Annotated in this window: 188 protein-coding genes, 2 tRNA genes, 2 pseudogenes and 1 CRISPR repeat array (1 of these 193 only partly in view); of the genes and pseudogenes, 82 read left to right on the forward strand and 110 right to left on the reverse strand. The window is 53.9% G+C overall.

From position 1 onward, the window contains the following. Positions 1-186 precede the first annotated feature (186 nt). From ACZ52Z_RS15120 to ACZ52Z_RS15130, 3 genes are all read left to right on the forward strand, one after another. Positions 187-1,266, forward strand: a complete 1,080-nt coding sequence (locus ACZ52Z_RS15120; RefSeq protein WP_464267607.1) for an AI-2E family transporter — start codon at positions 187-189, stop codon at positions 1,264-1,266. Positions 1,267-1,668: 402 nt separating this feature from the next. After that, the gene (locus tag ACZ52Z_RS15125) at positions 1,669-2,595 is read left to right on the forward strand and encodes a transporter substrate-binding domain-containing protein (RefSeq protein WP_464270804.1); all 927 of its coding nucleotides are present in this window, start codon (positions 1,669-1,671) and stop codon (positions 2,593-2,595) included. A gap of 15 nt (positions 2,596-2,610) precedes the next feature. Then, positions 2,611-3,882: a dicarboxylate/amino acid:cation symporter gene (locus ACZ52Z_RS15130; protein WP_464267608.1), complete on the forward strand. Its 1,272-nt coding sequence runs from the start codon at positions 2,611-2,613 to the stop codon at positions 3,880-3,882. Between the two features lie 85 nt (positions 3,883-3,967). On the opposite strand, the gene ACZ52Z_RS15135 is transcribed toward ACZ52Z_RS15130, so the two are convergent. Next, the gene (locus tag ACZ52Z_RS15135; protein ID WP_464267609.1) at positions 3,968-4,387 is read right to left on the reverse strand and encodes an ArsC/Spx/MgsR family protein; all 420 of its coding nucleotides are present in this window, start codon (positions 4,385-4,387) and stop codon (positions 3,968-3,970) included. Between the two features lie 740 nt (positions 4,388-5,127). On the opposite strand from ACZ52Z_RS15135, the gene ACZ52Z_RS15140 reads away from it, so the two are divergent. The 5 genes from ACZ52Z_RS15140 to minE all read left to right on the forward strand — a co-directional run bounded on the left by ACZ52Z_RS15140 (position 5,128) and on the right by minE (position 8,998). Continuing rightward, positions 5,128-5,685, forward strand: coding sequence for an NUDIX hydrolase (locus ACZ52Z_RS15140; RefSeq protein ID WP_464267610.1), 558 nt, complete (start codon positions 5,128-5,130; stop codon positions 5,683-5,685). A gap of 10 nt (positions 5,686-5,695) precedes the next feature. Next, positions 5,696-6,799 (forward strand): esterase-like activity of phytase family protein, encoded by a 1,104-nt coding sequence (locus ACZ52Z_RS15145; RefSeq protein WP_464267611.1) that lies wholly within the window; start codon positions 5,696-5,698, stop codon positions 6,797-6,799. Positions 6,800-7,045: 246 nt separating this feature from the next. Continuing rightward, positions 7,046-7,828 (forward strand): septum site-determining protein MinC, encoded by a 783-nt coding sequence (gene minC / locus ACZ52Z_RS15150; RefSeq protein ID WP_464267612.1) that lies wholly within the window; start codon positions 7,046-7,048, stop codon positions 7,826-7,828. A gap of 87 nt (positions 7,829-7,915) precedes the next feature. After that, the gene (gene minD, locus ACZ52Z_RS15155; RefSeq protein WP_464267613.1) at positions 7,916-8,731 is read left to right on the forward strand and encodes a septum site-determining protein MinD; all 816 of its coding nucleotides are present in this window, start codon (positions 7,916-7,918) and stop codon (positions 8,729-8,731) included. A 3-nt stretch (positions 8,732-8,734) separates the two neighbouring features. After that, positions 8,735-8,998 (forward strand): cell division topological specificity factor MinE, encoded by a 264-nt coding sequence (gene minE / locus ACZ52Z_RS15160; protein ID WP_464267614.1) that lies wholly within the window; start codon positions 8,735-8,737, stop codon positions 8,996-8,998. 277 nt (positions 8,999-9,275) lie between these two features. Here the strand turns inward: minE and ACZ52Z_RS15165 are convergent, their stop codons facing one another. From ACZ52Z_RS15165 to ACZ52Z_RS15205, 9 genes are all read right to left on the reverse strand, one after another. After that, the gene (locus ACZ52Z_RS15165; protein WP_464267615.1) at positions 9,276-9,965 is read right to left on the reverse strand and encodes a class I SAM-dependent methyltransferase; all 690 of its coding nucleotides are present in this window, start codon (positions 9,963-9,965) and stop codon (positions 9,276-9,278) included. Positions 9,966-10,202: 237 nt separating this feature from the next. Beyond that, positions 10,203-11,807, reverse strand: coding sequence for an N-acyl-D-amino-acid deacylase family protein (locus tag ACZ52Z_RS15170; RefSeq protein ID WP_464267616.1), 1,605 nt, complete (start codon positions 11,805-11,807; stop codon positions 10,203-10,205). Positions 11,808-11,829: 22 nt separating this feature from the next. Beyond that, on the reverse strand, positions 11,830-13,011 hold the full coding sequence (locus ACZ52Z_RS15175) for a YgeY family selenium metabolism-linked hydrolase (protein WP_464267617.1): 1,182 nt from the start codon (positions 13,009-13,011) through the stop codon (positions 11,830-11,832). A 1-nt stretch (position 13,012) separates the two neighbouring features. Beyond that, complete coding sequence (locus ACZ52Z_RS15180) at positions 13,013-14,497, reverse strand: pyridoxal-phosphate dependent enzyme (RefSeq protein ID WP_464267618.1); 1,485 nt, start codon at positions 14,495-14,497, stop codon at positions 13,013-13,015. A 44-nt stretch (positions 14,498-14,541) separates the two neighbouring features. Then, entirely contained in the window at positions 14,542-15,813 is a 1,272-nt protein-coding gene (gene thrC, locus ACZ52Z_RS15185; protein ID WP_464267619.1) for a threonine synthase, read from the reverse strand. Between the two features lie 58 nt (positions 15,814-15,871). Then, positions 15,872-16,903 carry a TRAP transporter substrate-binding protein gene (locus tag ACZ52Z_RS15190; RefSeq protein WP_464267620.1) on the reverse strand — a complete coding sequence of 344 codons (1,032 nt, stop codon included), beginning with the start codon at positions 16,901-16,903 and terminating at the stop codon, positions 15,872-15,874. A 26-nt stretch (positions 16,904-16,929) separates the two neighbouring features. Further along, the gene (locus ACZ52Z_RS15195) at positions 16,930-18,213 is read right to left on the reverse strand and encodes a TRAP transporter large permease (protein WP_464267621.1); all 1,284 of its coding nucleotides are present in this window, start codon (positions 18,211-18,213) and stop codon (positions 16,930-16,932) included. Between the two features lie 4 nt (positions 18,214-18,217). Further along, the gene (locus tag ACZ52Z_RS15200) at positions 18,218-18,754 is read right to left on the reverse strand and encodes a TRAP transporter small permease (RefSeq protein ID WP_464267622.1); all 537 of its coding nucleotides are present in this window, start codon (positions 18,752-18,754) and stop codon (positions 18,218-18,220) included. A 93-nt stretch (positions 18,755-18,847) separates the two neighbouring features. Then, on the reverse strand, positions 18,848-19,552 hold the full coding sequence (locus ACZ52Z_RS15205) for a GntR family transcriptional regulator (protein WP_464267623.1): 705 nt from the start codon (positions 19,550-19,552) through the stop codon (positions 18,848-18,850). Between the two features lie 207 nt (positions 19,553-19,759). Here ACZ52Z_RS15205 and ACZ52Z_RS15210 point away from each other — a divergent pair, with 207 nt between their 5' ends. Further along, positions 19,760-21,004, forward strand: coding sequence for an L-serine ammonia-lyase, iron-sulfur-dependent, subunit alpha (locus tag ACZ52Z_RS15210; protein WP_464267624.1), 1,245 nt, complete (start codon positions 19,760-19,762; stop codon positions 21,002-21,004). 190 nt (positions 21,005-21,194) lie between these two features. Here ACZ52Z_RS15210 and mgtE read toward each other — a convergent pair whose 3' ends face one another. From mgtE to ACZ52Z_RS15225, 3 genes are read right to left on the reverse strand one after another with little or no spacing between them, the layout of a single operon-like run. Continuing rightward, positions 21,195-22,523, reverse strand: coding sequence for a magnesium transporter (gene mgtE, locus ACZ52Z_RS15215; protein ID WP_464267625.1), 1,329 nt, complete (start codon positions 22,521-22,523; stop codon positions 21,195-21,197). A gap of 42 nt (positions 22,524-22,565) precedes the next feature. Next, positions 22,566-24,011: a diadenylate cyclase gene (locus ACZ52Z_RS15220; protein ID WP_464267626.1), complete on the reverse strand. Its 1,446-nt coding sequence runs from the start codon at positions 24,009-24,011 to the stop codon at positions 22,566-22,568. Positions 24,012-24,025: 14 nt separating this feature from the next. After that, positions 24,026-24,622 (reverse strand): DUF2179 domain-containing protein, encoded by a 597-nt coding sequence (locus ACZ52Z_RS15225; RefSeq protein ID WP_464267627.1) that lies wholly within the window; start codon positions 24,620-24,622, stop codon positions 24,026-24,028. A 192-nt stretch (positions 24,623-24,814) separates the two neighbouring features. Between ACZ52Z_RS15225 and ACZ52Z_RS15230 the strand changes: the two genes are divergently transcribed. The 6 genes from ACZ52Z_RS15230 (at position 24,815) to ACZ52Z_RS15255 (ending at position 34,682) form a co-directional block, all read left to right on the forward strand. Further along, positions 24,815-26,653, forward strand: coding sequence for an SLC13 family permease (locus tag ACZ52Z_RS15230; RefSeq protein WP_464267628.1), 1,839 nt, complete (start codon positions 24,815-24,817; stop codon positions 26,651-26,653). A 132-nt stretch (positions 26,654-26,785) separates the two neighbouring features. Further along, positions 26,786-28,876: a sigma 54-interacting transcriptional regulator gene (locus ACZ52Z_RS15235; RefSeq protein WP_464267629.1), complete on the forward strand. Its 2,091-nt coding sequence runs from the start codon at positions 26,786-26,788 to the stop codon at positions 28,874-28,876. Between the two features lie 553 nt (positions 28,877-29,429). Continuing rightward, on the forward strand, positions 29,430-30,860 hold the full coding sequence (locus ACZ52Z_RS15240) for a hypothetical protein (RefSeq protein WP_464267630.1): 1,431 nt from the start codon (positions 29,430-29,432) through the stop codon (positions 30,858-30,860). A gap of 12 nt (positions 30,861-30,872) precedes the next feature. Then, positions 30,873-31,583, forward strand: a complete 711-nt coding sequence (locus tag ACZ52Z_RS15245) for a nuclease-related domain-containing protein (RefSeq protein WP_464267631.1) — start codon at positions 30,873-30,875, stop codon at positions 31,581-31,583. A 144-nt stretch (positions 31,584-31,727) separates the two neighbouring features. Further along, a complete protein-coding gene (locus tag ACZ52Z_RS15250) occupies positions 31,728-32,885 on the forward strand; it encodes an iron-containing alcohol dehydrogenase (RefSeq protein ID WP_464267632.1) in 1,158 nt (385 codons plus the stop codon). Between the two features lie 15 nt (positions 32,886-32,900). Beyond that, entirely contained in the window at positions 32,901-34,682 is a 1,782-nt protein-coding gene (locus tag ACZ52Z_RS15255; protein WP_464267633.1) for an aldehyde ferredoxin oxidoreductase family protein, read from the forward strand. 511 nt (positions 34,683-35,193) lie between these two features. Here the strand turns inward: ACZ52Z_RS15255 and phnE (ACZ52Z_RS15260) are convergent. From phnE (ACZ52Z_RS15260) to ACZ52Z_RS15280, 5 genes are all read right to left on the reverse strand, one after another. After that, a complete protein-coding gene (gene phnE / locus ACZ52Z_RS15260; protein WP_464267634.1) occupies positions 35,194-35,994 on the reverse strand; it encodes a phosphonate ABC transporter, permease protein PhnE in 801 nt (266 codons plus the stop codon). After that, positions 35,991-36,782 (reverse strand): phosphonate ABC transporter, permease protein PhnE, encoded by a 792-nt coding sequence (phnE, locus tag ACZ52Z_RS15265; RefSeq protein ID WP_464267635.1) that lies wholly within the window; start codon positions 36,780-36,782, stop codon positions 35,991-35,993. Before phnE (ACZ52Z_RS15265) ends, phnE (ACZ52Z_RS15260) begins: the two co-directional genes overlap by 4 nt. Then, positions 36,779-37,555, reverse strand: a complete 777-nt coding sequence (gene phnC, locus ACZ52Z_RS15270) for a phosphonate ABC transporter ATP-binding protein (RefSeq protein WP_464267636.1) — start codon at positions 37,553-37,555, stop codon at positions 36,779-36,781. Before phnC ends, phnE (ACZ52Z_RS15265) begins: the two co-directional genes overlap by 4 nt. Positions 37,556-37,645: 90 nt before the next feature. Beyond that, positions 37,646-38,662, reverse strand: a complete 1,017-nt coding sequence (gene phnD / locus ACZ52Z_RS15275) for a phosphate/phosphite/phosphonate ABC transporter substrate-binding protein (protein WP_464270805.1) — start codon at positions 38,660-38,662, stop codon at positions 37,646-37,648. Between the two features lie 133 nt (positions 38,663-38,795). Further along, on the reverse strand, positions 38,796-40,127 hold the full coding sequence (locus ACZ52Z_RS15280) for a sn-glycerol-1-phosphate dehydrogenase (protein WP_464267637.1): 1,332 nt from the start codon (positions 40,125-40,127) through the stop codon (positions 38,796-38,798). 314 nt (positions 40,128-40,441) lie between these two features. Here ACZ52Z_RS15280 and rtcA point away from each other — a divergent pair, with 314 nt between their 5' ends. Next, positions 40,442-41,479 (forward strand): RNA 3'-terminal phosphate cyclase, encoded by a 1,038-nt coding sequence (gene rtcA, locus ACZ52Z_RS15285; protein ID WP_464267638.1) that lies wholly within the window; start codon positions 40,442-40,444, stop codon positions 41,477-41,479. 473 nt (positions 41,480-41,952) lie between these two features. Here rtcA and trhA read toward each other — a convergent pair whose 3' ends face one another. The 11 genes from trhA to ACZ52Z_RS15340 all read right to left on the reverse strand — a co-directional run bounded on the left by trhA (position 41,953) and on the right by ACZ52Z_RS15340 (position 57,324). Further along, positions 41,953-42,621, reverse strand: a complete 669-nt coding sequence (trhA, locus tag ACZ52Z_RS15290) for a PAQR family membrane homeostasis protein TrhA (protein ID WP_464267639.1) — start codon at positions 42,619-42,621, stop codon at positions 41,953-41,955. Between the two features lie 210 nt (positions 42,622-42,831). Next, positions 42,832-45,931: direct repeats of the CRISPR family, unit length 31 nt; unit sequence GTTTCAATCCACGCCCCCGTGAAGGGGCGAC. A gap of 173 nt (positions 45,932-46,104) precedes the next feature. Then, positions 46,105-46,395: a CRISPR-associated endonuclease Cas2 gene (gene cas2, locus ACZ52Z_RS15295; RefSeq protein ID WP_464267640.1), complete on the reverse strand. Its 291-nt coding sequence runs from the start codon at positions 46,393-46,395 to the stop codon at positions 46,105-46,107. Positions 46,396-46,398: 3 nt separating this feature from the next. Then, positions 46,399-47,427, reverse strand: coding sequence for a type I-C CRISPR-associated endonuclease Cas1c (cas1c, locus tag ACZ52Z_RS15300; protein WP_464267641.1), 1,029 nt, complete (start codon positions 47,425-47,427; stop codon positions 46,399-46,401). A gap of 2 nt (positions 47,428-47,429) precedes the next feature. Then, entirely contained in the window at positions 47,430-48,053 is a 624-nt protein-coding gene (cas4, locus tag ACZ52Z_RS15305) for a CRISPR-associated protein Cas4 (protein ID WP_464267642.1), read from the reverse strand. Then, a complete protein-coding gene (gene rhuM, locus ACZ52Z_RS15310) occupies positions 48,053-49,066 on the reverse strand; it encodes a RhuM family protein (protein WP_464267643.1) in 1,014 nt (337 codons plus the stop codon). The genes cas4 and rhuM overlap by 1 nt, the downstream gene beginning before the upstream one ends. Positions 49,067-49,107: 41 nt before the next feature. Further along, entirely contained in the window at positions 49,108-50,043 is a 936-nt protein-coding gene (gene cas7c, locus ACZ52Z_RS15315) for a type I-C CRISPR-associated protein Cas7/Csd2 (protein ID WP_464267644.1), read from the reverse strand. Continuing rightward, positions 50,036-51,982 carry a type I-C CRISPR-associated protein Cas8c/Csd1 gene (gene cas8c / locus ACZ52Z_RS15320; protein ID WP_464267645.1) on the reverse strand — a complete coding sequence of 649 codons (1,947 nt, stop codon included), beginning with the start codon at positions 51,980-51,982 and terminating at the stop codon, positions 50,036-50,038. Before cas8c ends, cas7c begins: the two co-directional genes overlap by 8 nt. Then, positions 51,979-52,728: a type I-C CRISPR-associated protein Cas5c gene (gene cas5c / locus ACZ52Z_RS15325; RefSeq protein WP_464267646.1), complete on the reverse strand. Its 750-nt coding sequence runs from the start codon at positions 52,726-52,728 to the stop codon at positions 51,979-51,981. Before cas5c ends, cas8c begins: the two co-directional genes overlap by 4 nt. An 81-nt stretch (positions 52,729-52,809) precedes the next feature. Continuing rightward, positions 52,810-55,140 (reverse strand): CRISPR-associated helicase Cas3', encoded by a 2,331-nt coding sequence (gene cas3, locus ACZ52Z_RS15330; protein WP_464267647.1) that lies wholly within the window; start codon positions 55,138-55,140, stop codon positions 52,810-52,812. A 291-nt stretch (positions 55,141-55,431) separates the two neighbouring features. After that, positions 55,432-56,352, reverse strand: a complete 921-nt coding sequence (locus ACZ52Z_RS15335) for an MBL fold metallo-hydrolase (RefSeq protein WP_464267648.1) — start codon at positions 56,350-56,352, stop codon at positions 55,432-55,434. Between the two features lie 108 nt (positions 56,353-56,460). Continuing rightward, positions 56,461-57,324: an EamA family transporter gene (locus ACZ52Z_RS15340; RefSeq protein ID WP_464267649.1), complete on the reverse strand. Its 864-nt coding sequence runs from the start codon at positions 57,322-57,324 to the stop codon at positions 56,461-56,463. A 201-nt stretch (positions 57,325-57,525) separates the two neighbouring features. Between ACZ52Z_RS15340 and ACZ52Z_RS15345 the strand changes: the two genes are divergently transcribed. The 5 genes from ACZ52Z_RS15345 to ACZ52Z_RS15365 all read left to right on the forward strand — a co-directional run bounded on the left by ACZ52Z_RS15345 (position 57,526) and on the right by ACZ52Z_RS15365 (position 62,875). Further along, positions 57,526-58,518 carry a GNAT family N-acetyltransferase gene (locus ACZ52Z_RS15345; RefSeq protein WP_464267650.1) on the forward strand — a complete coding sequence of 331 codons (993 nt, stop codon included), beginning with the start codon at positions 57,526-57,528 and terminating at the stop codon, positions 58,516-58,518. A 118-nt stretch (positions 58,519-58,636) separates the two neighbouring features. Continuing rightward, positions 58,637-58,789, forward strand: coding sequence for a hypothetical protein (locus tag ACZ52Z_RS15350; RefSeq protein ID WP_464267651.1), 153 nt, complete (start codon positions 58,637-58,639; stop codon positions 58,787-58,789). 549 nt (positions 58,790-59,338) lie between these two features. Further along, on the forward strand, positions 59,339-60,097 hold the full coding sequence (locus tag ACZ52Z_RS15355; protein ID WP_464267652.1) for an amidohydrolase family protein: 759 nt from the start codon (positions 59,339-59,341) through the stop codon (positions 60,095-60,097). Between the two features lie 447 nt (positions 60,098-60,544). After that, positions 60,545-62,011 carry a PAS domain-containing protein gene (locus tag ACZ52Z_RS15360; RefSeq protein ID WP_464267653.1) on the forward strand — a complete coding sequence of 489 codons (1,467 nt, stop codon included), beginning with the start codon at positions 60,545-60,547 and terminating at the stop codon, positions 62,009-62,011. Between the two features lie 318 nt (positions 62,012-62,329). Beyond that, a complete protein-coding gene (locus tag ACZ52Z_RS15365) occupies positions 62,330-62,875 on the forward strand; it encodes an HIT domain-containing protein (RefSeq protein ID WP_464270806.1) in 546 nt (181 codons plus the stop codon). Between the two features lie 124 nt (positions 62,876-62,999). Here the strand turns inward: ACZ52Z_RS15365 and ACZ52Z_RS15370 are convergent. Beyond that, positions 63,000-63,076, reverse strand: a tRNA-Arg gene (locus tag ACZ52Z_RS15370). A 92-nt stretch (positions 63,077-63,168) separates the two neighbouring features. After that, positions 63,169-65,202, reverse strand: coding sequence for an Rne/Rng family ribonuclease (locus ACZ52Z_RS15375; protein WP_464267654.1), 2,034 nt, complete (start codon positions 65,200-65,202; stop codon positions 63,169-63,171). Between the two features lie 889 nt (positions 65,203-66,091). Here ACZ52Z_RS15375 and ACZ52Z_RS15380 point away from each other — a divergent pair. From ACZ52Z_RS15380 to ACZ52Z_RS15400, 5 genes are read left to right on the forward strand one after another with little or no spacing between them, the layout of a single operon-like run. Continuing rightward, positions 66,092-68,425 (forward strand): LPS-assembly protein LptD, encoded by a 2,334-nt coding sequence (locus tag ACZ52Z_RS15380; protein ID WP_464267655.1) that lies wholly within the window; start codon positions 66,092-66,094, stop codon positions 68,423-68,425. Positions 68,426-68,449: 24 nt separating this feature from the next. Beyond that, positions 68,450-69,406, forward strand: coding sequence for an acetyltransferase (locus ACZ52Z_RS15385; protein ID WP_464267656.1), 957 nt, complete (start codon positions 68,450-68,452; stop codon positions 69,404-69,406). 34 nt (positions 69,407-69,440) lie between these two features. After that, entirely contained in the window at positions 69,441-70,484 is a 1,044-nt protein-coding gene (locus ACZ52Z_RS15390; protein ID WP_464267657.1) for a lytic murein transglycosylase, read from the forward strand. A 16-nt stretch (positions 70,485-70,500) separates the two neighbouring features. Continuing rightward, positions 70,501-71,676: a murein transglycosylase A gene (mltA, locus tag ACZ52Z_RS15395; RefSeq protein WP_464267658.1), complete on the forward strand. Its 1,176-nt coding sequence runs from the start codon at positions 70,501-70,503 to the stop codon at positions 71,674-71,676. Positions 71,677-71,681: 5 nt separating this feature from the next. Next, a complete protein-coding gene (locus ACZ52Z_RS15400) occupies positions 71,682-72,494 on the forward strand; it encodes an SAM hydrolase/SAM-dependent halogenase family protein (protein WP_464267659.1) in 813 nt (270 codons plus the stop codon). Between the two features lie 41 nt (positions 72,495-72,535). Here ACZ52Z_RS15400 and aroA read toward each other — a convergent pair whose 3' ends face one another. From aroA to ACZ52Z_RS15425, 5 genes are read right to left on the reverse strand one after another with little or no spacing between them, the layout of a single operon-like run. Then, entirely contained in the window at positions 72,536-73,813 is a 1,278-nt protein-coding gene (gene aroA, locus ACZ52Z_RS15405; RefSeq protein ID WP_464267660.1) for a 3-phosphoshikimate 1-carboxyvinyltransferase, read from the reverse strand. 52 nt (positions 73,814-73,865) lie between these two features. Continuing rightward, positions 73,866-74,702 (reverse strand): shikimate dehydrogenase, encoded by an 837-nt coding sequence (locus ACZ52Z_RS15410; protein WP_464267661.1) that lies wholly within the window; start codon positions 74,700-74,702, stop codon positions 73,866-73,868. Next, positions 74,692-75,396 (reverse strand): type I 3-dehydroquinate dehydratase, encoded by a 705-nt coding sequence (locus tag ACZ52Z_RS15415; RefSeq protein ID WP_464267662.1) that lies wholly within the window; start codon positions 75,394-75,396, stop codon positions 74,692-74,694. The genes ACZ52Z_RS15410 and ACZ52Z_RS15415 overlap by 11 nt, the downstream gene beginning before the upstream one ends. After that, positions 75,393-76,340 (reverse strand): dihydroorotate dehydrogenase, encoded by a 948-nt coding sequence (locus tag ACZ52Z_RS15420; RefSeq protein WP_464267663.1) that lies wholly within the window; start codon positions 76,338-76,340, stop codon positions 75,393-75,395. The genes ACZ52Z_RS15415 and ACZ52Z_RS15420 overlap by 4 nt, the downstream gene beginning before the upstream one ends. Further along, entirely contained in the window at positions 76,328-77,113 is a 786-nt protein-coding gene (locus ACZ52Z_RS15425) for a dihydroorotate dehydrogenase electron transfer subunit (protein WP_464267664.1), read from the reverse strand. The genes ACZ52Z_RS15420 and ACZ52Z_RS15425 overlap by 13 nt, the downstream gene beginning before the upstream one ends. Positions 77,114-77,254: 141 nt before the next feature. Between ACZ52Z_RS15425 and ACZ52Z_RS15430 the strand changes: the two genes are divergently transcribed. Next, a complete protein-coding gene (locus ACZ52Z_RS15430) occupies positions 77,255-78,040 on the forward strand; it encodes a prepilin peptidase (RefSeq protein WP_464267665.1) in 786 nt (261 codons plus the stop codon). A 281-nt stretch (positions 78,041-78,321) separates the two neighbouring features. Here the strand turns inward: ACZ52Z_RS15430 and dsrP are convergent, their stop codons facing one another. The 15 genes from dsrP to ACZ52Z_RS15505 form a co-directional block, all read right to left on the reverse strand. Beyond that, positions 78,322-79,494, reverse strand: coding sequence for a sulfate reduction electron transfer complex DsrMKJOP subunit DsrP (gene dsrP / locus ACZ52Z_RS15435; RefSeq protein ID WP_464267666.1), 1,173 nt, complete (start codon positions 79,492-79,494; stop codon positions 78,322-78,324). A gap of 7 nt (positions 79,495-79,501) precedes the next feature. After that, a complete protein-coding gene (gene dsrO / locus ACZ52Z_RS15440; RefSeq protein ID WP_464267667.1) occupies positions 79,502-80,335 on the reverse strand; it encodes a sulfate reduction electron transfer complex DsrMKJOP subunit DsrO in 834 nt (277 codons plus the stop codon). Positions 80,336-80,357: 22 nt separating this feature from the next. Next, positions 80,358-80,729, reverse strand: a complete 372-nt coding sequence (gene dsrJ, locus ACZ52Z_RS15445) for a sulfate reduction electron transfer complex DsrMKJOP subunit DsrJ (RefSeq protein ID WP_464267668.1) — start codon at positions 80,727-80,729, stop codon at positions 80,358-80,360. 25 nt (positions 80,730-80,754) lie between these two features. Then, positions 80,755-82,386 carry a sulfate reduction electron transfer complex DsrMKJOP subunit DsrK gene (gene dsrK, locus ACZ52Z_RS15450; protein ID WP_464267669.1) on the reverse strand — a complete coding sequence of 544 codons (1,632 nt, stop codon included), beginning with the start codon at positions 82,384-82,386 and terminating at the stop codon, positions 80,755-80,757. 33 nt (positions 82,387-82,419) lie between these two features. Continuing rightward, complete coding sequence (gene dsrM, locus ACZ52Z_RS15455; RefSeq protein ID WP_464267670.1) at positions 82,420-83,460, reverse strand: sulfate reduction electron transfer complex DsrMKJOP subunit DsrM; 1,041 nt, start codon at positions 83,458-83,460, stop codon at positions 82,420-82,422. A gap of 124 nt (positions 83,461-83,584) precedes the next feature. Further along, positions 83,585-84,121 carry an RsbRD N-terminal domain-containing protein gene (locus ACZ52Z_RS15460; RefSeq protein ID WP_464267671.1) on the reverse strand — a complete coding sequence of 179 codons (537 nt, stop codon included), beginning with the start codon at positions 84,119-84,121 and terminating at the stop codon, positions 83,585-83,587. A gap of 212 nt (positions 84,122-84,333) precedes the next feature. After that, positions 84,334-86,448 carry a carboxy terminal-processing peptidase gene (locus tag ACZ52Z_RS15465; RefSeq protein WP_464267672.1) on the reverse strand — a complete coding sequence of 705 codons (2,115 nt, stop codon included), beginning with the start codon at positions 86,446-86,448 and terminating at the stop codon, positions 84,334-84,336. 172 nt (positions 86,449-86,620) lie between these two features. Then, on the reverse strand, positions 86,621-87,238 hold the full coding sequence (gene yedF, locus ACZ52Z_RS15470) for a sulfurtransferase-like selenium metabolism protein YedF (protein ID WP_464267673.1): 618 nt from the start codon (positions 87,236-87,238) through the stop codon (positions 86,621-86,623). Positions 87,239-87,329: 91 nt separating this feature from the next. Next, positions 87,330-88,268 carry an MBL fold metallo-hydrolase gene (locus tag ACZ52Z_RS15475; RefSeq protein WP_464267674.1) on the reverse strand — a complete coding sequence of 313 codons (939 nt, stop codon included), beginning with the start codon at positions 88,266-88,268 and terminating at the stop codon, positions 87,330-87,332. A 45-nt stretch (positions 88,269-88,313) separates the two neighbouring features. Then, complete coding sequence (locus ACZ52Z_RS15480) at positions 88,314-89,171, reverse strand: HDOD domain-containing protein (protein ID WP_464267675.1); 858 nt, start codon at positions 89,169-89,171, stop codon at positions 88,314-88,316. 150 nt (positions 89,172-89,321) lie between these two features. Further along, positions 89,322-89,507, reverse strand: a complete 186-nt coding sequence (locus tag ACZ52Z_RS15485) for a hypothetical protein (RefSeq protein WP_464267676.1) — start codon at positions 89,505-89,507, stop codon at positions 89,322-89,324. Then, complete coding sequence (gene hisA, locus ACZ52Z_RS15490; RefSeq protein WP_464267677.1) at positions 89,497-90,264, reverse strand: phosphoribosylformimino-5-aminoimidazole carboxamide ribotide isomerase; 768 nt, start codon at positions 90,262-90,264, stop codon at positions 89,497-89,499. The genes ACZ52Z_RS15485 and hisA overlap by 11 nt, the downstream gene beginning before the upstream one ends. 54 nt (positions 90,265-90,318) lie before the next feature. Further along, entirely contained in the window at positions 90,319-91,014 is a 696-nt protein-coding gene (locus tag ACZ52Z_RS15495) for a hypothetical protein (RefSeq protein ID WP_464267678.1), read from the reverse strand. 59 nt (positions 91,015-91,073) lie between these two features. Continuing rightward, positions 91,074-93,158 (reverse strand): elongation factor G, encoded by a 2,085-nt coding sequence (gene fusA / locus ACZ52Z_RS15500; protein ID WP_464267679.1) that lies wholly within the window; start codon positions 93,156-93,158, stop codon positions 91,074-91,076. A 306-nt stretch (positions 93,159-93,464) separates the two neighbouring features. Beyond that, positions 93,465-94,646 (reverse strand): MFS transporter, encoded by a 1,182-nt coding sequence (locus tag ACZ52Z_RS15505; protein WP_464267680.1) that lies wholly within the window; start codon positions 94,644-94,646, stop codon positions 93,465-93,467. Between the two features lie 234 nt (positions 94,647-94,880). On the opposite strand from ACZ52Z_RS15505, the gene ACZ52Z_RS15510 reads away from it, so the two are divergent. Then, positions 94,881-97,352 (forward strand): bifunctional aconitate hydratase 2/2-methylisocitrate dehydratase, encoded by a 2,472-nt coding sequence (locus ACZ52Z_RS15510; RefSeq protein WP_464267681.1) that lies wholly within the window; start codon positions 94,881-94,883, stop codon positions 97,350-97,352. Between the two features lie 16 nt (positions 97,353-97,368). Here ACZ52Z_RS15510 and lipA read toward each other — a convergent pair whose 3' ends face one another. The 16 genes from lipA to recC form a co-directional block, all read right to left on the reverse strand. Further along, a complete protein-coding gene (lipA, locus tag ACZ52Z_RS15515) occupies positions 97,369-98,244 on the reverse strand; it encodes a lipoyl synthase (RefSeq protein WP_464267682.1) in 876 nt (291 codons plus the stop codon). Between the two features lie 4 nt (positions 98,245-98,248). After that, positions 98,249-98,929: a lipoyl(octanoyl) transferase LipB gene (lipB, locus tag ACZ52Z_RS15520; protein WP_464267683.1), complete on the reverse strand. Its 681-nt coding sequence runs from the start codon at positions 98,927-98,929 to the stop codon at positions 98,249-98,251. Positions 98,930-98,933: 4 nt separating this feature from the next. Continuing rightward, positions 98,934-100,409: an aminomethyl-transferring glycine dehydrogenase subunit GcvPB gene (gene gcvPB, locus ACZ52Z_RS15525; protein ID WP_464267684.1), complete on the reverse strand. Its 1,476-nt coding sequence runs from the start codon at positions 100,407-100,409 to the stop codon at positions 98,934-98,936. Next, entirely contained in the window at positions 100,406-101,740 is a 1,335-nt protein-coding gene (gcvPA, locus tag ACZ52Z_RS15530; RefSeq protein WP_464267685.1) for an aminomethyl-transferring glycine dehydrogenase subunit GcvPA, read from the reverse strand. The genes gcvPB and gcvPA overlap by 4 nt, the downstream gene beginning before the upstream one ends. A 5-nt stretch (positions 101,741-101,745) precedes the next feature. Beyond that, positions 101,746-102,141: a glycine cleavage system protein GcvH gene (gene gcvH / locus ACZ52Z_RS15535; protein WP_464267686.1), complete on the reverse strand. Its 396-nt coding sequence runs from the start codon at positions 102,139-102,141 to the stop codon at positions 101,746-101,748. A gap of 108 nt (positions 102,142-102,249) precedes the next feature. Beyond that, entirely contained in the window at positions 102,250-103,533 is a 1,284-nt protein-coding gene (locus ACZ52Z_RS15540; RefSeq protein WP_464267687.1) for an aminomethyltransferase family protein, read from the reverse strand. Positions 103,534-103,590: 57 nt separating this feature from the next. Next, positions 103,591-104,034, reverse strand: coding sequence for an Lrp/AsnC family transcriptional regulator (locus ACZ52Z_RS15545; protein WP_464267688.1), 444 nt, complete (start codon positions 104,032-104,034; stop codon positions 103,591-103,593). Between the two features lie 160 nt (positions 104,035-104,194). Further along, complete coding sequence (locus ACZ52Z_RS15550; RefSeq protein ID WP_464267689.1) at positions 104,195-105,304, reverse strand: NAD(P)/FAD-dependent oxidoreductase; 1,110 nt, start codon at positions 105,302-105,304, stop codon at positions 104,195-104,197. Positions 105,305-105,485: 181 nt separating this feature from the next. Further along, positions 105,486-106,322: a rhodanese-like domain-containing protein gene (locus ACZ52Z_RS15555; protein ID WP_464267690.1), complete on the reverse strand. Its 837-nt coding sequence runs from the start codon at positions 106,320-106,322 to the stop codon at positions 105,486-105,488. A 57-nt stretch (positions 106,323-106,379) separates the two neighbouring features. Next, the gene (gene tpx / locus ACZ52Z_RS15560; protein ID WP_464267691.1) at positions 106,380-106,883 is read right to left on the reverse strand and encodes a thiol peroxidase; all 504 of its coding nucleotides are present in this window, start codon (positions 106,881-106,883) and stop codon (positions 106,380-106,382) included. 352 nt (positions 106,884-107,235) lie between these two features. Further along, positions 107,236-107,811: a rubrerythrin gene (rbr, locus tag ACZ52Z_RS15565; protein ID WP_464267692.1), complete on the reverse strand. Its 576-nt coding sequence runs from the start codon at positions 107,809-107,811 to the stop codon at positions 107,236-107,238. A 222-nt stretch (positions 107,812-108,033) separates the two neighbouring features. Then, complete coding sequence (locus tag ACZ52Z_RS15570) at positions 108,034-108,945, reverse strand: ADP-ribosylglycohydrolase family protein (RefSeq protein ID WP_464267693.1); 912 nt, start codon at positions 108,943-108,945, stop codon at positions 108,034-108,036. Positions 108,946-109,066: 121 nt separating this feature from the next. Then, the gene (locus ACZ52Z_RS15575) at positions 109,067-110,188 is read right to left on the reverse strand and encodes a PQQ-dependent sugar dehydrogenase (RefSeq protein ID WP_464267694.1); all 1,122 of its coding nucleotides are present in this window, start codon (positions 110,186-110,188) and stop codon (positions 109,067-109,069) included. Positions 110,189-110,470: 282 nt separating this feature from the next. Continuing rightward, entirely contained in the window at positions 110,471-112,309 is a 1,839-nt protein-coding gene (recD, locus tag ACZ52Z_RS15580) for an exodeoxyribonuclease V subunit alpha (protein WP_464267695.1), read from the reverse strand. A 1-nt stretch (position 112,310) separates the two neighbouring features. Further along, positions 112,311-115,832 carry an exodeoxyribonuclease V subunit beta gene (recB, locus tag ACZ52Z_RS15585; RefSeq protein ID WP_464267696.1) on the reverse strand — a complete coding sequence of 1,174 codons (3,522 nt, stop codon included), beginning with the start codon at positions 115,830-115,832 and terminating at the stop codon, positions 112,311-112,313. Continuing rightward, a complete protein-coding gene (recC, locus tag ACZ52Z_RS15590; RefSeq protein ID WP_464267697.1) occupies positions 115,816-119,112 on the reverse strand; it encodes an exodeoxyribonuclease V subunit gamma in 3,297 nt (1,098 codons plus the stop codon). The genes recB and recC overlap by 17 nt, the downstream gene beginning before the upstream one ends. A 62-nt stretch (positions 119,113-119,174) precedes the next feature. Here recC and ACZ52Z_RS15595 point away from each other — a divergent pair, with 62 nt between their 5' ends. Next, entirely contained in the window at positions 119,175-122,036 is a 2,862-nt protein-coding gene (locus ACZ52Z_RS15595) for a PAS domain S-box protein (RefSeq protein WP_464267698.1), read from the forward strand. Between the two features lie 136 nt (positions 122,037-122,172). Here ACZ52Z_RS15595 and ACZ52Z_RS15600 read toward each other — a convergent pair whose 3' ends face one another. From ACZ52Z_RS15600 to ACZ52Z_RS15610, 3 genes are read right to left on the reverse strand one after another with little or no spacing between them, the layout of a single operon-like run. After that, positions 122,173-123,510 (reverse strand): M48 family metalloprotease, encoded by a 1,338-nt coding sequence (locus tag ACZ52Z_RS15600; protein WP_464267699.1) that lies wholly within the window; start codon positions 123,508-123,510, stop codon positions 122,173-122,175. Positions 123,511-123,550: 40 nt separating this feature from the next. Further along, a complete protein-coding gene (locus tag ACZ52Z_RS15605) occupies positions 123,551-124,003 on the reverse strand; it encodes a putative molybdenum carrier protein (RefSeq protein WP_464267700.1) in 453 nt (150 codons plus the stop codon). Further along, on the reverse strand, positions 124,000-124,482 hold the full coding sequence (locus ACZ52Z_RS15610) for a rubredoxin-like domain-containing protein (RefSeq protein WP_464267701.1): 483 nt from the start codon (positions 124,480-124,482) through the stop codon (positions 124,000-124,002). Before ACZ52Z_RS15610 ends, ACZ52Z_RS15605 begins: the two co-directional genes overlap by 4 nt. Positions 124,483-124,772: 290 nt before the next feature. Here ACZ52Z_RS15610 and amrS point away from each other — a divergent pair, with 290 nt between their 5' ends. The 3 genes from amrS (at position 124,773) to ACZ52Z_RS15625 (ending at position 129,862) form a co-directional block, all read left to right on the forward strand. After that, positions 124,773-125,783 (forward strand): AmmeMemoRadiSam system radical SAM enzyme, encoded by a 1,011-nt coding sequence (gene amrS, locus ACZ52Z_RS15615; RefSeq protein WP_464267702.1) that lies wholly within the window; start codon positions 124,773-124,775, stop codon positions 125,781-125,783. A 136-nt stretch (positions 125,784-125,919) separates the two neighbouring features. Then, positions 125,920-126,486 carry a YcbK family protein gene (locus ACZ52Z_RS15620; protein WP_464267703.1) on the forward strand — a complete coding sequence of 189 codons (567 nt, stop codon included), beginning with the start codon at positions 125,920-125,922 and terminating at the stop codon, positions 126,484-126,486. Positions 126,487-126,994: 508 nt separating this feature from the next. Continuing rightward, positions 126,995-129,862 carry an AMP-binding protein gene (locus ACZ52Z_RS15625; RefSeq protein ID WP_464267704.1) on the forward strand — a complete coding sequence of 956 codons (2,868 nt, stop codon included), beginning with the start codon at positions 126,995-126,997 and terminating at the stop codon, positions 129,860-129,862. Between the two features lie 14 nt (positions 129,863-129,876). Here the strand turns inward: ACZ52Z_RS15625 and ACZ52Z_RS15630 are convergent, their stop codons facing one another. After that, positions 129,877-130,080, reverse strand: coding sequence for a hypothetical protein (locus ACZ52Z_RS15630; protein WP_464267705.1), 204 nt, complete (start codon positions 130,078-130,080; stop codon positions 129,877-129,879). A 21-nt stretch (positions 130,081-130,101) separates the two neighbouring features. Next, positions 130,102-130,524: an OsmC family protein gene (locus ACZ52Z_RS15635; protein ID WP_464267706.1), complete on the reverse strand. Its 423-nt coding sequence runs from the start codon at positions 130,522-130,524 to the stop codon at positions 130,102-130,104. Between the two features lie 212 nt (positions 130,525-130,736). Between ACZ52Z_RS15635 and ACZ52Z_RS15640 the strand changes: the two genes are divergently transcribed. The 4 genes from ACZ52Z_RS15640 to cydB are packed head-to-tail and all read left to right on the forward strand — an operon-like array spanning position 130,737 to position 134,204. Beyond that, on the forward strand, positions 130,737-131,243 hold the full coding sequence (locus ACZ52Z_RS15640; RefSeq protein ID WP_464267707.1) for an RrF2 family transcriptional regulator: 507 nt from the start codon (positions 130,737-130,739) through the stop codon (positions 131,241-131,243). Positions 131,244-131,245: 2 nt separating this feature from the next. After that, positions 131,246-131,503, forward strand: coding sequence for a DUF4492 domain-containing protein (locus tag ACZ52Z_RS15645; RefSeq protein WP_464267708.1), 258 nt, complete (start codon positions 131,246-131,248; stop codon positions 131,501-131,503). A gap of 12 nt (positions 131,504-131,515) precedes the next feature. Then, positions 131,516-133,051, forward strand: coding sequence for a cytochrome ubiquinol oxidase subunit I (locus ACZ52Z_RS15650; protein WP_464267709.1), 1,536 nt, complete (start codon positions 131,516-131,518; stop codon positions 133,049-133,051). A gap of 1 nt (position 133,052) precedes the next feature. Beyond that, entirely contained in the window at positions 133,053-134,204 is a 1,152-nt protein-coding gene (cydB, locus tag ACZ52Z_RS15655; RefSeq protein WP_464267710.1) for a cytochrome d ubiquinol oxidase subunit II, read from the forward strand. A 213-nt stretch (positions 134,205-134,417) separates the two neighbouring features. Here the strand turns inward: cydB and ACZ52Z_RS15660 are convergent, their stop codons facing one another. Beyond that, positions 134,418-134,909 (reverse strand): hypothetical protein, encoded by a 492-nt coding sequence (locus tag ACZ52Z_RS15660; protein WP_464267711.1) that lies wholly within the window; start codon positions 134,907-134,909, stop codon positions 134,418-134,420. Between the two features lie 164 nt (positions 134,910-135,073). Here ACZ52Z_RS15660 and ACZ52Z_RS15665 point away from each other — a divergent pair, with 164 nt between their 5' ends. From ACZ52Z_RS15665 to ACZ52Z_RS15685, 5 genes are all read left to right on the forward strand, one after another. Further along, positions 135,074-136,009 (forward strand): DMT family transporter, encoded by a 936-nt coding sequence (locus tag ACZ52Z_RS15665; RefSeq protein ID WP_464270807.1) that lies wholly within the window; start codon positions 135,074-135,076, stop codon positions 136,007-136,009. 226 nt (positions 136,010-136,235) lie between these two features. Then, a complete protein-coding gene (locus ACZ52Z_RS15670; RefSeq protein ID WP_464267712.1) occupies positions 136,236-137,273 on the forward strand; it encodes an AI-2E family transporter in 1,038 nt (345 codons plus the stop codon). Positions 137,274-137,324: 51 nt separating this feature from the next. Next, a complete protein-coding gene (locus tag ACZ52Z_RS15675; protein WP_464267713.1) occupies positions 137,325-137,642 on the forward strand; it encodes a cupin domain-containing protein in 318 nt (105 codons plus the stop codon). Positions 137,643-137,892: 250 nt separating this feature from the next. Further along, positions 137,893-138,273, forward strand: a complete 381-nt coding sequence (locus ACZ52Z_RS15680; protein WP_464267714.1) for a PA2779 family protein — start codon at positions 137,893-137,895, stop codon at positions 138,271-138,273. Next, positions 138,270-139,295, forward strand: a complete 1,026-nt coding sequence (locus ACZ52Z_RS15685; protein WP_464267715.1) for a PA2778 family cysteine peptidase — start codon at positions 138,270-138,272, stop codon at positions 139,293-139,295. The genes ACZ52Z_RS15680 and ACZ52Z_RS15685 overlap by 4 nt, the downstream gene beginning before the upstream one ends. A gap of 74 nt (positions 139,296-139,369) precedes the next feature. On the opposite strand, the gene purL is transcribed toward ACZ52Z_RS15685, so the two are convergent. Beyond that, positions 139,370-143,176 (reverse strand): phosphoribosylformylglycinamidine synthase, encoded by a 3,807-nt coding sequence (gene purL / locus ACZ52Z_RS15690; protein WP_464267716.1) that lies wholly within the window; start codon positions 143,174-143,176, stop codon positions 139,370-139,372. A gap of 350 nt (positions 143,177-143,526) precedes the next feature. Here purL and ACZ52Z_RS15695 point away from each other — a divergent pair, with 350 nt between their 5' ends. The 3 genes from ACZ52Z_RS15695 (at position 143,527) to ACZ52Z_RS15705 (ending at position 146,749) form a co-directional block, all read left to right on the forward strand. Then, the gene (locus ACZ52Z_RS15695) at positions 143,527-145,395 is read left to right on the forward strand and encodes an ATP-dependent DNA helicase (protein ID WP_464267717.1); all 1,869 of its coding nucleotides are present in this window, start codon (positions 143,527-143,529) and stop codon (positions 145,393-145,395) included. Between the two features lie 11 nt (positions 145,396-145,406). Next, positions 145,407-146,018, forward strand: a complete 612-nt coding sequence (locus ACZ52Z_RS15700) for a helix-turn-helix domain-containing protein (RefSeq protein WP_464267718.1) — start codon at positions 145,407-145,409, stop codon at positions 146,016-146,018. Positions 146,019-146,110: 92 nt separating this feature from the next. Continuing rightward, complete coding sequence (locus ACZ52Z_RS15705; protein ID WP_464267719.1) at positions 146,111-146,749, forward strand: PA14 domain-containing protein; 639 nt, start codon at positions 146,111-146,113, stop codon at positions 146,747-146,749. 54 nt (positions 146,750-146,803) lie between these two features. On the opposite strand, the gene ACZ52Z_RS15710 is transcribed toward ACZ52Z_RS15705, so the two are convergent. Further along, positions 146,804-147,163 carry a translation initiation factor Sui1 gene (locus ACZ52Z_RS15710; RefSeq protein ID WP_464267720.1) on the reverse strand — a complete coding sequence of 120 codons (360 nt, stop codon included), beginning with the start codon at positions 147,161-147,163 and terminating at the stop codon, positions 146,804-146,806. Positions 147,164-147,282: 119 nt separating this feature from the next. Between ACZ52Z_RS15710 and ACZ52Z_RS15715 the strand changes: the two genes are divergently transcribed. Both ACZ52Z_RS15715 and ACZ52Z_RS15720 read left to right on the forward strand, forming a co-directional pair. After that, positions 147,283-147,474, forward strand: a complete 192-nt coding sequence (locus tag ACZ52Z_RS15715) for a hypothetical protein (RefSeq protein WP_464267721.1) — start codon at positions 147,283-147,285, stop codon at positions 147,472-147,474. A 24-nt stretch (positions 147,475-147,498) separates the two neighbouring features. Continuing rightward, positions 147,499-149,862: a hybrid sensor histidine kinase/response regulator gene (locus ACZ52Z_RS15720; RefSeq protein ID WP_464267722.1), complete on the forward strand. Its 2,364-nt coding sequence runs from the start codon at positions 147,499-147,501 to the stop codon at positions 149,860-149,862. Here the strand turns inward: ACZ52Z_RS15720 and ACZ52Z_RS15725 are convergent. From ACZ52Z_RS15725 to ACZ52Z_RS15740, 4 genes are all read right to left on the reverse strand, one after another. Further along, positions 149,807-151,339, reverse strand: a complete 1,533-nt coding sequence (locus tag ACZ52Z_RS15725; RefSeq protein WP_464267723.1) for a B12-binding domain-containing radical SAM protein — start codon at positions 151,337-151,339, stop codon at positions 149,807-149,809. The genes ACZ52Z_RS15720 and ACZ52Z_RS15725 overlap by 56 nt on opposite strands. Before the next feature lie 82 nt (positions 151,340-151,421). After that, positions 151,422-151,544, reverse strand: coding sequence for a hypothetical protein (locus tag ACZ52Z_RS15730; protein WP_464267724.1), 123 nt, complete (start codon positions 151,542-151,544; stop codon positions 151,422-151,424). A 24-nt stretch (positions 151,545-151,568) separates the two neighbouring features. Beyond that, positions 151,569-151,799, reverse strand: coding sequence for a rhodanese-like domain-containing protein (locus ACZ52Z_RS15735; protein ID WP_464267725.1), 231 nt, complete (start codon positions 151,797-151,799; stop codon positions 151,569-151,571). Between the two features lie 14 nt (positions 151,800-151,813). After that, complete coding sequence (locus ACZ52Z_RS15740; protein WP_464267726.1) at positions 151,814-153,400, reverse strand: peptide chain release factor 3; 1,587 nt, start codon at positions 153,398-153,400, stop codon at positions 151,814-151,816. Between the two features lie 285 nt (positions 153,401-153,685). Here ACZ52Z_RS15740 and ACZ52Z_RS15745 point away from each other — a divergent pair, with 285 nt between their 5' ends. Both ACZ52Z_RS15745 and ACZ52Z_RS15750 read left to right on the forward strand, forming a co-directional pair. Continuing rightward, the gene (locus ACZ52Z_RS15745) at positions 153,686-154,165 is read left to right on the forward strand and encodes an alpha/beta fold hydrolase (RefSeq protein WP_464267727.1); all 480 of its coding nucleotides are present in this window, start codon (positions 153,686-153,688) and stop codon (positions 154,163-154,165) included. Then, the gene (locus ACZ52Z_RS15750; protein WP_464267728.1) at positions 154,165-155,016 is read left to right on the forward strand and encodes a secretin N-terminal domain-containing protein; all 852 of its coding nucleotides are present in this window, start codon (positions 154,165-154,167) and stop codon (positions 155,014-155,016) included. Before ACZ52Z_RS15745 ends, ACZ52Z_RS15750 begins: the two co-directional genes overlap by 1 nt. 47 nt (positions 155,017-155,063) lie before the next feature. Here the strand turns inward: ACZ52Z_RS15750 and ACZ52Z_RS15755 are convergent, their stop codons facing one another. The 3 genes from ACZ52Z_RS15755 to ACZ52Z_RS15765 form a co-directional block, all read right to left on the reverse strand. Then, positions 155,064-155,663, reverse strand: a complete 600-nt coding sequence (locus ACZ52Z_RS15755; protein WP_464267729.1) for a YceI family protein — start codon at positions 155,661-155,663, stop codon at positions 155,064-155,066. Between the two features lie 114 nt (positions 155,664-155,777). Then, complete coding sequence (locus ACZ52Z_RS15760) at positions 155,778-157,112, reverse strand: ferredoxin reductase family protein (protein ID WP_464267730.1); 1,335 nt, start codon at positions 157,110-157,112, stop codon at positions 155,778-155,780. 9 nt (positions 157,113-157,121) lie between these two features. Beyond that, positions 157,122-158,051, reverse strand: coding sequence for a 50S ribosomal protein L11 methyltransferase (locus ACZ52Z_RS15765; protein ID WP_464267731.1), 930 nt, complete (start codon positions 158,049-158,051; stop codon positions 157,122-157,124). 265 nt (positions 158,052-158,316) lie between these two features. Here ACZ52Z_RS15765 and ACZ52Z_RS15770 point away from each other — a divergent pair, with 265 nt between their 5' ends. The 7 genes from ACZ52Z_RS15770 to ACZ52Z_RS15800 all read left to right on the forward strand — a co-directional run bounded on the left by ACZ52Z_RS15770 (position 158,317) and on the right by ACZ52Z_RS15800 (position 166,270). Further along, positions 158,317-159,012 carry a DUF554 domain-containing protein gene (locus tag ACZ52Z_RS15770; RefSeq protein WP_464267732.1) on the forward strand — a complete coding sequence of 232 codons (696 nt, stop codon included), beginning with the start codon at positions 158,317-158,319 and terminating at the stop codon, positions 159,010-159,012. Between the two features lie 232 nt (positions 159,013-159,244). Next, positions 159,245-160,765 carry an ABC transporter substrate-binding protein gene (locus ACZ52Z_RS15775; protein WP_464270808.1) on the forward strand — a complete coding sequence of 507 codons (1,521 nt, stop codon included), beginning with the start codon at positions 159,245-159,247 and terminating at the stop codon, positions 160,763-160,765. An 89-nt stretch (positions 160,766-160,854) separates the two neighbouring features. Then, entirely contained in the window at positions 160,855-161,832 is a 978-nt protein-coding gene (locus ACZ52Z_RS15780) for an ABC transporter permease (RefSeq protein WP_464267733.1), read from the forward strand. Between the two features lie 4 nt (positions 161,833-161,836). After that, positions 161,837-162,751 carry an ABC transporter permease gene (locus tag ACZ52Z_RS15785; protein ID WP_464267734.1) on the forward strand — a complete coding sequence of 305 codons (915 nt, stop codon included), beginning with the start codon at positions 161,837-161,839 and terminating at the stop codon, positions 162,749-162,751. Between the two features lie 3 nt (positions 162,752-162,754). Beyond that, positions 162,755-163,711 (forward strand): ABC transporter ATP-binding protein, encoded by a 957-nt coding sequence (locus ACZ52Z_RS15790; protein ID WP_464267735.1) that lies wholly within the window; start codon positions 162,755-162,757, stop codon positions 163,709-163,711. 103 nt (positions 163,712-163,814) lie between these two features. After that, complete coding sequence (locus ACZ52Z_RS15795; protein WP_464267736.1) at positions 163,815-164,825, forward strand: ABC transporter ATP-binding protein; 1,011 nt, start codon at positions 163,815-163,817, stop codon at positions 164,823-164,825. Between the two features lie 170 nt (positions 164,826-164,995). Further along, the gene (locus ACZ52Z_RS15800; protein WP_464267737.1) at positions 164,996-166,270 is read left to right on the forward strand and encodes a radical SAM/SPASM family putative metalloenzyme maturase; all 1,275 of its coding nucleotides are present in this window, start codon (positions 164,996-164,998) and stop codon (positions 166,268-166,270) included. A gap of 62 nt (positions 166,271-166,332) precedes the next feature. Here the strand turns inward: ACZ52Z_RS15800 and ACZ52Z_RS15805 are convergent, their stop codons facing one another. Then, positions 166,333-166,773, reverse strand: a complete 441-nt coding sequence (locus ACZ52Z_RS15805) for a universal stress protein (protein ID WP_464267738.1) — start codon at positions 166,771-166,773, stop codon at positions 166,333-166,335. A 446-nt stretch (positions 166,774-167,219) separates the two neighbouring features. Beyond that, positions 167,220-167,828 (reverse strand): L-lysine exporter, encoded by a 609-nt coding sequence (gene lysE, locus ACZ52Z_RS15810; protein ID WP_464267739.1) that lies wholly within the window; start codon positions 167,826-167,828, stop codon positions 167,220-167,222. Between the two features lie 157 nt (positions 167,829-167,985). Between lysE and ACZ52Z_RS15815 the strand changes: the two genes are divergently transcribed. Next, on the forward strand, positions 167,986-168,870 hold the full coding sequence (locus ACZ52Z_RS15815; RefSeq protein ID WP_464267740.1) for a LysR family transcriptional regulator ArgP: 885 nt from the start codon (positions 167,986-167,988) through the stop codon (positions 168,868-168,870). A gap of 34 nt (positions 168,871-168,904) precedes the next feature. Here the strand turns inward: ACZ52Z_RS15815 and ACZ52Z_RS15820 are convergent, their stop codons facing one another. The 3 genes from ACZ52Z_RS15820 to ACZ52Z_RS15830 are packed head-to-tail and all read right to left on the reverse strand — an operon-like array spanning position 168,905 to position 174,770. Next, the gene (locus ACZ52Z_RS15820; protein WP_464267741.1) at positions 168,905-171,997 is read right to left on the reverse strand and encodes an efflux RND transporter permease subunit; all 3,093 of its coding nucleotides are present in this window, start codon (positions 171,995-171,997) and stop codon (positions 168,905-168,907) included. A 47-nt stretch (positions 171,998-172,044) separates the two neighbouring features. Next, on the reverse strand, positions 172,045-173,298 hold the full coding sequence (locus ACZ52Z_RS15825; RefSeq protein ID WP_464267742.1) for an efflux RND transporter periplasmic adaptor subunit: 1,254 nt from the start codon (positions 173,296-173,298) through the stop codon (positions 172,045-172,047). 47 nt (positions 173,299-173,345) lie between these two features. After that, on the reverse strand, positions 173,346-174,770 hold the full coding sequence (locus ACZ52Z_RS15830) for an efflux transporter outer membrane subunit (protein WP_464267743.1): 1,425 nt from the start codon (positions 174,768-174,770) through the stop codon (positions 173,346-173,348). 197 nt (positions 174,771-174,967) lie between these two features. Here ACZ52Z_RS15830 and ACZ52Z_RS15835 point away from each other — a divergent pair, with 197 nt between their 5' ends. Then, positions 174,968-175,537, forward strand: coding sequence for a type I restriction enzyme HsdR N-terminal domain-containing protein (locus ACZ52Z_RS15835; protein WP_464267744.1), 570 nt, complete (start codon positions 174,968-174,970; stop codon positions 175,535-175,537). A 2-nt stretch (positions 175,538-175,539) separates the two neighbouring features. Further along, positions 175,540-176,886: a class II 3-deoxy-7-phosphoheptulonate synthase gene (locus tag ACZ52Z_RS15840; protein ID WP_464267745.1), complete on the forward strand. Its 1,347-nt coding sequence runs from the start codon at positions 175,540-175,542 to the stop codon at positions 176,884-176,886. Positions 176,887-177,064: 178 nt separating this feature from the next. Here the strand turns inward: ACZ52Z_RS15840 and ACZ52Z_RS15845 are convergent, their stop codons facing one another. From ACZ52Z_RS15845 to lptA, 4 genes are all read right to left on the reverse strand, one after another. Continuing rightward, positions 177,065-177,517 (reverse strand): PTS sugar transporter subunit IIA, encoded by a 453-nt coding sequence (locus ACZ52Z_RS15845; protein ID WP_464267746.1) that lies wholly within the window; start codon positions 177,515-177,517, stop codon positions 177,065-177,067. An 11-nt stretch (positions 177,518-177,528) separates the two neighbouring features. Further along, positions 177,529-178,986: an RNA polymerase factor sigma-54 gene (gene rpoN / locus ACZ52Z_RS15850; protein ID WP_464267747.1), complete on the reverse strand. Its 1,458-nt coding sequence runs from the start codon at positions 178,984-178,986 to the stop codon at positions 177,529-177,531. Positions 178,987-179,063: 77 nt separating this feature from the next. Next, complete coding sequence (gene lptB / locus ACZ52Z_RS15855) at positions 179,064-179,789, reverse strand: LPS export ABC transporter ATP-binding protein (RefSeq protein WP_464267748.1); 726 nt, start codon at positions 179,787-179,789, stop codon at positions 179,064-179,066. After that, positions 179,789-180,322: a lipopolysaccharide transport periplasmic protein LptA gene (gene lptA, locus ACZ52Z_RS15860; protein ID WP_464267749.1), complete on the reverse strand. Its 534-nt coding sequence runs from the start codon at positions 180,320-180,322 to the stop codon at positions 179,789-179,791. Before lptA ends, lptB begins: the two co-directional genes overlap by 1 nt. A gap of 505 nt (positions 180,323-180,827) precedes the next feature. On the opposite strand from lptA, the gene argB reads away from it, so the two are divergent. The 13 genes from argB (at position 180,828) to ACZ52Z_RS15925 (ending at position 193,110) form a co-directional block, all read left to right on the forward strand. Beyond that, entirely contained in the window at positions 180,828-181,712 is an 885-nt protein-coding gene (argB, locus tag ACZ52Z_RS15865) for an acetylglutamate kinase (RefSeq protein WP_464267750.1), read from the forward strand. Further along, positions 181,709-182,905: an acetylornithine transaminase gene (locus ACZ52Z_RS15870; RefSeq protein ID WP_464267751.1), complete on the forward strand. Its 1,197-nt coding sequence runs from the start codon at positions 181,709-181,711 to the stop codon at positions 182,903-182,905. Before argB ends, ACZ52Z_RS15870 begins: the two co-directional genes overlap by 4 nt. Before the next feature lie 390 nt (positions 182,906-183,295). Next, the gene (gene argF, locus ACZ52Z_RS15875) at positions 183,296-184,207 is read left to right on the forward strand and encodes an ornithine carbamoyltransferase (protein WP_464267752.1); all 912 of its coding nucleotides are present in this window, start codon (positions 183,296-183,298) and stop codon (positions 184,205-184,207) included. Positions 184,208-184,282: 75 nt separating this feature from the next. After that, positions 184,283-185,482, forward strand: coding sequence for an argininosuccinate synthase (locus ACZ52Z_RS15880; RefSeq protein ID WP_464267753.1), 1,200 nt, complete (start codon positions 184,283-184,285; stop codon positions 185,480-185,482). A gap of 5 nt (positions 185,483-185,487) precedes the next feature. Then, the gene (gene argH / locus ACZ52Z_RS15885; RefSeq protein ID WP_464267754.1) at positions 185,488-186,879 is read left to right on the forward strand and encodes an argininosuccinate lyase; all 1,392 of its coding nucleotides are present in this window, start codon (positions 185,488-185,490) and stop codon (positions 186,877-186,879) included. A 5-nt stretch (positions 186,880-186,884) separates the two neighbouring features. Then, positions 186,885-187,955, forward strand: coding sequence for a fibronectin type III domain-containing protein (locus ACZ52Z_RS15890; protein WP_464267755.1), 1,071 nt, complete (start codon positions 186,885-186,887; stop codon positions 187,953-187,955). Positions 187,956-188,037: 82 nt separating this feature from the next. Continuing rightward, a complete protein-coding gene (gene dapF / locus ACZ52Z_RS15895; RefSeq protein WP_464267756.1) occupies positions 188,038-188,898 on the forward strand; it encodes a diaminopimelate epimerase in 861 nt (286 codons plus the stop codon). A 100-nt stretch (positions 188,899-188,998) separates the two neighbouring features. Continuing rightward, complete coding sequence (dapA, locus tag ACZ52Z_RS15900) at positions 188,999-189,883, forward strand: 4-hydroxy-tetrahydrodipicolinate synthase (protein WP_464267757.1); 885 nt, start codon at positions 188,999-189,001, stop codon at positions 189,881-189,883. A gap of 36 nt (positions 189,884-189,919) precedes the next feature. Next, complete coding sequence (gene dapB, locus ACZ52Z_RS15905; RefSeq protein ID WP_464267758.1) at positions 189,920-190,732, forward strand: 4-hydroxy-tetrahydrodipicolinate reductase; 813 nt, start codon at positions 189,920-189,922, stop codon at positions 190,730-190,732. Between the two features lie 43 nt (positions 190,733-190,775). Then, entirely contained in the window at positions 190,776-191,306 is a 531-nt protein-coding gene (folK, locus tag ACZ52Z_RS15910; protein WP_464267759.1) for a 2-amino-4-hydroxy-6-hydroxymethyldihydropteridine diphosphokinase, read from the forward strand. A gap of 196 nt (positions 191,307-191,502) precedes the next feature. Then, entirely contained in the window at positions 191,503-191,775 is a 273-nt protein-coding gene (locus ACZ52Z_RS15915) for a YHS domain-containing protein (RefSeq protein WP_464267760.1), read from the forward strand. Beyond that, positions 191,772-192,416 carry a fructose-6-phosphate aldolase gene (fsa, locus tag ACZ52Z_RS15920; protein WP_464267761.1) on the forward strand — a complete coding sequence of 215 codons (645 nt, stop codon included), beginning with the start codon at positions 191,772-191,774 and terminating at the stop codon, positions 192,414-192,416. Before ACZ52Z_RS15915 ends, fsa begins: the two co-directional genes overlap by 4 nt. Before the next feature lie 13 nt (positions 192,417-192,429). Beyond that, positions 192,430-193,110 (forward strand): transglycosylase SLT domain-containing protein, encoded by a 681-nt coding sequence (locus tag ACZ52Z_RS15925; protein WP_464267762.1) that lies wholly within the window; start codon positions 192,430-192,432, stop codon positions 193,108-193,110. A 38-nt stretch (positions 193,111-193,148) separates the two neighbouring features. Here the strand turns inward: ACZ52Z_RS15925 and ACZ52Z_RS15930 are convergent, their stop codons facing one another. Both ACZ52Z_RS15930 and ACZ52Z_RS15935 read right to left on the reverse strand, forming a co-directional pair. Next, complete coding sequence (locus ACZ52Z_RS15930; protein ID WP_464267763.1) at positions 193,149-193,865, reverse strand: sulfite exporter TauE/SafE family protein; 717 nt, start codon at positions 193,863-193,865, stop codon at positions 193,149-193,151. A 196-nt stretch (positions 193,866-194,061) separates the two neighbouring features. Further along, a complete protein-coding gene (locus ACZ52Z_RS15935) occupies positions 194,062-194,316 on the reverse strand; it encodes a hypothetical protein (RefSeq protein ID WP_464267764.1) in 255 nt (84 codons plus the stop codon). An 80-nt stretch (positions 194,317-194,396) separates the two neighbouring features. On the opposite strand from ACZ52Z_RS15935, the gene ACZ52Z_RS15940 reads away from it, so the two are divergent. From ACZ52Z_RS15940 to ACZ52Z_RS15980, 9 genes are all read left to right on the forward strand, one after another. Further along, a complete protein-coding gene (locus ACZ52Z_RS15940) occupies positions 194,397-194,741 on the forward strand; it encodes a PilZ domain-containing protein (RefSeq protein WP_464267765.1) in 345 nt (114 codons plus the stop codon). A 51-nt stretch (positions 194,742-194,792) separates the two neighbouring features. After that, positions 194,793-195,998, forward strand: a complete 1,206-nt coding sequence (locus ACZ52Z_RS15945; protein ID WP_464267766.1) for an EAL and HDOD domain-containing protein — start codon at positions 194,793-194,795, stop codon at positions 195,996-195,998. 151 nt (positions 195,999-196,149) lie between these two features. Beyond that, a tRNA-Leu gene (locus tag ACZ52Z_RS15950) sits at positions 196,150-196,236 on the forward strand. 196 nt (positions 196,237-196,432) lie between these two features. Further along, entirely contained in the window at positions 196,433-197,668 is a 1,236-nt protein-coding gene (locus tag ACZ52Z_RS15955; RefSeq protein ID WP_464267767.1) for a tyrosine-type recombinase/integrase, read from the forward strand. 11 nt (positions 197,669-197,679) lie between these two features. Continuing rightward, positions 197,680-198,291: a hypothetical protein gene (locus tag ACZ52Z_RS15960; protein WP_464267768.1), complete on the forward strand. Its 612-nt coding sequence runs from the start codon at positions 197,680-197,682 to the stop codon at positions 198,289-198,291. A 107-nt stretch (positions 198,292-198,398) separates the two neighbouring features. After that, positions 198,399-199,931: an IS5 family transposase gene (locus ACZ52Z_RS15965; RefSeq protein ID WP_464266804.1), complete on the forward strand. Its 1,533-nt coding sequence runs from the start codon at positions 198,399-198,401 to the stop codon at positions 199,929-199,931. A gap of 287 nt (positions 199,932-200,218) precedes the next feature. Continuing rightward, the gene (locus ACZ52Z_RS15970; protein WP_464267769.1) at positions 200,219-200,431 is read left to right on the forward strand and encodes a helix-turn-helix transcriptional regulator; all 213 of its coding nucleotides are present in this window, start codon (positions 200,219-200,221) and stop codon (positions 200,429-200,431) included. After that, complete coding sequence (locus tag ACZ52Z_RS15975) at positions 200,422-200,739, forward strand: hypothetical protein (protein ID WP_464267770.1); 318 nt, start codon at positions 200,422-200,424, stop codon at positions 200,737-200,739. Before ACZ52Z_RS15970 ends, ACZ52Z_RS15975 begins: the two co-directional genes overlap by 10 nt. After that, positions 200,717-201,214 (forward strand): hypothetical protein, encoded by a 498-nt coding sequence (locus ACZ52Z_RS15980; protein WP_464267771.1) that lies wholly within the window; start codon positions 200,717-200,719, stop codon positions 201,212-201,214. The genes ACZ52Z_RS15975 and ACZ52Z_RS15980 overlap by 23 nt, the downstream gene beginning before the upstream one ends. Before the next feature lie 1,044 nt (positions 201,215-202,258). Here the strand turns inward: ACZ52Z_RS15980 and ACZ52Z_RS15985 are convergent. The 8 genes and pseudogenes from ACZ52Z_RS15985 to ACZ52Z_RS16020 all read right to left on the reverse strand — a co-directional run bounded on the left by ACZ52Z_RS15985 (position 202,259) and on the right by ACZ52Z_RS16020 (position 217,298). Next, positions 202,259-203,452, reverse strand: coding sequence for a toll/interleukin-1 receptor domain-containing protein (locus ACZ52Z_RS15985; protein ID WP_464267772.1), 1,194 nt, complete (start codon positions 203,450-203,452; stop codon positions 202,259-202,261). 277 nt (positions 203,453-203,729) lie between these two features. After that, positions 203,730-203,894, reverse strand: coding sequence for a hypothetical protein (locus ACZ52Z_RS15990; RefSeq protein ID WP_464267773.1), 165 nt, complete (start codon positions 203,892-203,894; stop codon positions 203,730-203,732). 393 nt (positions 203,895-204,287) lie between these two features. Then, on the reverse strand, positions 204,288-208,661 hold the full coding sequence (locus tag ACZ52Z_RS15995) for a tetratricopeptide repeat protein (protein ID WP_464267774.1): 4,374 nt from the start codon (positions 208,659-208,661) through the stop codon (positions 204,288-204,290). Positions 208,662-208,989: 328 nt separating this feature from the next. Next, positions 208,990-210,606: pseudogene (locus ACZ52Z_RS16000) on the reverse strand (type I restriction enzyme subunit R domain-containing protein); the annotation flags it as partial. A gap of 13 nt (positions 210,607-210,619) precedes the next feature. Continuing rightward, positions 210,620-211,786 (reverse strand): IS4 family transposase, encoded by a 1,167-nt coding sequence (locus tag ACZ52Z_RS16005; protein ID WP_464267775.1) that lies wholly within the window; start codon positions 211,784-211,786, stop codon positions 210,620-210,622. 99 nt (positions 211,787-211,885) lie between these two features. After that, positions 211,886-213,559 (reverse strand): annotated as a pseudogene (locus tag ACZ52Z_RS16010) (type I restriction endonuclease); the annotation flags it as partial. Then, entirely contained in the window at positions 213,556-214,893 is a 1,338-nt protein-coding gene (locus ACZ52Z_RS16015; protein WP_464267776.1) for a restriction endonuclease subunit S, read from the reverse strand. The pseudogene ACZ52Z_RS16010 and the gene ACZ52Z_RS16015, both read right to left, overlap by 4 nt. An 83-nt stretch (positions 214,894-214,976) precedes the next feature. Next, positions 214,977-217,298: an N-6 DNA methylase gene (locus tag ACZ52Z_RS16020; protein ID WP_464267777.1), complete on the reverse strand. Its 2,322-nt coding sequence runs from the start codon at positions 217,296-217,298 to the stop codon at positions 214,977-214,979. A gap of 833 nt (positions 217,299-218,131) precedes the next feature. Here ACZ52Z_RS16020 and ACZ52Z_RS16025 point away from each other — a divergent pair. Then, positions 218,132-220,009, forward strand: coding sequence for a putative nucleotidyltransferase substrate binding domain-containing protein (locus tag ACZ52Z_RS16025; protein ID WP_464267778.1), 1,878 nt, complete (start codon positions 218,132-218,134; stop codon positions 220,007-220,009). A 17-nt stretch (positions 220,010-220,026) separates the two neighbouring features. Beyond that, positions 220,027-220,743, forward strand: coding sequence for a 3'-5' exonuclease (locus ACZ52Z_RS16030; RefSeq protein WP_464267779.1), 717 nt, complete (start codon positions 220,027-220,029; stop codon positions 220,741-220,743). 59 nt (positions 220,744-220,802) lie between these two features. On the opposite strand, the gene ACZ52Z_RS16035 is transcribed toward ACZ52Z_RS16030, so the two are convergent. From ACZ52Z_RS16035 to ACZ52Z_RS16075, 9 genes are all read right to left on the reverse strand, one after another. Then, positions 220,803-222,380 (reverse strand): BCCT family transporter, encoded by a 1,578-nt coding sequence (locus ACZ52Z_RS16035; protein WP_464267780.1) that lies wholly within the window; start codon positions 222,378-222,380, stop codon positions 220,803-220,805. Between the two features lie 323 nt (positions 222,381-222,703). After that, a complete protein-coding gene (locus ACZ52Z_RS16040) occupies positions 222,704-223,717 on the reverse strand; it encodes a mechanosensitive ion channel family protein (protein WP_464267781.1) in 1,014 nt (337 codons plus the stop codon). Between the two features lie 524 nt (positions 223,718-224,241). Beyond that, the gene (locus ACZ52Z_RS16045; protein ID WP_464267782.1) at positions 224,242-224,931 is read right to left on the reverse strand and encodes a sensor histidine kinase; all 690 of its coding nucleotides are present in this window, start codon (positions 224,929-224,931) and stop codon (positions 224,242-224,244) included. A gap of 5 nt (positions 224,932-224,936) precedes the next feature. Continuing rightward, the gene (locus tag ACZ52Z_RS16050) at positions 224,937-225,308 is read right to left on the reverse strand and encodes a response regulator (RefSeq protein WP_464267783.1); all 372 of its coding nucleotides are present in this window, start codon (positions 225,306-225,308) and stop codon (positions 224,937-224,939) included. A 4-nt stretch (positions 225,309-225,312) separates the two neighbouring features. Beyond that, on the reverse strand, positions 225,313-227,106 hold the full coding sequence (locus ACZ52Z_RS16055) for a sensor histidine kinase (RefSeq protein ID WP_464267784.1): 1,794 nt from the start codon (positions 227,104-227,106) through the stop codon (positions 225,313-225,315). Further along, the gene (locus tag ACZ52Z_RS16060) at positions 227,088-227,441 is read right to left on the reverse strand and encodes a NifB/NifX family molybdenum-iron cluster-binding protein (RefSeq protein ID WP_464267785.1); all 354 of its coding nucleotides are present in this window, start codon (positions 227,439-227,441) and stop codon (positions 227,088-227,090) included. Before ACZ52Z_RS16060 ends, ACZ52Z_RS16055 begins: the two co-directional genes overlap by 19 nt. 10 nt (positions 227,442-227,451) lie before the next feature. Further along, entirely contained in the window at positions 227,452-228,846 is a 1,395-nt protein-coding gene (locus tag ACZ52Z_RS16065; protein WP_464267786.1) for a sigma-54 interaction domain-containing protein, read from the reverse strand. Between the two features lie 148 nt (positions 228,847-228,994). Further along, positions 228,995-230,419 carry a sodium:proton antiporter NhaD gene (gene nhaD, locus ACZ52Z_RS16070; protein WP_464270809.1) on the reverse strand — a complete coding sequence of 475 codons (1,425 nt, stop codon included), beginning with the start codon at positions 230,417-230,419 and terminating at the stop codon, positions 228,995-228,997. A 184-nt stretch (positions 230,420-230,603) separates the two neighbouring features. Then, positions 230,604-230,686 carry the 3' portion of an SLC13 family permease gene (locus ACZ52Z_RS16075; RefSeq protein WP_464267787.1) on the reverse strand. 1,414 nt of this gene lie beyond the right edge of the window, so 83 of the gene's 1,497 nt are visible here — the last part of the coding sequence; the start codon falls outside the window, past its right edge; it ends in the stop codon at positions 230,604-230,606.

A 230,686-nucleotide genomic window follows, 5' to 3' on the forward strand; every position in this document is an offset into this window, starting at 1 on the left:
ACTGAAGGCTCGGGACTTGCGAAGCTGCCGTGTGGAGGCAGCATGAAGAGAAAATTATTGATATAATCCTCGTGTCATGTTGATATTATGAAATTAAGTCAGCAGCATATAACGTCAGTAGAAGGAGGAGGAAGGCAGCTGTAGCACCAACGTCACCATTCACCTATCGCACAGGGGAGATTATCCATGCGCACTCCGGACATGAAGGCATCACTGCAGAAAGAAGTGATTGAATCGGTGATCAAAATTACCGTCTTGGCAACAATACTCCTTTGGACCGTGCTCATCATTAAACCCTTTCTTGTGCCGGCGGTCTGGGGGATTATTATCGCGGTGGCTGTCGAGCCGTTGGTGGCCAAATCGGCAGCCATGATGGGAGGGCGGAGAAAAGCTGCTGCCGTGCTCTTTGCCCTGGTGGTTGTGGCAGCCCTGGTTTTTCCCTCTGTCAAGCTGGCTGCCTCCTCTATTGACGCGGTGCAGGCCATTGCTACTGGGTTGGAGGAAAACACGCTGCGCGTTCCTCCTCCGCCGACAAGTGTCGAACAGCTTCCTGTGATCGGTCCCTCCATCAGTAAAGCCTGGAGTCTGGCCTCCGTCAATCTTGAGGCCTTCCTGCGTCAGCATGGTTCGGAACTCAAAGCCGCAGCCATGACCCTTCTGGGATCTGTAGGCGGCGGGGTGAAGGGAATCTTCATGTTTATCATCTCCGTCATACTGGCCGCAGCGTTTCTGGTCACCGCAGAGAAAAGCACCATTGCCCTTGACCGGATTGTTCACCGGTTTGCCGGTGAGCGGGGGGCAGAGATTACTGCATTGGCAACCGCCACCATCAGGGGGGTCATGCAGGGAGTCGTTGGGGTTGCCTTCATCCAGTCGATCCTCTCGGCAATCGGCATGGTTCTGGTCGGGGTGCCGGCCGCCGGTCTCTGGTCTGTACTGGTGCTGGTGCTTGCCGTGATTCAACTCCCGCCCATTCTAGTGCTCGGCCCGGTTGCCGCCTGGGTCTTTACCGCCACGACCACGGTACCGGCCGTACTGTTTCTGGTATGGGCGCTGGCGGTGAGTGCCTGTGATGGTATCCTCAAACCGGTGCTCATGGGACGGGGAGTGGACATCCCCATGCTCGTCATCCTGATTGGTGCATTGGGTGGAATGATGCTTTCCGGTATTATCGGACTGTTTGTGGGGGCGGTGGTCGTGGCCATCAGCTATACTCTTTTTACTGCCTGGGTCGATGAGGTGGAAGCACCTGCTGAAACGGAATAAGTGGAAGCATTGGACATCCAGTGGTCCATGGATTCCGTATCAGGTCCGGGGCAAGCAAGACTTCCTTCGACGGTGTCCGCCTGGCGCTTGAAAGGCGGATGTTCTTTTGTCCAGGGAAAAACCAGGCAAGAGCAGGGTCGTGCACAGCTTTGCACTGGCTTGGGGGGATGTTTACTAAAACCTTTTCCGGGCATTCTGGGGTATTGCCGGTAGAAAAAATTCCAAGATGTTGAATTTTTGACTTTTTTTAGATTGTGATTACCTTTTTTTTGTCTTTTTATAAATGGGTCAATATGGAAGAGCGGTGCATGGCGGCATGATCTACCGGTGAGCTGAGGACATGGCCCTGGCTCAAGCCTCACCCTGACAACACTCTGCCAAGGGAAGGGGGGAACAGTGAAGATGCAACATCTGCTGAGGTGTTTATTCGTACTGCTGGTCGGCATCATGGGCAGCAGTGGCTTGTATGCCGGGGAAATTGAACGGATTCAGGAACGCGGGGAGATGGTTGTCTCCCTGAACAAGGAGTATCCACCGTTTTCCATGGAAAAGGATGGGCGGCCCATCGGTTTGGATGTAGACCTGGCCCATCTGCTTGCCGACTCCCTTGGGGTGCAGGCCAGGTTTATCAGGCCCGAGCAGTACGAACAGCAGATTCCCGGACTCCTGGCGGGCAAGGCCGACATCATTATTGCAGCCATGACCCGAACCGTTGCCCGGGGGCTGCAGGTCAACTTTACTGAGCCATATTTTGAGGTGAGTCAGGCAGCCCTGGTCAAGCGAGATAAAGTTGCCGTTGATGCCGACTCCTATTTTGCCCTCACCACCATCAAGGATATCCGTCTGGGCGTCAAGGCAGGAACCACTCATGAGCAGTTTGCCCGCCAATTGTTCGCCGATCAGTTGATCGTCACCTTCCCCACGGTAGAGGCTGCTGCTGAAGCGCTGGTCAACGGAGAGGTTGATGCCATAACCGCTGACTCCCCCTTTGTCAGGGTCTGGAGGGCCACCCATCCCCGACTGCATCCCCAGATCAAAGCCCTGCTGCAGCCAGTCACCCGTGAGACCTACGGGTTTGCCATCCGTAAAGGAGACCTGGAATTTCTCAACTGGCTCAACCTGTTCATCGAGCAGATTCATGCTGACGGTACCCTTGACCTGCTGATCAACGACTACTTCGTGCAGATGAACTGGACCAAAGGGTCCCCCCCCGGTTCACCGGAAAACCCGGCACAGATGCTGAAGAATATGTTTATCGAAAAAAAACGGGCGCAGCTTGAAGAGCGAAGAGCGCGGGATCTCCACCAACGCGGCAGTGCCTACGAATAGGCAGGAGGTGCGACGATGCAACTAATGGGCTGGTATTTCCGATCAAACCTGCTTGTCAGAATCATGCTGGGGTTACTGCTGGGGGCCGTTGCCGGGCTCTATTTCGGTCCGGAGGTCAGCTGGATTAATCCCTTGGGCGACATCTTTGTCCGGTTGTTGAAGATGATCGTGATGCCGGTAGTCATGTTTACCCTGATCGTGGGAGCGGCCAGCGTGCATCCAGCCCGGCTGGGCCGGGTCGGCGTCAAGGCGCTTGGTGTATACATGGTAACCACCGGGTTTGCCGTGGGCGTGGGCCTGCTGTTTGGCAATATTTTCCGCCCCGGCCGTGGGTTGGCATTATCCGGTACAGGAGAGTCGGCCGGAAAAGTGACCATGGAAACCCCGTCCCTGCTGGATACGGTAGTGAATATTGTTCCGGTCAATCCTTTCAATGCCATTACCTCCGGCGAAATTCTGCCAACAATTTTTTTCTGTCTTCTGTTCGGGATCGGGGTTGCTTTTTTACGGGAAAGTGAGGACGCACGGATCCGAAACGCGGCAGAAACCGTGTTTCATTTTTTTGAAGGCGGCGCAGAGGTGATGTACCTGGTGGTGCATTGGATTCTCCAGTATGCCCCCATTGGTGTATTTGCCCTGATTGCGGTGGTGTTCGGCACCCAGGGGGCCGAGGCGTTTGGCCCCTTAGGGCTGACCACCCTCGCCGTATATCTGGCTTTTATTGCCCATATGGTGCTGGTCTACGGTACAGGAGTCGCCCTGTTTCGCCTGTCGCCGGTACAGTTTTTTTCCAAGGCGAAAAAGGCAATCGTTACCGGTTTTGTGACCCGCAGTAGTGGCGGCACCCTGCCGGTCAGTATGGAGGTGGCGGACGAGGAGATGGGCGTATCTAAGGGGGTCTACTCTTTTTCTCTTCCCTTGGGAGCTACCATCAACATGGATGGGACCGCCATTTACCAGGGCGTTTGTGCGATCTTCATCGGTTTTGCCATTGATGCCCCGCTCACCTTCAGCCAGCAGATGACCGTTATTGCCACTGCGGTACTGGCTTCCATCGGCACCGCCGGCGTACCGGGCGCAGGAGCATTGATGCTGATGATGGTGCTCAACTCCGTCGGCCTGAGCGTGGAGGAAGGAACACCTGTAGCCATGGCCTATGCGATGATTTTCGGGATTGATGCCCTGCTGGACATGGGGCGGACTGCCTGTAATATCACCGGAGACCTGGCGATTACCTGTATTGTCGGAAAAACCGAGAAAGAGATCGACCTCTCCAAATGGCGGTAATGGTTGTCCTTGGGCGACACGAGTAGATGTGCGCCTTGGTTGCAAAGGGACAGATCCTGGCGTCCTGGTCGGTTGCGGCTGTTTATCAGCTTTTCAGCTCATCACAGGAAAGGGAGCGTAGGTTGGGGCAGGTAATCACATCCTCGGCCCCCTCCCACGTTCCAAGGTAGGGCTCAAGTCGCGTATCGTTAAATCCCTGGATGTAGTTGCCATCTACCATTATCAGCGGTCGCCTGATCAGGATCGGATGCATCACCATTAAGGCAAGGGCCTGATCAAAGGTCAATTTTTCGGGAACAATAGTGCCGTTTTTGATGTCCGGCGCAGTGAAGTTCATACACTCGGTGGGGGTTTTATACCGGACAAAGGAAAAGAGTTCATCCCGGGTCCACGGGTGCATCAGGATATTGATGCAGGTGAGCGTGTGTCCGGCATCCCGGAGAATACGTTTTTGTTTTTCCCCATTGATGCAACCGGGCTTTTCATAAAAAGTCATTGCAGTCATCACATCTTCCTTTTTGAGATTATTCTTGATGAGAGTTCAGCCTTGGTCCGACGCCCTCAGCTCGGCAATGCACCAACTGCACCTACCGTGGCCAATGGTTTGCTCAGCCAATTTGACCATTTCTGCTGATGGCCTTTGGTTTTCCACCTGCTGCAGTGTCCGGCTGGAGACGATAATGAAACTGTTCTCCCGGGAACCGGGAAGAACAGAAAAAGACCTTGAACCACATGAGTGACAGAGAGAGTGAACCATGAACTGCACCTCGGTCGCTCCCCTTCGCCTATTACGTCATTGAAAAGTATTTTCATTTTCCGTTCCAGTTTATTTGCCTGTCCCTGACAGGCGCAATAGCAGTGGATAACAGTGTATAATGTCCCTTGAGGCTTTTTTTGTGGGTACAAAATAGATGCAGAATGCACCAAATAGTAATTTTGTGAACAACGAACGGGTAAAGGGCAGGCCTGGACATGTTTAAAGCTGTTTATTGTCGCCAAGAAGAGACAGGTGAAAGGGGCAGCCTGGAGGTGACGCGGTGTAGGCATCGGGTAGGGTGGTCGGGCATTCTGCTGGGAGAGAGGGAGAGGTGACCAAAAGAGAAAAGTATAACAGCGGGTTACGGGGGAAAGATGAGGGCCGTGGCCAATCCTGTCCATTAGGAGACAAGTGTGGTATAGTGTGTGCACTGCTCAAAGAGAGCCAGGGAACCTGGTGAAATGCTACTCTAGAGATAGGCACTCGTGATGGACAACGACAACTCACCGGAGCGATGGGAGCTGTTTGAGGAAAAAGAGGTATTGAAAACCTCCCTGGCAACTATCAGATCCAGCCCGGTCCGATGCCGAAGAAGCGGCAGGGAAAAAGAGTTTTACCTGTTTGATTTCAGTGACTGGGTTAATGTCGTGGCAGTTACCCCGGATGATCAGCTGGTGATGATCCGTCAGTTCCGCTATGGCAGCCGAAGGCAGGAAATAGAGATCCCTGGCGGCATGATCGATCCGGGTGAGGACCCGATTGCCGCTGGCTGCAGGGAACTGGCAGAGGAGACCGGCTATGCGGGAAAAAACCCGGTGATCATCGGCAAAGTATGTCCCAACCCGGCCATTCAACGAAATTATTGTTATACGGTGCTGGTGCGGGATGCCGTGCTTTCCGCCCAGCCAAGGTTGGATGACATGGAAGACATCGAGTGCTTTCTCCATTCCCATGCCGAGGTGAATACTCTGGTGAGAGAGGGTACCATTGATCATGGCCTGGTGCTCAATGCCCTCATGTTTTATCAGATGAGCCGATACAGCTGAACGGATGGAGATGCTGAAGAACCTTTTCACGCTCCTGCTGGCGGCGATGTCATATGGTGTAGCTGCGGCACCTGCCATGACCCTGGAACTAATCGGAGACCGTAACTTCCCTCACTGGGAAACAGTTGCCCAGACCCCGTTCAATGGGTTGTCAGCACTGGTGTATGATCGGGAGGAGCAGCGCTTTTTCGTCCTTTCCGATGATCGGTCCCAGTATGCGCCGGCACGGTTGTATATGGTTGCAGGCCAAGTCGGGCCCGGCGTGGAGATAGTCCCACAGGCAGTGATCTTTCTTCATGATGCCAACGGTGAGTTTTTCCTGAAGAATACCGTTGATTTTGAGGGCGTAACCCTGCTCGCCAACGATCATCTCCTGGTGAGCAGCGAAGGAGTGGCCAGCCAGGGGATCTCGCCTGCTCTTATTGAATTCAGCCGGGACGGTCGATTTGTCAGACAATGGCCAGTCCCCGGTCAATTTACCGTCACCGCGCAGACAGGTGTTCGTGACAACCTTGGCTTCGAGTCTCTTACCATTACGCCGGATGGGAGCCATGTGTTTACCGCCAATGAACAGGCCTTGCAACAGGATGGTGAGACGGCCACCCTCACTCACGGCACGCCGGTACGCATTGTCAAATACAGCGGCAGCGGGCGGCTCCTCGGACAGTATCCTTACATGGTCTCTGCTCTTCCTCATCCGAGCGATCACAAGCACGTGGAGGGAGGCAATGGCCTGGTGGAGCTGCTTGCCCTGGACGAGCATACGCTCCTGTCCCTGGAACGGAGCTGGATGAAGACAACGGGCGAGGTATCCATTCGCCTCTTCCATGTTCGCCTGCAGGGGGCAACCAATATTGCCGGTCTTCCCGCCTTGGATGGAAATGAGCAGGCGATCGTTTATGCACACAAGACCCTTGTTCTGGATCTGAAGGAATTGCTGCCCCTCCCGGATGAGGCATTTCCCGACCTGGACAACTTGGAGGGAATGGCCTTCGGCCCTCGACTGCCCGATGGAGGCACGACCTTGTTTCTGGTAAGTGATGGCAATTTTAACGAAAAACAGCGAACCCTGTTCCTTGCTTTTCGTCTGGATAACGGCAACAAGCAGCGCTGATGTGCGTGGCAAGATTGCACACGTTGCAGGTGGAGTTTTTTCAGCACCTCTTTTTCTTGGGGGCAATGGCTTAAATTGCTTGAATCGATTGGTGGCTGAGAGTACAAATAGCGGTTTGTTCGTGTGAACCGGGCGGCGTTCCCCAGCGTGTCGCCCCAATAATTGACAGCATGGGTTCACTGCATTGGTGAGAATACAGAAGCGCTGCCGGTGCGCAAGAGCATGGGCGGCGAGAGGCTGGTAAGGATGTCATTGGTTAATCAGGAAGATGTGGCAGCCGTTAAGGCGCGTATGGTTTCCGTCACTGTACTGGAGATGTTTGGTGTTGATTTGGAGGCGTTTGACCGTCTCCTCCTGGAAAAGGTCGCCCAGGCGCCAAAATTTTTCCGGAATGCTCCGGTAGTACTGGACTGTGCGCACCTCCAGGAGGAAGTCGACGGTCACTGGCTGGATAAGGCCTGTGAAGTGGTACGCGCCAATAATCTGGTTCCTGTGGGCATCATTGGCGCCGCCGAGACCTTGGAGTATGCGGCAATGGCCCGCAGCATAGCGGTATGGCCGGTTACCGGCAAAGTACAGGAAGAGCCTCAGGCGCAGGAAAAGCCTGGACTAGCTCTCACTGCTCCGTCGCCGATGGAAGAACCGGCAGCTGTGCAGGAGGACTCCGCCGTTGTCGGAACGGCGGATCACGCTGAGGCTGCCGAAACCCTGGTCATCCGGCAACCTGTACGCTCGGGACAGAAGATCTATGCCCGCGGCGGTGATCTGCTGGTACTCGCTTCGGTGAGTACAGGCGCAGAAATTATGGCCGACGGACACATTCATGTGTATGGCACCCTGCGGGGTCGTGCTCTCGCCGGGGTGCAGGGAAAGGAAAGTGCCCGGGTATTCTGCACTAACCTGCAGGCCGATCTTGTGTCAATTGCCGGGTACTATATCATTAACGATGATTTACCTGCTGATAAGCGCAACACTGCTGTCCAGATGTATCTGGAAGGAGAGGAACTTAAAATAGAGTCATTGCGTTGATACCAGACAATTCGCCTGTGGTTCTGCCAACGGAATGCAGCGCGTTTTTTTCATGATTGAGTTAACGGAGAATTCGGAGGATACACCATGGCAGAAGTTATTGTCATAACATCTGGAAAAGGCGGGGTTGGTAAAACCACCACCAGCGCTGCAATTGCGACCGGGCTTGCCATGCGCGGCTATAAAACCGTAGTCATTGATTTCGATGTCGGGTTGCGCAATCTTGACCTGATTATGGGGTGTGAGCGACGGGTGGTGTATGACTTTGTCAACGTCATTCGCAACGAAGCCAATCTCAACCAGTCATTGATCAAGGATAAGCGAGTGGAAAATCTGTTTATCCTGCCGGCTTCCCAGACTCGTGACAAGGACACCTTGGATATCGAAGGGGTGGAACGGGTGATCAATGAACTGTCTGAGAACTTTGAATATATCATCTGCGATTCGCCGGCTGGTATCGAACGAGGAGCGTTTATGGCCATGTATTTTGCCGATCAGGCGGTAGTGGTCACCAACCCCGAAGTTTCCTCTGTTCGCGACTCTGACCGTATTCTCGGGCTGTTGGCCAGCAAAACCAGGCGGGCTGAACAGGGCCGTGAACCGGTGCGGGAACATCTGCTCCTCACCCGCTATGAGCCGGTCCGGGTCGAAAAAGGGGAAATGCTTAGCGTGGAAGATGTTAAGGAAATTCTGGCAATACCGCTGCTGGGGGTGATCCCTGAGTCCAGGGATGTGCTCCAGGCATCCAACGCCGGCAGCCCCATAATCCTTGAAAGCGATAGTGATGCCGGACAGGCCTATGAGGATGCGGTGTCCCGATTACTGGGCGAAGATAGGGACCACCGGTTCCTGGAGGTCGAGAAGAAAGGATTTTTCCAGAAATTCAGGCTGTTCAGGAGCTAGCGAATGCGATTTTTAGACTTTTTCCGGAGCAACCGAAAGACCAGCGCCAGTGTCGCAAAGGACCGGCTGCAGATCATTGTGGCCAGGGAGCGGGCAACCCGCAACGGTCCTGATTACCTGCCTCTGATGAAGGAGGAATTGCTGCTGGTTGTCAGGAAGTACATTGAGGTTGATAATGACGCGGTAACGATCCAGCTGGACAAGGAAGGGGATTGCGAGGTTCTTGAGCTCAATATTACCTTGCCCGAGACAACGGAGGCCCAGTAGCGGGCTCCTGTTTCGCAGCGGCACAGCCTGCAATCTCCGTGGTACCCTGAAAAACGCCGTGGTGGTTGCAAGCGGACTTTCCCTCTCCCTTGCAGGTACTCTGTAGCCTCCACGGTAGCACGGCAGAGCCGGCTTCAAGGTTCTGCCTGTTCGATTGTACAGCATCTGCTGTGTATTCGACGACCTCTGCTCCTGGTGCTGGTTTTCGGTGAAGCAAAGGTTCTCGGGGATGTGCGCTGCTGTGGAGGGCGAACCCTGACAGGGTAAGATGCCCTTTTCAGATGGGTAGCGCCTCCCCCCGTGTTCCCCCGAAGACGGCGAAGCGAAATCGTTTATACCAGCAGTCCACATCAACAAAACCGACCTGCGCGAGCCACTGGAGCTGGTCTGCAAGCAGGGCATTTTTATCTGCTTGCATCCGTTGCATTGCCTGGATGACCGTCTCGGTGGATGCGCCGTTGGCCGCGATTTCTTCACACCATATCCGTTGGTATTCCTGTTCAAGAGCTGGCGATGGGCCTCGGACCTGGTCAAGGTTGATAAACATCCCGCCGGGACGGAGCGCATCGAAAATTCTTCTGAATGTTATTCTTTTTTCCCTGTCTTCCAAATGGTGTATGGAAAGGGCGGAAATGATGAGATGGTATTCATCTGTAGCGCTTAATCGGGTGTGTTCCTGAATACTGAACCGCACCTGCGGGTTGCTGAAAAAGCGTCGTCTGGCCTGGGCAAGCATTGCCTCGGAGATATCGGTAAGGTGGATGTGGGCTGCAGGAAAGGCGTTCGCAACCATTGCTGCAAATAATCCGGTTCCCGCACCGAGATCGAGCACACGGAGGGGGGCATCACTGGTAAAGGGGATGATCCGCATGGCGGCGGAATAGATCTCCGCAAAAGCGGGGATAAGCTTGGCCCGATCCTGGTCATAGCTAATTGCTGATTGATCAAAAAGTTCCTGAACGTTCATATTTTCCCCGTAAGTAATGGCGCGCCTTCTCCTGCGGAACCCTCACGCCCGTCTCGACGATGAATAGGGTGGTAGTTTATGGTATTGGCGGTAGCGGCAGTGGTTTCGCCGCCAGTATTGTGGGGCACAGGCTACCCGGTTGGCGGACGACGGGGCGGTGGTAAAATCGATAGGAGCCTGGTAAACAAACACCGCTGCGATTGGACTGCTGGGAGAATTGGCTTCCGTCCAGTGTTGTTATCGCAACACCCGGCCAGGAGGTCGATTTGTCAGCATCCCTCCACGCCCTAAACGTTCTGTTCCATGGCAAACAGCCCCGTTGATCATCACCAGTTCAATCCCCGGGGGATGCTGTCGGGGTTCGGTAAAGGTGGCCGTATCTATCACGGTGGCCGGGTCGAACAGGACCAGATCCGCATACCAGCAGGGAGCGATTTTACCTCTGTCCCTGATCCCGAAGACCCTTGCCGGTTGAAGCGTCATTTTGCGGATTGCCTCCTCCAAGGGCATGAGCCGTTCTCCCCGCACATAGGTGCCCAAAACCCGGGGAAAGGCCGCAAAGGTCCTGGGGTGGGGGGTACCATGCATGAGGCCGTCGGTACAGACGTTCATTTCCGGGCGGAGCATGAAGGCGCGAACGTGTTCTTCCTGGCCGTAGAAGTCCACCATGCTCACCCCGTTTTCCTCTTCCAGGATCAGATCGAGGGCCGCGTTGATCGGATCGGAGTCGCGCATGCGTCCTAATTCGACCAGGGTCTTGCCAATGGCCGAACGGTTTTTTGCTGTCTGGACATTGGTGATGGATATGCCTTCAACCCCGGCAAAGGCAATAAAGTTATCCCAGTCACAGGGCGTGGTGCGAATATCGGCAAGCATGCGCTCTCGCTGGGCAGGATCAGCCAATCGTGCAAGTAGCGCCTCTGTCCCTCCGGCGTGGGCCCAGGGAGGAAGGATGGCGCTGAGCATGGTGCTGCCGGCAACATAGGGATATTGATCAAAGGTGACATCCATCCCTTGCTTGGCAGCGGTGTCCAGCAGTCGCAGCATCCGGTCGAAAAGCGGGGCATTGTATTTCCCGCACAGTTTGAAATGAGAGAAATGCACGTGGACCCCTGACGCCCTGCCGATATGCAATACCTCTTCCATAGACTCCAGGATATTGTCCGCCTCGCTGCGCTGGTGGATGACCAATGGCACGTCATTGCGGGCGGCAACCCGGCAGAGGGCGATCAGCTCCTCGGTATCGGCATAGGTGCAGGGCGGATAGATAAGGCCGGTTGAAAGACCGCGGCCGCCGGCATCGAGCTCGCGCTGGAGGATGGTGCACATGGCCTCCAGCTGGGACGGTGCAGCTGTCCCTTCGTCCAGTCCCATGGCCTCCATACGCACGTTGCCGTGGGGCACAAGGTAACAGACATTCGGTCCCACGCCCGAGTGTTCGAGCAGATTCAAGTACCCCTGGGTGGTTCGATAATTCCAGTCAAGCCGGTCAGAGGTGCCTTCCAGGCCGGCAATGTTTTTTCGCCACTGGGCAATGTATGTTTCAGGCAGGGGAGCCATGGAAACCCCGTCCTGCCCGAAAATTTCGGTGGTGATCCCCTGGCGGATTTTCGGCCAGACCATGGGCTCCTCGAAAATCGCCAGGTCAGAGTGGCTGTGGGTGTCGATGAAGCCGGGACAAAGGGCCAGGCCTGTGGCGTCGATAATCAAATCTGCCGGCGCCGGTGGACTGTCGCGATCGCTGAGCTCGATGATCCGATCGCCTTCGACAACTACTCGGCCAGGCCAGGGAGCAGCGCCGGTTCCATCATACACCATGGCATTATCTATGCGAATACGCATGGTCGGCTGACCCTCCTGGTGGTTACAGGGTAAGCAGGGCTTTGAGGATAGCGTGGTAGCCCCTGGTTCCCTGGTTGAGCTGATCAAGGGTGATATACTCATCAATGGTATGCGCCAGGTTTTCCCTGGACGGGCCGAAACCGAGGGTCGGAATCCCCGCCTCACCGGCATAGTGACTGCCATTGGTGCAGAAGGCGTAGTGAGAGATGGAAGGGGAGAGCCCTGCGGCCTGCAATTGTTGGAGTACCGCCTGGACAAAGGGCTCGTCCTCCTGGTGGAGCCAGGCCGGAAAAAACCGCGTACCCTCTATGGTCTCGCCGGTGTAGCAAGCCTCCTGGCCGCGAGCAAAGGTGGCAGTTGCCTGGAAATCCGGATCCGCTGCGGACAGTTCGCTGATCGCCTGTTCAAAGGGTTCAAGCACGGTTGCCGGATCCTCCCCGACCAGCAGCCGCCGGTCATAGGTCACCCGACAGTTACTGGGTACTACCGAAGCCCCTGGGTAAGGGGTAGATTTGATATCGGTGAGGACGCAAATCCCTTTGCCGAGGATCGCCTGCTCACGCGGCTCGACCTGCTCCATCCGCTGAATAAGCCTGGTCATCAGGTGCACCGCATTGATCCCTTTTTCAGGATTGGCCGAATGGGCCGGACGGCCAAAGGTCTCGACCACGATTTCCGCCCGCCCGCGTTGGCCGATTTTCAGGTTCAGCTCCGATGCCTCGCCGATGATGACAAAGTCGGGTTTGACCCGGGCAGAGATTTCGCGGGAAGCGATCCCCTCAAAGCACTCCTCATGGACCACCCCGCTGACGCAGATTCTTCCCGGAAAGTCCCCTCCTTGTGTGGACCGAGAAAACCAGGCAGCGGCGGCGGTCATTGCGGCCACGGCCCCTTTCATGTCCGAGGCGCCCCGTCCGTAAATCCGAGCGTCACGAAGCTCCCCCTCAAAGGGTGGGACCGACCAGGCCGACTCGTCGGGGACAGGAACGGTGTCGATGTGCCCGTCCAGGAGGACGCACGGCCCTGGACGACTGCCTTCAATCGTACCGATAACATTGCCGTAGCGGTCAATGCTGACCTCACTGAAATCCAATTCCTGCATGGCCTCACGGAGGGCGGACGCAGCCGCCTTTTCCTGTCCCGACACACTGGGACAACGAATCAGGTTTCGGCACAGGTTGGCTGCGATATCTTCATACTGCATGTCAGCTGGCTCCTCCTTCAAGGTGTTTGAGCAGGCCGGTACGGGCATTGAATTCCTCGATGAACCGGTCCACCTGGGGAGCAAGGGCGGCGATGGAGGACCAATAGCTGCGGTCATTCCACTGGGCCTGGATTTCTTCAACGGTTTTTCCCTGCTGCTCGACCCAGGTATAGTATTTCAGGTTGTGGATGCGTTTGCGGCCGTAATAGGTGAGCTCTTCCATGGTATCGGTCCCGGTGGTGTGCAGGCGGCCGAGGGCATAGGCGGCATCGGTTTCGGTGAAGCGGCCATGTTCTGCATCCAGTTCCTCCAGCCGGCTGCCGTACATCTCCATGGAATCGGTAGCCACAGTCAGGACCACATCCTCTTCACCCAGCTCATAGTATTTGGCATACTTGATCGCTGCCATGGTATTGGCCACCGATGAGATACCCAATTGATCAAGGCCCTCAACGGTCGCTGCAGGAACGCCCCTGTTGACCAGGTATTCCTTGCCTGCCGGATCATTGAACAGCCGGATCAGGTTCATGGGGATCTCGTCGTCGATGGCAATTATCATATCGGTATTGCGGGTGTTGTGCACCCAGGGGATGTGCTTGTCGCCGATACCCTCGATGCGATGCTCGCCGAATCCGTTGCACAGCAGGGTCGGGCACTGCAGGGCTTCGCTGGCAGCGATCTTGACGGTTGGGTACAAGGTTTTGAGGTAGTCGCCGCTGGCCAGGGTACCGCCGGAACCGGTGGAGAGAACCACCCCGTGAAAGTCGGTCTCGGGAGTGGCAGTCAGGCTGGCGAGCAGTTCATTCATGGCCCACCCGGTTACATGATAGTGCCACAGGTAGTTGCCCATGTCATCGAACTGGTTGAAAATCATCAGTTTGTCGCCAGACCGGCGAAGCTCCCAGCACTTATCAAAGATCTCTTTGACATTGGACTCTGAGCCGGGTGTTTTGATGGTTTCCCCGGCCACGTTGGCCAGCCAGTCAAACCGTTCCTTGCTCATGCCCTCAGGCAGGATGGCGATGGATTCACACCCAAGCAGATTGGAGTCATAAGCTCCTCCTCGGCAGTAGTTGCCGGTAGACGGCCACACCGCTTTCTGTTCGGTGGGATCGAACTGACCGGTTACCAGCCGGGGCACCAGACAGCCGAACGCAGCGCCGACCTTATGAGCGCCGGTGGGAAACCATTTGCCAACCATGAGCACGATCCGGGCCCGAACGCCGGTCAGGGAGGAGGGTAATTCGATATGGTTGACTTCGCCGAAACCTCCGCCAGTGGCCACAGGTTCGTTTTTCCAGGTGATCCGGAACAGGTTCGCCGGGTCAAGATCCCACAGGCCAAGGGTGGACAGGGTCTGTTTGATCGGTTCAGGGATCAGGTGGGGGTGGCGCATCTGCTCCATGGTGGGAATGATGATATTGCGTTCGCGGGCACGCTGCACCGCCTTTTCCAGACCGGCTGCATGAATGGTTAAATCGAGCATGGGAATTTGGTATAAGAGTAAAGGGTTAACAAAAGCAACGGTTGTCAGCGCTGTGATGCCGGCAGACTGTCGGCAACGGCCTCTAGCCGCGGTGGAATGACTTTCGGGGCGTTGGCCCCCAGGGCACAGGCCTTCATGGTAGCCTCTGCGTCTTTGAGCCCGCTGCCGGTGACAAGCAGGACGACCCGGTCGGTATCAGTAACCACCCCTTGCTTTATTGCCTGATGGAGACCGGCAAGGGGTGCTGCTGCCGCCGGCTCGGCAAAAACACCGGTTGTGGAGGCCAGCCAGGGGATGGCCTGGAGGATATCCTCGTCCTCCACCCGGAGCCAGATGCCGTCCGTTTCCGCGACCGCACGGGCAGCCTTGATACGGTCACGAGGCAATCCGGCGGAGATGCTGTCAGCAACGGTGGTGGCGGTAATGGCTGGAAAGGTAAGCACGTCCGCCTGGCTGGTTGCTACCTGGTACATGTAATCGCTGCCTGCCGATTGCACACCCACCAGGCGTGGCATGGAATCAATCCAGCCCAATGTATGCATATCTTTCAATCCTTTGTACAGGCCGCTGATGATACAGCCGTCGCCGACGCTGACAACAATCAGGTCAGGGGCCTGCCATCCGAGCTGCTCGCAGATCTCGTATGCCACGGTTTTTTTGCCTTCGGCCATGTAGGGATTGTACCCGGTATTGCGGTTATACCAACCAAAGGTTTCCGCTGCCTGAAGGCAGAGTTCAAAGGCCTGGTCATAGGTGCCCTCCACAAGAAATACCCCAGCCCCATAGGCGAGCAGCTGCGCCACCTTGGCCTGAGGGGCGGTATGGGGAACAAAAATCATGCATGGGAGGTTTACCGAAGCACACATGCCGCTCAGTGCTGCGGCAGCATTACCGGTGCTGGCGGTGGTAATGACCCGTGCATCTGCTTCAACCGCCTTCATTACCGCAAGGGCCGAAGCTCGATCCTTGAGCGAGCCGGTTGGCTGCCTGGAATCATCCTTGATATGGAGCTGATTCAATCCGAGCTCACCAGCCAGTCGGGGAGCCGTGACCAGCGGTGTCCATCCGACCTGCAAGGGAGGGACAGCTGTCTGCTCCAGTATTGGCAGCAGGGGCCGGTAGCGCCATTGACTATAATCGCGGTTGTCTGCCAGGGTTGCCGGGGAAAGGCGACGGCTGATGGCCGGGTAATCGTACTCCACCTCAAGGATGCCCTCGCTGCCGTGTTCGGGACAGACCAGCAGGTGGTCTGCCGGGGCGTAGGTGCGATCACAGATGGTGCAGCGCAGGGTACTGATGTTTTCCGGAGCGTGCATAGGTAATGAGCCTCTCCGGCCTGCAGCAGAGAACCACAGGCCGGAAAAAGAGGACGGTTTAGGAAGCGGCTTTCACAGCGGCAAGAAACGCTTCCAGCATCTCTTTGCCTTCGGCGCCAAAGGCGTTTTCCAGGTACTCACGAATGACCGGCAGGGTTGCCTCCTGGAAACGTTGTTTCTCTGCAGCGGGCAGGGCATATACTTCGAGTTTTTCGTTCAGGAAGGGCAGACCGCGATCAGAGGCCTCGATGGCGTTGGCAATCCCCCGGCTGGTAACGATGGCAGCTTTTGCTGCAGCCTCGACAACCTTGACTTCACTCGGCGAGAGGCTCTCGTAGAAAGATTTGTTCATCAGCCATACATGAGGAGCGAAAAGATGGTTGGAAAGGGTCAGGTATTTTTGCACTTCGTAGAGCTTGGCAAACTCAACAATGGGTACCGGATTCATTTGGCCGTCGGCAACCCCGGTCTGGAGGGCGGTGTACACCTCGGACCAGGCAATCGCAGCCGGTTGGCCGCCCAGGGCAGAGATCAGTTTTTTATGTGTATCAAGCCCCATGGTCCGGATTTTGAGATCCTTCATGTCATCCAGGGTCTTTATTGGACGTTTAGAGTTGGTGAACTGAAAAAATCCCCCTGAATCACTGAAACCAAGGGTCTTCATCCCGGTTTTGGCTTCTATGCTGTCACCGAGTTTTTTGCCGAACGGCCCGTCAAGGACGGTATAGGTGGCGGCGATGTTGGGAAAGGCAAAGGGGATGTCGAGAATGGAGATCATCGGGTAGACGCTGGCCACGCCGCCTACTGAATGAATTCCAAGCTGGATGATGCCGGTTTTGACCATCTGGACCACATCCGCATCCTTGCCGAGTTGGCCGCTGGGAAAAATCTCGACCTTAACTTCGCCGTTGGTCCCTGCTTCAACAAGGTTTTTAAAAACAACTACAGAGGCCCCTGAAGGGTTGTCAAAGGCGCCGTTCTTGTTGAGGTGATGGACTTTGATGACCTTGGCGGCCATCGCTGTCTGTGCCAGCAGTGCGATTGCCATGCACACTGCCACCATCGTGGATACTTTTTTTAATGTTTGCATGGAGAACCTCTCGTGATGGTTGCCTGCTAGAAATCCAGCAGAAGGTTAGGAAAAAACATTGCCAAGTCAGTCCAGTAGGTAATGAGCACCAGAACAGCGACTTCCACAATGATGAAGGGCAACAGCGAGGTGCTGATTTTTTCTATGCGCTCGCCGGTTACCGACGAGAGCACAAAGATGCACGCACCCACAGGGGGGGTCATCAGGGAGATGTTGAGGGTGAGAATGATCATTACCCCGGCATGTACCGGGTGCATGCCGATGGCTGAAGTCAGGGTCCCCAGCATGGGGGTGAGGATGATCAGGGCGGCGTTGATGTCCATGAACATGCCGATGGCTAGAAGAAAGCCGAGAATGAGCGCCTTGATGACCAGCGGATTACTGGAAAGAGAGAGAAAAAAGCTCGCCAGCTGCTGGGGAATCTGCATGAAGGTCATCCACCAGCTGAGGATGGATGCCGAGGCGATGATCAGAAAAACCACCCCAGTGATGCGGCCGGTACGGATGAGCATTTCCACCACGTCATGCATGGTAAGAGAACGCTCCACGATGAGGCCGACAAACAGTGCATAGGCGACTGCTATGGCAGCTGCTTCCGTGGGGGTAACGATACCACCGAGAATCCCGCCGAGGATGATGGCCGGCATGAACAGGGCCAGGATGCTGCTCCGGAAGGTGCGAAAAATTTCACGCAGAGACGGTCCTCCCTCCGCTTTGGGCAGACCGAGTCGACGGCCAAGCGCCATGATCAGTGCCATGCAGGTCAGGCAGATGAGAATACCTGGCAGGATGCCCGCTGCAAACAACCCGGCAATGGAGACCCCGGCCAGGGAACCGTAAATAACCATCAGGTTGGACGGAGGAATGGTCGGGCCGATGATGGAGCCGGCAGCCGTGACTGCGCAGGCAAAGGGACGGCTGTAGCCCTGACGAACCATGGCTGGTACCAGGGTGTTCCCGAACGCCGCTGCATCGGATACCGCTGCACCGGTCATTCCGGCAAAGAGTACCGAGGCAAGCATATTGGAGTGGGCCAGGCCTCCGCGCATGTATCCGACCAGACTATCGGCAAAGTCTGCAAGGCGTCGGGTCATGCCGGCCCGGTTCATAATTTCGCCTGCGAGGATGAAAAAGGGCATGGCCATGAACGTGAACAGGTTGAGTCCATCAAAAAAGCGCTTGGGCGCCATGACCAGAAAGTTGTCGCCCCCGATCTGAAAAAGGCCGATCACCCCGGCAATACCGAGGGTAAAACCGATGGGCACCCCGGCCAGAAGAAGAACAAAGAAGAGGATGGCGATAGTAAGCATAGGATTACCGGCTTGCAAAGGTAGGCATGGTACCAGATCCCTCACGCACCATGCAGACGAAAATCTGCAGGACCGTGAGTCCGCTGGTGACGGGAACGGAAAGATAGGGCAGGGTCATGTTCATTCCGAAAATAGTGGCATACTGGCTGGCGCCGGCCTCGACCATCATGATCCCGTAGTAGAGCAGGTAAAGGAAAAAGGCCATACCGATCAGGTCAAGCAGTAGGCGACATTTGACCTGGTGTCGCGCGGGCAGTTTCTTGAACAGCAGGTCAAGACCGATATGCTCCCGTCGGTAGGTGCAGCAGGGAACGGCCAGCAGGGCAGCCCAGATCATGATGTAACGGGCCAGTTCCTCGGTCCAGGTGCCGCCGAGTGCAAACAGATAGCGATCAGCAATGCCGAACCAGACCACGCCGATCATGGCGGCAATGAGCAGGGCGCAGACCCGTTCATTGGCGTAATTTACCCAGTAGCCGAAACGTTCTACCCGGACTGCGACCGAATGCTGGTTCGCCATAGGGGGTGGTGACTGGTTCATGCGATTAACCTCATAAGAATACTAGGTATGCACAGGGGAAGAGCTGGCGGCCGATGCCCGGCCATTGTCGTGATGCCGCATGGGCAAACCATTTTAGAGCCCGTCATCAGGAGGTGGTTCCACCTCCTGCAAGCGTTGCAGGCTATGCTGCCAGTTTTGTCTGATCAGCGTTTGGCTACGCTTAAGATCCCGGTTCCTCAGGGCCTGGAGAATCAGCACGTGCTCCTCAAAGGAGTTATCGGCACAGGTGCAGCCGCCGAAGTAGGTGACTTCCACTCGGCGGAACTTGATCTTCAGGTCCTGAAGGATATGGATCAGGTGGCAGTTCTTGGTTTTTTCGATGAAGATTTGGTGAAACTCTACATCGGCCCACGAGGCCTTGATCGGGTCATTGTCTGCCACTGCCTTTGCCAGTAAGGCGTTTACCGCCTCCATCTCCTGAAAATCCTGATTGTCCAAGAGATCAATCACCTGGGACACGGCCAGTTCTTCCAGGGTCCAGATGATGGGATAAATTTTAAGCGGATCCTCGATGGAGACCTTGGCCACCCGCGTCCAACGGTTGGCAGAGGATTCGACGAGCTCCTTGTCTTCCAGCCTCCGGAGGGCTTCCCGAACAGGAGTTCGGCTGACGCCAAGCCGGGCGGCCAGGTCTTTGTCAAGCAGCTTCTCGCCCGGGCGGAGCTCACCTTCCATAATCCACTTGAGGAGCGTATTGTAAACGGCCTCGCGCATACTGGTGCGGCCGATAGGCTGGGAATTTTTTGGCACGGGCATGGTGGTTAGTTTACCTGTCACCTTTTGAATCCATAATATTGGATGTGATATATTACTCAAGGGAAAATGTCAAGAATTAACCTGTACGCGAGTTGAGCAGGTCAGGGGCTCGAGCACCGGAAGGGAAAAGAGAAGAGCGCTGCCTTGCGCTGGATTTGTTGATCCCGTTGAAGTACCATCATCACCAGGAGCAAGTGGAGTATCAATCACCACCACCAGGAGCAGTCTATGCAATCGTTGCAGCACCTTTATCGCTATGGGATGGGACCATCCTCCAGTCACACCATCGGACCGCGCAGCGCTGCCCTGCGGTTCAGGGAGCGGACTCCGGAAGCAAATGCATACCGGGTTACTCTTTATGGCAGTCTGAGTATGACCGGTCGCGGTCATCTTACGGACAAGGCCATTCTCTCCGCTCTTGAGCCGGCTCCCTGCACCATCGTATGGAGTGAGCAATCCCTGGACTTTCATCCCAATGGAATGCGGTTTGAGGCCCTCACAGCAGGCGGCAGTACCAGCCAAGCGTGGACAGTCTTTTCCGTTGGCGGTGGTGAACTGCGAGAGGAGGGGGAAAAAAACGGCGAGTATCCGTCAATCTATCGACAACATTCCATGGCGATGATCCTTCACTGGGCAGCGAAAACCGGAAAGCCTTTGTGGCAACTGGTTGCCGAGACCGAGCCACATGGGTTTATGACCGATTTCCTCCCGGACATCTGGGAAAGGATGCAGGTCTCCATTGATCAGGGCTTGAACCGAGAGGGCGTGCTCCAGGGCGGGTTGAATTTACCGAGAAAGGCTCGGGATATTCTGGTGAAAGCCAGGCGGCTTAAAGAGACTGAGGCCCGTACCGGGATATTGTCCGGATATGCGTTGGCAGTAGCCGAAGAAAACGCTGATGGCGGTTTCGTGGTCACTGCCCCCACCTGCGGTTCCTGCGGAGTGGTTCCCAGTGTACTGTACTACCTGTCCTATGAAAAGGGGCACAGTAATCGCTCTATTGTCAATGCACTGGCCACGGCAGGGTTGATAGGCAACCTGGCCAAGACCAACGGTTCCATTTCCGGGGCCGAGGTCGGGTGCCAGGGAGAGATTGGGGTGGCTTGCGCCATGGCTGCTGCCGCAGCAGCTCAGATTCTTGGCGGATCGGCCGCGCAGATTGAATATGCGGCGGAAATGGCTCTGGAGCATCACCTTGGACTGACCTGCGATCCGGTGATGGGGCTGGTGCAGGTGCCCTGTATAGAGCGCAATGCCTTTGCCGCTGTCAGGGCCATGGCCTGCGCCGAGTATGCCCTGCTCACCGACGGTCGTCACCTGATCAGTTTTGATAAAGTGGTCAAAACCATGCGCAAAACCGGCCAAGACATCCTTTCCCTCTATCGTGAGACCTCCCTGGGCGGACTGGCGCGAATTTTTTTTGATCACCAGGACGCAGACAAGCAGGGCCCGGACAACGAGTCCCCATCCTGAGAGTCGCTGAATGCAGGACGTCCAAACAGGGGAAGCTCCTGCCCGGCTCTGGCAATGACTCTTTTTTCTGCTTCCTCTCCCACCCTCCTGATCGCGTTTCCGGCTATGCTGGCGGGATCATCGGCAGGGAATTGAACAGGCTCTTGACCAGGGAGCAGGCTGTACAGTAAACGGCAGACCCACGGCTTGTTCAGGTAACGAGATAGTCCTGAAAAATCACGGCCAGCCCGAGAAAGGCGAGAAAACCCATCACGTCGGTAACCGTGGTCAGGATGATGCTGGAACTCTGGGCCGGGTCGATGCCGATCCGTTTCATCATCAGTGGAATCGAGCTGCCCGCCAATCCTGCGATGACCAGGTTGATTACCATCCCCAGACCGATGACGAGCCCGAACCAGCCATTGCCGTAAAGGATGTAGGCGATCAGGGCGGTCACCAGACCGATGGCGATCCCGTTGAGCAGGCCGAGCTTGGTTTCCTTTAGGACCAGAGCCCCGACCTTTGCCGCTGGTATTTCCCGCATGACCAGCCCGCGCATGACCACCGCCAGCGACTGCGCTCCGGCATTGCCTCCCTGTCCGGCAATAACCGGAAGAAAGACGGCCAATATGGTCAGCCTAGCGATGAGGTCTTCAAACAGGGCAACCACGCCGGCTGCCATAAAGGCGGTTACCAGGTTGACGTTCAGCCACAGCAGCCGCTTTTTCAGGGCGAAACTGATAGAGGAAAAGACCCGTTCATCTTTACTGACACCGACCATGGACTGGATGTCGCTGGTTATATCCTCCCGTACCCCTCGAAGCATATTTTCGGCCTTGATGGTTCCCAACAGATGGTTGTCGCTGTCCACCACCGGCACGGCAAAATATTTGCGTTTGGACATCTCCCGTGCAGCCTCTTCCCGGTCAGTAAAGCAGTGAAGAGAGAAAACGTCGGCCTTCATTACCTCTTTCAGCAGGGTGGTCGGGGTGGCCAGCATCAGGTCGCGCATGTTGAGTACCCCGGTGAGTGCATCGTCATCGTTGATCACGTACGCATAGGAGGCCGAGCCCTTCTGGGCAGCAGTGAGCTTGCGGATTCGGGCAATGGCCTGGCGGACCTCAAGGGTCTCGTTCAAGGCAATGATATTGAGCGACATGTAGCGGCCGACGCTGCCTTCGGGATAGGTGAGGATTTCCCTGATTTCATCGGCCAGCTTGTCTTTGATAAAGGGCTTGAGGTTGTCGCGGGCGATTGGCGAGAGGTGCATCACAATGGAGGCGGCCTGGCGCGGCTCAACCGAGTCCAGTACGGACTGGATTAGTTCCGGTTCATTTGTCTCCAGCAGTGCTGCCGAGTAGCTTACCTGCAGTTTCCTGATGATTTTTGCCTTGGCACCAACAGGCAGGGCCTTCAGTACCAGTGCGGACTGTTCCTTGGGCAGCTCCTCAATCAGCCGCACTGCGGTGGCGATATCGGCCTCAACCAGGCGGGCCGTGAAAGTCAGAAGGTCGTTGTTGGGTAGTAGCTGTTGATCCATGGGGTGTCCTGTCGGTATGGGTATCGGCACCGGAAATTTGCGTCACCGGGCGGAGGCCTGTTCCAGTTCTATCAGCACCTGCACATCCGGCCATTTCCCGCTGACGGCCTGCATGGATGGCGGGGCGATGATCTTGCAGTACAGGGTGCTGGTGGTCTCGATAAATCGAAGATAGACCGGGGTGGTCGAGACGTTGACCGTCTTGTTGCCGTTTCTGTCAGGCGGAGCGAGCACCTGGACGGAATCAGGCTCGATAGTGATGTTTTTGACGGTCAGCCCTTCGGGAACACTGCCGATCAACTGGGGGATGATGGGGACAGTTTTTTGCACGATCTCCGCCAGGGTTATCTCCAGGTTATCCGGCACAGCATCCACCAGGTTTATATTGCGTGGCAAACGAAGATTGTCCTCGCTGATCAGGACCGTCCGTTCCCCGGCGTTCATTTCCTCCAGGGCGATAGTCACGCTTGGCTGGGACTGGGCCAGGTTGTCCAGGTCTGCCTTGGTGCCGGACAGATGGACCTTGATCTCGTTCACCTTGTCCCCCACCAGGACCAGCCCGTTTTTTGGAGCGGTATATTCTACCGGAACGGTGATCAGCCGTTCGACCCGCTGTTGGGTGACCATATTCAGGGTTGACCAGAAGACCATGGCCAGGACGAGACAGGAGGCGGCCTGTACGATTGTGCGCCGGCTGAAGCCGCTCTCGCGCTCGAGGCCGAAACTGCCGAGGTGCTGATTATGCTGTGCAATAGCGCTGACAATATGTTCCGGAGACGGCATTTCCTGCATCTCACCGCCGGAGAAAAGCGTAACCACCCCCCGTTCTTCAGAAACGGCAAAGACCAGGGCGTCGCAAGCCTCGGCCATACCCATGGCCGCATGGTGCCGGGTGCCGTAGTCGTCTGTGAGGCGACCGGTTTCGGAAATGGGCAGCCGTACCCCAAAGCGGGTAATCTTGCCGTCGGCAAGGATGACCGCCCCGTCATGACCGGGTGAATGGTGGTCAAAGATGGATTGAATCAGGGCCGTGCTGACCGAGCCGTCGAGGGGGTAGCCGCCGGTGATTTTGTCTTCAATGTTTTCCCGGCCGGGGATCACCACCAGGGCCCCGCAGCGCAGCCTTCCCATCCGCCACAGGGTCTCCGCCAGCATGGACGGTGGCGCGGCGTTGGCGGACTGAGAGGTGCGGCTGTAGATGGAAACGAGCTTCTCAAAGAGCTTCCGCAGCTCCGGTTGAAAAATGACGATCATTGCCAGTACGGCCACGTGGCTGATGTTGTTGAATATCCAGTTCACTCCTGTCAAATTGAGGAGGCTGGAAAAGGTGTAGAGCAGAAACGCCAGGCCGATACCAAGGAGGATCTTCCAGGTGCCCAGCCTGAGCAGGGTACGGTACAGGTAGAACAGTCCGCTGGCAATGATCGCGATATCGAGCAACGCCTGCCAGGTGAGCAGCTGTGCAAGGGTCGGATGAAGCCAATCCACTTCAGCAGTCCTCCTTATTTACGGTTGTGACGTTGCCGCCAGCCGCCGAGAGGGGTGGCTACCGGTTTGAGCACGCGGCTGACATCGCGCGCCTGTTCAACTACATAAAAGGCGTTTTCGTCCAGTTCGCGCACCTTGGGGATCATCCATTTGAGATCGCGGCGGCGGCAGGCAATGTACAGCTCCTGTACCGGTCCTTTCATTCCCTCGCCATGAAAAACCGTCACCGGCTGTCTCAGTTTACGCAGCACATCGGTGATCTCCGGCCCCCTGGTCGAGCTGAAGACCTTGAGGATGATCATGCCAAAGGCCAGCCGTCGTTCAACAATGATCCCCAGCACATTGCCGGTGGCATAGCCAAGCGAGTAAAAAATAACCAGGATGGGCATGGCCTGTACCTTGTGGATAACCGTGCTCACTACCGTGATCCAGACGGTGACCTCAAAGACGGCCAGCGTAAAAGCTGTGACTGTTTTTCCTTGAACCGTTACAATGGTTCGCACGGTACCGATGGAGACATCAAAAATCCTGGCAATGAAGACTGCCAGACCGGTGAGCAACACCACCGGGTCGGTGATCGAGGCCAAGTCTGCAAGACCGGGGATAGGCATTTTAGCTGTGCTCCTGCTGGGTGGTAGGATTAACTCCACTGATTACTGTCATGATGATAAAACAAAACCAGAGGATTACCATTTTTTCATGAACGGCAACGTGGTTTTTTTTCGATGGTCACCTCCAGGCGACGCAATAGGCGGGCAGCAGCATCGGCGTTCAGGAAACGGCTGTTGGTTGAAGGATGAGCGATGATGTTAAGTAATCCCGATATGGCCGTTACCCTGGCCGTTTTTACAGGTGCAGCCCTGCTACTGATCACCAACTGGATCAGGGGCGATCAGGTTGCTCTGCTGGTAGTGCTGGTGCTCATGGTTTCCCGCGTTCTTACGGTGCCCGAAGCGCTCTCAGGATTTTCCAGCCCGGTGGTAGTGATTATCAGCTCCATGTTCATCATCAGCGAGGCCATCGTCTATACCGGTATTGCTCAGCGGATAGGTGAGCAGATTATTGAGCGCGGCGGGACAAGCGAGACCAGGCTGATGTCCCTGCTCATGCTCAGCGCCTGCCTGGTCGGATCGATCATGAGTTCCACCGCTACTGTGGCCATATTTGTTCCGGTGGTGATGGCTGTGGCCGAGAAAGCCAATCTCAATCATCGGCGACTGCTGATGCCGCTGGCTGTGGGGGCGCTGATCAGCGGGATGATGACCCTGGTGGCGACTACCCCCAACATCGTGGTCAATAATGCCCTCAGCGCCTATGGACAGGAGAAGCTCTCTTTTTTCAGTTTCACTCCCTTTGGAGTGCTGGTTGGGGGAGCCGCTCTGCTGTTTATGATCGCCTTCGGTCGCCGTCTCCTGGATGTGCGCTCCAGCTTACCCAGTCGCCGGGCGGGACGCTCGATTGTTGACCTTATCAACCATTATCGAATAGAGCAGGATTTTTTTCTCCTGGTGGTGCCAGCCGGCTCTCCCATGGCGGACCGGGCGGTGGTTCGATTGCAGCTGCGGGAAAACCATGAGGCGAAACTGATCGGCCTGCAGACCACCGAAAACGGCGTCAAGACGGTGAAGGCAATCCGTCCGGAGACGATCATCAAAGCCGGAGATACCCTGGCAGTGGTGGCCAGACCGGAACAGGCAGAGCAGCTTATTGCCGCCTTCGGGCTTCGCAGGCGCATCCAGCCTATGGATCCGTCTCAGCGTAAGCAGTTTCTTCAGGTGATTGGCGCTGCAGAGGTGATGCTTACCCCGGAGTCGAATCTGATCGGCAAAACCGTCAAGGATTCGGCCTTCCAGACCCTGTTCCACTGCCTGGTACTGGGAATACGACGGAAAGGTGAGGCGATCACCGAGCACATTACCGAGATCCCGCTCCAGTTCGGTGATGTACTGCTGGTCAGCGGTGCCTGGAAGGATATCCTGCAGCTCAAGGATCATCGGGACCAATACCTGCTGCTTACCCTGCCCCAAGACCATCGCGAGGTGATCCCTGAAGGAGGCAAGGCGACCCTGACCTGTGTGGTACTGGCGGCCATGGTCGGACTGATGGTGTTCAACCTGGTGCCCAACGTGGTGGCTGTCCTCGGGGCGGCCGCAGCGCTGATCTTGTTTCGCTGCGTCAATCCGGAGACCTACTACCGGGTGATTGAGTGGAAAACCGTGATGTTGATCGCCGGAATCCTGCCGTTGGCCCTGGCGCTGCAGAAAACCGGAGCAGCGGCGCTGGCGGCGGAATTTATTCTTCAAACCTTTGGAGGGAGCAACCCGCTGTTGATCCTGTCCGTGCTTTTTCTGCTAACGGTTACCCTCGGACTTTTTATTTCCAACACCCCGACCGCAGTCCTGGTGGCACCAGTGGCCGTAGACATCGGGATGCAATTGCAGATTTCACCCCAGGCTTGCGCCATGATCGTAGCCATCGCCTGCTCGGCCGCCTTTGTCTCGCCGGTGGGGTCGCCGGTAAACATGGTGGTGCGGGAGCCCGGAGCCTACGGGGTGATGGATTACCTCAAGGTGGGCGTGCCCCTGCTGCTGTGCGCCATGGTGATCGCGGTGAGCCTGGCCTGGGTGATCTATCTGCGGTAACTCTGGTTTGCGTAAAGAAAACAACCGTACGCCTGCGGGCGGGCAATCTGACGCAGCCAACCCTCCCTCACAGCAGGTTTGTGCGCGAATTATACTCTCGTTAAATGTCACTATAGAAGGGGATAAAGCTGTATGAAAGCCAGCGATTGCATGCATAGCGATATCCATTTTCTGCTCATTGATCAATCCCTTCGCAGCGTTGCGCGTCTCATGTCTGATAGCCCTCAAAAGCCATTTTTAGTCATGGATATGGAGGGTAACCCACTGGGCGTGCTGGACCAGAGCTCTCTTGTGGAGGCCATTGCTGCCGGTCGTCAACCGGGTGAGCCGATCGGCTCGCTCCCCTTGAGCAGCATCGGTATGGTGGGGCCTGATGAGCAGGTCGATGCCCTTCCTTCCTCTCAGTTGGATCATTGGTTGGTCTTTGATGGACGGCAGATTTTAGGGCTCATTGATCGTCGTGATGTGCAGGTGCATGATGTCCTGAGGCCGGAAGGTTTCTTCCAGCGTCTGGAGTGGATTGTGGATTGTATCGATAAGCCCATACTCGCTATCGATACCGAATGTGCTGTCAGGCTTTGCAACAACGTGGCCTGCAAGGTGGTCGGTCGCTCAAGAGAGGAGGTCATCGGGTTGCCGGTTACCTCTCTTTTTGACCCTTCCCGACCCAAGACCCTGCTTACCGGTAACCGTTTTGAACTGCTGCAGCAGTTTCGGACCGGCAATACCACGTATCGTACCAACTGGGCTCCCATAAAGGTGCAACAGGAGATGATAGGGGCGTTTGCCATTCTTCGCGACGTGACCGACTATGAAACCATGTCTTCTGAATTGGAGCGGGTCAGGGTTATCTCCCGCGAGTTGAACGCCATCATTGACTCCTCGTTTGATGGCATTTACCTCACCGATGGAGACGGTCGGACCCTCCGGATCAACCAGGCTTACGAGCGGATAACCGGCATCAAGAGTCATGAAGTGGTGGGAAAAACCATGCAGGAACTGGTGGAGGAGGATGTCTATAACGAGTCGGTCTCTTTGCGGGTGCTAAAGCAGCGGCAAGCTGTAACCATTGTGCAGTATATAAAAAAGACCAACAAGACCATTGTGGTCACCGGTAACCCGATTTTTGATGATGAGGGAAATATCATCCGGGTGGTGACCAATGTGCGGGATGTCACTGAGTTGAACCAGCTGCAGAAAAAGATCAAACGGATGGAACAGCTCCAGTCCCGTTACGAAATTGAACTGCAACAGTTCAGGGAAAGCGTGGAGGATCGGAAGAAGTTTGTCATCAAGTCCCGCAAGATGCTGGCAGTGTATGAGCTGGCCCTTAAGTTAGCTGGAGTGGATTCGACCATTCTCATTCAAGGTGAATCGGGTGTCGGTAAGGAGGTGTTTTCGGAAATTGTCCATAATCACGGGCAAAGACGTGGCAAACCATTTATCAAGATAAGCTGCGCAGCCATTCCCGAAAACCTGCTTGAATCCGAGCTGTTCGGGTATGCACCTGGGGCTTTTACCGGGGCCAGCAGGGAGGGCCGGGCAGGTATCTTTGAGCTGGCCAATGGGGGAACTATTTTTCTTGATGAGATCGGGGAGATGCCTATGGGGCTCCAGGTCAAATTGCTGCGCGTTCTCCAGGAGAGGGAGATCGTGCGTATCGGGAGCTCAACTCCCATCCAGGTGGATACCCGGATTATGGCCGCAACCAACCGTGACCTGGAGGAAATGGTTCAGCGCAACCAGTTCAGAAAAGATCTCTTTTTCAGGCTCAATGTGGTCCCGGTGATGATTCCTCCCCTGCGTGAACGCAAAGAGGCGATCAGTCATTTTGTCTATTTTTTTCTTGAAAAATACAACAGCAAGTACGGCTTCAGCAAACAGATCACACCGGAAGTCATAGACGCCCTGATTGACTATGAATGGCCCGGTAATGTCCGGGAGCTGGAGAACATGGTTGAGCGTCTGGTGGTTTTGGCACAGGGAGAAGTCATCACCGCCGATAAATTGCCTCGCCGGCTGCAGATGGCTCAGGTCGCCGCCACTCCGTCATCATTTGTTGGCAAGCCCTTAAAGCAGGCCATGGAGGACTTTGAGCGCCAAATCCTTGTGGCTGCTATTGAGGAACATGGCAGTTCGCGAAAAGTCGCCGCCGCCCTCGGTGTTAACCAGTCCACCATTGTGCGAAAGGCTGCTCGCCTCGGTATTCTCATTGGAAAATAAGCCGACGGGCTAGAAAAAAGCCTTTTGCATCGATGTGGTTATGCATCGATGTGATGCTTTTGTGCATGTAGAGAAGAATGTTGTTTCTCTCCGGGTGGATGCATCTTCTTCTGTATAAACTTTTCCCGATTAGTGATGCCTATGCGCATCGTTTACGTAGCAATCTGACATCCGCTGGTAACGTCTGTCGATCTTTTCCTGCACAGTTTTCCCTCATCCATTCGTTTATTCCTCACTCACAGTGGACGGTGCTTCCTTTCCTTTTCGTGATACGGCTTCGGTTATATATAACCTCATGAAATACTATGTGATTTAATGCGTAAATCTTTGGTTGATGATGGTGAAGTGGGTCTCTCAGTCAACGCCAAATCAAGAGGTGGAGGCCGGCCGGGATGTGCTCAAATACATATTTTTCAATGCCTCCAACCTGTTCGGCCCGTATATTGCTTGGTCCAGTGTACGTACCATTGGTTCGATCGGTCGAAAATCTGCGCAGAGATTGAAGAAAAATTGGAGTAGTACGATTTCACTGTTGAAGAGGAGGAAAGAGTAAATGAGGCAAAAAAGAGAGTATGGTGAAAGGCAACCGGGCATCCGCATGGGCCTTTTGACCCTTCGCCTACCGTTTATCCACTACCGTTTTGAAGTTGCCGATTACCTGCAGGGATTATTAATGTGCACAGTGTGTCTGGCCATTATACCCGTCCTGACAGGTAAGCTGGGCATGTCGTTTGAAGTTGCGCTGGCCATTGTCATTCTTAATGGAACCCTCTATCTTGCGCACATTACCTTTGGCGATCCGGTTATACCCGGATGGATAACCCCTGCCATCCCCTTACTGATAGCCTATGTGGAGACCTTTGCACCAGGGGTTGAGCGGATGCAGGCGCTGGTCGCCTTTCAACTGACCTTTGGGATTTTCTGCGTCTTTCTCGGTGTAACCGGGCTGGCGCGAAGGTTTGTCTCGCTTATACCCAATGCGGTCCAGTCAGCTATCCTGCTGGGTGCGGGCTTTTCTGCGGTCATGCTGGTGTTCAAGCCGGGTGAGGGCTTAAAAAGTTTTGACTCAAACCCGTGGACTATCACCATTTGTATAGGCATTGCCTTTTACCTGCTGTTTTCTGAGCATTTCAAAAAGCTCAGACGGCAGAACAAGTGGATGTACTACCTCGGTAACCTGGGGATGATGCCCGCCCTGGCCCTGGCTATTTTTGTCGGTCCGCTTCTTGGTGAACTTGCCTGGCCAACCTATGACAGCGGCATTTTCACCCACCCGGACTTTTCCACCCTGTTTAAAGAGTTTACAGTTCTCGGAGCTATTCCTTTTCCGCCGCTGAAGATGTTTATCACCGGCCTGCCCATGGTGATCAGCTCGTACGTGGTTGTGTTTGGCGATGTTATCCAGTCACAGGCACTGCTTGACGATGCCCAGAAGTACCGCCCGGATGAAGATATCAACTACAACCCGAACCGTTCCCATGTCATTTTCGGGGCTCGAAACTCCATTATGAGTATCGTCGGTCCGGATATTTCCATGTGCGGACCGCTGTGGGCGGCGATGCAGGTGGTGGTTTGTGAACGGTATAAACACGGACCGAAAGCCATGGAATCCATTATCGGTGGTGCTGGCTCGTTCCGCTTCGGTACATGGACCGGATATTTCCTCGCACCGATCGTGTCGACGGTGAAACCGATCCTTGGTGTCGGCCTGGCCTCCACCATGCTTATTCAGGGGTATGTGAGTGTCAGAGTTGGAGTGTTAAAATCTCGTAGTTTCAATGACCTGGGTATTGCAGGCGTAGCCGGAGCGATCCTGGCGACTCGTGGAGCGGCCTGGGGGCTGGGGTCGGCCATTATTCTGACCACTCTGATTTATATCAGCAGCCGTTCAAAGGCCTATGAAAAAGAAGAACCTGTATTTCCCTGTGACTCGCCGGATAGGATCGCCAAGGAAATCGAAGAAATAATGAAAGAAGAGCAATAAAAGGTATGGCTCATGGCCCATATTGTCGGTGAACAAAAGCAATCTACCAGGCGTGTCCCGAGCACCCACCTGTTTTTACTCATTGTTGTTGCAATGGCGTTAATCGGGTTCATGCTGCACCCGGCGGATAGCTGGAGGGATAACATCCTCTCTATGCTGGGGACCGTGGTGGTGATTCTCGTAATTGTGGGGTTTGCCTTGAACAAGGTGGATCCAATGGCCTGGAAACAGATCTTTCAGCGTCAGGAGTATGAACGCCTCGTTCGTGCTGACCGTAGTATTTTTGATCAGCTACAGTCCCTGAACAATCATTATTTCATTCTTCATGACTTCAACTTCGAACTGCTCCATGTTGATTTTCTTGTCCTCGGTCCGCAGGGAATTTTTGTTATCAGCAAGACCACCTCTCCCGAAAAACTGCGGGTCGAGGACAAGATCCTGATGGCGGGTACGGTTTCCCTGCAAAAACAGACCGGCAGCTTATGGCGCATCTGCCACCTGGTTAGCATGGTGATAAAAAAGGGATATGACATCGACATCATGCCCAAGCCGATCCTCGTTGCAGCCGATGCGCACGAGGTAGCCGTGACCGAATACGACGGGATATCAATCGTTACACCGGATTCGCTCGTAGAGGAAATGAGTAAACACACCGATGAGACCATGCCTTTGGAACAGGTACATGGGTTTGCCGCCTACCTGGAAAAAAGATATTTCAGGTGAGCATGGCAAACCCTGACCACTACGAACACAACAGGTGGTCGGAGTCGCTTGTGCGCGGAGCCGGCCCCTACCTTCAGAGAATATATTGCCTACCGGGAGGGCCATGGATAATGGCTGCGAACATGGAAGGCGAGGAGAGACAGAATGTCAGAAATTACCCTGTTTAGAACAACAGAACGCATTGTCATGGGCGCTGGTTCCGTGAATACAGTTGCCCAGGAGTTACACAACCTGGGAGGGACCAAGCCACTGATCGTAACCGATCCAGGCCTGGTTTCTACCGGCATCATCGATACAATAGAAGGCATCCTGAATGAAGCAGGTATACCGTTTGTCCGTTTTGATAAAGTTGAGGCAGATCCCCGCTTTGAGCTGGTCGACGAGGTGGTTGATTTGGTTGAAGCTGAGGGTGCGGACTGCATCCTCGGTATCGGCGGCGGCTCCTCCTTGGATATCGCCAAGGTCGTATCGGTGATGGTTACCAACCCAGGCAGTGTTGAGGAGTATTTCGGTATTGACCTGATCAAGAACGCAGGCATCCCGCTTATCCTCATTCCCACCACCGCTGGAACAGGCAGTGAGGTCACCCCCATTGTCATTCTTTCCGACCACCACGAAAAGCTCAAAAAAGGCGTGGTCAGTTCCCACCTCTTTCCTGCCTGTGCACTGCTTGATCCGGAGTTGACGGTTGGACTGCCGCCTGCTGTTACCGCGGCCACAGGAATGGATGCACTGATTCACGCCATGGAGGCGTTCACTTCCATCAACGCCAATTCAACCACCGACATGCTGGCCACTAAGGCCATGGAGCTGATTTACAATAATATCAGGACAGCCTATGCCAACGGCAGTGATATCGCTGCGCGTGAAAAAATGCTGGAAGGAAGCATGCTGGCCGGTATGGCGTTCGCTAATGCCGGGGTAACTGCCGTGCATGCATTTGCTTATCCCATTGGTGCTGAGTTCCATATTCCCCACGGTATAGCTAACACCATTATGCTCACTCCGGTGATGGAGTTCAACCTTATCGGCAACCTGGAAAAATTTGCGCAGATTGCACGTATTTTCGGGGAAGGAAGCGATGATATGAGTTCGAGAAAACTGGCTGCGCTTGGTGTTTCAGCAGTCAGGGAACTCGCTGCAGATCTTAACGTGCCACAGCACTTGAGCGATTATAATGTCAAAGATGAAGATATTCCAATGTTGGCTGAAGGGGTATTGAAGGTTACCCGGCTGCTGGCCAACAACCCGCGAACACTGAAGCTTGAAGACGCCGAGGCGATTTATCGGCAAGTGCTTTAACGGGAAGGAGAGCAAATGTACGGATTTTATAACGCATTACTGAAAATTGACGTCACTGCGAAATCAATTGAGCGTCAGGAACTTCAGGATGACCTTCTTGCCAAGTACCTGGGGGGAAAAGGGCTGGCAACGCACCTGCTGTTGCAGCTTAACCCTCCCGGGGTTGATCCGTTGGGGCCGGATAATCATCTTATTATCACCACCGGGCCAGTGGCGGCGACTCGTGTTTGGGGATCCTGCAGGTACGGGGTGTTTACCAAGTCACCCCAGACCGGTTTTTATGCCGAGTCCTACTCAGGGGGAACGGTAGCTGAGTACATTGCCGCCACTGGATTTGATGCCATTGTGATTCACGGTTGTTCCGAAGAGCCGATATGGTTGGAGATTGCAGATAACACGATCCTTTTCCATCCGGCGGATGAGCTCCAGGGCCTGGAAACCTACGCCACCGAAGACTGGGTCAAGGAATGGATGCGGCAGAACCGGCCGGAGAACCCGCAGTGCGGTGTTTCGGTCGTTGGCCCTGCTGCGGAAAATTGGGTCAGTTTCGCCCTGATCGAAAACGATTACTGGCGTTCTGCCGGAAGAACCGGCGCTGGAGCGGTAATGGGGTCCAAGAACATCAAGGCTATCGCCTTTCGCGGCTCCAGCAAGGCCGAGGCTGCAGAGCCGGATACCATTGCCGCTTTTGCCAACCAGCTGGCGCAGGAGAGCAGAACCAACCCTGGAGTGAAGGCGTATAAAACCCACGGCACCCCGATGATGGTTGATCTGCTCAATGAAATGAAGGCTTTTCCAACGCGCTACTGGGCCAAAGGGCAGTCCGAGCACCGCGAGAGCATCAATGCCGCTGCATTGCACGAACGGTGCGAGGTAAAGCCCCATGCCTGCCGTAAGTGCTTCATGGCCTGCGGCAGACTGTCCACGGTCAAGGAGGGAAAACACAAAGGACTCACCGTTGAAGGACCGGAGTACGAGACCATTTATGCCTTTGGCGGTCTGTGCGAGGTCGATAATATCGAGGATATCCTTTATCTCAACGATGTGTGCGACCGCCTTGGCATGGATACCATTACCGCCGGCAATCTTGCCGGATTGGCCATCGAGGCAGCCCGACAGGGACGCATTGATCTGGGCCTGGATTACGGGGATACCAGTGCCATCGCTGAGCTGCTTCATGATATTGCCTATCGTCGCGGTCACGGGGCAGTGCTTGCTGACGGCATCAAAGTCGCAGCAGCACAGTGGGGTATGGCCGATCAGGCCATCCACGTCAAAGGGCTTGAACCACCCGGCTATGACCCACGGGTATTGAAAGGGATGGGCCTTTCCTATGGCACCTCGGACCGGGGGGCCTGCCACCTGCGGGCCACCTTCTATAAACCTGAAATTGCCGGAATGATTGACCCCGACCAGATCGAGGGTAAGTCGGAAATGTTCGCCGAATGGGAGGATCGCCTGACTTTTTTTGACGCCTTGATACTCTGCCGCTTCTATCGGGATATGTATCAATGGGACGAACTGGCAACCATGGTCCAGGGGACCACTGGCCTTGAGCTGGATGCCGACGACATGCGGGCGATTGCCCGTCGGATAACCGACAATACCCGCCTCTTTAATCTGCGCGAAGGATTGACCCCTGAGGATGACAAATTGCCAAAGCGTTTTTCCAAGGAAGTGTTGCCTGAAGCCGGCAAGGTGATCAGCGAGGAGGACATGCAGGTACTCCTGCAAAATTACTACAAGGTCAGGGGATGGGACGATCAGGGCGTTCCATCGTCGCCACCACAGGCGTAGGCTGTGGGCACAAGATGGGGGAGTCAGAATCGGGTTGTCTCATCTTGCCTCTGCCCGGCCAGCGAGACGGATGGGTAGTGTCAATGAATGGTCATCAGGTGTGGTGGTGAATTGAGGGTCATCCATCCGTTGGTCGGGAGGATCTGGAGGGCGAGAAGAATGCGCATTTCGGGAAGCGCCAGGGAATACATCAATAAAAAAGGAGGACACCTCACTCTCCGCCTGGAAAGTCACCATTCCAGCGGCGGGTGAGGCGCAGGGCGGCAGGTTATAACCCGCACCCCGGCGGTCAGCCTGGGGAAACCATCACAGCAGGAGCGTTACCATCGTTTGCGTGTGGACGGTATTACCGTCTGGTATGCATTTGATATACAAACCGACCCCGACCAGGTTGCCGTCTTCCTCAAAAAAAGGTGGCTGTTTCATGAACTCGTGGCGCGTGGTATCGACGCCTTGGTGGTCAGTTCATGAATCGTACAAGCTGACCGTGCGGCCCATCAATGCAGTCGGCTCAGATGATCCGCATCCTGATCCTGGTGACCAGCAGCTCGGCCAGGATGACCACGGTAAAGATGGCGAGCAGGATCACCGAGACCCGGTCCCAGTGAAAGAGGTTAAGGGCGGTGTCCAGTACCATGCCGATTCCGCCGGCACCCACCAGGCCGATTACCGCTGATTCCCGCACATTGATATCCCACCTGAAGAGAAAGATGGCCCAGAACGCCGGGGCCACCTGAGGCCAGTACCCCTTGAGAAAGGTCGAAATCCACGGAGCCCCGGCAGCCGAGAGCGCCTCGACCGGGCCCGGGTTGACCTCTTCCAGGGCCTCGGCAAAGAGCTTACCCACAAAACCCACCGAACGAAAACCGATACAGACCGTGCCGGCCAGCGGACCGGGCCCGAAGATGGCCACGAACAGCAGCGCCCACACCAGTGAGTTGACCGAACGCGAGGAAACCAGGATCAGCTTGGCCAGCCAGTTGAGCACCGGGAAGTGGACGATGTTGTTGGCCCCCATGATCCCCACCGGTACCGCCATGACTACCGCCAGCAGGGTGCCCAGGGTGGCGATATGGAGGGTCTCCACCAGGGAGTGGTGAATCCCTTGAGGATAGTAGGCCAGGTCCATGGGCCACATCCTGGTCAGCAGGTCCGAGATCTGGGTAGGTGCGTCGTAGAGGAACTCAGGGATAACCTCCACCGTGCGCATGGATACCGAAAGGGCGACGGCAAAGCCGAGAAAGACGGCAAAGCGAGCCAGCCGCTCGTTCGGGGTAAATCGATGCCATTGGCGGGATGCGGTACTACTCATTGGAAGACCTTTTTAATCTGTACGGAAATAAACTCACTGACCATGACCAGGGCGATGATCGAGATCAGGATCGCGGCCAGGAAGTCATAGTCGAATCGCTGAAAGGCGGCGAACAGGGTGCCGCCGATCCCGCCGGCACCGACGATCCCCACCATGGTCGAGTTCCTGAGGTTGGCGTCGAGTTGATAAGAAGAAAACCCGATAAAACGGTTGAGCACCTGGGGCAGAACCGCGTACATGATCACGCTGATAAAGGGTGCCCCTGCCGCCCGCAACGCTTCCAGCGGCTTGAGGGAGATCTCCTCAATGGCCTCGGCAAACAGTTTGCCGATAAAGCCGATGGAGGCGAAGATGAGGGTCAGGATCCCGGCCAGCGGGCCGAATCCCACCGCCTTGACAAACAGGATGGCAAAGATCACCGGATGAAACGAGCGGCACAGGGCAATAAAGGTCCGTGCCGGCCAGGTGACCCATGCGGGCATCAGGTTGCGTGCCGCCAGCAGGCCAACCGGCAGAGAAAACAGCACCCCGAAGGCCGAGGCGATGATCGCGATCTCAATGGTCTCGAGCAGGTTCTCCACCAGCAGCTTCCACCGGGAAAAATCCACTGGAACCATCTCGCTTAAAAAGGTGTAGCCGTTTCCCAGTCCTGCAATGAAACGGGTCCAGGAGACGTCCAGGTAATTGGCGGCGTAAAGGGCATAGAGCACTGCCAGCAGCCAGCCGATCCGGACCCACCAGTTGGGGGCAAACGGGCTTGGACGGGGAGTGTTGGATGTTGAGCTCATTGCAGCCAGTCCTCGCCTCCGTAAATTTCCTTGAGATGCTCATTGGTCAGCTCGGCCGGTGGGCCGTCATAGACTATGCCCCCTTTGGAGAGCCCTATCACCCGCGAGGTGAACCGCTTGGCCAGTTCCACATCGTGGATGTTGATGATCAGCGGGATGTTGTTGGCCTCGGACAGGGAGACCAGCAGCTCCATAATCTCGACGCTGGTTTTGGGGTCCAGGGAGGAGGTCGGTTCATCAGCCAGGAGCACGTGGGGCTGCTGCATGATGGCTCGGGCTATCCCCACCCGCTGGCGCTGGCCGCCGGAGAGGCTGTCAGCCCGCTGCCGGAAGAAATCGGTGAGCCCGATGGCATCGAGTAGATCAAAGGCCCGATCAATATCAGCCTGCGGATACTTGCGCAGCCACGCCCGCCAAGGTGGCACGTAACCCAGGCGGCCGCTGAGGATGTTTTCCATCACCGATAGCCGCTCAACCAGGTTGAACTCCTGGAACACCATGCCGATCTTGCGCCGTGCCTCGCGCAGGCGGCGGCCGGAGAGTCTGGTGATGTTTTCACCGCTGATCCATACACTGCCACCGGTAGGCGGGATAAGCTTGTTGACGCAGCGGATGAGGGTACTCTTGCCGGTGCCCGAGGGGCCGATGATGGCCACCGAGTTGTTGCCCACCACCTCAAAGCTGATGTCGTGGAGGACCGGTTTGCCGGGGACGTATTCTTTTTTCAGGTTTTCGATGCGGATCGATCGTTCTGTACGAGGTTCAGTGGTCATGTCGTTGTACTGCAATCAGAGAGCTGGGGAATGGGTATCCGGTAAGGGGGCGCAGCCCCCTGAGGGGCTGCATGATATTATATCCGGAGCTTACTGTGTTTTTGCCTTCTTCTTGGCGGCTTTGGCCGCATCTTTTTCCGCCATCTTCTTCAGGCCCGCCTGGTTATAGGAGGTACCGGTGGATTCGGCGATGTCGCGGATGACCTTCCAATCTTCCTTGTAGGTGATCGGGTAGAAACGGTCGGCCTTGCCGAAGGTCTCCTGCATTTCCGGGGTGAAGCGGTAGGAGTAGAAGGCATCGACGATCTTTTTCACCAGATCCGGGTGCAGGTTGTGCGCATACCCGAAAGAAGAGGTGGGGAATTTGGGGCTGGTGAAGACAATCTTGAACTCGTCGGCATTGATCCGCCCTGCTTCGGCCATCCGGTTATAGACGTCGGAAGCCACCGGGGCCGCGTCGTAGTCACCGTGGGCAACGCCGAGGATGGACTGGTCATGCTTACCGGAGTAGACAACCGTGTAATCCTCGTCCGGGACGATGCCGTGCTGCGGGAAAATGGCCCGGGGAGCAAGGTTGCCGGAGTTGGAGGAGGCAGAGGTGTGGGCGATGCGCTTGCCTTTGATGTCCGCAAGGGTGTTGATGCCGCTGTCCTTCTTGGTGACCACGATCAGGTTGTAGCCCTGGAATCCGTCCGGATAGCCCTTAACGGCAATGGGTACGTACCCGCCCAGGTTAACGGCAAAACCGGTTGGCCCGGTGGAGAAGCCGGCGATATGGAGCCGACCGGAACGAATCGCCTCCACCTCAGCCGCATTGGACTGCACGGTATAGTAGATCACTTTTTTCCCGGTTTTTTCCTCAAGATACTTCTGGAAGTCGGCAAAGGCGTCTTTGTAGACGGCTGGGTCTTCTACCGGGGTGTAGGTGAAGACGAGGGTATTGGGGTCTTTCCAGTCTTTAGGATCCTTGGGTGGATCAGCAACCAGGTCCATGTCTTCATCGCAGTACATCTCGTCCAGCGTACCGCGATTGGTGCACTCATCAGCGGCAATGGCCACGCCTGCAGTAAACAGGGCAGCCAGGGCCAACGTCAGTATCCTTTTCATCATTGTCTCTTCCTCTCTTGGATTAAATGAAAACTGCCATCACTCCTTCCACGCATCCCTGGATCGGTGAAATTCAGGGTATGGTAAAAACCGGCATACCGGTCATTCCCCTCTTGTTGTTCGGCCGGATCGACTAGCTCGCCAGCCACTGGTCTATCAGGGTATCCACCTGTTCCGGGATGATCCCGGTCATCACTGCCAGATCAAGGACGGTAAACCGCTGGCGCATCTGGTTGGCGTTCTGTACCGCCCGGGTAAAGAACGCCCGGGTAAGCGGTTGACGATTGCACTGGAGTTGAGCATAGCTGTGGGCTGCTCCGGCTGTCTGCAGGCAATGCTTCAGCCTTTGTGCACCAACCAGGTCCGGTTGGATAATTTCACGCAGCCTGTTCCAGTTGTCCCCTTGACCGAGAATGGTTGCGGCCTGTTCAAGGCGAGGTAATTTGGCGTGGTACTCCTTTTCCACCACCGGTGCCAGGCTTCCCCAGAAGCCGTGGTCAATGTGCTGGGGGACCGAGACAAAACGTGGCCGGTCCATGGCCAGCAGTCGTTCATAGATGGCAGCGGCCAGAATCGAACCAACTCCCACCTGGCGACCGTGCAGGTCGTGGTGGACACCGTCGCGGATGGCGATCATGTCCAGGGTGTGGGAGACCAAGTGCTCCCCGCCTGAGGCCGGGGAAGAGGTGCCGGTCATGGTCATGGCGATGGAAGAATAGAACAGGGCGGTAAACAGCGCCTCAATAGCTTCCGGTTTTCGGTCTCGGATGCCCTCAGGATTGTTGAGATAGATCGGTTCCAGGTCCTTGAGCAGGTCAACGGAGAATTGGCAGTAGTAATCGTTGAACAGGAATCGATTGAGTCGCCAGTCGGCAGAGCTGACCGATTTGGCGAGTACATCGCCCAAACCGGCAGCGGTCAGCCGCGAAGGGGCATCAGCAATCACTTGGGGATCGGCGAACATGGCCCGGCAAGCCTCGGCATGAAAGAGAACTTTCAGCCCGTCGATGGTGGCCGCCACATTGGCCGAGGCATAGCCGTTCATGGAGGCGGCAGTGGCGACGGCAATGTAGGGGGCGTTGCGCAGGAACGAGACCCATTTGACCAGATCGTTAATCACCCCGCTGCCAACCGCAATGTAGAGGTCAGCCTCCGGTGTGTTGGCCAGGAGATAATCGCGGGTGGCATCATCAGCTGCAGGAGATTCACCGGGAGGATCGGGGAGGATAAAGAGGTCGTGGGCAACTCCCTGTCGGTTGAGGCTGTCGGCGACCGCCTCGCCGGCTGCGGCATAGGTTCGGGTGTCGGAAATGAGTAGGACTTGCCCAGTTGGTACGAGTTCCCTGATGGCCCCGGAGAGGTCGGAAAAGGCCGAATCAGCATAGACAAATCGCCTGGTGGGAACGGTGTGCTGCCTGCCACAGGGGCAGTCAAAGGTGGTGCCGAGCAGTTGCGAACGATCCATGACGGTCAGGGTTTAAGGGAGAGAAGGTAGTGCCAGATCCATCACCTGTATACCTTGTGTACAGTAATAGGTGAATATATTTTTCCTTTGCAGGGAAAAAAATTTCATCCGCAACTGGAATCCGAGTATCCTGAAAGGTCAAGACCTTCATCGCGATCAGGTGGAAAATGGTTTCCTGCAACATCAACCCATTTGAACGGTCGTTTTCCAGGGGGAGTGGTATTCAACCCGTTTGAGGTTATGTAAACCGTGTGCTGCCCAAATACGTCCTGGTCAGCACATGGATACATCCAGGGCGAGCTGAGGAGCAGCAGGTGATTACTCTTGACGGATCTGTCGGCGAGGGGGGTGGTCAGGTAGTACGCACAGCGCTCAGCCTCGCGCTCGCCACCTGCCAGCCATTTCGTATCTGTAATATTAGGGCAAAAAGGAAAAAACCTGGATTGCTTGACCAGCATCTCACTGCCGTTCGGGCTGCAGCAGCTATCGGAACCGCCGAGGTGGAGGGGGCTGGCAAAGGAGCGTTGTCCCTCTCTTTTGCTCCCGCCGGCTTGCAGGCCGGTTTTTACCATTTTGATATCGGTACCGCCGGCAGCTGTATCCTGGTTCTGCAGGCCATACTGCCCGCGCTCATCGCTGCAGGAGGAGCATCAACAGTGGTGTTGGAAGGAGGGACCCACAATCCCTTTGCCCCGACCTTTGATTTTTTGTATCGGACCTTTCTCCCCTTACTCAACCGGATGGGAATGCGGGTGAAGGCCACTCTGGAGTGGCCAGGTTTTTACCCACGGGGCGGAGGACGTATCCGGGTCGCTATCGAGCCTGCTGCAGGGAGTGTGCCTCTGCAGCTGACCGAGTGCTCCAACCTTTCGTTTGCCACCAGCATCAGGTGTGCCGGTTTACCAGAGCATATCGCGCTTCGGGAGCTTGAGGTGATCCGGGAAAAATTGGAGATAGCAGAATCCGCTACCGAGATGACCTGTACCAGTGACCATGGACCGGGCAATGTGGTCAGCGTTTTTGCCGAGTCGGACCAGTTGACCGAAACCTTTACCGGCCATGGAAAAAAAGGGCGGAGGGCAGAAGCGGTGGCGACCGAGGTCGCTGCAGAGGCACTTGCCTACAGGGCTGCTGGTGTTCCGGTCGGCAGGTACCTTGCCGATCAACTCCTTGTTCCTCTGGTTTTGACCGGAGGAGGCACCTTTCTTACTGGTAAACCATCGAGCCACACCCTGACCAATGCAGCGGTTATTCGGCAGTTCTGCGGCGATGTGGTGCAGCTCGAGCAGGAAGGAGCAACCGTGTGGCGGGTGACGGTAAAGAGGGCAGACAGACCGGTTGAAGCTTTCTGAAGAGAATGGCTCCTAAAGGAAAAGCCCCCTGCAGGGTGTACGCGCCGACTGCAGGGGGCCAGGAAGCTGAGAGGAAGGTTTCGTTTCCCTCAACTATACGTATTGAATCACAGCAGGGGATGCAATACAAGCGACGAGCTAAAAAAAATGTTTTTAACTTGTTGAAGCTTCGTCACATTAGTTTCAATCCACGCTCCCGTGAAGGGGCGGCACCTCCGGTTCTATCTCAGTTTGTAGCCCAGGAAGGTGGTGAAAAAAGGCGTTTAGTGACCAGGAACAATGCCTGAACAATTCTCTCTTTCTGCTTTCGCCTGACCGATTCGATTTCTTTATGATGTAATTTGCACTACATGCTCCTCGTGGAGTCAATCAACATGCTGTTATGTAGAGTTTTTTCAGTATGTTTCAGGCGATCCGTTTGAGCAGAAAATGTCAAGCGAAGCCGCAACTCATCCACCGAAACAGCGGCAAGCTCAGCGGGCAATAACCGGAACGACATAAAGAAGAATGGAGAAAAACTGAAAAACGGTTCCCCCAAGAACAAAAAGATGCCAGATTGCATGATGAAAGGGGAGTGATTTCCACGTATAGAAGGGAAGACCAAGGGTGTAGCAGAGCCCTCCTATCAGCAACAACCACAAGCCACCGGGTGCGATCGTCGCAAGCATCGGTTTAGCTGCGATCACAATTAACCAGCCCATGGCCACATAAAGGCCGACAGTGATCCACCGCAGTCGCTTGGGTAAAAAAATCTCCAGCAATATACCCACGACAGCAAGACCCCAGACCGTACCAAAGATCGACCACCCCCAAGGGCCTCGCAGGCATACAAGGGTTATAGGCGTATAGGTCCCGGCGATCAGCAGAAATATAGAGGTATGGTCAAACACCCTGAAAACGGCCTTTGCCTTTTGCCCAGGAATGGCGTGGTACAGGGTCGAAGCGGTGTAGAGCAGGATCATCGTCCCGCTGTAGATACTGCACGAGACAATATGCCAGACAGAGCCAAAAGCACTGGCAAAAGCCGTGAGTACCCCCAATCCGGCAATAGAAAAGACAACACCTATGCCGTGGGTGATGCTGTTGGCAATCTCTTCGTACAGACTGTAACGAGGAAGTACAACCGCTCGGGGTTTCATCATTTACCTCTTCAGAGGGTGTGGCGGTAAAAAATTTTTATATCGCTGTGCCGTGTGGAGTTCAACTGTTTGGAATGAAATGGTAATTTTTTCTTCATGACAGGGGGGCGGGTAAAAAGCAAGGATTAGATGACAGCCCTCAAAAACAGGTACAATTTAAGACCCAAACTGTGAGCTGTCACGTCCTTGTTTTTTGTTTTAGGAGGACCAGTTGTTTCAATCCACGCCCCCGTGAAGGGGCGACTCCTGACTATGATATTTTTATCAAGGTTGCACCCGTTTCAATCCACGCCCCCGTGAAGGGGCGACCTGACATCCTTTACTCTCTTTACCGTGTTGTCGAGGTTTCAATCCACGCCCCCGTGAAGGGGCGACGAGTTTGCAGGTGACTTTGATGCATACCTTGCCTTGGTTTCAATCCACGCCCCCGTGAAGGGGCGACTGATCGCTCTGCCAGCGGTAAACCGCCTCTTTTTGTTTCAATCCACGCCCCCGTGAAGGGGCGACCCAGTGTTTCAAAAAAAACGCGTCAGTTACTAACTGTTTCAATCCACGCCCCCGTGAAGGGGCGACCATGGACCCGATAGCACTCGGTGTACTTACCCCGGTTTCAATCCACGCCCCCGTGAAGGGGCGACGGGCTTCCTGCATGCGGAAGGCCTTTGGATTCGGCGTTTCAATCCACGCCCCCGTGAAGGGGCGACCAGTCGCTGGCTGTTCGGTTGGCTTTGGGTGGTGTTTCAATCCACGCCCCCGTGAAGGGGCGACGACAACACTGTGCCTATCGGTATTGTTGGCTTGGTTTCAATCCACGCCCCCGTGAAGGGGCGACATCCCAACTACCACAAAACCCCGATGAACAGGAGGTTTCAATCCACGCCCCCGTGAAGGGGCGACGGGGTGCCCGAGGCGTCAAAGGCCAGGGTAGTGGTTTCAATCCACGCCCCCGTGAAGGGGCGACTGAGTTCTACAACCTTGTCGTAGATCCGGAGCAGTTTCAATCCACGCCCCCGTGAAGGGGCGACTCAAGAATTTTTTTATCTGGATCCTCCAGTTCATGTTTCAATCCACGCCCCCGTGAAGGGGCGACTACAGGCTGCCTGGTCCCAATCACCACTTCAAGGTTTCAATCCACGCCCCCGTGAAGGGGCGACGGGTAACTCGGTTAACCGGTTGGTCGTGCTCAGTGTTTCAATCCACGCCCCCGTGAAGGGGCGACCTCATCACCTTCACCTGTAATCTCAAACCGAAGCGGTTTCAATCCACGCCCCCGTGAAGGGGCGACCGATGGTAGTAACGGCTGGCTGGCAGCTCTCAAGTTTCAATCCACGCCCCCGTGAAGGGGCGACGCAGGTCAACGTCTATCTGGGGGGGGCGGCATGTTTCAATCCACGCCCCCGTGAAGGGGCGACCTATATATCCCCCCGTTTGGGCTGGGCCATAATGGAGTTTCAATCCACGCCCCCGTGAAGGGGCGACGCAACAACAGTTACTGCTCCAAGCTCTGTCTCTGTTTCAATCCACGCCCCCGTGAAGGGGCGACGTCGAGATGGCACACATTATACTGATAGTATTGGGTTTCAATCCACGCCCCCGTGAAGGGGCGACCATAGCTGCCCACCGCCCCGGTGGTATTGAGCGGTTTCAATCCACGCCCCCGTGAAGGGGCGACGTATTATCGATTGACAGTCAATGGTATAAACCATTGTTTCAATCCACGCCCCCGTGAAGGGGCGACAGATATCGGATACCCGTTCAGGTTTTAAGATTTGGTTTCAATCCACGCCCCCGTGAAGGGGCGACCTCGATCCCTCTGGAGGCCAGCAGGTAGGCATGCTCGTTTCAATCCACGCCCCCGTGAAGGGGCGACCAAGGCCTTTGGTGGCAACAGAGACAACGGTATTGTTTCAATCCACGCCCCCGTGAAGGGGCGACTGGCCTCCGCCATCGCCCCCGGCGGCAAGACCTGGTTTCAATCCACGCCCCCGTGAAGGGGCGACATAAAGGAGAAACAAAAATGGCAAAACTAACAAGTTTCAATCCACGCCCCCGTGAAGGGGCGACGTGGGGGATCGGATTATGATTGACACCATGCGACTAGTTTCAATCCACGCCCCCGTGAAGGGGCGACAACATATAAAGTGGGTCACTTTACAGTGATCAGCGTTTCAATCCACGCCCCCGTGAAGGGGCGACCATTTGTTTTTATGGCTTCCGTTATGTCTAAATCGTTTCAATCCACGCCCCCGTGAAGGGGCGACCCATGCTGCCGCGTATCTGGCAGGGAACCTCCACGTTTCAATCCACGCCCCCGTGAAGGGGCGACCCATGGCTCATTTGCCACTTCAGATCAGATAGAGGCGTTTCAATCCACGCCCCCGTGAAGGGGCGACTTTCCGCTGCATCATTGGCAGGGTATGTCGATCGGGAGGCGTTTCAATCCACGCCCCCGTGAAGGGGCGACCTCAAAGGCAAGATCCAGACAACCGAACAGGTGGGTTTCAATCCACGCCCCCGTGAAGGGGCGACTCCGGTGTATTCGCTACCATCAACGTCATGATGGGTTTCAATCCACGCCCCCGTGAAGGGGCGACGTGACTTGTAGGTGTCAAAGACCCACTGTTTCTTGTTTCAATCCACGCCCCCGTGAAGGGGCGACATTGTTGATAGCGTAAAAGGGATCGGAACAGAAATGTTTCAATCCACGCCCCCGTGAAGGGGCGACAACATGGACCCCATTGTTTTGGGTGTTTTGACTGTTTCAATCCACGCCCCCGTGAAGGGGCGACGCCTGTAATGTCCGATTATTCAATAGGACAAGAGGTTTCAATCCACGCCCCCGTGAAGGGGCGACAACGCCCAAAATACCCCCTATTTTCCTTTCTCTGGTTTCAATCCACGCCCCCGTGAAGGGGCGACAGTCATCAGTTGTCGCTGCTCCAGTATGTATAGCGGTTTCAATCCACGCCCCCGTGAAGGGGCGACATAATTTTGTTAAACGCTATCCTGATTATAACGAGTTTCAATCCACGCCCCCGTGAAGGGGCGACCGTTATCATCCCAAACCATATGCAAAACATAGGCGTTTCAATCCACGCCCCCGTGAAGGGGCGACACGTTATCATCCCAAACCATATGCAAAACATAGGCGTTTCAATCCACGCCCCCGTGAAGGGGCGACCACAAATACAGCGAGATGGCTACTTGAGCGCCGCAGTTTCAATCCACGCCCCCGTGAAGGGGCGACGTCATATAAAGCCCTGGGTAAAATGTCAATCCAATGTTTCAATCCACGCCCCCGTGAAGGGGCGACTGTCAATCCATATACTACCGAAAGGATTGAGTAAAAATGAATGGTTTTGCGAACCAATGATTGAGATATGGTTCACGCCTCGCTCCAACAAACAAAACAGGGTAAAACAAACGAAAAAACACCGTGCGCGAACCCCCCACTATTTTCTGTTTACGAGCGGTTCGCGCAGCAATCTAAATAATCAAAGGACCTTCCTGGTCCAATGCTTCCTTTGCACCAACGTGTTCGACTCTTTTTTGCCAGTTTGCACCGAGGAAATAGAAGCGGAGGCTGTCGGTATTTTCATCGATTTCGGCAATCAATTTTTCTCTCAGCGCCGTCCACTGCGCAGGGTCAACAATACATTCAAAAACGGAAAATTGGACTCGTTGGCCAAAATTTTTACATACTTTGGCAACTCGTCTCAGCCTCTTATTTCCACCGGGGTCAGTGGTGGCCACGTCATAACTCACCAGCACCATCATAGCTTACCTCCACAGCATCGGCGGATATCCATCAAGGTCTCCTCGCAGGTAGCGGGCCAACAGGAGCGCTTGGGTGTGGAACAGCAGCCCGATCGGCATCTTTTTTTTCAGAAACGGATGTTCCAGTACATCCTGCTTTCGTTTCTGATAGCTCACCAACAAGGTCTTGCGGGCATCGTCTTTCATTCGTACGCCACCGGCCTCGCTGATGATAAAGTCCTTGTCCTGTAATTGGCCGAGATTAACCAAGGACAGTGCCAGGCGATCTGCTAGAGGGCGGAATTCTTCCATCATATCCAGGGCGAGTCCTGGCCTTCCGGGGCGATCACGATGTAAAAAACCCACGGCAGGGTCAAGCCCGGTACATTCCAGGGCAGAGCGAATATCATGCATCAACAGGGTATACAGAAAGGACAGCAGACAGTTCATGCGATCAAGCGGTGGTCGTCTATTCCTCTCGCTGAAAGTGAAAGCATCTTTATTGCGGTTGACCAGATGATCGAAAACGGAAAAGTAGACGTGCGCCGCATCACCTTCAATGCCGCGCACCATGTCCAGATCAAGCTCACTTTTGAGACGCTGCAATGCAGCGCTGAGCCGGTCAATTGCCCCTTCCAGGGCAGGTGTGTCCGATTTATCCCCGTGATCCCGCACGGCACGACGAAGGACCGTTCTGCAGTTGGCAATTTTGCCGGTGACAAAGGCTCGGCTGAGTTGAGCAGCGACGTCAAGGTCGTCAGTCTTTCGGTACTGCTCACGCCTCAACAGCACATTACCGGAAACCGGTCCCTGCACTTTCGCCAGAAAGCGGCCGTTTTCCGTAAGAAAGGAGAGCGCCACATTGCGCTCACCACAGAATCCCATGAGAAAAGGACTGCAGCCGACATTGCCGAAACAGACTATGCCATCAAGGGTATGGGCAGGAATGCGCAGCTTAACCTCGCCATCTATTCGTACGGCAACCGTTTCCCCGTCTTTTGCGAGGTATGCGCCCTGGGTTGTAACAAAAAGCGTATTGAGGTGTTTCTTCATATTCAGTCCAGCTCGTTCAAGTACCTGGATACCGCATCCTTTTTCCCGGCTATTTCGGGGAGACAGGCTTCGAAAAAAGAGCAACTTTCACACCCCTTGCTGTATTTCGGGGGTGGTGTCCGGCGGTTATCCATAAGGGCGTGAACCTTGTTGGCGGTGGCAGCGGTCTCCCTGCGAAGTTCCTCATTAAACAGAACCTGCAGTCTTTTCTTCTTCTTTCCGTAATACAGGGCGCCTGCCGGTACATCGACCCCTAATATCTCCTCCAAACACATGCCTTGGGCACAGAGTTGCACCCGGTCAACGTTATCTTTCTTGGGACGGCCACGTTTGTACTCCACCGGAAAAGGTTGCCAGACTCCGTCGTCCTGGAGGTGGAATTCAACAATATCAGCCCGTCCCACCACACCGAGCTGAAGTGAACGAACCGGTACATCAAACTCCACTTTGATCCTTCGGCGGGACTCCTTCCCTGCTGTATGGACCCGCTCATGCAACACCCTGCCCTCAGCGGTATATATGTTCTCGGTCCACTGCTGTTCAATGTGGATCAAGGCACACTGCCGGGGACAGTACAGATAATGCTGCAGGGCTGAGATCATGACCAAATCATCTTCAGCGTACATTACACCACGGTCCCCTTGCTCTCGGCTAACAGGTTAACAATCAACCTGATCAGGATGTCCTTCTGGGATGGATCACTGGTAGCGGTGAGCAAAGTCAGCGCAACCAGGGTGTTGCTGTCCAGCCGCATGGTAGGCAGCAGGTCGTTCTGCTCCAGGAACAATAGGAACAGGAAAGTGCCTATCCGCTTATTGCCGTCAGTAAACGGATGATCCTTGATGATAAAGTACAGGAGGTGGGCTGCTTTCTCCTCCTGGCTCGGATACAGATCATGTCCGCCGAAGGTCTGGAAAATTGAGCCGAGAATGCCTGCCAGTTGACCATCGCGCTCGTTGCCGAACAGCTGGGTGGCTTCACCCTTTTCCGACAACTCTTTTTTCAAGAGCGAGATGGCCTGGCGAACTGAGGTGAGGGCAAGGGGAGTGCTTTCCTTCGATTCCCCTGCAGGTGCAGGCAGGGTATTTTCATCATATTGCAGCAGGAGTCGCCAGGTACTGGCATAGCCTGTAATAATCTGCAGCACAGATCGCCCCTCATCACTGACCAGCTGATGCTCCTGTAGGGTGTTGGCAAGCAGTGCCAGTACCTGCTGTGCTTCGGCAAGACCTTTCTCGGCAAGGCGTTGCTGATTAACGGTGAAACCTTGAACCAGGTGTTCTTTTAATACCCTGGTGGCCCAGATGCGAAAATGAGTGCCGCGTTTGGAATTCACGCGATAGCCAACCGATATTATCGCATCAAGATTATACCATTCAATATTCCTGGTGACTGGCCGCTTCCCCTCAACCTGAACCGTTGCATTTTTTGCAACAGTTGATTTTTTTTCTAGTTCACCGGTTGTATATATATTTCTCAGGTGCCTTGAGATAACGGATTTATCTCTGTCAAAGACTTCCGCCATCTGGTTAAGGGTCAGCCAGACAGTTTCACCCGCAAGGCGAACAGTTACGCCTTCACTCCCCTCATTCAATTCATAAAGTAGAATTTGGCCTTTATCAAAAACGATTTGTGCCACAATTTCTTCCTGTCGCAAGGCTACCTTGTAGATTTTAGGAACTAATCCTTTACAATTACCACTACATTTTTAGGCAATTCTTCATTTTTAGGTATTACGATATCGGAATAATCGTAAAACTCTCTAGGTGGTCTTGAAGGATCAAGGACGACAGGATTTTTTATTTTTTCAAACAGCTTATGCGCCGGAGCATTCCCAAGAGGTGATCCATGCTTGAAGATGATTAATTTTCTCATTGCCATGAGCCCGCGTGCAGCTGAATGGTCCTGATCAAACATATTCTGTAGAGACTCCCAGAAAAGTTCCAGATCAGCTTCGGTAAAACCTGTTTGGTGCGCCAAGTTAGCCGAAATAAAACCGTGGGTACGATAAAGGGCGTAAGGGACGGTATATTTTCGCCCCTGGATCCCGACTTGGCTTTCCGGTGTTTTATCCTCTGATCGCGCGGCAACAACAGTCAATGAGTGTTCAAGCGAAACAATTGGATCAATGGAGCGAGCAAAGGTCATCTGAACAGGTCCCCTAACCTGTCCCGCATTGGGGCCAGTGCTCATAACTGCTCCAAAAGTCCGGACATCAAAATAATTTGCACACATAAATTCACGCCCTTTTTTTACCTCGCTTCCTTGGGCTTTTCCTGTAGTCTCGCGTTTTTTTCCATCATCAGGATCAGTAGGTTCCGCACTCAGGTCAACACCTAACTCCTCATACCCTTCACGGATTAATTTATTAAGAATTGTGATTTTCTGATCAATTCCTGATTCTTTAACAAATATATCATAAGGTCGTTTATGCTCTTTTGTGAGCTGTACGTAATTACGAACTTTTCTTTTCAAACACACATCAGTTACAAGACCTTTCCCTGTTTCAGCATCAACACGGGGCAAATTACCAGCATCTGGATCACCGTTTGGGTTTCCATCCTGGACGTCAAAAAAAAGGATAAAATCATATCGGTGTTGAATAGGATCAGTCATCTTTGTTCTCCTCAGAAATTTGCGTCTTATTATCCGGATATTTTAAGGCTTGTCGCTGATGGTAATAGCCGACAGCAAAACGCCCTTGGTCGTTTAAAGAAAGCTGGCGAGGGATATCTCCGCTTCCGTCAAGCCCATCCACAATTTCACCAATGAGCTTTTCAAAAAAATTTTTTCCGGAATCAAGTTTTGCTAGATGATGGTTTTTCAATTTCATCAACTGGGGAAAGACCGTTACCGGTGTACTGGAAAACGCACCGTAGTACCGTTCACGGATCGTCTCTATACCCAATGCTTTCGACTGAACCCTTTCAAGGACAGCAAAAAGTCGTCCGAGCAGGTAGGCAGGGCTCTTATTCGAGGTGTCTAATGCCACTTTTATTTCCTCCTCTGATTTATGATAAAATCTGTTATAGCGATTGATACAGGCTTTGATGACGGCAGCTCGGACTCGGGTGATATGCTGCTCTGCTCGGACCCTGCGAATTGTTGCGTGGAATAACGTTTGTGGATAGGGGAAACCCTTGAGAATGGACTCTGTAGTCTGCCCTGCTAGATTCGGGGCTAGATTTTCAAGTTTGTAGTTTAACGAGGCGTGAGATAGCATTGAATTGAGAGCAAAAAATTCTGGTGTATCTTTGTCTCGAACGATCTCAAGATCATCAAAATGCCGTTTGATATGCTGTGCAAATTCGGCAACAGTCCCTGTCAGCCAAAAACGCACGGAAATGCGAGCAGCGTTTGGGGCAAGGCCAAGGACATAGAAACGATTTTTTCCTTCAGTGCTGAGCTTGCCAGAGTCAATGCTCTGGTAGAGTTGTTTTACGGCTTGTATTTTCTTGTCTGGGTCATCTTTTGACTTGGTTAAAACCAAGGGTATGGTCTTCTCAACAATGTTTGTTTTTTCCGACCAAAAAACCGTGGTTGTATCACCAAGAAATACTCGATTATTTTCTGATGAGGTAAGACTATTTAAGGCCGCTGTATAGGCTATCTGTGAATATCTTCCGACTGGTGCATTATAAGCCTGCTGCTTACCATAGGAATCGAATCCTGAATTTTTCTGAAATCCAACCAACTTCCCTGTAGCTTGGCCCCCCCTGATGGGAGTTGGGTTATGTATCCTGTCGATATAATCCGTATTACCAGATACTAGGCAAAACATTTTCTTGTTTTCTTTAAAATCTGGTGTAAGCGCCTGCTTTTTCTGATAAGCAAAAACAAAATTTTTGGTAAGAATAAGTCGATGGTCCCCCTCAAGTTGAAAGGTCAAATTAGCTCCAGCAATGGCTGCGCATTCTAGCCAGTTATCTAATAAAAAAACGTTTTTGTACTCTTCCTTTTTGTAGAAATTTTTGATTGCTTTTACTGCTGGTTCTTCAAGGATTTCGCTAGGAAGTTTATCAAGGGCACTGACAAATGTTTGAAACTGTTTTTTGCTGTCAGAAAAGCTTTTTACAAGAGTTTTTATATTGTTTATTAACGTTTTAATTTCTTTGTTTAATTTTTCTTTTTTAAGCTCTGTGGCGAGCTGCTCCAATTCAGTAGTACTTAAGCGGCTAAGGAGTTTTTCCGATTTTTGGTACTCAATGAGGAATAGGTTTTCAGTTTTTATTCCTTGCAGCAATGAGTTCCTTTTTTTCCTGTCTTTTAAAGCATCTCCTTTTGGGTAACCGAGAACATATCCATAATGGTCCCAAAGAAGATTGGTCTTTTTCCAAGCGGCAGAACCTGAACGACCAACGGCCTGAGGAACAAGAAAAGACTTGGCAACCAGTTTATTTTCTAAACGTTCCCTAGTGTCGTGCAGCCGTTTTAAATTTCCATTGCTGTCAATAATGAGAAGAAACGGTATCTGCTTCCATTCGAATCCAATAGGAGCAATCTCTCCCAAGTCTGCCTTGCGTTCATAGTATTCAAATAATGATTGCAGAATCATTTTCGCACCTCATCACTGTTCCAGGCAGGTACAATAATTTTCCCTGTTTCCATCCATGGACGATAGAACGTAGGGCGTATGTCGTCTGGGTCCGTAAAATCAAGGTCATACAGCATAAACCCGAGATCGCGGGTTTCCTGAATGGGATCAAAACCTTCTGCATACTGTGAGGTATCACCAACCAACTTAAAATGAGCGGAAAACTCACGGCAGCCAAGATATGGCTGATTGAAGCATTGACCTTTCATGGCTCGTCGCTCAAACATGGCAAGATACTTTCCTGGATTCTCATCTTTCCTCCCCTCATACGCATCAATTGAGGCTCGAATATCATCCGCCTCATTGCTATCCCACAAATAGTCTGGGATTGTTTTGAAATTGGCTTTGCGCAGATGCACAGGGATATACTCCAGCCAGGCATGAATCCGATAGCGGACGTCACGTAGGAAAAGGCCGGCGCGCTGCTGGCGGTGGTCCTCTATGAAAATTTCTTTTTTCTTTCCTGAACCGGCTGTTGTTCCGACTTCATTTCTTCGGACAGAAATATTCCTGATAGGTGCCAGCACTTCAATCTCTCGAATATGCCACCTGATTGCAGGTTTCCAAAAAATTGCTTCGTATATAGCCCGCGCAGCAGAGGGTGTTATTACATCATAACTCACTCGTTCCACCTTCATTTCCGGGCGAGTGAAGCAGGCATAATCGCCCCAAATTTCAAGACAGAACCGCTGTTCATTGCTATTCACAAGAAACTCCCTGTTCGTATTTGTTCCGGAAAGTTGAAACCATTCAATCTATGCTTGATTGCACTATGAAAACATTACGTATTATATAATTGCTACCTCACCACCGTAGCCGTCAAAACCCAGGTCTTTGTCGTAAACAGTGGTGTATGCATACTGACACCAAACGCCGTTTATCTCTTCGAAGTACGAGCGAACTTCTAAAAAAACATGTTCAGGGATCGAAATGGTATATCTTTGCAATTTGCGCATCAGTTCACGGTATGGTCCTGTGTAGCGCAAAGTAGTTGTTAATTCCTGCAGATCTTCTTTATCATTCTCGCGCCAGATTACCACTGAGACCTGGCGTTGATTGTCAATTAAATTGAATTTGTGCGCTGCCGACCTGAACTGGAAATTCAATTCAGGTGCATCTTTCACAAGCAGGTCTTCTACGTGCTGTCGGTCAAAGGTGTTCAGGCTGGCAAAAAACAATTCAAAATATTTTTTAAAGGTTTGAGGAAGTAGCTTTTTGCATCCCTCAGGATCAACCTCAAGTATCGCACTACCAGCTTGCTCCCCTTTACGAAGCTGCCCCAACGGCGCTGGTTTTGGCGGTTTAAAAACAAACACTTTCCCTTTCGCCGGGATACCATCTTTCGCCAAAACTCCTTCCCGGTTACATCGCCCAGCTGCCTGTGCGATTGAATCAAAACCAGCCATGGCCCGATAAACTACAGGGAAGTCCAAATCAACACCTGCCTCCACCAGTTGCGTACTAATCACGCAAACCGGTTGTTTTTTCTTAAGCAGATCTTTTATATTTTCAATACACTCACTTCGATGCTTGCCACACATGTTAGCCGAGAGGTGAATGGTGCTGCCACTTCGTTGAGCTGCCACCTTTTTATAGAGTTCTCGACAATCATTGCGGGTATTTACAATACACAGTACTTTTTCATGTACCACCAAGGCAAGGGCGAGGCTCTCCCAATCGCTAAATTTTCCAACCTGCATCACCTCCACCCGCTGGAATTCTTTTGTCAGCTCCTCAGGTGTGGGAGAAACCATAATTTCTCGGCACTGTTCCTCTTTAATAATCGAATAGTAGTTGCCGTTCTCTTTCTGGAAGACCTCTGAGGTTACCGCCGGCTGTGTTGCCGTGCAAAGCACCATTGAGACATTAAAATATTGGGTGAGGCTGTTAATGCAGTGCAAGATGGGTTTGAGGTAGTCCATAGGCAGCATCTGCACCTCGTCAATGATGACCACGCTATTCACAATATTGTGAAGTTTGCGGGAGGAGGATGATTTTGCAGCAAAAAGCGACTCAAAAAATTGGACACTGGTGGTAACAATTATAGGCGCGTCCCAATTCTCAGTGGCCAACTGACTCTGCAATGTTTGCCGATCGGGGTCGAGGGAGCAATGATGCTCGATAACGTTTGTTTCTCCAAAAATTTCTTTATATATCTTAGATGTTTGCTCAATAATGCTTGTAAATGGGATGACAAAAATTATGCGGTCTTTTTTATATTTTTCAGCATGCTCTAAAGCAAAGGCCATGGAGGAAAGTGTTTTCCCACCTCCTGTAGGAACTGTTAAGGAGAAAAGCCCTTGTTCTTCCTTAGCCCGCATGCGACATTGCGAAAGTATTTTTTTCCGTAATTTATTTACAACGGTTGGGGGCGCCTGCCGGCTAAGAGACGCCATATGGGCTTCAAATAATTGCTTGAGTGTTTCAATAGGAGCTTGGTTGCACCGAATCGCTGATATGTCAGGGTTCATAAAACGTTCGGTATCAAGGTAATCGGCATCGACAAGGCAGGAATAAAGCATTCGTACCCACATGTGAAAATGCTCACACCTCTCTGGAAAAAAACCAGGGACTGATGATGGTAAAGAGAGCTCCTTCGTCATCTCTGCAACAAAATCATCCTTTAAGGGTGGAAGCTTTGCTATCTCATCAGGTTTCAATCGGTATTCAAGGCTTCCGCCTATACCGATTTCATGGTACCAGTCCGGCAATCCTCCATGATGCCCTGCAATGAGATAGGCAAGAATCTTTCCAGCCTGTTCACCCCAATTTTGAAGAGCCCAAACCGCACCGTGAGTTGAATGCGGAGCGTTACCCTCACCATCTTTGATATGCGCTTCAGGATCAAAACCACTTTTGGATTTAATTTTACGTTGAAAGACAGATGAGCCTTTCCCTAGGTCGTGGAGTAAAGATGCAGCTGCAATCCAATCTTCACAATAAAATTTTTGAGCAAATTTTACCGCTTTTCTTGAAACACCTTGAAGGTGAGTTTTTAGTTCGTGGGTTTCCCACTCACCGTTTTTATTTCTTCTAACATGAGCGATTGGTTCCATTTTCCAGCCTACTAATGTTCTGATTGCAGCTATATCTACTTTGCTCGCCAATAACTTCGCCATTGACTTCTACTCTACTACAAGGGGTTTATCATATAGTGACAAACCCCCCTATTTTTTTCTATAAAATCTATACCACTGTCACCAATACCTATCAATCCGCAATACTCATCGCTACTTACTGATATAAAAAGATAAATAGCACAAAGTGGCAGTGGGGATTATTCAGTGGGGAGGGCAGGAATCATCTGGATCGTCCTCAAGAGACTGTCAGGAAAGAACAATGAAAATGCGCAAGGGGGAAGCGTTTTCAGGAGGGAAAATAGTGAAAGGCAAAAAGGAAATATCCGACCCTCACCCCTTTCTTTTTCTTGAAGGGAGTTCAAAGGTATCTCCGTCGTTGAGCTGGATGACCTGCGGGTGGGCAGTGCGTGCCTCAGCGGCAAAATCCGCATGCGGACCGTAGCGTTGGGAGAAATGGGTGAGGAGCAGGGTGTGTGCCTTGGCTTGCCGGGCGATTTCTCCGGCCTGTCGTGCGGTCAGGTGGCCATGGGCTGTGGCCTTGTCGGCATCCCGGTCGAGAAAGGTTGATTCGGTCACCAGGAGATCCACCCCGCCTGCCAGCTCCACAGCGGCCGGGCACGCGCGCGTATCCAGTACAAAGGCAAAGGCCTGTCCCTTTTTGTGTACACTGACGTCCTCTATGTGCACGATGCGCCCCTTATGACTAATCTGCCCCTGTGCCCTTAACGTGCCTACGAGCGGTCCGGTTATCCCCAACGCATCCAGCCGCTCCTGCAGCAGGTTCACGCTCGCTTTTTCTTCTATTCGGTAGCCGAAGGTCTCGATGGTATGGCTGAGGCGCCTGGCGGAAATGACCAGGGTATGGTCTTCAAAGATGATGCCTTCCTCGGCAATGGGATGGGGCTTGATAGAGGCGACATCATAGTAGCTGGCCACCCCGCGGATATGGGCAAAGTATTCGGTTCCGGATGCAGGAAAGTAGATTTCAACCGGGTGCGGCACCCTGTCCAGTGACAACCGCTGGAGAATGCTTGACAGGCCGAGGCAGTGGTCGCCATGGAAGTGGGTGATGAAGATCTTGGTGATATCCGTGGCCGTCACTCCGGAAAAGATCATCTGGCGCTGGGTTCCCTCGCCAGGGTCGAAAAGGAACCCGTGCTGGTCCCAGTTGAGAAAGGAGCCGTGCTGGTTGCGGCGGGTAGTTGGTACCTGGCTGGCAGTTCCTAGTGCGGTGAATCGGCGGACAGACATGAGGGGTTACCTGATTCTTCGGTTGGATTGGGTTGTATTTTGGTCCATGGTCTCTGCAGGGGAGGAGTCGGAGAGGATTGATGTCGTATATGTATCCTCATTACCCGGTCACAGGCGCAGGAGAACGATGGAGAGCATGGTCAGGAGAATTCCGATTACCCCGGCAGGTCGTATCGCCTCTCGATAGATAAGGGCTGAGAGGACGATGGCAATAACGAAATGCATCCCCACAATGGCGGCAATCAGGGACAGCGGACCGCGTTCGAGGGCATAGAGGAACGCAAAAAAGCCGGCAAAATTAAATCCGCCCATGATCACGCCAAGGCCCATGGCAGCCGATCGTTTACCCTGGACCGTAGCCTGGGGCAGAGCCCTGGTTATTGCCAGCGACCCGATCATTCCCAGGAAGTAGGACAGGGCCATAAAGGCGAGTTTATCCACATGCAGGGCCGCAAATTTTGATGAAACGCTTGCCGTGGCTCCGGCCAGCACCGCCAGCACGAGAAAGACTGCGCCCTGGCGTCGTCCTGTGGTTTTTTCTTTGGTTTCCGCTCCCATTTGGGTTGTGAGGATGATCATGGCGCTAAGCGCTACCAGCAGTCCCGTGACCTGGGGCAGGGAAATACGCTCTTTGAAGTAAATAATGGAAAAAACAGCGACCACCACCACGTTTAAACGAATAATGCTGTAGGCGATGTTGGCCGGAATATATTTGAGCACCTCAATGTGGGTGACAGTGGCCACAAGAAAGGCAACGCTGTTGATAAGGGCTACACCAAACAGGTAGCCGAGGGAACTTCCATGATGAGACTGGAAAAGGTATGCGCCTGCACTCAGCAGGGTGACGGTGGCCATAAAGGAAAAGGTGACCCATGGCGTAGGGTAGTTTCTTTCGGCTGCGACCTTATACAAAAAACGCTGAATGCCCATCAGCAGCAGAGCGACTAAGGCGGAAAAATACCAGGAAATCATAGCATATCCATTGGACCCGGACGGAAAAAGAGGTTGATGGAAACAGCAACGGTTCAAATAGTAGGCAAAGAGTATACCCGAGAAAGGCTGTAAGCGTCACCCGGCAAACGCAAACGGGTAATTGCTGAAGCACTAAAAGAGAAGTATGAACATGGGGCAGCGCATGGAAAGCACCCCCCCCCTCCCTGGATTTGATGACCAATGCCACGACTCTATCTTGACGAATACCAACAGGCCTTAACCGGTAAAGGAATCTGTATCGCCTGTCGGGAAGGGATCTTGCGGGATAATTTTGCCCATATTCTGGCGGACGTAAAATTCCTTGTCCGCCATGGGATCCACACCACCCTCTACCACAATATGGCCAATCGCTTTGCCAATCAAAAGCATTTTCGTCTGCTGGCCGAGCGCCTGCCGGAGACGGTTATCAGGCGGGTGCCGCCGGAGGTCGATTTTTATACCTACGTGCTGGATAGAGAGCAGTCGGTGTTCAAGTTGATCTTTCTGGAACGAAAATACCTCTGTGACCGAAAAGGGTACCGGATCAATACCCTCACCACCCGGGATACCCTCCAGCAGCTGGAAGACATTGTTGCCAATGTCAACATCGCCGGGGTACTGCACCAGATATGCGACCGGATCAGCGCTGGCGCCTATGATCGTGTCCATATTCTACCGGCACGAAAAAATACGATTAAGCATGAGCTGTTCACGGTTGAGGGGACCGGGACGCTGATTGCCAATAACTTTGAGGAGGAATTTATACCTTCAGTGACTGATCAGGATGTGGAGATGCTGGCCGGTATCCTCGATCTGTACAGGAAAAAGGGGTTTTTGAAGCCGCGCAGCAAGCAGTATCTGCGTCAACACCGTCAACGTTTCCGCCTTACCCTCATAGACGGGATTGCGGTGGGCTGCGTGGAACAGATCGAGATTGATCCCCGCACGGTAGAGCTGGGAGCGTTGGCCATCTCAACCCGTTTTCGCAATCAGCGCATCGGGGTGTTCACGGTGAACGCCTTTGAAAAAGAGGCAAAAGAGAAGGGGTATTCAAGAATAATCTCGCTGACCAACAATCCCCGGCTGCACGCCCTCTACACCCAGCTTGGCTTCAGGCAGGATAATCTACCAGAGTATGCGGTAAGGAGAGAGGCCTCTCCCGGTGTGGTGCTTTTTTGGAAGGATATCAGGTGAGCGGCCATGGCTGCGGTTGACCAGGTAAAGACCTGCTGATACGTGGCAGCAGGTAAGCAGCCTGGCTGCTGAAAAGTAAACGGTGTGATGCACTGGTGCCCGATTGCAGAGGAGGAAAATGTTCGGCAAAAGAAAAGCCCCCATACCTGCAAGGGGAGGTGCGGCATGGGGGCTCAACGAGAAGTGGCAGATGAGGGACAAGGAGATAGCTGCCCATCCACCTAAAGAGGAGAAGGAAATGCTGCTGGTTGCATGCGCAGCATTTGCGTAATGTTACGAAAAAGGAGGTATTCTGTCAACGGTTGGCGAGATATTTAACGCAATCGTAATAAATGTGAACAAAAAAATACCCTCTGTGAATGATGTCGACCACAACGGGTGACCACACGCTGAGGTATGTCGCAGCCACAGAGGGTAAAAGGATGGAAGGTTTTTCCCTCCATGAACGAAAAGTAAACATTCAGCCTCTCCTGGTCAATACCCTGTCAACGGTCATTTGTGATCCTCCGTAGCCAGCCTGCATAATGTCCTTTGCCGTGCTGAACACTCCTGTTTCGGTGGAGGGGATCGGGTAGAATGTCTTTTTGCTGCAAATGTCCTTGATTCGGGAACATTTTCGAGCGATACAGGTGCGAGGCGCTGGGGTGTCAAGAATTGAGGAATGTGGTAAAATGGAAATGTAAGGCACTGGAGTGTGCAATGCACTGAACGTTAGAAAGGGAAAACGTGAAAGTTGACAGGGGGAAGCGGTTTCGCACGCCGAGCTCCAGCCAATCTTCTTGATGCAACGAGTAGGGTAACCCAGGAGTATGAGGGGAAAATGATTATCGATGCGCATGTACATTGCGGTATTCAGGAGACCGCTCCGCCGCAGGGGTTGCAGGATTATTTGCATTATAGTCGTGGTTCCGGCATTACTGGGGCGGTGATGTTTGCGCCTGTTGCCGAGGTCTATGACCGCTGGGATTATCATTTTGTGGATACCGTTTACTGGCAGCAGAGGCGAAAGCGCGCCAATGAATACCTGCTGTATATCGGCACAGATGATTTCCGAGTGTTCCCGTATTTTTTTATCTGGAACGACTTTGCCATTGACCAACTAACGGCTGAGCATAAGGGCATCAAATGGCATCGTCACGACGATGAACCCGAGTACCATTATGCCAGTGAGTTGTGCGCCAAAGCGGTGGAGGAGATAAAAAGACGGGATATGCCGGTGGTGCTTGAGGAGGAATTAGCCAACACCATTCGCTTCATCCAGGAAATAGCTCCAGGTGTCAAGGTCATCATTCCCCATCTGGGTGGCCTCAATGGAGGGTACGAGGCTATCAAGGCCAACGGTCTGTGGGATTTGCCCAATATCTATGCGGACACCGCTCTGGCAGCCTCGCATGAAATTCAGGATTATATTCACCATCATGGTGTCGAGCGATTGTTTTTTGGTTCAGATTTTCCCTTTGGCAATCCGAAAAACGAACTGCAAAAAGTCTTGCGACTCAAGATTTCAGCTCAGGAAAAAGACCGTCTTGTTGCTGGGAATATTCTTGAGCTGATGGCCGCAAGCAATATCTCCGGCTGAATGCAGCAGGCGTGCATTGATCCAAGGGAATGGGTAAGGCCAGGGCAAGCATGGGCAGCCGTGAAATTATGCGCCTGCTGTGCGATGGGTTCATAATACCATTTGCTGCAGGCGACGTCGGCAGTTCTCTTCCCAGCCTCTTGAAGTGGTTCAAGGGCAACAATACCCAATAGAGAACATGCATAGACCGTTGATGTTGATGGTGCGAAGGCTGCCGAAAGCATCGTTTACTGCCGGATTGTGCCTTGCCCTGCGAAAAATTTTATTGACGAGCAGTCAGGGCCAGGATTCTGTGTCTAGAGTATTTAACCGGGTTAGAATGGGTGAGTTTTTTCAGCTTTTTGTTTGGTTCCAATGGGAAAAAGTATAAAAAACAGCGTAGAGCGATAAGATCTGTAGTAGGAAATGATAAGGGGATAGGATGGGTATGGCGCTTCTGATGATCAAATGGACTACGTAGCTATTATGATTCAAAAATTATTAGCCAGTATAAACATAGAGGAAATACTTCAGCCCTCTCATCACGTATTGGAAAAAGTGAATGCTGGTATTGTAATCTATGAAGTGGAAGGAGATGCATCAGATTTCAAGTTTTCATATATTAATAGAGCAGTTGAAGAGATAGAAGGTATTCGTAAAAAGGATGTAATCGGGGAAAAAGTAACAGAAGTTTTCCCTGGTGTTAAGCCGTTTGGATTATTTGATGTCTTTTCGAGAGTGTGGAGAAGTGGGGAGCCAGAGCATCATCCTACGGCATTCTACAAAGATGGACGAATCTCTGGCTGGCGGGACAACCATGTCAACAAGCTCTCCTCCGAGGAGATAATAGTTGTCTATATTGACCACACCAACCGAAAGGAGGAGGGTACAGATCAAAGGAAACCTGAATATTTTTACCACACTGTATTTGATACCATTCAAGATGGGATTACTGTTTTGGACACAGAGCTGAATATAGTCAAGCTCAACCAGGCAATGGAGCGATGGTATTCACCACAAATGCCCTATTTGGGGAAAAAATGTTATGAGGTGCATCATCGCAGAACCGCTCCCTGCGAGGATTGTCCTGCCAAAAAAGCAATTGAAAGCGGTACTCCGCAGACACAAATAGTACCACGCGGCGGACCTGCCGGTACCCCAGGATGGATCGAGTTATCAGCATTTCCAATTATTAGCAAGGGTGGTGAGACAATAGGTGCGGTTGAGTATGTTCGGAATATAACTGCTCGAAAAACTGCAGAGGACAATTTAAAGGACTCAGAACAACAGCTGAAAGAAGTTATAAATTTTCTTCCGGATCCCACGTGGGTTATAGACAAGCAGGGAAAGATAATATACTGGAATCATGCCCTGGAACGATTGACCAAAAGCAGTTCATCGGAGATGCTCGGCAAAGGTAATTATGCATATGCAATGCCTTTTTTTGGCAAGAGAAAACCATTGCTGATTGATTTAGCGCTCAATCCCGACATAGAGATAGAAGGTCCATACACTTACCTTGACCAAGAAGGACAGATATTAACAAACCCAGAGGGTTTTTATCCGCTATTGGGTGAAAGCGGATTGTACCTTTCGGCAACGGCCTCGCCCCTCTTCGACGCCTCCGGAAACATAGTTGGTGCTATTGAGGCTGTCAGAGATATCACCGAACAAAAGCTTGCGGCAGTTGAAAAAGAGAAGATTGTTAAACAAGAACTTAATAAAGCGCTTTCCAACGTAAAATTACTCAGTGGACTTTTGCCTATTTGCTCTTTATGCAAAAAAATTCGCGACGACGGTGGCTACTGGAACCAACTGGAGGAGTATATTCACACTCACTCAGAGGCAACATTCAGTCATGGAATGTGCCCAGAATGTGAAAGAAAGTTCTATGGCAAGGAAGATTGGTATACCGAGCTGAAAAAAAATAAATGATTTGTTCCACAGGGACATTATCCCCACTAACCTCTGAGTAGTCAATCCCTCCACCATAGCTTCACCAGGAGAATATTTGGCTATGTACTCGCGTTGCACGAGAGCAGAAAGGAGCAGAAGCCATCAATTAGGATCTGTCAGAGTTGTGGTGGTGCCCGGTCGCATGGTCAAGATCAGCAAATACCCTAATGGTGTGTCCACCTCAGCCTCCCGAATCCTCTCATGACGAGCCGAAGCTGGAGTAACCGGATGCACCAAGAGGTTTCAACCTATAATGCAGGGGCAACAATCGTCTACTAGGGATGGCAATATACATTTATATGCGGTGGCACCAACAATGAACAGCCCCTGCGCATGGATAACATCAAGCAACGAGCTAAAGGTGGCAAGAACGCCTACGAGAACCTGCAAGTGCTTTGCTCCAAACGTAACCGCTCAAAGGGCAATAAGGATGATACCGATTTCAGGGGTGTTCCTGTAGAATCAAACCCGGACTGCCTCTTTTGCTACGATCAGTTGAAATCAAGGATCGTTGATGAGTACGATTCAGTATTCGCCATTAAAGACGGATTCCCCGTATCAGATAACCATATGCTGATAATCCCCAAACGGCATACCGCTGATTACTTCTCTCTCACCGAAAAGGAAAGGCGGGATGCGGACCGTCTGATTGAAATACTCAGAAATAAAATAGCTGAAGAAGATGAATCCGTCAGTGGGTTCAATATTGGTGTGAACTGTGGCGAATCAGCAGGGCAGACCATCTTTCACTGCCATATCCACCTGATTCCCAGGAGAGATGGGGATACGCCTAACCCCAGAGGCGGGGTGAGAGGAGTGATTCCTGACAAGATGGGATACTAGAGCTGACGCAATTGTTCTCAATTTATTGACAGGTCGGGGCAGTAAAAGACATTTCGTTGTTAGCCATATGTAAGCTGAAACAAAAACAGGGACTCAAGCGTAAAGCTTAAGTCCCTGGTATTACTGGCGCGCCAGGGAGGATTCGAACCCCCGACCTACGGATTCGTAGTCCGGCACTCTATCCAGCTGAGCTACTGGCGCATTTGTGAGGCACCCTTATACCCCGGTTTCACCGGTGGTGCAAGGTTTTTCTTTGGTGAGCACCCCTTTTCTCAAGGGGGGCTATAACCGGTTCAGTTGCCGTCACCATTGTTGTGCTGATTTTTGAGAAATTCAATTTGATTATCTGCCGGTCGCATGTCCGCGATTGGATAGATATCAATCATCGCCTGGTGCCTCTGCTCCAGCTCCCGCAACTCATGGCGCTTTTTATTGAGCAGGTACTGGGCGACTTCCAGCGGTAGCTTGCACACCACCCTGTCGACCTTTTTACGGCTGATGCCGGTTTGAATTCGTCGCAGGTAGTAAAGGGCCTGGGTCTCCACCGAGCGGACAACTCCGCGGCCACTGCAGTGTTCGCAGGTTTTGTAGCTGGCTTTTTCCACAGGTGAGCCCATTTTTTGACGGGAAATCTGCATCAAGCCAAAGCGGGATATCCTGCTGGTATCAACCTTCGCCTTGTCCCGCTTCATGCTTTGTCGTACTTGTTTTTCCACATCGCGGATATGCTTTTTGTTGCGCATATCGATGAAATCCACCACGATCAGGCCTCCCAGGTCGCGGAGACGAAGCTGACGGGCAAGCTCGGTTGCGGCTTCCATATTGGCGTGATAGATGGTTTCTTCGAAGTCCGCATTTTTGGAAGTCCGGCCGGAATTGACATCAATGGCTACCAGGGCTTCAGTGGGATCGATAACGATGGAACCACCGGACGGCAAGGTTACCTGTGGCTTAAAAATGGATTCAATTTGTTCTTCAATGTTGAACTGATTGAAAATGGGTTTGGAGCCACGGTGCATCCTGACCTTGATGTGTCGTTGCTTGGTGGGAAGCAACTTGACGAAATCTTGGACCCGCTCGTATGATTTTTCAGTATCGACCAAGATCTCTTTGATCTGCGAGCTGAAGTGATCACGAAGAAACCGGGTAATCATTTCTTCGTCTTCATAGATCAGCGCAGGTGCTTTCATGGTCTGGCCACGGAGTTTGATATCGTCCCACTGGAGAAGGAGGAATCGAAGGTCCTTTTGCAGAGCTCGCTTGGTGATGTCGACGCTCGCGGTACGGATGATATAGCCGATACCCTCCGGGATGTTGAACGCACTCATAATCTGTCGCAGGTTGGAACGGCGTTCTTCTCCGCTTATTTTGCGGGAGATGCCCGAGCTGTCGCTGCCGGGCATGAGCACGAGAAAACGACCGGGCAGGGAGAGATAGGTAGTGATGTTTGCCCCCTTGTTGCCGGTTACCTCTTTGACAACCTGTACAAGTACCTCCTGACCCTTTTTAACGACATCTTCGATTTTGAGCTTCTTCCACTGATGCTGAGCGATAAGCTGCCGGTTACGTTCACTGACATCTTGCCGGTAATATTCCGGATGGATTTCACTGAAGGGAAGAAAGCCGTTTCTCCCGGTGCCTATGTCAACAAAGGCAGCCTGCAGGTTGGGTTCAATTGAGACAATGATACCTTTGTAAATATTGTTTTTAGTGCGTTCTCGGGAGGCGGTGTTCACGTGGTAGGACTCAAGGCGTCCTTCCTCCACCTGGGCAATACGGCATTCCTCGGGTTCTTCGGCATTGATGAGGAGCTTGGCAGAGACAAGCTCCTCTGTGGCAGATTCCTGCTCTTTTTCCGTGTCGTTGGCTTCTTTATTTTCCCTTTTTCCTCTTTTTTCCCTTGTCTGCTTGCCTCGACCACCCTTTTTACTGGGAGGCTTTTCGTGCTTTTCCTCCTGAGCTACCGTTAATTCGGTTTCAGTGGTTATGACTTCAAGGTCATCAATTGCCTCTGGCTCTGCAGTATCTTCGCTGGATTCGTCTGCCTGCTCGGCAACGGTTTGTTCTGGAGGTGATGGGTCGGAAGGAGGTAAGGTGGATGCAGTGGGTTCGGCCGCAGGTTGTTGATGGGCCTCCTGTTGCGGCTCCGGCTCTTCTTCAGCGGGGGGGATCACTGGGGGAAGTGGTGAGGGAGGAGTTTTGTCCCTTTCGTCTGCTTCGTCTTTTGTGTGCAGCAGATCGCTGACACTCTTCCACCACGCACCGGTGGTTGCTTTGCGTATTGCGGGTTTGGTGTTTTGGGGCTTCTTTTTTGCTTCTTCGGTCATTCTAGGTCCTGAGCGTAATTGTTCGAGCAATCAGGTAGAGAGCCGATTGGGCCTGATTCGGGGACCCGTGGGAGAGGGACCCGGCTATGCCCGGTGGTGAGAGGAGAACGCATTGGATAGTCACGGGAACGGAGGTGCGCGACGAAAAATTCAGTCTGCTGCAACCGGATATTAGAGAAAAAATGTAGTGCTCCGGTGGTGAATGGCGTTCTTGAGTATTCTCAACGGCGTTTCGTTGATTGCTGCTTGTTATTGGGGCCGAAACAGTGACGGCCCGTATGACTCTTATTCATGACAGCACTTGGCTGTCTCTTGTACACAGTGTGTTTGCTATTCCGTCATCGACCTTCGGTCGTATGATGAAAAGGCCGTAATTCTCTTTGGCGCGAAAGGAGTCGCGCTCTCCAGCTATTTTTGCTCATCCGCATTGCCGTTTGGGGTGTCGCGCACGTTTCAGGGGATGAGCAAAGGGAGCTGTCGATGCAACCGCCGCACTGGGTAACGTGGGGATGAGGTAATTGGTTACCCTGGTGGCAAGGATTGCGTACTCTCTACTGGTCAACGCGATGACCGGGTACACAGGTCATGGGCACCTTTGATGGTTGACAAGCAGGCTGCCGGTATCTGCCATGCAACCAGCCGTTTCTTAAACTAAATCGGGTCGTGGTGCAAGGCAAATCTACGACTTTTGCCTTGACACAATTTGGCCATACGCGTACATTCCAACAGGTTTATCAACACTTTTATAGCGCTACTTGTATACACCATACACACCAATAAATCTCTCTTTAGATTGCTCGATAACCATTTTTATTGTCATGTTTGGGTGCCCCATCATCCACGAAACATTATACACTGTCCACTTTAACGTCCAGAGGAGCAGATCGAGGTGAAACACCGTACTTTTCAGCCCCCGATCAACAGCCTTTTTTTTCTTTTTGCCTTGACCTGTCTGCTACTGCCGCAAACAGGCCGTGCCGAGACCGTTGATGCCCTGCAATGGGAGATAACGGCAGACAAACTGACCCGTTACGAGGATCCGCCGACGGTTATTGCCGAGGGCAATGTCCTGCTGGAGAAAAAAGAGGAGGTGACCCGTCAGAAAAAGAAAAAGAAGCAGGATGACTGGAGCGACCTCTTAGGTGAGGAAAGCGACGCCGAGAAAGAAAAAGAACAGGAAGCTGAGCTGGTCACCAAAACCAAGGTTCTGACCACCATCAAAGCCGACTGGATGGTCTACGATGCCGACCTTGGCCGGGTAAAGGCACGCGGCAACCTGTTGATAGATATCGGGCCCGATCAGTTGGCCGCAGAGTCCGGGGTTGTGGATCTGGAGGCTGAGACCGGTACTTTTGAAAACGCCACTATTATCCGCCAGTATAAAGATATGCATCTGGAAGGGAGGGTGGTGGAAAAAACCGGTGACCTGAGCTACCACATTGAAGATGGGTGGATTATTACCTGTAAACTCAAAGAGGGGGAAACGCCTCCCTGGAGTTTTGCTGCTGCCGACGCCGATATTACCGATGGCGGATATGCCTTTCTTAAACACGCCACCTTCAGGGTCAAGGGGGTACCTGTTCTGTATACGCCTTACATGATCCTGCCGGCAAAAAGAAAACGTACGACCGGTTTTCTTTTTCCTTCCATCTCCACCTCTGACCGGGACGGATTTGGTTTTGAACTTCCATTTTTTATCAACCTTTCTCCCAACAGTGATATAACTCTTTATCCACAGTACATGGATGAGCGGGGATTGATGCTCGGCGGCGAATTTCGGTATGTGGTTGATGCAGATGACAAGGGCATGCTGATGGCCAACTACCTCAACGACAGTCTCAGCGACCCTTCCGAGGTCGAGTACTATGAGGAGACCGGCTACACCCATACCAACAAGGATCGCTACTGGGTGCGCGGCAAGGCGGATCAGGATATCGGCCTGTGGACCACTCGACTGGATTTGGACATCGTCTCGGATAAGGATTACCTGACCGAGTTTGAGACGGGTATGACAGGATTCGCGACCAGCCAAAACCGATTCCTGGATGTTTTTGGCCGTGGATTTCAGAACAAGACTGAACAGTACCGAACGAACTCCCTGGAAATTCTCCGCACTTTTGACAACGGGAGTTCCCTCCAGGGCCAGTTGCTGGGGATCAACGATCTGAGCGACCCCCAGAATATCCCTACCCAGCTATGGCGCCTGCCTTCCCTGAAATATACCGGGGTCGTTTCCCTGTTCGACAACAGTGGCATCGATTTCTCCTGGAATACCAACTATGTCAATTATTGGCGTGAAACCGGTGTCGGCGCGCATAGGGTCGATCTTTATCCAGAGGTGGACATCGCCCTGCCGCTGAGTCAGTACCTGGAGACCACGGTTAATGCCGGTATTCGCGACACCTTTTACGTCGTCCAGGTCGGTGGCGATGAAACCGATGAAGGTGCCAATCCCAGAGGATTTGCTGACGGTGACACGGAAAACCGGTTGATTGGCAACTTTGGCGCGGAAATTGGTACCACCATGATCGGTGACTTTGATGTCGATATTGCTAACGTGTATGCCTGGAGCCATACCTTCCGTCCGTATGTGGAATATGCCTACATCTCTGATGACGACCAGGAGGACCTCCCCTACCTGGACAGTGTGGATGCGATTGCCGATCAAAACGTAATGTACTACGGCATAGACAATTACTTTGATATCTACGGCGAGGAGGGTGGTTCTAAGTACAACCGGAGTTACGGCTATTTTAAACTGAAACAGGGCTATGATTTCCGCAGTGAACAAACCGATACTCCTTTGACCCCCATTGACCTGGAGCTTGCCTACTATCCGCTGAGGGACCTACGCCTCAAATACAAGTCAGAGATCGATGTGTATGGTGAAGGGGCGTATGCGCATACGGTTGAAGCTGACCTGCGCAGTAATCGAGGTGATTACCTGTCAGCAGACTATAAGTATAATGATATTCAGGGCACTAACTCCATCAGTCTGGATGCGTGGCTGGTCCTCCCGTATAATTTTGCCGTAGGCTATGGGATTGAACGGTCCATCGAAGATGAACAGACCGTGAAAGAGGATTTCAGTATCCTCTATCAGCCGGCGTGCTGGTCTGTGGAGTTTTTATCCCATCGCATCCCGGGCGACCAGACCTATATGCTCATGTTCCGCCTGGCCAATATTGGTAACCCTCTCGGGCTTGATCTGCCCGGGTTCTAAGAGCACCCCGGCTCCAGCGCAACCATGGAATACTACGACGTTTTTAATGGCGATGCTGATGGGATCTGCGCACTGCATCAGCTTCGGCTCGCCAGCCCGCAGCCCCAGGCACGCCTTGTCACCGGGGTCAAACGCGATGTCCAGCTTCTGCGCCGTATTCACCAGGTGCAGGAGGCAGAGATCACGGTTCTTGATATATCCTTTGACCGCAACCGCGGGGATGTGGAACAACTGCTCCGGCAGCAGAACCATATAACCTATATTGATCACCATTTCAGCGGCGATCTTCCCCAGTCACCGGCGCTGGAAGCACATATCGACCCAAACCCAGTCACTTGCACCTCGTTGATTGTGGATGAGTTGCTGGAAGGGAGGTATGCCCCATGGGCCGTTGCCGGGGCTTTTGGCGACAACCTGGATGAGGTCGCCGAAACCAAAGCCACCGGCCTTGGATTTTCTGTGGAGCAGGTTGCTCAGCTGCGTGATATTGGCCAATTACTCAATTATAACGGGTACGGGATTACGCTGGACGACCTGCACATTTCCCCGGCAGACCTCTATCACGAAGTGCATGCCTACCAGGATCCTTTTGTCTTCTACGATCGGTCGGCGACCCTCCATCAACTGAAGAGGGTCCATGCCCAGGACATGGAGCAGGCCAGGACCCTGGTACCGGTCCAGGAGACAGCTGCAGGGAGGGTGTATCAGCTCCCCAATGCCAGCTGGTCTCGGCGGATCGTCGGTGTGTTCTCCAACCTGGTTGCACGCGAAGCACCGGAAAAGGCCCATGCCACCCTGCTGGTGACCGATGACGGTAGCTATCGGGTCAGTGTCCGGGCTCCGCTAACCAACCGCACCGGCGCAGATACCCTGTGTCGTCAGTTTCCTACCGGTGGCGGCAGGGCAGCCGCAGCAGGTATCAATTCTCTGCCGGCCGATAGAGTGGACGCCTTTCTCGTCGCCTTTGTCAAACATTTCTAACCGGATTCGCTCACGTCGTCCATAGAGGTATCCCATGAAGAAGCGACCGGGAACAGTTCTGCTGCTCATTGCTGCATTTTGGTTGGGGACGTTCGGTTCCACCATTGATGTCCGGGCTGCCGAAAAAGCTGCTGATCTAGTCACCGACGGACAGCCGATCGATGTTACCAGCCAACCCTTTGTACAACTCTTTGCCGAACTGGAGCAGGAGCACGGATTCACCTCCACCGAACTGCACCGTTTGTTCAAGGATGTGACCATTAAGCGTCGCGTTCTTGTCCTCATGGACAAGCAGTGGGAGGCAAAACCCTATTATCAGTATTATCCATTATTTGTGACCAGCAAGGTCATTAGGCAGGGGAAGGAGAAACTCCGTCAGCACAGCAAGCTGCTGGGCAAGGTTGAGGAGACTTTTGGTGTGGACAGGGAGGTTGTTGTCGCCATCTGGGCCATTGAGACACGTTTCGGATCGTACCAGGGAGGATTTCCGGTACTCCAGTCCCTGGCCACGCTCTTTGCCGCCTATCCTCGCCGTTCCGCCTTTTTTCGCGAACAGCTCATCGATTTTCTCCTCCTTTGCAGAGATAACGGGGTGGACCCGACTTCGGTTAAAGGCTCCTATGCCGGAGCGTTTGGGCAGACTCAGTTTATTCCCTCCTCCTTTCGTACGTATGCCGTCAGTTTTGACGGCGACCAACAGCGGGATGTGTGGCATTCAATCCCCGATATCCTCGCTTCCATTGCCAACTATCTCAGTCGATTCGGCTGGGTTCTGAATGCTCCCGTGTATGCCGAATTGGGATATGAGCTGCATGATCGTCGCCTGCTGGCAGCAAAACTGCAGGGACGTAAGGGAAGGGTACCGGTAGAGACCGTTCGTGCAGCACAGCACTTGGCGCTGCCACCCTCGCCCGAAAACAAGCCGCTCTCCATCGTGGGGCTTGAGCTTGCCCCAGACGCCGCACACCCCATACGGTATGTTGCCGGATATCCCAATTTCCAGGCCATTACCGCCTGGAACCATTCCAACAGGTACGCCATGGCGGTCTCAGAGCTTGCCGAGGCCTTTGCCGAGTAACCCTGCCGTAGTGCTGATGCCAAGAACACTTCTTCCACTGTTGCTCACCCTGGCGACCCTCCTTTTTCTGCCTGGCGGGTGCAGCCACAAACCACTGGCAGCGGTCAGCCCGTCGGATTATCCCCGGTTCAGCGATGATCTGGACTATCGAGGCCTGGATGCGGCCATCACCCGCAGCCTGTCACACCTTCGCAGGCTCCCGCCCTCCACAAGGTATACTTTAGGCAGGCGTAACTGCACGGCCGGTGAATTAATCAGGGCCCTGGAGTTCTTTCGTCGTCTGGTCGCCCGAAGACCCGCACCGGCCTCGTTGAATACCCTGATTGCGCGATATTTTGAAGTCTACCAGGCCCGGGGCCTGAGCGGTTTTAATCCTGAGCGGAATATGCTGGTCACCGGTTACTATCAACCGCTCCTTAATGGCAGTCTGAAACCGACCGGAGAGTACCGGTATCCCCTCTATAAGGTGCCTAATGACCTGGTCATTCGGCATATCGCAGCGGGCAGAAAAGATCGAGTTGTGGGGCGCATGGAAGAGGGGCGGTTTCTTCCCTACTGGACGCGAGGTGAAATCGAAACCAACCAGTTGCTCGCAGGACAGGAGCTGGTCTGGCTTCGAGATCCGATGGACGCCTTTACCCTTCATATTCAGGGTTCCGGGCTCATTGCCCTTACCGATGGATCGATACTGGCTGTTCATTACGCCATGCGCAACGGTCGCGAATACCGGAGCATCGGCAAGTATATGGTCGACAACGGGATGATGGAGCTGGAAGAGGCAAGTCTCCAGGCCATCCGGTCCTATATCGCTGCCCATCCCGAGAATCGCGACCGAATCCTGCATCACAATGCGTCCTTTATTTTTTTTGAGCCAACCACCACCCATGGAGCCATCGGTGCTCTCGGCCAGGAATTAACCCCAGGCCGCTCTATTGCTGCTGATAGATCCTGTTTCCCCCCCGGGGCCCTCGCTTTTCTTCGTTCCAGGAAACCGGTGATCAGCAACGGGAGAGTCGTGAAATGGGATGATCTGCAGCGTTTTGTCACCATACAGGATACCGGCTCTGCTATTCGTGGTCCCGGCCGGGTTGATCTGTTTTGGGGAACCGGGGCAGAAGCCGGAATGGCTGCAGGCCGGATGAAAGAAGATGGGGCATTATTCCTGTTGCTACTCAAACCGCAACAAGGGTAGGGAATATGGGGCCGTCGGGAATTGTGACCCTGATAACGGATTTTGGTCTGCAGGATCCCTATGTCGGGCAATTGAAAGGAGCCCTGCTGAGCCGATGGCCAGGGGTGAACATTGTGGATATCACCCATGGTATCGACAGCCAGGATATCCGAAGCGGCGCCCTTGCCCTGCTCACCAGTTTCAGCCATTTTCCCGAGCGGACCGTTCACCTGGTGGTTGTGGATCCGGGGGTGGGAACCTCGAGGAGGATCCTGACCGCTGCAGGCGACGCCCACTTTTTCGTGGTCCCGGATAACGGGTTGCTCTCGCCCTTGATCGAGGAAGGGCGGATAACGGAGATACGGAGGGTGGTGGAGTCGACGCCAGCCGCCAGTGCCACCTTTCATGGCCGCGATATCATGGCCCCGGTGGCTGCGGATATTGCTTCGGGAAAATCCTTTGCCGCAACCGGCATCCCTCTGACGGCTGGGGATTGCACTTTACTGGACCTTTTTCCGGTGGCTGGCCAAGAGGATCGGATCACAGGGGAAATTATACGGATTGATCATTTTGGCAATATCCGTACCTCTATTCGTCAGGCACATATCCTTCAGAGAAAGTGGAACGCGCTAGAGCTTTGCGCTCAGATCAGGAGTCAATGGATAAACGGGCTGACCAGGACCTATGCTGAGAGGGAGGTCGGAGAGTTGTGTCTGCTGGTTGACAGCGATGGGTTTCTTGAACTGGCCGTTAACCAAGGTAGTGCAGCCACGCTGCTCAATGCGGGAGTTGGTGAACAGGTGATCGTTTACAAGAAACCGCCAGAGGCACCACCCTGAACCAGAGGCCCTTAACCCGCATTGCTCAGGCGAATTTCGGGCTAATCATTCAATTGACCAAAGCGTTCCCAAAAGTCAGGAAATGACTTGCTGACGCAGGACTCACCGGTAATCTTAACACCAGGTATCCGCAGGCCGGCAACTGCAAAGCACATGGCCATACGGTGATCATCGTAGGTCTCCAGCGTGGCTCCGTGGTAGGTGCTGCTCTCTTTCCGGCCATGAATCCGCATCCTGGAGGGTTCTTCCTCCACTTCCACCCCCAGTTTTCGTAATTCGTTGACCACAGCGGAAATGCGATCACATTCCTTGATTCGCAGGTGGGCGATGTTGTTGATCGTCGTTGTCCCTTCGGCAAAGGCCGCCACCACCGCCAGGGTTGGAGCAACATCTGGCATGTCGCCCATATCCACTTCAATGGCTTCAAGTGATTGCGGACCCTCAACCGTTACTCCACCATTTTTTTGGGATACCTCGCAACCCATTCGAGCAAGGAGCGGCACCAGGTTGGCATCCCCCTGCAGGGAAGGCACGGGCACATTGGACACCGTGACTCTCCCACCGATGATTGCAGCTGCTGCCCAGAAATACGAGGCGCTGGATGCATCCCCTTCGATCATGTAACTGCATCCGTTGTATTTGCCCTGGGGAATGCGAAAGGCGTTCAGCGTCGGAGCCGCCTCCACCCGGATGCCGAAGTCTGCCATGACAGCCAGCGTCATTTCCACGTATGGTTGGGAGAGCACCTCACCGAGCACCTCCAGTTCAGCGGGTTCAGCGGCATAAGGAGCGACGAGCAGCAGGGAGGAGAGGTATTGACTGGATTTTCCTTCAGGGAGGATGGTTCTTCCTCCACCGATGCCGTTGGAGTGAAGGGTAAGGGGGGGACATCCGTTGTCTGCATCGCTTTGAATATCCACGTTCCATCCCTGAAGGGCCTGCATCAGAGGAAGGATCGGCCGTTCCGACATCCGGTCGCTGCCGGTTATGTGAAAAATACCTTTACCCAGAGCCGCTACAGAGGTCAAAAACCTGGTGGCGGTGCCGTTATTTCCCAGATAGATGGGTTGCTCGGGCTGAATAATTCGGCCGCCACTTCCGTGGATTGTCCATGCATCAGGTGCTTGGTCCTCAATGTCGACTCCCATGGCGCGAAGGGCACCGATAGTGTAGGCAGTGTCTTCACTGGCTAAAGGACCGAGGAGAGTGGAAGAACCCTCGGCTAATGCAGCAGCGATAAGTGCTCGCTGGGTAAGGCTCTTGGAACCGGGTACCGAGACAACAGCGTCAATGGTGGCAACAGGTGTAATTTCAATCATGGATTTTTCTGCGAAGTAGTTGATTGGGGATATACATATCGGACCGGGGTCTTCAGTGGATATCCAGCGCGCGCTCGAGTGCCTTGCGCATGACAGTGACCGGTGCTTCCGTTCCGGTCCAGAGGGAAAACTGTTCTGCTCCCTGATAGAGCAGCATATCAAGACCATCGATCACCTTGCAGCCACTGGATTTTGCTTCGCGCAGCAGCCGAGTTTCCAGGGGAGCATAGACAATGTCCATCACCACCCGGAAGTGGGGCAACAGCTCAGCGGGGATCGGGCTGCGATCACTGTGTGGAGACATACCGACGGTAGTGGTATTAATGAGGATGTCTGCCGAGTGGGTTGGGAGCTGGTCGAAGCTGATGGCTGCGCACTGTAATTCCGAGGCCAGAGTAACGGCTTTTTCCATGGTTCTGTTGGCAAGGGTGACAACGGTACCGGAATGGACCAGGCCATAGGCCACGGCCTTTGCTGCGCCGCCGGCCCCGAGCACCAGTGCGGTTGCACCATGCAGGTCAATAGCCTGGTAAAGAGCACGGTTGGAACCGATCCAGTCGGTATTGTAGCCTCGACACCGTGCTGGTACCCCCTGGGATTCATGGTCAAAGACCAGGGTGTTGACCGCTCCGATGGTTACTGCCTTGGGGTCAACATCCTCAATCCACGGGATAACCTCTTCCTTAAAGGGCACTGTGACCGAGGCTCCGCCAAAGCCGAGATGCCGCAGGCCGGCCACGGTCTCTTTGATATTAGTTGCGGTAATAGGTACATAGGCGCAGTTCATCCCCAGTTCGGCAAAGGCCGCATTATGCATGGCAGGGCTGAGGGAATGACTGACCGGATTGCCGATAATGGCGAAAAGTTTGGTTTTTCCGTTAATCACCATGATCCTCAAAACAGTGGATAAGGGAGTGTACCTGGTGTGCACTCAGCTGACCGGGCGCAGTGGCCTGAAGGCGGTCGAGAGCAACGTAGCTCATGAAACCACCGAGATAGAGGGTGGCAAAGCGGCTAATTCTTCCGGCCTCGCCCATGCAGAACGCGGAAAGCGGAAAGTTGCATTCACCGGCATAGGCAAGGAGCGCCAGAACCCGGAGCACGTCGTCACTGTGGTGGGCGGTGGTCACGATCTTCCCGGCTGCAGCTCCACTGGCGATCATTCGGTCAACCGTTAGCCGGAGGCTGCCGGATGGAGGTGTGTCCTGGAAGTTGTGGCTGGAGACAATCGCCATGGCCCGGGCAGCTGCGGCAGCTTCCAACAGGGGGACAAGCACCCCGGGAGCCGTTGCCAGCTCGACATCCAGGTAGTCGGCACCGCCTTCCACAGCCTGGGTGAGCAGCGATATCCTCTGCGCCTCGGAACCCTGGAATCTGCCCCCTTCCCATTGAGGTCGGTTGGTAAAGAGCAGCGGCATATCTGGTAAGCTGAGAAGACAGGCCGATACATCGGGCTGCTCCATCAAATCAAGGCGCACTTCGACCACATCAACCATTGCTCTGACCGGCGCAATCAGTCGGGGGAGGTCGGCGGGAGTGGGTGCTCCGACGGCAACGCAGATCAATCCGCGATCTGAACTCATGGCGCAGCCTCCAACTGTATCGAACCGATCAGCTCTTTGAGCGAAGCAAGGCGGTGACGGCGAAGGTAGGCAGCTATGCCGGAGCGGATGGCGTCGGCAGCGGATGGATCGTAGAAGTTTGCGGTGCCGATTTGCACTGCTGCGGCGCCGGCGATAATAAATTCGATAGCATCCTCGGCAGTGCCTATGCCGCCGATACCGATAACAGGAATAGAGACTGCGCCTGCCACCTGCCAGACCATGCGCAGGGCAACAGGTTTAATAGCAGGGCCGGATAATCCGCCTATTACGTTTGCCAGGCGAGGGCGACGCGTTTCCGCGTCAATGGCCATTCCGATAAGGGTGTTGATCAGGGAAATGCCGTCAGCGCCGCCATCTTCCACGGCTTTAGCCATGGTGACAATGTCGGTGACGTTGGGAGAAAGCTTGACGATCACCGGCAGAGTTCCTGCTTTCTTTACCGCCTCGGTAACTGCTCGTGCCATTTCCGGCTGGGTGCCGAAGGCGACCCCGCCTTTTTTCACATTAGGGCAGGAAATGTTGATTTCCACCCCGTCGATGCCGTCGAGGCCGGAGAGCTTTTCCGCCAGGTAGGCGTATTCTTCGATCGAGTCGCCGAGGATGTTCACCAGCACTCGGCAATTGACGGACTGGAGGTAGGGAAGTTTTTCCCGAATAAACCGTTCAAGGCCGACATTTTCCAGGCCGATAGCATTGAGCATACCGCAGGGGGTCTCAACGATTCGTTGCGGAGGATTTCCGGCTCGCGGTTCAATGGAGATGCCCTTGACCACGATCCCGCCGATAGCATCAAGGTCGACAAAATTGGCAAATTCCATGCCGTATCCAAATGTCCCCGATGCCGTCATGACCGGGTTGGCCAATTGAATGCCGCCAATGTCAGTAGAGAGGTCTACGCTTTTGGTGGCCCTTAGAGCGTCCATACAACCTCCTCTGCATCAAATACAGGGCCGTGTTTGCAGACATGCTTATACCCATTATCGCTGCCGAGAATGGTGCAGCCCAAGCAGGCTCCCAGACCGCAGGCCATGTGGGTTTCCAGGGAGGCCTGACAGGGAACCTGGGCCTGTTTGCAGAGTCTGGCCACGGCTGCCATCAAGGGGGTTGGTCCGCAGACATACACCTGGCTGACATGGGGGAGGGTTGTCGGCAGGAGTTCACTGATGAAGCCATGGTGGCCAAAGCTGCCGTCGTCAGTTGCAGTTGATAGATCGATACCGAGGGCGGCGAAGTCCTGCACCAGAGGTTCAAGTTCACTGCGGTTGCGTGCTCCGAGCAGAACATGATGGGCAGTATGGTGTACATTGGCACGCTGGATGCTCCGGGCATGGAAGAGCAGGGGGGCGATACCCATTCCGCCGCCGATAAGGCAGGCAGGTGAATCGCCTGGTGACCGAAAGCTGTTGCCAAGGGGGCCAATCAGGTCAACCATGGCTCCCGGCTTCATCTGGCTCATGAGGGAGGTTCCCTTGCCGATCACCTTGTAGAGGAGAAGAAGGTGCCCATCAGAGGGAATATCATGAATGGAAAATGGACGTCGCAGGAGAGGATCAAGGCCGGTGGTTGTCCTAACCATGACAAATTGTCCTGGTTTGGCCTTGGCCGAAATGCGGGGTGCATCCAGTACCAGACGAAAAATATCTTCGGTCAGCTGCTGTACCGTGAGGAGCTGGGCTTTTTCCTGGAGTGAAGACATAGGGTTGAACAACTGTATAGAAATAAAGGTGGAAAAAATTCCCTTTTGCGAAGGGAGGTAATGGGGCTACTATGTATGGTAAATGAGGTTATCTTTCCAAACAACCACCACCAGAAACACCCCGGCCGGAGGTTATGCTCGATGGAGTTTTTTATTATAGCGGTTATGGTCTGCTACGGAGCGATTGTCGGCTCCTTTCTCAACGTCGTTATCCTACGGTTGCCGGAGAAAGGGGCCTCAATAGCCTTTCCCGGCTCTCACTGCCCGCAGTGCAAAACGCCTATCAGGTGGTACGACAATATACCAGTGATCAGCTACTGTCTTATCGGCGGGAAGTGTAGAGCCTGCAGGCAACCAATCTCCCTCCAGTATCCAGTGGTGGAACTGTGCATGGCATTGCTCACTGCTGCAGCATACGTGCGCTTTGGGATCAGCTTTGATTTTTTTTACTATTTCTTATTCCTGGCAAGCCTAGTTGTTATCATATTTATCGACATTCATCATCAAATTATTCCTGATGTCATCAGCCTTCCTGGCATCGGTATCGGTATTGCCGGGGCGTTTTTCAGTGGGTTTCATACATGGCAACAGGCGATAATTGGGATGATTGCCGGTGGAGGTATGCTTTACCTGATAGCCCTTGGTTATTATATCCTCACTCGTCGCGATGGGATGGGCGGCGGAGACATCAAGCTACTGGCGATGATTGGCGCCTTTCTCGGTTGGCCCAGTTTGTTGTATGTCGTTTTTTTCAGTTCGTTTACTGGCAGCGTGGTCGGGATCGTTTCTATGCTTGCAAAAGGGGAAGGGACACGGTTGAAAATACCTTTCGGCCCTTTTCTATCCCTGGGGGCAATGACCTATCTTTTTTTTCGTGCGGATATTTATCAGGCTTGGAATGCCTATCTGCACTTTATGGCCGGGTAAGCTTGTGGAGGTAGGTTAAGGACCGTCCATCGTTACGCTATCATCTGTGGCAGGGTGCCATAAACCGTGGGATGAACCAGTGTGCTCTACGAGCGACCACTGTCGAAAGTGAATACCCTCTGCGCTGCTGGAGTTAACCGCTTAAGGGACTCCGCGCAGCTGGTGGCGTCTTGCCTCTCCTTTGTGCCTGTTTGTTTGCCGGTGCCTGCCACTTGAGCAAAAAAAAAGCCCCTGGCCTCAGAGCCAGGGGCTTTTTTGGTCTGTACACAAACCGGATTGGATCAGGCCTCTATTTCATGCTCAACGCCGATAGCGATTTTATAGAGGATGGTGAGGATAAAGAACCCGGTGGCCCAAATACCGATGGTGATAAATAGCTCATTGGCAGTCGGGTAGTACTCGACGACTTCCTCCAGCGGAGTGGGAACAAATCCGCCCAGTACAAAACCAATCCCTTTATCCAGCCAGAAAGCGAAGAAGATCGAAGCACAGCCAATACCGAGCCACAGGTCACTCTGCTTACGGGTATAGGGGTGGCTGATAAGACCGATCCCAACGAGGAACAGGAGAATAAAGCCCCACATGTAAGGAACAAGATTGTTGTACACTTCTCCGTGATGCTCAAGTCCAAAGAACAAGTAGGTCAGGGTATGGTTGTGGCCAGGAATGTTGGAATAGAATCCGACAAAGAACTCAAGGCCGACAAAGAACATATTGGCGATAGCCGCATAGATGATGATGGTCACCATCTTGTTGATCGCTTCTTTGCCTGCGTCAAAATTGGCCACGCGCTTGAGGATCAGTGCCATAACCACAATCAGAGCCGGACCAGCAGCGAACGCTGAGGCTAGAAAGCGGGGAGCGATGATCGCAGAAAGCCAGAAATGACGTCCGGGCAGACCGCAGTACAGCATGGCGGTAACCGTATGGATGGAAAAGGCAAACGGAATGGAAAGATAGACAAAGAAATAAATCCATTTCGGCGGCTTGACCTGCTTACGTTCCGCGGTAAGAATAACCCAGCCACACAGAACGTTCAGCAGGAGATATCCCCACAGCACGCACATATCCCAAAACAGCATGGAGTTGGGCGTAGGATAGAACAGTACGTTCAAACCGCGCAACGGCTGGCCAAGGTCGGCCATAATGAACATCAGGCACATCAGGAGAGCTGAAATGGCAAGGAACTCTCCCAGAATGGTGATGCGGCCAAATGCTTTGTAGTTGTGGATGTAATAGGGCAGGACCAGCATAACCCCCCCGGCGGCTACACCGACAAGAAAGGTGAACTGTGAAATATAGAGTCCCCAGGAGACGTCACGGCTCATGCCTGTCAGTCCCAGCCCGTAAAAATACTGGCGAAGATAGCAGATAACGGCAATGCCAATAAAAAACCCAAGAAAGGCAAGCCACATCCAGTAGTAGTTGTTTCCTTTTAGTGCTTTTTCAAACATGGCAACCTCATACTATGTAAAAGACTGATGGATGGGTACCCAGCGAGGGTTTTCGCTGAATGGTGTAATTTTCCTTGAGGAGCTTCCTGACCTCTGAATGGGGGTCGTTCAAGTCGCCAAAGACCATCGCCTTGCTGTCACCGCACGCTTCGACGCAGGCTGGCAGTTTGCCAACGCCTATGCGTTCGGCGCAGAAATTACATTTTTCAACAACTCCCCGCATCCTGCTTGGAAATTCCCGGTTTACCTCTTTGATAAACGGACGGGGATTTCGCCAGTTGAAGCTTCGCATGCCATAGGGGCAAGCAGCCATGCAGAATCGACAGCCGATGCAGCGGTGAAAGTCCATGATGATCACGCCGTCTTCGTTCTTAAAGGTGGCCTTGGTTGGGCAGGCCCGAACACAGGGTGGTTCATCGCAGTGATTGCAAAAAACAGGCACCTGATGCTCTTCGGTTGTTGTGTCCTTGTACAGGTGGCTCTTTTCCGGAAAACAATTCTCGTAGTTCGTCATCCAGATCCACTTGATTTCATCCTTCTTTTCAGGGAATTCTGGAACGTTGTGGGCGTTGATACAGGCTCTTTCCACTTTTTCTCCAAGGGAAGGGTCCTGCTGGAATTTCCGAACATCAACGACCATGCCGTAACGCTTGCCGGTCGGTGCAGGTGCACCATGCGCCCCAGCCTCTGCGTGGGCGGCAGCGCCTTCAGCGGCAGCGGAAGCATTGGCTACAGCCGGATTTGCTCCAGAAACCACTCGATCTACAACTGCAGTTCCACCAAGGCCGGCCAGCGTAGAAATCCCGGCAACCTTGAGGAAGTCTCTTCTTTTTTTATCCATCAGTATATCTCCTCCTTGCCGTTCACTCTACCGGTGCCAGATGGCAGTCCCAGCAGTATGGCTTAACAGAAGCATATTCGTGACATTCATCACAGAATTTTTTCTTGCTGGTGTGACACTCCATGCATGTCAGCATCAGGCTCTTCTGATAGTTTTTGCCTTCAAGGGTAAAGGTACCGCGCTCTCCATCCCGCAGCACCTCGTCACGCCATACATTGAGCAGCTGCATATGGCTGGCGCGCATTTCTTCTGCGGAAAGGACACAGTTTTTAGCGTCCTTTGGCAGCTCTATCTTGGGTGCAGCACCGGCATCGCCGTGGTTGTACCAGATAGGGATTGTTACAAACAGGACGAAAATGATCAGTCCCGGAATGATTTTCCCACTGTCATACATTGTTATTCCTCCATTTCAACCGGGATTAAACCAAAGTTCTGAGACCTTCGTCGAGTTCCTGACGCTGTTCGCCTTCGATGACCAGGGCATTACCAACCAGTTCACTGATACCGGCAACCTGTACCTCGGGTGTCCAGTAATCACAGAGGGTGGTCAGGGTGGCCCTGTCGATCGCGCAGACGCAGGTCAGGGTATTGACGCCGTGTTTGTCGTGGACGTATTTGACCGCGTTTGCCCTTGGCAGACCGGAACGCATCCTCAGCTCCATGATCTCATCGGTGTTGAGCGCTGTACCTGAGCCGCAGCAGAATGTCTTCTCACGGATGGTGTTGTCCGGCATTTCAACCCAGTCGTCAAGAATGGCGTCGAGAACGTAGCGTGGCTCATCGAGCAGTCCCATGGCCCTGGCAGGGTTGCAGGAATCGTGATAAGTGGCTTTCACATGGGCGTTTCGACTCTTGTCAAGGTTGAGTTTGCCGTGCTTGATCAGGTCAGCGGTAAATTCGGAGATATGGACCATCTTGGTGGTAGCGGCGTTGTCAAATACCGTTCCGGTGATGGGCGAGATCGGAATATCAAGAAAATCCGCCGGACCGTTCATGGTGTCCATATACTGGTGAACGACACGCCACATGTGGCCGCACTCACCGCCGAGGATCCATTTAACACCAAGTCGTTCTGCTTCGGCATACATCTTGGCATTGAGCTTCTTCATCATCTCATTGGAAGTGAACAGGCCGAAGTTACCACCCTCAGAGGCATAGGTTGACCAGGTATAATCGAGGCCGATGGCTTCAAAGAGGAGCAGGTAACCCATGCAGGTGAAGATGCCGGGTTCGGCAAATACGTCGGCAGAGGGGGTGATGAACAGCACCTCTGCACCCTTGCGGTTGAAGGTTGGATTGACCGTGACACCGGTGAGGTTTTCAATGTCTTCGCAGAGGAAGTCAACGTTGCCCTTGAACGCCTGAGGGGTAAGCCCCATGTGGTTACCGGTCCGGTTGGAGTTGGCAACCGGCTCCATGGCCCAGTTGATGCCTATTCCCAGGAGATGGAGCAACTCACGCAGCATCATGGTGATTTCTGCGGTGTCTATTCCATAAGGGCAGAAGACGGAGCAGCGTCGACATTCTGTACACTGGTAGGCATACATGAACCACTCTTTGATTACGCCCACCGTCATTTCTCTGCCACCAGCCAATTTACCAAGAATCTTCCCCGCTAAGGTAAAATCCTGACGGTACACTGAACGGAGCAGTTCAGCTCGCATAACCGGCATGTTTTTCGGATCACCGGTGCCGAGGAAGAAGTGGCATTTATCCGAACAGGCGCCGCATCGGACGCAGCAGTCCATGAAAATCTTCAGACTGCGGAACCTGTCCAGACGATCGGCAATGCCCTGAAGGATAATTTCCTTCCAGTTATCGGGCAGCTTCCAGTCGTCATCTTCCGGGTTCCATTCGCGTGCGTTGGGGAAACTGACGCCCTTTTGGGAATCAAGATACTCTAACTTTTCTGGTTTGGTGGGGTAAGCATAGTTGCCGGGCTTGAAAACCGCAGGCACTTCCATCCAGTCTTTGGTCGGATAGGCGCCCGTCATCAGCGAGGGTCCCTCGGCAACGCTTCGTGCCAACTTATCTATCTTTACTACTGCCATTGCGTTATCCTTTTACTCTTGGTTATGTCGAGCTTACTCTGCCTTTTCCTCAGCTTCCGCTGCAGGTTTCGGCGGTAATTCCTTCTCGACAGGGATACCCTGCTCTACCATATCTTCCCTGAACTCATCTTCATAGGCTGCATAGGAATGCGGCTTGATGTCCGGGTTCCATGGGTTGATGTGGCGCACCATACGGCTGTCATTAGCCATATTCCGTGTCGGACTCATGAAAACTCCGCCCAGATGCATCAGCTTGCTGAAGGGGAAGTAGGCGAGAAGTGTACACACCAGGAACAGATGGGTATAAAAGAGCGCACTGATATTTGCCGTGATTGTAGGCTGGAAGGTGACCAGGCCAACAGACAACTGTTTGATGGCATTGATGTCGACATCGGTGCGAATGAAGTAACGCATTAGAATTCCGGTGGTGGCAACACCGAGAATCAGAAAAAGCGGGAAGTAATCATTGGCAAGCGACAGATACCGGACATGCGGATTGACCAGACGGCGGCCAAACAGGAACAACAGGCCGAGCACCAAGGTGACATCGGTCATGTACATGGTCGGGGCGCCGATTTGAAGCAGTGAGTCGGCAACTTCGAGGAAGGAAACCGCGAAGGGGACCGGTTCGAGGAACAGGCGCATGTGACGAATGACAACCACCAAAAAGCTGTAATGGAACAGGATGCCGAACAGCCATAGCCATTTGCTGGATTCATAGGTCAGCTTCGGCCCGTCATACACCGTGGCCTTCGTGTTGCGCCACAAGGATCGGAAAAGAAAAATTTCCAGAAACATCCTTGCCACAACCTGGGAAGTGTTGACCGGAGCTTCCAACTTATCCTGCTTGATCCAGGGCAGGGAGTAGCCCTGTCCGCAGGTGGTTGGAATTTTAAAGGGAACAGGTGATTTTGCCCAGTGGATTACCCTGTAACAAAATCCTCCTAGGAACAGCGCCATTGCCAGATAAGGGATTACAACACCGAAAAAGTATTGCATTCCTGGTATCTGCACCCCAACAAGCGCTATTAGGACCAAGGCGACTACTGCCGCGAACGGGAAGGCGTACTTCATCGATCACTCCTTCGCATTTCAAATTAAATAACTTAAACAAGTTATCACAAAAGCCAGACTGAAGGGCCACAGGTGACGTCACTGTTGCCATCTGGCAGGTCACACAGTCAGGTGATGCTCTGCATCAATTGTTTTCCGTTAAATCAGGCGATTTTTTATCGAGAAGCCGCGAAGGACAACCACCATCGGTTGTCACGTGATTGCCGCTTTTAATTTCCTTGACGCGACAGCGGTAGAGCTGCTCTCGACAGTCCACATAAATATTAAATCCGGCCAGGGCGACGCGATCGACATCACAGTCAAACGCATCAAGATCAGCGAGTAAAGGCGCGCTCTGCTCGTTAGCGGAGAAAATCTGTTTGATTACCCATTTCAGCTCGAGCAGGGGCGCAACTGCCTGCGCCGGAGTAAACGATTGGACCGCACGAATCCTGATTATCTGGTCCAGCGGATCTATGTAGGCTTGCTGGTCGGCACCGGTGAGAAGGAGATCGAAGATCGATTCCAGTGCCGCAGTTATGTTGGTGCCAACCGGATTGGCAAACGGATCTTTGGCTTTTTTGAAAAAACCCGGCGAGGTGTAGCTGTTGAGGGTTCTTTCAATCCAGAGGGAGAGGATTTCTTTTTTATGGCGGCGCAGCGCCTCAATTAATTCCGTCATTACAGCCAGCAATGTGGACCTTGATACGAAAGGTCAGGAATAATTGCGCAAGGCAAAATGCAGAAAGGTGAGACCTGGGATGATAATCGGAGGTAAAATGTGAGTATCAGCCTGATTAATCACTCTAAAGCATATACTTTGCGCACAAAAATGAATGATGATTCATGCACGACATGCTCTATCATGATTATCAGGCGATTTCAAGGTAAAAATCATTGGCTGTCACTCACGGCCGACGCCGCGATGCTTTTGTCAGCAAGTAAAAAGAGGGACATCTGCACATAGGGATCATCCTTGACTTCCTCGTCGAGGGGAAGGTCCGCTTTGCTATTGGGGGTGTCCCTGTCCTCATTGAGCAGCCCGGCGTTTTTGGCCTTTTCCCTGGCATTGGCTAGCTCCTCTCGTTCCTGGCGCATGCCATCCAGATCAATAGCCACAAGGGTGTTTTCTTTACGTTTGCGGGTTCGTTCCGCCTCCTGCTTGATCTGTTGAAATTGTTCGCTGACCGCAACCCACTGGTCACCTTGCTTCTTTGCCGCCTCAAGATCGAATCTGGAACCTGCCCATATGTCAAACCCCACGTTTTCCACCTGATCCCAGGGAAGGGAGTTGTCCATGTACTGCTCTCCGCTTTCCAGGTTATCCCAGAGTGAGGGGACGACCAGGTCAGGTTCAACCCCCTTGAACTGGGTTGAGCCGCCGTTGATGCGATAAAATTTTTGAATGGTCAGTTTGAGTGCTCCCAGGTCGTCATATTTTTTCAGCTGCAGCAGGGGCAGGTTGCGATTCATGTCCAGCAGGGCCTGTACCGTTCCCTTTCCATGGGTATGTTGACTGCCAATGATGAGGGCCCGGCCGTAATCCTGAAGGGCTGCAGCCAGGATTTCGGAGGCCGATGCGCTGAACTGGTTGACCAGAACAATCATTGGCCCTGAGTAGACGATTGAAGGGTCTTCGTCCTCCAGAACCCGAATCATTCCCTGGGAATTCTTAACCTGCACCACGGGTCCACCGGGCAGAAACAGTCCAGAGATCATGACCGCATCCGATAGCGCTCCGCCGCCGTTATTGCGGAGGTCAAGGACCAGTCCCTGGATATCCGCTTCCATGAGGCGGTGGAGTTCATTGATGGTGTCCTCGGTGACATTGCGCCCTTTTTTTCCATTACCGGCAGCCGCAAAATCACGGTAGAAGCTCGGAATGCGAAGGTAGCCGATAGTTTGATTATCTTCGGTTTTCAGGGTGGTTGATTTGACATATGTCTCCTCAATCTGGACCACATCCCTGACGATGGGAATGACCATACGGGTCCCGTCCGGTTTACGGACAGTGAGCTTGACCTCCGTACCCTTGGGCCCCCGGATGTAGCTCACTGCTTCTCGGATCCGCATATTGGTGATTTCCACCGGTTCTCCGTTTTTCTCTGAAACTGCCAGGATGATGTCTTCACCCTGCAGCTGCCCCTGCCGCTCAGCAGCACTCCCTGGAATGATCCGCACTACCTTGATCAGGCCGTCATCATCGCGTAAGAGGGCACCGATACCCTCCAGAGATCCGCTCATGTGGATATTGAAATCTTCCTTGGAGGTTGGGGGCATGTAGGTGGTATGAGGATCAAAAGCTCTGGCCACCGTATCGAAATAACGATTATAGTGATCCTGTCGTGTCTGCTGGAGCAGACGGTTGAGTGATCGATGGATCTGCTTCTGTACTTTTTCCGTGGCTTCACTGATGTGTTCTGCAAAATGCTGGTCGTCTACGTGCAGCGAACTGCTCTTTTGGCTGTCAGTAATTTCTTCGTCAATGGTATTGAAATACTGGTCAAGGATCTGCATCTTGAGAATTTTCTGCCAGCGTCTGCGCAGTTCATTCAGGTCCTGGGCGTAATCGATCTTTTTGGGATCTCCCTCCAGCGTATCTTTGCGCGTAAAATCGAAGCCTTCTTCAATCAGCGGGTCAATAAATTGCTGTACCTTGCGAATGCGGTCATTAAGCAGCTCTGCACCGGCATCGGCAAGAACAATCCTGCCTCGTTTGAGTTCGTCGTCAATATGCTCGGAAAAAGCGGTAAGCTGTTCAATATCGGACTGGATCAGGAATCGTTTTCGAGGGTCCAGTTGGCGGATGTAGAGGTCGAATGCGGCTCGGGAAAGCTGATCGTTGAAGGGCTCGTGGGAAAAGTGCTGAGCAGGGAGCTGATGGCTCAGAATATAGGCGATGAGTTGATTACGGCCTGCATTGAAATCAACGGGGAATACCTTGGTCAGCGCAGATGATGGGACAAGGAAAAACAACAGGAACAACAGAGGAAGCGATAAGCGTTTCATAGTAACTCGCGGGCTGAAGAGGAGCAACGGATAAAAGGAAAAGCGGACCAGCTTGGCATGCTGTACAAGGATTGGTCAGTGGGGGGCGCCTGTCCTTTTCGGACCGCAGCACTGACATTTTCGGCAAAATACTTCAAGGTACTATCTGTAGTGGGGCTGTTCTCCGGAGAGTTTACAGAGGACTGATAACTTTGGTTGCATCAACCATGGTGCTCATTATATCATACATGTTGGAAATTTGACCAACCTTGAGAGCTGACTTAAGCTTATAAAAATCCAGGCAGGTGCCGCAGACAAGGATTTCGATACCCCGGTCCTTCAGGTCCTTGAGGGCGTCAACGGCTCCGGATTCCTCCACTACGAGCTTCACCCCACTGTTATAAAAAAGGATTTTGGTGGGAAGCGGAGTCACATCCTTGATGGTCTGAATAAATGTCTGCATCAGGGCCCACCCCAGTTCTTCGTCACCCCGGCCCATGGTGTCAGCTGAAATCACATATACGAGCCCTTGTCCCTGAGGGATTTCGCAGCTGTATTCGTCATGGTTGAACGTTGTTGCCTTAGAGGTGTCTGGCTCGCCGCTAATGGTAATCTGGTAGTTCCCGTCATCCAGCTGGACCTCCTTCACTTCGCACCCCTGGTTGCGTCCAAAGCGGCTGACATTGTTTTTCGAGGCTTCGTTGTCGACAATCACCGTGATGAGCGTATTTCCCTGTTCAATGGCTTCTTTGGTGCGAAGTACCGGCTTGGGGCACGAGAGGCCAACACAGTCAAGATTTACTGGATCCATTGCAGCTAGAGGGGTAAAGGTGGTTGATGATCGGAAATTCGATGGGTATCATAATATCCGTATGCATAGTGGTAATAACATAACCATAACCTTACCCAGTGCAAGGCTGAAGGGTGATCTCCTGCCCTTCCTTGGCAAAGAAAATTTCGATGTCGTCACCATCGGTACTGGTGCACAAACGTTCACTCATTTCGTCAAGCTGGCTGTCAGTGCGCTCGGGATCATGGTGGAAAAGCGCCAGCCGCTTCACTCCGGCACGCTTGGCTGCGGCAATGGCATCTTCCATGGGAGTATGTCCCCAACCGATTTTTCCATTCGTGTACTCTTCCCTGGTGTACTGGGCGTCGTGAATCAGCAGGTCGGCACCGCTGAAAAAATTTTCAAGAACCTGGTTCTGCTCTCGGGCAGCCAGCTCTCCCTCCTCGGCCATGAGCTCATCATAACCGGGATCTTCGGGATCGGTAATAAAGAGATTTCTGAATGGTTCGGTATCGTAGGCAGTGCAGAAGGTGGTGCCCTTATAGGTGAAACGGTACCCCAATGCAGTTATGGGATGGTTGATGATGGCTGTTGCCAGGGTGATGCCGTCTCCCAGGTCGATATGTGGGTCTTCCTTGAGCCGATAATATTCTATGTTACCGGCAAGCTCACCCATATTCACCGGAAAATATCGATATTTCATCTGACCGCCGACCACGGCTTCAAGCGGCTCATCCTCGTAGGTGACCGGCCCGTAGACCTTGATGTTTGAACCGGGAATATAGGCAGGGACAAAAAAAGGAAACCCCATGATATGGTCCCAGTGGGTGTGGGAAAGGTAGATTTCCGTGGATATAGGACCGTTGGGAAGGTCATGCTGGAGCATGTGTCCGGCCAGTTCCCGCATACCTGAGCCGGCATCGATGATGATATGACGATTCACCTCGGGAAAACGCACCTCAATGCAGGCCGTGTTGCCGCCATATTTCATGGTGCGTGGACCCGGGCAAGGAATAGAGCCCCGAACACCCCAGAATTTGATTTGTATCACCCTGATTGCCTCATACAGTAAAAAAAAGAAAGGACCGAATACAGGTCATACCTGCAGAAAGACTTCTGCTTTGCTGATCTCCTGTTCTACATTTTCAGCCAGCCCGGCAACGGTGCTCCAGTCAAGACCGGTCATCTCGAGAAGAACAGGCAGCTGGTCGGGGTCTGGAAAGCGATTGCCGGCGTTGCCGATATCAAACAGACAGATATAAAAATCGGCCAGGGCTACCGTGGCAACCAGGGAATGATTTTCAGGAGCAGCCTGCTTGGGATCGTGGTGGTGACAAATGGCGTCTGTCAAAGCCGCGTTCAGTTTCCATTTTTCAGCAATCATATTGCCGATCTGTTGGTGATCCAGGGCCAAAAGTTTTTTTTCCATGGCTACCAGTGGACGTTGTTCCTCCCTGGTTTTGATGATCACTTCGCTGTATTCGTCACCAAAAGGGATTTTTCCCAGATCGTGCAGCAAGCCGCCGACAAAGTACTCTTCTCGTTCTCCCAGAGCTACGCCCTGTTCAATGGCGAGCATCTTGGCCATGACGCCAACGCCTATGGAGTGAGCCCAGAACTGTTTAATGGGAAGTGCTTTGGATTTTTTGGCCTGCGCCACGCAGCGGATGATAGCGGTCGAAAGGGCAAGGTTTTTTACAGTGTTCAACCCGAGCATGATGATTGCCCTGGTAAGGGATGTAACCTTGTTGACCAGGGAGTAGTAGGCTGAATTGATCAGCTTGAGGACCTGTCCTGTGAGCACAGGATCAAGAGATATCACCCTGTTCAGATCATTTGGCGCGGTATCCGGACGGTTGCATATATCCAAAACCTTGCTCACGGTTGTCGAGAGACTGGGCATCTTTTCGACAAAATTCTGTACTCGTTTTAGTCGTTTTTCCCGATCATTCATGGGGCGGTGGTGTCAGTGAAAACGGAAAACTTCAGGGCGCTGTAGCTGTAGTGCCAAACGGCCTGAACACCTATGGGTGGAACACCCATACGATATAGTATAGGACCTGTAAAATCTGGTCAAGCAGAGTACGCCTTTTAAAAAAAAACGTCAACACTCGTGCTTGACAAGGAAATCGCGGACGACCTCTTCCATAATTTCCAGTTGACTGCGTCCGGTCTGGTTGATGATGACCCAGATGCATCGTTGAAAAGCGCGGTAGAGGTGGGGCGGTACCTGGAGCCTGATCTCTTCAAGCTCTGTCGACGAAGAAGGGGAGGCAGGATTATCGCTCATGGCGGTGCAGATCGACAAGATCCTGAAAACAAATACCATTACCGCCGAATATATCAAGCGCCGAGCCGACGGTAATGTCGATGGCTCCGTTGCCGGCTCTGCGTATACGCTCTACATCCTGCATGGAAGCAATGCCGCCGGCATAGGTCGTAGGGATAGGGGTATGCCGGGCAAGGAGTTCAACCAGCTGCTCGTCAATGCCCATGCTTTTTCCTTCCACATCAACGGCATGAACGAGGAATTCGTCGCAGAATCCGGCCAGGTCGGCGAGAACCTGCCCACTGACCCTGAGGTTGGTGAACTGCTGCCAGCGGTCCGTTACGACGTAATATCCGTCATTCTGCCACCGACAACTCAAATCAAGGACCAGTCGGGTGGAACCTACCTTCTGGGTGAGTGCGCGCAGTCGTTCTCGATCAAGGGAACCGTTGTGGAATACCCAGGAGGTGACAATGATATGGGAGGCGCCGCGGTCGAGCCAGTCGGCTGCATTATCCTGGTTGATCCCTCCGCCGACCTGTAAACCACCTGGCCATGCCTGCAGCGCCTCTGCAGCGGCCCCTTCGCTTCCCGGCCCGAGCATGATCACGTGCCCTCCGCGGAGTTCGTGCTGCCTGTACATGGAGGCGTAGTAGGCAGGAGGGTGGGGTGAAGAGAAATTAACGGTAAGACGGTCCTGACTGTTGTCGGAGAGGGTTGAGCCAACGATTTGTTTGACCTTGCCTTGGTGGAGGTCGATGCAGGGACGAAAGCGCATGGTAGAAGAAAAAAAGGCTGCCTGTGCAGGCAGCCTTGAACAGAGAGAGTGATATTATGCTTTTTTCACCATCATGGTCGTCGGATCGAGGCGTAACCCTTCCCCAGCCTCGATAGCCTCGCCGCTGTTGCGGATGATTTCCAGGAAAATGGTGGCATCCGGCTCAGGCTTGAGCAGGATAATGGTCTCGAACAGGTCGTCGATCTCATGGCACGGTGCCGGCACACCGGTGGGAGAAAACCGGTCGTCGTCACGATGGCAGATGGCGGAAAACCAGACCTGGAGGCGCATGTTTTCGGCCAGGTCTTTCATCTCTTCGAGGACCTCACGATCGGTGTTGACAAAGTCGAAGCCGTCGATCACCAGGCAGTTTGGTTGAAAGATGTCCTGCAGGACCAGATCGTTGAGCCGTTCTTCGAAACGAGGTCTGCTGAATGTGGACTCGTTGAAGGTCATGATCATTCTGTTTTTCGCCACCAGGTCGAACAGGTCTGCGGCGGTATCGATTTTTTGTTCTTCGGCAATCAGCTTCAGGATGTCATCGTACCACAGGCGGGTTTTCTCAATGGTTTCTCCTATGCTGATATGGAGCACTTTTTCTCCGCGAAGAATGGCGTTAAGTGCAATCTGCACCAGCAAGGCTGTCTTGCCCAGGCCGGCACGGGCCATCACCAGGCCCAGTTGGTTTTTTTCCTCTACGGTGCTCAGCGACTGTAGCGGATTCTGGCTTACCAGTTGGTCGTATCCCATTATTTTACCTCGTCAAGGTTATGGCGTATGCAAGTATGGATCACTGTACCCGTCAGGGTTTAGGATTCCTTTTTCTGCTCTTCAAAAGCTTTGATCAGATCGTCACTGATGCTTTTGGGTACCTGTTTATACGTAGAAAATTCCATGGTGAATTCTGCCTTGCCCTGGGTGAGCGAGCGGAGATTAGTCGAGTAACCGAACATTTCGGAAAGCGGAATTTCCGCTTCGACCACCGTGTAATTCCCTTCTTCAAAGGTACCGATGATAACCCCTCGGCGTTGGTTGAGGCTGCCCATTACAGCGCCCTGGAATTCTGACGGACCTTCAACCGCCACTTTCATGATCGGCTCCATGATGACCGGGCTCGCTTTGCCGTAGCCCTGTCGGAAAGCGCCGATAGCCGCCTGTTGGAAAGCGACGTCAGAAGAGTCTACAGCATGGGCGCTACCGTCATTGATGACTACCCGGATGCCGGTAATAGGTGATCCGGTAAGTGTACCCTTGGCCAGCGATTTTTGAAAGCCCTTATCACAGGAGCTGATAAATTCGCGCGGAATAACTCCGCCTACAATCTCATCAACGAATTCGTATTCGCTTTCTTCCACTGGCTCGAGGTAACCAGCCACACGGCCATACTGGCCGGAGCCACCGGTCTGTTTCTTGTGGGTGTAGTCGAATTCCGCCCGCTGGAGGATGGTTTCCCGGTAGGCAACCTGGGGAGCACCTACCTCGACTTCTGCCTTGTACTCTCGCCGCATACGCTCGATATAGACTTCAAGGTGCAGCTCGCCCATCCCCGAGATGATGGTCTCGTTGGTTTCGTGATCCACATAGGTCTTGAAGGTCGGGTCCTCCTTGGTAAAGCGGTTGAGCGCCTTGGACATGTTGACCTGAGCCTTGTTGTCCACCGGGTTGATGGCCAGAGAAATAACCGGCGCCGGCACGTGCATGGAGCTCATGGACCAGTTGATACCCTCACTGCAGAAGGTGTCGCCGGAAGCACAATCAATGCCGAACAGGGCGATAATGTCGCCTGATCCTGCTGATTCGATCTCTTCCATTTCGTCGGCATGCATGCGCACCAGTCGACCGACTTTGACTTTTTTACCTGTGCGGGTGTTGACGATGGTGTCCCCTTTGTTGACGACCCCCTGGTACGTTCGGATGTAGGTGAGCTGGCCGTAACGTCCGTCCTCCAGTTTAAAGGCCAGGGCAACGGTCGGATCATCAGGACTGTTGGAAACCACCATCTCTGCCTCTTCCTTGTTCAGGTCAAGGGCAATATTTTCAATATCTGTCGGGCAGGGGAGGTAGCCGTTGACTGCATCGAGGAGCAACTGAACGCCCTTGTTTTTATAGGCAGAGCCAATCAGTACCGGCGTCAGTTCAAGGGAGAGGGTTCCCTTACGGATAGCGGCATGGATCATCTCCTCGGGAATCTCTTGTTCTTCAAGCATTGCCTCCATCAGGTCATCGGAAAACATGGAGACCGCATCAAGCAGCTCTTCGCGCTTTTCGTCGGCTTCCTCCCTGAGATGATCAGGGATTTCCTCGATGCGGATTTTTTCACCCTGATCGCCGTCGAAGTAGACCGCTTTCATAGCGACCAGGTCAATCATTCCTTCCAGGTCGCTTTCCAGACCGATAGGCAGCTGCAGCATCACCGCATTGAGGTCGAGTTTGTCACGGAGCTGGCCGGTAACCCGGTAAGGGTTGGCGCCGGTCCGGTCGCATTTGTTAATAAAGGCGATGCGCGGCACCTTGTAGCGAGTCATCTGTCGGTTGACGGTAATGGACTGGGACTGCACGCCGCCTACGGAGCAGAGGATCAGGACAGCACCGTCAAGAACCCGCAGAGCTCTCTCCACTTCAATGGTAAAGTCCACGTGGCCGGGAGTATCGATGATATTGATATCGTAATCCTTCCAGCTGCAGTAGGTCGCAGCGGACTGAATGGTGATGCCGCGTTCTTTCTCCAGCTCCATGGAGTCCATGGTCGCGCCTACGCCGTCTTTACCGCGTACTTCATGGATCGCGTGGATTCGCTGGGTGTAAAAGAGTATACGCTCGGTCAGGGTAGTCTTACCTGAGTCAATATGGGCACTGATGCCTATGTTACGTACCTTGCTTAAATCGTTTTTCATTACGCCTTCCTCGGTTGCTGCTTTCAGGCCGCTAGATCAATCTTGTGCAATTAACAGTTAAATGAAAAAAGGAGTCACAGTGAATCTGTAACTCCTGTTTCGTTTGCCTCAAAGGGACTCCAGGATTAGGAGTAATCCTGGAAACGTTCCGTTTGACTTTCTGGGTATCCGGGCATGCGGGAGCTATGCTAGTCAGTAAAAGTTACGGTTCGGTTAAAAAAACATCACAAAATAATGTGAAACGTTTTTTTTGTAAAGGAAATAATAAAAGATATCGTTTTTGACGATAGATTGGCCGGTTAGGTGCTATTTTTCCTGTTTGGGCAGGGTGAAAACGATGGGGATGGCGAAAAGCCCCAAACCGGCACTGAGCATATAGGTCTGGTTCAGGCCGATAACATCGGCGATAGCACCAACAGCAACGACCACTGCCGAACGGGCCAGAAAAGAGAGCATCATGAAAAAGCCGTTGGCCGTTGCAGGGCTGTCCTGGGCGTGCTCCTGCACCATTGCCAGCATGACCGGGGTAGTGGACAGGAGCGTAAAGCCAAAACCGAACAGAGCGAGCAGCTGCCCCCAGATTGAGGAAGCGAGCAGAAAGAAAAAGAGAAATGGCGGAGCGGAAAGCAAGGAAAAGAGGAGCAGGTTGCGGCGGCCGAACCGGTCGCTGAGTGAGCCGATGGTCAGGGCGCCGATAACGCCTGCCGCCTCGTAAACGGTAAGGCTGATGCCGGCAAGCCAGAGGCTGCCGGTGTTCTGATTGATGAAGGTGGGGAGAAAGGTGGCTCCGGAAGCGTGCATGAACCCACGGAAGATCAGGATGCCGGAGAGCGGCAGGAGCACATGTCGGGTTCCGCGCCAGGCGGCTTTCATTGAGGGCGGCGGGTTGCCGTTGCGCGAAGGGACCGGGGTATGGTGGAGCCTGAAATAGAGCAGGATCGAGGCGCCGATTCCCACAGTCATCAACGGATAAATACCTTCAAGGCCCAGCAGGGAAACCGCGCCAATAGCCACCAGGGGGCCTACGGTTCGTGCCAGTTCACCGCCGGTCATGAAAAAACTCATCCCCAGTCCTTTGCGCTGGCCGGCAAAGCGATAAATGAGGACCGGCGCCGGCACATGGAAAAGGGCGGCGCTGATGCCGGAGACAAAGAGCAGAAGTACCAGCCAGAAGTATCCGGGGGCGACTCCGATAAGGCTCATGGTGATGGCGGTAACACCCGGAGCGACGATGATAAAATACCGAACACTGCTTTTGTCCGCCAATGCGCCCAGGTAGGGGTTCATGAGCGCGGGTATCTGCATCACCGTGGTCAGAAACCCCGCCTGAGTAAGGGACATGGACAGTTTTTCTATGAGCAGTGGCAGCAATGGAGCAAGAAAACTGGAATAGGCATCATGGATGAAGTGGCAGACTGAAAGGGTCAGTACTTTCACGAGGTGGAAGTTTGGCGCCGTTGACCGGGGGGAAGGTGTGTTGGTGTCCATGGCGTGCTGAGCGGCTGAGGCTGACAGGTAAAGGGTACCGAACCACCCTATATCGTTGGCAATAAAGAGCAAGGGAAAAAACTGTACGCTGTGGAAAAATTATGGTGCGGCGGAGAATCGGCGGCTTCAAACAACCCGCCGAAGAAAAATTCGACGCTATCAGCAACCAATTCTGGTACATAGGGGAGGTATTGAGCTCTCTGGTGAACAACAATCAAACTGAGGAAGGATGTAATGCTTGAGGAATACACACGCGCCCAAAACGAGCGGCAGGAACTGGGCCTGCCGCCACTCCCTTTGACTCCGGACCAGGTTGCCCAAGCAACCCAGCTGATGGAAAGGGGGGACAACGCCTCTGCGCAACTGTTGGAACTGTTGGCGCATAGGGTTGAACCCGGAGTAAGCAAAGCGGCCCGGATCAAGGCTGATTGGTTTGAGCAGGTGGCCAAGGGCGCTGTAACTGTGCCGGTGCTTAATCCTGCTGAGGCGGTCGCGCTTCTCGGCACCATGGAGGGCGGGTATAATGTGAGCGCGCTGATCAGGTTACTGAACGACCCTGCCGCCAGTGCAGAAGCTGCCGAGGCCTTGAAGGGGCTGGTTAAAGTTTACGATGCCCTCCAGGATATAATGAACATGGCGGGGGAGAATCAGTATGCGCGGCAGGTGCTGGAATCCTGGGCGGCAGCCGAATGGTTCACCCGCCTGCCCGCGTTGCCGGAATCCCTGACCCTGATCGTGTATAAGGTCGACGGCGAGATTAATACAGATGATTTTTCTCCGGGAAATCAGGCTTCATCACGGGCGGATATCCCCCTGCATGCAACCTTTTTTGGGGCTTCTCGCTTTCCAGAAGGCATTGCTGCCATTCGGGAGATCCGTCAAGCAGGCGGGCAGGTCGCCTTTGCCGGAGATGTGATCGGCACGGGTTCATCAAGGAAATCGGCGGTTAATTCCATGACCTGGCATATCGGTGAGGAGATCCCCCATATTCCCAATAAGCGCAGTGGCGGGGTGGTCCTTGGCGGCTCCATAGCCCCTATTTTTTATGCAACGGCGCGCGATGCCGGCATGCTGCCTGTGGAGGGGGATGTCAGCCCGCTCAATAGCGGTGAGGAGGTGATTCTCCATCTTCGCCAGTGGTCCATGCAGACCATGGATGGACAACGGGTCGAGCTCGCCGCCCCACCGGCCACCCTGCTTGACGAGTACCGTGCCGGTGGTCGTCTGCAGTTGATTATAGGCCGCCATCTCACCCGTTCGGCCTGCAAGGCGCTTGGCCGGGAGGTGCCGGATGTTTTTGCGGAGGTCGAAAATCCACAGCCAGCTCCAGAGCAGGGGTATACCCTGGCACAAAAAATGATTGGCAGGGCCTGCGGCAAGCAGGGCGTTCTGCCGGGAACCGTCTGTGAACCCAACATGTCCACCGTCGGCTCCCAGGACACTACCGGGCCGATGACTATGCAGGAGATCGCCGAGCTGGCATGCCTGAAATTCAAGGCCGGTTTGTTCATGCAGTCCTTCTGCCACACCGCTGCCTATCCTAAAGCTGAAGATGTCAAGCGGTGGCAGGCCATGGCCGAAACCACGGTTGAATGCGGAGGGGTGGCCCTCAAGCCCGGTGATGGGGTTATTCACAGTTGGCTCAATAAGATGCTTCTCCCGGATACCGTGGGCACCGGTGGTGATTCCCATACGCGGTTTCCGCTGGGTATCTCTTTTCCTGCCGGATCAGGGCTGGTCGCTTTTGCCGCTGCCTTGGGCTTTATGCCGTTGGAGATGCCGGAATCGGTGCTGGTGCGGTTTCACGGTCAACGGCAACCGGGAATCTCGGTCCGCGACATGGTGAATGCGATCCCGTACAAAGCTCGGGAAAATGGCATGTTGACGGTGGAAAAAAGGGGGAAGAAAAATATCTTCGCCGGCACAGTGCTGGAAATTGAAGGGATTGACGACCTGAGTGTGGACGAAGCCTTTGAGCTTGCCGATTCCTCGGCTGAGCGGAGCGCAGCTGCCTGCTCCATGGCATTGCCCCTTCCCCAGGTGGTGCGCAACGTCGAAGCGAATATTGCTCTGCTCAGACAGCTTGTTGAGCAGGGATACAGGGACGGGGATGCCCTGAATCGCCGTATTGAGGAGCTGGAGGAGTGGTTGCAGGAGCCATCGCTCCTGCGCAGGGACGGGCATGCCGAGTATAAGGCGGTGCTTGACATCGACCTGGAACAGATCACCCAGCCGCTGCTGGCCTGCCCCAATGATCCGGATGATGTCCGGCCGCTGGAGCAGGTGGCGGGAACGGCGGTGGACGAGGCCTTTATCGGTTCCTGCATGACCCATCTCGGGCATCATCAGACGGCTGTCCGTTTGTTTGCCGGAGAACCGTATGCCGCCGGGAGGACCTGGGTAGCTCCGGCAACCCGCATGGATAGGGATGCCCTGCAGGAAGAAGGTGGACTCAATGTCTTTGCCAGGATCGGCGCCCGGGTGGAAATACCCGGTTGCAGTCTCTGCATGGGCAACCAGGCCAGAGTCAGGCCGGGAGCTACGGTCATTTCCACCTCAACCCGTAATTTCAATAATCGCCTGGGAGATGGGGCCCAGGTGTACTTGGGATCAGCAGAGGTTACGGCTATCAGTGCCCTGCAGGGAGCGTTGCCGACCGTTAGCGAGTACTTTGCCTTTCTGGAACGAAAGGGGCTGTTGAAGTAAAGGGAACAGGCGGGCGTCAGGAGCCTTTTGCCAGGTTAAATAACTCTTCAGCCTGGTAGGAACTGCGTACAAAGGGAGCGGCAGCCACCCCTGCAAAACCCAGATGAAGTGCCTGCTCCCGGAGGTTCGTGAACTCTTCCGGTGGAACATATCGTTCTACCTCCAGGTGTTCGCGCGAGGGCTGAAGATATTGGCCGATGGTCAGGATGTCGCAACGCACCTGGAGGAGGTCGTTAAAGGTGGTTGTCAGCTCCTCGGTTGATTCGCCGAGCCCGACCATGATGCCGGTCTTGGTAACCATGGCCGGGGCCAATTCCTTTACACGGGCCAGTAACTGGAGAGAGCGGGCGTATATTGCCTGGGGCCGGACCACGGCATAGAGGCGGGCAATGGTTTCGATGTTGTGGTTGAGGACATCAGGCTCGGCTTCCACCACGGCCGCCAGGGCGTGCCGATCGCCCTGGAAGTCGGGGATCAGGACTTCGACCAAGGTTCCGGGGCTTCGGCGACGGATTTCCCTTATGGTGCGGGCAAAGTGGGCTGCACCGCCGTCTTTAAGGTCATCACGGGTAACCGAGGTAACCACCGCATAGCGCAGCTGCATGGTTTTTACTGCTTCGGCGACCCGTCGGGGCTCGTCGTCTGCAGGGGGTCCGGGGGAACCGTGGTGAACCGCGCAGAAGCGGCAGTTACGGGTACAGTGGTCGCCCAGGATCATGAAGGTGGCAGTACCCTTGCCATAGCATTCGAACTGGTTTGGGCACATTGCCTCCTGGCATACTGTCGCCAGGTTGTTGGCGTTGACCAGATTGCGCACACGTTCATACTGCGGTCCGCTAGGCAGCTTACGCCTGAGCCATGCCGGTTTACCGCATTTTTTCCGGGTATCCATTTCGTTATTCTGAGGTCACTGGCAGATCAACAGGGGCAACCTGCCGGAGGTTTACAGCCAACAGGCTGCCTAAATGATTCCTGATGCGTTTTTTCACTTCTTCCATGGCAACCCAGGATCCCTGCTCTTTTTCCAGGGAGGTCATAAACGTGTTGGTGAGGCCGCAGGGATTGATCCACGAGAAGGGCTCAAGGGCTGGGGAGACATTGAGGGCCAGCCCATGGAAGGTCACCCCGTGACGGATGGCGATCCCAATGCTGCCGAGCTTACGGTCACCCACCCAGATGCCGTGATTGCGCTCATCACGGCTGGCGATGATCCCTGCATCAGCTGCTGTGCGCAGCATGGCTTCCTCCAGCAGGAAGACGTACTCACTGACTGACAGTCGATGTCTGCGCAAGCTGAACACCGGATAAACGACTAGCTGTCCTGGAGCATGATAGGTTATTTCACCGCCCCGTTCACAATGCACCAGCTCTATCCCCTGCTGGGCAAGAAAGTCGAGCCCCACGCAGATATGGTCCCTGCCGCCTCGTCTGCCCAGGGTGTAGACCGGCGGATGTTCGACCAAGAGCACGTATCCAATCTCTGGCGTTTGCCTGCACCGGTTCACCAATGAGGTCTGGAGGTCGTAGGCCTGCTGATAGGCCAGCAGGCCAAGATCGGTCCAGAAGCCGTGGTTCACCGGCTTATTCGGCTGCCTGGATAGGTCCGGTCAGGCACGGACAGCGCGCTGCCTGCACTTCATCCAGGCGTCGGACTTTACTCAGGCGAGGAGCATCGCGGACCGTTTCCGGCTGTTCTCTGGCTTCACGGGCGATTTCCTTCATGGCAGCAATGAATTGATCGATGTCCTCCTTGCATTCGGTTTCGGTGGGCTCAATCATGATCGCCCCCTGCACCACCAGGGGAAAGTAGATGGTCGGCGGGTGAAAGCCGTAATCTATCAGGCGCTTAGCGATGTCCAGAGTGGTTACCTTGTGCTCCTTTTGCAGCTGGTCGGTGAAAACGCACTCATGCATGGAGGGCTGCTGATAGGGGAGGTGGTAGTCCTCCTGGAGACGGGCACGGATATAGTTGGCGTTCAGTACTGCCAGCTGGCTAGCTTTGCGCAACCCTCCCGCTCCCATGGACAGGATGTAGGCGTAAGCCCTCACCAGCACCCCGAAGTTTCCGTGAAACCCATGGACCCTGCCAACGGAAGTGGGGCGATCCTGTTCCAGGCGATAAATCTCACCCTCTTTGCAGGCTCGGGGAACCGGTAAAAAGGGTGCCAGCTCGCGGGTGACGCAGACTGGCCCTGCCCCGGGGCCACCGCCGCCGTGAGGGGTGGAAAAGGTTTTGTGCAGGTTGAGGTGGAGGACATCCACTCCGCACTTTTTCATGTCGACCACCCCGAGCACGGCATTCATGTTGGCACCGTCTCCATACACGAGTCCACCCTTGGCATGCACAATATCGGCAATCGCCCTGACCTGCTCTTCAAACAGGCCCAGTGTATTGGGGTTGGTGAGCATGATCCCAGCTGTTTCTTCATCCATGAGTGCGGCTACATCGTCGGCGTTGAGCATGCCGTTGTGGTCGGATTTCACGGGAACCGAGCGGTAGCCGCAAAGGGCTGCCGAGGCTGGATTGGTCCCATGCGCGGTATCTGGAATAAGGATCTTGGTCCGGGTGGACTGACGGCTCCGATGGTAGGCATGAAAAATCAGCATGCCCGTCAATTCACCGTGGGCGCCAGCTGCCGGCTGCAGAGAGACGGCATCCAGGCCGGTGATGGCTGCAAGATAGTTCTGCAGTTCGTAAAGGATCTGGAGAACACCCTGAGAATACTCATCAGCCAGCATGGGATGTGCTGCCGCAAGCTGTGGGGTAGCTGCCTGCTTTTCGTTGATCTTCGGGTTATACTTCATGGTGCATGACCCGAGCGGATACATGCCGCTGTCCACTCCAAAATTCCACTGGGAGAGACGGGTGTAGTGTCGGACCACGTCCACCTCGCTCAGATCGGGAAAATCGACCGGGGCGCCTACCAGCGCTTCGTTGATGGGAGCGGAGGGGACGTCGCTGCGGGGAATAGACATTCCCTTTCTGCCTGGTTGCCCTTTTTCCCAGAGGAGCGGTTCGTCAAAGATAAGGCCGCTGGTTCCTACACGGTTTTTCATGAGAGCACCTCGTTTGCTACGATGTCCATGTCCTCTCGGGACGTGGTTTCGGTTACGCCGAAAAGGTATCGTCCTGCCAGCTCGGGATAGAATCGGCCCAGCTCCAGACCGGCAACGATGTTGTTGGCCAGTAGCCGTTTGTAGGTCGGCTGAAAGTCATTGGGAAAAGCGACCACGAACTCGTTAAACGTCGGTGACTCAAAACAGAGACAGGCTCCTTTGGCAAGCAGTGCGTTTTTGAGGTACTCCGTTTTGTCGTAATTCAGCCTGGCCAATTCCCGCAAGCCGGTTCCACCAAGAGAAGCCATGTACATCCCGGCGGTCATGGCGCAAATTCCCTGGTTGGAGCAGATGTTGGAAGTCGCCTTTTCCCGTCGGATGTGTTGTTCGCGGGTGGCAAGGGTCAGGACATAGCCACGCTTGCCGTCCAGGTCGCTGGTTTCCCCAACGAGTCGACCGGGCAGATTGCGGGTAAAAGGGGTTCGACAACCGAACATGCCGACGCCGGGCCCGCCGAAGGAGCGCGAAAGCCCGAAGCTCTGTCCCTCGCCGCAGACAATATCTGCACCACAGGAACCGGGGTTGGTCAGCAAACCGTATGCCAGCGGTTCGCTAAAGCAGGTAATGCACAGGGCCTGCTGGTCGTGAATGGTCTCGGCGCAGGCAGTAAGGTCCTCGATCACCCCGAAAAAGTTGGGCGACTGAAGAGCCACAGCCGCCAGGCCTTCAATCTCGCCCAGCCCGCTGAGATCTGTGCGCCCATTCTTGAGGTAGGGGAGCTCAACCAGTTCAAAACCCGTGGGCTCAAGATAGGCCCTGGCCACTTCACGGTAGTGGGGGTGAATGGCCCTGGAAACCGCCACCCGTTGCTTTTTCTTGCCTATCCGCAGCCCCATGAGCAGGGCCTCGGCTAAAGCCGATGCCCCGTCATACATTGAGGCATTGACCACGTCCATGCCCAGGAGGCGAGCGGTAAGGGTCTGGTATTCAAAGATGCCCTGCAGGGTACCCTGGGATATCTCCGGCTGGTAGGGGGTGTAGGCGGTAAGAAATTCCGACCGGCTCATCAGCGCCCTGACGGTTTCCGGTATATAGTGGTGATTGCTCCCGGCACCGATCAGCACCGTATAATCCTGGTCGACCTGCATCCTGGCAGCAATAGACTGGATGTGGTCGTTAAGTTCCCATTCGGTTTTTGGTTCCGGCAGCTGCCACTCGTCGGTCATGCGGCAGGCGTCGGGAATGCCTGCAAAAAGATCCTCCAGGCTCGAGTGACCCGTCACCTGGAGCATTGCTGCTATATCTTCCGTGGTGTGGGGGAGGTATCGCATGATGCTTATCCTTGCAGAAGTTTCAGGTAGGCGGCGGCAGAGAGCAGTTGGTCGTATTCTTCAGGGGTCGACGGCTTGATTTCAATCATCCACGTTTCGTAAGGGGCTTCATTGATCAGTTCAGGGGCATCGTCAAGCTCTTCGTTGATCGCGACCACTTCGCCGGAAAGGGGACTATAGAGTTCGGAAACCGCCTTGACCGACTCCAGCGTACCGAATTCATCCCCTTTCTGAAATGTCGAACCGACCTCAGGAAGCTCGGCAAAAACGATATCTCCCAATTGATCCTGGGCATAATCGCTAACCCCGATACGGACAGTCTCGCCGTTCTTCTTGGCCCACTCGTGATCTTCAGTGTATCCGATATCTTCAGGAAGGATGAGTTCATTTAATTCTTTCATAGGGTGTCCTCAGTAGTATGTGTTGCTGGGGGCAAAAAGAAGACGGGTCACAATACGCGCTGTGACGCGTCTCCGCAGTGTGCACAGGAGAGCGACCGGGTAGGCGCCCTACAATCCGGAAACCATCGCTGCCATCGGTTTGCGGGCAGTCCGGTCCGGCCGGATGTCGTTTCGTATTTCCACAGTAAGTTTCCGTTTACCGTCGGTAAGAATGACCTCTGTTCCGGCCGGCAGTGGCCTCTTCACCCGGACAAAGCCGCAGCAAAGGCCACGAGGTTTGAACCCTTCAGGCCTGCCTGCTGCCGTCGGGGTGGTGATGCTGATGATGTTGCCCTCCACTCGGTCAATGGCCATGTCGGTGGTGCAGGTAAGCGGAACACCGATTTCCGTGCCATCCATATCGGTGACCCTGCTTTTTTCGCTCAAGGGGATCTTGCGAAGATCAAAGCCGGCAAAGGGCAGGGTCCAGGCCGAGGAGCTGTGCTTTTCCAGGGCAGTCCTGCCCACAAAATCTTTGGAAAAATCACCTTGCTCGCCGGTGGTGGGCAGGGTGAACAACCAGGGATTGTCAGCAAACGGCCAGTCGCCGATATCCTGGTGGGAAAGCGGCAGGACGGCACCGGAACGAAGCGAGTCGCGGGCAGCAAGCCCGCAGCTGATCAGGCCATGATCTTTGCCTGCTGCCAGCAACTGGGTCCATAGGTGGTGTATATGTTCGGGCGCGACAAAGAGTTCAAAACCGAATTCCCCGGTGTAGCCGGTTCTGGAGACCATCAACGGCGTCCCATCCAGCAGCTGGATTTCGCTGGTGGGAAGGTGGGATTGTACAAAGGAGCCTTTAAAGGAGAAGTAGACCATCTGCTCGAAAAGCTGTGCCGGTTCTTTGACCAGCGCGGTCAGAATGGTCCCGGCTGCCGGTCCCTGGAGATCCATCTTGCCAACCTGGTCGGTGAAGTCGGTGACTGTTACCGCCTCGCCTGCATTGATGTGCTCTGCAAGGTGCCGGGCAATGGTGCCTCCCATGGCGGCGTTGACAACAACCATATAGTCGGTGGCGGTGAACTGATAGACGATGGCGTCGTCAATAACCCATCCCCGCTGGTCGAGGAAAATTCCATATACGCATCTGCCGGCGACAAGCGGTTTTTTGTGCTTGCCGATACAGGCGTCGATATCCTTGGTAAAGCATCGTTGAATAAGGGTGCGGGCGTCGTTGCCGTTGATGCTCAGGACTGCCATGTGGCTGGTGTCGAACAGGCCGGCGTGTTGTATGACGGCCAGGTGCTCGGCCTTGGCTCCGCTCGGATACCAGAGCGGCATATCGTAGGAGCCGAACTCGCCCATGTTTGCACCTTGGTCGAGGTGCCAACCGTGAAGAGGGGTTGTTTTCATATGCTGCTCCCTGCTGTGATGGTGATAGGAGTAGGGCAAACCGTTGAAACGGTTTTTTTAATCCGGCAGCGGTACTTTCAGGTTGAAGCTTTTATACACCACAAAAGTTTCCACGGATCGTACATTGTCAATGGTTGCCACTTCTTCGGTAAAAAATTCCAGCAGGCCGAAATCGTTGTTCAGCATCACGGTGACGATCAGGTCAAAGCGGCCGGTCACCACGCATACCGAAATAACACCTTTGAGCTTGCTGAACTCCTCTCCTTTTTTGACCAGGTCCATATCTTTTACCTGGACCCCTACCATTACGACCTGCTGGTCAGGCAGTGCCTCCGGATTGACCAGTCCGCTGACTGATAAGATACCTTCGTCAATCAGTTTCCTGATACGGGTTCGTACGGTTGCCTCGGCCAGCGAAAGTTTGTCGGCAATGGTCTTGTAGGGTACGCGACCATCTTTGAGATGGTTGATAATAGCGATATTGACCGGGTCGACTTTCATGTGGATAGTGATAAAAGGTTGCTGTATAAGCAACAAATTTTAAGAAATAATGCTGAAAGTGTCAATGGGGATGTATAAAATTGATGATTTCGACATTCTGTACTGCCTTCGGAAGAAATATCGGCCCTCTACCGGTGTTCGGCAAGCACTGGTGTGCCGATTATTGAAACGTTCGCATGAACCGTCGATCGATGCGATCTTTGAGCGCAAAGGCCAGTCGACCACCAAAGATGATCGACCACTTGCAGAAGATACCGGTGCCGTCTCCCAAGTTATAGATCAGCAGGTACTTTCCCCCAGGATCAAACTGTGTCAGGGGGGCGTTGGTTGCCGAGGCCAGGAGATTGGCATAGAGCACCTTGTTTTGGCGGACGGCATAGACGCCGACTTTGTCCAGCGGTTGCGGTTGAAAATGAATACAGTCGCCCCCGCCGAAAATGTTGTCGTAGCCGGCGGACTGGAGGTAGCGATTGACCAGTAAGCCGCCATCCGGTCCCACCGGCAGGCCAGATGCTGCAAACAGAGGGGAGGGCCGGATACCGACGGCGGAGAAAATCATATCCGCAGCAACGACCGTCCCGTTTTCCAGGATGAGCTGCCCCTTTTCCACCTGTTCGGCATAGCTGCCGTACACCAGCTCAATACCCCTTTGTTGCAGGGAGGTTTGGGCAAGGTCGCGCACCTTGTCCGGAACTTCCCTGAGGAGTGTTTTGCCTGCGATGACCGAAATTTTTGGTGGCTGGATCGCGGTGGTGGCGCCCAGGCGCCAGATATTGCCAGCGACCTCCACGGCAGAGGGACCTCCGCCCACAACCACGATATTCAATGGCCTGTCCTTGCCTCTGGCGAGTATCTGCTGTTGGGCCAGTTGGAGCTGCTCTATGGGTTTGACGGAAAAGACGGTTTGATTATCGGGAACGATCCTGTCTGATGCGACCTGGGACCCGGCATTGCAGGAGAGGACGTCATAAGTGAGCGGCGTTGGGTGTTGTTCCAGGAAGACCTGCTGCTGGTCGGGGTCAATACGTATGGCTTTGTCCTGGATGAACGTACCTCCGGCTTTTTCCACCGTCTGGCGGGTATTGAAGCGGATTTCCTCGGGGGTGTAGAATCCGCCCAGCATGCCCGGCCCCATGCCGGAGTAGTAGTGGTGCAGTGAAGGCTGGATAACGGTGACCTCGCAGCCATGGTCCCTGAGAGCGCTGAGCTGGGCAAGGATAAGCATGTGGGCATGTCCGCCGCCGATAAGGACGATTTTTCGGGTGGCCATTTTCCTCTCCTCTCGCTGTTGACCTGGTACTATCACACTGCCTGCGTCTTATACCTTCCAATTGTGCGTGCTGTCGATATGGTGCGGGGCCTGATGAGCCTGAGTTTAATGATTCATTGCAGATCTATCGCCGAAATGAACACTTTTCACCACTCAGGCTTTCCCTTTGTCACGGATTGAGTTACTCGACATGTTGCTCTATTAATTTGGCCAGGTGACTGATGTGTTTTCGTTCTTCCTCGGCAATGGTATGGAGCAGCGAGCGTATCTGCTGCTCGCCTGTTTCCTCGGCAGCGCGAAGATACAGGTCCAGGGCCTGCGCTTCGATGGCCATTGCCAGCGATAGGACTTCGACCACCTTGCCCAGGTCCGGTTCATAGAGCGCCAAATATTCCTCGGTGGTAAGACCGCCCTCCATGGCCTGCGAAACAACCTGCTGTTCCAATTGCTCCTGCGAGACAGGTTGTCCTGTATGGAGCTGGTAGAGCTCGACCAGGCGTTGCTGGTGAAGCAGTTCGATGTCTGCCAGACGGGAAAAAGTCCGCTGTACATCCGGGTTGGTACTTTGCGGGCTTAATTTCAGGTAAAAATCGCGTAATCCCTGCTCGAGCCCGTAGGCGATGACTATAACGTCCTTGAGGCTGTGTTGCCCGGAGAAAAGGGCAAGACCGATCTGGTCGGAGCCAACTGCAGCCTGCTGTTCCCAGGACTTGATGCCGCCGGCAAGGTTATATACTTCGGTAAAGCCTTTGCCATGGAGAAGTTGAGCCGCAACTCGGCTGCGTCCGCCTATAGCTCAATAAACGATGATGGGCTTTTCTGGATCGAGTTCATCGAGGCGTTGATCAAGCTCTCCTATCGGAATCAGCTTTGCCCCGGCAATGTGGCCGGCCTGGTACTCTTTGGGCTGTCGAACGTCCAGGAGGGTGAAACTGCCGGGTGAATGATCATGGAGGAAGGCCGCGGCCTCGGCGGAGTCGAACGACTTAACGGGCGTGAGAAACTGTTTCCAGAGCATGGCGTATCCTTTGTTGTACCGGTCGACCCCAAAGGCCGACCGGCAATGAGAGCTGGCTCAGGCTGCGTCCAGAGCAGCCAGCGCGGCATCATAGTCAGGTTCCTGGGTGATTTCCGGAACCTGCTCGGAGTAGGTGATGTTCCCCTGGCTGTTGATGATGACCACCGCCCGTGACAACAGGCCGGCAATGGGTCCGGAGGTGATGGTTACACCGTAATCCTTGCCGAATTCCGGGGAGCGGAAAACAGAAGCCGGTATGACGTTTTCCAGACCGTCGGTTTCGCAGAATCGCTGGTGGGCGAATGGAAGGTCAGCGGAAACGCAGAGAACGACCGTGTCATCCTTTTTCGAGGCAATCTCGTTGAATCGCCTGACTGAAGCTGCGCAGACAGAGGTATCAATGCTGGGAAAAATGTTGAGCACGACCTTTTTGCCGTTTAACTCGGAGAGGGAAACATCGGAAAGATCTGTTTTGACGAGGGTAAAATTGGGCGCCGCTCCCTGGGTCGGAAGAGAGCCAACGGTGTCTATTGTATTTCCCTGCAGAGTGATCTGGGCCATGATAGGTCTCCTTGCTGTGTTGGTTGAGTAGCGACCTCCATCCTCCAGGGCTCAGCGCCCGGCTCCACGGATGGAAGGAAAAATCAGACTCTCGGTGCCGATGCGACAAGTTGTTGAGAATCGTAATTTGCTGCATAGAATAATCATTCCCTTTTGCCTGTAAAGAGAGGGTATGATTTTTCCGAGCAAAATGATAATGGACGGAAATCAGTGGGAAAAACATCCGCGAACGGGAAGAGATGTCTGGGAATGTACAGGTGAGACAGAACAGCCGACCCCGGAGCGGGGCCGGCTGTGGTGGATGCCAGTAGTGCTTTTCCTGACCAGCACGACATCGGGAGGGGGCTGGATGCTACCAGTTCTCACCCAGCAGTTCAAAATGTGCTTGGGGATGATCGCAGGCGGGGCACCGATCAACCGCGTCGGGTCCAGTGTGCAGATAACCGCAGTTGCGGCAGCGCCAGGTGACGCTCTCCGGGCGGGAAAAGACCCGATTGTTTTCAATATTGGCCTTGAGCTCCTGGTAGCGTTTTTCATGCTGTTTTTCAGCAACCGCTATGGCGAGAAAAATTTCAGCGATTTCCGAAAAACCTTCTTTTTCAGCAGTTGCGGCAAATTCAGGATACATGGTGGTATGTTCGTAGTTTTCTCCTTGTGCTGCTTCTTCCAGGTTTTCCGCGGTGGTACCGATAACCCCGGCAGGAAAGGCGCCGGTAATTTCCACTTCTCCACCTTCAAGCAGTTTAAACAGCCGTTTGGCGTGCTCTTTTTCCTGGTTGGCGGTCTCTTCAAAGATGTAGGAGATTTGTACAAAACCCTCTTTTTTTGCCGCAGAGGCGAAATAGGTATACCTGTTTCTTGCCTGGGATTCCCCGGCAAAGGCGGTAAGGATGTTTTTTTCGGTTTGGGTGCCTTTTAATGCTGTCATGATGTTCCTCCTTGATTTGACGATGGGGTGGCAGTGTTTTACCCCGTTCGATTTTGATGAAAACAGTAGGCTTTTAATAATAAATGTTTTTTAGGAATAATTCAATTGTTGGTTACAAAACCGCAGACCTTGGATTGCAGCAGCAGAGGATGAGGGGGAGTACATGACAGGCAGGGAGGTCATGCACTCCTGTTTGCTGTCCCTGACGGGGAGCTGGGGGCCTTAGCTCTGTTGTATAGTTTCGAGCAGTTCGCTTATCCGTCCATAGGCGCGCATGTCGTTCAGCCAGCGTTCGGGAATGGCTTTTATGCCCAGGGATGCTCCCAGGAACATTCCGGTGACAAGCCCACGGGCTGCGGAATCGCCGCCGGCCATGACGTTGGCAATCAACGCTTCCTCCACGCTGTTTGGAAACCTGAGTGTCAGGTAAACTGCCCCGGGGAGGGCAGAGGCAATGGAGCAGGCCTGCCCATACTGGCTGATGGCCTTCTCCGTGTCCGGCTCATCATTGTCAAGACTGGCGCGCAGGCGGATATCGAGGTCAAGGTCGGCAACCCCAGCCTCTATCGCTTTGTTCATAGCTTCCGCCGGCGAAAGATCATGAAGGATATGGTAGGCGGAGCGGGCGATAAACAGTGCGCCGGCAAGGGTTGCCGGGTGATTGTGGGTCATCGATGTCTGCAGCGTCGTCATCTCCTCCAGGGTTTCCAGGTCGTTTCGGTACCGGAACACCAAGGGAACGATACGCGCCGCGCCGCCCAGGTCGGTGGAACTGGATCCGCACTGGCGGGGATCATCATTTGTGTGGAGGTTGGTGAGGGTTGTGTGGGTGGCGTTATCGACGTATCCACGGTAACCAGTGAACAGCTCTTGCCACATGGAGCAAAAGGCGGAAAGGGAAAAGGACTTTTCTCGGGCAATGGATTCCAGAAGAATCATGGCCTGGTCACCATAGTGGGTAAACTCACCGCGTTCTTTCTCCTGGTGATAGGAGGAAGGCAGCGGAGCGGTTATCTGTTCAATTTGGCCGAAGGTGGAGCGTATTTTACCGGTATCGTAGATCCAGTGTGCTCCGAGGGACAGGGCGTCCGCAGTAAAGGAGGCGAGTACCATGGCTGTTGCGTTGTCGGTCATAATATCCTCTCTACAGTTGTTCCATCATGGGGATGACGCGTGGAGTCATGAGGTAGTAATAGGAACGCCGGGCGGCGTTGTCAAAGTATTCATGCCCTTGTTTCCTCGACGATTTTCCCCCTCAGCCTTTGGGGGGACGAATCCGAAGGATGCGACCACTGTCAGTGGACAGGTAGAGCCATCCTTCCGGTCCTTCGATCACGTTTCTGATGCGCTCATCGAGCTCGGTAAGCAGCCGTTCTTCCAGGGTCGGGCGGAGAGAACGGTCAACGGCTACCCGGTTGAGGTGTCTGAGTTTCAAGGCCCCGGAAAAGAGATTGTTCTTCCATTGGGGAAAAGCTTTTCCCGAATACACAATCAGGCTGCCGGGAGCAATGGAGGGGATGTACACCTTGATCGGGTCAACCATCCCCGGCTTGCTGGTGGCCTCACCGACATCTACTGGCCCCCAGTACTCTTTGCCATGGGAGACGACCGGCCAACCATAATTGGCGCCAGGAAGAATGACGTTGATTTCATCTCCCCCCCGGGGTCCGTGTTCATTTGCCCAGAGGGTGCCGGTGCTCTGTGACCAGAAAATTCCCTGGGGATTACGGTGGCCGTAGCTCCAGATGGCTGATTGCGATTTACCGGCTGCAAAGGGATTATCCCCGGGGACGGTTCCATCAAGGTTAAGACGAAGGATGGTGCCGGCATGGTTGGTTCGATCCTGCCCATTTTCCCGCACACCCCGGTCTCCGACAGAAAAGAAAAGATGCCCCTGGAGATCGAAGGTTATCCTGCTGCCGAAGTGCCGACCGCTATCAGAGGCTGATTCCGTGATAAAGAGATCCTGCCAGTCGGTCAGAGCCCGGTGCTGCAGCCGTGCCCTGGCAAGCGTGGTCACTCCTTGACCATTGGAGGACTTACTGTAGGTGAAATAAATCCAGCCGCCCGGTCGAAATCCTGGAGGAACGGCAACATCGAGCATGCCGCCCTGGCCTTGGGCCAACACCTGAGGCCCCCCTTGCACCGAAATGAACTGCCCTTCCTTCGGGTCGAGCAGATATATTCCTCCCTTTCGTTCAGTAACCAGGAGGGTGGAAGGGGCAACAAAGGTCATCCCCCAGGGCACACCAATGCCAGAGGCGATTTCTTCGACCACAAACGGTTGAGAAGAGTTGCTTACGGTGAGCAGGGGGCCTGCCTGGCAGGGAAGAGAGGTAGAGAGAAGAAGAAGGATGAGCATTGAGAGCGGGCGCACAGCATTTCTCCTGCAGTTTGATGAACAGTTAGGTTTCACCCTACACTATGGGTACGGATATCCAGCCTGTAAACAGATATTTATGGTGATTCACTGTTTGAGGTGGTCGAGAGCCCGGGAAATCCTTGTACGATAGTGTTTGCTCCTCCCCGCCACTGATCCACCTGCTCCCGCTCACCAGGGCGGAGGTGCGCAAAATTCATGACTTTCGACCACAGGGCAAGGGATGGTCTCTACCAGCAGACAGAGGCAAAAGAGCCAGCCCTGAACAATCTTTTTGGGTCATCCAGGAGGGGTTTCTCCGGAGGAACGCAATCGCTCAGCCAGGCCGGAAAAGCGTCTGGCAGAGCGAAGGGTTCCCTCCAGCAGACGGTTGAGATCAGCCCGAATGGTAAGTGATTGCCGGGCACGGGTGATCCCGGTATAGAGCAGTTCCCTGGTGAGAATCGGCGTGTCTCTGTCGGGCAGAACAAGCAGGACGTGGGCAAATTCCGACCCCTGAGATTTGTGCACGGTGATCGCGTATCCTGTTTGGTGGGGAGGCAGGCGCAGCCTGGATACCGCTCGCAGTGAACCATCCGCTTGCGGAAACCAGGCCTGCAGGTCACCAGCCTGATTAGGCCAGAGAACGCCGGTGTCGCCGTTGAAAAGCCCCAGGGAGTAATCGTTCTGCAGGATCATGAGCGGGCGACCGGGGTAGTTCCCGCGCTCCGACCTGGAAATATAGCCTTCCCGCCTGAGGATGGATTCTACCAGCGCATTACACCGTTCCACGCCATTCACCCCCTGATGCAGGGCACACAGTATCCGGCAGCGATCAACCCGGCGAAGCGCTTCATCGGGCGAGGAAGCAGTGAAAACAGGGGCCAAATGCTCAAGAATAAAGCGGCGAAACCAGGCCGGTGCTGCTGCCCCAAGCTGGAGGGAGCCTTCATGCAAGGTCAGGTCGGGGTATGAATGACCGCTGCAGCAACGGGTGACGGCTTCACTGCTGCGGCTGTTGACAGCGGTTGCCAGCGCGGCAATGCCTGAGTTGGCACCAAATCGGCGGCTCTCTCGGAGGTGGACCAGGCAGTTCTCCAGGGGGAGGGCAGTCTGGCAGGCAGGAAAGGCCTGTCCGGTCAACTCCAGCATATGCCGCTGCATCGTCGGCGACCAGGGGGAGACCTCTGAACCACACAGGTCGGTCAGCAGGTTTCCGGCTTCCACAGACGCGAGTTGGTTCTTATCGCCGCACAGGACCAATCTGCATTCTGGAGGCAGGGCTTTTAGCACCGCAGCCATCAGGGGCACATCAATCATTGACGCTTCATCAATAAGCAGCATATCCAGGTGGAGCGGATTGCGCTGGTCATGGAAAAATCGGTGGGTGTGATGGTTGTAGCGGAGCAATCGGTGGAGGGTTATCGCCTCTTCCGGTACCCCATCAGCAAAGGGATGAGGCAGGGTCGCTTTTGCCTCCTGCAGGGATTCCTTCAGCCTGGCCGCTGCTTTGCCTGTCGGTGCGGCAAGACGGATCCGCCGACAGGCGGGGAACAGGCGGGCCTGGGCTGCGAGTATTCTTGCTACCGTAAAGGTTTTCCCTGTCCCGGGCCCACCGGAAACAACCACAAATCGCCGCAAAAGAGAGAGGGCAACTGCCGCACATTGCCAGTCGAAAACAGCCTGAGCATGGTTGTCGGGAAAAAGCCGGCAGAGAACCGAACGCGCCTTCTGAGCATCAATGGGTTCATCGACTGCGCATCGAGTGAGCACTCCATCGGCGATGGTTGTTTCGTAGCGATGGAAACGGTGGAAATAGAGGCGATGACGGGCGTCCAGGATCAATGGAGCGGTCTCCCCCGGGGAGCCGACAATCCCGGAGCGAATCAGGGTCTCCCTGATTTTTGCGGCCGTTGTCCGGGTGGTTTCAATGGTGGCCAGCTGATGCACGATTTCGGTAAGCGGCAGACAGACATGGCCCTCAGCAAGCGCTCGACTGAGCATGGCGGCGACCAGGGCCAGGGGTTCCGAATCGTTATCACCTTCGGCAAGCCGGGCAAGAAAGAAACCGATTTCCACATCGATGGAACGCAATTCCCCTTCTTGCTGGAGCTGTTGCAGGTGCTCGATTGTCGTCATTTCAACCCCCCGCACCCCTGCAGCAGCTGTCGAGCTCGTGAATCATGGCTGCTTTTGGTCTGGTATAATAGATACCGTTTCCCGGCGGATAGTCAGGGTGCATACCCCGAAGAAACAGGTAATAGATTCCTCCAAAGTTGCGTTCGTAGGTGTATCCCTTCATCCGGGAGGCGAGGAATCGGTGTAGCGCCAGAGCATAGATCAGGTACTGCAGGTCGTAGCGGTGCTCGGCCATGGCCGGACCCAGAGCATCTCTCTCATAAAAGGAGGGATCAGGGCCTAGGTAATTGGATTTGTAGTCAACAATGAAATAGCGTTCACAATCGACAAAGACCAGGTCGATAAATCCTTTCATCATGCCTCTGGGAATGGACGTTCTGCCGGAAAGTGCCGGTATGCCCGCCTTACCCAGGACGGTATTGAAGTGCTGCAGGTCTATATCCTCCAGCGGGAACAGAAAGGACAGTTCGTTGATTCGTTTCCGGGAGGATACCTGGTTTAGAGCGCATGCGCCGGGCAGCTCCACGGCAAGCACTTTTTCCAGCCACCGGGTGACGCCGGCCTGCCATTGGGTTGCTATCCCGGCAACAGTGAGTTCACTTGCGATGGTTTCCGCCCAGCTCTCAGGAGGAGAGGTGAAATCGATGTCTTCCAGAATGGTGTGCAGACAGGTACCTGCCGATGGCCCTCGAGGAAAGGTAAACGGGTTGGGGAGCGGCTGGGGCATGGGGGAGTGATCCGACTCCGCCGGAAAAGGGGGGGCGGCGGTAGCGGGTCCTGATTCCTCGGCCGTGAGCTGGGTATAACTGGTCATGAGCCGGCCGGGACGAACGGTGCCGTGAAACTGACGGAGAGTGACCGGAGGCGGTTGAGGATCGGTTAGCGGCTTCTGGGCGGGAGAGGAGAAGGACGAAGGGTGAATGGCAATGCGTCGTTCTTCGGCATTCACCCTCTCCAGCTGGGAGATGATCTGCTCTTCATCGGGGAGGGCCGTGGTTGTCTGCGGGTGAAGCAGTGACCCCAGGCTGGACTGTTCCATGGTCGCGAGCGCCCCCCAGCAGAAAAAACAGCAGCATCTTGCCCTGGTCAAGGCGACGTAGAGCAGCCGCATGTCCTCTGCCCGTTGTTCCTGTTCGGCCAGGAGCAGGTTTTCCTCGTTTCCGCTGCCCAGGTCAACGACCGCATCAAAATTGGTGCGATCATGAAAAACTAGCGGCCCGTTGCCGTGGAATTTTTTCCCGACCCAGATGTAGGGCAGAAATACAACCGGGTATTCCAACCCTTTGGCCTTGTGGATGGTGACGATTTGCACCAGATTGTCGTCGTCTTCCAGACGCAGCTGTTGGCTTTCCACCTCCTGTCCAGGTTTGTCCAGCTGAGATGAAAACCAGCGCAGGAGGCTGGTGTTTCCATGGCGAGCTGTCGGCGCCTGCTGGAGGAGCTCCATCAGATGGATGTAATTGGTCAACTTGCGCGCTCCCCCGTGCTGACTGGAGAGCCGTTGCACCATACCCTCCCTGGCGATAATGTGCTGCAGCATGGGCATGACCCCCTGCTCCTTCCAGAGGTGGAGGCAGGTATGAAGCCGGTTGAGGTATTCGTCCCACTGCTTTGGCCGATCCTGCAGCGTCGCCAGCTCTTGGGCCTGGAGGCCGAACCAATCGGTGGCAAGGGCGGAGCGGAGGCCAGCGGTATCGGTAAGGTTGCTGAGTGCGGAAAGCAGAATAAAGAGTTGGCGAGCCTCGGCAGTGGAAAAGATCGAGCGTCGACCGTAGTAGACGCTGGCAATGCCCTGGTGACGCAATGCCTGCTGCACCCGTTCCGCCTCGTCATGGGTGCGGACCAGCACAGCGATATCACCGGCTGCCAGAGGGCGGTCCTCCAGGTGCGCTTTTCCGGATCGGGCGGTTTCCAGCAGGTGACGTATCTGCTCCGCGGTAAAGACTGCCGCCGCCTGCATGCCTGTTTCCTTGGTGATGCTTGACCGGTTTTTACCGGTTGCGTGGTCGCGACAGGCAAGCAGCAGCGCGGTGAGGGGCGGGACAGGCGCACCGTGGATAACCAGTGGCTGGTCCGGTGCATCCGGTGCAGGTTCCACCGGATGGAACGAGATATCTGGCTCGAACAGAAAGCTGTTGGAGTGATTGAACAGGTGGTTGAGCGTACGGATAATGGACGCACACGAGCGATAGTTGACCGTCATGGTATAGCGGCCCCCTGGCGGAGTCCGACGGCGGGCATGAATATAGGTGAAAATGTCGGCGCCTCGAAACGAGTATATGGCCTGTTTGGGGTCGCCGATCATGCACAGGAGAGTTTGGTCGGCCTCCTGATAAATGTTCTGGAAAATGCCATATTGCAGCGGGTCGGTATCCTGGAATTCGTCCACCAGGGCTGCCGGATAGGTGCGGGCGATCTGGCTGGCGAGCTGCCTGCTGTGCGGGGCCGAGGTCAGGGCCTGGAGCAGGCGACTGAGCAGGTCGTCAAAAAAAAGCAGGGACTGCAGGGTTTTTCGTTGCTCGAGTTCGGCGACCATGAAGGAGCGGGCTTCCTGCAGGAGTGTGAGCCGGAGGTGATGGATATATTGCTCATGGAGAGAAAAAAATTGCTCAAAAAGGTCAAAAAAGGGGTGCTCGGGCGGAGAGCACTTCTTTTTGCACCGGTTGCGTATCTCCTGCTGCTGAAACAGGGCAACTTCGGGGCGCAGGAGATAAGGCGGATGGGGGTCGTGGACGACCTGTTCCATGGCAGCTGCCATTGCTGCTAACCGATCATGCCTATAATTGGCTGCACTTCGACTCAGGCAGGCATCATGTTCAAGGAGTTCGATCACGCTCCTGCCCTGCTCCAGCCAGAGGCGGCGCACTTCCTGGTAGAGGCGCGAATGCTCATCCGCCAGGGGCTCCAGCATTTCGGTGCTATATTCGGGAATGATACGTGCGTTGCTGAGGGCGAGCAGGGGCGTCAGGGCACGCAGCATTTCCTCAGGGGTGTTCCAGGTGGCAGTAATCCAGGTCGCCATCTCCCTGGGAAGAGCATAGAATCGTTTTCTCCAGAAGTCTTCCATGATTTGCCGCCGGATTGGTTCCTCATTCTCGAGAAATTCGGGCGTAAAGGGGGTGCCTGTTTCAAAGGCGTTATCCTGGAGAACTCGTTGACAGAAGCCGTGTATGGTGAAGATGGTGGCTTCGTCCATCCTGACCAGTGCTGCCCGGACTCGATGATGGGCAGTGGCCGGATCCACTTTTTGTACAAGCGAGCATAGGGTCGGATCGTCAATGTGCTGAGGATCACGAAGAGCGGTGAGCGCGTGCCTGAGGCGTTCGCGGATGCGGGTGCGTAATTCATCGGTGGCAGCACGGGTAAAGGTCACCACCAGGATTGCGTCCACCGGTAGCCCCAGTTCAACAATCAGGCGCAGATAGAGAAGGGTAAGCGTGTAGGTTTTACCGGTGCCTGCACTGGCCTCGATCAGGCGGATGCCGGAAAGAGGAAGGGACGTGGGGTCAAGAGGCTGCATCATAGAGCGTAGTGTGTTCCAGCAGTGGGTGGAAGAGGGTGCACAGGTCGAGAAACTCCTGATCAAGCGGTGCTGTGGAATGAGGTGCAAAGACCCATGTATAGGCGGGATCGGCCTGCTCGCCGGGAAAATGATAGTTATCCAGCCATTTTTTGCGTGCAGCCTGTAGTTCTTTTCCCGGCTTGGCCTGAGCTGCGGCAAAACTTGATTCAGGGAAAAAGTGGATTGGTCGGGAGAGCCCTTCTGCATACAGAGCCACCAGCGGCTCGAGCAGTCGGGCCGGTTCGTTCACCGGGTGGAGGACATGCGCGCCGTCGCTGCTGAAATGCACGGTTCGCGGAGCGATGGTGTCCGGGGCGAGCAGATTGAGGAAAAGATGATTGATCCATAATTCCATGAGGGTGCTGCCCTTGAGGCGGGCGCTGTGCCAGGTGATCCGTCCATCCGCATACAGGTCATGAATCCATCCTGCAACGGTCGATCCATCTATGACGGTTTCCACCTCCAGGGAAGGGCGGGGAACGGTGATTTCCCGGCGAAGTTGTTCAGCCATTTCCTGACTGCTCGGTATGAGCTCCTCGAGCGCGGCCAGACCGAAACCTGCCGGGGGCAGGTTGCCGATCTTGTCAAGCCGGCGGGCGACCACGGCTGCCGGCTGATCGTCAAGCAGGCCGCGGGTGATTTCCTGCCGCAATTGAAATCGGGAGAGGCCATCCAGGGCAAAGGGCTCTGATTCTTCAAGGCTGGTGGTATAAAAACCGGTGCGCATGCCCAGTCGCTGTTCGAGAAAAGAGCGCACCGGGTGACGCCAGAAACGGGCAAAGTCGCTGAGCTCAATGCTGGCCGGGCTCACGATGCTTGTTTGTTGTGCGGGGAAAGTAAAGAACGGTGCAGCCGGCTGAGAGGCCTCGATAGGCAGCCACTCAGCGCTGTAGCTTGACGTCATCCTGTCGTTGGAGAATGATCGACGGCTGAAAGGCTGCAGGGGGTGGATGGTGGTCAACTGGTCGCAGAGCGTTGGCCGTTGTTCAGGACCATAACGGTCAAGATGATCCATGAGCTCGCTGACGACTGCAGCAGGGGGGATTTCCGTATTGTCGCGTTGATCCCGGCCCGTCCAGGACAGGTAGAGAATCTCACGGGCAGAGAGAAACATTTCCAGGAAAAGGTACCGGTCATCCTTGCGGCGATCTCGATCGCCTCGGCGTGGCGCTGTAGCGGTTTTGTCAAAGGAATAAGTTTGCTGGCTGCGAGGGAATGCGGCGTCACTGATGCCGAGGACGCAGATGACCTTGAACGGTACGGCCCGCATGGGCACCATATTGCAGAAGGTGACCCTCCCGGAGAGAAAGATCCTGGTGGGAGAAGGCTGGTGCAGTCGTTCAACCAGGTACTGCACCATTACCTCTGGAGGGAGCGGTGTATCCATTGCCGCATTTTCAGCTTCCCGGGCAAAGGCTGCCAGTGCTTCCCTGACCAGTGCGTGACCGTGGGGGTCGGTTTCCTGGTCAAAAAAACTGCTGAGCATGTCATTTAGCACTGTTGCCCACCCGGCTGGCGAGTGGGGGTGCTGCATGCGTGGAAGCCAAAGGTGCAGCAGGCGGAGAAAGGCGCTGCCGCCACCCAGTAGGTCGGCATCCCTTTCTGTGACATGCGGAGAGGGGTAGACTTCGCGGAATGGAGTTGTTTCATCGCCCATGCAATAGCCGAGCAGCAGTTGGTCCAGGCCTGACTGCCAGGTATGCTCAGAAAAACCGACGCCTGAGAATTCTTGCTGGTGCCGGGCATCGAGGCCCCAGCGAATATGGGTTTCTTCTATCCACTGGAGCAGCCGTGGGAGGTCTGCTTGGTGCAGGTCAAACCGCTTTCGCAGTGACTCTGATTCCAGCAGGGCCATAACCTCCGGTGCAGAACACCTCCCCCTGAGGAGTGCGAGAAGATCGAGAAACGTTGGAACTGTTTCCGCTTCAGCGCTCAGCGGGCTGTCGGCGATATAATAGGGGATTTTTCGTTCAGCAGGGACGCTGTCAAATACGCCGCGAATAGCCTCGGCGTACAGTTCAATATCGGGTGCGGTAACAAGGATATCGCCGGCAGTGAGTGCTGTGTTGTCCTGGAACATATCCAGTAGCCGGTTATGCAGCACCTGTACCTCTCGGAGGGGAGAATGGCAAACATGCAACTGGAGTGAGCGCTCATTGCTCCCATCGATCCGGTCGGGCGGCGGCCCGTCGTTCAGCGACAGCAGCTGGTGCTGTAGCCAGCTCAGCAAGGTGCCTGTCGAGTCCTGGTCGTACTCCTCAAAGGTGTGGGTATCGTATTCCAGCAGTTGCTGCAGGAAATCCCGGCCAACGGCTCCCCATGAGGAAAGAAGCGGGTGTCCGGATTCCATGTACTGCTCGGCATCAGGATCAGCAGCCTTGCGAAGGCGTGCGCTGCTATGCTTTGCTTGCTCTTTTTCTGATTGAAGATCTCCCCAGTATTCCTGACAGGGGCTGAGGTGAAAAAAATGAATCACCATGAAGCGGCTGAGTTGAACCAGCAATTCAAGGTAGATCGGCGGCAGGGAGTTTATGCCAAAGAAACAGCAGCGTTCGGGCAGGGAAAGGGGAGTCGCGGAAGAGGATCGGGGTACCGTGAGAAAGCGGGTATAGAGTTCTGCCCGGTGGGAGAGCCCCTGACTGATCTGCCGCCACAGGAGCGCCTGCCAGGTAGTGTCCTCGCCCTGATCCCATCGGGTGATGATGTCGGTACGGTAAACCAGGTACTTGTCAAACACATTACTGAGAGCGGCAGCAAGCTGATATCTCTTCAGCGGCTCACCGGTACCATGGAGATAGCTTCTGACCGGGGCGAATGCCGGCTCGGACATCAATTGCGGCAGTGCGTCGTAAATGCGCCAGCAAAGTGCCTGTCGCTCTGTGGTTTCCAGGTCTGCGCTTGAACCGGTCAGGGTGGAGAGTGCGTCTCCCAGGAAACGGCCGGGAAGAGGAAAGTCAAGCTGTGCGGCGATACCTGCCTTTTCCGCCAACTGGAGGGCAACCCATTGCGCCATCCCCTGGTGCGGGACGACAATGATTTCCGGCTGCATGGGGGGAGGTGGGGCATCTGCCAGGACAATGCGCAGTTGCCGGGCAAGGATTTCCAGCTTGTTTGATTGATGCAGTAACACACAACACCCCTTACCGGTGCAGCCATGGCCGCGTACATGGTGACATCCGGCCTGTTTGGGAATCAGATTGGTCGATTGCAGGATAATAGGACGAATAAATTTTGGAAACAAATATTGCTTTGCTATAATTTGTTTAACTGACGAATGTCTGTCTAAACCTTAACGCCAATGCGATGCGCCGATTTCCCTACCCATATGTCCTGCTCTCTCTGGCAGTGACCCTCACTCTGGCTGGATTATTTTATTTGCCTTACCTTTCGGTCAGAAACAAAACCATCAATGCCTTTCATCAGCAGCAGACCCTGCAGCTCGAACGGGCTGTAGAGGGCATACAGGGATTTTTTTTCACCTACAGGCGTGCACTAACCTATCTCGCCGACCAGTCTTCGATCGTTTCTCTCGATGCAGGCGGTCGTTTGCTCCTTAATGACTTTTTTGCCATCCACAAAACCCAGCTGGTGGCAGTCTTGCGCAGTGACCAGGCGGGGAAGGTTGTCTTCTCCGTATCAGACCCGGAGCGATGGGGCGGCCGTTCGCTGCCCGATAATCCCCCTGCCGGCGCACTGCTGAAACAGACCCTCACGGTCAGTGAACCGATGGCAATCGGAGACGAAAAATGTTGTGTTGTCATGAGCCATCCTCTGTTCAAGGGACCTTCCTATCAGGGAAGCATAGCTGTGGTCATTTCCGCTAAGGATGCCGTGCAGCCCTTTATTGACCAGGTGCGCCTGGAGCGGGCAGCCTACGTCATGCTTTTCAGCCGTGGGGGGAATATTCTTCATGCCCCGCAGGCGGAACTGGTGGGGAAATCGATGAGCGCCTTGGGGCATCATGAGCTGCTGCAGGCCTACGAAAAGATCGATGGCCGCACCAATGGGTTTTTTACCTTGCAACATCATGCCGCTGACACCGCCGGCCCTGCTGCATCGCCTCAGCGTTATGGGACCCATCTGCCGATTCAGTTGCCTGGAGACAGCTCCTGGGTGATAGTGAGCGTTGCGCCCGAAAATGAGGTGTTGTCAACCATGGCCGCGTTCCGTAAGCAGTGGCTTATCGTTACCGCCATTACAGCAATGGCTGTGGGCTGTCTCAGCATGGGGTTGACCATGGTCATGGCGCGTCGTCGGGCGGAGAAAGAGCAGCGGGAAGTTCAAGAGCAACTGGTGCAATTGCTTGATTATGCTCCTATGGGCGTTTTGCTCGTAAACGAGGAAGGGGTGGTGACCTATGCCAATAAAGCCGTTTCCGCCATCTTTGATGTTGCTACCCCTCGCTCCGTGTATGAGCAGCCCATGCTTGGGTTCATTCATCCCGATGATCGCACAAAAGTTGCCCAGCGAGTGTATGAAAGCCGCCAGACCCGCTCCGGTGAAACGTTTATGGCCAGGGCCGTTGCCACTGGAGGAGAATACAGGGATGCGAAGATTGCGGTTTCCTCTTTTCATCTGGGAAATGAAAAAAACTGCATAGTGATCCTTCAGGACATAACCGACGAGCGCAAGGTGGAGGAAACGCAGCGAAGGCTGGCCACCGCCGTGGAACAGGTCAGGGAAATGGTTATGGTGACCGATACCAGCTGGGTGATTGCCTACGTGAATGCGGCTTTCTGCCAGATGATCGGCTACAGCAGGCAAGAGGCCATCGGCCGTGAGTACAGTCTCATGTGCACCGGAGAGAATGAACAGCATCTCTTTGACCATATCCAGGAGGTAGTGAGCAGGGGGGAAACCTGGCAAGGGCGGATCTTTGCCAAACGGAAGAATGGAACGATCTTTATAACGGCCTCGTCTGTCTCTCCAGTGCGAAACATGGATGGCATTGTCACCCACTGGGTAACAGTCCAACGTGATATTACCAATGAGGTCGAGATCGAATCACGGTTGCGTCAGGCCCAGAAAATGGAAGCAATCGGGACGTTTGCCGGCGGTATTGCCCATGATTTTAACAATATCCTCGGGGCAATCATCGGCTTTACCGACATGGCTCTTTTGCATAGTGAGAAGGGCAGCGAGCTCTACGAGCACCTGGTGCACATCCGTCAGGGCGGCAAGCGTGCCGCTGATCTGGTCGATCAGATCCTTACCTTTAGCCGGCAATCCACCATGAAAAAAATTCCGGTGACCGTGGCACCGGTTATCAAGGAAAGCCTCCGCCTTATCAGGGCTTCCATACCGACAACCATTGCCATTGATCGGCGAATCCATGACCAGCAGAGCAAAGTCCTTGCCGCCCCGGTGCAACTGCAGCAGATCATGATGAATCTGTGCAGTAACGCCTTTTATTCCATGCGCGAGCATGGCGGCACCCTATCGATTACCTTGGAGCGCCTAGCCGGTGACGCGTGCGGCAATATAGATACCGGTGAGGACGGTGAGTGTCTCAGCCTGACTGTCCGGGATACCGGAACCGGAATGGAAGACGTGACCCTGCAGCGAATTTTCAATCCTTTTTTTACCACCAAGGAGCCTGGGGAGGGGACCGGAATGGGACTCAGTGTTGTTCTTGGAATTGTCCAGGACCTGGGGGGGGACGTCCAGGTGGACTCTGTTGTGGACAAAGGAACCACTTTCACCATCTATCTGCCCCTGGCGGAAAACGACGTCAAAGGCGAAATATTGAGCAGTGAAGCTCCACTGCCCAGCGGCAACGAGCATGTCCTGGTCATAGACGATGAAAAAGAAATCAGGGAAACGTTCAAAATGATGCTCAATCATTTTGGCTACAGGGTGACCACCACCAGCAATCCCAAGGAGGTATTGTCGCTGCTGCGAGATGACAGCTTTGATGTGGACCTGCTGATCACCGACCACACCATGCCCGTCATGACCGGTATTGAACTGACGCGGGAAATAAATGGCATCAGGCCTGAGTTGCCGGTTATTCTCTGTACCGGGTACTCGGATCGACTCAACCAGAAAGTGGCTATTGAAGCCGGCGCATGCGACTTGATGATGAAACCTGTGGACCTTCAGGAATTGGCCGGTTCGGTCCGTTCGGCCATTGAGGGGGCCGCGGCCAGAAGGGCCGAATCCTGAGAGCGTAGAGCCTCACCCGGATTGCTGATGCGAAATTGGTTGACCAGTGTGTCGAAGTGACGCTGCTGAGCGAAGCGCCTTTTCCGGAATGTCGTAGACAGGACGGTCGCGGACACGCCGTCCTGTCTGCCTGTGTCTATCTGATGTATCCCCAGGTTTTGAGACGATTATAGGCGTGCTGGGCCCGGTTACCCTGTTTTACCTGACGGAGGTATTGCAGGTAGTACTCGGCCGCCTTATCGCGCCTGTTCATTCCTTCCATGGCCAACCCGCGAAAAAAAGTGATTTCCGGATTACCCGGCAGCAGGCGGTCGAATTCTGTAAGCTGTTGGTACGCCACTTCGTATCGTTTATTGATGATTTCACTGACACCGAGCAGAAGATGTGCCTGGGCCTCTGTGGGATATACCAGCGTAGCTCGCCTGGCGTAGTCGGCAGCCTTTTGGGAGCGTTCAAGGGCAAACTGGGACTTTGCCATGAGCACCAGGGCGGTATAGTCGTCAGGTAATTGCTGCAATGCGCTGTGCAATTCCTGTTCAGCCGCTGTGTAGTTTTTCTTGGCAAGGGCTGTTGCCCCTTTTTGTATGGTGGAGATGGCCGTCTTCTCTCGGCGTAAAGTGGCGGTCATGTCCAAAAATCGTTCTTTGTACAGCGGAGCGCCGGCCATGCGGTTGTAGGTAGTCGCCACAAGTGTTTCGGCTGTTGCCATGCGTTCCTCACTCATAGGATGGGTGCTGAACATCACTTCCACCGCACTGGGACGACGTCGGTTATTGCTCAGAAGAATCTCCATCAGGCCTACCATGCCCATTGGATTGTATCCGGCCCTGCTCAGGTATGCCATTCCCAGTGCATCCGCCTCACGCTCGTTGTCCCTGCTGTAATGGGCAAGTAGAGCTCCTGCCCCCAGCTGACCGAAGCTCTGTACCAGGTCTGCCGCTCCGCCATACCCAGCCGCCCCGGTGGCCACTGATGCCCCGGTAAGCAGCAGAGAGGTGAGCATTCCCTTGCCGGCCTGCTCAGCCGTGTGTCGTGCACAAACGTGCCCTATTTCATGACCAAGGAGCGCTGCCAGTTCTGCCTCGTTGTCCAGCTCCACCAGTATGCCACGGGTAACCGCAATAGAGCCTCCGGGAAAGGCGTAGGCATTGATATAGGTGGCGTTGACGCAACGGAAGGAAAACGGCATGTGCGGGCGGTGCGATCCTGCGGCCAATGTTTTTCCCACCTGGGAGATATAACGGTTGAGTTCCGCATCCTGCGTCTGGCCGTAGTCGCTGGAAAACTGAAATGGCGACTGCTGTTGATCAAGGCTGATCTCTTCCGCCTCACTCATCAGCATAAACTGCTGCCTTCCGGTGACCGGATCAACGGCACATCCGGAAAAGAGGGCGGGAAAGGCAGCACCAGCCGTACCGAGTCCAAGAAAATGGAGGAGTTGTCGACGAGTGATGGGTGATGTGCAAAGCGTCATGATTGTGTACCTGGAAAAGGGAGAAAAGGCGGCCGGAATGTTACCATTTTACCTTGTGCATCAGGGAGAAAACAGCATCATAAATTCGCGGTTCTCCAGATGAGCGTGGTCCGGCAACATTGAGGGTTCCAATGGCATGTTTTTGCAGCCATCTTTGGATGGCGGCTGCGGCCTGTTCTTGACTGATAAGTTCGAAATCAATGTGGAGGCAGGGACGATCATGTTTGACAGCCAATGCTTCCGTGAGCGCCGATCCCCCTGTGAGCGGGCCAAAAGAGCAGATGAGAGTGGCGTCGCTGTCAATGACGTTCTGCTCGGTCCGCTCCCTGTATCGGGGGGAATCCAACTCCTTGAGCCTGTAGCTGGCGGGAAGTGGTCCGGTTTCCGTTTTTCTTCCCAGGGGGAGCCAGCCGCCATACTCCATACCCAGTGCAATAGCCGCGTCCAGAGCAGCTCGATCGGCTCCTGTCTGTCCGCCGGAGACGATTTTCATGGAGCTACCCGGGTGAATCGATGGGCTGCAGCAGTACAGATCGGACAGGTAACCGGAGCCTGCTGTTGCGCAATAAAGCCGCAGAATGTACAAACATACAGGGAGGTCTCTGGCTGAACCTGGCGATGGCGGGTAGCAAGGCTGCGATTAAAAAGGGCTATGCGCGCCCCGTGGTCAGCGCCGGTGGCCACGGCCTTATTGGCCTGTTGCCGGGCCTGTTGATCAATGGCTTCATAGGCCTGGAGAAATACAGGGAGTTCCTCGTTGATGACCTGACTAAGGTTGGTCTCGCTGTCGGCAATGAACCCTCTTACCTGGAGCAATATCCTCCGTGCCTGGGCGGTATGGGACAAGGCGAATCCCTTGAACAATCGCTCAAGGTCCGGGCGTTGATCTTTTGCCGCCCTTACGGCATATGCCTCCATTCTGGCGGCTTCTTTGGACAAGGTTGCATAAAGGGTGAGGAGTTGATCTTCCATGGTGACGGGTGTTGTCGGGTGTCTGTTTCCTCTGCGGTGTGGCTGACGCCGATGTTTTGCCGGACAATTCCTGTGACCGAATAGAGGAGCGTATTTACGATGTATTGGCGAGTGAAGAACAGAAAAAAAACAGATAACTCGCCAAGCACCAGGTGTGTGCTACAATAGGAGTAGAGGTTCAGAGATGACAGCTTCCGAGACTCGATGCATCATCGGTAAACTGTCCTACATTCAACGCAATATACAGGGAGGAGTGTTTACCAGTCAACCTGGAAACACGAAAGTGGATTATGCGTGAAGCAATGTTTTATACCCAGGAAAAGGAGAAGGCCGTCACCTGTTCCCTCTGTTGCCACCGTTGCACTATCAAACCGGGGCGGCGCGGCATTTGCGGGGTACGCGAAAACCGGGATGGAGTGCTCTATACGCTTGTCTATGGTCAATTGGTTGCTGAGCATATTGATCCTATCGAAAAAAAACCGCTTTTTCATTTTTTACCCGGCAGCCGCAGCTATTCGATTTCCACGGTCGGCTGTAATTTTCGCTGCCTTCATTGCCAGAACTTTGAAATTTCACAATATCCCCATCTCCATCAGCAGGCCATTGCCGGTCGCCCGACCAGTCCTGAGGAGGTGGTACGTGAGGCTGAACAACAGGGATGCGCGAGTATCAGCTATACCTATGTGGAACCAACCGTCTTTTATGAATTCAGTAGGGACTGTGCGCAGCTGGCGCATTCCAGGGGACTGAAAAATGTGTATGTGAGCAATGGGTACATGACGCCGGAGGTGGTCAGAGATATCGCTCCATTGCTCGATGGTATCAATATCGACGTCAAATCATTTACAGAGAACTTTTACAGGAAAGTCTGCAAAGCGAGCCTGCAGCCGGTCCTGGACAATGTGCACCGCTTTTATGATCTTGGAGTGTGGGTGGAGGTGACGACCCTTATCATTCCCGGCCTGAATGACAGTGAAGAAGAGCTGCAGGGCATAGCTGCATTCATCGCTGCGATCGATACCTCACTCCCCTGGCATGTGAGTGCGTTTTATCCCACCTACAAGATGACCGACCGGCCACCGACACCTCCCGAGCTGTTGCACAAGGCCTGTCGAATCGGCAAGGATGCAGGATTACACCATGTGTACCAGGGGAATATACCGGGAGAAGGGGAGAGTACTTTCTGTCCCCATTGCGGTGCACTGGTGATCGGGCGCCATGGATATACCCTTGAGCAGCAGGCTATGGCCGAAGGCAAATGTATGGCTTGCCACAGGCAAATCAGCGGAGTTTGGAGGTAAATGGCTGCAATTGCATAAGAAAATTTATTATTTGCTTGACTTTTCCCAGGACGTGCATTTTATTGGCCTCATTGTATGTATTGGCAGAGTTGTATAGTGACACGTAATTATAGATAAAATAAAAAATCCCTGGGGAATGTCAGCACAATCAACGCAGCAGACCGAAACCAGCAGACGTCAGTTCATCAAAAACAGTGCCCGGCTAGGGGTAATGCTTGCTGTTTGCAATAGCCCCATCACCGCAGCAGCCGCACGGCTTGAACCGCGTCGACTCTCTTTTTACCATACGCATACCCGGCAGGATCTCAAGGTGACCTATTTCCGTGACGGTATGTATGATCCTGCCGCCCTCTACCGAATTGACCATTTTCTTCGCGATTTTCGTACCGGTGAAGTGCATGCGATTGACCGGGAGTTGTTGGATGTGCTGTGGAATATTCAGCAGGATATGGGGCAGGACGGGACGTTTGAGGTGATATCCGGTTACCGTTCACCGCTGACCAACAAGCAGTTGCGCAAAAACAGCTCCGGCGTAGCCAAACGGAGCTTGCATATGGAGGGCCGGGCAATTGATGTTCGTTTTTCCAACGCGCCGACCCGTTACATCCAGCAGTGTGCTATTGCCATGGAATGCGGTGGCGTAGGCTATTACCCCAAGTCCAATTTTGTTCATCTCGATACCGGGCGCTTCCGCACCTGGTAACCTCTCTTCTTTCCCGCAGGAGTGCGGCAAGCCATCTTGCAGAGAGAATTCTATTTCTTTTCATAATCTTCCCGTTACAGTCGAAGACTGAGCACTGTTGGCTGTCGGTCCAGGATGTATTTAACCCCTGGACGAGATTTGGCGGGCAGGCGTAAGGGCTATGCAGAGCACGAAGTTCCCGTCTGCGCCAACCAGGCCGGAAGCGAAACTTCATCAAACGATCATTGATCGTTTCCTCTCCAGCCAACCACCGTGATAAACACTGCTATCAAGCGATCTTTTCTCCCATGATCCAGGCTCATATGGTATTGGCGGCCGGCAAAACAGGGGGCAACGTCGGGGCGGTTGACGGGGCATGCCTTGATCAAGGATTACGAGTGGGAAAGCCTCGATTTGCCGGGAGAATATGCTTATAATAAAATAAATTTATTTGATTTCCGCTGGTTGGATGTCAACGTACCTGCACGAAATCATAGCCTACTGTGTCGCTAGACCCTCAGGAGCGTCTATGGAGAACGAGGAAACACGGCAACAGGTAATTTCCGAGATCAGTAAGCTGGTGGAGGAACTGCACCCGGAACTTCATGAACAGCCCGTTGTGACCATGGACAGCCGGCTTGATAAAGAGTTGGGCCTCGACAGTATAAGCCGGATGGAACTGCTGGTGCGGCTGGAAAAAAAACTGCAGCTGCATGTCGCCGATACGGTGATGACCACTGCAGAGACACCACGGGATATCCTGCGGGCTTTGGAGAGTGCCGGTGCCAGGCGGGAAACTGTTCAAGGGCAGCAGCGGTCTTTTATGCCTGAGTCCGCACAGGAAAGAAGGGCATATGGTGCAGCCCGAACCATTAACGAGGTAATTGCTCACCACGCAGAGGCCCTCGGCGATACGGTGCACATCTGCCTGGAAGACTTCAGCGGCGAACCATCTTTTCTCAGCTTTGACGAGCTGTATGCCGGGGCCGTGGAAATGGCGGCCGGGTTGCAGCAGTATACGTTGGAACCAGGAGACACTGTCGCCCTGATGCTGCCAACAAGCATGGACTATTTTCGGAGTTTTCTGGCCATCCTGTTGGCTGGATGCGTGCCGGTTCCACTCTATCCGCCAACCCGGCCCTCACAGATTGAAGAGCATTTACGACGGCATACGCGCATCCTGGCCAATGCCCAGGCAAAAATATTGATAACCCTGCAGGAGGTCCGTCCGGTAAGTCGGCTGCTGCAGACGCAACTCACCACCCTGCACACGGTTGTGATTCCCGATGAACTCAAGGGAAGGGGGCGGTCCTTTGTCCCCATTCCCTGCCATGCCCGAGACACGGCATTTCTTCAGTATACCTCAGGGAGCACCGGTGATCCCAAAGGCGTCATTCTCAGCCACGCGAACCTGCTGGCCAATATCCGGGCCATGGGAAAGGTAACCGAGGCCGGTCCGGAGGATGTGTTTGTTTCCTGGTTGCCGCTGTATCACGATATGGGCCTTATCGGCGCCTGGCTGGGAAGCCTGTATTACGGCTGCAGGTTGGTGGTGATGTCACCGCTTGCCTTTCTTGCGCGGCCGGAACGGTGGCTATGGGCCATCCACCGGCATCGGGGAACCCTTTCCGCCTCTCCCAATTTCGGCTATGAGCTTTGTTGCCGCCGTGTCGAGGAGTCAGCGGTGAAGGGGCTTGATCTTCGTTCGTGGCGACTGGCCTTTAACGGTGCCGAACCGATAAGCAGCCATACCATGTTTTCTTTCATTGAGCGATATACTCCCTACGGTTTCCGCCGGGAGGCGTATGCCCCGGTCTATGGCCTTGCGGAGTCGTCTGTGGGGCTGGCCTTTCCCCCGATCAACAGAGGACCGGTGGTTGACTACATTGACAGAGACCTTTTCCTGCGTGCAGGCGAGGCCTCCCCGGTTGAGCAGCAGGAGGGGGCGCTGGAGTTTGTTGCCTGTGGCCGCCCCTTGCCCGGACACCAGATTCGCATTGTCGACACCGATGGACGGGAATTGCCGGAACGGCATCAGGGACGTCTCCACTTTAAGGGTCCGTCAACCACCAGCGGATATCTGCGCAGCCCGGAACAGACGCGGCGTCTCTTTGTCGACGGTTGGCTTGACTCCGGTGATTTGGCCTATGTTGCCGATGGTGATGTGTATATCACCAGCAGGGTCAAGGATATCATCATTCGAGGCGGAAGGAATGTCTATCCCCATGAATATGAAGAAGCTGTCGGTGATGTCGATGGCATTCGCAAGGGATGCGTAGCGGTCTTTGGCAGCCATGATCAAAGAGACGGCACGGAGAGGGTGGTGGTCGTGGCAGAATCCCGGGTAACGGAGGAGAAGCGTAAGCAAGCTCTGAGTGAACGCATCACTGCCATAGGCGTGGATCTGCTGAGTATGCCGCCGGATGATATCGTGATCGCACCTCCGGGGACGGTGCTCAAGACCTCCAGCGGCAAGGTGCGTCGTTCTGCGACCCGCGAGATCTATGAAAAAGGATTGATCGGCAGGCAGGCGCGGGCAGTGTGGCTCCAGTTAGTGCGCATGTGGTTTCGAGGGACGCCGGCGTTTGCCAGGCGTTTTTTACAGCGGGTTGGAAACCACAGCTATGCCGTGTATTGCTGGGTAGCGGGAGTCCTTACCGCTTTGATCGTCGGCGGGCTGATGCGCGTGGTCCCGGGGAAAAACGCCTGCTGGCGCATTGCCCATCATGGTGCTCGTATGCTGGCGCTGGCGACCGGGACCCGAATTCTCGTGGAGGGACAAGAATACATTGACGAGAGTGAACATATTGTCTGTGTCGCCAATCATATGAGCTATCTGGATGCCCTGGTCCTGACGGCAGTCATGCCGTTTCCATGCAGCTATGTTGCTAAGGCTGAACTGGCCAACAGGTGGATGCGCGGTCCTCTTGAGCGGCTGGAAACGATTTTTGTCGAACGGTTTGACGCCGAGCAGGGAAAAGAAGACAGTCGACGTATAACCCGATTGGTTGCCGGGGGAAAACGGGTTCTGTTTTTTGCCGAGGGAACCTTGCAGCGAATGCCAGGGCTACTGCCTTTTCAGATGGGAGCCTTTACCGCAGCGGTGGAGAATGGCGTCGGCATTGTACCGATAACGATCAAGGGAACCCGCAGCAAGTTGCGGGCCGAGTCCTGGTTTCCCCGTAGGGGCCCTGTTCGGGTTATTTTTTCGAAAAAAATAATGCCGGAAGGAACAGAATGGCAGGCCGCACTCGGCCTGCGTACCCGCGTACGTGAAACCATCCTGAGGCAGGTGGGGGAACCGGACCTTGCCGGTGAGTACAGTTCTTTGGGCCAGCTGGGGCTGGGGCCGAACCCGGCCAAGGAAAAAAGCGGTGCCACGTCCGCTGACCAATAACGCCCTGGTTTCTCTTACTCCACATCTGAGCCGGGCGGATAGCCGAGATCCGCCAGGCTCACCTTGCCCCGCTTGCCCTGAAGAGCCTGTTCCATGAGATCAAGGCACAGTTCCAATGCAGGTCCGGAATGAAACAGGATCGGGGGCAGTTCGCCGAAACGTTGGCTGTATTCGCGAACAACCCGTGAATAACGATCTTCTGCCTGTGTGTCTGTCATAGTGCCTCTCGTCTGTTATTGTTATGCCTCGACTATGCGCATCTCGTAGGTAATGTCCATGGCTCGCTTATACATCGCGCTGACCCCGCAGTATTTATCCTGTGAGAGGTCGATGGCCCGTTGCAGCTTTTTGGGTTCCAGGTCTCTGCCGGTAAAGGTATAGCACAGGTGCATGGAGGTATAGACCTTTGGATGCTCGTCACGCATAGTGCTTTCGATATCAATACGCAGATCATGGATCTCGATCTTCATTTTTTTAAGAATGGTAAGCACATCAATACCAGTACAGCCTCCAAGGGCCATGATCATCAGCGATTTAGGATTGGGAGCGCTGTTCTGTCCGCCGAATTCTTCGCGGGCGTCAACGGTAACCCGGTGGCCGTTGATGGTGGTGGAAAAGGCCATGTTGCCTTCCCATTGCACCTGCATGGTATCATTTTTCACAGGCAATGCTCCTTGGATGAGATCAGTGGGAAACAAGAACATTTTCTCACCTTAATCATTGCACTTGTACATTGCACCGGCTGGTGACAATTACTTTGCCGGAAATCATTTATTGCCAGGTGACACACTGTGTCGTTTTTTTAGCATTGACAGGCCAGGGTGAATAGCATATATCAGACCTTATTTATCTTAAATGTCTTATTGGTTGTGATATGCGATTGACAAGAGCTGCAGAATATGCAATCAGGTGTATGGTTTACCTGGCCAAGAAGGGAAAGGGTGTGCTGACCAGCCGTCAGGAGATCGCTGAGCGGGCGGAGATACCCAGCCATTTTCTGGCAAAGATTGCCCAGGACCTTGCAAAAGCCGGCCTGATTGATATTCGGCAGGGGGCCAAAGGTGGATTTGTGCTGCTGAAAGAACCGAGCAAGGTTTCGCTGCTGGAGGTTGTCGAGGTCATGATTGGAGAAATTTACCTCAACGATTGTATCGCCAGGCCAGCAGAGTGCAGCATCAGTTACAGCTGTGCAGTCCATCGGGTATGGATGCGGGCGAGGGACCAGCTGCGTGCAACCCTCAGGGAGGTAAGCCTGGAGCAGCTCGTCAGGGAAGAATCGTGTATTGCCCCTGTTCGACGCCCAGATTCAATGGCCGGTGAAGAACCGGCGGCCAAAGCAATGCCTTTGGTGGAAACGGAACAGCAAACAGCAGGAGAATGATCATGGAACAGGTAGGAAGCTCTCCGTTTTCTCTAGCGGTGCGGATTTATCGGTTCTACCGGGACGGTTTTCGCGCGATGACAGTGGGAAAAACTTTGTGGAAGATAATCTTCATCAAGCTCTTCATCATGTTCGGGGTGTTGAAGCTTTTCTTTTTTCCTGATTTTCTGGCAACCAATTTTTCTACGGACAAGGAAAGGGCGGACCATGTACTCAACGAAATTACCCGGTCAGCCCAATTTACCAACACATTGAAGTAAAGGAGAGCAGTTATGATAGAAAACTTTGACCTGACCATGGTGAATTGGGCCAGGGCACAGTTTGCATTAACAGCCATGTACCATTGGCTGTTTGTGCCGTTGACATTGGGTATATCGTGGCTTGTTGCCTTTTATCACACCATTTATGTGCGAACAGGCAGTGAGGAATGGAAACGGTTGACCAAGTTCTGGATGAAGCTTTTTGGTATCAACTTCGCCATCGGAGTGGCCACAGGGATTATCATGGAGTTCGAGTTCGGCACCAACTGGTCCAACTATTCCTGGATGGTCGGTGATATTTTCGGGGCTCCGCTGGCCATTGAGGGGATCGTAGCCTTTTTCCTCGAGGCAACCTTTTTTGCCGTCATGTTTTTCGGTTGGAACAGAGTTTCCAAGGGGTTTCACCTGTTTTCCACCTGGATGGTCGCTGTCGGCTCCAATATGTCAGCGGTGTGGATTCTCGTAGCGAACGCGTGGATGCAGTACCCTGTTGGCCAGGCCTTTAACCCGGATACCGCACGTTTTGAAATGCAGAGTTTTGCGGATGTGGCCTTCTCCCCCTATGCGGTGTCCAAGTTCACCCATACGACCAGTTCATCCATGCTGGTAGCGGCGTTGTTCATCCTTTCCATCTCTTCCTGGTACCTTCTTCGCGGCCGCCATGTGATGATGGCCAAACGGTCTATCATTGTTGCTTCGGTTTTTGGCCTGGTCGCCTCGGTATTTGTGGTGTTCAACGGCGATGAGTCGGCGTACCAGATTGCCGAGGTACAGCCGATGAAGCTGGCAGCCTTTGAGGGACTCTGGGAGGGCGAAACCGGCGCCGGTCTTGTTGCGCTCGGGGTGGTGAATCCGGAGAAACAGGTCAACAACGACGCGGAGCCATTTACTTTTGAATTGCGCCTTCCCGGTCTGCTGTCGCTCATGGCCAACCGTTCCTTTGGTTCTTTTGTTCCCGGAATCAAGGACCTGGTGTACGGTAATCCCGAACAGGAGATAGTTGGAGCTGTACAGAAAATGGAACGGGGAAAAATTGCCATCGCCAATCTTGACGCCTATAAGCAGGCACGGAAAAGCGGCAACCAGGAGGTTGCTGAACAGCATCTGGCCACCTTTAACCAACACAAGGAGTTCCTGGGGTACGGTTTTCTCGAAAAAGCGGAAGACACGGTTCCCCCGGTTGCCCTGTCCTTTAATGCCTTTCATGTCATGGTCGGGCTTGGAACGCTGTTTCCGCTGATCTTTATCGCTTACCTCTATTTCAGCCTCAAGGGTACCCTGGAGAATAAGAAACTGCTGCTTGCAGGCGGTACGACCCTGTATATTCTTGGTTTGATTGCCTCCCAGGCGGGATGGATTGTTGCCGAGGTCGGTCGACAGCCGTGGGCGATCCAGGGGTTGCTGCCGGTGACGGTGGCCCGGACCAACCTGACTGCCGGTACTGTGCAGACTACCTTTTATATGTTTCTGATTTTATTTACCCTGTTGTTGCTGGCGGAAATCAGCATCATGGCAAAGCAGGTCAGCATCGGGCCAAAGGAGGACTAAGATGATTGGAAATCTTGATTATGCAACCCTGCAGCATCTCTGGTGGCTGCTCTGTTCGGTGGTGGGGTCGTTGTTTCTTTTTCTCAACTTTGTCCAGGGCGGTCAGAGCCTCCTGTGGCAGGTGGCAAAAACCGACACGGAAAAAGACCTGGTGATCAACTCGCTCGGGCGCAAGTGGGAGTTAACTTTTACAACCCTGGTTCTGTTTGGGGGGGCCCTTTTTGCCTCTTTTCCCAAGTTTTATTCCACCTCTTTCGGAGGGGCCTACTGGGTGTGGATCCTGATCCTGTTCACCTTTATCATCCAGGCGGTCAGTTATGAATTCCGGAGAAAACCGCGCAACATCCTGGGCAGCAAAGTGTACGAATTGTTCCTGTTCATCAACGGGTCAGTGGGTATCCTGCTTATCGGTGCAGCGGTAGGCACCTTTTTCACGGGCTCCAACTTTGTGCTCAGTGAGTATAACTTCGTCACCTGGACCCATCCTCTGCGTGGATTGGAGGCGGCCTTGAGCCTGTCGCTCGGCAGCGTGTTCAATATTGCCTTGGGGCTCTTTCTGGTATTCAATGCCCGTACCTTGGGTGCCATGTACCTGGTCAATAACATAGAACTGTCTGCGGTACCGGAAATGGAAGTCAGGCTTCGCAAGGCATGCTGGACCAATTTTACCCTTTCCCTGCCTTTCTGCCTCTATGTGGTGGTCTCTCTGCTGCTGATGAAGGGCTATGGTGTTGTGGATGATCAGGGCACTGTTGCTCACGTACCCTTTAAGTACTTTCAAAACCTGATCGCCAACCCATGGCTGCTGGGGTTGCTGCTCGGCGGCCTGGTGCTGGTGATCATGGGAGCCCTGCGAACAGCAAAAACAACGAGTACGATCGGCATCTGGTTCGGCGGGCTGGGAACTGTCCTGGTAGGTCTGGCAGTCCTGATGCTGCCGGCTTACAATAATACCTCTTTTTATCCGTCCAAGGTTGACCTGCAGTCCAGTCTGACCATCTATAATGCCTCGTCCAGTCCTTTTACCTTGAAGGTGATGACCTATGTCGCAATGACCATACCCTTTGTGCTGGCGTATATCATCTATGTTTGGTGGGCAATGGACAGGGGAAAAATGAAAATCGAAGACACCGGCGACAGCGCTGCCTACTAAATAGAGGAGAAGATAAGTATGAATACCTTTTTACTGCTTACATGGGTGGCGGTCATTGCTGCTTCCTATATCATTGCCGTACGACTGTTGAAAAAGATGCAGCTGTTCTGATCTCTTCAATATCCTTTCCCTGGTTCTCCGCAGCCGCTCAGGATGGTCTTTCCTGAGCGGCTGTTTTTGTGGAAGGAGAAAAACCCTTCCCCTGAACGCATGTCAGCGGCAGCGGAGAAAGGCGACCTGCATCATCAGGGGCGGTGCAAAGGTGACGGACGCATTGCCCCATTCCTTCAGGCCGATGTTGACCCAGTCTCCCTGGTCTTCCCATTCATCATAGCCAAATTTCCATCCGCACCAGCTTTCCGCGCAGAGATACTCCTTCTCCGGACCGAAGTAGATAACGCCAAACCCTTCATCGTCTTCCATCTCCCTGGTCTGGCCGATAAGGACAAGGTCAGCTCCTTTGGCGGCTGCTTCACCAAAAACCAGACGCTGGATTTCCGCACCATTGCTGGTTGCCGGCAGCGTCATCAGGGTTTCGGCAAATACTCTGCAGGGACGAGGGACCTGGGTGTATTGAAAGACGGTGGCAATTTTTTGGGTGGGTGGATAGACCTTGCCGGTAAAGACGGTACGGTCTTTTCCCCCGCAGGCTGAAAGCAGCAGCACCAAGGCTGCACAGAGAAAGAGAGAAGTTTTTCTGTTCATATTTTTGCTCCGATGCTATTGGTTTTTACTGCAATTTGGTCGGCAAAGGGCTAGATTCTTTGCCTTCACAGAATACACAGCCGCTGGTGTTCCGTATATTAATCGTGAAACCAACGGATTGCCACAGGGAACTGTGGCCCCGCGAAAAGGACCGTTTACCTGCCATGCCTCGATCAGAGAAAAACAACAGTTCCTCCTTTGCAGATCTTCTGCTCCTCCTCGTCGCTCTGATCTGGGGTTTCGGCTTTGTCGCTCAGCGGGCGGGAATGGACCATGTCGGTCCCTATACGTTCAACGGTCTCCGGTTTTTGCTTGGCGGTTGCTGTCTGATTCCGCTGGCATTGCGCAGAAGCAGGCAGGCTGATCTTCGTCAACAGCACCTTTCCCCCATGGTTGCCGGTGGGATTGCCGGCGTGTTTTTGTTTGCCGGCGCCACCCTGCAGCAGGTGGGGCTGCAATATACCACTGCAGGCAAGGCCGGGTTTATTACCGGGCTATATGTGGTCTTTGTTCCCATCATCGGCCTGTTGTTCAGGCAACGCACCACTCTCGGCACCTGGATTGGAGCACTGCTGGCTGTAGCCGGTCTCTATTTGCTCAGCATTCAGGGAACGATGCATATCGCCTTGGGCGACCTGCTGGAGACCATCGGTGCCGTTTTCTGGGCCTGTCATGTGCTGGTGCTGGGCTACCTGTCGCCGAAAACATCACCGGTGAAGCTGGCCATGGTCCAGTTTTTTCTTTGCGGTCTGCTCAGTCTCGGGGTGGCAGCGGTACTGGAGACAATTTCCGTGGCTGCCATTGTCCAGGCAGCGGTGCCGATTTTTTATGGCGGGGTTGTTTCCGTTGGTGCGGGATATACCCTGCAGGTGGTTGTCCAACGCAAAGCACACCCGGCCAATGCCGCGATCATCCTGAGTCTGGAATCCCCCTTTGCCGCCTTGGGAGGGTGGCTGTTGCTCAACGAATACCTCTCGGGTCGTGGAATGGCTGGATGCGGACTGATGCTGGCAGGCATGCTCATTTCGCAGTTGTGGTCCCATTACTTCGGAAACACTGCTGGGCAGCCGCGCCCCCAATCCTCCCCCGACACACCCTAGTCGTACGCCACTTGCCGCCAGCGCTGAACCGCTCGCGGTTATCGCTTTCAGAGAGTACTCTCCTTGCATCGGTGCTGCCGGTGGAGATCTGCGGCTATGCAGTGATCGGCGGAAATGGTATAGTGCAGGCGTATTGCGGCATCCGATAAGGGCAAAACAACCCGTACTGCCTTCAGTCGGTCTGTCGATCCGTCATAGTCACCGAATCGAGGAGGGTTGAAAGACTATGCTCATTCATCTCGCAGCATTTGTCATTGTGGTGGCAGGCATGATCGCCGCTAAAACCTTGATTATTCCCTTTCTGCTGGCAACCTTTCTCGCGATTATCTGTGCTCCTCCTCTCTACTGGCTGCGCAAGAAACATGTTCCGGTTCCTCTCTCGGTAGCCCTGGTGATGCTGGCTGTTGTAGTTGTGCAGGTCGGCCTGACAACGCTGGTGGGAACCTCGCTGGTTGAATTTACCGCAGCATTACCTGGCTACCAGGAGCGGCTGCAGGTCATAGCCAAAGCTGGTATCCTTTGGGTGGAAAGCTTTGGGATCAATATTACCGATGACATGATCATGGAGCAGTTTGATCCCGGTCGGTTAATGGGCATCGTCGGTGGCATGCTCAACAACCTGCTGTCCATGCTGAGAAATACCTTTATGATCCTGCTCACGTTTATGTTTATCATGTTTGAGGCGGTCGGGATATCTTCCAAAGTGCAGGCCATATCCGGCGGCGGACGAGGCACTCTGGAAAAATACCTCCAGATCACCCGAGGGGTTAACCGCTACCTGTTCCTGAAGTTTTTCACCAGCCTGGGAACAGGGGTGCTTGCGGCGTGCAGTCTCACGATTATCGGGGTCGATTTTGCCGTTTTATGGGGAATGGTCGCTTTTTTGCTGAATTTTGTTCCGACCATCGGCTCCATTATCGCTGCGGTACCGCCGGTCCTGCTCGCCTTGGTTCAACTTGGGGTAGGGCCTGCCATGGTGACCGTGGCTGTCTATCTGGTGATTAATGTTGGCGTAGGCAACCTGCTGGAACCTCGAATCATGGGTAAAGGAGTAGGGCTGTCTACCCTGGTGATCTTTCTTTCCATGACTTTCTGGGGGTGGGTACTCGGGCCGGTGGGGATGCTCCTCTCGGTACCGTTGACCATGGCCCTGAAGATAGCCTTGGCCGCCAATGATGCCACCAGGGGATTGGCGCTCCTGCTCGGAACAAACAGTGAGGCTGCCGCTGCCCTTGCTGCTTTACCTCCCGATGAAAGTGCATAAAGTTGAGAGAAGAACAGCTGCTTTTAGTCCTGTCTGCAGGGAAGGTCTGTTATGAAAAAGCTCGATCTGGAAAAAACGCGTGAGTTCAGTCCACTGGGAATGAAATCTGTTCTGCTCCATGATTCGGAACATTTCAAGATTCTTAACTTGAACCTTAATGCCGGAGCGCTGTTCCCTCTTCATTCCCATGAGCTGGATGGTCAACTCAGCATCCTGGTTATTGAAGGGGAAGGCGAGTTTCTGACTGACGGTGATGTGACCATGCCGGCAAGGTCTGGAAATATGCTTATTTCAGACATCAGGGAGCCACACGGGGTGCAGGCAAAAACCGATATGCGGCTGGTTGTAACCATTGTCCCACCCATTTGAGCAGTTTTTCAGGGGCACCATGCTCCAGTTTCTTCCATGCAGGACATACTTCAGAAAATCTTTGCCCCCTGAAACCATCCTTGTATAGTAGAGCCGTTGAATTTTTCTCCGTCTTTTTTCCAATTCGTGCGGGCCGGACTGCCAAGTCGGCTCCCATCCTGTGGAGAGGGCGGTAGATATTTTTCCGCCCGCTACCGAGAACGCATCCACGTGGACCGGTGGGGTACAATTCCCAGTGTAAGGAGCCGTCATGCAGAAAATAAAGCAACTTTTTGTCTTCCTTTTCCTCTCTCTTTTTCTCGTCTGTACCTGTTTGCTACCGGCGGCCCAGGCGCAGGTTATCAGCACCCACAGCTACCTGGCAACCGCTGATGCTCCTGGGGATCAGGTCCGCCTGGAGTCATTGCTCGATCAGGAAAGCGTCCGAGCACAGCTGATCGATATGGGGGTTGATCCATCTGCGGTGGAAGCACGTTTGGCACATCTAACCCCGGAAGAACAATTGCAGCTGCAGCAACGTCTTGCCGAGTTGCCGGCAGGTGCAGGGGCTTTGGAGATAATCGGTGCGGTATTCCTGGTACTGCTTATTCTCGAACTGGTTGGAGTTACCAACATCTTCAATAAAATATGAGGAGAACAGGGGGGAGGCGCCATCTGCTCGCTGGCTTGTTGGTGCTGCTCCTTGCAGGATGTGCCGGACAGTATCAGAAACCGCAGGAGCCGCTGGTTGGAACACCGGTGGAGTTGACCACGGTACCTTTTTTCCCCCAGAAAAAATATCAATGCGGGCCCGCTGCTCTGGCTACGCTGCTTGCGGCTGCCGGTGTGAGGACTTCACCCGATGAGCTTGCTTCCCGGGTATTTCTGCCGGGCCGGCGTGGCAGTCTCCAGTCGGAACTCATAGCCGTCGTCAGAGGGTATGATCGAGTACCCGTTGTAGTCGAACCGAAGGTGCCAACACTGATCAATGCCTTGCAGGCAGGGAGACCGGTATTGGTGCTGCAGGACTTGGGGCTGGCTGGATTTGCACAATACCATTATGCGGTGGTCGTCGGTGCCGGCCCGGACTCATTCATCCTTCGGTCTGGAACAAGTGCCAGACTGGTAATGGAGAGAGAAAGGTTTGTCCACGCCTGGGAGCGGGCAGGGTCCTGGGGAGTGGTGGCCCTTCTTCCAGGTGAGTTCCCCCCGGGCATGGACAGGGAGGTTTATCTGCGCGCTGCTGCCGATCTGGAGGCTGCCGGCAGGTGGGAGGCTGCGGCCACCTGTTATCAGGCCCTCATAAACCAATGGCCGGCCTATATCGATGCCCTCTTCGGACTGGGTACCGTCCGTCTGCTTCAGAAGGAGTATCAGGCCGCTATTCCGCTGCTCCGCCAGGTACTGATCCTGGAGCGGGATCACTCTGCAGCGGTCAACAACCTGGCCGAGGCGCTGGCTGGAGCAGGGTGTTTTGACGAGGGACTGCAAGTGCTCGATCGCTTTCTGGGCGGCCCTGCAGGAGAAGCGGTCCCTGGGTGGCGAGCAACACTGGCTGCCACGCGTGCGGAACTCCACGAGCGTGCTTCCCTATATCAGGCGAGACGGATCAGTGACGCCGCCCTTGCGTGCGACCTGGCCCGCGACAACCTCGAGTCTCCACTGCACCAATGACGTTGACGCCTTGCACCTGTGCAGAACATGCGTTGCACCGATGCAGGTGCAAGCGAACAAACGCTTCCCGAATACTACTGATTTTCCATGCACCAGGTATAGGCATTTTGAAACATACGCAGCCAGGGGGATACAGCAAGTTCACCCATCTCCGCAGGCAGCCAATGTGCCTGCCAGGGTAAGAATACCCGTTCCGGATGCGGCATCATTGCCAGGTGGCGGCCATCCGGTGAACAGAGCCCAGCAAACCCGCCCGGGGAGCCGTTGGGGTTAAAGGGGTAGACCTCTGTTGCCTGTCCTGCATCATCCACATAGACCAGCGGCACCAGTGATTCCTGCTCCACCTGGTTGCGAATGTCCTGGTCCGGGAAAAGCAGGCGTCCCTCACCATGATCCACGTGGATGCCGAAGACAAGTTCCTCCATGCCCTTGAGCATAAGAGCGGTGCTGGGCGTCACCTTGACCGTGGCCCACCGGGATTCAAACCTGCCCGAGGTGTTGTGGACAAACCGAGGCTGGGCCTCTGGGGTCAGCCCCTGAAAGGGGACCCAGCCAAGCAGTCCAAACAGCTGGCACCCGTTGCAGATGCCCAGGGTAAAGGTATCCTCGCGATCATAGAATTGCTGGAACTGGACCCTCATTCGGTCATTAAAGAGGATTGTTGCAGCCCATCCCTTGGCACTTTCCGGCACATCAGCATAGGAAAAACCGCCCACGGCAGCCAGGCCGCGGAAACCATCCAGGGTGACGCGCCCGTCCAGCAGATCCTTCATGCAGACATCCCAAGGTTCAAATCCGGCTGTGTAAAACGCAGAGGCCATCTCCCGGTCGGAGTTAGACCCTTCGTCCCTGAGGATGGCGACCTTAGGCTTATCCTGTCGCTGCAGTATGGCAGCCGGGGTCGGCTCCGGCGAAAAGGGGAGGTGATAGGTCGGTCCTGGGCGGTCATAGCAGATCGCTTTTTCCTGGTCGGCGCACTCTGGATTCACCTGAAGTCGCTCAAGCTGGTAGCTGGTCTCTTCCCACCACTGGCGAAGCAGCACCATCGCTTCTTCGAGCATCGGTTCACCGTTATAGAGGATAAATATGTTTTTCTCCGCAGTGGTTTTCCCCAGCACTTTCGCCGAAACGCCGTGCTGTTCAAAGAGCTTCAGGAGCTGGTCAAGCGATTCTTCACGGCATTCCACCACGGCGCCCAGCTCCTCGTTAAACAGGGCCTCCAGGGCTGAACTGCTGCCGGTGATATCCAGCTGCAGTCCGCAGTTACCGGCAAAAGCCATCTCCAACACGGTGGTGATCAGGCCGCCGTCACTGCGATCATGACCAGCGAGGAGGAGATCACCGGCAAGAGCCTCCTGGATGGCAAGAAATCCGTTTTTCACCAGTGCCGGATTGTCCATATCCGGGGCATCATTGCCCAGAATGCCCAAAACCTGTGCCAGCGAACTACCGCCGAGACGTTGATTGTCGCCGGAAAGATCAATCAGAAGGAGCGTGCTCCCCGGTTCTTTGATATCCGGGGTAACCACTCTTCGGATGTCGCTCATGGCTGCGTAGGCGGAGATAACCAGTTCTCTGGGGGATTTGACGATTTCATCGCCTACCATGGTGGCCATGGAGAGGCTATCCTTGCCGCCGTCCACTGCCATGCCCACAGCGATCATGGCATCTGCCATGGCTTTGACCGCATCATGGAGGGCGGCTCCTTCGCCGGGCAATTTTGGCGCCCACATCCAGTTGGCCGAGCATTTGATCTGTTCCTGGTCATCGATTTGCGCCCACACCAGGTTGGTCAATGATTCACCGACCGCCATCCTGGCTCCTGCCTCGGGATCAAGCAGCATTTTGATGGGCTGTTCGCCAATGGCAGTGGCGATTCCGGTCAGGCCGAAATGGCTCTGGGCTACCACTGCCACATCACTGACCGTCAACTGCAGGGGGCCGCAGCACTGCTGCCTGGCAATAAGCCCGGTAACGGCCCGGTCGACCTTGTTGGTCAGGAAGCGTTTGGATCCCACTGACACCAATCGGAGGACCTTGTGCAGCGCTTCGCGAACGGTGAGTGTCTCGGGGAGGTCAAGGGGGCGGAAAGCTGGCTGGTGACGGGTATCGGTAAACTCTTTCTGTGGGATATTGCCCAGGAGCTCGTTGAGTTCAATGTCCACCGGGGTGGTGTTGTCCTGTGAGTCGTGAACAATGAAGCGGAGGTCGCCGGTGACCTCTCCAAGCACCTCGCACCCTACTTTTTCACGGGCGCAGATGCGTTGAAAATGGTCAATGTTTTCCGGGCGGATCAGGAATCCGGTTCGCTCCTGATACTCGGCCACATAAATTTCCAGGACCGACATGGTCGGGTCACCCACATTGATTTTGCGGATGTCGACTTGGCCGCCGGAGTGCTCGACCAGCTCTTTGAGCACATTGGCCGGTCCACCTGCTCCCTGGTCATGGATGACATCGATCAGGGTGCTATCGCCCATTTCGTTGCAGGCACGGATGACCCGATTCATCTTCTGCTCCATCTCCGCATCCCCGCGCTGGACAGCATCGAAGTCAAGCTCTGAGACATTTTCTCCCTGCAGCATACTGGAGGCGGCACCGCCACCGAAGCCTACCCGGTAGGCCGGGCCGCCCACCTGGACGATCAGCATCCCCGGTTTTTCTGCCGCTTTTTCCGTCTGGCGCTCATCAATCTGGCCGATGCCGGCAGTGAACATGATCGGCTTGAGGAATCCCCAGCGCTGCCCATCGTCCAGCCGAAGGTCAAAGGAACGGGTAAATCCCTGGATCAGGGGTTCTCCGAACTTGTTGCCATAGTCGGAAGCGCCGTTACTGGCCTCTATTTCTATGTCCAGAGCAGTTGCAAGGTTGTCCGGACAGGGATAGGAATGCTCCCATTCCAGTTCGTATCCCGGAATGTGCAGGTTGGCTACGCAGTACCCTGCAGTACCGGCCATGACAAACCCGCCTTTTCCGGTCCCCTGAACGTCGCGGATCCTTCCCCCTGTTCCGGTTTCCGCGCCCGGAAAAGGTGCAACCCCGGTAGGAAAGTTATGGGTTTCGGCGGTGAGCAGCGGGTGGTACTGGACATCCACCGCGGTCATCGGAGAGGGCTCGCCAGGTGTTTGCGGATGCAGTGTCTGCAGATGATGGCCGGCAATAACACTGGAGTTGTCTTTAAAGGCGATGATACTGCCTTTAGGGTTGGCCTCCAGGGTGTCGGTGACCATGTCAAACAGGGTTTTGTCGGCAAGCTCTCCATCGATGACCTGTTTGCCGCGAAAAAAACCATGGCGCGAATGTTCCGAGTTGGCATTGTTGAGGTCCATGATTTCAACAATGGTGGGATTGCGGTCATGCTTGGTGACAAAATAGTCGTAGTAGAAATTACGGTCCCACTCATCCATGGATATGCCGGGGATTTCAAGAAGCCCATCGGGTCCCTTGCTTTTCAGGTCAATCTCGTACACCGGTTCAGGAGTTATCCCGGTCTCAAAGGTGGTTAGCGGCTCGGGGTAGAGGCATTCGGTCATCCGGTCGTGGTTGGCGTCGATAAAGGCTTGAATATCCTCTCTGTCAGGCACGATGTAGCGACGTGAGCGTTCCACCCTGGTGATGGCCTCAAGCCCCACTGCCTGGCAGATGGAGACCATGTTCGATGACCAGGCGGTGGCGAAGTTGAGCCGGGGTCCGATCTCAATCACCCGCTCGCCACCAAGGATCGGTTGCAGGGAGACGGTGTCAACCAGGAACCCGTCAGCAAGGATGAGGCGCAGTTTGTTCAGTTCCTCCTCGGTGAGCGGTCGGGTGGATTCCACATTGTAACAGTGGGCAAAGGTGGAATGTATCTGCCTATAGAGTTGTGTAACGATCGAACCCATGATCTGGTTGTCCTCTTTCAAGCACGGTGGGTGGCTTTTTGATGTGTTGGTAAGTATGGTTAGGGGAGACGAGGTCCCGCAGGATAATAATCTAAGCGGAGATGGTTTCTCTGGGGTGCGAAGAATAATTCAACCTTTATTAATGCATTGTGCGTCACGCCGTAAAGGTTTTTTTTGGTTACTGGTTGTTGTACCAATGTTTTATTGTTGCCGGCAGGTAGGGCCGGTGGCTATGTTTGACGCAGGGAACCAAGAGGTTTTGTCGCGGAATGTCTGCCTGCTGTGGGGAAAAGAGCAGCTGAGTCGCCTGGGGACAGCCCACTCTACTTGCCTGAAATGGAAAAGAGCGCATGGATGATCAGAACACGGAACTGGAGCTGGCTGCTGCCTTCATTCGCCATACCGGTACAAATATTTTTCTCACCGGCAAGGCCGGTACCGGCAAGACTACCTTCCTCAAGTCCATTCAGCAGGATTGTGCCAAACGGTTGATAGTAACCGCACCTACCGGTGTGGCGGCCATCAATGCCGGCGGGGTCACGCTCCACTCCTTCTTCCAGCTTCCCTTTGGACCCTATGTACCTGGCAGTGACAGCTACAGTCACGACAGCAGAAATCGTTTCAGTCGGGAAAAGCAAGGAATTATCCGCAGCCTGGACCTGTTGATTATCGATGAGATCAGTATGGTCAGGGCCGATATGCTGGATGCCGTTGACGTCGTCCTGCGCCGCTATCGGGACAATGACGCACCGTTTGGCGGTGTGCAATTATTGCTGATCGGCGATCTGCAGCAGCTGGCGCCGGTGGTCAAGGAGAATGAGCGTGCCATCATTGAACAGTACTACGCTTCGCCCTATTTTTTCAGCAGCAACTGCCTTGGCTCTGCCGGTCTGGTCACCATTGAACTGGAGAAAATCTATCGTCAAACCGACAGGCGTTTCATCAACCTGCTCAACAACGTTCGCGACAACAGGCTTGACCAGGAAACCTTGCAGGAATTGAACAGGCGTTACCAGCCTGAGGGGCACGGATCGGATTGCCACGGGTACGTCACCCTGTGTACGCATAATCGTCAGGCAGACAGGATCAACAATGAGCACCTGTCCGCTTTACCCAATCCGGTCCATCAATTTTCCGCTACCGTTGAAGGTGATTTCCCGGAGCATTCCTTTCCCACCGCTTCCTCCCTGGAACTCAAACTCGATGCCCAGGTCATGTTCATCAGAAACGATTCATCCCCGGAAAAGCGATTTTATAACGGGAAAATAGGCAGTATCTGCAGGATAGGGCCGGAAGAGGTGTGGATCAGGTGTCCGGATGAGGAAGATCCCATTGTGCTTGAACCCTCTACCTGGGAAAATTTCAAATACAGTCTGGATGCGGAAAAGGGAGAGATTCGAGCGGAAAAAATGGGCAGTTTCAGTCAGTACCCGTTGCGACTAGCCTGGGCGATGACCATTCATAAGAGCCAGGGACTGACCTTCGACAAAGCAATCATCGATGCCCAGGCTGCCTTTACCCATGGGCAGGTCTATGTGGCGCTGAGTCGCTGCCGCAGCCTGGAGGGGGTGATTCTCCGTTCTCCGCTCCTAGAGAAGAGTGTGCAAACTGACCCCACGGTGCTGGATTTCGTTGACCAGGTCCGCGGAACCAGGCCGGATCACCAGTTGTTGGCCGCAGAGCAACGCAGGTACCAGCAGCGGTTGCTGCTTGAGTGTTTTGATTTTCATCGCCTGCGATCACTTCTGCTCCACTACACGCGATTGCTTCAGCAGCATGCTCATCAACTGGTCATGGTAAACGGAGTGGATGCTGCCGCTATGTGCAGGGCGGTATCCGAGGAGATCTGTACCGTTGGTGAGAATTTTCAGCGGCAGTTGCATGGGCTGTTTCAGGAGGACTGTCCACCTGTCCGGGATTCGGTGGTCCTGGAAAGGCTCGGAAAGGCCTCGGTGTATTTTGAAGAAAGGTTAACAACCCTCTTATTGACCCCCCTAGAGCGTCAGCAGCTAGACACGGATAACAAGGCGATCGCCAGGCAGGTCGCCCGGCATCTGCAGCGGCTGCAGACCATGGGGCGAGAGAAACTGGCAGCTGTTATCAGTTTGCGCAACGGCTTTTCTCCGACCGATTACCTTCGCAGTATTGCCACTGTTGCAATGGACCAGGGCCAGCAACAGAAAAAAAGAGTGCGTATCTCTATACAGAAAAAGAGATAGCCCATCCGGAGTTGTTTGCACAGCTTAAGGAGTGGCGTACCCGAACCGCCAGCGAGGAGGGGCGTCCTGCCTATCAGGTGCTGCACCAGAAAACCCTGGTACAGCTTGCCGTGCATCTCCCGAGCACGATCGATAGGTTGAAGGAGGTGAAAGGGATTGGCGACAAGCTCAGCCAGCGCTATGGCGAGGAACTGGTATCGCTGATAAAAACCTATCGTAGCACCCATGGGATTGATGCGGTTCAGCTACCGGAACGTCAGGAACCGAAAAAATCAACCCAGTCACAGATGAATACCAGGGAGCAGACCCTGTTGCTTTTTGAGCAGGGGCTGACTGTCTCGGAAATCGCCGAGCAACGCTCCCTGACCAAATCCACCATTGAAGGGCATCTTGCCTTTTGGGTGGCTGAGGAAAAAATCAACCTTGATGGGCTGGTCGCGGCGGAAAAACGAAAACAGATAGAGCAGGCTTTTCAGCAGCAAGGAACCGCATCTTTTGCAGCCGTAAAACAGCGGCTCGGCAAAGATGTCAGTTATGGAGAAATTAAACTTGTCTATGCCCATATCAATGGTCAATGTGATAAGGAGACCGAAGCCGGCAAAGAGGGAGCACATGAAAGGTGATCCGGCTGGTGGATCCAGCCGTGATCAGCGGGCGCGGCAGGTCATCAACCTGGTGACTTCCGCCGGAGCAACCAGTGAAATTGGAGAGGACCATGCGTACTATTCTACACACAGGGCGACGTATCGCAGAAAGCGGGTTTGTTTTTTTGCTGCTGCTTTTGTTTCTGGCCACAGCGGCTGAGGGAAAAACAGGCGAGGTAGTGGTGCTGAGTGCCGACCTCTCCCCGGCAAAAAACGTTGAAGGTCGCTTGAAGCCCGGGCTGGACCCCATCTATTACCTGGACTATTTTAAACGTGATGTACGGCGCCTGCCCAGTGGAGAGCAGTCATCAGTCTATACCGTTTTTCACGGGGCACCTATTCTGGAGCTCAACCATAGTTTTGGCAAGGGAGAGGTGTTCGCCAGCGGCGCCAGCAGGGGGGTCGGTATCCGCATGCGGGGCTATCTCCAGTTCGACCAAAGCGGCGAATATACCGTGCAGGCACTGGCCAACGACGGGATAATTGTCCGCATAGATGGGGTGGAGGTGCTCAGCGATCCCATGCAGCACTCCGACCGACTAACCGATGCCTCACGCCTGACCATTGCCGTTCCTGGTTGGTATCCGCTTGAGATTGATTATTTTCAACGCAAAGGAACGGCGACGCTCAAGCTCTTGTGGCAGCCACCAGGTAGCGATGCACAGGTCCCGATACCTGCAGGTGCCTATGGCCATATCCCGAATCGCTAACGGTTCTGCGGTGGGTCATCACGCCGCAGACCAGTTTTTCATGAGCAATTTGACTTATCCGCCTGCCAGTTTGGCCTTGTAGCCCAACTTGGTCAGGACATCGACCAGGGTTTGGCGGTGATCGCCCTGGATTTCTATGGTGCCGTTTTTTACCGTTCCTCCGGAACCGCACCGTTGTTTGAGCTGTTTGGCCAGTTTTTTCAAGGCCGCTTCGTCCAGAGGAAGGCCGCTGACCACGCTGACGCCCGCTCCTTTCCTCCCTTTAGTCTGGCGGCTGACCCGTACCTGGCCGTCACCGCGGGGGGCAGCCTGTTGGCTGCTGCAGCAACATGCCTTTACCGGGTGGCCGCAGCCGGGACACATCCGTCCCTTGTCGGTGGAATACACCAGGCCTTGATTCTTTGTTTTTTTCATCTGTATTCGTGCGTGTTGTCCGTCTGTTTCGTCAACGGATGGTGCATAACAGTAGCAACAGGAGTGTGCTGTCTGCCTAAGCAGCTTGCGGTTTTGTTTACCTCGAAGGAGTATTACCCATGCAACTCAATACGATCCAGCAAAAAATTTTCACAAGCCTCAGCGCCGACCATGACATGACCCTTGATGAGTATGTGAAAAACCATGCACATCTTTATCTTGGACGAGCTGTAACCAGCGCAGAGGAACTGACCGAGGAGGAGGCAGATGCCTGGATCACCAAAGCCTATCTCGAGTCCCTCAACGGGTGAGGCTGGGAACAAAGAGGGACGATCATGAAAACTTCTCAGCCCAAGCAGGGAAGCGCTCCAGGTCCCTCTGATATCATTCCGGCACGGTATTCGCTGTTTGACGGCATAACCGGGTGGTTTTCGTTGCTCTTACTCGGTAAACCGGCACAAAGCGTTTCGCCGGAAATGCGTCGGCGGACCGGATTGATGGCGGGGATTGCTGTTGTTGGTGCCGGGGTCCTCATTCTTTTTGGTATCTTTGCCGGTTTACAGGGGCATTTTCTGCTGGCAGGGTTAGATATGCTGCTCGCCCTGATCTTACTGCTCAACCTGCTTGATGGGCGAGTAAGAAAGCAATACAGTTTTAATATAGAGATCAGCATATGGCTGACAGGATTCTTTTTTGTGTACCTCTACCTCATGGGTGGAGTAAATCAGACCGCATTTGTCTGGTACTATGTTTTTCCCCTGGCTTCGGTTTTTCTTCTTGGTTCGCAGAAGGGTCTCCTTGTTTCACTCAGCATGCTTCTGCCGGTGTTCGGCAACATACTTCTCGCCGGCCGGCTGCCTTATTTAGTGGACTACGGTCTGGATTTTGAACTTCGTTTCGTCTTTTCGTATCTGGTGGTGAACATTTTTGCTTTCCTGTTGGAAAACGGGGCAGAAAAGAACCGCAGCGAGATCATGCTCATCAACGAAAACCTGGAGCATGTCATTGATGCGCGAACCAGCGAACTGCTTCGTCTTAATCAGCAGTTGTCCAGACAAGTCGAACGGTACAATCAGGCGAAAAATCAGCTGATAGAAAGCGAAAAGCGCTACCGGATTATGTTTGAAAAATCCGGCAATGCCATCTTTTTTATTGATCTCCACACTGGCAGGTACCTGGATGCCAATCCTGCGGCTGAGGGACTCACCGGCTTGCCGATCGCAACCATCAAACGTTTGAGAATCAGTGACCTCACGCCTTCCGGAGCGAATAAATGTTTGCTTGGCCTCTCGAATACCAAAGAGGCGGTAGATATGCAGGAGGTGGAATTCAGTCGCCCCGATGGCAGCACCCGAACAGCCCTCCTGACCGCTGCCCCGCTGAATGAAGAGGTTGCTATGGGTATTGCCCTGGATATTTCCGAGCTGAAAGCAGCGGAAAAAGAGCGTGAAAAAATTGGCGAGCAGCTCCGGCAGAGTCAAAAAATGGAGGCAATCGGGACGCTGGCTGGCGGAATTGCTCATGATTTCAATAATATTCTTTCCGCTATCATCGGCTATACTGATCTGGTGGTGATGAAGTTGCCGCACAACCATCCGGTACAGCCGAACCTGCAGCAGGTATTGAGTGCTGCCGATCGGGCCAAACAGCTGACCCGACAGATTCTCACCTTCAGCCGAAAGACAACTGTGGGGGAGATGGAGCCGGTGCAGATCGGTGTGGTTGTTCACGAGGTGCTCGAATTGCTGCGGGCGACCATTCCACGAACTATTTCCATTACATCTTCCCTCGACCAACATCTGCTGGTCATGGGGGATTCCGGTCAGGTGCATCAACTGGTCCTGAATCTGTGCACCAACGCGGTTCAGGCCATGCAGGCCCAGGAAGGTGAGTTGCGGGTCTCGCTTGAGAGCAAAAAGCGGGAGGAGCGGAAAGGGTATCGTGGAGAAGGGAGCCGGGGAGAGCAGATGGTGGTGCTGACGGTGACGGATAATGGCTGCGGTATGCCACGGGAGGTTCAGGACAAGGTATTCGACCCCTTTTATACAACCAAGGAAATTGGTGAGGGGACCGGGATGGGACTCTCTGTGGTTCACGGTATTGCAGAGAATTTGTCAGCAGAGATAGTGATGGAAAGTGAGGTGGGCAAAGGATCTCACTTTGAAGTGTGGATTCCTGCCGCATCGCCTCTCGGCCGGCCGCCAGCAAACGACCACCCTGCTCGGCAACCTTTGCCCACTGGTGATGAACATGTTGTGTTTATTGACGATGAGCTGTTTCTGGTGGATATCGGTCGTCAGCTGCTTGAATCTCTGGGCTATCGGGTGACCGTGTTTACCGAGAGTGTGGCTGCTCTTGATTTTGTGGTCGCTGCTACTGATCCGGTGGATCTGGTGATCGCTGACAATACCATGCCTCATCTGACCGGGGTAGAGCTGACGGGAGAGATAAAAAAGGCGCATCCGGATTTACCGGTTATTCTCTGCAGCGGCAACATATCCGAGCAGGAACTTGATTGTGCCCAGCAACAGGGGCTAGCAGCATTTATGACCAAGCCGCTGTATGTCGACAAGGTAGCCCATAGCGTACGGAATGTGTTGGATGGCCGTAGCGGGGAAAAGGGCAGCGGCAGCGCACATCCACTTAACCGGGGGGAGAGTGAAAAGCCGGGTGGAAAAAGGGAGCATGGTTGGAGGTGAACAGCGGCGGGTCTCGATGGATGATCGGCGCAATATCCGGGTGTCGCTTAAACTCCCTCTCTACAAAGGCGCGCACGGCCCTTCTTTCCCATCCCCGCGGATGGGTGAAGGAGCAGTAGAGGGAGAGGTCGCCCTGGTAAAAGCTTCCATGGATGAAGCGTTGCGCGTCTTTTCCGAAGAGCGGCATATTGAAAATAGCCAGGTTGAGGAAGGTGATACTGGTATGATGCCGGACCGTAAATTCCAGGGTATCCTCTGCTTCGGCAATTGTCTCGCCGGGCGTGCCAAAGAGGAGATAGATGTAGGTGGCGATATTGGCCTGCTCGAGTGAGCGCAGCGCACTGGAGACCATGTCCAGCTCTATCCCCTTGTGCATGGTGTTGAGCACCTGCTGATTACCCGATTCAATCCCCAGTTTGAGCATGACGCAGCCAGCGTCGCGAAGTCGTTTGCAGTAGTCCCGGCTGGTGAGTTGGGGAGAGACCCGTGCAAACCCATACCAGGGGACCTGCGGCGGGTGGGCTATCAGCGCATCCATCAATGCCGGTGAGAGGGCATTGTCGAGAAAATGAACAAGCACAGGAGCGTATTGCTTCCGGAGATGCTGCAGGTCTGCCCGAACGGTGGCAGGCGTTGTGGTGTGGTAAGGGTTGCCTTCGGCCACTTCCGGGCAAAAAGAGCACTTGTTCCAGTAGCAGCCGCTGGAGGCCGCGTAGGGGATAACGATTCCAGGGGAGAGATAGCGCGCCAGGGGCAGATCCGAGTAATCAGGAGGAGCTGGCGCAGGTGGGTGGCAGCCCTTGCCAAGCAGACGCAGCAATGGTTCCTCTCCCGGACCTGCGATCCAGTGGTCAACTAAGCCGGCAAAGGGGTTGTGCCAGCTCGGTTGGCGCAGCCACGAGGTGACCAGACCGCCTCCCAGGATGATCTCGACTTCAGGGAAACATTCACGCAGGAAGCCGATCATGGCAAAGGTGGTTACTGCCTGGCTCAGGTACGTGAGGGAAAACCCGACACAGGTGAAGTCGCGGGCCGTAAAGAGCTGCTGCAGGCGCTGCTTAAAATAGGGGTAATAGATGTTTTCCCGGTAGTTGGCTGCTGCCTGCCTGAGATCACTGCTGCGAAGAGGCGAACAACGGTTGTCCTGGTAATTGACCAGACTGAGGGAGAGGGAACTGCGGGGAGCGGATTGCTCGACCACCCGGTTGAGGTCCCTGACTACGCGCTGGTAGCGATCCTGGTTGGTGAAAAGGGAGATCGTTTGCAGACTCTTCAGATTCTGCTGCAGGTTACGCTCAGCCCGTACGGACCAGGTGTCGTCGGGCGTACGCTGGCGCTCGACGAGAGAGGCGAGCCCCTCAATATTGGCATCCAGCAGGGTACAGGGCTGTCCGTGGACTTTGAGCATGCCTGCCAACCGGGCAATGCCGGCCGGCGGTTCCCCAGGTTTGGCAACAGGCGGGTAGATGAGCAGCATGATCTATCGAAGGCGACAGGTAAAAGGGTGGCGCAAGGGTGGATGTGGGCTATGCGGCCGGCAACAGAAGCCGGTCTTTCGGTCAGGCCGGTGGACGGTCCAGGCCTTCCACCGGAAATCCCTGCTCATGCCACGCATCGACGCCGTCGGGATAGCGAAAAACGGTTGTATAGCCAAGTCGGGCAGCCACCCGGGCTGCAAACACGCTTCGTACTCACGAAGGTCCGTCTCAGTAAAAGGCGAGCGGCCTGGTCGGATCAGGCCCCAGCAGTCGCCGCAAGCTTCTCCTTTTCCATACCCTGGCCCAGAAGGTCGGCTGGAACGGAAAGGATGCCGCACCCCTGATGTGTCGCTGTGCATACTTCCCCGCGTCGCGCAGGTCAACAATCAGCAGGTGTCGATTCTCCTGACAGAGCTGGCGGAGGGCATCGGTGGTAATATTGCTGTAGGCTTCGCTCATCTACGATTCTCCGACTATACCGATTCCCGCGTTGTGTGAAAAACGATATCGGGAAAGAGTTCCATGGTGTGGGACAGGCGCCACATGCCGTCAGCCAGGTAGGAGAGATGCCCTTCCGCATCAAACGCCAGGTTGGCCTGATTCTTTTTTTCGAATTCGCGCAACTGCTGCTGGTTTTCACTGCTGACCCAGCGCGCAAGCGAGAAGCTCATCGGCTCATATTCCGCGTCCACCCCATATTCGGCCTTGAGCCGGGTCATGGTGACTTCAAACTGCAGTACGCCGACCGCGCCCAGAATATATTCGTTTCCGATCAGGGGGCGAAAAAGCTGGACAGCTCCTTCCTCAGCCATCTGTATCAACCCTTTTTGCAGCTGTTTCATTTTGAGCGGGTTGCGCAGGATAACGCGACGGAAATGTTCAGGGGCAAAGTTGGGGATTCCGGTGAACTTGAGTTCTTCCTTATCGCTAAAGGTATCACCGATTTTGATGGTGCCGTGATTATGGATACCAATAATGTCGCCGGGGTAGGCTTCTTCAACGTTTTCCCGGTTTTGGGCCATGAACACGGTGGCATTGCTCAGGCTGATCTCCTTGCCCAGGCGGTGGTGTCGAACGCGCATCCCCCGGGTAAATTTACCTGAACAGATACGAAAAAAAGCGATGCGGTCACGGTGGGCAGGGTCCATGTTGGCCTGGATTTTAAAGGTAAAACCGGAAAAGGCCGGTTCTTGCGGGTGGACCTGCCGACTGACCGTCTCCCGCGGACCGGGCGGCGGAGACAGCTCGACAAAGGCGTCCAGAAGTTCTCGTACGCCGAAATTGTTGATCGCACTGCCGAAAAAAACCGGCGTCTGGCTTGCCTTCAGGTACTCCTCGTACTCGAATGGGTTCGCCGCGCCTTCCAGCAGTTCTATATCTTCGCGAAGTTTGTCGGCATCAAAGCCGAGCAGTTCATCAAGGGTGGAGTCATTGATATCATCAATCACCACATTGGCTTGAGGACGGGTCTCCTGGCTGGGGGTAAACAGGTTGAGCTGTTTTCGGTAGAGATTGTAAACCCCTTTGAATCCTTTACCCATACCGATGGGCCATGAAAGCGGTGTACACTCGATCTGCAGTTTTTCCTCGATATCAGAGAGAATATCCAATGGGTCAAGGCCATCGCGGTCCAGTTTGTTGATGAAAGTGATGATCGGGGTATTGCGCATCCGGCAGACTTCCATCAACTTGGTGGTCTGGGTTTCAACACCTTTGGCACTGTCGATCACCATCAGCGCGCTGTCAACCGCAGTGAGTACCCGGTAGGTGTCTTCGGAGAAATCCTGGTGACCGGGGGTGTCGAGCAGGTTGATCTCGTAGTCGCGATAGTTGAATTTCATGACCGAGGTGGTCACGGAGATGCCGCGGTCCTTTTCAATTGCCATCCAGTCGCTGAGCGCATGGTTGGAGGTTTTTCGCGATTTAACGGCTCCAGCCATTTGAATGGCACCGCCAAAGAGCAACAATTTTTCGGTCAGGGTCGTCTTCCCCGCATCCGGGTGGCTGATGATGCCAAAGGTCCTGCGTTTGTTTATTTCTTCGATATTCGTACTGCTCACGTTACACTTGTCTGTTGAGAGAATGGATATGGAGTGGGCTTACCGGTCCCGGCATGGTGGAAAAGGGACAGCATTTCAAAAAAAAAGATGGGCCGACAGCGACCCATCAGTGGTAAGTAATTACCCTATATTGCGTTTTTTGTCCAACTTTCTTGTTAGGGAAGCACTAACTTTTGCGATGCTGGTCGAACCCGATTGGTCGGGTCAGCCCCAGCGAGGGTGGTTTGTCAGATTTTTTCTATAACTTTATGAAATAATTATAAAATTATGTAAAGGGGGAGGGGTATGGACGATGGGCGATACTTTCTGCACGGACTTGATTCATCAAGCCAGGGCACCAAGGGGCGGTGGTTTGGCGAGCGTTTTCCGGAAATGATCATCCCCGACTTCACGGGGACACTGGAGCAGCGGCTGCAGCAACTGGAACAGATCTGTGGTGATTCGAAAAGTATGCTTTTTGTCGGTTCCAGTTTTGGCGGGCTCATGGCAACGCTGTTTGCCCAACGGTATCCCCTTGCCTGTTCACGCCTCATTCTGCTGGCACCGGCGCTAAATTTCGAGGGCTATACCCCGCCTGCCGAACGTCTGACGGTACCGACAATGGTAGTTATCGGAAAAGATGATACCGTGACCCCGCCCGACCTGGTGGTGCCGCTGGCAGAGCAGACCTTCGCCCACCTGGATATCTCAGTGGTGGATGATGACCATATGCTGCATGGGGTCTTTACGAAAATGGATTGGACCCGCCTGTTGATGGAAACCTGATGTTGTCCCTTAGCGCATGGAATCCATTGAGGTTTAGTCGGGGCAACCCCTTGGGCTGGCGTTGCTGGACCATTTTTCTGGGGATGGTCATCGCCTGCGGAATCGGTTGGGATGGTGCATGTGCCGCCGAGGAAAACGGGGGCGGCATGGTTGCCGAAGTGATCGTGCTCAGCAACCGATCAGCTGGGTCAGTGGTGGAAACAGTGCGCCCCCTGCTTTCGCCCTCCGGCAGTGTACATGCGGACAGGGCGAGGAATGGGCTGATAGTATACGATGTACCGCCGGTCATTGCTCGGGTACGAGCGCTTATCACTGCAGTGGACACGGCAGCGGTCCAGCTCATGGTGCAATTGCGTGCTCGTCCGCTGGCCGGAGCAGGGAAAAAATTATCAACGCGCACCGGGGGCGAAGCAGGTCGTCGACTGGCAACAGAGGGCGCGGGGCACTCGCAACAGATGATGCTTCGTCTCAGCTCGGGAGCAACGGGGTATCTCAGGAGCGATATCCAACAGCGATTCGATGGGTACTGGATATCCCTTTGTCGCCACTATGGTCTCAGCTACAGGCATGTTGTCCACAATGAGGTAATAACCAGCGGGTTTGCAGTTACCGCCATTGCCGCAGGTGAACGGGTCGAACTGGAGCTTATACCGGTGGTTTTTTCCGAAAATACCCGCGAAACCCTTCAGTTTACCCAGGTTGCTACCAGGATATCGGTCCCGATCAACAGATGGGTTCCGGTGGCCGGGACCGGTGAGCCTTTCTCAGCCGTGCTTGGTGTAAGGTCCGGTGGGGGGGAAAACATCAACCCGACCGCAACGGTGATCGAGGTGTATGTGTCACTGGAATGACCGATGCCGTCAGCTGAGGCAGACGCTACTGCAGCGCCTGGGGTGATTCAGTTGTTGCGTAGCAACTCCAGCTGAATATCAATGGCCACGGTTTTGCCCACCAGGCCCATGTCGGCAAATTTGCCGTTGCCGACATGAAAGCTGAGGCGATCAATGGCCAGTTCACCGGCAAAGCCCGCAACCTGGGTCCCCTTTTGTGCAGGGTGCTCGGTGATACCGAGCAGGGTGAGCGGCAGGGTCACTTCCTGGGTCACATCCTTGATGGTCAGCGTGCCGATAACCTGATAGAGGTTTTCATCCGTCTTGGTAATCTCAGTGCTGCGGAAGGTGATCAGCGGATAGGTGCCTTCATCAAAAAAATCTGCCGAGAGCAGGTGCTTGTCCCTTTTCGGGATATCGGTGAAGATGGATTTCACCTCCACTTCGAATCCGATTCGACTCCCTTCCAGGTCTGCCGGGTCAAAAAGGATTTCCCCCTTATACTCCCGAAAATGGCCTTTCACCTGGGAAAAAATATGTTGGACCGAAAAGTAGAGCCCGGAGTGATCGTGGTCTACCTCCCATTTAGGAGGGGCCGCCAGGAGGAGAGAGCTGGAAGCAAGCAGCAGGAAGGGGACGAGCAGTAAGTATCGCAGTCGGGTAAACATAGTAGCCTCCACTGGTTGATGGCTCACGAGACAAGAGCAGAGCACCCTTGGTTGTTCAAGACCTTATCCCATATAGTAGGAATGATGCCCATAAATACAAGGCAGGAGCTGGATTCAGAAAGCAAAGGCTTCGGAGTGGATATTATTTATGGGATATCCCAAATGGATCAGGAGGGGGCGAAGCGACGCCGTCATTGACGGCGGTCCGCACAGATAAATGCCCGCTTGGACAGATACCGGTTGAAGCAGCGGGGCGAGGTGTTTTTCGTTTATACGACTGTCGGTGGCTGTTTCACCGGTGAGGTGGACGAACGTGCGGAGCGCGGGCAGCGACTGCTCAAGCTGTTTCAACTCCGAGTGGAAAATCAGATCCTCTTTTTTACGGCAGGTCCACACCAGCAGGACCGGTCGCTGGTCAGCGTTGTCCGCCATATGACGGAGCATACTCATAAAGGGGGTGATGCCGATGCCGCCGGCAATGAAGACCAACTCCGGCGCCTGGTGGAGCAGGTAGGAAAACTGCCCGAAAGGACCCCACAGAGCGGCATCGGAACCGGGCTGGAGATGGTGCAGTTTTTCGGTCCAGTCTCCACAGCTGCGGATGGTCATGGTAACCGCGTGATTGTTGGTCGGGGTAGAGCTCAGGGAAAAAGGATGGGCTTCCCTGCTGATATGCGGGTCGGTTATCGAGAGAAAGGCAAATTGGCCGGGGAGGTAGGCAAAGGGAGCCTTTCTCTCGCTGGTCAAGGTGATGGTACGGAGGCTTCGGGTGTGGTGGGCAATATGGGCAACCTTCCACTGGTACGCGGTGGGGCGTCCCGCATAGATTCTTCGGATGAGCAGGCAGGCTGCCACAATGGTCCAGAGGGTCAGGGCGGCCAGTGGTACATCCTGCTTGAAACTTTCGCTGACAAAGCGGATATGGATAAAAAGCAGCACCAGGAGGGCGAATCCGCCATACCGGTGCATCCGTAGCCAGAGGTGATAGGGTACTGCCAGCCGTTTCCGCAGCAGAGAAAAAGGCACCAGGCAGAGGAGGGAGGCAAAGACAACGCCGCCAACCAGTTCCGGCCAGAATTTCCATCCCAGCGGCAGGTTGTCGATCCCTTCAGGAACAAGAATGCAGAGAACATGGGAAAGGAGCAGCAGAAGGATGAGGATGCCATTGGCCCGGTGGAGTTGTACCAGGGTCGGCAGACCGGCTACCCGATCAACCCATCGGGATCGTCCGGTCAGCAGCGGTTGGGCCAGGAGCAGGATGGCGGCCGAGATGCCGGCGATTTTACCGATCCTGAGCAGGATTTTGTCCTGACCGAATTTGTAGAACATGGTCTGCGATTCAAACAGGAAAGGAATCAGTGCTCCCCCGAAGAGAATCAGCAGCAGCGAGGCGATGCAGGCGGATTGTAGTAGACGGCGGTGTAGAGGGGCGAGCAAAGGCGTCTGCATGGTGCCTCTCTACCGGCAGTGGAAAAGCAGTGCCACCCATTCCTCCCGGTATTCTGCGGCAACCGATTCGTAGCCCTGTTGGCGATAGAGCGCAAGCAGGTTCTCTTCCTGTTCTCCCTTGAGTATACCGGCCAGGATGACAAAGGTCCCCGGTACGGAACGATGGCGGATGGCGTCGGCCATTTCCACCAGAACATCGTGGACGATGTTGGCGCATATAACGGAGAAGGTGCCGGAAATATCTTCCAGGGGGGTGGCGCTGACCGTAATGATATGGTCAAGTCCGTTGGTGCGGACATTTTCGGCTGCGACGGAGACGGCTTCCTGGTCATTATCAATGGCCAAGGCCTCACGGATACCAAAACGGGCACCGGCCATTGCCAGGATACCGGTCCCGGTACCGATGTCCAGCAGCGTGGGGTATTCGGTCGCCAGGTCGCGGGTGGCCTGGGTCAGGAGAGAGAGGGCAAGCTGGGTTGAGGCATGCTGACCGGTGCCGAAGGCCATGCCCGGATCCATCTCAAGTATCTGCTGACCCGCTTTGGCAGGGTACTCCTCCCAGCTCGGTTTGATAATCAGTCCGGGAGCGATTTCAAAGGCATGAAAGTATTGCTTCCAGCTTGTTGCCCAGTCCTGGTCATCGATCAGCGTTGTTTCCAGGGGCCCCGGCACCAGGTCATAGTGTGCAAACAGCTCCTCCATTCGTTTTTGTACCAGGGAGACCGCTGCTGCTGTAGCTCTGTCCCGGTCGCAGTCCCCTTTGATGGGAAAATACCCGCTGATGCGGGAATACGTGCCATTGTCCGGACTTTGTTCAACCCCGGCGCCGCTCAGCACCCCGAGGAGATCGGCTGCTGCTTCGCTCAGCACTGAAGGAGCGGCGAGAGATATTTTTAACCATTGGTTGACAGGAGATTCGGTGGCAGGCATTTGGGTCATGGTAGGCGGTGTCCGGCAGTGGAAGCAAGGCGTTTTGGATACTGAAACAATGAGTGGCAGTATACCCTGCCTGGCGGCAAAGGACCACGACTATCCTCGGTGTTTCCCATGGCTATACAGGAGAGGAGGGGTTTTTTTCTGTCCAGGGAGGCAAACTTCCGTTTCCAAGAGACGGTTATGGCAGTATAAGAGGCGCTACTTTGGTTGAATAAATATCAGCGCAGCATCTGCGTTTTACCATGTATGCCAGCAAGCAGGGAGCAGTATGTTAGGGACAGTAGTCAATGCGGCGGCGATCATCGCCGGCAGCATCCTGGGTTTGTTGTTCAGCAGGGGCATCCCGGAAAATTACAAGGAAATCATCCTGAGCGGGGTCGGGCTGTCAGTCATGCTCATCGGCATAAAGAGCGCCTTGGCCTCCGATCGGCTGATCATTGTTATCCTCTCCGTTATCCTTGGGGCATTGGCCGGTGAGTTCCTCCAGATTGAAAGACGGCTTGAGGGCCTGGGAACATACCTGGAACGGAAGGTGGCGGCAAAATCCAGTGATACAAGTTCCTTTGCCCGGGGTTTTGTGACCGCGAGCCTGGTGTTCTGTGTTGGTTCCATGGCCATCGTGGGATCTTTGGAGAGCGGGCTTACCGGAAATCATCAGACGCTGTTCGCCAAGTCGATTCTTGATGGGGTGACCTCTGTCATCTTTGCCTCTGCCATGGGCGTGGGTGTGATTTTTTCCAGTGGTGCGGTCTTGGTGTACCAGGGCCTGATTACCTTGACTGCTGTCTCCATGAAGAGTCTGCTGGTCCCTGAGGTTATCAGCCAGATGACCGCGGTGGGTGGTTTGTTGATCCTGGCCATCGGTATGAATATGCTCAAGATTACCACTATCCGGGTAGGTAACCTGATCCCGGGGATTTTTTTCCCTCTTGCCTGGTTCGGTCTGCTGCGATTAGCCGGCTAATGCTTTTTTTGCCGTCAGGAGAGGAATAGAACACTTGAGGCGCTTCTTGCTTGACCCGAGTATGGAGCTTGACTATAAGTGGTGAGCAGGCGTACATCGTGTGGCGCCCGGGCGCAGGGAACATGTAAGGAGTACATATGGGGAGATGTTTCCTGCACGACAACAATGATAGATTCACCAGGAGGGAAGAGACGTGAAGAGAATGATAATTCGCCTGTTCTTCGTGCTGGCAATGAGCATGATTGTGACTGGAAGCAGTGCGTATGCTGCGACCCTGAAACTGGCCATGGATGCCGACCCGGTATCACTGGACCCGCATGTGCAGCTCTCCGGCGGTATGCTGCAGTATTCGCACATGGTCTTTGATCCGCTGGTTCGGTGGACCAAAGACGGTAACTTTGAGCCGCGTCTTGCGGAGAAATGGGAAGTGATCAATCCGACCACCACCCGTTTTTACCTGCGCAAAGGGGTCAAGTTCCACTCCGGCAACGAGTTTACGGCCGAGGATGTAGCCTTCACACTGGCCCGCCTGAAAAAATCCGATGACTACAAGGGATTATTTGAGTATTTCGTTGAGGCAAAGGCCGTTGATACCCATACGGTTGACCTGATCACCAAGGAGCCATACGGCCTGGTAATGGCCATGGCCACCTACATTTTTCCCATGGACAAGGCCTTTTACAGCGGTCCGGATGAGAAAAATGGCAAGACCAAGGACGTGATCATCAAGACCGATTATTCTTTTGCCAATTTCAACGAATCCGGCACCGGTCCGTTCAAAGTGGTTGAGCGGGAACAGGGAGTCAAGATGGTTTTTGCACGTTTTACCGAGTACTGGGATAAAGAGACCGGCAACATCGAGGAGATCGTGCTGACCCCTATTTCCGAAAACCCGACGCGTGTCGCTGCTCTGCTCTCCGGCGATGTGGATTTTATTATGCCGGTTCCCCCCACAGATCTTGATCGGATCGAAAAGACCGATGGCCTCAAGCTGGTGACCATGTCCGGCGGTCGAATCATTACCTTTCAGCTGAATCAGAAACGCCGTGCTGAATTCGCCAATCCCAAGGTTCGGCAGGCCATGGCCTATGCCTACAATAATGTCGGCGTTGCCGAGAAAATCATGAAGGGCTTTGCCACTCCGGCAGGCCAGAACTCCCCCAAAGGATACCAGGGCTATAATGCAGAGCTACAGCCTCGCTACGACCTGGATATGGCGAAAAAATTGATGAAAGAAGCCGGCTATGAGAACGGCTTTGAGTGCACCATGATCGCCCCCAACAATCGCTACGTCAACGACGAGAAATTGGCTCAGGCCTTTGTGGCCATGATGAGCAAGATCGGGATCAAGATCAATTTGAAAACCATGCCCAAGGCACAGTACTGGGACCAGTTTGATGCCCAGGTCGCAGATATTCAGATGATCGGTTGGCATTCCGATACCGAGGATTCTGCCAATTTCTTCGAGTATCTCTATATGTGTCCCAACAAGGAGACCGGACGGGGACAATACAACTCCGGCAATTACTGTAATCAGGAAGTGGATCGATTAACGCTTGCCGCCAACGGTGAAACCGATATGGCCAAACGTTCAGCCATGCTGCAGCAGATCGAGCAGATCCTGTTTGACGATGCGGCCTTTATCCCGCTGCACTGGCAGAATCTTTCCTGGGCCTCCAAGGACAACATGAATACCGAAGATATCGTCAATGTGATGAACTTTCCGTATTTTGGAGACCTGCATGTTAAATAGGCGCTAACCTTTTTACTTTGTTGTTTATTTATTGCAAAAGGGAACCCGGTTCAACTGGAGTTCCCTTTTCTCATCTTGACCATTGAACCATGTTTGCATTCACTGTCAGAAGAATAGCCCAGGCCGTTCTGGTAATGCTGATCATCAGTTTTATCGGTTTTTCCATCAAGCATAACTTCGGCGATCCGGTTCGTGAACTGGTGGGTGAGCGGGTTACCCCCCAGGAGAGGGCGGAAATCCGTGAACAACTGGGCCTAAACGATCCTTTTCTTGTCCAGTATGGCCGTTTTCTCAAAAATGCGGTCAAGGGAGACCTCGGGCGGTCATTTTTTTTCAAGAAACCGGTAACAGAGGTGATCCTTGCCAAGGCGCCGGCTACCTTGGAACTGGTTTTCTGTGCCTCGTTGATCGTTATTTCGCTCTCCATTCCCATGGGCATCTATGCAGCCATTCATCCCCGCCGACTCTTCAGCCGCCTGATTATGGGGGGATCCATTGTGGGGGTATCCATGCCGGTGTTTCTTACCGCCATCCTGCTGATCTATATCTTTTCGGTTGAGCTGGGATGGTTGCCGAGTTTTGGACGGGGAGAGACCGTTCGTCTCTTCGGTTTCTGGGATTCGGGCCTGCTGACCCGAGACGGACTGCTCCATCTCATCATGCCGTCCATTGCCCTCTCCTCTATCATGCTGCCCCTGTTTATTCGATTGATCCGTTCGGAAATGATGGAGGTACTGGAGACCGAGTATGTAAAATTTGCCTGGGCAAAAGGGCTGAAACCTCGAAGGGTATGGTATGTGCACGCATTCAAAAACACGCTGCTTCCGGTGATTACCGTCGGCGGGGTCCAGCTGGGGATAATGGTCGCTTTTACTATCCTGACCGAAACCGTGTTTCAGTGGCAAGGTATGGGCGCCATGTTCATCGAGTCGGTTTCTCGTGCAGACACCGCGCTGATGGTCTCCTATATCGTGGTGGTGGGCTTTATTTTTGTTGTGGTCAATACGGTGGTCGATTTGATCTATGGGCTGGTCAACCCTACTGTACGCATCGCAGGGAGGAAATAGGATCATGGCCTTGCTTCGACGAATACGGCACTCTGATTTTGTCTATTATTTTTTTCGCGACCCTGTAGCATACGTTTCCTTTTTCATTCTTCTGACCCTGGTGGTCAGTGCATTTACCGCGCCGCTCATCGCTCCACATAATCCGTATGACCCGACTACCATCGACATCATGGATTCCGAGCTGCCACCGGTCTGGTATGGCGAGGGCACGACCCGTTTTTTACTGGGTACCGACGATATGGGCAGAGATATGTTTTCCACCATGCTCTACGGGATGCGCATCTCCATTGTCATCGGTTTGGGCGCGGTGTGTCTCCAGGCAGTGATTGGAATCGTTGTCGGACTGCTGTCGGGATACATCAAGCGGCTTGACGGCATCCTCATGCGCATTGCCGATGTGCAGCTCTCTTTTTCCACCTATATGATTGCCATTTTCATCGGGGCCATTTTTCAGATGGTTTTTGGGGTCGCCAACTACGAGCGAATTGCTGCCCCCCTGTTGATTCTAATCATCGGCTTGGCCGAGTGGCCGCAGTATGCGCGGACCGTTCGTGCGTCAGTTCTTGCGGAACGACGCAAAGAATATATTGAGGCAGCCAGGGTTATCGGGCTCTCCAGGATACGGATCATGTGGCGGCATATCCTGCCTAACACCCTTTCCCCGGTACTGGTCATTTCCACCGTCCAGGTGGCCAATGCGATCATGAGCGAAGCTGCCCTGTCGTTTATCGGCCTGGGCATGCCCCAGAACAAACCCTCATTGGGATCACTGATTACCTCCGGGTTTGAGTATATCTTTTCCGGCACCTGGTGGATCACCATTTTTCCTGGTGTTTTGTTGGTTGTCCTGATCCTGGTCATTAACCTGCTTGGCGACTGGATCAGGGATTATCTCAATCCCAAGCTGTATAAAGGATAAGCTGTGGAACTGCTTACAATACAAAATCTTAACGTTGATTTCCGCCTGCGCGCATCCACCCTCAGGGCGGTAAACAATGTCAGCCTATCATTGAAAAAGGGAGAGCGACTCGGCATTGTCGGTGAATCAGGGGCCGGTAAATCGGTGCTTGGTTTCTCCATCATCAACCTGATTTCCAAGCCGGGGTTCATTGCCTCCGGGAGTGTCTCTTTCCTGGGTGAGGAAATTTCCGCCTTCTCCTACGAGCAGATGCGGCGCATCAGGGGCAATCGGATCAGTATGATCTTCCAGGATCCGATGATGACCTTGAATCCTGTGCTGACCATCGGCGAGCAGATGCGGGAAACCCTCTACGCTCACCAGCGATTGAGTAAGGCAGAGGCGACTGCCATCTGTTTGGAAAAATTACGAAAAGTCCATATTCCCTCCCCAAAAACACGACTTGACCAGTACCCTCACGAATTTTCCGGGGGGATGCGTCAGCGGATTATCATCGCCATTTCGCTCCTGACCAATCCTTCGCTGATCATTGCCGACGAGCCCACCACCGCCCTTGATGTGACCATTCAGGCGGAGATCATGGACTTGTTGCTTGAATTGTGTGCCAACGAGCAGATGGGGCTGATCCTGATTACCCACGACCTGGCGGTCGTCTCGCAGGTTACCCAACAGATCGCCGTGATGTATGCCGGTTCAATTGTTGAACTGGGCTCCACCGACGCGCTTATCAATACTCCCCAGCATCCCTACACCATAGGGCTGCTTGGAGCACTTCCCCAGCGTGCCGCCAGGAGCGGTCGCCTTAATCAGATACCGGGAGTGATGCCGGGGCTGGCCAAGATTCCTGCCGGCTGCCCATTTCGCAATCGTTGCTCGCTGGCCACAGAGGTCTGCAGCAATCGACCCGCTCTGGAGACCAAGGCGTCGGGCAGTCAGGTCGCCTGTCACTTGGTGCAGTAACTCCCCGCACCCTTGGTGAGGGCGGCGGATTCTTGATGGGCATGTACCGAAAGACATCCACATAACAGCTAACAGAACCACAGCAGGCAGAGAGTTTCTGAACATGGAACCAACGGTATTGGTAAGTATCCGTAATCTCGTCAAGCGATTTGATATCACCGGCGGCTGGCTCGATCAGTTCCAGTTTTCCGGGGGCAAGGTGAAAAAAGAACGGACCATTGTCAGGGCCGTCAACGGCGTGACCCTTGATGTTGCCCAGGGGGAGACCGTCAGCGTTGTCGGTGAATCGGGATGTGGGAAGTCCACGCTGGCGCGAACGGTTATGGGCCTGTACCCCCCTGAAGGGGGAGAAGTCTATTACCGCAATGATCGCATCGATAACTTGAGTGAGGCCCAGCGTCAGCCCTATCGAACCCATATGCAGATGGTTTTTCAGGATCCCTATGCCTCACTGAACCCGAGGATGACCCTGGGCAAGATTCTGCGGGAACCCATCCGCTTTCATCAGCCCAGGCTGGGAAAAAAGGAAGTAGCGGAAAAAGTGTCCCAGGTGATGGAACAGGTCGGTATTGATCCTGACTGGCACACCCGTTACCCCCATGAACTTTCCGGCGGTCAGCGCCAGCGTATTTCCATTGCCCGGGCCCTGACCGTGGAACCGGAATTCATTGTTGCCGATGAACCCATTGCCGCACTTGATGTTTCCATCCAGGCCCAGATTCTCAATCTGTTGATGGACTTACAGGAAAAGAATAATCTGACCTATCTGTTCATCAGTCACGACCTGTCAGTGGTCGAGCATATTTCCCGGCGGGTTGCGGTAATGTATCTGGGAAGTGTGTGTGAATTGGCGGAAACCGGCGAACTTTTTCGGCGTCCGCGTCATCCCTATACACGGGCCTTGTTGTCCGCCATACCCAGGCTGGGCCAGACAGCCACCCACGAAAAACTTACCGGCGATGTTCCTTCTCCCATTGCGCTGCCTTCCGGTTGTGTTTTTCATACTCGCTGCCCTCACGCCAATGAACGATGTCGCCGCGAGGTGCCAGAGCTCAAGGAAGTGGAAGCCGGTACGCAGGTTGCCTGCCATGGGGTGGATGAGGGGCGAATATAGTGAAGTGATATTGCCCGGTAGGGAAAAATCTCTGACAGCTCATTGGATCAAGACAGACGCTGTCAGTTGCCTTGTAACTCCGAGGGGTTGATTCCACCATGTGGATGGCCTCTGGTCCAACCGGCGGGTGGCGCTTGATCGGCATCGGCTTTCCTCTTTTATGTTGATGTATGGCTGGTCCGCGAAAACTCTATATTGAAACCACTACCCGCTGCAATCTTGCCTGTGAGAAATGTATCAAGCAGATGCCAGAGAGCAGGATAACTGAGCGGGATTTTCCTGTTGCCCTTTTTGAGCGACTTCTTCCCCACCTTGCAGGGGTGGAAACCTTGATTGTCAACGGTATTGGTGAGCCTTTGCTCTATCCGCACCTGGCAGAAATTATCCGCGGTGCGCGAGCGGTGATGCCGGCGCAGACGGAAATTGGCTTTCAGAGCAACGGGGGGCTGATGACCCGGAGGATGGCAGAGCGGTTGGTTGCCGCCGGTGTGTCCACCGTCTGTTTTTCCGTGGACAGCGTTCAGCCGGCAAACGCCCTTACCGGAACCACTGCGCCCAGCGCGCAGGCAGTGGCAAGTGCCCTGCATGCCCTCGGTCAGGCGGACCAGGCCGGTACGGTGCGGCGTGGACTGGAGATTGTGGTCAGCACGGAAAACATTGTTCAGCTCCCTGATTTGGTCAGGTGGGGAGCCGGCCATGGCGTGGCCTATATTTTAGTAAGCCACCTGTTCGCCTACGATGCGGAGATGGCGGACAAGAGCCTTTTCTCTCCTGTTCCTCTGGAATTGATCAGGTTGTACGAAAAGTATCGCCAACGCGCTCTGGAGCAGGGAATCGATTGGGAAGTTGCCCTGCAGGAATACCAGGTCAAGAGCAAAACTGGCCCTGGCGAAGGCGCTCTTCATCTGCTGGATGCAATGCGCCGTGAGCTGCAGGGATCAGAATTGTCACTGCATCTGCCGAATCTGCTGGCTTATGATGCAGGGCGCATGCACACGGCTGAAGCTGCTTTTTCCGAGGCAGAGGAGGCGGCCGCTGCCTGCGGCATTTCCCTGAGCCTGCCTCCCCTGCATGCCCAGATCGAGCGCTCCTGTCCGTTTATTGAAGACGAGGCTGTTTTCATAAGCGTCGGAGGAGAGGTTATGCCCTGTCATTTTGTATGGCATTCCTACGACTGCATGGCCGGCAGTGAGGTGATCCGAGTCGAGGAACGCAGTTTTGGCAATTTGGAAGAGGCTTCCCTGGATCAAATCTGGAATGGTGCCGTGTATCGCCAGTTTCGTGAGGAAGCACGTCGTGCCGAGTATTCACGGTGCTGGGGTTGTCCCCAGGGGCCATGCGCAGATGTGGTCAACAATAACCTGCTTGCGGCCAATGACTGTCACAGCAGTATCGTTCCGTGCGGCCATTGCCGTTGGTCTATCGGTGGATTACGCTGCCTGTAAGCGAGGAGAAGAATACCTGGTTTTCCTCCTCGCTTGCTTTGCCAGTGACGTCGTTGGCGTTTTTACAGGTTAGGATTAAAGGTCAGGGTCGGACAGGGAGCATTTTTCACCACTCGTTCGGCAACACTGCCAAGCCAGAATTTTTCCAGCCCTTTGCGGCCATGGGTACCGATAACAATCATATCCGCCTTGTGTTCCTTGGCGTATCTGCAGATATCTTCGACCACTTCACCGCTTGTCACTTCACCTGTGCAGGGTGTTTCACTGCTGTCGTGCTTCTTGACCAGAGTATTCATTTTTTCCCTGGCGATTTCCATCATCTGCGGGACAAAATGTTTGATGGTCGGGCCCATGTAGTCACCATAAATGCTGACTTCTTCCACGACATGAATGAAATGGATTGCCGCATTGAGCTTTTTGGCCATGTTGACGCCGTAGTCGACAACCTTACCGGTATGATCCAGGAAATCGATCGGTATGACTACTGTATTGTTTGTGGACATAGTTCACCTCATTCAAGGGAGTGAGTGAGAAATGTTACCGAGGGACGCGTTGTCGGGCAGCGCTGTTTTTACCACCGTATAATCATACATACTATGTGCATTGTTCGTTGAAATCACAAGATAAAACCTGAACAAGTGAACCTTCTCGACCACCAGTGTAAAGAGGTGTTGTTGTTGAACGCCCGCCTAAGGCGGTTTGGTGAGGCTGTGCTGTTGGTTCCCCAGTAGTCCTCTGCCGTGAGGTCATCTTGAATAATTGTTTTTTCTGCTAATTGCTCCGTTGTGGGCAATAGCTCTTCTCGGAATATTCTATCTATACCGTACGGCGAGATATTGGCCATGCCTTGCACGTGGTTGGAAAATGAAATTTTTCAAGAGGCCCGCTTGCATGAAGTGAAACAAGCTTAGGCGTTGAGTTATCCCTGATTCAGGGAAGACAGCAGGTATCAGGTGGCCACCTGATGGAAAATGAGCGAAGCGCCAAGGCTGAGCATGAGCAGCCCCACCACCACGTCGAGGATTTTCCATGAGGTGCTATGGCGAAAAAGAGGGGCCAGCCTGCAACTTCCGAAACCCAGAGCAAAAAACCAGAGGATTGACGCGCAAATGGCTCCCAGCCCAAACAGTACCCGTTCGCTGCCGCTAAATCGGCTGGCGATGCTGCCCACCAGGACAACGGTATCCAGGTAGACATGGGGATTAAGGAGGGTTACTGCCAGGGTGGCCGCTAGCACCGAGGAAAAGGACCGGTGAACAGTGCCTTTGGGCTCCATCTTATGCGTATGCAGGGCGGAACGCAAGGAACAGGCAGCATACCAAAGAAGAAAAGCCGCCCCTCCCCAGCGCATTATATCAGTAAAACCCGGGTGGGCAGAGAGAAAGCCTCCAACGCCAGCAATACCGGCGATGATCAGCATGGCATCGCAGATGCAGCAGACGAGGACAATGGTCAGGACGTGGTTTTTTTTGATGCCATTGCTGAGCACAAAGGCATTTTGGGCGCCAATGGCAATGATCAGTGCGGCTCCAGTGGCCAATCCGTTGAAAAAGGGCATGAACTCTCCTTCGTGTTGCAAGAATAATTGTCTGCACGCCGCCTCGCAAGGAGGAAGCAACCGGCGTCTACAACGCGATCATGCACCCTAGTAGGGAAGCCATGGTTTGTAAAATTAATGTTTTTCATGACGAATAAATTCTGCTAATGATTAGGTCATGTTTGACTATAAACTTGTTGAAGCAATGGCAACGGTGGTGCTTGAAGGTGGATTTGAACGGGCGGCAAACAAATTACACCTGACCCAGTCAGCGGTGTCGCAGCGGGTAAAGCTTCTGGAGACGCAGGCTGGCAGCATCTTGCTGGTTCGCTCCAATCCTCCGCAACCGACCGCTGCCGGCACAGCGGTAATGCGGCACTATCAGCAGGTGGTCAGCCTTGAGCGGGAAATTGCCCAGCTGCTTGATCAGGGAAACCGGGAGACCTTTGTGCCCTTATCCATTGGTATTAATGCCGATAGCCTGGCGACCTGGTTTTTTCACGCCCTCTTCCCCTGGCTGGAACGCCACCGGGTGACCCTTGACCTGCGCGTTGATGATCAGGAGCAGACCTTGAGGCACCTGAAAGCCGGAAAGGTAATGGGGTGCATCAGTTCGCACTCAACCCCGGTACAGGGCTGTGCCATGCATCCGTTGGCGACCATGCGTTATCGGTTGGTTTCGAGTCCCTCCTTTTTTTCCCATTGGTTTGCCAGAGGCGTCAACGCGGCAACTCTCTCGCAGGCGCCGGCGGTTATCTTTAATCGAAAAGATACCCTGCATGCGCGCCTGCTTGAGCAGATTGTTCCCGATGTCCCCAGCGCCTATCCGCTGCACTATGTTCCCTCTGCCGAACAGTTTGTTGAAATTATTCGCAAGGGGCTTGCTTACGGCGGGGTGCCCGATATGCAGGGGCGTGATAAATTGGCGAGTGGAGAGCTGGTGGAACTGGTTTCGAATCGAACCTATGCGGTTCGTCTCTATTGGCACGTCTGGAGTCATCGATCCAGCCCGCTGGAACAACTCACTGAGCAGTTGCTCAGGGCCGGCAGAGAAGTGTATTGACCCTGGATCAACCGTAATGATCAACCGTCCAGGACTATTCGGGTGAAAGCGATGACTCCGGTATGGTGTTGGCACCATGTGGGGTTGAGCGGCCCCAGAGCGCAAGGATGTCTTCGAGTATCAGGTAGAGAGAAGGGATGAGGACCAGGGTGATGACAGTGGCAAATAGAATACCGAATCCCAGGGAAATAGCCATAGGGATGAGGAATCGCGCCTGGCGTGAGGTTTCAAAGATCATGGGCAGCAGGCCGAAAAAAGTGGTCAAGGTGGTGAGGATAATCGGCCGGAACCTGGATACCGAGGCGTTGATCACCGCCGCGTAGGCGGTTTGGCCGCTTGCCCTTTTTCGATTGGCCAGGTCGATAAGGACCAGGGAGTCATTTACCACAACCCCGGAGAGGGCCACGATTCCGAAAAAGGAAACCAGGCTGAGCGAGTAGCCCATGAGCAGGTGCCCGAGAACAGCTCCGACAATCCCAAAGGGGATGGCCATCATGATGATGATCGGCTGCCAATAGCTGCGGAAAATCACTGCAAGCAGAACAAAAACAATAACCAGCGCCGCTGCCATCCCCTTGGCCAGCGCCACCATGGATTTTTTCCTGTCTGCCTGCTGGCCTTCAAAGGAGTAACTCAACCCTGTATACCGTTGCATGAGGACCGGCAAAAGATCGCTCTTCATGGCATTGACCACCTGATCGGTCTGTTTCGGTGGGTTGACATCAGCAGTAACCGTGATGGTTCTTCGTCCGTTGCGGTGCTGAATAGAGGTGTAGGCCCTTCCCGGCGTCACCACCGCCACGCTTTGGAGCGGCACTTCTCCCCCTTCCGGAGTGCGCAGGACCATTTGTTCAAGAGAGTTGAGGGTACTGCGTTCCGCCAGCGGATAACGCAGCATGATCTTTATTTCATCCCGTCCCCTGAGCTGCCGTTTGATCTCATGGCCGTAATAGGAGGCGCGAATCTGTCGGGCAACGTTTTCCGGGCTGAGGCCAAGGCGGTAGCCCAGGGGGGTGAGCTGAAAATCGAACTGCCTTTTTCCACGTTCAAATCCGTCTTCCACCTCACTCACAATAGGAAACGTGCGAAGAAACTCGGCGGCCTCCTGGCTGGCCATCTCAAGGGTATCGGCATTTCTGTGCTGCAGCTCAAGGGTCAATCCGGCACCAGAGCCAGGTCCCCCGAAATTGGAGCGAAAACGTATGGATTCCAGGCCAGGCAGCTGGCCGGTGTTTTCCCGCCAGCTCCGGATGAAATCCGAGGTGGAAATGGGGCGGATATCCGGAGAAGTGAGGTAAATTTTGATCCAACCGGAGTTACTGTCGATCATGGCCTGTGTGCCCTGAACAAGGGCTTCTCCACCATTCTCGACCCTTACTTTTTCTGCTGCATCAAGGAGATGGCTGAGGGTTGCCTCCACTTTATTTCGCGGGACTCCCACCGGCAGGGAAAAGGAAACATAGGCTCTGTCTGATTCGACCCGCGGAAACATGGTCATTCCCATATGCCCGCTACGAATAAAGGCCGCGGTAACGAGCAGGATCGACAGGCCAAGGGCCGTGCTGACATAGCGATAGCGAAGTGCAAGGACCACGCACGGGGTAAAGGTATGCTTGATCAGGCGGGCAATGCCTCGACTGACCCGCTGTTGGAACTTTTCCAGCATGGAGCCCAGGGAGCCGCGAAGCGGCTGCTGGTGGCCAAGATGAGCCGGCAGGACAAACAGGGCCTCGATAAGGGAAATGAAAAAAACCGTTCCCACAACTACCGGAATGGCCCTGAATATCTTTCCCATGACGCCTGGAATAAAATAGAGCGGCATAAAGGTGACGATATTGGTCAGGATGGCAAAAGTCACCGGTGCTGCCATCTCCCGGGCGCCGATTATGGCCGCCTTGAGCGTTCCATACCCTTCCTGACGCAGGCGATAGACATTCTCACCAATGATAATGGTGTCGTCAACCACAATGCCAAGGGAGACGATAAAGGCAAACAGGGAGACCATGTTGATCGAGACATCGAAAAAGGGCAAAAAGAGGAGCGAACCCAGGAAGGAGACCGGAATTCCCATGGTGACCCAGAATGCCAGGCGCGGCTCAAGAAAAATACCAAGGAGCAGCAGGACAAGGGCAAGACCGAGGTAGCCGTTTTTCAGCAGCAGGTTGAGCCGCTGCTGGTAAATGAGGGAACGGTCATTGACCGTGTCGACCGAAAGGCCGTCGGGAAGGATCTGCCGGAGGATATCCACCCGGCGTTTCACTGCCTCGGCGATCTCGATCGGCCCCTGGCGTCCAACCCGAAAGACTTCTATGCCAATGGCAGGCTGACCGTTATACTGCATGGCGCTGTCGGTTTCAGCAAAATCATCCCTGATGCTGGCGATATCTTCCAGATGAAGCACGGAGCCGTCATCGGTCACCACAATCGGGATCGACGCAAATTCCCTACCCAGATTGCGCCGTTCCTTCATCCGTAACTGGATGTCGCCGCCGCTGGTTTTGATGGTACCGCCCGGCAGGTCAAGGGAGGCGTTGCGTATTTTTTCAGATATGGCTTGCAGGGTCAACCCATAGGTGCGCAGCGTTTGCTGGTTGATGTCGACCGATATTTCCAAGGGGCGGTTGCCCTGCAGTTCCACCTGGGAAATCAATGGGTCGAGGAGCAGCTGATCCCTGACCATTTCTGCCGACTCTTTCAGGACCGTTTCTTCCAGTTCCCCGTAAAGAATAAGGGTGATGACCGATCGCCTTCGAGAGGGGACGGCGACTGTGGGTTCCTCCGCATCATCGGGGAAGGCGCTGATCCGATCCACTTCGTTTTTAATATCAATGGCCAACTGCTGCAGGTCGGTATCGATCAGGGCTTCCACCGTAACCGTGCCCCTGCCTTCAACCGCTGAACTGTAGACCTGTTCAATGCCTTCCAGGGAGGCAATCGCCTCTTCCACCGGCAGGACAATGCCATCAACAACCTCTGCCGGGCTGGCCCCGGGATAGGCCACGGTGACCCGGACTTCATCCCGCTCAAACTCGGGAAAGACCTCCTGCTTGATCTGGGTTCCCCAGTAAAGGCCGCCAACGAGGAAAAAAAGCATAAGGATGTTTGCGGCAACGGCATTAGAAGCCATCCAGCGAATGGCTCCTCTATCGGTTGTGGATGGAGAATGGTTCACGATCAATCCGAAACGCTGGCTGTAGGTTGGGCGGCAACGGTCACGGGCATGCCGTTGATCGGTGTGGCCACAGGGGAGATGATTACCCGGTCCCCGTCAGAGAGGCCGTCGGTGAGATAGGCATGTTCATCATTGGTCCAGGCGACGGTCACCGGTCGAATGTCCAGGGTGTTGTTGGTGGAGGCGACCAAAAGGGTTTGGTCCGGACGCAGGGCCTGGCGAGGAACCCGGTAACAGTCCTTCATGGGGAGCCCGTCAATGACTGTCCGGACAACCGAGCCCAGCAGCAGGGGAATCCTGCCGTCGGCGGCGTGGGTGGGATCGTCCACTTCGATCAGTACCCGGGCCATAAGGCCTTTCGGGTCCACATCTCCAAGGAGTCGTATGATTCGCCCTTGCCAGGGAAGGCCGCCCGGGGGGGCGTCGGTTGAGGTGATGCTTACCTGGGATCCGGCCTCGGAGCCGTTCGGGAGATATATGCGCGCCAGGTCTTTTTGAGGGATAGCTGCCCTTATCCAGTATACGTCAGTGCCGGCCAGGGTAGCAATGGTTGTCTGGCTGCTGACCTGGGCTCCGACCTCCACGTTGGTGGTCAGCACCACTGCGTTGAAAGGACAGAGCAGCCGAGTGCGTTCCAGGTCAAGCTGGGCTCTTTCGACTTCGGTTTGCACTGCGGCAAGGGCTGCCTTGGCTTTGGCCAGCTGCGGTTCGCGCAGGGCAAGGGCAGCCTGGGAATCGTTGATATCGATGCCGGCAACTTGTTGGATCAGTTCGTATTCCCGTTGGGCGACCGTCTGGCTGCCCAGCTCAAGACGGAGGTCTGATGCCGCATTTTGCAGGTCGTTTTGAAGCCGTTCATATTCCAGGGTGTATTCCCGTGGGTCAATTTCCAGTACAGTGTCTCCGGCGTGCAGTATGCCGCCGGGGACCAGATTGGGGTGGATCTGTTGAACCGTTCCGCTTATGGCGGGTTTCAGCGAAAGGTTCCTTGAGCTGAGCACGGTCCCCAGCGTATCGATGGTGAGCGGATAGGTAGCCTGTTTCACCGCGACAGTCTCCACCAGGGGCCGTATTTTGGGCGGTGGGGTCCGTTGGGCCCGCGGTTTACTCGAGAGGATCTGCTGGGCCGTCAACAGACCGATACCACCTATGAGCAGGACCAGTACCAGGGCGGTCAATCGTTGTCCGGTTGAACGTTTGGGCAAGGGGGTGTCCGGAAGGATGGGGTCATCGGACGGTTGATTATGGGATGTCATAGTGTGCCAGGTGTCTGGGAGTAGCTGTTGTACGTGTTGTTGTCTGGTTAGTGCTTACTACTTGTGGCATCGGAAAAGGACAGGGCAGGAGCTGGCATCAGATCGTCTGTCCAGGTACCTCCCAGTGCGCGGTGCAGCCTGACTCGTGCCTGCAGCAGCTCTTTTTCGGAAATTATTCTGTCCTGCTGGGTAGTAATCAGGTTAACCTGTTCCCTGAGCACAGGCAGGTAATCACTCAACCCGTTGAGATAGCGCCAGGTAGCTTCCCGATAGGCCATCCCGATGAGTTTGATCCGTTTGTCTATATTGGCAATGCTTTTGCGCAGCTGCTTTTCTTGGGTCAGTGCATCTTCCACTTCCTTGATGGCGGTGATCACCAATTCCCGGTAAGCTGCCAGATCCTCATCAGCAACCGCACGAGTTCTTTCCACCTCGGCCACTTTTGCTCCGCCGTCGATCAGGGACGCTGTAAAGTCGGCGGCCAGGCGGAGAAACCAGGCTTCCAGCAGGGATTCCAGCACCCCGGCATTGTAACTGAATTCACCGGTGAGGTTCAATTGCGGAAGCCGATCGGCACGGGCCTCGGCAATGGACCAGGCCGCGCTTTCCAATCGGTGTGCCTGCGCACGAATGTCCGGACGCTGGCCGAGCAGGTCGGCAGTCAGGCCATCCACCGGCAAGGACGGGGCGGCTGGAAAAAGTGTCTGTTGTGCATCAACGGCCTCTGTTGCGGGGCGACCGGTCAAGAGGGCAAGACGATGCAGTGCGGTCTCCTGCGCGGTGCGAGTGGGGATCAGGGCTCCCTCAATAGCAGCGACGGTCTGCTGCTGCTGATAGACGTCGAGGGCGCTGGCCTTGGATGCGGCAAAGCGCCATTCGACCAGCTGCAGCAGTTTACGGTTGAGGTCAAGCTGTTTTTGAAGCTGAGCCTCCTGCATCCGTGCGCCGACCAGATCGAGCCAGGCGATGGCGACTTCGGCACTGAGACTGATGGCCGCTGCCGAGACAGCCTCCCGGCTGGCCAGCACATCTTCCTGCGCCTGATAGCGTGCCGCTTTTACCCTACCCCATAGATCGACTTCATAGGCAGCCGCCAGACCGAGTGAGTAATCGTCACGGCTGGTCTCGTCCTCTTGCTGGCCGCCGGTCCGGTTGTGGGCAGCTCCAACCAAGCCGCTGACACGAGGATATCTCTCAGCTCCGGCTTTGACCGCTGTCGCTTGTGCCTGGGAAAGTCGTGCCCAGGCTTGGTGCAGGGAAAAGTTGCTTTCCAGGGATGCAGCAATCAGATGGTCGAGTTCCGGGCTTGCAAATTGCCGCCACCATGGAGTGCGTTGCTCAGTAGCCGTTGAAGCAAGTGTGTAAACAGGTGGGACCAGGTCAGCGTTTGAATGAGAGGGCGGAACATACAGATCAGTGCATCCAGCGATGGTAAACAGGAGCAGGAACAGCGAAAAAAGACGTTTATACATGCTAATGCACAAAGAATACGCAAATTGAGGATTGACAAAAAAGAGCAGATACGATTGATTAAGACTCTGCCGCTCAAAAATGCACGCAATTTCACTAAATGCAGTATTCTAACAGAGCGTTGGGGAGATGGCAATCTCCATCCTGTACGGTGGCTCCATCTCTACCACTGCACGCTTATTGCTTTCCGGTACATAATATGATCGATACATCAGGGCACCACCTTGTTTACGGAGTCCTTAAGGATTACCTGACTGGCCAGGAACTTCAGGACACTGATGATGAACGTGTGCGCCAGGATTTACAAAGGATGATGGTGGAACAGCTGGGGTATGCTCCCGCAGAATTGGAACCGCGTCTGCGCATCCTGTCTGAGTTTAATGGCAAGCAAACGGAAACCTTGATTGAGATGGTGGCGCGTGTGGACGGCAGGCGGCTTTTTATTCTTCGCTATGCCGCCGGATCGCTGGTGACCAGAGAAAAAGCCGCTATTGCTGCGGCTCGGATCCTTGAACCTGCCTACCGTATTCCCCTGGCAGTGGTGACCAATGGACGGGATGCAGAACTGCTGGAAACCAAGGAGGGCAAGGTACTGGCAACGGGAATGGGGTGCATTCCAAGTCGCGCGAAGGCGGGGGATCTGCTAAAGGAGCTCATTTTTGAGCCGTATACAGATGTCGAACAACGGGATAGGGCATTGCGGATTCTCAATGTATTTGACGAGGAAATCTGCTGTGCAGGAAGTAAGTGTGAACCAACGGAAAAATAATCATGAATGAAGGAAAAGAGTGGAGTAAGTCGAGCTGGCAGCAATATGAGGCATTACAGCAGCCCAACTGGCCGGATAAGCAAAAACATGATGAAGTTGTGGCAGCTCTGGCGAGCCTGCCGCCGCTTGTGTTTGCCGGTGAAATACGTGATCTGAAGTCTCTGCTGGCCAAGGCCAGCGTCGGGGAGGCGTTTTTGCTGCAGGGAGGCGACTGTTCCGAGGAGTTTTCCCGCTGCACGGCACCCAATATTAGAGAAACCCTGAAGGTCTTGCTGCAGATGGCAGTTATCCTTACCTATGCCGGCAACAAGCCGGTGGTGAAGGTGGGACGGATTGCCGGGCAGTATGCCAAACCGCGCTCCAGCGACACTGAAAATATCGACGGAGTGGAAATACCAAGCTACCGTGGCGATATGGCCAACTCCGCAGAGCCGGTACTGGAAGCTCGGATTCCTGATCCGGAAAGGTTGATGAAAGGCTACCACATGTCCGCAGCCACCCTGAACCTGTTGCGCGCCTTTACGCGAGGCGGTTTCAGTTCGCTGCATCGGGTCCATGCCTGGAATCAGGAGTTTGTCAAAAAGTCTCCCATGGGGCGTTCCTACGAACGATTGGCCAAGCAGATCAGCAGTGCCCTCAAGTTTATGGAGACCATCGGCATCTCCACCGATATTCCCCAGATGAAGCAGGCGCAGTTTTTCACTTCCCATGAAGCGCTGTTTCTCGGGTATGAAGAGGCTATGACCCGCGAAGATTCGGTTGATGGCGGCTGGTATGACTGTTCAGGGCATATGCTGTGGATTGGCGACAGGACCCGTCAGCTTGATGGTGCGCATATTGAATTCCTTCGCGGAGTGAACAATCCGCTGGGCATGAAAGTAGGACCGAACCATGACGCGGATGAGATCCTTGCCATTCTCGACAGGCTCAATCCGGAAAATGAGCCGGGAAGAATGACCCTGATTACACGATTCGGGGCCGGGCAGATTGAGAAATATCTTCCGCCGCTCCTGCGTAGGATCAAGTCGTCAGGGAAAAACGTGCTGTGGAGTTGCGACCCCATGCATGCCAATACCTTTAAGGCGGAAAGCGGCCATAAAACCAGGGATTTTGAGAATATTCTCAGTGAATTGCGCTGCTTCTTCGAGCTCCATTGGGCCGAGGGAACGGTGCCCGGCGGCGTCCATTTTGAACTGACCGGAGATGATGTTACCGAGTGTATCGGCGGCGCCCGCAACCTTTCCGATGAGCAGCTCGGGCTGCGTTACCTGACCACCTGCGATCCTCGCCTGAATGCAGAGCAGTCCCTGGAAATGGCCTTTCAGATTGCTGAAATGATCAGGACTTGATCGGAGAGGTGAGCTGAGGTTAGCCGGCATTGCCCATGGACATGTCGTCGAATTTCTGCATTTCGAGAGAGCCCTGCAGCTGCGGTCTGCAGGGCTTTTTTTTGACCGGTCCGGCAAGGTGGCACGGGAGAGGGTCGCATCCGGTGGAAGTGTTGACGCTTTAAGATGGAAAACGTGATTACAGTGCCCGGTAGGGCCCGGTGAACAGCTCAACGATTTCCTCGGGCGAGGAGTTGTGGAGCAGCTTGATCCTGTTGCTCTGCTGCTTGAGGATAGTGCTCACGTGCGCAAGAGCATGCAGGTATTCGGTGGCAATGGTAGGTGGAGAGAGCAGCAGGGCAAAAAGAAACACTGGGCGTTTGTCAATCGCTTCATAGTGCACCCCCTGCCGGCAACGACCGAAACAAAGGACAATTTGATCAAGCCCTTTAATTTTACCGTGGGGAATGGCGACGCCGTTGCCGACGCCCGTGGATCCAATCTGTTCTCTTTCCAGGAGAATCGAATAAAGGATCTCCTGATTCAGGTGATGAAAATTCCTGACCGCCAGCTGTGCCAGTTCATGCAGTGCAGCCTCTTTATTCGTTGCCTGCATGTCGAGCAGGATACACTTTTTGTTGAACTGAAGCATGGCTGGGAGGATTATTTTTTGGCTTTTCGCCGATGCTTAACCGGGAGGATCTTCATCTGGTCCCTGTATTTTGCCACGGTGCGGCGGGCAACCTTCATGTTTTCTTCTGCCAGGATTTGTGAAATCTTGTTATCGCTGAGGGGCTTGCTGGGGTCTTCCTCATTGATCAACTGCCGAATTCTGGTTTTGATCGCCTCGGCAGCGACAGTCTCGCCGTTGGCGGTGGCAACGGCGGTACTGAAAAAGTATTTGAGTTCATAGATTCCTTGAGGGGTGTGGGCATACTTGTTGGAAGTCACTCGGCTGACCGTGGACTCATGCATCCCAATATCCTCAGCCACGTCTCGAAGTATCAATGGCTTCATGGCACTGGGGCCATGCTCGAAAAAATCCCGCTGGAATTTCAGCAGGCTCTCCATGACCTTGTAGATGGTTCGCTGACGCTGTTCGATGGAGCGAATGAACCACTCGGCGTTGCGCTTGCTCTCCCGGAGGTATCCCCTGGATTCCGTGGGAAGTTCCTTGCGTTGCTTGAGCAGGTCGAGATATTCGGCTGAAAGCTGCAGCCGTGGCAAGCCGTCGTCGTTGAGCTGAATGACGTATTCGTCCCCTATCTTGTGGATATAGACATCCGGTGAGATATAGTTTATCTGCTCGTTGCTGAACTCGTTTCCAGGATAGGGATTCAGCTCCTGGATGATGCCGACCGCTTCGGTCACTTTACGAATGGTGGCACCGGTTTGTCGAGCGAGCAGCATGTAATTTTTGGTCTCCAGCAATGACATGTGCTGGTCGACAATCATGTAAGGCAGCGTATCGTAGTAGCCCAAGCGGTCAAGCTGCAGCAGCAGGGCTTCCCGAATATCGCGGGCCGCGACCCCAGGGGGGTCGAGGCTTTGTACTATTCGCAGCGCTCCTTCAGCCTCTTCCTCGGTACATTCACAAAAGGCGGTAATGTCGCTGATGTCGGCATCGAGAAATCCATGACCGTCAAGATTGCCGAGAATAAACGCGACAATTTCACTGTCCCGTTCATCGAGTTTGAGGTGCGTCAGTTGCCAGTGGAGGTAGTGTTCGAGACCGGTTGCACTGGAAATGAAATCAAATTGGGAGGGGGCGTCTGCTGGCGGGGTCTCACGAGCAAAGGAAAAGTCGGCATCAAATGAGTTAGCGTAGTCCTCCCAGTTGGTATCGGGTACGTTCTCGGTACCATCACCCTTGACCTGACTGGTGACGGTGGGCTCGTTGACTGCGGTGTTTTCCTCTGCAGTAAGCGATTCCGGGTTGGTGCTTTCTGACTGTTCGAGCGGAGGGGCCTCCTCCAGCATGGGGTTTTGCTCAATTTCAGCCTGCAGCGCTTCGGTAAGCTCCAGACGACCCAATTGCAGTAATTTAATGGCCTGGCGCAACTGCGGCGTCATCACCAGTTTTTGGGCGAGTTTTAGGCTTTGTCGAAGTTCCAGTACCATGTGTTTCCTAAAAGGGACGATGTGGTCGTCCCGCCTGCTTGATCCGGTTGATTTACTCTTTTCCTGCCAATCCTGTCCTACATGTGGAAATTATCACCTAAATACATTTTTCGGGCAACAACACTTTCAATAATATCTGCAGCTACCCCGCTGGTCAGGATTTTACCCGTGTTCATGATGTAGGCAAAGTCACAGACCTGGAGGGTCTCGCGTACGTTATGGTCGGAAATAAGCACTCCCAGTCCTTTTTGCTTGAGGTCACGGATAATCTGCTGCAGGTCGGCCACCGAAAGCGGATCCACCCCGGCAAAGGGTTCATCAAGGAGGATGAAGCGCGGACGGGTCGCCAGGGCACGCATAATTTCCACCCGGCGCCGTTCACCGCCCGAGAGGGCATGTCCCTTGTTCTGGGCCAGATACTCGATCTTCAGGTCAGCCAGCAATTCGTTGATCCGGTTGTTGATTTCATTTTTCGGCAGACCGAGCGGTTCGAGTACGATGCGCACATTCTCCTCTACGGTCAGCTTTTTGAAGACAGAGGGTTCCTGGGCGAGATAGGTAATCCCTCTGGCTGCCCGCTTGTGGATCGGCAGGGCGGTGATGTCTTCACCGTCCAGATGAATGGATCCACTGCTGGGACGAATAAAACCAACAATCGAGTAAAAGGTTGTTGTCTTGCCCGCACCGTTGGGTCCAAGAAGACCGACTACCGAGGAACTCTGAACCTGAAGGTTAACCTGGTCAACAACCCTTCGCTGGCGGTATTCCTTGATAATACTGCGTGTTTCAAGCAGGGCGGACATTACTTTTTCTTATCTGAGTCCGGGTGGAGAACGGCCTTGACCCTTCCCGGTTTTGTTTTGTCCTGCTCGACAATGGAGCGTTTTTCGTCCAGGAAATAGGTTATGGTCTTTCCTTCGACCATATTCTGGCCCTGCCAGGCTTTGGCGTTTCCGGTAAGGATCACCTTGCGCTCCTTGGCAAAGTAATCCATGCGATTACCAGTGCCGAGCCAGTCTCCCTGGACAACTTCGACGTTATTTTTGCAGATCAATCGTTTGACCTGGCTGGAACCGCTGTTGCCGGAGCCATTCTTATTCTGGGTGTAAAAGACGGTCATTTCGTCTGAACGGATGGTCACATCCCCTTGTTTGGCATCCACATTGCCGAGAAAGACAACGGAATCTTCAGCTTCCTGGGAGACCATTCGGTCGGCTTCTATGTGAATTGGTGCTTCAGATTCCTCAGCGATTGCCGCGCTGCCTGCCAGGCATAACAGTGCGGTAAAGGCGCAGGCGATGAGTCGCCTGCTGGGTATGGCAAAGATGGGTCTCATGATAGTCTAACCTTGTACATTGTGCGTGAAATGAAAATACTTATCGCTTGGATTATTTTTTGCAATGCAGGATAGCAATCCTACTTGATTGCCGAGTAAAAGTAAAGAGTTTAGAACGGTGGAAAGAGGAGAGACGGCGCTCGCTGTCGCGGCATAGTGCTGGGATGGGGGTAATGAAAAACGCGTTGCTAGTTATATGATATTGTGGGAAAATTTAGACCATTTTAGCGCGTCGAGAGTATCGGGACGTTTTTTTTACACACCAGTGGGCAGGGTAGAGAGGGCGAAGCCAGAGTGGCAAGAGAACTGTTTACACCCTATTGAACCAGGGGTAGAGTAGGCAGCGCAAAGGAATTGACTGTACCACCTGTGTCCGTGACGTGGCATAACCTGCGTTGAAGAAAGTTACCCATTGGTGCAGCAGGGCATAACGCTCTCTTTCAACATGCAGGCCCCTCGCCGGATTCAGCTACCAGGGAAACTCATACACGTGAAGGCAAAACAAATGCAGGAAGGAATCGCAAAGGCAAAGGTGCTGGTGGAGTCGCTGCCGTATATCAGGGAATTTTATGGGGAGACAGTGGTTATCAAGTATGGCGGTCATGCCATGGTTGATGAGGAACTCAAGCGCAATTTTGCCCTGGATATTATTTTGATGAAGTATATCGGCATCAACCCGGTTATCGTGCATGGCGGAGGCCCGCAGATCAATCGTTTTCTTGAAAAAATGCAGGTTACCCCCAGTTATGTTCAGGGAATGCGGGTAACCGATGGGGAAACCATGGACGTAGTCGAAATGGTGCTGGTGGGCAAGGTCAACAAGGAGATCGTGGGCCTGATCAACCATTGTGGGGGAAAGGCCGTGGGATTGTCCGGCCGTGACGGCGATCTGGTTCAGGCCAGAAAACTGACCCTTCATGCCAAGCCGGAAGGTGCGGATCGTCCGCCGGAGCTGATTGACCTGGGGCGTGTCGGCGAGGTGACAAAGATTAACCCGGAGATCCTGTCAACTCTCGATCAACAGGATTTTATCCCGGTCATCGCCCCGGTAGGTGTCGGTGAAGACGGGCAGGCCTTTAATATCAATGCCGACCTTGTGGCCGGGGCAATTGCCGCCGAACTGAACGCGGTCAAGCTGGTACTGCTGACCGATGTGGAGGGGGTCAAAGGCGAGGATGGGCAGCTGATCTCCACCATCCGGAGCGAGGAGGTGGATGGATTGATCGGTTCCGAGGTGATCAGCGGCGGGATGATTCCCAAGGTAAACTGTTGCCGCAGCTCCCTGGAACGGGGGGTTGGTAAGGCACATATTATAGATGGACGGCAGGAACATGCGATCCTGTTGGAGATATTTACACGAGAAGGAATCGGCACGGAGATAGTATCATGAACAATGCAGCGTGGGCGAAACGGGGGAATAAGGCGTTTATCGGAACTTACAGTCGATTTCCCGCCATGATGATCAAGGGGCGCGGGTGCCGGTTATGGGATGCTGACGGCCGTGAATATCTTGATTTTCTTTCCGGAATTGCGGTTTGTTCGTTGGGCCACTGCCACCCGGCGGTGACCGAGGCGATCTGCACCCAGGCTCAAGAGCTGGTACACGTATCCAACCTCTTTCATATCCGGCCGCAAATCGAGCTGGCGGAACTGCTGGTCAACCACACCTTTGCCGACCGTGTGTTTCTGGTCAATTCAGGTGCCGAAGCCAACGAGGCTGCCATCAAACTCGCCCGAATTTACAGTGGCAAAGGGCGATACGAGATTATCTCGCTGTCCGGTTCCTTTCACGGGCGGACCATGACCACCCTGGCGGCAACCGGACAGCCCAAGTTTCATCAGGGGTTTGAACCGATCCCTGAAGGATTTGTCCATGCCGCATTTGGCGACATCAAAGCCGTAGAGGAGCTGATTTGCGAAAAAACCTGTGCAGTCCTGTGCGAGCCATTGCAGGGAGAAGGGGGGGTGCGACCGTTGGATCCCGCCTATCTTCAGGCGCTGCGTGCACTTTGCGATGAACATGGCCTGCTGTTGCTGTTCGATGAAATCCAGACCGGAATGGGCCGGACCGGAACCCTGTTTGCCTATGAGCAAGCCGGAGTGGCACCGGACATTATGACCGCGGCCAAGGCACTGGGCAACGGCTTGCCCATTGGTGCCATGCTGACCACTGACACCGTTGCCGAAGCCTTTGGGGTGGGCAGCCACGGCTCCACCTTTGGCGGCAATCCCGTGGCCGCAGCAGCGGCCGTTGCCGTTCTCCAGGAGATGCTGGCTGATGGCTTCCTAGAGGCGGTACGCGAAACAGGACAATATTTCATCGGAAAATTGAAGACGGTTGCCACCCGTTTCCCTGACCTTGCATCCGGTGTTCGTGGTAGGGGCCTCCTGCTTGGACTGGTTTTGACCGAACAGGGCAGGGAACACGGCGCTGCTATTGTGCAGCACATGTTTGAACGGGGGGTATTGATGAATTTTGCCGGGAATACGGTGCTGCGTTTTTTACCGCCGTTGATTGTTACCAGGCAGGAGATCGATCAGGTGGTGGAAGAGCTGATCAGCGTACTGGATACCTTGGCATAGTCCATACCTTAGCTGTCGGGTAAAGATGGACTGCTTTTCCCTTCATTGCTCAGGACAGTGTCCTGGCTGTCGGCGTCACCCCGGTCATGGTCAATGTGGGTGCCGTCCCTGGTGATAGGGAGAGTTGCCTGCCTGTTCACCATCCTGGAGAGCGGATCGGTGCGGCGTGGGGAGGAGAGTGGAAGCGCTGGACGGGGTCGTCATGGTCCTCATCGGCGTGAAAATCGTGATCTCCGCCCTTTGAACCGGAGAAGCGTGAAAATCCCTTTGCAAAACCATGGTTTTTTTGTATCAATTAAGATTTTTATCTGGCGACGGAAGGAGGCGTAAGGGGGCGTGATCCCTGCACTCCGAGGCGCCGCAGCAGACCCGGAGCAAAGGGGGCGGAAAATGAGTAAACATCTATTGGCGTTGGCGCAGTTTGATCACAAGCAGCTGCAATCAATGGTAGACCGGGCACTTGTGCTTAAACAGGAAAGCAAGGATGGCGTTCGCCATGACCAGCTGACCGGTAAAACGATCTGCCTGCTTTTCGATAAGCCCTCCACCCGAACCCGGGTCTCGTTTGAGGCGGCCATGTACGGTCTCGGCGGCAATGTCATCTTTATGTCCAGCAAGGACTCCCAGCTCGGGCGCGGGGAACCGCTTAAGGATACGGCCAGGGTCCTGGCCAGGTACGTGGACGGGATCGTGGTCCGAACCTATGGTCAGGAAATCGTCGAGGAACTGGCACGGTTCAGTGATGTCCCGGTGATCAACGCCCTGACCGACCTCTACCATCCGTGTCAAATCCTCAGTGACCTGATAACCGTCATTGAACACAAGGGCGCGCTTGAAGATCTGCAGATCGCCTGGATTGGCGACGGGAATAATATGGCCAATTCCTGGCTGGAAGCAGCGGCCATCTTCGGTTTCTCCCTTACCCTTGCCTGTCCTGAGGGCTTTGAGCCTGATGAACAAGTTCTTGCCTGGTCCCAACAGCGAGCCTCCTCGCCCATATCCCTGCTGCGTGATCCTGCAGCAGCCATAAAGGGTGCGGACGTGGTCAATGTTGATGTATGGGCCTCCATGGGCCAGGAGGATGAACAGACAGAAAGGCTGCAGTCGTTCAAGCCGTACCAGCTGAACCGGGAACTGCTCGCCCAGGCAAAAAGTGATGCTGTGGTGCTGCACTGCCTGCCGGCGCATCGCGGTGAGGAAATAACCGAAGACGTGCTTGAGGGTGAGCAGAGCGTGATTTTTGATCAGGCTGAAAATAAAATGCATATGCACAAGGCGCTCCTGGAAAGCTACCTTGGGTAAAAGATAAACGGCCGCAGGCGTAGCTGTCTGGTTAACCTGGGTGCCACCTGTCATAAAGGACACGAGTAGAAGAGAATGAAAAGTGTGGAAAAGATAGTGCTCGCCTATTCCGGCGGCTTGGATACATCGGTAATTTTAAAGTGGCTGAGTGAAGAATATGGTTGTCCGGTTATTGCGTACTCCGCGGATATCGGTCAACAGGAGGACTGGGAAGCCGTCCGCCGCAAAGGAATGTCCACTGGCGCGGAAAAGGTGATCATTTCCGACTTGCAGGAGGAATTCGTTCGCGATTTTATCTTTCCCGCTTTCAGAGCCAATGCCATCTACGAGGGGTCCTATCTGCTGGGGACTTCTCTTGCACGACCGCTGATCAGCAAGGAACAGGTTCGGATTGCCCAAGAAGAGGGAGCCGACGCGCTCAGTCACGGGGCCACCGGTAAAGGCAACGATCAGGTACGGTTTGAACTCAGCTACCTGGCTCTTGACCCGAAGCTGCAGATTATCGCTCCGTGGCGGATATGGGACCTCAACTCCCGAAAAAAACTGGTAGCGTTTGCCAAAGAGCATGATATCCCGGTACCGGTCACCAAAAAAAATCCGTACAGCTCCGACGAAAACCTGCTGCATATCAGTTTTGAAGGCGGGATTCTGGAGAATCCCTGGAATGAACCGGATGAAGACATGTTCAAGCTGTCCGTCTCGCCGGAGAAGGCGCCCGATGTGGCCACCTATGTGGAGATGGATTTTGAGCAGGGAACACCGGTGGCCATCGACGGAGAACGACTCGGACCGGTGGCTCTGATGAAACGCCTCAATACGCTGGGCGGAGAAAACGGGATCGGCCGGCTGGACATGGTGGAAAACCGTTTCGTGGGGATGAAGTCCCGCGGTGTCTACGAGACTCCAGGCGGCACCATCCTACGTATCGCCCATCGGGACCTGGAGACCATCACCATGGACAGAGAGGTCCTGAGTATCCGGGATTCGCTGGTGCCACGGTACTCCACCCTGATCTACAACGGTTTCTGGTTCTCTCCGGAGATGGAACTGCTGCAGAAGACCATGGATGATGCCCAGGCGACAGTGAACGGAACGGTTCGCCTCAAGCTGTACAAGGGCAATTGCATTCCGGTCGGGCGTAAGTCGGACAATTCCCTCTATTCGGAATCCCTGGCCACCTTTGAAGAGGATGAGGTCTACAACCAGGCCGATGCTACCGGCTTTATTCGTCTCAATTCCCTGCGTCTTCAGATTCAGGCGCTCAACCGGAAATAGGTCCCATGAGCACACAGGATTCATCTACAAAGTTATGGGGCGGACGCTTTGCCGAGGCCACTGCGGCCTCGGTTGAGGAGTTCAGCGCTTCGGTGCAGTACGATGCGCGGCTTTATCGGCAGGATATCAAGGGCTCCACGGTCCACGCCAGAATGCTGGCCAGGCAGGGGCTGATTACCGATGAGGAGTGCGAAGCCATTGTCAACGGGTTGAGCCAGATCGAGCAGGAGATTCGGGAGGGGCGGTTTGCCTTTTCGTCTGAGCTTGAGGATGTGCACATGAACATCGAAAAGGCGCTCACCGATCGGATTGGAGCCCCGGGAGCGAAGCTGCACACCGCCAGGAGCCGGAACGACCAGGTGAATGTCGATTTCAGGATGTATCTCCGCGACGAGTCGGCTGAGCTGGACCGGCTGCTGGAAGGCTGCCAGCGTGCTTTTGTCCGTTTGGCCCGGAAATACCTTGGAACGGTCATGCCCGGCTATACCCACATGCAGCGGGCGCAGCCTGTGCTGCTCTCTCACCATATGCTGGCCTATTTTGAGATGCTCAAGCGTGATCGGGAGCGTCTCGAGAGCTGCCTGACCCGCATCAATGTCCTGCCGCTTGGATCAGCTGCCCTGGCGGGAACAGGGTTGCCGGTGGACAGGGAATACGTTGCCCGGGAGCTTGGCTTTCCTGAAATCAGCGCCAACTCCATGGATACCTCCGGCGACAGGGATTTTGCCCTGGAGTTTCTCTTCTGTCTCAACCTTATCCAACTGCACCTCAGCCGTCTTGCCGAAGAGTTGGTCTACTGGTCTTCCAAGGAGTTTGACTTCGTGCGAATCGGGGACCGTTATTGCACCGGTTCCTCCATTATGCCGCAGAAAAAAAATCCCGATATTCCCGAGCTCATCCGAGGTAAAAGCGGTCGGGTGGCCGGAGCCCTGGTTGCGTTGCTGGTGACGGTCAAGGGGCTTCCCCTGACCTATAACCGAGATTTGCAGGAGGACAAGGAACCAGTATTCGATGCACTGGATACCGTCAAGGCCTGTCTGTCCATCACGGCAGAGTTGCTTGATAATACCGACTTTCATGTCGAACGGCTGGAAGCGGCAACCTATGGCGGCTTCATGACTGCCACTGACCTGGCTGACTACCTGGTGAGGAAAAATGTTCCTTTTCGTCAGGCCCACGGGATTGTTGGCAAGGTGGTGGCGCTTTGCCAGGAACGCGAAATCGAACTCATTGATCTGACCCTGGCCGACCTACAGGCCTTTTCTGAGCATCTGGAGGCTGATGTCTTTGACGTCCTGTCTGTCGAAGGATCAGTGAACAGCCGGACCTCGCCCGGCGGTACAGCTTTGATCCGGGTGAGCGAAGCCCTGGAAAAGGCAGAATCTTATTTGGGATGAATACCATGATCAGCAGCAGGAGTTTTTCCGTGACAGTGATGGGAGTCGCAGCCGTTTTTACCGCCCTTGTGGCGCTCGGTGGGTGCGGATTTAAAGACAAACCGGTACCGCCACAACAGGTGTTGCCCCAACCGGTGACCGACCTGCGCTATGAGCTTACGGAAAAAGGGGTCACCCTGTACTGGAGTTATCCGGTTGAAACTGTTACCGGGGACGATCTCACGAATATCTCCGAATTCCTCATGTACCGCGCGGTGGTCCCGGTGGAAAGCTACTGCGAGACCTGCCCCATTCCTTTCGGCAAGGGGATCACCCTGCCTGGTGGTGCGCTCCCGGATGAGGGCCGTAAAACCGCCAGTTACACGGCGAGGCTGCTTCGGCCTGGCAATCTCTATTTTTTCAAGGTGCGGAGCAAGTCTGGGTGGTGGGCAGAATCTGCAGACTCCAACATTGTTCGCTTCCTGTGGAATACCCCGGTAATGGCACCGGAAGACCTGACGGTGACAGCCGGTGACCGGATGAATACGCTTACCTGGCAACCTGCGGAAAAACACCTGGATGGAACTCCGATCGAGGAGGTTGTTACCTATCAGGTACGGCGAAGCACCGGTGGCGGACCTTTCCAGGAGATTGGCAAACCGCAGCAGGGGACGACCTATGTTGACAGGGACGTGGCCAATAACCGGAAGTATTTTTACCAGGTCCAAGCCATCAGCATGTATCCTCAGGGTGCGGTCGGTGGCGGGATAAGTAAAAACGTTGCCGCAACACCCTTGGACAGGACCCCGCCAGCGGCCCCGGTTGATGTTCAGGGGGTACGCACCGAGGCCGGGATTAAGATCTTCTGGTCCCATGTCCCGGAAAAGGACCTCAAGGGCTATAGAGTCTATCGACGCTTGCCTGGAGACGAAGCCCCGCAACTGGTTGGGGAAGTCCTGCTGCCCTTTAATATGTTTATTGATCGTCAACCACCGCGACAGGCAGCACGCATATACTACTCGGTGTCCAGTTTTGACACGCGAACTCCTGCTAATGAGAGTGCAAGTTCGCCAGAGGTGATGATCCAGAACAGGTAATCGACCGGCCGGTGGTTGACTAAATGATCGGAGAGCAGAACCACCGCACCCTTGACAATCAGTGCATGGAGAGCAACCTATCGTGAACAAGCACCTCGCCCCCATTCCCTTTGTGAAGATGAGTGGTGCAGGCAATGATTTCGTCATCATCGATCACAGAGAGCCTGTTATTCCGCCGGAAAAGATGGCTGATTTTGCCCGCCATTTCTGTCGGCGCCGGTTTTCCGTCGGTGCGGATGGTCTGTTCCTGATTGAGGAATCCGAGCAGGCGGATTTCAAATGGCAGTTTTTCAATGCTGACGGTTCGGTGGCGGAAATGTGCGGCAATGGCGCTCGCTGTGTGGCGCGATTTGCCTATATGCACGGTATAGCCCCGGCCAGCATGCGGTTTGAAACCCTGGCCGGGATAGTGGAGGCCAAGGTGGCGGACACGGAAGTGACCATCCGTATGCCGCAACCCCATTCGCTTGCACTGTCCCGTAAGCTGACCTTGGAGAATGACGCTCTGCTTGAGGTGCACTCCCTGGATACTGGCGTACCCCATGCCGTCACTTTTGTGTCGGATCTTGTTGCTGTGGATGTACAGGGGGTGGGGAGTTGGATTCGTCACCACCCGGATTTTCAACCGGCTGGAACCAATGTGAACTTTGTTGCTTGCAGCGATAAGGAGATCCATGTCCGCACCTATGAGCGGGGTGTAGAGGGGGAAACCATGGCCTGCGGAACCGGAGCGGTCGCCGGGGCCATCATTGCGGCCCTGCTTGGCCGGGCCGGTTCGCCGGTGGTGGTGGTTACCGCCGGCAACGATCGTCTACGCATCAGTTTTGACCTGAAGGATGAGCAAGTCATTGAAAATGTCTTGCTCAGGGGCCCTGCCCATGTCATCTATACAGGGGAATTGGTACCAGAAGCGCTGGCGGACTGGTCTCACCAGGTCGGCTGAGCGGATTAGCTGCCCGGGACGGGAAAGACGAAAAAATCGATGAAAGAGACAGCAGGTAGAGTGTTCGGCACAGACTGGACAGGACTGCGAGGAGAAGGAAATGGGTAGGATACACGGTGCAATTACGGCATTGGTGACGCCGATGAACAACGGCCAAATCGATGAGCAGGCAATGATCGATCTGATCGAGTGGCAGATTGACAGCGGCATCCACGGTCTGGTGCCGTGCGGAACAACCGGTGAATCGGCAACACTCAGTTTTGCCGAACACAAGCGGGTTATCGAGCTGACGGTGGAGACCGTCAAGGGACGGGTTCCGGTTATTGCCGGTACCGGCGCCAACAATACCCTGGAAGCGATTGAGTTAACCGAGTCGGCCAAGGAGAGCGGAGCCGATGCGGTCCTGTCGGTGGTGCCCTACTATAACAAGCCAAGCCAGGAAGGTCTCTTTCAGCACTATAAAGCCATACTTGATGCGGTCGATATACCGACCATCCTTTACAACGTGCCCGGCAGGACCGTAACCAACATGTTGCCGGCAACGGTTGCCAGGCTGGCCCAGCTGCCCAATGTGATCGGCATCAAGGAGGCGTGCGGCTGCCTGAACCAGATCAGTGCGGTGATCAAGGCGTGTCCTCGTGAGTTCATTGTTCTTTCCGGTGACGATTTTACCGCCATGCCCACGGTACTTATCGGCGGAAAAGGTGTCATTTCGGTCGTGGCAAACCTTGAACCAGCCAAAACGGCGGCCATGATGGAGGCCGCTCTTAGCGGTGATCTTGAACAGGCCAATAGACTGCATTATCACCTGTTTGACCTCATGGGAGCTATGTTCTGTTATCCGAGCCCTGCGCCGGCTAAAAAAGGGCTTAATCTTATGGGGCGGATTCAGTCCCCTGAGGTCCGTCTGCCAATGACCCAGATTGATGGGCCGGCAGAGGAAGAATTACGTCGGTGTATGACAGCATGCGAGCTGCTCGCATAAACACTTCTTCACAGGTTCTATCAGGAGTGGATTAACATGACCAAAGTAATCATCGCCGGTGCTGGTGGCAGGATGGGGCTGCGTATTTCGCAGATGGTGCTGCAGCAGGAAGGGCTGGAACTCGCAGGAGCCTTTGAACACCCGGACAGTACCGTTCTTGGCGAGGACGTCGGCGTCCTGTGTGGCATCGGCACCATTGGTGTACCCATTACCCCGGGGATAGAGTCGGTAATCGAGGTCGGCGACGTTATCATCGATTTTACCTTTCACGAGGCAACCATGCAGTTTGCTCGGGTTGCGGCTGTGCACGGAAAGGCGATGGTTATCGGTACCACCGGCCTTAACCAGGTCCAGCTGGACGAGCTCAAGACGCTCGCTGCGTCCAGTTTTCCGTGCGTACAGGCCCCCAATATGGCGGTGGGGGTGAATGTTCTGTTTAAACTGGTGGAAAAGGCCGCTGCTGTATTAGGCGATGCCTATGATGTGGAAATCGTTGAGGCGCATCATCGGATGAAAAAAGATGCGCCCTCGGGTACAGCGCTGAAGCTGGGAGAGATGGCAGCCAAAGCACTGGGAAGAGACCTGGCTGCTGTAGGGGTGATGGAGCGCAATGGCATTATCGGTGAGCGAACCGACAAGGAGATAGGTATCCAGACTATTCGTGGTGGCGATATCGTTGGTGAGCATACGGTTTATTTTGCCGGCGCCGGAGAGCGGATCGAGATCAGTCATCGGGCGACCAACCGTGATAATTTTGCCAGAGGAGCTGTCTTGGCTGCCGCCTGGCTGGCGGACAAGGCCAACGGCATGTATACCATGTTTGATGTGCTTGACCTGAAAAATTTCTAGCCTCCTGTGACCGGCGTCGTCCAATCGGCGCCGGCTTTGTTCGGTGTCTGTTTCATCTTCGGCATTTTCTCATTGCTTTTATATAGGGATCGGCTCCAATCTGGGGGAGTCCAGGCAGATTATACTCCAGGCCTGGAACCGACTGGGTCAGCATCCGGCTATCCGGCTTACTGCCCTCTCCCATCCCTACCTGACCCGACCGGTAGGGATGGAAAGTGAGCACCTGTTTGTCAATGCCGCAGGCTCCGGTCGAACATCACTGAGCCCGACCGAGCTGCTCCGCCTGCTCCAGAGCATAGAAAAGGAGCATGGCCGCACTCGCTCCGCACCGTCCCTCGGTTACCAGGATCGAACCCTCGATCTTGATCTGCTGCTCTACGATGACCTCATCCTTGTCTCTTCCCTGTTGACCGTCCCTCATCCCCGCATGCTTGAGCGATTATTTGTCCTGGAACCACTTGCTGAGATCGCGACAACCGTGCACCATCCGCTGACCGGTAGAAGTATTGGAGCGCAGTGTACTGCCCTTGCACAGCAGGAAACGGGCGGTCAGCGAATCGAGTGGGATTCCTGAGCCCAGGGTATTTTTCCCTGCGGCCAAAATGGCGGCCAACCAGTTGCTGCCAGGTACCCGGCCGAGACGGCAATCATGGACGCCACTTTTTACTGGGCGCAGAGAAATTGATTAGACTTTTGCTTGGGCACGTATATAATACCAATATGTTACCGTCACGCATCCTCATCATTCGGGTAGAGGCGCTACCACGCAAATGACACCGCTTCGTCTCATTATACTCGCTGTTCTCTTCTATATCGGCTACCGTTTGCTGCGCAGTGTGCTGCTCGAACAGTTGAAAAAGAAATCATCCCAAACGCAGCAGAAAGATACACCTGTCCAGGATGTCCTGGTCGAAGATCCGGTCTGTCATACCCTTATTCCCAAAAAACAGGCGATTCGTTTGCGCAAGGGGGGGCAGACCTATTATTTCTGCAGCGAAAAATGCTGCGACGCATTTACAGAAAACTCGGAGGAGAAAGAATGAAATTTTTTATAGATACTGCAAATATCGACGAGATTAATAAAGGTCTCGAAATTGGAATGGTCGACGGGGTAACCACCAACCCTTCCCTTGTGGCCAAAGAACAACGCCCCTTTACCGACATCCTCAAGGATATCTGCGCTGTTGTCGACGGCCCGGTAAGTGCTGAGGTGGTCAGCCTGGATGCTGATGGGATGGTGGACGAAGCCAGGGAACTGGTCAAGATCAGTGATAACATCGTGGTCAAGGTCCCCATGATTGAAGAGGGGTTGAAGGCTGTTAAGCGCTTGGCTGCTGAAGGTATCAAGACCAACGTTACCCTGATTTTTTCCTCCACCCAGGCGTTGCTTGCTGCCAAAGCCGGCGCCACCTATGTCAGTCCTTTTGTTGGCCGGCTCGACGATATTTCCGTTAACGGAATGGAACTTGTTGCCGATATAATGAGTATATTCAGGAACTATGGGTATGCTACCGAGGTTATTGTAGCTTCGGTTCGTTCACCCATGCATGTTGCAGAATCGGCTCTGGTCGGCGCGGACATTGCTACCCTTCCGTACAAGGTTATCGCTCAACTGGCTAAACACCCGTTAACCGATATCGGTATGGAAAAATTCCTTGCTGACTGGGAAAAACGCCAGAAATAATACAAGGAACACTATGGATAAAAGTCTGGTCGTGGCTGTCCTGCTGGTACTGGTTGTGCTGCCGGTATCAGCAGGCGCAGCTCTCTATACGTATGTCGATGAAAGGGGCGTCACCCATTACACCAATGTACCTGTAGACGGCAGGATGCGGCTCAAAAAGGGAGCAGTTGTGCATTCCTCTTCATCCCGTTCCAGACAGAAGCACGATTGGTATCGCTCCCGTAGCCGGTTAAACAGCGGCGCTCAGGGGAGCATCACCGCCCACACCATGCATCACCATATCAACCGGGCGGCAACTGTCCACAAGGTTGACCCTTCGCTAATCAAGGCAATTATCAAGACCGAATCAAACTTCAACCCGCTTGCCGTCTCCACCCAGGGCGCCCAGGGACTGATGCAGCTCATGCCCGGAACCGCCAGGGACCTCAATGTACAGGATCCCTTTGACGTATGGCAGAATATCGAGGGCGGCACCAGATACTTCAGGTGGCTGCTGGACAGTTACCACGGCAATGTGGAATTGAGTCTGGCCGCTTACAATGCAGGTCCTGGAAGGGTCAAGCCGTTTGGAAAAATTCCCCGCATTCCGGAAACCCGGGCCTATGTCAGCAAGGTACTGCGCTATTACGCGGCCTATAAAAAAGGGATTGCCCAATTAACAAGTATTTCCATCCGCAACTTGGTCACCCAATGAAATAAGCCCCGCTCCAACAGCATTACCCTTTTTCTCCGTTATCCCCATATCATCAGTATGCCCATGGGCAGCAGGAGCAAGTAGACCAGTCGGAGGTACAGCCGTTGACCAATCCGTTTGTTCAGCAGCGATCCCGTATTTGTGCCTGCCAGGATAAGCGGCATAGTTACCAGGAAATATTTCAGAGTGAGTACGGTTGTCATGCCGTGGGCGGCATGAACCATGACGGTGAGACCGGCGTTACAGACAAAGAACGCGGTAAGGGTAGCTCGTATCTCTTCTGGTTTCCAATTCATGAGCGTTGAATACATGATAACCGGCGGGCCTCCTGCACTGAGCAGCGAGGTGATACAGCCTGAGCAGAACCCTGCGAGATAGCCCAGCTCACCAGGGAGTTGACGAGGCCGGGGCTGGAATAACAGGCCTATACAGCTATAGAGGACGAGAAGCGCCCCCAGGAGAATTCGGGCAATGTCCTGGTTTATGTGCTGAAGGAGGTATCCCCCTAAAAAAATGCCGGGAACGGCGCCGGTGATCAGGGGAACAATCTTCCGTCGATCAAAGGAGCGCCGCAGGGAAAAGGCCAGCCATGAGGTCATGGCCAGGCCATTGAGCACAACCAGCGGTATGGCGGTTTTAATATCAATGATCAGACAGAGCAGGGGAATGGCGATAAGGCCGGCGCCGAAACCGGTTACTCCCTGGACGCATCCCGCCAAGAGAAAAATCACTCCGATGGCGAAAAAAGTGGCCATAGCTCAGTACAGACTCGGAGAGCAGCTGTTTCCATTGCACCCATGCCAGCCGGCAGCTACGAACAGGGAAACGGTCAAGAGTATTTTGAACACAATGCTCCTTTGTGCTACGCTAGAGTTGAAGAGGCACTGAAACAGTGAGACCATTTGGCTGGCGCCACTGTAAATTGGAGTAGTGTAATGTGCACCCCTTTTTTCAAGGGTTGAACGATACTGCATGGTTCATCTTATGCAAGTTCCGGCCTATTTTGCTGGTGTCAGTGGATTGAGGGTGAATGCCTGTTTTTTTGCCTTGTGACAATGATGCCCCTGTTTGTCTGCCGACCTCGATTGGTGTGTAGATGGGGGAAGCGTCCGAGAGCGTGACAGCAGTGCTGGCACTGCTGGATGCCCCCACATCGCCATCGCTTAAAGACATGGGTTTCGTCAGCAGCCATTCCAAAAATTCCATACAGACGGTCGGTCGAAACCTGCGCTGGTGCGTACACCGAACCTGAACGAAAACCCGAGAAAACTCAAGTCGCGGCACCCATGGTGAGCTCAAGGGAAAGAACAAAATCCAAACGAAAGGGGTACCGGTTTGATGGTCAGCGGATTCTGGTTACCTTGAAAACAGCCTTTGCTGACGGGCAGGCGTACCTGGCCAATATTTCCACCACCGGCTGCGCGCTGGAATCGCCAACAGTGGCGATCTCCCCCAGCGAAAAGATTCTCGTGACCATAGCCCTGGCAGGGGAGAAGGAAAAGGTTGAGGCCGCTGGCAGGGTTGTTCGGGTGGAAAAACAGCTGATTGCCGTTCGTTTTACCGTTATTGAGGACGCCACAGTCAGGTTGATACAGGCCTATTTTTTTCGGAAACTGAGAAACCAGCGATAGTAATCCGCTTGTCCTTTACTCGAGAACTGGGGCGTGGCACAGCAGGAATCTATGGAACAGTATATAGCACGACAGCCGATTTTTAATATTCACAAAAAAATTTATGCCTATGAGCTGCTCTATCGGGGGGCGAAACATTACGCCCTGGAACGGGTGAGCGGAGATCGGGCTACCACCAGTTTACTGAGCAGCGCATTCCTTACCCGCGAGATTCAGGATATCTCCAGTTTCAAGCCCTGTTTCATCAATTTCACCCAAGGTCTGCTGGAGAAAATGCTGCCGGAATCGTTCTCCAAAGAGTCGGTGGTAGTGGAAATCCTTGAGGACGTAGAGCCCACGGAACAACTGGTGCGTTCGTGCAGGCGCCTCAGGGAGAAAGGCTACACCATTGCGCTGGATGATTTCGTCTATGACCGGAAATTCATCCCCTTGCTGGAGCTGGCCGATATCGTCAAGATCGACTTCAGGCTCACCCCCCATACGACCATATTGCGAACTCTGGATATCCTGCGCAGGTACCGGGTGAAACTGCTGGCCGAAAAGGTGGAAACCCTGGAGGAGTTTGAGGCTGCCAGCAAGTTGGGTTTTGTCTATTTCCAGGGGTATTTTTTTTCCAAGCCTGAACAGATAAAAATCCAGGAGCTGACCAGCACCCAAATAACTCATCTGCGTCTTCTGGCAGAAGTGACAAAAAAGTCAACCACCGTGGAGTCTTTACGCAAGATCATCGCCAATGATGTTTCAGTGAGCTATAAGCTGCTGCGGTTTCTCAACTCCTCCTATTTCTACCGATTACAGGAGATCAAATCGATTAAACATGCCATTGCCTACCTGGGCCAAAAGGAGCTGCGCCATTTCATTATGTTGGTGATCATCTCCGAAATGGCCTCCAAAAAGCCCGGCGAACTGATTCGGCTCGGTTTGGTACGGGCGAAGTTCTGCGAACTCCTCGGTGAACAGGCAAGGGTCAAGATGGATACCTCTGAGGTGTTCGTGGTCGGGCTCTTTTCCCTGCTGGATGCCATGCTCGATCGCTCCATGGACGAGGTGATGCGTGAGCTGCCGGTAAGTGCCGATATCAAGGCAGCCCTGCTTGAGGAGCGCGGACCCTGGTACACCTATCTGCAGATAGCGAGAAACTACGAAAAAACCAATGAACATGCCTTTGTCCCGTTATTGGCACAACTGCAGCTTGATGCCGAAACCGTTAACCGCTGTTACCTGACCGCTATTAAGTATGCCAACGGGTTGCTCTAAAAGCTACACCAGGGTTGCTTGTGCCGTCCGGTTCAGAAAAGGCAGCACCTTGCCGGAGCCCAGGCAGCGCGTGAGCTCTGAGGGACCGGACTGCTCCATTCCCGTTTAGGCTTGACTTGACCGTGTATTTACGGTAAGGAAATGAACCCATGCCGGAGTGGTGAAACTGGTAGACGCACTGGACTCAAAATCCAGCGGGGGCAACCCCGTGTCGGTTCGACTCCGACCTCCGGCACCAGTGAGTAATCCACAGACTTCCATCAAAGTCTTTTAAACCCGCAACCAGCAACGGTTAGCGGGTTTTTTCTTGTCTTTTCCGTCCATTCTCTTCCAAGTTCGTCCAGAGAAATCCATTGCGAAAAGGGTGTATTGAGGGGTATATTTTAAAATAGATTCGAACTGGATCTAAAAAATACACCCTGGGGAGTGATGATATGCCTAAACTCACCGCTTTAGACGTCCGCAATGCAAAAGGGCCATGCCGTTTATCTGACGGGCAAGGGCTATTTTATGAGATCACAGCTTCAGGGGTGAAGCGCTGGCTGTATCGCTTCAAGCTGGGCAGTAAAAATGGCATGTATATTGTTGGCCGTTACCCCAGCCTATCCTTGAAAGACGCTCGCAAGCTGCACCAGGAAGCATGGGAACTTGTTAAACAGGGAAAGAATCCTGCCCAGGCAAGACGGGCAGAAAAAGAGGCAAATATCGCTGAAGAGCAGAAGAGGAAGCTTGACCGGTCGAAAAGTTTCCAGACCGTTGCCTTGGAATGGGTAGAGCAGCAGCGGGAGGGCTGGAGTCATGGCCATGCATTAGCGGTTGTGGAAACCCTGCAGAAAGATGTTTTCCCCGCGATTGGCGAGACACCTGTGGATGCAATTACCCCGCCCGAGGTTTTAAAGATTTTGAGGCGGATTGAGAACAGAGGCTCTCTTGAGATAGCTCGAAAGGTGCTGCAGCGGACAAGTGCCATTTTTCGATATGCAATCCAAACCGGGAGGGCTACCTACAACCCCGCTGCCGACATGCAGGGTGTATTAAAATCTCGATCTGTTCAGCATATGCCGGCACTTTTTGACAAAGACCTGTCTCAACTCCTTAAAGATATTGCCGCAAATCAGAAAATAAATCTCACAACAAAACTTGCACTCCAGTTCACTGCCCTCACTGCTTGTCGTCCTGGTGAGGCGAGAAAAGCCCACTGGTCAGAAATCCATCTTGATCTTGGAGAGTGGCATATACCTGCGGAGAGGATGAAGATGAGGCGTCCCCATATTGTGCCTCTTTCCAAGCAGGCCGTAGCTGTGTTGAATCGAGCCGCTGTAATTTTTAGCCAGGAAGGGTTGGTATTTCCGAGTGTAAGGGATACTGAGAAACCTATGAGCGACAATGCGATGTCCAAAGCACTCAGAGACATGGGGTACAAGGGTAAGGCTACTCCCCATGGGTTCCGTTCATCATTTTCCTCCATGGCGCACGAGCGATCCGGTTTTGCCAGTGAAGTTATTGAAAAGGCACTGGCTCACGAGGAGAAAAACAAAATAAAAGGAGCATATAATCGGGCAGAATATCTGGAGCAGCGGAGGCAACTCATGCAGTGGTGGGGCGATAAGCTGCAGCAGCTTGAGTTCGGTGCTGAAATTATTCCCATAGACCGGCAGATAAACAGGTAGGGGCTCGAATTATGTCAAAAGAATATAGAAAAACTTATCTGTGCCCAATAAAACCATTGCCTGAGGAAGTTAAGCAGAAGATTATTGTGTTATCCGATAAACTCGATATCGAAAAGATCGAAAGATCGTGTATGTCCTATCTGGGGCAACGTGACCAGCGAGAGGCTCGCGACTCTCAAAAGATGGTACAGGTAAAATTGAAAGAAATTCATGACTGCGCTAAACGGCTGAAAGAACTTCTTGATGAACAAGATATCCAAGAGGCGCTGGATAATTGTGTGCAAGCGCATACGTACATGCTGGTGACAGAGGGAAGACGATTATCAGCTGTAGAGAGTGAACTGAAACGGGACCGGAATTATAAAAATATTAGGGGATCCTTAGGGGGGATTGAAGTAGTTACCAGAGGGTTTGAGGCCTTGGCTAGCAAAAAAGGAAGGCCTAGAGGAGGCAGGAACAAACCAGCTTATAATCTTTGCAATGCCCTGTATAAGTGTTGCCGGGATGCCGGAATCAGACCTACATTTGGCACCAAAGGTATTCTTCATCAGTTACTTGATGTTCTAAGAGAGCATTTAGAAATTGGGCATGGAGAGTATGAGAGAATAATTAGGGCTTCCTGATTATTTCTCAACCAGTTGAAATTAAATAGGAATTCTTTTGACTACGTGTTATTATGTGCAGGAAAAACGGATAGTTACCTATCAAACCCTTGCACTTTTATTTGATAATGTATCGAAAAAGGTATAGCAAACAACTCAGTTTCGTAGACTTTGTACTCCCCTTTGGAGGTAAACTCCGAAGTGATAATCGTTGGGTCAAACTGGCCGACATGATTCCCTGGGAACTTGCTGAGTCGTTCTATGCAAAGCAGTTTGCTGGAAGCGGCCTTGGTCCTTCTGCTAAACCGGCTCGTGTTGCCTTGGGTGCTCTCATCATCAAAGAACGTCTTGGCGTGAGTGATGAGGAGGCCGTACTGCAGATCCAGGAGAACCCTTACCTACAGTTCTTTCTTGGGTTCAAAGAATTTCGCGATGAACCTCCATTCGATCCCTCCATGTATGTCCATTTTCGCAAGCGTTTTAACCTGGAGCAGCTCAATCAAATCAACGAAGCCATAGTCAATGCCGAGCAAGCGACACAGCAAGCCACTGCTGAGAAAGAACAAGACGATAACGATGATGAGGATGATTCACCGGGCAGCAACAAGGGCAAGCTGATTGTCGATGCGACCTGTGCCCCGGCTGACATCCGTTACCCTACTGATATCAGCCTGGTCAACGAGGCTCGGATAAAAAGCGAACAGATCATCGATATTCTGTTTAAGCCGCTGAAGGGGACGCAGCGCAAACCGCGGACATACCGCAGGAAAGCGCATCGTCTTTATCTTGCCCATGTCAAAAAACGCAAACATGCCAGTCGTCACAGACGCAAAGCCCTTGGGCAACAGTTACGTTTCCTCGGCCGTAACCTCAGAACCATAGAACAGTTGAGCAAACAGGTGCCCTTGACTCATCTGCGCCCTCGCCGATACCGTGATCTGCTGGTCATTCATGAACTACACCGTCAGCAACTGTGGATGTATGAGAACCGGTGCCATCGAGTTGATGACCGGATCGTCAGCATCAGTCAGCCACACGTGAGACCCATTGTACGGGGTAAGGCATCTGCTCCCACTGAGTTCGGGGCAAAACTCTCAGCCAGTCTGGTCGAAGGGGAGGTGTTTCTTGACCATCTTTCCTGGGATCCCTACAACGAGTGCGGAGACCTGATTCCTCAGCTTGAGGACTACAGAAAACGCTTCGGGCATTATCCGGCATCAGTCCATTGTGATAAGATTTATCGCACCCGAAATAATCGGAAGTTCTGCAAGAAGCACGGGATACGCATGTCTGGACCACCCCTGGGGAGGCCCCAGAAGAAGACGGAAAAGAATGCCGGGGCACTCAAGGCCCAAAAGCTTCAGCAGCGACAGGATGAACGTGATCGGATTCCCATCGAAGGGAAGTTTGGACAGGGTAAACGCCGTTTCGGCCTTGCAAGAATAATGGCCAAACTCTCGCAAACCAGTGAAACCATGATCGCCATCACCTTCATTGTGATGAACCTGGAAAAATTGCTGCGGGAGGCGTTTTTGTGTCTATTCTTTCTTTTTTTACGACATGCTGCAGCCCCTCTAACGGCTTTTTTCGGCGTCATAGTAGGGGTGATAGAGGGGCTGTGCTGGTTAGCCCTACAGCGTGCGAGTTGTCAAAGATCATGAGCCAATCTGTTTTCGGCTCAAAACACATTATTCAGGAAGCCCTAATTAACAATGTAATTGCAGAGAGAAATGCGATTGAAAGGAAAGAAATAAAAGAAAAAGGCTAACCAGTTAAAATTATTAATGACATTAATACCTCGGCGTTAAATCAGCTGAATCTCCCATTGCTGCAGCCTCTGCGCATTCATTTCAGCTGCGAATTTATGTTATAAGATTAACTCATCAATCCTTCCTATATTGCCATCTAGAGTTAAACGGAAAACCTTAACCGTATATGGAGGCAATAAATGGAACATAACACCTTACTCCGTTTACCACAGGTAGAAAAAGCCTGTGGCCTTAAGAAGTCCACAATCTACGCCCGAATAAAAGAGGGCACATTCCCACCCCCTGTAAGATTGGGCCCGAAATCTGTTGCATGGAGAAGTGATGAGGTCCATCAATGGATTGATTCCTTGCCACGCGTAGTGGAAGAGCAGGGAGGTCAGTCATGGGAGTAAAACACACATACTTGACCGCCAATGGGTTAAAGACAGATGAGAATTTGACCAGGGCAAAGGCTATACGGCAGAAGTGCCTTGATTGTTCCTGTTGGCAGATGAAAGAAATTGCATTGTGTACTGTCCTAAATTGCGCACTTTATCCTTTTCGAATGGGTAGGGTTGCAAAGGCTGTGGAGTTAGAAAAAAAACGCCCTACGCGTCAAAAAATAAAGAGTAGAAAAGAGCGTTGGCAAGAGAAGCAAACCAGTCTTCTTGATCTGCCCCATATTGACGGTTCAGACAATGAGTCATCGCAAAAAGGGTAAAGTTAAGTCCGGCACCTGGGTGACTCGTGAAATGGCACGCTCAAAGGCTTTTGTAGCTCTAAGTAGTATCGGGAAGGTGATATTGTTCCAGTTATTACTAAAGCGGGATATTGACAACAAACACAATGTCCTGAACAAAAGAAATATCACGATGACCTACAAAGAGCTTGAAAATCTGTTCGGCGAAGGTTCGAAGGGAAAACCGAGCGGGTTATCAAGGGGGAGTATAGCCAGGGGGCTGAAAGACTTATTGGCAAAAGGGTTCATTGAGATCGTTCGACCGGGTGGAGCGTTCCAACAGGATAAGGCGGTCTATGGTCTGACAGATGATTGGAAACGGTGGGTACCAGGTGAGGTTATAAGGAAAAAAACACCAGGGAAGAAATCAGGATATTTTGCCCTTCAAAAAAAATCCCAACCACCACAATCGGAACCATACACACCACCACAACCGGAACCTAAAACCATTGATTAGGTTCCGGTTGTGATACCCATGCAAAAAAATTGAATTATGGAAAAACAGTAGGTTGCAGGTATCCTGCTCTTTGGGCTATGGTTCCGGTTATGGTGGTCTATACATGTTAGCCACTAGAGGGGGCTCAAAAACACCGCCATCCAACATGAGAAACTAGAGAGAATACGTCGGGCGCTCATTTTCATACAGTTGATATTTACCATGAAATCGAAAGCAACGATGGCAAAAAAGAGTAGCGCCGCATGGCCCCACATTGAAAAAAGAGGATCGACGATAAAGCAGCCTCTCTCACCGCTTCAAAGAGGTATTATAGCCCTTGCCCGTGAACAGAAGTACGTCAGCTACACTGATGTACTGGAAATTCACTATGGGTTCACGATGAGCAGGCGCGGAGCAAGGAATAACAAATATTTTAGCAGTGATCTCAACTCACGTCGACAATTGCAGGTAGCACGGGTCGCTATTTGTAAAAGTTTCAACCGGCTGGTGAAGAGAGGGGTGGCGGCCAGGGTACATTGCTGCGAAGCATGGAGTTCTATAACACTGACAGGTAAGGGGTCTGGGTAATTAATAGACCCCTAAAAAAGGGTTAATAGCCCATGATGGATGGATCCAGCACTTTTGTTTTGAATTCGATCTGGCTTACCCATCCACCCCGCCCCCCACATACACTCCACTGCATGAAAAAAATGGAATAGTATTTAATCGGCTTGGAAAAGAGGGAACCGAAATCTTTGGATTGGCAGTGTTAACGATCAAACTAACCGGCGGGCCAAGTCGATGCGCGTCAAATTGAAGCCGCATACCGGCCCGTCCGGTTGAGCGCAGGGTTGGGCGTCAGTCTCTCCAGCATATCCGAGGTCCGAAATCGGCCAGCTCCCCACGTTCGCGGTTGCCGTTGGAATTTGCGGTGGACGGCCATACGCGCCTGCAGCGCGGCGAAAGCTGGTGTATTGAAATCAGTGATGGCGTGGAAGACGAGCCAGCGTGCGGAGGCGCAATCACGCTGTCGATGACTAGCTTCATGGAGCCGCGCAGACAGAATCAGTCGGAGTCCTCCCACAGTCGGAAGCTGTCTTCGTCCCACGCGGCGGGCGACCAGGGCATGCTGAGAGCGACGCCGTGCACCATCTGGGGCAGGACATAGCGCGCGAGGGCGTCGCTCTCGAACGCATCTTTGAAGGCGACGCCAGGGTACTTCGCAATATCCGCCTCCGGCACTCTGAGCACCGTCTTTGGCACGATGACCCTTCCCGTCTTGTGGTAACGACCCAGCCCGTCCAGATGGTGCACCTGTACCCGCACAGGGTCGGCAATCGTCCACCATCTCGCTGTTGTCGGCTCGGGCCGAAAGGTCGGCAGCGACTGCACGGCATCGTAGAACTCGCTTTTCGTCTGAGGCTCCGAGATATCCGCCGCCTCGAGCGTATTCATAAGATAGTACATGGTTGCCCGCGTGTACCAGCGCAGAACTTCTATGACGTGGTTGTTGGACAGTCCGAACCCGTAGCCAAACTCCCGTAGGACCAAGGCAGAACGCTCGCGCAGGTCGATCTCCATGCGCACGACGTCGCTATCAAGCGTGCGCAACACATTTAGCCCCTCGGTGGTCGCGTCGGACCGAGACCAGTACGTCGAGATTCGTGCCCGCAGCCGGCGCTGCAGCGTGTTGTGCGCCTCGCTCTTGAGCAGGTGCATCATCTCGGGGGCGATATCTGCCCATTCAAGACCATGGCCGATCCAACGATCGAGGATGCGTTCTAGGATGAAGGTGTCGAGCTCGATGCGCCTGTGGAAGACCAGCGGCAGTACGACGCGGCCCGACGGTCCTGCGGCGAGCCCGAGCGACCTCAGGTGCTCGATGAGCGCATGCACGCCTTCCATGAATCCTGCACCCTCCCGCAGGTTGATGTGCACCCGTCCCTTTAGCGCGTCGAGACCATTGGAGTCGTCAATCCGTAGCGGGACGAGAAGGCATTGTTCCAGCCGCTTTTCGGCCTTCAGCGTCTTGTTCACCTCGTATTGCACCCATTCCGTCGCAGCCGCGTGACTCGACTCGATCACCAGCACTCGCGCGCTACCGTCGAGTGCGCTGTCAAGGCTGGCGATGAGCGGGTCGCCCGGCCCCATCTCCCACGAGTCGAGCCATACCGGGACGCCCTCTGCGAGGAGTTCGAAGGCAAGCCGGAACACGAACGGCTTGTCTGCGGATGCATGCGAGATAAAGATTGTATCCATCGTCTGAAGCCCCTCCATAGCACTAGTTTGACGCCCAACGCCCAGATAGCTGCCGCATTACTTCAGGCTACGTTTGATACTAACCGCCACCATTCGTGCAGATTTCAGTTTTGCCTCCTTTCTCTCGGCAATGATCAGAAGCGCCTCATGGGGCTTTTGATACGTGACACAGGAGGTAGTACCCCGAAGCAAACGCTCCTCCTTTTCGGGGTCAGAGCCACGATTATGGTAGACGTATGTTTTGCTGCAGAGTTTGCCATCACCGAGATCACTCCCTTCATGTGGGTTTTTTATCTATCGAGGTGGCATCGGGATCGCTACCTTCGCTCGCATAGGATTCGAAATTGGCGGTAATGCTGACCACAGAATCGTAGCCAGATGGCTCCAACTTATATTCCACCTTGGTTTGATCAGTGAAGCTCAAGACTTCTTCTGATTTCAATCGTAGATACTCTGCGGCGACAATATTTCATACTCCAAGAACTGTACCAAACCAAAAGCGCCAACGGCGCCGGTTGCAAGTGTTGATAGGAAGAACTTGATCGGGCTGTTTTCGACAATTTATTTTAAGGACACAGTCTTTCTCCAGCTAACTCGTGATCGGGTTCGACAACCAGGGGTAAGGTCGCTCAATATTAGCTGACACATGCAACAGAATGAGAATAACACTGGAACTACCTCACATCAATTACGGTGGCAGATGTATGCCAGCGTAAATCAGAGATCATCTTCACCCAGGCACTGTCGCCTCAACAAAAGAAAACCTGGTTTAATCTATACCGGTGTTGTTTCGCTGCTTATAGCAGCACCGCTTACTTTTCTTGCGCGAGCAGGCTTATCCCTCCAACCGTTCAATCAGGAAGAGGATTTCTGCCGCATCATCGAAATCGAGAGCAAGGTCATCCGCAAGGGCCGTATCGCGGGAGCCGTTGAGGATCTTGACTACCGCTTGCAAAAGTTTCTTGATCGAGTCCGGGGCGTTTGGATGACCTGCAACCTCATCAAACAACGCCTGGGCCTCGTCGGCCTTTTGTTCAGCTAGAAGGCCCAACACGTTATCCACCACTCTCCCGCCAAAATAATGCGCATAGCCCCCCTGCTGCCGGTAGGCGAGGTAGGCATCCCGGGCCTGCTGCCAGGCCTCTTTGGCGGTGGCGTGGTTGCCATCCGCTGTTTCGATATTGTGTAGAACATTGAAGGACGTCCACGGCTGGGCTGTATGACCAAAGTTGCTTTTGCACTCGATGGCCCGCTGGATCTCGGTCCGGGCCTCGCCGTAACGCTTCAGCTTGTACAGGGTGTTGGCGATGTTGTTACGTCTAAGCCCTTCCTTAAGCAAATCCTGTAACTCAACAGCTATATCGGCCGCCTGCCGGTAGAAGGCCACCGCCTCTTCCAACCGATTCAGGCTGTCAGCGTAGAGAGTCCCCAACTGATTTAAACTGCTGGCCTGTCCGGCCAGGTTGTTGGTCCGGGTCTTAATCTCCAAAGATTGGCGATAGGCTGTTTCCGCCTCGTCGTAGTTCCCGGCTTCATGGTGCACCCTGCCGATCTGGTGCCAGGCGGTCGCCACCATCTTCGGCTCATTCAGCTGCTCGAAGATCGTCCTTGCCGCTTGATATCCGGCTACCGCCTCGTCGTACTTTTCCTGTAACATGTGCACCGTTGCCAGTTGCCCCTTGCCTACCGCGACCTGTCGATAATCTTCCAGTTTCTCAGCTCGATTGATGTTCTCCGTATACGTCTCGGCAGCTTTATCGAGCCGGCCGAGATCTCTGAGGCGATCGGCTTGTTCAGCAAGAACTACTGACGCCATGCGCTCGCCGCGTTCCCCCAGGGCCTCGAACTGCTGCTGGGCCTCTACCAACAGGCCCAGGGCCAGGGCCGCCTGCCCGGCCTTCCCCAACACCATTCCGAGCAGGTAATGCGCCATAGCCAGATCAGAGTCCGCCCCGTCGTAGGCTGCTGGCCCCGCTACCTTGGCTCTTTCCAGCAGAGATTGGGCCTTTTCATGGGCCGGCTGGAGCTGGCCATGGTCAATTAGTCGCTCGATGAGCAACCTCTGGTTGATAAAGCGGGCGTGACACCACTCCGGCAGGGCCGCATCCGCCTGCTGCCTCACCGCCACGGCCCGGGCAAGGGCCTGGGGCCTGTTCAGACAGGCTAGCAGTTGTTCAATTTGACCGGCAATGTCACTGACCGCTTCAGCACTGGCACCGTCCGCATTGACCCTCTGAGCCATCCGATCGAGCAGGGCCAGCAGGTTGGGCAGCTCCAGCAGGGTCAGTCCGGCGGATACTGTGGCGTCTTTGAACTGCTGCTGGTAAAGGAAAACGACCAGCTGGATCATGGCATCAGCCCAGACAGCCTCCAGTTCGGCCAGTCGCTCCGGGGCTTGGTCCATCTTGAGGTATTCGGGCAGGGCCGGGTCGAGCCGCAGGTAGTCGTGGCCCTGGGGTTCTGCCATACCCAAGTTTATCAGCGATTGGGCGATGGCCAGGGCCTCGTCGGGTTCCACCTCCATCACTGCAGCCATGTTGGCTATATGCCCCCCACCGTGGAATACGGCCAGCCGGCTCACTGGTTCGAGTATGTCCGGTGGCAAGCGTTTCAGGGAGATGGCCACACTGGCATAGAGCGAGTTCTCGCGATCACCCGGTTTCCGGGCCTCCAGCTTGGCCATCAGTCGGGCCACGTTTGCGGTAGTGGTCCTCACCCCGGCAGCCACCTCACGGGCCAGCAGCACCAGAGCACGGGGGTGGCGGCCCACTGTATCGACCAGGTCGGTCACCTCCTGGGGGGTGGTGGCACTGTCACCAGCAGGCGGCTCCCAGTCGTGTTCTGCCATGACCTGCTCCACCAGCTTGATCGCCTCGTCTTCGCTCAAGCGCCCCAGCTCGACTGTATTTACCTCCGCGGCAAAGGGTTTGGGCAGCAGCTCGCGGCTGGTGAAGATCAGGCGGCAGCGATTCGAGGAAGCCAGCAATCGCTGGCCGAGTTCCAGCAGATCGTTGACGTCGGCAGCACCGGCAGGGTTGATACCCCTGTGGTCCGGTAGCACACTCTCCATATTATCGAACACGATCAGGGTGGAGAAATTTCGCAAGGCCCGTATTATCGGTTTGAGGGCCTCCTCTTGGTCGTTGCCATATTCGGCAGCACTGTATTGGGGCAGCAGTTGACTGCCGATGACTTCCAGTCCCCCCTTGACATCCTGCACGTTCTGCGGCTCCACGCTTACAAAGGCCGCCCGCTGGTACTGGCTGCTTTGGACCAGCCAGCGGGTCAGTTCCACGGCCAGTGCAGTCTTGCCCATGCCACCGCTGCCCCGAATGACTGCGTAAGGCTCCTGCTCCAGCAACCGTTCCAGGCGTAGCAGTATCCGGCTGCGGCCAACGAAATTGTGCTCAGGTGTTGGCGGCAGCTGACCCAGTTGAAGCTGGCGGCGTTCTGTGGCCATCCGGGAAGCCCTCTCCCCCGGCTTGACGTTGAACAGCTGGGGGTCATCGGTCTCCTGGTACAGGACCGGAACGAACCAGTCCTGCAGATGGAGGTCACCGGCGCCCATGATCTTGAAGCGGTAGGTATCCTCGTACAGACCATTTTGTCCGTCAAGCATGGCGTCACCCACCCGCTTGCCCTCGGCAAGAGACCGGTAGAAGGGCTCCACAAACCGCCGGGCAGTCTCCACCAGCACCGTATGGCTCATGGCCACCACCGAGCCGATCCCCTCCTCAAGCAGTTTGGCTGCCACCGAGGCCTTGGGGTCTTCATCGGCCTGGGCGGTCTGGCAGGCATCCAGGTAGATCAGGGGAACTCCGTAACCGCGCAGTTCGGCGGCCAGTTCCTCGGCATGAACGAGCTGAAGCCGCCGTTGGCCAATCTTCTTGTCGTCGATGGGATCCTCGAAGCAAAGGGCCCCCAGCCCAACCTTGCGATCATAGATCCCGTGGCCGTCGAAATGGACGATGGCGTAAGGGCTGTTTTGTTCATTGGCCTCTTTCAGGGCCTTTTTCAAGGCGGGAAAGGTCGCCGGGTGTAGGATGTCGATCCGGACCAGGTTCTCCCCCAGGGTGTCGGCGGCCTGCACCAGGGCACGGGCGCTGATGCGATGGTCAATATAGCCGACAGGGCTGCCGTCCTTGTCGATCTCCGGCCGCGGGCTGAGCAGCAGCACCCGGATCGGCAGGCGGGTTTTACTGACGGGGATTTGCTTGCGGTTGGGCAGGCGTCGGCGCACCCGCACCCCGTTTGCCCCTTGAGAGATATATCCGGAACCGTCGTGCATGATTTCCCACGGCAAGGCGAGAAGGTTGCTGGCGGCTTCGCGGAACAGGGCACTGTCTGCCTCGCTGGTGCCTTCCTGCGGATCAGGGTCAACGTGTACTGAGAAACGGCGACTGCCGGTTGTACTGCGCCATGCCGACAGGGGGTCACGGGCGGATTCACCTCCCAGGGCAGCCTTGTAGATAGCCTGGCCCCACTGGAACAGATCCTGTTCGGTCTTGCCGGCGCGTTCTTTGAAAACACCGGTGGGCCAGCGGTAGTAGGATTCGATATACCAGCGGATCTCTTCCTGTTCCACCGGTCCCATGGGGGCCGTGAACTTGTAACGGCGGCTGGTAATGGTGCGGCCGTTGTCAGATGGGGTATAGGTCAGCTCGGCGGTGGCTGTGGCTCGGCGTACGCCGTCTTTTTCTGATATCGCCGGGTCGCAGAGTTTGAGCAGGAGTTCCTCCACCGGTTTGACCGGCACCGTCTCGGCCTTGTCCCAGTCATCCGGCAGTTCCTCGCCCAGGGCGGCAAATAGTTTGGGCATGGCATCATTCAGGCCGGTGGGGGTGTCTTCCACGAAGATATGGACGGGCTCGGTTGGAAAGAGGAGTTTGAGGATACCTGGCTTTACACCCGGTAGAACCAAGGAGATTAGCTTATAGCTGTCCGTTCTTTGTTCGGCCACCTCCAGGGCTAGTTTTACCTCACGCTGCACCCATTCGGAGCTAAGTGCTGCGATGCTGACAATCACCACAAAATGGCGGGCAGTGCGAATACGTTCTTCTATTATGGCCTCAAGGTCATCCCCACCGCTCAGTTCACGGGAGTCCACCCATGGAAGTTGGCCGTGGAGTTCGAGACATTCCCGCAGCGTTTTGATGGTGTCGTCGTCTTCGGTAGAGTGTGAAATAAAGATATGCTGCCCCACTGGCATTCCCCCTTTAACTATTTGCCATTTAAGAACCTGCGCTTTTTTTTAAATATCATATTTACATTGAGTTACCACCTTGGCTTAATGATTATGTTGCACTCTGCAGCATTTTTTATTTATCCCATCTCCACTCATGGCATCCCAGCTAATGCTTCTATGGGGACGGGTAGAGTTGCGAGAAGTCTGTAATGGGTTAAGGTTTTGCTGGGCTATCTGCCAGTCGTGGTGGCAACTATATTCTCCCTCCACATTTTTTTTGGCGTCGACAATGCCGAGCGCCTCTTAGTGTCGATCCAGGACCTCTGTATCCTTATCGAGAAAGACCTCGTCATCAACGAACAGCCTCCCTGTCTCCTAACAGTAAATCAAACACGACCTTGGCAAACCCCTGTGCCCTCCTCGGATCAGATAACAACTGCATCATTTGCTCCTGGTGGGCCTCATGGCTTCCAAGAATTGCGTCATCAACCGCCTTGGGAAAATCACCGAGCATGGCCTGCTCCGGGCTGTTATTGGCAATCTGCATCATGACCAGCTCATTCTCCTTCACCTTATCCCGGATGGTGTACGCATAGTTTACCAGGTCCTGGTCGGTCAGGTTGTCGGTAATGAAGAGTTCGTTTAATCGGCTGATGATCTGGGAAATCAGCTCTTCCTGACGGTCTCTGGGCTTTGCTGCTCCGATGTCGTCCCCGGGCTCGAGTTTATACTCCGGGCTGTTCTCCTCCAGGCGGAGGTCTTGTTGGCGAATTCGGGAAAGCCGGTAGTGGCTTAGGACAACCGCCTGGAGGTCGATGTCATCCTCATCAATAAGGGATTCCCTCAGCATCGGGCGAAGGTTGCGCGCATAGAGGCTGAGCTTTTCAAGGTCCTTATTGTCGTAGTCGACAATCTGAGACATAAACTCATAGAAGCGGGCGAAGCTGCCCAAGTCCTTCTTGAAGATCTCCAGGGCGTCCTTTGCCTTCTTGCAGTCCTTGAAGCTGTTCTCGGCATTGGCGATGAGCACCGGGTCGCTGGTGCCCTTTTGGGTCCGTTCAAAAATATCCCTAGCCTCCCGGTAGGCGTCGATGGCGTCCTTATATCGTGCTTTCCACCGTTCCACGGCAGGTTTGCAGATATTGGCAAGGGCAGCGTTGCTCTTGCTTTTCTTAAAATACGCCTCGCAAAACTGCTCCACCTCATGCCAGAGAAAGATACCGGCGGCACGGAGCTTGTCGAACAGGTCGAAGATAAGGTCAGGATCGGACACATCCGCCAGTTCAGCCGTCTGGTAGTACGGCTGGAAGGCATCCAGCACGTCCTGGGGTTCATTGAAAAAGTCGAGCACAAAGGTGCCGATGTCGCTCTTGCCCGGGTAGGTACGGTTCAACCGGGACAGGGTCTGCACGCACTCAACCCCGCCCAGCTTCTTGTCCACATACATGGCGCACAGTTTCGGCTGGTCAAAGCCGGTCTGGAACTTATTGGCAACGATCATCACCTGATAGTCATCGCTGTCAAAGGCCTTGCGCATGTCTCGTTTCTTGAGATCCGGATTCATGCGGTTGCCGCTCTCGGTAAATTTCTCCCCGAGCAGTCCTGCAGCATTGGGGTCGTTCTCATCGAACTCCACCTCACCAGAAAAGGCGACCAGGGCGTGGATATCCCTATATCCCCGCTCGGCGATGTACTTCTCAAACCCCAGCTTATAGCGGACAGCTGCCTTCCTGGAGCTGGTAACCACCATGGCCTTGGCCTGACCGCCCAACAGCCCCATAACGTTATCCCGGAAGTGCTCGATGATCACCTGCACCTTCCGGGCGATGTTATAATCGTGCAGCCGTACCCACTGGTTGAGCTTTACCTTGGCCTTCTTGCTCTCCACCTCCTGGTCGGTGGCATTGATCCGCATGGCCAGGTTGTAGGCCACCTTATAGTTGGTGTAGTTCTTGAGCACATCAAGGATCACTGGTGTCCGGTTATAGTTTGCTGAAATTAAACAGCATTTTTTGATAACTTTCAGTTCTATGTTTTACAGGCAAAGGGTTGAATAACTCCCACAGATTCTGTTTTTTAAACAGGTTTAACTGCAGAATTCGTTGGATTTGTGTAATAGATTGTCCCAGTTTTGCCAAAAATTTCATGTAAGAAAGTACCAGCATGGTGATAAGGGCAATCCATATCTGTGTCATGACCGCGTTGCGGCTGGTACCGAGAAAAGTTTTGATCTTCAGGTTTTGTTTGATCCACTTGAAAAAAAGCTCAATCTCCCACCTGCTTTTATAGATATCGGCAATGGTTTTAGCTGCCAGGTGGAAATTGTTGGTAAGGAAAACGTAATGTTTGCCGCTCTTTGGGTCTTTGTACCCTATTCGCCGTAGAGGTATGGGGCATTCGTCTGATTTTGTACCGGTAAGAATGATGGTTTGATCAGAGGTGAGTCCTTTGGATTTAAGGACTGGGCGTCTTTCGGTCACCTTGTATTTGATGTTGCGTTTGAGGCGGGTAACAAGGAAGTTCTTTCTTTTATTGAGCTTATACAGCCAGGAAAAATCTATGTACGCCCTGTCGGCAGCAATAATCGAACCTGCCGGTAACGCGAGGGTTCTTGCAAAGGATAGGTCTGAGGTTTTCGCGTCGGTAATAGCAGCGAACTTGGGGATATAACCATCATGATCCAGCAAGGCGTGCAGTTTCACACCGCCTTTGGTCGAACGAAATTTTGCCCAGGGAAAGACGGACAAGCAGAGGTCGATGGTTGAGGCATCAAGCGAGTAAAGCTTGTTCTTGAACTTGAATTTCTTTTTTCCTGGTGCGATGGACATGCAGCGTTGGTAGGTCTTTTCAAAGAAAGCCTGATAGAATTCTGCAGGTCGCTTGTTGTTTGCGTCAGCTAGGGTTGATTTCTTCACTCGGTTGACTCCGAGATGATATAATCTTCCTGCTTGTGTCTGCAGGGAGTCACAGATATCACGAAGACTCGCTCTACCGGTAAGTTGAGCAAACATCATGATAGTAAATTGGCCCCACTGGCTGAGAGCACGGTACTTTCGTTGCGGTCGGTAAGGACCCGTATGCAAATATTGGAATTCATGTCTGTCAATAAGTTTGAGCAATTGTGCAAGTACCGTGTTACTATGAGCCATGGCCTGAATCTCCTTTTATGTTAATGTGTTAGCGGTAACATCATTATACAAAAAAGAAGCTCTTCAGGCCTTATCTATTTCCTTAACCGGACAGCAGTGATCAAGGATGAACCCCTCCTCGATGGCCTGGCGCATGGTGTAGACATGGAAGGCCTCGGGCTTGTTGGTCTTTGACGGGACCTGGTGGGGATGTGGCAGACGGCCAAAGAGTTCCAGGGTCTTGGTCTTGGGGGTGGCCGTGAAGGCAAAATAACTGAGATTGCTGGATGCCCTCCGGGAGGCCACAACCGCATCGAGGATGTCGTCAGCGGTCAGCTCCTCACCATTTTCCTGCTGTGCATCGATCATCAGCACTTCTTTCAACTTCCTGGCCGTTGAACCGGTCTGCGAGGAGTGGGCCTCGTCGGCGATGACCGCATAGTGCCGCTCCTTGAGGTTAACATCTGCCTCGATGGCCTTGAGCACAAAGGGAAAGGTCTGGATGGTGACGATGATGATGGGCTGGGAGTGGGTCAGGGCAGCCGCCAATTTCTCCGACTTTGACCCTTCGCCTTCGTCTCTATTGATCCTCCCGACCACCCCGTCGACATGCTCAAACTGGTAGATGGTGTCCTGCAGCTGGGCATCGAGGACGTTCCTGTCGGTGACGATGATGACGGAATCGAACACCTTGGTGCCGTCTTGGTTGTGGAGGGCTGACAGCTGGTGCGCGGTCCAGGCGATGGAGTTGGATTTGCCGGACCCGGCACTGTGCTGGATAAGGTATTTGTTTCCTGGGCCCTCGGTTCTGGCGGCGTCAATCAGTTTGTTGACCACATCCCACTGGTGGTAGCGGGGGAAGATCATTTTTTCTTTTTTGTACTTCCGGCCGTCCCAGTCTTCCTTTTCCTCAATCTCCAGGTGCACATACCTGCCAAGAATGGTGAGCAGGTTATCGGGCTGTAGCACCTCATTCCAAAGGTAGCCTGTAGCATACTGGTCAACATCCTCCGGAGTGTCATTACCGGCCCCACCGAAGCGAGTCCCCTTGTTAAAGGGCAGGAAAAAGGTCTCAGCACCATCAAGGCGGGTGGTCATGTAGACTTCGTACTGACTGACCGCAAAATGGACTAATGCGCCCCGTTTGAAGGTTAATAAGGGTTCAGGCTTCTTGGTCTCCGGATCGACCGGGAAACGGGTGGTTTTGTACTGTTTGATGGCCTGCTCCACCGCCTGTTTAAACTCCGACTTCAGCTCCATGGTGGCAACCGGGATGCCGTTCACAAACAGCACCAGGTCGATGCGCCATTTCTTGGCTTTCCCTCCGTTCTCGGTCAGGTGCTCTTCCTTGGCCCACGGGCTATACACCAGTTCCGGCACCACCCGGAGTCGGTTCTGTTGGTATCGCTCCAGGGTATCAGGGTTGAGCTCATGCTCGGGTTTGAACTGACAGAGGCTGAAGCGGGCACCGCGGTCGCGGATCTCATGTCGCAGGACGCCGAGGGTGCCAAAGGTCCGCATCTCCTTGTCGACCGCATTGGGGTCGACCTTGCCGAGCTGGGTGGCTACCCGATCAAGGAGCTTCTGCTCGGTATCGGCGGGGTAGATCTTGCGGTATTTCTGCCACTGACTGTCTTGGGTTGCTTTGACAAAGGCGAGCAGATCCTCGGGGTAGAGGGCGAGTTCGCGATTATAGCCCTCAGGGGAGCCAAGGAGCCAACCGTTATCAAGAAGGGCCTGAATAATATCGTTCTGGAAGGTCAGCTCGTTGGCTTTGTCGGTGGGAGGGCTCATGACGCGGCCTCCGCGCTGGCCGGGGCTGCTGGTGGTTGCCAGTTGCGGACGTCTATTTTGCCGGTCACGGCGGCTGAGATGAGGGCGGTGCGGCGTTCTTGGAGGAGCTTAATTTGACATGTACACTTGTTTTGAACCTGATCGATTACCAGTAATTTTCTCTCGACAGATTCCAAAATCGCCTTTCTTTCTTGTTCCGGGGGAACTGTAAGAGGTGTTTCTTTGATGTTAGAAGATGAAATCGACGCAAGATTAGTACTTTGCTTTGAGACTCTATAAAAATGGAATTTAGCATATTCTGCCCTAGTCACCAGATCTAACCATTCAGGCTCGATCAGGTGGGGCCTGATAGCAAATACATGGTTTTGGTGTATGCATGTGGCAATTTCAGACCTCCATACAGCCCCTCTCCCAAGCTTGTCGTTATCTCCACCTTCATTCATCAGTACATCCCCATAGACAAGCTTGTATCTCTCGAGCTGTTCTGGTTCTATTGAAATGTTGTGAACTTCCTGCAGGTCCAGATAACCATCCTGGACATTCGCAACCCTTAACATCGGAACATCAACAACAGTCTTACCTACCAGATCTTTTCCTTTTGGGATTCCGGATTGTATTGTTGATGTATGTTTTAATCTCATCACCTCCCAATGCTCCGGCACCTCCCCCAACCACTCAACCCCTGAATCCTTCATGGGGGCATCGGGGTTCAATCCCTTGGTCACGGCATGACTGATCACCGCCTGCCGTTTTTCCTTGAGCAGGGCGATGAGGTTCTGCTGCTTTTCGATCAGGGTGTCGATCTTGGCGGTTTCGTGGTCGAGGAAATTGACGATTTGGATTTGTTCGCCCACCTCTGGCAGTAAGAGATTTAACCCTCTAAGTGATCCCAGATTCAAATTGGGTTGAGCAACACTGTCACTGCTGAGTGATATTTGAGTGCGAACAAACCACGATGAAAAGAGGTACCATAGAAATTTCGAATTAACGCCCCCAGCACTGTTACGAAATCTCAACTGATTAGCTGAAAGAATGGCTCTTGACCAACTAATCGAACCATCATCTGGAATTAAACCAACCTGACCAACAGTACCTCGAGCTGTGAAAACAAGATCTCCGGGCAAGACTTCAGCATTTGATAGTTCTTCAGCTTTATGCTCATCAAGAAACACATATCCACTATCGTTATATAACGGTGTTTTTCCATCAATACTTAGGTTATTGCCACGAATTACAGGAACGCCTTCATCTTGGTAGAATTTTGCCCCGATACTTGAGCCAAAAGGACCAGAAGCAAAAACCTTACCCCCCCTAGCCAAGAGACTAAACTTCAACCTCTCCCAGTGTGATGGGATGCACCCCAACCACCCAACTCCAGAATCTTTATACTCCGGGTACGCCTGATATCGCCCACCATTCACGAATGAACCTCCTGCAGCAACTGCATGATCTCAGCACTCACCTTGTCCAGATCCGCATCGATCTCGGCAAGATCCCGAGGTGGTTGGTACACATAGAAATGCCGATTAAAGGGGATCTCATAACCGACAATACCTATCTCCCCATCCTTACTGTCTCGCTTGCTGCCGTCGATCCAGGCTTCAGGAACATGGGGCTGCACCTCCTTGGCGAAGTACTCTTCATTTAGCTCGTTGACCAGCCGTGATGGATCGAGGGCAACGTTCTCGTGGTCTCGGAGGTCACCGTCCACCTGATACTCAACAACCTTGCCGTCTACCTCGAACAGGCCGTATATGGGATCAGGGCTTCCTTTCTTATGTACCTTCTTGGCCACCTTCTTTGCCTCGGGATTCTTCCAGCTGACAGCATCCGTGATCTGCTTTTTCTCCTTAGTGTCGAGCTTCACGTCTGCGGCCTTCAAGGCAGCAGCATACCCGTTAAAATCATCATGCTGATCGCTACCGATCGTCTCTTGAAGGAGTTTTGCCTTCTCCATCATCTCTCGCTGGAAGAGCCATGTCTTGCTGTTCAGGAGGTCCTTGACATGCTTCTCCTTCAGATTGCTGAATGCTTTCTTGATGTGCCGCCGTATATCGTCCTCATGCTCTGCAAGGCCTCCATATTGGTCGTCAGACCAGGCTTGGCCGTACGCCCAATCTTGCCCATACGCTTCATATATCCATTTCATGGCAGCGTTGAGCGGTTTAGGGGCAAAACGCAACTCCTCTATCCGTTCGTCGCTGAACTGGTAGGAGAGGCGTAAAGGCCGCTCTATGGTGATCCGCCGATAACCGAACTCATGGGTATGGAAGATCTTGCTGCTGAAGGTCTTGGGTCCGCCGTTCTTGCCGTTTTCGGCCTGTCGTCCCCGGTTACCCTTCACCTCTTCCGGTTTGTCCAACTCACGAGCATCGATTACCTCGAACCCACCAAAGGCACGGGTGATGGTGGCGATATCGTCATCACCCGTGATGTTCCGCTTGGAGCCAAGCGATTTGCGCATCTTGCCATAAAGGTGGACACCGTTGATCAGCTGCACCTTGCCCTTCCGCTCAGGTGCCTTGGTGTTGGTGAGCACCCAGACATAGGTGGCAATGCCGGTGTTATAGAACATGTCCGTGGGTAGGGCGACAATGGCCTCAAGCAGGTCTGCTTCAAGGATGTACCTTCGGATCTCGGACTCCCCCGATCCAGCCCCGCCAGTAAACAAGGGGGAACCGTTAAGGATAATGCCGATACGACCGCCACCTTCGGACCCATCCCGGAGCTTGCTGATCAGGTGCATCAGGAACAGCAGCGAGCCATCCGACACCCGGGGCAGGCCTGGACCGAAACGACCGTCAAACCCCTTCAGGGTATGCTCATCCTTGACCTCCTTCTCGATCTTCTTCCAGTCCACCCCAAAGGGTGGATTGGAGAGCATGTAGTCGAACTTGTCGGCGTACAGCTGGTCATTGGAAAGGGTGTTACCGTATTTGATATTGCTGACATCCTGCCCCTTAATCAGCATGTCCGCCTTGCAGATGGCATAACTCTCCGGATTGAGTTCCTGGCCGAATGTACGCATTACGGCCTGGGGATTGAGTTCGTGTACATATTCCATCCCGGAAGAAAGAAAGCCTCCTGTGCCTGCGGTAGGATCGTAAATGGTGCGAATGATACCCGGCTTGGTCAGCGCATCATCATCTTCCATGAACACCAGGGAGGTGGTCAGGCGAACAATATCCCGGGGAGTGAAGTGTTCCCCAGCAGTCTCGTTGGAGCTCTCCGCAAACCGACGAATGAGTTCTTCGAAGACCAAGCCCATCTCATGGTTAGAAATCTTTTTCGGTGAAAGGTCAGTAGCCCGCACCTTCTGCACTATCTTATAAAGGAGGTTGGCATCACTCAGCTGACCAATGAACTCATCAAACTTGAAATATTCGAAGATCTCCCTTGCATCGCGGGAAAAGCCCTGAATATAGGACTCCAAGTTGGCCTTGATACCCGACTCCCCAAGCTTGCCAAGATCCATCTGGGAGGTATTGAAAAAGGCAAGTCCGTCGGTCAATCGCAGCAGCAATTTTTCCTGCGCCTCCTCGGGCAGGTTCATCTTCCTCACTTTTTCCCACTCTGCCAGAACGGCGGGCTTGGATTCCTCCAGCACACTCTCCAACCGCCGGAGCAGGGTGAAGGGAAGGATAACACGGCCATATTGACTCTGTTTGAAATCACCGCGAAGGAGGTCCGCCAGGGACCAGATATAGGCTGCAAGGTTATTGGTTGCTTGTGTCCGCATTTATATTTCAGAAGGTTGAGTATGGGGAAAAGGACCACTTGTAAATCGAGCCAGGAATACTTTTTAGCGACCTTACGCATGATATGAGAGGGTCGAAAATATATCTACAACTTGCTCTACCTTTGGGCAATCATTGATTTATATGGCCTGCAGCAAGGACTGCACATTTCCTGTCATGGCAGTCCGACTGTGTAGGAAGTCGTTAATTGTTTTTACGGGTTCTGTGATAGGAGGGTGTGATGGTCCTACCCTCAGCAAAATGGCCGAAAGATTTTACCCAAACGGTGAAAATATTTTAATAGGGAATCCGATAGCAGCTTGATGAAGTTTTTGCTGTGGGCCGGGTGGGAATATGCTGTTGATGGAATAGGGAACTATGTTATAGGACTGGAGAATCGTACCGTAAGCGGAGAAGGAATTAAATATCAGTTGTGTGGGAGCGTTCCGATACTATTCGTTCCGTTATTGATGGTGGGGGTTAATCCACCGAATGCAGCAGGGGTGTATTGATGGGTGTATTTTTAAAATCGAACTGTGTTGACGTTTGTAATTTATTGTTAATAAATAATAAATTGTTACAGTTTTGTTCCGACCTCCGCACCAGAATATATTAAGGCTTTTTCTCGTTATTACGCGAGTTAAAGCCTTTTTTTATGCCGGTGAGCCTACTTGGCCGAGCTCGTCGGTTATTGTTTTTTCGCGTTTTCTATTCAAAAAAAGGAACAACGGTGGAACAATAGAACAATATGCACCGATGGGTGCTATTGGCCTTTTTTATCAATATTCTGATAAGTTAAAAATGGCGTCTGCGTAAAGCCAGCGCACCTGTGTTCATGAGCATAGAATTAGTTGAAATCAAAGATTTTCTCCTTGAGTACCCGCCGTTTGATGCTCTGCCTGCTGAGGCGGTAGAGCATGCCACCTCCCAGGTTGAAGTTGCCTACTACCGCTCAGGCAGCAGTATCTTGAGTTACGGCGACAGAATTCATCACCTGTATGTTATCCGAAGCGGTGCCGTCGAAATATTCCGGCGAAACGGGACACTGCACAACCGGCTGGAGTCGGGAGACCTCTTTGGGCAAATGGGTCTGTTGATGAACAACCTGGTACGGTTGGCAGCACGAGCCATAGAGGATACCCTGGTATACCGTTTGCCTGAGCAGCTCTTTTATGATTTTTGCGATCAATATGAAGACTTTTCAGATTTTGTCGAGCTGGAGAACAGTACACGGTTGCACCAGGCGGTCACTACTGCCGGAGAAAATGACCTGACTACCGCCAAGATCAAGAGCCTGCTTACCCGCGAGCCGGTGGTTATTCCCAGCAATACAACCATCCAGGCTGCTGCGCACATCATGGCAGAGGAAAACATTTCCGCTGTCCTGGTCAAGGATGACGTCAGCGAGCCGGAGGTGGCAAGGAGGGCAAGGCATATTTTCGGTATTCTAACGGATAGGGACCTGTGCAACCGTATCTTGGCTGCGGGCTTACCCTCCAGTACGCCAGTGATCGATGTGATGACAACAGACCTGCTGGCGCTTGATCACAACGCCTATGTGTATGAGGCCATGCTGGTGATGCTGCGCTATAATATCAAGCATCTTCCACTGATGAAGGATAAGTGGCCTATCGGGATCGTGGAATTGACCGATATCGTGCGATATGAGTCTCAAAACAGTCTGCTGCTGGTGAATAGTATTTTCCAGCAAACAACAGTTGAAGACCTTGAAGCATTGTCCCATCAGGTAAAAGACTGTTTTGTGCGTATGGTCAATGAAGATGCCAACTCACACATGGTTGGCAGTGCGATGGCTGTTATCGGCAGGAGTTTTATTCAACGCCTCACGGAACTGGCGGAAGAGCGGTACGGCCCCCCGCCAGTTCCCTACTGCTTTCTCTCTTTTGGTTCCATGGCAAGGGACGAGCAGTTGTTTATTACCGACCAGGATAATGGTCTCATGCTCGACAATGCCTACACCCCTGAGCTGGACGAGAGCTATTTTGTCCGCATGGCAGACTTTGTCTGTGATGGATTGGCACGGTGTGGATATGACAAATGCACGGGAAACATTATGGCAACAAATCCCGAGTGGCGGAAGACGAGAAGCGAGTGGCAGGACTGTTTTCGTGAATGGATAGAAAACCCCACCCCGCAGGCACTGTTGAACAGTTCGATTTTTTTTGACCTGGAAGGAGTGTGCGGAAAGGTTGCATGGGCCGAAGAGCTTCAAGACTTTGTTGTTGATCGGGCAAGAGAGGGGCGCCGTTTTCTCGCCTGCCTGGCAAGAAACGCGCTCCATCGTACCCCGCCTCTCGGCTTTTTTAAAAATTTTGTGATGGAGAAGGACGGGCGCCACAGAAATTCTATCAACCTGAAACGGAGGGGGACGGCACCGCTTGCCGATATCGTCCGTGTGCACGGGTTGGCCGTTGGTTCTGCTGCACGCAATACCTTCGAACGGTTGGATGACATTATCGATGCCGGGGTTTTGCCTGAGGGGCGAGGGCCTGACCTGCGTGATGCCATGGAGTTTATCTCTCTGGTTCGTATCCGGCACCAGGTACGCGACCTGGAGGAAGGAGCGGATCCTGAAAATACGATTGATCCTGCAGACATGTCCGATTTCGAGCGCAGGCACCTCAAGGATGCCTTTCAGATTTTAAGTAACGCGCAGAATTTTATCAAATACCGTTATCAGGCCGGCAAATAAAAGAGTGTTGTTCGACCATGTTGCTTTCCTTACAGCGTTTTTCGCATATCGTTGATTGGCCCTCCTTTATGATGGCTAGAGAGGGTGAGATGCAGGATCCGCGGTTGAAAAAATTTTTTCAAACCGGGGTGTGCGATCCTGATATTCCGGTGCAGGATGCGCCTTTTGTTGCACTGGATTGTGAAACCACCGGCTTGAATCCTCAAAGAGACGACATCGTCAGCATTGGGGTGGTTCCCTTTACCTCCTCAGGTATTGCCTGCAGGAAAAGCGAGTATTGGGTCTTGAAGCCAAGGCAGCTGCGGGAAGATTCTGTGGTCATCCACGGGATTACCCATTCGGAAATTCACCGTGCCCCTGATCTGGAAAAGATTTTTGAGGATTTACTTGAAGTACTGGCCGGAAAGGTGGTTGTCGCTCATTGTTTGGATATAGAGCGCAATTTTTTACACAACGCACTTGTGCAGCGGCTGGGCGAAGGCGTGTGTTTTCCTATGATCGATACCATGGCCATTGAAGCAGAACAGCAACGGCAACATACCGGCTGGCTGAAGAGGCTGATGCGCAGCCATTCCTGCTCGGTTCGTCTGGCCGATGCCAGGCAACGCTACGGCCTGCCCATGTATCAGCCGCACCACGCCCTGACCGATGCGCTGGCCACGGCTGAATTGTTTCTGGCCCAGCTTGCCCACCATTACTCCCCAGCTCTGCCGGTAAAGGCGTTGTGGAGATAATCGCCGCTCCTGTCCGGGTGCGGATCCTGACAGGAGCGGCGAGTGGTTCCTGCCCTCAGCTACATTGCCGCTTTTTCCGTTCTCAGGCCCATGATCAGGCTCACGCACATCATCAAAAGAACAATGGTAAACGGCAGGGCCGTTGAAATGGCTCCGGCCTGTAAGGCCTGAATGGCCTCAGTTCCCCCTATCCACAAGAGCGCTGCAGCAATCGCACCCTCGATGGTTGCCCAGAAAATCCGCTGGGGAACCGGAGCATCAAGTTTGCCGCCCGCTGTGATGGAATCGATAACCAGCGACCCGGAATCAGAAGAGGTTATGAAGAATATCAGGACCAGGGTAATGGCGATAACCGAAAGAACGGTCCCAAAAGGCAGTACTTCAAACATCTGAAACATTGCCAGCGGTACGGCGGTAAGCCCGTTTTGACCGAGTTCGCCAAGTTTGTCTGCGACCTGTTCAATAGCTATTCCTCCGAAGACCGACATCCAGAGTATGGTGACCAGCGTGGGAATGATGAGTACTGCGGCCATGAATTGGCGTATTGTACGGCCCCTGGAGACTCGGGCAATGAACATGCCGACAAACGGGGACCAGGAAATCCACCATGCCCAGTAGAAAACGGTCCATCCTTGAAACCAGGCCGTATCCTCACGGCCATGGGGGTTGCTCAGCGGGATAATATTTTCCACATAGGCCTGGACGGTTGCGGGGATCGATCCTGCTGTTACTGCAAAACCTACCAGTGCGACAAATGCGAGAAGGGAGAAGGCAACCAACATGTTGATGTTGCTGAGTACTTTGACACCACCTTCTATTCCGCGTACAACCGAAACAACTGCCAAAAAGGTTACCCCGATGATAACGGTGAGCTGCATGCCGATGCCGCCGTTGAGACCGAATACATGGTTAATGCCGCTGGCAGCCTGCTGTGCACCAAGCCCGAGGGAGGTCGCCAGGCCGAAGAGGGTGGCAATCACGGCAAGTGTATCGACGATATGGCCTGCCCATCCCCAGGCTCGATCGCCAAAAAGCGGGTAGAATATGGAGCGGATAGAGAGTGGGAGGCCCTTATTGTAGGCAAAAAATGCCAGTGACAGGGCAACAACCCCATACATGGCCCATGGATGCAGCCCCCAGTGAAACATGGTAGCGCCCATGGCAAGCTGTGCAGCCTCAGGGGTATTAGGAGCGACATTCAGGGGCGTTTTGTACCAGCCTGTATAGTAGGCAACTGGCTCTGCCACACTCCAAAACATGAGGCCGATACCCATGCCGGCGGCAAACAGCATGGCCATCCAGGCGAGGAAGGAATGATCGGGTTTTGCCTTATCCCCTCCAAGTCGGATGTTCCCAAAAGGGGATACGAGGAGTCCAAGGCAAAAGAGGACCATAATGTTTCCTGTCCAGATGAAGAGGGAATCAAAATTGGCGATAATTTTCCACTTGATCCCGTCAAGGAAGGTCTTTGCCGTATGCGGGTCATTCAACAGGGTGACTGTCAGAAACAGGAGGATTAATCCCGCACTTACGCCAAACACCGGGTTATGGATATCAAAACCCCATTTCTGGATATTGTCCTGCCCGACAGTGTAGTCGGTATTGTTTATACTGTACTTGTCTTTGGTTTTACTCATTGACAGCCTCAATCTACGGGTTGTGTTCTTTTTTGCATTGGTCATGGTGGGCGAAGCCCTCTTTAGACCAAAAGCGTAACAAAGTTGATGGGTTAAGACGCATCTTTCTGCGAAGAAGAACTGGAGAATATACCAAATGGCTGGATAAATGCAAATTGTTTCCTACAATATTACCTGAGTGCTATTCCCTGGTTGCTGGTGCCGTTGCAAGGTGAAAAGAGGGGACGCTCGAGGGGGAACAGCAGGGGGGAGAAAAATAAAGGGCAGGGCGTTGGTGTGTCATCTCCGAAGCACCCATGGGTGCTCCGGAGGCAGAGACTCCCTTATGACGGAGCCACCTGATGCATGTGGACGTCCTGTTGCGGATAGGGAAAGGAGATTCCTTTTTCGTCAAAGGTGAGTTTGATTCTTTCGGTGAGATCCAGACGGACATCCCAGTAATCGGCGGTTTTTACCCAGGGACGGACTATCAGGTTGACGCTTGAATCAGCCAGTTCGGCAACCGCAATGGTTGGTGCCGGATTGTCAAGGATGCGGCTGTCGGCTTTCACCAGGCTTTCAAGGGTGGTTTTCGCCTTTCGGATGTCGTCATCGTAGCCAATCCCGATGACCAGGTCAATTCTTCGCGTGGGTTCGGCATTGACATTGGTAATCACGTCTGCAGTGATGGCACTGTTCGGGACAATGATTTTCTGGTTATCCGGGGTCATGATGATGGTGCTGAAGATATCGATCTGTTCCACCCTGCCGGTGACGCCACCGGCGGTCACCACATCGCCTACCTTAAACGGACAGAACAGGATCAGCATGACGCCGGAGGCAAAATTGGCCAGTGAGTCTTTGAGGGCCAGACCGATGGCCAGGCCTGCGGCACCAAAGATAGCAACAAAGGAGGTGGTCTTGATGCCGAGCTGATCTGCCGCCGCGATCACCACTGCTGCCAGCAGGGCATAATAGATCAGCTTGCTGAGAAAACGTGCCAGGGTTTCATCTATTTTGGCACGGGTCATGGCCCGTCGACCAATGGAGGAAAACCACATGGCCAGCCATCTGCCGAGCATGAAGATGACAATGGCTATCACGATGCCAGGACCGTTGTTTTTGCACCAGTCCAATCCCAGTTGAAGCAGCTCCTTATACTTATCCGGATTAAGGACCTCGTCCGGGTTGGAAAGATCAATGATTTTTTTGGCAGGCTCTGCTTCTTTGGTTGCAGCTGCGGCAGCTTCTGCCTTGCCTCCATCAGCCGGCGCTTGTTCATCAGCGGCCAGGCAGTTGACGCTGAACAGGGCAAGGAGCAGGGTCGTCAGCACGCTGCAGATGATTGTACGTTGCATGTTCTCTCTCTTGGTTGGATGTTGATTGGTAAGGATACTGGCTGGTTGCCTAACCCGTATGCGTATGGTGTTACGCTACCTGTTTGACCGGAAAATACAATAAGCTTGAGCCATGCTTACAGAATCTTTACCAGGGGGAGTGTTTGATGCAACCTGCATTGCTCAAGCATGTTGTATGGAGTCTCTATCGCAACTCCAATTCAACTGCTTCCAAGTTAATGAGCCTGCTGGGAAATTGACCAAAGGGCTAAACTGAGCCCCCAAGCTGAAGAGCAATCCGGGCGGCCTGCAGAGAATGCCTGTTCTTCGCAGGCAATGTGGGGGCATGGGGTGATCGACTGGGTGGCGGAAACCGTGCAAAGGGAAATCGTTGGATGCCGGATTACGGCCCCTCAGGCGCCTCCTGCAGCTGAGCGGAACTCTGCATCGTGGAGCGGATGAGCGCATGACCTGGCCTGCCTTGGCCGGTCTTGTGGATGGTGCCTGCACCCGGCGCTCATCTGCAGCACGCCGCCTCCATCGCTTTAGTTGTTCTGGGCGAGAGAGGGGACCGCTAGGGTGATGCGGGTGTCCGTGCCATCAAGTTTATCTACGGATATGGCTGCAGCAAGTTCTTCTAGCGCCGAGCTGAGGGGGGGAAAGGGGTGTTCGGCCTCATCTTGCAATGCGGCAACCCCTTTGAGGAGAAAACAGATCTCCACCCTGTCGTTTTTCCACCGGGTCTCCAGGTCAAGTGCGCCGCCTGCATCCGTATGTTCAAGGCAGAACATGTACAGCCTGTAGACGAGATGGTGGAGAAGGGAGGGACTGCTGTATATCGGCGGGATGTCCTTGCCCGGTGTAAAACCAGTCTCCACCTGTTTGAGGCGGCTAAAGCGATCGAGAAATGCGCGTACCTCAACCAGCAGGTCATTGATGTGGAAAGAAGAAAGAGGGGTGTCGGACCGGTGGGCGAAGCTGCTGAGATGGTGCAGCATTTCAGCAGCAATAACAACTCGTCGCTCAATGCTGTCCACAGCGTTTTTTAAACGCTGGAGAGTGGCCTCCTCCCCCTGTATCCCGCCGAACTCCACCACATCTCCGATCAGGCCGTTGGATTCCCTAATGATGCCCAGGTGGTTTTTCATATCATGGGAAAAACCGGCCATTAGGCGACCGAGTGACTCAACCTGAAGAGGGCGAAGGTCTGTTTTTTCTTCGGAAGTATTGTCCATGCTGATTACCTGTTTTTCTGTGCTGCCTGATTGATCTTTTCCAACAATTCACCGAGATCTACCGGTTTCATAATATAATCAAATGCTCCATGTTCCATGGCCTTGATCCCTGAGGCCGCGGAACCATGACCGGTGAGCATGATCACTTCTATACCGGGCTCGCGCTCTTTGATGTCGGCGAGAATATCCAGCCCGTTGGTATCCGGCATTTTTAAGTCCAGGATCACCACATCCGGCTTCTCCTCCCATACCTGCACCAACCCCTCGGTGCCGCTATGAACGTCGATGGCATCAAAACCGCGCAGACAGAGTCGTTGGCGCAGGGTAGAGGCGAATTCGGCCTCGTCGTCAATGATCAGAATTTTTAACTTGCTCATGTGTTCACTCTTTGTCATGGGTTAGCGGCAAGATAATTTCAAATGTTGTTCCTTCGCCCATCTCTGATTGTACATTGATGCGGCCTCCAAGTTTTTCAATAATCCCATAGGTAATGGAAAGCCCCAGCCCGGTCCCTTTTCCTGTTTCTTTGGTGGTGAAAAAGGGCTCGAAGATTCGTCGTCGGGTCTCCTCAGACATCCCCTCTCCGGTATCACTGATGGTTACTTTGATATGCTGCTCGTCTTCTTCAGCGGTAACCAGGGTAATGGTGCCATTGTTGCCAATGGCATCAACAGCGTTATTGATAATGTTGAGAAACACCTGCTGCAGCTGCCCTTTGTCGCTGAAAATGGTCTTGATCCCCGGCTGGAGTTGGAAATCCATCCTGATCTGGTTGTAGGTTGCCTCTCTGATGAGAAAGGCGGCGGTTTCTTCAACCACGTTATTGATGTCCACTTCCTCAATGGTGACATCTGTGTGCCGAGCAAAGCCAAGCAGCCTGTGGGTAATGGTTTTACAGCGAACAACACTTTGCTGTATGCTGTTGAGGGCCTCCAGCATCGGCTCTTTGTACTCAAACGGCCCGGTGATATCGAAATAATCATGCACCAGGCCAGCCTTCTGGTTGATGATGGATAGCGGGTTGTTTATCTCATGGGCCACGCCGGCCGCCAACCGACCTATGGAGGCGAGCTTGTTGGCGTCTTCCGCTTCGGCAAGAAATTGCTCTCGCTTGATGTCGGCCTCACGGATATAGGCTGTTATTCCACGGCTGAGGCGGAGGGCGACCAGAACAGCACCAACCACGCATGAGAGGATAATGGTGAACAGCCTCAGTTGGAAAAAAAACCAGGCATCTTCCTGGAGGTATGATTCTTTGATCATCACCAGGTTCCAGGGGGTACTATCCAGCGGAATGCATGCCCGGAGCACCTCTTGCCCGGTTTCGGTTGTTCTAACGGAAATGTTTGTTTTTCCCTGGAGCAGCTGGACGTTTTCTCCGAGTATCTGTTCAACGTCGTAGTTGGAAGAAAGCGGGGTCTGCAGTGGGCTCAAGGCTCCCTGCTGGCCATATTTTTTGGGTGTGGTCTGGGCAATGCCCTCGGCATTCTCCAGGTAGATGTCGTCAACCAGGGTGGTGCTGATGGTGTCAATGTATCGCTGGAGCCTCCTGCCGTCGATGGTTACCCGCAGAACCCATTGCCCTTTCCGGTCTGCATGGGAACGACTGATGGCAATAACGAAGTGAGGGACCTGTCTGTATCCGGAAAAGACGTTGGATATATAGACCCCTCGCTGCAGCACCTCCTGGTACCAGGTCTGATCGGTATAGTCGCGGCTGTCCAATTCGTACGGCCCTATGTAGGCCAGTTGCTTGCCTTGGGTGTCGATGACTTCAATATCGGCAAAATCAGGATATTCGTTTTGCAGGCGGTCAAGCAGGGTTGAGAGTAATTCCGGGTTGATCAGTTCCTGAAAGCGGTCGGTATGGCCGACAAATTTAATGATGGACTGCAGTTTTGCACTGAATCGCTCCATGGTGCTGCCCGCCTGCTCAATATTCAACACCAGCTGGGTCAGTTCATCTTTGAGCAACAAGCGTTTGTACTGATAGTGAGAGAGAATGGAGATGGAAATCATCGGGATCAGCACCAGCACCAGCAAGAGGATAAACAGGCTTCTCGCGAATTTGGTGTAGTTTTTCTCAACAACCATTCCATCTTCGATATTATCCTGGAAAGGCGGCAGAATCTTTGACAACCAGCCGAATTGTCCCTTCATTCCGTCATCCCGCATGAATTCGCTCCCGGCAATATAGTTTTCGCGCTGAGTTTCCCCTCCACCGCCAGTGCAATAACCGCGGCGCAAGGCCCAATGATGGAATCTATCACTGTGATTTTCTTCCAGGTAAGAAACTGGCTATGCTGTTCTTCTATCCCTCCGCAAATAACGACACTCACTTTTTCCTGCAGTGCCAGGTCACAGAGTTTTTCCGCAGAAGGTTCCGAGAAGATAATTGATCTGGGTTCTTCAAGTATTTGTCGGTCGTAACAGGTGACGATCAACGCCTCTCCGGTGAGATCAAACCTGGGAGCAACACAATCTCCTCGTATGGTAATCAGTATTTTCATGGCAACAGGTTCAGTTCAGGCCGTATTTCTTCATTTTTCTCCAGAGCGTCGTTCTTCCCCAGCCCATTATGGCGGCGGCTTCCGAACGATTGCCGCCAGTCTGGCGTAGCGCGTTGACAATGTCTTCCTTTTCGACTTCGGCCCACCCCATGAGCATGGGCGTTGTCCGGGCTTCCGGCTTCGGTGGCGCAGCTGTTGCTGCGCTGGGCTGCTCTTTCTTGTCGGGAATGGTGCTTTCCTCCGGGGAAAAAATATAGGGTGGTAGATCGTCGAGAGCTATGTGTTGTCCCCGACATAGATTTACCGCATATTCGACTATATTTCTCAGTTCCCGTACGTTGCCCGGATAGGGGTAAGTGTTCAACGCTGCCAATGCCTCAGGGGAGACCCCCTGGATCGGTCTGCCCAGGGCTTCGCTGAATTGCCGGGTAAAATGATCTACCAGGAGGCGGACGTCTCCCTCTCGTTCCCGTAATGGCGGGACGTGGAGATGCAGTACATTGAGTCGATAATAGAGGTCTTCCCGGAACCTTCCCGCATTTACCTCCTGACGAAGGGAACGGTGGGTGGCGGCAATGACCCGAACATCCACGGTAAACTTTTTATTGCTGCCCACAGGAAAAAATTCCCGATCATCCAGCACAGAGAGCAGTTTGACCTGCAGTGGAAGAGAAAGATCGCCTATTTCGGTGAGAAAGATCGTGCCTTTGTCTGCCAGACGGAATTTGCCGACACTGTCGCTGACAGCTCCGGTAAATGCGCCTTTGGCATGACCAAAGAGCTCTGATTCAAGCAGTGCCTCGGGCAGGGCGCCGCAGTTGACCTTGATAAAGGGCCGGCGTGCCCTCTTGGACGACTGATGCAGTCGTTCTGCTATCTTGTCCTTGCCGGTACCGGTTTCGCCGGTGATGAGGACGGAGGCATCGGTTTGCGCCAAAACCGTCATCATTTCAAAGATGGCCTCCATCTGTCGACTGTGTCCGATGATTTCTGCGCGAACGTTGCTCTCCAGGGCATCGTTTTTCGCAGCCTGGTAGACCGATGTGTCTTCCAGCACCACCATAACGCCGACAGGTTGTCCCTCCCAATCGACTCGAGTGACTGTGCACAGGACAGGGATCTTGAGCCGGTCCCTGTTGATGATGTTTCCCTCAAAGGATATTGAGCCTCCTTGGTCGAGGGCCTCTCGGCAGACAGGATCATTGAGACTCAGGTTGGTACGCAGAATATAGTCCCCGAAGATGCCTGTAGCTTCGTCGCTGGTAAAGCCGGTCATGGCCTCCAGCGCTCTGTTGAGCGTGACCACGCATAAATGCGTATCAAGAAGGGCTACACCGTGAGGTATGCCATTGAGTAGTTCGGCCACCCACGCCCGTGAGGGAAAGGCTGCATGTTCCGATTGCATATCACCTGTCATGTGAGAGGAAGGGCATAAGGTGCAGACACTTGTTTTTTTAGAAGCCTGCTGCACAGCTTACACTGTGCAGCAGGCAGGGGCAAGGTCCTGTGTGGGGGAAGGTGGACCACCAGGCAACCCCTTCTTCCGCGGAGGTCTACAAAATGACCCCGTCGAAAAATTTTGCGTTCACCAGGAAGTGAACCCATATACTTGCGGCATAGCCAAGGGCGATGGCTGGCAGCCACCGCAGGTGACTGAAAAACGTATACATTCCCTTGGACTGTCCCATCAGGGCAACTCCGGCTGCCGAGCCAATGGAGAGCATGCTGCCGCCTACACCGGCGGTAAGGGTGACCAGCAGCCAATGGCCCAAGGACATATCGGGCTTCATGGTGAGCACCGCAAACATGACCGGGATGTTATCCAGAATCGCGGAAAGAACGCCGACCATGATGTTTGCCGGAGTCGCACCCCAGTCAATGTACATCACCTCGGAAACAATGCCCAGGTAGCCGATAAAACCGAGGCCGCCGACGCAGAGGACCACGCCATAGAAAAACATCAGCGTGTCCCACTCGGCACGGGCTATATTGCGAAAGACATCAAAGGCAACCGTGTCGCCGATACGTTCCTCGGCTTTTTCCGGGTCATAACCGGGTGAGCCCACTCCACCCTTGTGGGTTTTCTTCAGGTAAAAACCGTAAATTTTCAAGTAGGCCAATCCGGTCATCATGCCCATCATGGGCGGAAGATGGAGAAAATTATGAAAGGAGACTGCAGTGGCAATGGTCAGTAAAAAGAGCGCCATGACAACCACGGCACCGCGCTTGAGGTGAACATCGATCACGCAGGAGTCCGGCTGCATCTTGGGTACGGCGAAATGCATGATGGCCGCCGGGACCAGCCAGTTCACTACAGACGGGAGGAACAGGTTGAAAAATGTGGTAAATTCAACAATTCCCTTCTGCCAAACCATCAGGGTGGTGATATCGCCGAAAGGAGAAAAGGCGCCACCGGCATTGGCAGCGATAACAATGTTAATACAGGCAAGGCTGACAAAGCGCACATTATCTCTACCGATGGCCATAACCACTGCACACATGAGCATGGCTGTGGTGAGATTGTCGGCGATGGGGGAGAGAAAAAAGGCGATCACCCCGGTTATCCAGAACAGCTTCCGCAGAGAAAAACCTGCACAGACCAGTCTGACGCGGAGGGCTTCAAAGACCTGGCGTTCATCCATGGCATTGATATAGGTCATGGCCACCAGGAGGAAGAGAAAGAGTTCCGCATATTCGAGAATGTTATGTCGAACCGCCTCTTCAGCGGCATGGGGAAACCCGTTGGACGCATAGATGACAGCGATCAATCCCCAGATGATGCCGGCGGCTAGCAGCACAGGTTTCGACTTGCGCATATGGGTATACTCTTCGGCGATCACCAGCCCGTAGGCAACGACAAAAATCAGCAGGCAGACTATCCCGACCCAGCTTCCGGTCAGGTCTAGGTTGCCGGCACTTGCGGCAAGAACCGTCTCTGCCCCGAATATCAGCAGTAGCGAAGCGATTCCGGGTAACATTTTTCCCAGGGTTAACAAACCATTTTTCACGACGTGTCCTCCATCTTGTTCTTTTTCAAAACTGTTGCTCCTCTGTGGTGCGTTGGGCACCACTCTTGTTAAAGGACCGCGACGCCCTTTTGCGCAGTCGCGGTCCGCTGGACCACTCCCCTCTGGAGAGTGGGAAAATCAGTGTATGGTGCAGTTACATGAGCTTGGGGACATAAATCTCCATGCCCATCAACGGCCAGATAACGGTTACCGCCAGCCAGGTCACGATCATCAGCA

The organism is Desulfogranum aggregans (genome assembly GCF_055398265.1).

Excerpts from the sequence above, each read along its gene's own strand:
- ACZ52Z_RS15120 (WP_464267607.1), top strand. The coding sequence starts at position 187 with ATGCGCACTCCGGACATGAAGGCATCACTGCAGAAAGAAGTGATTGAA.
- ACZ52Z_RS15125 (WP_464270804.1), top strand. The coding sequence starts at position 1,669 with ATGCAACATCTGCTGAGGTGTTTATTCGTACTGCTGGTCGGCATCATG.
- ACZ52Z_RS15130 (WP_464267608.1), top strand. The coding sequence starts at position 2,611 with ATGCAACTAATGGGCTGGTATTTCCGATCAAACCTGCTTGTCAGAATC.
- ACZ52Z_RS15135 (WP_464267609.1), bottom strand. The coding sequence starts at position 4,387 with ATGACTGCAATGACTTTTTATGAAAAGCCCGGTTGCATCAATGGGGAA.
- ACZ52Z_RS15140 (WP_464267610.1), top strand. The coding sequence starts at position 5,128 with ATGGACAACGACAACTCACCGGAGCGATGGGAGCTGTTTGAGGAAAAA.
- ACZ52Z_RS15145 (WP_464267611.1), top strand. The coding sequence starts at position 5,696 with ATGCTGAAGAACCTTTTCACGCTCCTGCTGGCGGCGATGTCATATGGT.
- minC (WP_464267612.1), top strand. The coding sequence starts at position 7,046 with ATGTCATTGGTTAATCAGGAAGATGTGGCAGCCGTTAAGGCGCGTATG.
- minD (WP_464267613.1), top strand. The coding sequence starts at position 7,916 with ATGGCAGAAGTTATTGTCATAACATCTGGAAAAGGCGGGGTTGGTAAA.
- minE (WP_464267614.1), top strand. The coding sequence starts at position 8,735 with ATGCGATTTTTAGACTTTTTCCGGAGCAACCGAAAGACCAGCGCCAGT.
- ACZ52Z_RS15165 (WP_464267615.1), bottom strand. The coding sequence starts at position 9,965 with ATGAACGTTCAGGAACTTTTTGATCAATCAGCAATTAGCTATGACCAG.
- ACZ52Z_RS15170 (WP_464267616.1), bottom strand. The coding sequence starts at position 11,807 with ATGCGTATTCGCATAGATAATGCCATGGTGTATGATGGAACCGGCGCT.
- ACZ52Z_RS15175 (WP_464267617.1), bottom strand. The coding sequence starts at position 13,011 with ATGCAGTATGAAGATATCGCAGCCAACCTGTGCCGAAACCTGATTCGT.
- ACZ52Z_RS15180 (WP_464267618.1), bottom strand. The coding sequence starts at position 14,497 with ATGCTCGATTTAACCATTCATGCAGCCGGTCTGGAAAAGGCGGTGCAG.
- thrC (WP_464267619.1), bottom strand. The coding sequence starts at position 15,813 with ATGCACGCTCCGGAAAACATCAGTACCCTGCGCTGCACCATCTGTGAT.
- ACZ52Z_RS15190 (WP_464267620.1), bottom strand. The coding sequence starts at position 16,903 with ATGCAAACATTAAAAAAAGTATCCACGATGGTGGCAGTGTGCATGGCA.
- ACZ52Z_RS15195 (WP_464267621.1), bottom strand. The coding sequence starts at position 18,213 with ATGCTTACTATCGCCATCCTCTTCTTTGTTCTTCTTCTGGCCGGGGTG.
- ACZ52Z_RS15200 (WP_464267622.1), bottom strand. The coding sequence starts at position 18,754 with ATGAACCAGTCACCACCCCCTATGGCGAACCAGCATTCGGTCGCAGTC.
- ACZ52Z_RS15210 (WP_464267624.1), top strand. The coding sequence starts at position 19,760 with ATGCAATCGTTGCAGCACCTTTATCGCTATGGGATGGGACCATCCTCC.
- mgtE (WP_464267625.1), bottom strand. The coding sequence starts at position 22,523 with ATGGATCAACAGCTACTACCCAACAACGACCTTCTGACTTTCACGGCC.
- ACZ52Z_RS15225 (WP_464267627.1), bottom strand. The coding sequence starts at position 24,622 with ATGCCTATCCCCGGTCTTGCAGACTTGGCCTCGATCACCGACCCGGTG.
- ACZ52Z_RS15230 (WP_464267628.1), top strand. The coding sequence starts at position 24,815 with ATGATGTTAAGTAATCCCGATATGGCCGTTACCCTGGCCGTTTTTACA.
- ACZ52Z_RS15235 (WP_464267629.1), top strand. The coding sequence starts at position 26,786 with ATGAAAGCCAGCGATTGCATGCATAGCGATATCCATTTTCTGCTCATT.
- ACZ52Z_RS15240 (WP_464267630.1), top strand. The coding sequence starts at position 29,430 with ATGAGGCAAAAAAGAGAGTATGGTGAAAGGCAACCGGGCATCCGCATG.
- ACZ52Z_RS15245 (WP_464267631.1), top strand. The coding sequence starts at position 30,873 with ATGGCCCATATTGTCGGTGAACAAAAGCAATCTACCAGGCGTGTCCCG.
- ACZ52Z_RS15250 (WP_464267632.1), top strand. The coding sequence starts at position 31,728 with ATGTCAGAAATTACCCTGTTTAGAACAACAGAACGCATTGTCATGGGC.
- ACZ52Z_RS15255 (WP_464267633.1), top strand. The coding sequence starts at position 32,901 with ATGTACGGATTTTATAACGCATTACTGAAAATTGACGTCACTGCGAAA.
- phnE (WP_464267634.1), bottom strand. The coding sequence starts at position 35,994 with ATGAGTAGTACCGCATCCCGCCAATGGCATCGATTTACCCCGAACGAG.
- phnE (WP_464267635.1), bottom strand. The coding sequence starts at position 36,782 with ATGAGCTCAACATCCAACACTCCCCGTCCAAGCCCGTTTGCCCCCAAC.
- phnC (WP_464267636.1), bottom strand. The coding sequence starts at position 37,555 with ATGACCACTGAACCTCGTACAGAACGATCGATCCGCATCGAAAACCTG.
- phnD (WP_464270805.1), bottom strand. The coding sequence starts at position 38,662 with ATGAAAAGGATACTGACGTTGGCCCTGGCTGCCCTGTTTACTGCAGGC.
- ACZ52Z_RS15280 (WP_464267637.1), bottom strand. The coding sequence starts at position 40,127 with ATGGATCGTTCGCAACTGCTCGGCACCACCTTTGACTGCCCCTGTGGC.
- trhA (WP_464267639.1), bottom strand. The coding sequence starts at position 42,621 with ATGATGAAACCCCGAGCGGTTGTACTTCCTCGTTACAGTCTGTACGAA.
- cas2 (WP_464267640.1), bottom strand. The coding sequence starts at position 46,395 with ATGATGGTGCTGGTGAGTTATGACGTGGCCACCACTGACCCCGGTGGA.
- cas1c (WP_464267641.1), bottom strand. The coding sequence starts at position 47,427 with ATGAAGAAACACCTCAATACGCTTTTTGTTACAACCCAGGGCGCATAC.
- cas4 (WP_464267642.1), bottom strand. The coding sequence starts at position 48,053 with ATGTACGCTGAAGATGATTTGGTCATGATCTCAGCCCTGCAGCATTAT.
- cas7c (WP_464267644.1), bottom strand. The coding sequence starts at position 50,043 with ATGACTGATCCTATTCAACACCGATATGATTTTATCCTTTTTTTTGAC.
- cas8c (WP_464267645.1), bottom strand. The coding sequence starts at position 51,982 with ATGATTCTGCAATCATTATTTGAATACTATGAACGCAAGGCAGACTTG.
- cas3 (WP_464267647.1), bottom strand. The coding sequence starts at position 55,140 with ATGGCGAAGTTATTGGCGAGCAAAGTAGATATAGCTGCAATCAGAACA.
- ACZ52Z_RS15335 (WP_464267648.1), bottom strand. The coding sequence starts at position 56,352 with ATGTCTGTCCGCCGATTCACCGCACTAGGAACTGCCAGCCAGGTACCA.
- ACZ52Z_RS15340 (WP_464267649.1), bottom strand. The coding sequence starts at position 57,324 with ATGATTTCCTGGTATTTTTCCGCCTTAGTCGCTCTGCTGCTGATGGGC.
- ACZ52Z_RS15345 (WP_464267650.1), top strand. The coding sequence starts at position 57,526 with ATGCCACGACTCTATCTTGACGAATACCAACAGGCCTTAACCGGTAAA.
- ACZ52Z_RS15350 (WP_464267651.1), top strand. The coding sequence starts at position 58,637 with ATGTTCGGCAAAAGAAAAGCCCCCATACCTGCAAGGGGAGGTGCGGCA.
- ACZ52Z_RS15355 (WP_464267652.1), top strand. The coding sequence starts at position 59,339 with ATGATTATCGATGCGCATGTACATTGCGGTATTCAGGAGACCGCTCCG.
- ACZ52Z_RS15360 (WP_464267653.1), top strand. The coding sequence starts at position 60,545 with ATGGACTACGTAGCTATTATGATTCAAAAATTATTAGCCAGTATAAAC.
- ACZ52Z_RS15375 (WP_464267654.1), bottom strand. The coding sequence starts at position 65,202 with ATGACCGAAGAAGCAAAAAAGAAGCCCCAAAACACCAAACCCGCAATA.
- ACZ52Z_RS15385 (WP_464267656.1), top strand. The coding sequence starts at position 68,450 with ATGGAATACTACGACGTTTTTAATGGCGATGCTGATGGGATCTGCGCA.
- ACZ52Z_RS15390 (WP_464267657.1), top strand. The coding sequence starts at position 69,441 with ATGAAGAAGCGACCGGGAACAGTTCTGCTGCTCATTGCTGCATTTTGG.
- mltA (WP_464267658.1), top strand. The coding sequence starts at position 70,501 with ATGCCAAGAACACTTCTTCCACTGTTGCTCACCCTGGCGACCCTCCTT.
- ACZ52Z_RS15400 (WP_464267659.1), top strand. The coding sequence starts at position 71,682 with ATGGGGCCGTCGGGAATTGTGACCCTGATAACGGATTTTGGTCTGCAG.
- aroA (WP_464267660.1), bottom strand. The coding sequence starts at position 73,813 with ATGATTGAAATTACACCTGTTGCCACCATTGACGCTGTTGTCTCGGTA.
- ACZ52Z_RS15410 (WP_464267661.1), bottom strand. The coding sequence starts at position 74,702 with ATGGTGATTAACGGAAAAACCAAACTTTTCGCCATTATCGGCAATCCG.
- ACZ52Z_RS15415 (WP_464267662.1), bottom strand. The coding sequence starts at position 75,396 with ATGAGTTCAGATCGCGGATTGATCTGCGTTGCCGTCGGAGCACCCACT.
- ACZ52Z_RS15420 (WP_464267663.1), bottom strand. The coding sequence starts at position 76,340 with ATGGACGCTCTAAGGGCCACCAAAAGCGTAGACCTCTCTACTGACATT.
- ACZ52Z_RS15425 (WP_464267664.1), bottom strand. The coding sequence starts at position 77,113 with ATGTCTTCACTCCAGGAAAAAGCCCAGCTCCTCACGGTACAGCAGCTG.
- ACZ52Z_RS15430 (WP_464267665.1), top strand. The coding sequence starts at position 77,255 with ATGGAGTTTTTTATTATAGCGGTTATGGTCTGCTACGGAGCGATTGTC.
- dsrP (WP_464267666.1), bottom strand. The coding sequence starts at position 79,494 with ATGTTTGAAAAAGCACTAAAAGGAAACAACTACTACTGGATGTGGCTT.
- dsrO (WP_464267667.1), bottom strand. The coding sequence starts at position 80,335 with ATGGATAAAAAAAGAAGAGACTTCCTCAAGGTTGCCGGGATTTCTACG.
- dsrJ (WP_464267668.1), bottom strand. The coding sequence starts at position 80,729 with ATGTATGACAGTGGGAAAATCATTCCGGGACTGATCATTTTCGTCCTG.
- dsrK (WP_464267669.1), bottom strand. The coding sequence starts at position 82,386 with ATGGCAGTAGTAAAGATAGATAAGTTGGCACGAAGCGTTGCCGAGGGA.
- dsrM (WP_464267670.1), bottom strand. The coding sequence starts at position 83,460 with ATGAAGTACGCCTTCCCGTTCGCGGCAGTAGTCGCCTTGGTCCTAATA.
- ACZ52Z_RS15460 (WP_464267671.1), bottom strand. The coding sequence starts at position 84,121 with ATGACGGAATTAATTGAGGCGCTGCGCCGCCATAAAAAAGAAATCCTC.
- ACZ52Z_RS15465 (WP_464267672.1), bottom strand. The coding sequence starts at position 86,448 with ATGAAACGCTTATCGCTTCCTCTGTTGTTCCTGTTGTTTTTCCTTGTC.
- yedF (WP_464267673.1), bottom strand. The coding sequence starts at position 87,238 with ATGGATCCAGTAAATCTTGACTGTGTTGGCCTCTCGTGCCCCAAGCCG.
- ACZ52Z_RS15480 (WP_464267675.1), bottom strand. The coding sequence starts at position 89,171 with ATGAATGATCGGGAAAAACGACTAAAACGAGTACAGAATTTTGTCGAA.
- ACZ52Z_RS15485 (WP_464267676.1), bottom strand. The coding sequence starts at position 89,507 with ATGAGCGATAATCCTGCCTCCCCTTCTTCGTCGACAGAGCTTGAAGAG.
- hisA (WP_464267677.1), bottom strand. The coding sequence starts at position 90,264 with ATGCGCTTTCGTCCCTGCATCGACCTCCACCAAGGCAAGGTCAAACAA.
- ACZ52Z_RS15495 (WP_464267678.1), bottom strand. The coding sequence starts at position 91,014 with ATGGGATACGACCAACTGGTAAGCCAGAATCCGCTACAGTCGCTGAGC.
- fusA (WP_464267679.1), bottom strand. The coding sequence starts at position 93,158 with ATGAAAAACGATTTAAGCAAGGTACGTAACATAGGCATCAGTGCCCAT.
- ACZ52Z_RS15505 (WP_464267680.1), bottom strand. The coding sequence starts at position 94,646 with ATGGACACCAACACACCTTCCCCCCGGTCAACGGCGCCAAACTTCCAC.
- ACZ52Z_RS15510 (WP_464267681.1), top strand. The coding sequence starts at position 94,881 with ATGCTTGAGGAATACACACGCGCCCAAAACGAGCGGCAGGAACTGGGC.
- lipA (WP_464267682.1), bottom strand. The coding sequence starts at position 98,244 with ATGGATACCCGGAAAAAATGCGGTAAACCGGCATGGCTCAGGCGTAAG.
- gcvPB (WP_464267684.1), bottom strand. The coding sequence starts at position 100,409 with ATGAAAAACCGTGTAGGAACCAGCGGCCTTATCTTTGACGAACCGCTC.
- gcvPA (WP_464267685.1), bottom strand. The coding sequence starts at position 101,740 with ATGCGATACCTCCCCCACACCACGGAAGATATAGCAGCAATGCTCCAG.
- gcvH (WP_464267686.1), bottom strand. The coding sequence starts at position 102,141 with ATGAAAGAATTAAATGAACTCATCCTTCCTGAAGATATCGGATACACT.
- ACZ52Z_RS15540 (WP_464267687.1), bottom strand. The coding sequence starts at position 103,533 with ATGAAAACAACCCCTCTTCACGGTTGGCACCTCGACCAAGGTGCAAAC.
- ACZ52Z_RS15545 (WP_464267688.1), bottom strand. The coding sequence starts at position 104,034 with ATGAAAGTCGACCCGGTCAATATCGCTATTATCAACCATCTCAAAGAT.
- ACZ52Z_RS15550 (WP_464267689.1), bottom strand. The coding sequence starts at position 105,304 with ATGGCCACCCGAAAAATCGTCCTTATCGGCGGCGGACATGCCCACATG.
- tpx (WP_464267691.1), bottom strand. The coding sequence starts at position 106,883 with ATGGCCCAGATCACTCTGCAGGGAAATACAATAGACACCGTTGGCTCT.
- rbr (WP_464267692.1), bottom strand. The coding sequence starts at position 107,811 with ATGACAGCATTAAAAGGCACCCAAACCGAAAAAAACATCCTTACCGCC.
- ACZ52Z_RS15570 (WP_464267693.1), bottom strand. The coding sequence starts at position 108,945 with ATGACCGACAACGCAACAGCCATGGTACTCGCCTCCTTTACTGCGGAC.
- recD (WP_464267695.1), bottom strand. The coding sequence starts at position 112,309 with ATGACGACAATCGAGCACCTGCAACAGCTCCAGCAAGAAGGGGAATTG.
- recB (WP_464267696.1), bottom strand. The coding sequence starts at position 115,832 with ATGATGCAGCCTCTTGACCCCACGTCCCTTCCTCTTTCCGGCATCCGC.
- ACZ52Z_RS15595 (WP_464267698.1), top strand. The coding sequence starts at position 119,175 with ATGCGCCGATTTCCCTACCCATATGTCCTGCTCTCTCTGGCAGTGACC.
- ACZ52Z_RS15600 (WP_464267699.1), bottom strand. The coding sequence starts at position 123,510 with ATGACGCTTTGCACATCACCCATCACTCGTCGACAACTCCTCCATTTT.
- ACZ52Z_RS15605 (WP_464267700.1), bottom strand. The coding sequence starts at position 124,003 with ATGAAAATCGTCTCCGGCGGACAGACAGGAGCCGATCGAGCTGCTCTG.
- ACZ52Z_RS15610 (WP_464267701.1), bottom strand. The coding sequence starts at position 124,482 with ATGGAAGATCAACTCCTCACCCTTTATGCAACCTTGTCCAAAGAAGCC.
- amrS (WP_464267702.1), top strand. The coding sequence starts at position 124,773 with ATGCGTGAAGCAATGTTTTATACCCAGGAAAAGGAGAAGGCCGTCACC.
- ACZ52Z_RS15620 (WP_464267703.1), top strand. The coding sequence starts at position 125,920 with ATGTCAGCACAATCAACGCAGCAGACCGAAACCAGCAGACGTCAGTTC.
- ACZ52Z_RS15625 (WP_464267704.1), top strand. The coding sequence starts at position 126,995 with ATGGAGAACGAGGAAACACGGCAACAGGTAATTTCCGAGATCAGTAAG.
- ACZ52Z_RS15630 (WP_464267705.1), bottom strand. The coding sequence starts at position 130,080 with ATGACAGACACACAGGCAGAAGATCGTTATTCACGGGTTGTTCGCGAA.
- ACZ52Z_RS15640 (WP_464267707.1), top strand. The coding sequence starts at position 130,737 with ATGCGATTGACAAGAGCTGCAGAATATGCAATCAGGTGTATGGTTTAC.
- ACZ52Z_RS15645 (WP_464267708.1), top strand. The coding sequence starts at position 131,246 with ATGGAACAGGTAGGAAGCTCTCCGTTTTCTCTAGCGGTGCGGATTTAT.
- ACZ52Z_RS15650 (WP_464267709.1), top strand. The coding sequence starts at position 131,516 with ATGATAGAAAACTTTGACCTGACCATGGTGAATTGGGCCAGGGCACAG.
- cydB (WP_464267710.1), top strand. The coding sequence starts at position 133,053 with ATGATTGGAAATCTTGATTATGCAACCCTGCAGCATCTCTGGTGGCTG.
- ACZ52Z_RS15660 (WP_464267711.1), bottom strand. The coding sequence starts at position 134,909 with ATGAACAGAAAAACTTCTCTCTTTCTCTGTGCAGCCTTGGTGCTGCTG.
- ACZ52Z_RS15665 (WP_464270807.1), top strand. The coding sequence starts at position 135,074 with ATGCCTCGATCAGAGAAAAACAACAGTTCCTCCTTTGCAGATCTTCTG.
- ACZ52Z_RS15670 (WP_464267712.1), top strand. The coding sequence starts at position 136,236 with ATGCTCATTCATCTCGCAGCATTTGTCATTGTGGTGGCAGGCATGATC.
- ACZ52Z_RS15675 (WP_464267713.1), top strand. The coding sequence starts at position 137,325 with ATGAAAAAGCTCGATCTGGAAAAAACGCGTGAGTTCAGTCCACTGGGA.
- ACZ52Z_RS15680 (WP_464267714.1), top strand. The coding sequence starts at position 137,893 with ATGCAGAAAATAAAGCAACTTTTTGTCTTCCTTTTCCTCTCTCTTTTT.
- ACZ52Z_RS15685 (WP_464267715.1), top strand. The coding sequence starts at position 138,270 with ATGAGGAGAACAGGGGGGAGGCGCCATCTGCTCGCTGGCTTGTTGGTG.
- purL (WP_464267716.1), bottom strand. The coding sequence starts at position 143,176 with ATGGGTTCGATCGTTACACAACTCTATAGGCAGATACATTCCACCTTT.
- ACZ52Z_RS15695 (WP_464267717.1), top strand. The coding sequence starts at position 143,527 with ATGGATGATCAGAACACGGAACTGGAGCTGGCTGCTGCCTTCATTCGC.
- ACZ52Z_RS15705 (WP_464267719.1), top strand. The coding sequence starts at position 146,111 with ATGCGTACTATTCTACACACAGGGCGACGTATCGCAGAAAGCGGGTTT.
- ACZ52Z_RS15710 (WP_464267720.1), bottom strand. The coding sequence starts at position 147,163 with ATGAAAAAAACAAAGAATCAAGGCCTGGTGTATTCCACCGACAAGGGA.
- ACZ52Z_RS15715 (WP_464267721.1), top strand. The coding sequence starts at position 147,283 with ATGCAACTCAATACGATCCAGCAAAAAATTTTCACAAGCCTCAGCGCC.
- ACZ52Z_RS15720 (WP_464267722.1), top strand. The coding sequence starts at position 147,499 with ATGAAAACTTCTCAGCCCAAGCAGGGAAGCGCTCCAGGTCCCTCTGAT.
- ACZ52Z_RS15725 (WP_464267723.1), bottom strand. The coding sequence starts at position 151,339 with ATGCTGCTCATCTACCCGCCTGTTGCCAAACCTGGGGAACCGCCGGCC.
- ACZ52Z_RS15735 (WP_464267725.1), bottom strand. The coding sequence starts at position 151,799 with ATGAGCGAAGCCTACAGCAATATTACCACCGATGCCCTCCGCCAGCTC.
- ACZ52Z_RS15745 (WP_464267727.1), top strand. The coding sequence starts at position 153,686 with ATGGACGATGGGCGATACTTTCTGCACGGACTTGATTCATCAAGCCAG.
- ACZ52Z_RS15750 (WP_464267728.1), top strand. The coding sequence starts at position 154,165 with ATGTTGTCCCTTAGCGCATGGAATCCATTGAGGTTTAGTCGGGGCAAC.
- ACZ52Z_RS15755 (WP_464267729.1), bottom strand. The coding sequence starts at position 155,663 with ATGTTTACCCGACTGCGATACTTACTGCTCGTCCCCTTCCTGCTGCTT.
- ACZ52Z_RS15760 (WP_464267730.1), bottom strand. The coding sequence starts at position 157,112 with ATGCAGACGCCTTTGCTCGCCCCTCTACACCGCCGTCTACTACAATCC.
- ACZ52Z_RS15765 (WP_464267731.1), bottom strand. The coding sequence starts at position 158,051 with ATGACCCAAATGCCTGCCACCGAATCTCCTGTCAACCAATGGTTAAAA.
- ACZ52Z_RS15770 (WP_464267732.1), top strand. The coding sequence starts at position 158,317 with ATGTTAGGGACAGTAGTCAATGCGGCGGCGATCATCGCCGGCAGCATC.
- ACZ52Z_RS15775 (WP_464270808.1), top strand. The coding sequence starts at position 159,245 with ATGAGCATGATTGTGACTGGAAGCAGTGCGTATGCTGCGACCCTGAAA.
- ACZ52Z_RS15780 (WP_464267733.1), top strand. The coding sequence starts at position 160,855 with ATGTTTGCATTCACTGTCAGAAGAATAGCCCAGGCCGTTCTGGTAATG.
- ACZ52Z_RS15785 (WP_464267734.1), top strand. The coding sequence starts at position 161,837 with ATGGCCTTGCTTCGACGAATACGGCACTCTGATTTTGTCTATTATTTT.
- ACZ52Z_RS15795 (WP_464267736.1), top strand. The coding sequence starts at position 163,815 with ATGGAACCAACGGTATTGGTAAGTATCCGTAATCTCGTCAAGCGATTT.
- ACZ52Z_RS15800 (WP_464267737.1), top strand. The coding sequence starts at position 164,996 with ATGGCTGGTCCGCGAAAACTCTATATTGAAACCACTACCCGCTGCAAT.
- ACZ52Z_RS15805 (WP_464267738.1), bottom strand. The coding sequence starts at position 166,773 with ATGTCCACAAACAATACAGTAGTCATACCGATCGATTTCCTGGATCAT.
- lysE (WP_464267739.1), bottom strand. The coding sequence starts at position 167,828 with ATGCCCTTTTTCAACGGATTGGCCACTGGAGCCGCACTGATCATTGCC.
- ACZ52Z_RS15815 (WP_464267740.1), top strand. The coding sequence starts at position 167,986 with ATGTTTGACTATAAACTTGTTGAAGCAATGGCAACGGTGGTGCTTGAA.
- ACZ52Z_RS15820 (WP_464267741.1), bottom strand. The coding sequence starts at position 171,997 with ATGGCTTCTAATGCCGTTGCCGCAAACATCCTTATGCTTTTTTTCCTC.
- ACZ52Z_RS15825 (WP_464267742.1), bottom strand. The coding sequence starts at position 173,298 with ATGACATCCCATAATCAACCGTCCGATGACCCCATCCTTCCGGACACC.
- ACZ52Z_RS15830 (WP_464267743.1), bottom strand. The coding sequence starts at position 174,770 with ATGTATAAACGTCTTTTTTCGCTGTTCCTGCTCCTGTTTACCATCGCT.
- ACZ52Z_RS15835 (WP_464267744.1), top strand. The coding sequence starts at position 174,968 with ATGATCGATACATCAGGGCACCACCTTGTTTACGGAGTCCTTAAGGAT.
- ACZ52Z_RS15840 (WP_464267745.1), top strand. The coding sequence starts at position 175,540 with ATGAATGAAGGAAAAGAGTGGAGTAAGTCGAGCTGGCAGCAATATGAG.
- ACZ52Z_RS15845 (WP_464267746.1), bottom strand. The coding sequence starts at position 177,517 with ATGCTTCAGTTCAACAAAAAGTGTATCCTGCTCGACATGCAGGCAACG.
- rpoN (WP_464267747.1), bottom strand. The coding sequence starts at position 178,986 with ATGGTACTGGAACTTCGACAAAGCCTAAAACTCGCCCAAAAACTGGTG.
- lptB (WP_464267748.1), bottom strand. The coding sequence starts at position 179,789 with ATGTCCGCCCTGCTTGAAACACGCAGTATTATCAAGGAATACCGCCAG.
- lptA (WP_464267749.1), bottom strand. The coding sequence starts at position 180,322 with ATGAGACCCATCTTTGCCATACCCAGCAGGCGACTCATCGCCTGCGCC.
- argB (WP_464267750.1), top strand. The coding sequence starts at position 180,828 with ATGCAGGAAGGAATCGCAAAGGCAAAGGTGCTGGTGGAGTCGCTGCCG.
- ACZ52Z_RS15870 (WP_464267751.1), top strand. The coding sequence starts at position 181,709 with ATGAACAATGCAGCGTGGGCGAAACGGGGGAATAAGGCGTTTATCGGA.
- argF (WP_464267752.1), top strand. The coding sequence starts at position 183,296 with ATGAGTAAACATCTATTGGCGTTGGCGCAGTTTGATCACAAGCAGCTG.
- ACZ52Z_RS15880 (WP_464267753.1), top strand. The coding sequence starts at position 184,283 with ATGAAAAGTGTGGAAAAGATAGTGCTCGCCTATTCCGGCGGCTTGGAT.
- argH (WP_464267754.1), top strand. The coding sequence starts at position 185,488 with ATGAGCACACAGGATTCATCTACAAAGTTATGGGGCGGACGCTTTGCC.
- ACZ52Z_RS15890 (WP_464267755.1), top strand. The coding sequence starts at position 186,885 with ATGATCAGCAGCAGGAGTTTTTCCGTGACAGTGATGGGAGTCGCAGCC.
- dapA (WP_464267757.1), top strand. The coding sequence starts at position 188,999 with ATGGGTAGGATACACGGTGCAATTACGGCATTGGTGACGCCGATGAAC.
- dapB (WP_464267758.1), top strand. The coding sequence starts at position 189,920 with ATGACCAAAGTAATCATCGCCGGTGCTGGTGGCAGGATGGGGCTGCGT.
- ACZ52Z_RS15915 (WP_464267760.1), top strand. The coding sequence starts at position 191,503 with ATGACACCGCTTCGTCTCATTATACTCGCTGTTCTCTTCTATATCGGC.
- fsa (WP_464267761.1), top strand. The coding sequence starts at position 191,772 with ATGAAATTTTTTATAGATACTGCAAATATCGACGAGATTAATAAAGGT.
- ACZ52Z_RS15925 (WP_464267762.1), top strand. The coding sequence starts at position 192,430 with ATGGATAAAAGTCTGGTCGTGGCTGTCCTGCTGGTACTGGTTGTGCTG.
- ACZ52Z_RS15930 (WP_464267763.1), bottom strand. The coding sequence starts at position 193,865 with ATGGCCACTTTTTTCGCCATCGGAGTGATTTTTCTCTTGGCGGGATGC.
- ACZ52Z_RS15935 (WP_464267764.1), bottom strand. The coding sequence starts at position 194,316 with ATGGAATTTTTGGAATGGCTGCTGACGAAACCCATGTCTTTAAGCGAT.
- ACZ52Z_RS15940 (WP_464267765.1), top strand. The coding sequence starts at position 194,397 with ATGGTGAGCTCAAGGGAAAGAACAAAATCCAAACGAAAGGGGTACCGG.
- ACZ52Z_RS15945 (WP_464267766.1), top strand. The coding sequence starts at position 194,793 with ATGGAACAGTATATAGCACGACAGCCGATTTTTAATATTCACAAAAAA.
- ACZ52Z_RS15955 (WP_464267767.1), top strand. The coding sequence starts at position 196,433 with ATGCCTAAACTCACCGCTTTAGACGTCCGCAATGCAAAAGGGCCATGC.
- ACZ52Z_RS15960 (WP_464267768.1), top strand. The coding sequence starts at position 197,680 with ATGTCAAAAGAATATAGAAAAACTTATCTGTGCCCAATAAAACCATTG.
- ACZ52Z_RS15965 (WP_464266804.1), top strand. The coding sequence starts at position 198,399 with ATGTATCGAAAAAGGTATAGCAAACAACTCAGTTTCGTAGACTTTGTA.
- ACZ52Z_RS15970 (WP_464267769.1), top strand. The coding sequence starts at position 200,219 with ATGGAACATAACACCTTACTCCGTTTACCACAGGTAGAAAAAGCCTGT.
- ACZ52Z_RS15975 (WP_464267770.1), top strand. The coding sequence starts at position 200,422 with ATGGGAGTAAAACACACATACTTGACCGCCAATGGGTTAAAGACAGAT.
- ACZ52Z_RS15980 (WP_464267771.1), top strand. The coding sequence starts at position 200,717 with ATGAGTCATCGCAAAAAGGGTAAAGTTAAGTCCGGCACCTGGGTGACT.
- ACZ52Z_RS15985 (WP_464267772.1), bottom strand. The coding sequence starts at position 203,452 with ATGGATACAATCTTTATCTCGCATGCATCCGCAGACAAGCCGTTCGTG.
- ACZ52Z_RS15995 (WP_464267774.1), bottom strand. The coding sequence starts at position 208,661 with ATGCCAGTGGGGCAGCATATCTTTATTTCACACTCTACCGAAGACGAC.
- ACZ52Z_RS16005 (WP_464267775.1), bottom strand. The coding sequence starts at position 211,786 with ATGGCTCATAGTAACACGGTACTTGCACAATTGCTCAAACTTATTGAC.
- ACZ52Z_RS16020 (WP_464267777.1), bottom strand. The coding sequence starts at position 217,298 with ATGCGGACACAAGCAACCAATAACCTTGCAGCCTATATCTGGTCCCTG.
- ACZ52Z_RS16025 (WP_464267778.1), top strand. The coding sequence starts at position 218,132 with ATGAGCATAGAATTAGTTGAAATCAAAGATTTTCTCCTTGAGTACCCG.
- ACZ52Z_RS16030 (WP_464267779.1), top strand. The coding sequence starts at position 220,027 with ATGTTGCTTTCCTTACAGCGTTTTTCGCATATCGTTGATTGGCCCTCC.
- ACZ52Z_RS16035 (WP_464267780.1), bottom strand. The coding sequence starts at position 222,380 with ATGAGTAAAACCAAAGACAAGTACAGTATAAACAATACCGACTACACT.
- ACZ52Z_RS16040 (WP_464267781.1), bottom strand. The coding sequence starts at position 223,717 with ATGCAACGTACAATCATCTGCAGCGTGCTGACGACCCTGCTCCTTGCC.
- ACZ52Z_RS16045 (WP_464267782.1), bottom strand. The coding sequence starts at position 224,931 with ATGGACAATACTTCCGAAGAAAAAACAGACCTTCGCCCTCTTCAGGTT.
- ACZ52Z_RS16050 (WP_464267783.1), bottom strand. The coding sequence starts at position 225,308 with ATGAGCAAGTTAAAAATTCTGATCATTGACGACGAGGCCGAATTCGCC.
- ACZ52Z_RS16055 (WP_464267784.1), bottom strand. The coding sequence starts at position 227,106 with ATGCGGGATGACGGAATGAAGGGACAATTCGGCTGGTTGTCAAAGATT.
- ACZ52Z_RS16060 (WP_464267785.1), bottom strand. The coding sequence starts at position 227,441 with ATGAAAATACTGATTACCATACGAGGAGATTGTGTTGCTCCCAGGTTT.
- ACZ52Z_RS16065 (WP_464267786.1), bottom strand. The coding sequence starts at position 228,846 with ATGCAATCGGAACATGCAGCCTTTCCCTCACGGGCGTGGGTGGCCGAA.
- nhaD (WP_464270809.1), bottom strand. The coding sequence starts at position 230,419 with ATGTTACCCGGAATCGCTTCGCTACTGCTGATATTCGGGGCAGAGACG.